General features: G+C 64.1%; 162 protein-coding genes, 2 pseudogenes and 1 other annotated feature (1 of these 165 only partly in view). Of the genes and pseudogenes, 95 read left to right on the forward strand and 69 right to left on the reverse strand.

Features of this window, described 5'->3' with window-relative positions:
• Both ASC48_RS02075 and ASC48_RS02080 read left to right on the forward strand, forming a co-directional pair.
• Positions 1 to 1,130, forward strand: the 3' portion of a protein-coding gene (locus ASC48_RS02075) for a 3-hydroxyacyl-CoA dehydrogenase NAD-binding domain-containing protein (protein WP_055454135.1). Its footprint begins 979 nt before the window's first position; 1,130 of the gene's 2,109 nt are visible here — the last part of the coding sequence; its start codon lies beyond the left edge, outside the window; the stop codon is at positions 1,128 to 1,130.
• A 786-nt stretch (positions 1,131 to 1,916) separates the two neighbouring features.
• Positions 1,917 to 3,128, forward strand: a complete 1,212-nt coding sequence (locus ASC48_RS02080; protein WP_055454136.1) for an alanine racemase — start codon at positions 1,917 to 1,919, stop codon at positions 3,126 to 3,128.
• A gap of 52 nt (positions 3,129 to 3,180) precedes the next feature.
• On the opposite strand, the gene ASC48_RS02085 is transcribed toward ASC48_RS02080, so the two are convergent.
• A complete protein-coding gene (locus ASC48_RS02085) occupies positions 3,181 to 3,678 on the reverse strand; it encodes a MarR family winged helix-turn-helix transcriptional regulator (RefSeq protein WP_244269979.1) in 498 nt (165 codons plus the stop codon).
• A 174-nt stretch (positions 3,679 to 3,852) separates the two neighbouring features.
• Between ASC48_RS02085 and ASC48_RS02090 the strand changes: the two genes are divergently transcribed.
• Positions 3,853 to 5,412, forward strand: coding sequence for an MDR family MFS transporter (locus tag ASC48_RS02090; RefSeq protein ID WP_208975494.1), 1,560 nt, complete (start codon positions 3,853 to 3,855; stop codon positions 5,410 to 5,412).
• 77 nt (positions 5,413 to 5,489) lie between these two features.
• Here ASC48_RS02090 and ASC48_RS02095 read toward each other — a convergent pair whose 3' ends face one another.
• From ASC48_RS02095 to ASC48_RS02115, 5 genes are all read right to left on the reverse strand, one after another.
• The gene (locus ASC48_RS02095) at positions 5,490 to 8,675 is read right to left on the reverse strand and encodes an efflux RND transporter permease subunit (RefSeq protein ID WP_055454321.1); all 3,186 of its coding nucleotides are present in this window, start codon (positions 8,673 to 8,675) and stop codon (positions 5,490 to 5,492) included.
• Between the two features lie 158 nt (positions 8,676 to 8,833).
• Positions 8,834 to 10,024 (reverse strand): efflux RND transporter periplasmic adaptor subunit, encoded by a 1,191-nt coding sequence (locus ASC48_RS02100; protein ID WP_055454138.1) that lies wholly within the window; start codon positions 10,022 to 10,024, stop codon positions 8,834 to 8,836.
• A gap of 270 nt (positions 10,025 to 10,294) precedes the next feature.
• The gene (locus tag ASC48_RS02105; RefSeq protein WP_055454139.1) at positions 10,295 to 11,488 is read right to left on the reverse strand and encodes an NAD(P)/FAD-dependent oxidoreductase; all 1,194 of its coding nucleotides are present in this window, start codon (positions 11,486 to 11,488) and stop codon (positions 10,295 to 10,297) included.
• 23 nt (positions 11,489 to 11,511) lie between these two features.
• Positions 11,512 to 11,835 carry a 2Fe-2S iron-sulfur cluster-binding protein gene (locus ASC48_RS02110; RefSeq protein ID WP_055454140.1) on the reverse strand — a complete coding sequence of 108 codons (324 nt, stop codon included), beginning with the start codon at positions 11,833 to 11,835 and terminating at the stop codon, positions 11,512 to 11,514.
• A 48-nt stretch (positions 11,836 to 11,883) separates the two neighbouring features.
• A complete protein-coding gene (locus ASC48_RS02115) occupies positions 11,884 to 13,059 on the reverse strand; it encodes a cytochrome P450 (RefSeq protein WP_055454141.1) in 1,176 nt (391 codons plus the stop codon).
• A 102-nt stretch (positions 13,060 to 13,161) separates the two neighbouring features.
• On the opposite strand from ASC48_RS02115, the gene ASC48_RS02120 reads away from it, so the two are divergent.
• Positions 13,162 to 14,151: a LysR family transcriptional regulator gene (locus ASC48_RS02120; RefSeq protein WP_082439944.1), complete on the forward strand. Its 990-nt coding sequence runs from the start codon at positions 13,162 to 13,164 to the stop codon at positions 14,149 to 14,151.
• Between the two features lie 3 nt (positions 14,152 to 14,154).
• Here the strand turns inward: ASC48_RS02120 and ASC48_RS02125 are convergent, their stop codons facing one another.
• Positions 14,155 to 16,269 carry a sensor histidine kinase gene (locus ASC48_RS02125; RefSeq protein WP_055454143.1) on the reverse strand — a complete coding sequence of 705 codons (2,115 nt, stop codon included), beginning with the start codon at positions 16,267 to 16,269 and terminating at the stop codon, positions 14,155 to 14,157.
• The gene (locus ASC48_RS02130) at positions 16,266 to 17,054 is read right to left on the reverse strand and encodes a response regulator (RefSeq protein WP_055454144.1); all 789 of its coding nucleotides are present in this window, start codon (positions 17,052 to 17,054) and stop codon (positions 16,266 to 16,268) included. Before ASC48_RS02130 ends, ASC48_RS02125 begins: the two co-directional genes overlap by 4 nt.
• 195 nt (positions 17,055 to 17,249) lie before the next feature.
• Between ASC48_RS02130 and ASC48_RS02135 the strand changes: the two genes are divergently transcribed.
• The 5 genes from ASC48_RS02135 to ASC48_RS02155 all read left to right on the forward strand — a co-directional run bounded on the left by ASC48_RS02135 (position 17,250) and on the right by ASC48_RS02155 (position 23,733).
• A complete protein-coding gene (locus tag ASC48_RS02135; protein WP_141658848.1) occupies positions 17,250 to 18,320 on the forward strand; it encodes an ABC transporter substrate-binding protein in 1,071 nt (356 codons plus the stop codon).
• A 163-nt stretch (positions 18,321 to 18,483) separates the two neighbouring features.
• Positions 18,484 to 19,515, forward strand: a complete 1,032-nt coding sequence (locus tag ASC48_RS02140; RefSeq protein WP_055454145.1) for an ABC transporter substrate-binding protein — start codon at positions 18,484 to 18,486, stop codon at positions 19,513 to 19,515.
• An 88-nt stretch (positions 19,516 to 19,603) separates the two neighbouring features.
• A complete protein-coding gene (locus ASC48_RS02145; protein ID WP_055454146.1) occupies positions 19,604 to 21,835 on the forward strand; it encodes an ABC transporter permease in 2,232 nt (743 codons plus the stop codon).
• A complete protein-coding gene (locus tag ASC48_RS02150; protein WP_055454147.1) occupies positions 21,832 to 22,899 on the forward strand; it encodes an ABC transporter ATP-binding protein in 1,068 nt (355 codons plus the stop codon). Before ASC48_RS02145 ends, ASC48_RS02150 begins: the two co-directional genes overlap by 4 nt.
• A gap of 30 nt (positions 22,900 to 22,929) precedes the next feature.
• Positions 22,930 to 23,733, forward strand: a complete 804-nt coding sequence (locus ASC48_RS02155; RefSeq protein WP_055454148.1) for an inositol monophosphatase family protein — start codon at positions 22,930 to 22,932, stop codon at positions 23,731 to 23,733.
• A 146-nt stretch (positions 23,734 to 23,879) separates the two neighbouring features.
• On the opposite strand, the gene uxuA is transcribed toward ASC48_RS02155, so the two are convergent.
• The 3 genes from uxuA to ASC48_RS02170 all read right to left on the reverse strand — a co-directional run bounded on the left by uxuA (position 23,880) and on the right by ASC48_RS02170 (position 27,111).
• A complete protein-coding gene (gene uxuA, locus ASC48_RS02160; protein ID WP_055454149.1) occupies positions 23,880 to 25,040 on the reverse strand; it encodes a mannonate dehydratase in 1,161 nt (386 codons plus the stop codon).
• 157 nt (positions 25,041 to 25,197) lie between these two features.
• The gene (locus ASC48_RS02165; protein ID WP_050474592.1) at positions 25,198 to 25,947 is read right to left on the reverse strand and encodes an FCD domain-containing protein; all 750 of its coding nucleotides are present in this window, start codon (positions 25,945 to 25,947) and stop codon (positions 25,198 to 25,200) included.
• 183 nt (positions 25,948 to 26,130) lie between these two features.
• On the reverse strand, positions 26,131 to 27,111 hold the full coding sequence (locus ASC48_RS02170; protein WP_055454150.1) for a TRAP transporter substrate-binding protein: 981 nt from the start codon (positions 27,109 to 27,111) through the stop codon (positions 26,131 to 26,133).
• Positions 27,112 to 27,579: 468 nt separating this feature from the next.
• On the opposite strand from ASC48_RS02170, the gene ASC48_RS02180 reads away from it, so the two are divergent.
• The 6 genes from ASC48_RS02180 (at position 27,580) to ASC48_RS02205 (ending at position 35,004) form a co-directional block, all read left to right on the forward strand.
• Positions 27,580 to 28,113, forward strand: a complete 534-nt coding sequence (locus ASC48_RS02180) for a TRAP transporter small permease (RefSeq protein ID WP_055454152.1) — start codon at positions 27,580 to 27,582, stop codon at positions 28,111 to 28,113.
• A gap of 6 nt (positions 28,114 to 28,119) precedes the next feature.
• On the forward strand, positions 28,120 to 29,433 hold the full coding sequence (locus tag ASC48_RS02185; protein WP_055454153.1) for a TRAP transporter large permease: 1,314 nt from the start codon (positions 28,120 to 28,122) through the stop codon (positions 29,431 to 29,433).
• A 15-nt stretch (positions 29,434 to 29,448) separates the two neighbouring features.
• Positions 29,449 to 31,857 (forward strand): glycoside hydrolase family 31 protein, encoded by a 2,409-nt coding sequence (locus tag ASC48_RS02190; RefSeq protein ID WP_055454154.1) that lies wholly within the window; start codon positions 29,449 to 29,451, stop codon positions 31,855 to 31,857.
• Positions 31,858 to 32,192: 335 nt separating this feature from the next.
• A complete protein-coding gene (locus ASC48_RS02195; RefSeq protein WP_055454155.1) occupies positions 32,193 to 33,209 on the forward strand; it encodes an ABC transporter substrate-binding protein in 1,017 nt (338 codons plus the stop codon).
• A gap of 29 nt (positions 33,210 to 33,238) precedes the next feature.
• Positions 33,239 to 34,246 carry a FecCD family ABC transporter permease gene (locus tag ASC48_RS02200; protein WP_244269980.1) on the forward strand — a complete coding sequence of 336 codons (1,008 nt, stop codon included), beginning with the start codon at positions 33,239 to 33,241 and terminating at the stop codon, positions 34,244 to 34,246.
• Positions 34,243 to 35,004: an ABC transporter ATP-binding protein gene (locus ASC48_RS02205; protein WP_055454157.1), complete on the forward strand. Its 762-nt coding sequence runs from the start codon at positions 34,243 to 34,245 to the stop codon at positions 35,002 to 35,004. The genes ASC48_RS02200 and ASC48_RS02205 overlap by 4 nt, the downstream gene beginning before the upstream one ends.
• A gap of 151 nt (positions 35,005 to 35,155) precedes the next feature.
• On the opposite strand, the gene ASC48_RS02210 is transcribed toward ASC48_RS02205, so the two are convergent.
• The 8 genes from ASC48_RS02210 to bglB all read right to left on the reverse strand — a co-directional run bounded on the left by ASC48_RS02210 (position 35,156) and on the right by bglB (position 44,145).
• Positions 35,156 to 36,223, reverse strand: coding sequence for a Gfo/Idh/MocA family protein (locus ASC48_RS02210; RefSeq protein ID WP_055454158.1), 1,068 nt, complete (start codon positions 36,221 to 36,223; stop codon positions 35,156 to 35,158).
• On the reverse strand, positions 36,220 to 37,254 hold the full coding sequence (locus ASC48_RS02215) for a Gfo/Idh/MocA family protein (protein WP_055454159.1): 1,035 nt from the start codon (positions 37,252 to 37,254) through the stop codon (positions 36,220 to 36,222). The genes ASC48_RS02210 and ASC48_RS02215 overlap by 4 nt, the downstream gene beginning before the upstream one ends.
• A gap of 27 nt (positions 37,255 to 37,281) precedes the next feature.
• On the reverse strand, positions 37,282 to 38,571 hold the full coding sequence (locus ASC48_RS02220) for a Gfo/Idh/MocA family protein (protein ID WP_055454160.1): 1,290 nt from the start codon (positions 38,569 to 38,571) through the stop codon (positions 37,282 to 37,284).
• Positions 38,572 to 38,671: 100 nt separating this feature from the next.
• On the reverse strand, positions 38,672 to 39,760 hold the full coding sequence (locus ASC48_RS02225; protein WP_055454161.1) for an ABC transporter ATP-binding protein: 1,089 nt from the start codon (positions 39,758 to 39,760) through the stop codon (positions 38,672 to 38,674).
• A 26-nt stretch (positions 39,761 to 39,786) separates the two neighbouring features.
• Positions 39,787 to 40,575, reverse strand: coding sequence for a carbohydrate ABC transporter permease (locus ASC48_RS02230; protein ID WP_244269987.1), 789 nt, complete (start codon positions 40,573 to 40,575; stop codon positions 39,787 to 39,789).
• Between the two features lie 109 nt (positions 40,576 to 40,684).
• A complete protein-coding gene (locus ASC48_RS02235) occupies positions 40,685 to 41,578 on the reverse strand; it encodes a carbohydrate ABC transporter permease (RefSeq protein WP_055454163.1) in 894 nt (297 codons plus the stop codon).
• Between the two features lie 73 nt (positions 41,579 to 41,651).
• Positions 41,652 to 42,932 carry an ABC transporter substrate-binding protein gene (locus tag ASC48_RS02240; protein WP_055454164.1) on the reverse strand — a complete coding sequence of 427 codons (1,281 nt, stop codon included), beginning with the start codon at positions 42,930 to 42,932 and terminating at the stop codon, positions 41,652 to 41,654.
• 94 nt (positions 42,933 to 43,026) lie between these two features.
• Entirely contained in the window at positions 43,027 to 44,145 is a 1,119-nt protein-coding gene (gene bglB, locus ASC48_RS02245) for a beta-galactosidase BglB (RefSeq protein WP_055454165.1), read from the reverse strand.
• Between the two features lie 217 nt (positions 44,146 to 44,362).
• Here bglB and kdgR point away from each other — a divergent pair, with 217 nt between their 5' ends.
• The gene (kdgR, locus tag ASC48_RS02250; RefSeq protein ID WP_055454166.1) at positions 44,363 to 45,184 is read left to right on the forward strand and encodes a DNA-binding transcriptional regulator KdgR; all 822 of its coding nucleotides are present in this window, start codon (positions 44,363 to 44,365) and stop codon (positions 45,182 to 45,184) included.
• A 7-nt stretch (positions 45,185 to 45,191) separates the two neighbouring features.
• Here the strand turns inward: kdgR and ASC48_RS02255 are convergent, their stop codons facing one another.
• From ASC48_RS02255 to ASC48_RS02285, 7 genes are all read right to left on the reverse strand, one after another.
• Positions 45,192 to 46,583, reverse strand: coding sequence for an FGGY-family carbohydrate kinase (locus tag ASC48_RS02255; RefSeq protein WP_055454167.1), 1,392 nt, complete (start codon positions 46,581 to 46,583; stop codon positions 45,192 to 45,194).
• Between the two features lie 6 nt (positions 46,584 to 46,589).
• Positions 46,590 to 46,904, reverse strand: coding sequence for an L-rhamnose mutarotase (rhaM, locus tag ASC48_RS02260; RefSeq protein WP_019965533.1), 315 nt, complete (start codon positions 46,902 to 46,904; stop codon positions 46,590 to 46,592).
• Position 46,905: 1 nt separating this feature from the next.
• Positions 46,906 to 47,952: an ABC transporter permease gene (locus tag ASC48_RS02265; protein ID WP_208975495.1), complete on the reverse strand. Its 1,047-nt coding sequence runs from the start codon at positions 47,950 to 47,952 to the stop codon at positions 46,906 to 46,908.
• Positions 47,949 to 48,932 (reverse strand): ABC transporter permease, encoded by a 984-nt coding sequence (locus ASC48_RS02270; protein WP_055454168.1) that lies wholly within the window; start codon positions 48,930 to 48,932, stop codon positions 47,949 to 47,951. The genes ASC48_RS02265 and ASC48_RS02270 overlap by 4 nt, the downstream gene beginning before the upstream one ends.
• Positions 48,929 to 50,512, reverse strand: a complete 1,584-nt coding sequence (locus ASC48_RS02275) for a sugar ABC transporter ATP-binding protein (protein ID WP_409841729.1) — start codon at positions 50,510 to 50,512, stop codon at positions 48,929 to 48,931. The genes ASC48_RS02270 and ASC48_RS02275 overlap by 4 nt, the downstream gene beginning before the upstream one ends.
• Before the next feature lie 112 nt (positions 50,513 to 50,624).
• A complete protein-coding gene (rhaS, locus tag ASC48_RS02280; RefSeq protein WP_055454169.1) occupies positions 50,625 to 51,617 on the reverse strand; it encodes a rhamnose ABC transporter substrate-binding protein in 993 nt (330 codons plus the stop codon).
• A gap of 60 nt (positions 51,618 to 51,677) precedes the next feature.
• The gene (locus ASC48_RS02285; protein ID WP_055454170.1) at positions 51,678 to 52,484 is read right to left on the reverse strand and encodes a DeoR/GlpR family DNA-binding transcription regulator; all 807 of its coding nucleotides are present in this window, start codon (positions 52,482 to 52,484) and stop codon (positions 51,678 to 51,680) included.
• Positions 52,485 to 52,672: 188 nt separating this feature from the next.
• On the opposite strand from ASC48_RS02285, the gene ASC48_RS02290 reads away from it, so the two are divergent.
• The 9 genes from ASC48_RS02290 to ASC48_RS02330 all read left to right on the forward strand — a co-directional run bounded on the left by ASC48_RS02290 (position 52,673) and on the right by ASC48_RS02330 (position 64,057).
• Positions 52,673 to 54,775 (forward strand): bifunctional rhamnulose-1-phosphate aldolase/short-chain dehydrogenase, encoded by a 2,103-nt coding sequence (locus ASC48_RS02290; protein ID WP_055454171.1) that lies wholly within the window; start codon positions 52,673 to 52,675, stop codon positions 54,773 to 54,775.
• Between the two features lie 12 nt (positions 54,776 to 54,787).
• Positions 54,788 to 56,077, forward strand: a complete 1,290-nt coding sequence (rhaI, locus tag ASC48_RS02295) for an L-rhamnose catabolism isomerase (RefSeq protein ID WP_055454172.1) — start codon at positions 54,788 to 54,790, stop codon at positions 56,075 to 56,077.
• A gap of 233 nt (positions 56,078 to 56,310) precedes the next feature.
• On the forward strand, positions 56,311 to 57,090 hold the full coding sequence (locus ASC48_RS02300) for an ABC transporter ATP-binding protein (protein WP_055454173.1): 780 nt from the start codon (positions 56,311 to 56,313) through the stop codon (positions 57,088 to 57,090).
• Positions 57,091 to 57,122: 32 nt separating this feature from the next.
• On the forward strand, positions 57,123 to 57,896 hold the full coding sequence (locus ASC48_RS02305; RefSeq protein WP_055454174.1) for a transporter substrate-binding domain-containing protein: 774 nt from the start codon (positions 57,123 to 57,125) through the stop codon (positions 57,894 to 57,896).
• 325 nt (positions 57,897 to 58,221) lie between these two features.
• Positions 58,222 to 58,947 (forward strand): ABC transporter permease, encoded by a 726-nt coding sequence (locus ASC48_RS02310; RefSeq protein ID WP_055454175.1) that lies wholly within the window; start codon positions 58,222 to 58,224, stop codon positions 58,945 to 58,947.
• 9 nt (positions 58,948 to 58,956) lie between these two features.
• Positions 58,957 to 59,646 carry an ABC transporter permease gene (locus ASC48_RS02315; RefSeq protein ID WP_055454176.1) on the forward strand — a complete coding sequence of 230 codons (690 nt, stop codon included), beginning with the start codon at positions 58,957 to 58,959 and terminating at the stop codon, positions 59,644 to 59,646.
• Positions 59,647 to 59,688: 42 nt separating this feature from the next.
• Complete coding sequence (locus ASC48_RS02320; RefSeq protein WP_055454177.1) at positions 59,689 to 60,609, forward strand: homocysteine S-methyltransferase family protein; 921 nt, start codon at positions 59,689 to 59,691, stop codon at positions 60,607 to 60,609.
• Positions 60,610 to 60,848: 239 nt separating this feature from the next.
• Positions 60,849 to 61,853 (forward strand): TAXI family TRAP transporter solute-binding subunit, encoded by a 1,005-nt coding sequence (locus ASC48_RS02325; protein ID WP_055454178.1) that lies wholly within the window; start codon positions 60,849 to 60,851, stop codon positions 61,851 to 61,853.
• A 167-nt stretch (positions 61,854 to 62,020) separates the two neighbouring features.
• Positions 62,021 to 64,057 carry a TRAP transporter permease gene (locus tag ASC48_RS02330; RefSeq protein WP_055454179.1) on the forward strand — a complete coding sequence of 679 codons (2,037 nt, stop codon included), beginning with the start codon at positions 62,021 to 62,023 and terminating at the stop codon, positions 64,055 to 64,057.
• Between the two features lie 67 nt (positions 64,058 to 64,124).
• Here ASC48_RS02330 and ASC48_RS02335 read toward each other — a convergent pair whose 3' ends face one another.
• On the reverse strand, positions 64,125 to 64,655 hold the full coding sequence (locus tag ASC48_RS02335; protein WP_055454180.1) for an invasion associated locus B family protein: 531 nt from the start codon (positions 64,653 to 64,655) through the stop codon (positions 64,125 to 64,127).
• Here ASC48_RS02335 and ASC48_RS19455 point away from each other — a divergent pair.
• Positions 64,654 to 65,010: a hypothetical protein gene (locus ASC48_RS19455; protein ID WP_055454181.1), complete on the forward strand. Its 357-nt coding sequence runs from the start codon at positions 64,654 to 64,656 to the stop codon at positions 65,008 to 65,010. The two genes, ASC48_RS02335 and ASC48_RS19455, sit on opposite strands and share 2 nt — an antisense overlap.
• 391 nt (positions 65,011 to 65,401) lie before the next feature.
• Here ASC48_RS19455 and ASC48_RS02345 read toward each other — a convergent pair whose 3' ends face one another.
• Positions 65,402 to 67,675, reverse strand: a complete 2,274-nt coding sequence (locus ASC48_RS02345) for a heavy metal translocating P-type ATPase (protein ID WP_141658849.1) — start codon at positions 67,673 to 67,675, stop codon at positions 65,402 to 65,404.
• Positions 67,676 to 67,956: 281 nt separating this feature from the next.
• Here ASC48_RS02345 and ASC48_RS02350 point away from each other — a divergent pair, with 281 nt between their 5' ends.
• From ASC48_RS02350 to ASC48_RS02370, 5 genes are read left to right on the forward strand one after another with little or no spacing between them, the layout of a single operon-like run.
• The gene (locus tag ASC48_RS02350; protein WP_055454182.1) at positions 67,957 to 68,976 is read left to right on the forward strand and encodes a BMP family protein; all 1,020 of its coding nucleotides are present in this window, start codon (positions 67,957 to 67,959) and stop codon (positions 68,974 to 68,976) included.
• The gene (locus ASC48_RS02355; protein WP_141658850.1) at positions 68,973 to 70,514 is read left to right on the forward strand and encodes an ABC transporter ATP-binding protein; all 1,542 of its coding nucleotides are present in this window, start codon (positions 68,973 to 68,975) and stop codon (positions 70,512 to 70,514) included. The genes ASC48_RS02350 and ASC48_RS02355 overlap by 4 nt, the downstream gene beginning before the upstream one ends.
• Positions 70,504 to 71,553 (forward strand): ABC transporter permease, encoded by a 1,050-nt coding sequence (locus ASC48_RS02360; protein ID WP_055454183.1) that lies wholly within the window; start codon positions 70,504 to 70,506, stop codon positions 71,551 to 71,553. The genes ASC48_RS02355 and ASC48_RS02360 overlap by 11 nt, the downstream gene beginning before the upstream one ends.
• Entirely contained in the window at positions 71,550 to 72,497 is a 948-nt protein-coding gene (locus ASC48_RS02365) for an ABC transporter permease (protein WP_055454184.1), read from the forward strand. Before ASC48_RS02360 ends, ASC48_RS02365 begins: the two co-directional genes overlap by 4 nt.
• Entirely contained in the window at positions 72,494 to 73,780 is a 1,287-nt protein-coding gene (locus tag ASC48_RS02370; protein WP_208975515.1) for an amidohydrolase family protein, read from the forward strand. Before ASC48_RS02365 ends, ASC48_RS02370 begins: the two co-directional genes overlap by 4 nt.
• 276 nt (positions 73,781 to 74,056) lie before the next feature.
• Here the strand turns inward: ASC48_RS02370 and ASC48_RS02375 are convergent, their stop codons facing one another.
• The 7 genes from ASC48_RS02375 to chvE form a co-directional block, all read right to left on the reverse strand.
• Positions 74,057 to 75,562 carry an aldehyde dehydrogenase (NADP(+)) gene (locus ASC48_RS02375; protein WP_055454186.1) on the reverse strand — a complete coding sequence of 502 codons (1,506 nt, stop codon included), beginning with the start codon at positions 75,560 to 75,562 and terminating at the stop codon, positions 74,057 to 74,059.
• A 16-nt stretch (positions 75,563 to 75,578) separates the two neighbouring features.
• Positions 75,579 to 76,496, reverse strand: coding sequence for a Gfo/Idh/MocA family protein (locus tag ASC48_RS02380; RefSeq protein ID WP_055454187.1), 918 nt, complete (start codon positions 76,494 to 76,496; stop codon positions 75,579 to 75,581).
• Positions 76,496 to 78,238, reverse strand: coding sequence for an L-arabinonate dehydratase (gene araD / locus ASC48_RS02385; RefSeq protein ID WP_055454188.1), 1,743 nt, complete (start codon positions 78,236 to 78,238; stop codon positions 76,496 to 76,498). Before araD ends, ASC48_RS02380 begins: the two co-directional genes overlap by 1 nt.
• A 7-nt stretch (positions 78,239 to 78,245) precedes the next feature.
• Positions 78,246 to 79,238, reverse strand: coding sequence for an AraD1 family protein (araD1, locus tag ASC48_RS02390; RefSeq protein WP_055454189.1), 993 nt, complete (start codon positions 79,236 to 79,238; stop codon positions 78,246 to 78,248).
• A gap of 7 nt (positions 79,239 to 79,245) precedes the next feature.
• A complete protein-coding gene (gene mmsB / locus ASC48_RS02395) occupies positions 79,246 to 80,442 on the reverse strand; it encodes a multiple monosaccharide ABC transporter permease (protein ID WP_055454190.1) in 1,197 nt (398 codons plus the stop codon).
• A complete protein-coding gene (gene mmsA, locus ASC48_RS02400) occupies positions 80,442 to 81,977 on the reverse strand; it encodes a multiple monosaccharide ABC transporter ATP-binding protein (RefSeq protein ID WP_055454191.1) in 1,536 nt (511 codons plus the stop codon). The genes mmsB and mmsA overlap by 1 nt, the downstream gene beginning before the upstream one ends.
• A gap of 95 nt (positions 81,978 to 82,072) precedes the next feature.
• Positions 82,073 to 83,158 carry a multiple monosaccharide ABC transporter substrate-binding protein gene (gene chvE, locus ASC48_RS02405; protein ID WP_055454192.1) on the reverse strand — a complete coding sequence of 362 codons (1,086 nt, stop codon included), beginning with the start codon at positions 83,156 to 83,158 and terminating at the stop codon, positions 82,073 to 82,075.
• Between the two features lie 157 nt (positions 83,159 to 83,315).
• On the opposite strand from chvE, the gene ASC48_RS02410 reads away from it, so the two are divergent.
• The 15 genes from ASC48_RS02410 to ASC48_RS02480 all read left to right on the forward strand — a co-directional run bounded on the left by ASC48_RS02410 (position 83,316) and on the right by ASC48_RS02480 (position 99,036).
• Entirely contained in the window at positions 83,316 to 84,266 is a 951-nt protein-coding gene (locus tag ASC48_RS02410; protein ID WP_055454193.1) for a LysR family transcriptional regulator, read from the forward strand.
• A 213-nt stretch (positions 84,267 to 84,479) separates the two neighbouring features.
• A complete protein-coding gene (locus ASC48_RS02415) occupies positions 84,480 to 85,334 on the forward strand; it encodes a GntR family transcriptional regulator (RefSeq protein WP_167345105.1) in 855 nt (284 codons plus the stop codon).
• A 59-nt stretch (positions 85,335 to 85,393) separates the two neighbouring features.
• Positions 85,394 to 86,629, forward strand: a complete 1,236-nt coding sequence (locus tag ASC48_RS02420; protein ID WP_055454327.1) for an ABC transporter substrate-binding protein — start codon at positions 85,394 to 85,396, stop codon at positions 86,627 to 86,629.
• A 74-nt stretch (positions 86,630 to 86,703) separates the two neighbouring features.
• Positions 86,704 to 87,576: a branched-chain amino acid ABC transporter permease gene (locus ASC48_RS02425; RefSeq protein ID WP_055454195.1), complete on the forward strand. Its 873-nt coding sequence runs from the start codon at positions 86,704 to 86,706 to the stop codon at positions 87,574 to 87,576.
• A 4-nt stretch (positions 87,577 to 87,580) separates the two neighbouring features.
• Positions 87,581 to 88,573, forward strand: coding sequence for a branched-chain amino acid ABC transporter permease (locus ASC48_RS02430; RefSeq protein WP_055454196.1), 993 nt, complete (start codon positions 87,581 to 87,583; stop codon positions 88,571 to 88,573).
• Positions 88,566 to 89,330 carry an ABC transporter ATP-binding protein gene (locus tag ASC48_RS02435; protein ID WP_055454197.1) on the forward strand — a complete coding sequence of 255 codons (765 nt, stop codon included), beginning with the start codon at positions 88,566 to 88,568 and terminating at the stop codon, positions 89,328 to 89,330. Before ASC48_RS02430 ends, ASC48_RS02435 begins: the two co-directional genes overlap by 8 nt.
• On the forward strand, positions 89,323 to 90,027 hold the full coding sequence (locus ASC48_RS02440; RefSeq protein WP_055454198.1) for an ABC transporter ATP-binding protein: 705 nt from the start codon (positions 89,323 to 89,325) through the stop codon (positions 90,025 to 90,027). The genes ASC48_RS02435 and ASC48_RS02440 overlap by 8 nt, the downstream gene beginning before the upstream one ends.
• The gene (locus ASC48_RS02445) at positions 90,027 to 91,316 is read left to right on the forward strand and encodes a 3-isopropylmalate dehydratase large subunit (protein WP_055454199.1); all 1,290 of its coding nucleotides are present in this window, start codon (positions 90,027 to 90,029) and stop codon (positions 91,314 to 91,316) included. The genes ASC48_RS02440 and ASC48_RS02445 overlap by 1 nt, the downstream gene beginning before the upstream one ends.
• A complete protein-coding gene (locus tag ASC48_RS02450; RefSeq protein ID WP_055454200.1) occupies positions 91,313 to 91,840 on the forward strand; it encodes a LeuD/DmdB family oxidoreductase small subunit in 528 nt (175 codons plus the stop codon). The genes ASC48_RS02445 and ASC48_RS02450 overlap by 4 nt, the downstream gene beginning before the upstream one ends.
• Positions 91,840 to 92,706, forward strand: coding sequence for an isocitrate lyase/PEP mutase family protein (locus ASC48_RS02455; protein WP_055454328.1), 867 nt, complete (start codon positions 91,840 to 91,842; stop codon positions 92,704 to 92,706). The genes ASC48_RS02450 and ASC48_RS02455 overlap by 1 nt, the downstream gene beginning before the upstream one ends.
• The gene (locus ASC48_RS02460) at positions 92,707 to 94,443 is read left to right on the forward strand and encodes a hydantoinase B/oxoprolinase family protein (protein ID WP_055454201.1); all 1,737 of its coding nucleotides are present in this window, start codon (positions 92,707 to 92,709) and stop codon (positions 94,441 to 94,443) included. It abuts the gene before it with no gap.
• Positions 94,440 to 96,491, forward strand: a complete 2,052-nt coding sequence (locus ASC48_RS02465) for a hydantoinase/oxoprolinase family protein (RefSeq protein ID WP_055454202.1) — start codon at positions 94,440 to 94,442, stop codon at positions 96,489 to 96,491. Before ASC48_RS02460 ends, ASC48_RS02465 begins: the two co-directional genes overlap by 4 nt.
• A 3-nt stretch (positions 96,492 to 96,494) precedes the next feature.
• Positions 96,495 to 97,109 (forward strand): cysteine hydrolase family protein, encoded by a 615-nt coding sequence (locus tag ASC48_RS02470; protein WP_055454203.1) that lies wholly within the window; start codon positions 96,495 to 96,497, stop codon positions 97,107 to 97,109.
• Between the two features lie 10 nt (positions 97,110 to 97,119).
• Positions 97,120 to 98,547, forward strand: coding sequence for an FAD-dependent oxidoreductase (locus ASC48_RS02475; protein WP_082439948.1), 1,428 nt, complete (start codon positions 97,120 to 97,122; stop codon positions 98,545 to 98,547).
• A 135-nt stretch (positions 98,548 to 98,682) separates the two neighbouring features.
• Positions 98,683 to 99,036 (forward strand): cupin domain-containing protein, encoded by a 354-nt coding sequence (locus tag ASC48_RS02480; RefSeq protein WP_055454204.1) that lies wholly within the window; start codon positions 98,683 to 98,685, stop codon positions 99,034 to 99,036.
• Between the two features lie 222 nt (positions 99,037 to 99,258).
• Here the strand turns inward: ASC48_RS02480 and argE are convergent, their stop codons facing one another.
• Positions 99,259 to 100,410: an acetylornithine deacetylase gene (argE, locus tag ASC48_RS02485; protein WP_055454205.1), complete on the reverse strand. Its 1,152-nt coding sequence runs from the start codon at positions 100,408 to 100,410 to the stop codon at positions 99,259 to 99,261.
• A gap of 268 nt (positions 100,411 to 100,678) precedes the next feature.
• On the opposite strand from argE, the pseudogene ASC48_RS19895 reads away from it, so the two are divergent.
• From ASC48_RS19895 to ASC48_RS02500, 3 genes and pseudogenes are all read left to right on the forward strand, one after another.
• Positions 100,679 to 100,924, forward strand: a pseudogene (locus tag ASC48_RS19895) (aldehyde dehydrogenase family protein); the annotation flags it as partial.
• Positions 100,925 to 100,930: 6 nt separating this feature from the next.
• Positions 100,931 to 101,965, forward strand: coding sequence for a tartrate dehydrogenase (locus tag ASC48_RS02495; protein ID WP_055454207.1), 1,035 nt, complete (start codon positions 100,931 to 100,933; stop codon positions 101,963 to 101,965).
• A 10-nt stretch (positions 101,966 to 101,975) separates the two neighbouring features.
• Positions 101,976 to 103,451 (forward strand): NAD-dependent succinate-semialdehyde dehydrogenase, encoded by a 1,476-nt coding sequence (locus ASC48_RS02500; RefSeq protein ID WP_055454208.1) that lies wholly within the window; start codon positions 101,976 to 101,978, stop codon positions 103,449 to 103,451.
• Between the two features lie 341 nt (positions 103,452 to 103,792).
• On the opposite strand, the gene ASC48_RS02505 is transcribed toward ASC48_RS02500, so the two are convergent.
• Together ASC48_RS02505 and ASC48_RS02510 are read right to left on the reverse strand one after the other, a co-directional pair.
• Positions 103,793 to 105,070 carry an NAD(P)/FAD-dependent oxidoreductase gene (locus ASC48_RS02505; RefSeq protein WP_055454209.1) on the reverse strand — a complete coding sequence of 426 codons (1,278 nt, stop codon included), beginning with the start codon at positions 105,068 to 105,070 and terminating at the stop codon, positions 103,793 to 103,795.
• Positions 105,071 to 105,109: 39 nt separating this feature from the next.
• A complete protein-coding gene (locus tag ASC48_RS02510) occupies positions 105,110 to 105,775 on the reverse strand; it encodes a haloacid dehalogenase type II (protein WP_055454330.1) in 666 nt (221 codons plus the stop codon).
• 338 nt (positions 105,776 to 106,113) lie between these two features.
• Between ASC48_RS02510 and ASC48_RS02515 the strand changes: the two genes are divergently transcribed.
• The 8 genes from ASC48_RS02515 (at position 106,114) to ASC48_RS02550 (ending at position 115,461) form a co-directional block, all read left to right on the forward strand.
• Positions 106,114 to 106,971 carry a GNAT family N-acetyltransferase gene (locus ASC48_RS02515; RefSeq protein ID WP_055454210.1) on the forward strand — a complete coding sequence of 286 codons (858 nt, stop codon included), beginning with the start codon at positions 106,114 to 106,116 and terminating at the stop codon, positions 106,969 to 106,971.
• A 48-nt stretch (positions 106,972 to 107,019) separates the two neighbouring features.
• Complete coding sequence (locus tag ASC48_RS02520; RefSeq protein ID WP_055454211.1) at positions 107,020 to 108,396, forward strand: aminotransferase class III-fold pyridoxal phosphate-dependent enzyme; 1,377 nt, start codon at positions 107,020 to 107,022, stop codon at positions 108,394 to 108,396.
• 4 nt (positions 108,397 to 108,400) lie between these two features.
• Complete coding sequence (locus ASC48_RS02525; protein ID WP_055454212.1) at positions 108,401 to 109,315, forward strand: 2-hydroxyacid dehydrogenase; 915 nt, start codon at positions 108,401 to 108,403, stop codon at positions 109,313 to 109,315.
• Positions 109,316 to 109,540: 225 nt separating this feature from the next.
• On the forward strand, positions 109,541 to 110,257 hold the full coding sequence (locus tag ASC48_RS02530; RefSeq protein WP_055454213.1) for an HAD-IA family hydrolase: 717 nt from the start codon (positions 109,541 to 109,543) through the stop codon (positions 110,255 to 110,257).
• Positions 110,258 to 110,325: 68 nt separating this feature from the next.
• Entirely contained in the window at positions 110,326 to 111,939 is a 1,614-nt protein-coding gene (locus ASC48_RS02535; RefSeq protein ID WP_055454214.1) for an ABC transporter substrate-binding protein, read from the forward strand.
• 74 nt (positions 111,940 to 112,013) lie between these two features.
• Positions 112,014 to 112,967: an ABC transporter permease gene (locus ASC48_RS02540; protein WP_055454215.1), complete on the forward strand. Its 954-nt coding sequence runs from the start codon at positions 112,014 to 112,016 to the stop codon at positions 112,965 to 112,967.
• Positions 112,964 to 113,803, forward strand: coding sequence for an ABC transporter permease (locus ASC48_RS02545; protein WP_055454216.1), 840 nt, complete (start codon positions 112,964 to 112,966; stop codon positions 113,801 to 113,803). Before ASC48_RS02540 ends, ASC48_RS02545 begins: the two co-directional genes overlap by 4 nt.
• Positions 113,803 to 115,461, forward strand: coding sequence for an ABC transporter ATP-binding protein (locus ASC48_RS02550; protein WP_055454217.1), 1,659 nt, complete (start codon positions 113,803 to 113,805; stop codon positions 115,459 to 115,461). Before ASC48_RS02545 ends, ASC48_RS02550 begins: the two co-directional genes overlap by 1 nt.
• Positions 115,462 to 115,692: 231 nt before the next feature.
• Here the strand turns inward: ASC48_RS02550 and ASC48_RS02555 are convergent, their stop codons facing one another.
• Complete coding sequence (locus tag ASC48_RS02555) at positions 115,693 to 116,169, reverse strand: Lrp/AsnC family transcriptional regulator (protein WP_055454218.1); 477 nt, start codon at positions 116,167 to 116,169, stop codon at positions 115,693 to 115,695.
• Positions 116,170 to 116,379: 210 nt separating this feature from the next.
• On the opposite strand from ASC48_RS02555, the gene ASC48_RS02560 reads away from it, so the two are divergent.
• Positions 116,380 to 117,696 carry an NAD(P)/FAD-dependent oxidoreductase gene (locus ASC48_RS02560; RefSeq protein ID WP_055454219.1) on the forward strand — a complete coding sequence of 439 codons (1,317 nt, stop codon included), beginning with the start codon at positions 116,380 to 116,382 and terminating at the stop codon, positions 117,694 to 117,696.
• A 31-nt stretch (positions 117,697 to 117,727) separates the two neighbouring features.
• Here the strand turns inward: ASC48_RS02560 and ASC48_RS02565 are convergent, their stop codons facing one another.
• Both ASC48_RS02565 and ASC48_RS02570 read right to left on the reverse strand, forming a co-directional pair.
• Complete coding sequence (locus tag ASC48_RS02565) at positions 117,728 to 118,591, reverse strand: GNAT family N-acetyltransferase (RefSeq protein WP_055454220.1); 864 nt, start codon at positions 118,589 to 118,591, stop codon at positions 117,728 to 117,730.
• Positions 118,592 to 118,664: 73 nt separating this feature from the next.
• A complete protein-coding gene (locus tag ASC48_RS02570; RefSeq protein ID WP_244269982.1) occupies positions 118,665 to 119,708 on the reverse strand; it encodes a LacI family DNA-binding transcriptional regulator in 1,044 nt (347 codons plus the stop codon).
• Positions 119,709 to 119,854: 146 nt separating this feature from the next.
• Between ASC48_RS02570 and ASC48_RS02575 the strand changes: the two genes are divergently transcribed.
• The 3 genes from ASC48_RS02575 to ASC48_RS02585 are packed head-to-tail and all read left to right on the forward strand — an operon-like array spanning position 119,855 to position 122,644.
• Entirely contained in the window at positions 119,855 to 120,346 is a 492-nt protein-coding gene (locus ASC48_RS02575; RefSeq protein WP_055454222.1) for a TRAP transporter small permease, read from the forward strand.
• A complete protein-coding gene (locus tag ASC48_RS02580; RefSeq protein WP_055454223.1) occupies positions 120,343 to 121,623 on the forward strand; it encodes a TRAP transporter large permease subunit in 1,281 nt (426 codons plus the stop codon). Before ASC48_RS02575 ends, ASC48_RS02580 begins: the two co-directional genes overlap by 4 nt.
• Positions 121,624 to 121,666: 43 nt before the next feature.
• Positions 121,667 to 122,644, forward strand: a complete 978-nt coding sequence (locus tag ASC48_RS02585) for a TRAP transporter substrate-binding protein (RefSeq protein WP_055454224.1) — start codon at positions 121,667 to 121,669, stop codon at positions 122,642 to 122,644.
• Positions 122,645 to 122,985: 341 nt separating this feature from the next.
• Here ASC48_RS02585 and ASC48_RS02590 read toward each other — a convergent pair whose 3' ends face one another.
• From ASC48_RS02590 to ASC48_RS02610, 5 genes are all read right to left on the reverse strand, one after another.
• Positions 122,986 to 124,002 (reverse strand): LacI family DNA-binding transcriptional regulator, encoded by a 1,017-nt coding sequence (locus tag ASC48_RS02590; protein WP_055454225.1) that lies wholly within the window; start codon positions 124,000 to 124,002, stop codon positions 122,986 to 122,988.
• A gap of 66 nt (positions 124,003 to 124,068) precedes the next feature.
• Positions 124,069 to 124,407 (reverse strand): hypothetical protein, encoded by a 339-nt coding sequence (locus ASC48_RS02595; protein ID WP_055454226.1) that lies wholly within the window; start codon positions 124,405 to 124,407, stop codon positions 124,069 to 124,071.
• Positions 124,404 to 125,291 carry an NAD(P)-dependent oxidoreductase gene (locus tag ASC48_RS02600; RefSeq protein ID WP_055454227.1) on the reverse strand — a complete coding sequence of 296 codons (888 nt, stop codon included), beginning with the start codon at positions 125,289 to 125,291 and terminating at the stop codon, positions 124,404 to 124,406. Before ASC48_RS02600 ends, ASC48_RS02595 begins: the two co-directional genes overlap by 4 nt.
• Positions 125,288 to 125,794 (reverse strand): gluconokinase, encoded by a 507-nt coding sequence (locus ASC48_RS02605; RefSeq protein WP_082439949.1) that lies wholly within the window; start codon positions 125,792 to 125,794, stop codon positions 125,288 to 125,290. Before ASC48_RS02605 ends, ASC48_RS02600 begins: the two co-directional genes overlap by 4 nt.
• Positions 125,794 to 126,549 carry an SDR family oxidoreductase gene (locus tag ASC48_RS02610; RefSeq protein WP_055454228.1) on the reverse strand — a complete coding sequence of 252 codons (756 nt, stop codon included), beginning with the start codon at positions 126,547 to 126,549 and terminating at the stop codon, positions 125,794 to 125,796. Before ASC48_RS02610 ends, ASC48_RS02605 begins: the two co-directional genes overlap by 1 nt.
• 100 nt (positions 126,550 to 126,649) lie before the next feature.
• On the opposite strand from ASC48_RS02610, the gene ASC48_RS02615 reads away from it, so the two are divergent.
• The 4 genes from ASC48_RS02615 (at position 126,650) to gndA (ending at position 131,115) form a co-directional block, all read left to right on the forward strand.
• The gene (locus tag ASC48_RS02615) at positions 126,650 to 127,597 is read left to right on the forward strand and encodes a 2-hydroxyacid dehydrogenase (RefSeq protein WP_055454229.1); all 948 of its coding nucleotides are present in this window, start codon (positions 126,650 to 126,652) and stop codon (positions 127,595 to 127,597) included.
• 11 nt (positions 127,598 to 127,608) lie between these two features.
• Complete coding sequence (locus ASC48_RS02620) at positions 127,609 to 128,640, forward strand: L-idonate 5-dehydrogenase (protein ID WP_055454230.1); 1,032 nt, start codon at positions 127,609 to 127,611, stop codon at positions 128,638 to 128,640.
• A 181-nt stretch (positions 128,641 to 128,821) separates the two neighbouring features.
• Positions 128,822 to 129,712, forward strand: coding sequence for an SMP-30/gluconolactonase/LRE family protein (locus ASC48_RS02625; protein WP_055454231.1), 891 nt, complete (start codon positions 128,822 to 128,824; stop codon positions 129,710 to 129,712).
• A complete protein-coding gene (gene gndA, locus ASC48_RS02630; RefSeq protein WP_055454332.1) occupies positions 129,709 to 131,115 on the forward strand; it encodes an NADP-dependent phosphogluconate dehydrogenase in 1,407 nt (468 codons plus the stop codon). The genes ASC48_RS02625 and gndA overlap by 4 nt, the downstream gene beginning before the upstream one ends.
• Before the next feature lie 336 nt (positions 131,116 to 131,451).
• On the opposite strand, the gene ASC48_RS02635 is transcribed toward gndA, so the two are convergent.
• On the reverse strand, positions 131,452 to 132,459 hold the full coding sequence (locus ASC48_RS02635; protein ID WP_055454333.1) for a LacI family DNA-binding transcriptional regulator: 1,008 nt from the start codon (positions 132,457 to 132,459) through the stop codon (positions 131,452 to 131,454).
• A 143-nt stretch (positions 132,460 to 132,602) separates the two neighbouring features.
• Here ASC48_RS02635 and ASC48_RS02640 point away from each other — a divergent pair, with 143 nt between their 5' ends.
• The 9 genes from ASC48_RS02640 to ASC48_RS02680 all read left to right on the forward strand — a co-directional run bounded on the left by ASC48_RS02640 (position 132,603) and on the right by ASC48_RS02680 (position 144,208).
• Positions 132,603 to 134,096 carry a sugar ABC transporter ATP-binding protein gene (locus tag ASC48_RS02640; protein ID WP_055454232.1) on the forward strand — a complete coding sequence of 498 codons (1,494 nt, stop codon included), beginning with the start codon at positions 132,603 to 132,605 and terminating at the stop codon, positions 134,094 to 134,096.
• A gap of 8 nt (positions 134,097 to 134,104) precedes the next feature.
• Positions 134,105 to 135,127: an ABC transporter permease gene (locus ASC48_RS02645; RefSeq protein ID WP_055454233.1), complete on the forward strand. Its 1,023-nt coding sequence runs from the start codon at positions 134,105 to 134,107 to the stop codon at positions 135,125 to 135,127.
• A 39-nt stretch (positions 135,128 to 135,166) separates the two neighbouring features.
• Positions 135,167 to 136,255: a substrate-binding domain-containing protein gene (locus ASC48_RS02650; RefSeq protein ID WP_409841974.1), complete on the forward strand. Its 1,089-nt coding sequence runs from the start codon at positions 135,167 to 135,169 to the stop codon at positions 136,253 to 136,255.
• 160 nt (positions 136,256 to 136,415) lie between these two features.
• Complete coding sequence (locus tag ASC48_RS02655) at positions 136,416 to 137,936, forward strand: ABC transporter substrate-binding protein (protein WP_055454234.1); 1,521 nt, start codon at positions 136,416 to 136,418, stop codon at positions 137,934 to 137,936.
• Entirely contained in the window at positions 137,936 to 138,904 is a 969-nt protein-coding gene (locus ASC48_RS02660) for an ABC transporter permease (protein WP_082439950.1), read from the forward strand. Before ASC48_RS02655 ends, ASC48_RS02660 begins: the two co-directional genes overlap by 1 nt.
• Positions 138,904 to 139,719, forward strand: a complete 816-nt coding sequence (locus tag ASC48_RS02665; protein ID WP_055454235.1) for an ABC transporter permease — start codon at positions 138,904 to 138,906, stop codon at positions 139,717 to 139,719. Before ASC48_RS02660 ends, ASC48_RS02665 begins: the two co-directional genes overlap by 1 nt.
• The gene (locus ASC48_RS02670; RefSeq protein WP_055454236.1) at positions 139,716 to 141,113 is read left to right on the forward strand and encodes an ABC transporter ATP-binding protein; all 1,398 of its coding nucleotides are present in this window, start codon (positions 139,716 to 139,718) and stop codon (positions 141,111 to 141,113) included. Before ASC48_RS02665 ends, ASC48_RS02670 begins: the two co-directional genes overlap by 4 nt.
• 219 nt (positions 141,114 to 141,332) lie before the next feature.
• The gene (locus ASC48_RS02675; RefSeq protein ID WP_055454237.1) at positions 141,333 to 142,763 is read left to right on the forward strand and encodes an alanine/glycine:cation symporter family protein; all 1,431 of its coding nucleotides are present in this window, start codon (positions 141,333 to 141,335) and stop codon (positions 142,761 to 142,763) included.
• A 71-nt stretch (positions 142,764 to 142,834) separates the two neighbouring features.
• Positions 142,835 to 144,208 carry an aspartate ammonia-lyase gene (locus ASC48_RS02680; protein WP_055454238.1) on the forward strand — a complete coding sequence of 458 codons (1,374 nt, stop codon included), beginning with the start codon at positions 142,835 to 142,837 and terminating at the stop codon, positions 144,206 to 144,208.
• Positions 144,209 to 144,329: 121 nt separating this feature from the next.
• On the opposite strand, the gene ASC48_RS02685 is transcribed toward ASC48_RS02680, so the two are convergent.
• Complete coding sequence (locus ASC48_RS02685; RefSeq protein ID WP_055454239.1) at positions 144,330 to 145,175, reverse strand: asparaginase domain-containing protein; 846 nt, start codon at positions 145,173 to 145,175, stop codon at positions 144,330 to 144,332.
• Complete coding sequence (locus tag ASC48_RS02690; protein ID WP_055454240.1) at positions 145,175 to 145,903, reverse strand: aspartate/glutamate racemase family protein; 729 nt, start codon at positions 145,901 to 145,903, stop codon at positions 145,175 to 145,177. The genes ASC48_RS02685 and ASC48_RS02690 overlap by 1 nt, the downstream gene beginning before the upstream one ends.
• A gap of 109 nt (positions 145,904 to 146,012) precedes the next feature.
• Between ASC48_RS02690 and ASC48_RS02695 the strand changes: the two genes are divergently transcribed.
• Positions 146,013 to 146,819: a helix-turn-helix domain-containing protein gene (locus tag ASC48_RS02695; protein ID WP_055454241.1), complete on the forward strand. Its 807-nt coding sequence runs from the start codon at positions 146,013 to 146,015 to the stop codon at positions 146,817 to 146,819.
• Positions 146,820 to 146,842: 23 nt separating this feature from the next.
• On the opposite strand, the gene ASC48_RS02700 is transcribed toward ASC48_RS02695, so the two are convergent.
• The 7 genes from ASC48_RS02700 to ASC48_RS02730 all read right to left on the reverse strand — a co-directional run bounded on the left by ASC48_RS02700 (position 146,843) and on the right by ASC48_RS02730 (position 153,274).
• Positions 146,843 to 147,607 (reverse strand): hydroxypyruvate isomerase family protein, encoded by a 765-nt coding sequence (locus ASC48_RS02700; RefSeq protein WP_055454242.1) that lies wholly within the window; start codon positions 147,605 to 147,607, stop codon positions 146,843 to 146,845.
• Positions 147,607 to 148,254: a 3-oxo-tetronate 4-phosphate decarboxylase gene (gene otnC, locus ASC48_RS02705; protein WP_055454243.1), complete on the reverse strand. Its 648-nt coding sequence runs from the start codon at positions 148,252 to 148,254 to the stop codon at positions 147,607 to 147,609. The genes ASC48_RS02700 and otnC overlap by 1 nt, the downstream gene beginning before the upstream one ends.
• Entirely contained in the window at positions 148,251 to 149,504 is a 1,254-nt protein-coding gene (otnK, locus tag ASC48_RS02710; RefSeq protein WP_055454336.1) for a 3-oxo-tetronate kinase, read from the reverse strand. Before otnK ends, otnC begins: the two co-directional genes overlap by 4 nt.
• Positions 149,504 to 150,400 carry an L-threonate dehydrogenase gene (gene ltnD, locus ASC48_RS02715; protein ID WP_055454244.1) on the reverse strand — a complete coding sequence of 299 codons (897 nt, stop codon included), beginning with the start codon at positions 150,398 to 150,400 and terminating at the stop codon, positions 149,504 to 149,506. The genes otnK and ltnD overlap by 1 nt, the downstream gene beginning before the upstream one ends.
• Before the next feature lie 2 nt (positions 150,401 to 150,402).
• The gene (locus ASC48_RS02720) at positions 150,403 to 151,683 is read right to left on the reverse strand and encodes a TRAP transporter large permease (RefSeq protein ID WP_055454245.1); all 1,281 of its coding nucleotides are present in this window, start codon (positions 151,681 to 151,683) and stop codon (positions 150,403 to 150,405) included.
• Complete coding sequence (locus tag ASC48_RS02725) at positions 151,680 to 152,189, reverse strand: TRAP transporter small permease (protein WP_055454246.1); 510 nt, start codon at positions 152,187 to 152,189, stop codon at positions 151,680 to 151,682. The genes ASC48_RS02720 and ASC48_RS02725 overlap by 4 nt, the downstream gene beginning before the upstream one ends.
• 110 nt (positions 152,190 to 152,299) lie before the next feature.
• On the reverse strand, positions 152,300 to 153,274 hold the full coding sequence (locus tag ASC48_RS02730; RefSeq protein ID WP_244269984.1) for a TRAP transporter substrate-binding protein: 975 nt from the start codon (positions 153,272 to 153,274) through the stop codon (positions 152,300 to 152,302).
• Positions 153,275 to 153,575: 301 nt separating this feature from the next.
• Here ASC48_RS02730 and ASC48_RS02735 point away from each other — a divergent pair, with 301 nt between their 5' ends.
• Positions 153,576 to 154,574 (forward strand): LacI family DNA-binding transcriptional regulator, encoded by a 999-nt coding sequence (locus ASC48_RS02735; protein ID WP_055454248.1) that lies wholly within the window; start codon positions 153,576 to 153,578, stop codon positions 154,572 to 154,574.
• A 295-nt stretch (positions 154,575 to 154,869) separates the two neighbouring features.
• On the opposite strand, the gene ASC48_RS02740 is transcribed toward ASC48_RS02735, so the two are convergent.
• The 4 genes from ASC48_RS02740 to ASC48_RS02750 form a co-directional block, all read right to left on the reverse strand.
• A complete protein-coding gene (locus ASC48_RS02740; RefSeq protein WP_055454249.1) occupies positions 154,870 to 156,303 on the reverse strand; it encodes an NAD(P)(+) transhydrogenase (Re/Si-specific) subunit beta in 1,434 nt (477 codons plus the stop codon).
• 18 nt (positions 156,304 to 156,321) lie between these two features.
• Positions 156,322 to 157,896, reverse strand: coding sequence for a Re/Si-specific NAD(P)(+) transhydrogenase subunit alpha (locus ASC48_RS02745; protein ID WP_055454250.1), 1,575 nt, complete (start codon positions 157,894 to 157,896; stop codon positions 156,322 to 156,324).
• Positions 157,865 to 158,086, reverse strand: a complete 222-nt coding sequence (locus ASC48_RS19460) for a hypothetical protein (protein WP_141658852.1) — start codon at positions 158,084 to 158,086, stop codon at positions 157,865 to 157,867. The genes ASC48_RS02745 and ASC48_RS19460 overlap by 32 nt, the downstream gene beginning before the upstream one ends.
• A 258-nt stretch (positions 158,087 to 158,344) precedes the next feature.
• Entirely contained in the window at positions 158,345 to 159,103 is a 759-nt protein-coding gene (locus ASC48_RS02750) for an IclR family transcriptional regulator domain-containing protein (protein ID WP_055454337.1), read from the reverse strand.
• A 112-nt stretch (positions 159,104 to 159,215) separates the two neighbouring features.
• Between ASC48_RS02750 and ASC48_RS02755 the strand changes: the two genes are divergently transcribed.
• The 7 genes from ASC48_RS02755 to ubiV all read left to right on the forward strand — a co-directional run bounded on the left by ASC48_RS02755 (position 159,216) and on the right by ubiV (position 165,288).
• Positions 159,216 to 159,938: a 3-oxoacid CoA-transferase subunit A gene (locus ASC48_RS02755; RefSeq protein ID WP_055454251.1), complete on the forward strand. Its 723-nt coding sequence runs from the start codon at positions 159,216 to 159,218 to the stop codon at positions 159,936 to 159,938.
• Complete coding sequence (locus ASC48_RS02760) at positions 159,935 to 160,606, forward strand: 3-oxoacid CoA-transferase subunit B (RefSeq protein WP_055454252.1); 672 nt, start codon at positions 159,935 to 159,937, stop codon at positions 160,604 to 160,606. The genes ASC48_RS02755 and ASC48_RS02760 overlap by 4 nt, the downstream gene beginning before the upstream one ends.
• Positions 160,607 to 160,608: 2 nt before the next feature.
• On the forward strand, positions 160,609 to 161,811 hold the full coding sequence (pcaF, locus tag ASC48_RS02765) for a 3-oxoadipyl-CoA thiolase (RefSeq protein ID WP_055454338.1): 1,203 nt from the start codon (positions 160,609 to 160,611) through the stop codon (positions 161,809 to 161,811).
• 214 nt (positions 161,812 to 162,025) lie between these two features.
• A complete protein-coding gene (locus ASC48_RS02770) occupies positions 162,026 to 162,676 on the forward strand; it encodes a LysE family translocator (RefSeq protein WP_055454253.1) in 651 nt (216 codons plus the stop codon).
• A 122-nt stretch (positions 162,677 to 162,798) separates the two neighbouring features.
• A complete protein-coding gene (gene ubiT / locus ASC48_RS02775; RefSeq protein ID WP_208975498.1) occupies positions 162,799 to 163,398 on the forward strand; it encodes a ubiquinone anaerobic biosynthesis accessory factor UbiT in 600 nt (199 codons plus the stop codon).
• Positions 163,398 to 164,375: a ubiquinone anaerobic biosynthesis protein UbiU gene (gene ubiU, locus ASC48_RS02780; protein ID WP_055454339.1), complete on the forward strand. Its 978-nt coding sequence runs from the start codon at positions 163,398 to 163,400 to the stop codon at positions 164,373 to 164,375. The genes ubiT and ubiU overlap by 1 nt, the downstream gene beginning before the upstream one ends.
• Before the next feature lie 4 nt (positions 164,376 to 164,379).
• Positions 164,380 to 165,288, forward strand: a complete 909-nt coding sequence (ubiV, locus tag ASC48_RS02785) for a ubiquinone anaerobic biosynthesis protein UbiV (protein WP_055454255.1) — start codon at positions 164,380 to 164,382, stop codon at positions 165,286 to 165,288.
• Here the strand turns inward: ubiV and cysG are convergent.
• The 9 genes from cysG to ASC48_RS02830 all read right to left on the reverse strand — a co-directional run bounded on the left by cysG (position 165,273) and on the right by ASC48_RS02830 (position 177,614).
• Entirely contained in the window at positions 165,273 to 166,787 is a 1,515-nt protein-coding gene (cysG, locus tag ASC48_RS02790) for a siroheme synthase CysG (protein ID WP_055454256.1), read from the reverse strand. The two genes, ubiV and cysG, sit on opposite strands and share 16 nt — an antisense overlap.
• A complete protein-coding gene (locus ASC48_RS02795; RefSeq protein ID WP_055454257.1) occupies positions 166,762 to 169,470 on the reverse strand; it encodes a nitrate reductase in 2,709 nt (902 codons plus the stop codon). The genes cysG and ASC48_RS02795 overlap by 26 nt, the downstream gene beginning before the upstream one ends.
• Entirely contained in the window at positions 169,463 to 169,825 is a 363-nt protein-coding gene (gene nirD, locus ASC48_RS02800; RefSeq protein WP_055454340.1) for a nitrite reductase small subunit NirD, read from the reverse strand. Before nirD ends, ASC48_RS02795 begins: the two co-directional genes overlap by 8 nt.
• 5 nt (positions 169,826 to 169,830) lie before the next feature.
• Entirely contained in the window at positions 169,831 to 172,296 is a 2,466-nt protein-coding gene (nirB, locus tag ASC48_RS02805; RefSeq protein WP_055454258.1) for a nitrite reductase large subunit NirB, read from the reverse strand.
• Positions 172,297 to 172,301: 5 nt separating this feature from the next.
• The gene (locus ASC48_RS02810; protein ID WP_055454259.1) at positions 172,302 to 173,102 is read right to left on the reverse strand and encodes an ABC transporter ATP-binding protein; all 801 of its coding nucleotides are present in this window, start codon (positions 173,100 to 173,102) and stop codon (positions 172,302 to 172,304) included.
• A gap of 14 nt (positions 173,103 to 173,116) precedes the next feature.
• Entirely contained in the window at positions 173,117 to 173,935 is an 819-nt protein-coding gene (ntrB, locus tag ASC48_RS02815) for a nitrate ABC transporter permease (RefSeq protein ID WP_425270000.1), read from the reverse strand.
• Positions 173,936 to 174,083: 148 nt separating this feature from the next.
• Entirely contained in the window at positions 174,084 to 175,373 is a 1,290-nt protein-coding gene (locus ASC48_RS02820) for a CmpA/NrtA family ABC transporter substrate-binding protein (protein ID WP_055454261.1), read from the reverse strand.
• Positions 175,374 to 175,723: 350 nt separating this feature from the next.
• Entirely contained in the window at positions 175,724 to 176,986 is a 1,263-nt protein-coding gene (locus tag ASC48_RS02825; RefSeq protein WP_055454262.1) for a CmpA/NrtA family ABC transporter substrate-binding protein, read from the reverse strand.
• A 43-nt stretch (positions 176,987 to 177,029) separates the two neighbouring features.
• Positions 177,030 to 177,614 (reverse strand): ANTAR domain-containing response regulator, encoded by a 585-nt coding sequence (locus ASC48_RS02830; RefSeq protein WP_050473100.1) that lies wholly within the window; start codon positions 177,612 to 177,614, stop codon positions 177,030 to 177,032.
• Between the two features lie 249 nt (positions 177,615 to 177,863).
• Between ASC48_RS02830 and mbhE the strand changes: the two genes are divergently transcribed.
• The 12 genes and pseudogenes from mbhE to ASC48_RS02890 all read left to right on the forward strand — a co-directional run bounded on the left by mbhE (position 177,864) and on the right by ASC48_RS02890 (position 191,686).
• Positions 177,864 to 180,227: a hydrogen gas-evolving membrane-bound hydrogenase subunit E gene (mbhE, locus tag ASC48_RS02835; protein WP_072242493.1), complete on the forward strand. Its 2,364-nt coding sequence runs from the start codon at positions 177,864 to 177,866 to the stop codon at positions 180,225 to 180,227.
• A gap of 5 nt (positions 180,228 to 180,232) precedes the next feature.
• On the forward strand, positions 180,233 to 180,637 hold the full coding sequence (locus ASC48_RS02840) for an MnhB domain-containing protein (RefSeq protein ID WP_055454263.1): 405 nt from the start codon (positions 180,233 to 180,235) through the stop codon (positions 180,635 to 180,637).
• Positions 180,634 to 181,020, forward strand: a complete 387-nt coding sequence (locus ASC48_RS02845) for an NADH-quinone oxidoreductase subunit K (protein ID WP_055454264.1) — start codon at positions 180,634 to 180,636, stop codon at positions 181,018 to 181,020. Before ASC48_RS02840 ends, ASC48_RS02845 begins: the two co-directional genes overlap by 4 nt.
• The gene (locus ASC48_RS02850) at positions 181,013 to 182,518 is read left to right on the forward strand and encodes a Na+/H+ antiporter subunit D (protein WP_055454265.1); all 1,506 of its coding nucleotides are present in this window, start codon (positions 181,013 to 181,015) and stop codon (positions 182,516 to 182,518) included. Before ASC48_RS02845 ends, ASC48_RS02850 begins: the two co-directional genes overlap by 8 nt.
• The gene (locus ASC48_RS02855) at positions 182,515 to 182,850 is read left to right on the forward strand and encodes a Na+/H+ antiporter subunit E (protein ID WP_055454266.1); all 336 of its coding nucleotides are present in this window, start codon (positions 182,515 to 182,517) and stop codon (positions 182,848 to 182,850) included. The genes ASC48_RS02850 and ASC48_RS02855 overlap by 4 nt, the downstream gene beginning before the upstream one ends.
• The gene (locus ASC48_RS02860; protein ID WP_050473094.1) at positions 182,847 to 183,137 is read left to right on the forward strand and encodes an MrpF/PhaF family protein; all 291 of its coding nucleotides are present in this window, start codon (positions 182,847 to 182,849) and stop codon (positions 183,135 to 183,137) included. The genes ASC48_RS02855 and ASC48_RS02860 overlap by 4 nt, the downstream gene beginning before the upstream one ends.
• Positions 183,137 to 184,411, forward strand: a complete 1,275-nt coding sequence (mnhG, locus tag ASC48_RS02865; protein WP_055454267.1) for a monovalent cation/H(+) antiporter subunit G — start codon at positions 183,137 to 183,139, stop codon at positions 184,409 to 184,411. The genes ASC48_RS02860 and mnhG overlap by 1 nt, the downstream gene beginning before the upstream one ends.
• A 43-nt stretch (positions 184,412 to 184,454) precedes the next feature.
• Positions 184,455 to 185,903, forward strand: a complete 1,449-nt coding sequence (locus ASC48_RS02870; protein ID WP_055454268.1) for a sensor histidine kinase — start codon at positions 184,455 to 184,457, stop codon at positions 185,901 to 185,903.
• Positions 185,900 to 187,255 carry a sigma-54-dependent transcriptional regulator gene (locus tag ASC48_RS02875; RefSeq protein ID WP_055454269.1) on the forward strand — a complete coding sequence of 452 codons (1,356 nt, stop codon included), beginning with the start codon at positions 185,900 to 185,902 and terminating at the stop codon, positions 187,253 to 187,255. The genes ASC48_RS02870 and ASC48_RS02875 overlap by 4 nt, the downstream gene beginning before the upstream one ends.
• An 88-nt stretch (positions 187,256 to 187,343) precedes the next feature.
• Positions 187,344 to 188,571 (forward strand): annotated as a pseudogene (locus ASC48_RS19240) (IS3 family transposase).
• Positions 187,623 to 187,740: a sequence feature (AL1L pseudoknot), on the forward strand. Its footprint overlaps the pseudogene before it by 118 nt.
• Before the next feature lie 407 nt (positions 188,572 to 188,978).
• Positions 188,979 to 189,395, forward strand: a complete 417-nt coding sequence (locus ASC48_RS19465) for a DUF2946 family protein (RefSeq protein WP_141658853.1) — start codon at positions 188,979 to 188,981, stop codon at positions 189,393 to 189,395.
• Positions 189,392 to 191,686, forward strand: coding sequence for a NosR/NirI family protein (locus ASC48_RS02890; protein ID WP_072242495.1), 2,295 nt, complete (start codon positions 189,392 to 189,394; stop codon positions 191,684 to 191,686). Before ASC48_RS19465 ends, ASC48_RS02890 begins: the two co-directional genes overlap by 4 nt.
• The last annotated feature ends 141 nt before the right edge of the window (positions 191,687 to 191,827 follow it).

The raw sequence follows: 191,827 nt of genomic DNA on the forward strand, positions 1-191,827 counted from the left end.
CCTTTGCCGAAAAGGCCCGCTCGACCATCGCCCGCAATCTCGAAGGCGCCGTCGCGCGCGGCAAGCTGAGCGCGGAACAGCACGATGAAATCCTGAACGGCAAGCTGACAACCTCCACCACCTACGAGGCGCTGGCGGAGGCCGACATCATCATCGAGGCGGTGTTTGAAAACCTTGAGGTGAAGACGGACGTGTTCCGCAAGCTGGACGCCATCGCCAAGCCGGGTGCAACGCTCGCCACCAACACCTCCTATCTGGATGTGAATGCGATTGCCGCCGTCACCTCACGCCCGGAAGACGTAATCGGCCTGCACTTCTTCTCCCCAGCCCATGTGATGCGGCTGCTGGAGATCGTGGTGGCGGAAAAGACGGCGCCCGCCCACGTGGCCCGCGCCTTCGATCTGGCGCGCAAGCTCGGCAAGATTGGCGTCTATTCCGGCATCTGCGACGGCTTCATTGGCAACCGGCTGATGATGCAGTACCGGCTTGCCTCCGACTACACGATGATGGACGGGGCCAGCCCCTACCAGATCGACGCTGCGCTGACAGACTTCGGCTTTGCCATGGGTCCGTTCCAGGTGTCGGATCTGGCGGGCATCGACATCGGCTATGCCTCCCGCCAGCGCCGCGCGCCCACCCGCCCGCCGGAAGAGCGGGTGGTGACCTTTGCCGACGGGCTCTATCACCGGGGCTGGCTCGGCCAGAAGACCGGGCGCGGCTTCTACATCTATGATGAGCAGAGCCCCAAGGGCCGCCCGGACCCGGAGATCCTCGCCCTGCTGGACGAGGCCCGCAAGGAGGCCGGCATCATCCCGCGCAGCTTCACGGCAGACGAGATCCAGCGGCGCTACATGGCCGCAATGATCAACGAGGCCGCCCGCGTGCTGGAAGAAGGCATCGCCCGCCGGGCATCGGACATCGACACGGTGCTGCTCACCGGCTACGGCTTCCCCCGCTGGCGCGGCGGGCCACTGCATTACGCCGATACGGTGGGCATCGCCTCGGTGCTGGAGGACATCAAGCGGCTGTCGGCAGACGACGCCTATTTCTGGCGCCCCGCCCCCCTGCTCGTCCGCCTTGCCGCCGAGGGCAAGACATTCGCCGATCTGGATGCCGGAGAGGCGGTATAGAGGCAAAGCGCTTCCATAGGACCGCAGCGCCCCTCTCCCCCCTTGAGGCCGCCAGATTCTCACATCGCGCAGGAAGACGCCACAGACGCAGCTTTGATGCCGGAAAAAGTAAGCAGCGTCAGAATTTTGGTTCTCTGGCTGAGGCCACTCATTTCCCCTCCCCCTGGTGGCTACTGCATGCACACAGCGTACAGAAGGATATTCAGGGATTTGGCACAAGGTGGCAGCCGTTGTTTATCCGGCACAGCCTGTCTGTTCCCTCCCCCTTGAGGGGAGGGGAAACGAGAGGCTCCAGCAAAAAAGGAAGGTTCTGAAACTGCTTATCTTTTCCAGCATCAAAGCAGCGCTTGCAGCCTCTTTTATACGATATGTGAATCCGGTAGCCCACGTGGGGAGGGGAACAGACAGGCCTTGCCATTAAAGCAACGGCAGCCACCTTGTGCCTGAGCCCTGAGACATCTTTCTGCAAGATGTGTGCATTCAGAAGCCCCGCCTCGAAGGAGAGGAATTGGCACCTGACTGCCCCCCCGGATCGGACCCCGCTCTTGCGGACGAAATGCTTCTGCAAATTCCCGTAAAAATGGCTGGCACCGGAAGGGCAAGGCGGTCTATCACAGGCTGAAACCAGCCGGTGGCCCCTCAAGCCCCTCCCCCGCGCCTGCAGCCCGTCAAGGCCCTCCGCCCTGCACAGGACCATGTGCAGAGCCGCCTTGCCAGCGGCAAAGGATGCGGAGCCAGCCAGAGGACCAGCCATAGGACGGCACGCAACCCCGAGGGGCCTCATCCATGTTTCTCCCTGCCCATGTCCGCCAGTCCATCGCAAAGCTTGGTGCGGACAAGTCCAATGGACGCAGTTTCTTCGTCTATGACCTTACGGTCATGAAGGCCAAGATTGCCGCCCTCAAGGCTGCACTGCCGCAGGAAGTCGGCATCTTCTATGCGATGAAGGCCAATCCGAATGCTTCCTTCCTCAAGGCGGCACTGGCGGCGGATGTTGCTGGTGTCGAAATCGCCAGCATCGGAGAGGGCCGCAAGGCTCTGGAAGCGGGCTTTGCGCCGAAGCAGATCGTCTTTACCGGCCCCGGCAAGTCGCCAGAAGAGCTGGAATGGGCAGTCTCAACCGGCATCAAGCTGGTGCATTTGGAATCGCTTACCGAGGCGCACCGGCTGGAACAGATCTGCGCCCGCCATGGCGTAACGCAGGAGATCCTTGTCCGCGTCAACCCTAACTTCCATGTGCATGATGCACAGGCCAGCTTCTCAGGTGACAGCTCCAAGTTTGGCATCGATCAGGAACTCTATTTCGGCCAGCTGCCGCAGATCGCCGCCCTGCCCCATCTCGCCTTCCGGGGCCTGCATGTCTATTCTGCCTCTGGCGTGCTGCAGCTTGATGATCTTCTGGAAAACTGCCGCCGCGTGTTCGAGCTGGCCAAGGAAACGGAAGCCCGCGTGCCCGGCCTCATGTGCAGCACCATCGACTTCGGCGGCGGCTTCGGCATCGATTATCTGGAGACAGGCCGCGGCTTCCGGCCGGAAGCCTACGCGGCGCGCCTGACGGCGCTGATCGCGGAGCATGGCTTTGCAGGCCGCCACTTCGTGCTGGAACTGGGCCGTTATCTCACCGCCGACAGCGGCTGGTACTGCACCGAAATCATCGACATCAAGACCAGCGTCGGCATGAAGCAGATCGTCTGCCAAGGCGGCTCACACCATTTCCGCCGCCCCATCGCGCTGAAGATCAATCATCCGGTGGACGTGGTACGCATGGATGCCCCCGCCATTTTCGATGGCCAGCAGTCGGTGCGCAATGAAACCGCCTTCATCGGCGGCGCCCTGTGCAATTCCGCCGACAAGCTGACGGCCACCCCCGTGCATCTGGAAGCGGCCGATATCGGCGATCTCTTCGTCGTCGGGCTCGCGGGCGCCTATGGCTATTCCATGAGCCATCTCGACTTCCTGTCTCACCCGCGTCCGCAGGAAATCGTCATCGCGGAATAACGCCTCCACACGGACCGCCCCCCCGGACTGGGGCCGGGGCCCGCAAGTCTGCTCAGCCGGCATCCCCCGGCAGGCGAGAGCGCTCTTCCAGTCCCGTGACGAAACGGTCGAGCAGAATAGCGAAGCGGTCGAGATCCTCTGCGCTCCAGTCTGCGGTGATATCGCGGATGAAGCCCTGCTTCACCCGGTCGGCAACGCGGAAATACTCGTGGGCGCGCTCCGTCAACTCCACGACGCTGCGGCGCGCATCCTCCTGCGACACAGTCCGGCGCAACAGTCCGCGCTGCACCAGATCCGCCACCAGCCGGCTGCTGCGGGAGGGGTCGACCCGGATGAATTCGGCAATCGCCCCGACAGTCACCTCCCCCTCGGGCGCGCGGCGGCGCACGGCGTCGATAACATCCAGATGGGTCAGCTCCAGCCCCGGCTCGGTCTGCTGCAGGGCGATGCGGCCAATGATGCGGCGGCCGATCATCATGCGCATGCGGCCGAGACTTGCGGAGATCAACGCGAAATCCTCTTCCTGCCGTCCGCGGTCCTGATCTGCCATCTGCTCCTTCATCCCCTGCCTGTATCGATCCCAGAAGCAGCATAATCCCGCCGCGTGCGCTTGTCACTTATTTGACATTGACACATATATGCGAAAAGCACATATTTTCACAATCATCCGCCGGATGGATTGCGGGGGTCCCGCAAGGGGGGAATTTCTGGACGCGCCATTGCCATGAACAAACATCTTACAGAGCCCGCAGAGCTTGAAGCCGGTGCGGCTGCATCCGCGGCTCTTCCCCACACCACCTCGCCTGAAAGACCACCCCACCCGCGCAGGATCATCATTTTCCTGTTCCTGCTGATGGGCGTCTTCATGGCGACGCTGGATAACCAGATCGTCGCCACGGCCCTGCCGACCATCGTCGGCGAATTTGGCCAGATCGAGCGCTTCGGCTGGGTGGCATCCGCCTATCTTCTCGCCTCCAGCGCCGTGATGCCGGTCTATGGCAAGCTGGGTGATCTGTTCGGGCGCAAATACGTGATGCTGGCCGCCATCGCCATCTTCACGATTGGCTCGCTCACCTGTGCCCTTGCCGTCTCCATGAACACGCTGATTGCAGCGCGCGTGCTGCAGGCCCTTGGCGGCGGCGGCATCATGGTGACGATCTTTTCGATCAACGCCGATCTCTTCGCCCCGCGCGAGCGGGCGCGCTACCAGAGCTATTCCAGCCTCGTGCTGATGCTGTCAGGCGCCATCGGCCCGGTGCTGGGCGGCACCATGAGCGAGCTGTTCGGCTGGCGCTCGATCTTCTTCATCAACCTGCCGGTCGGCATCATCGTCCTCACCGCCCTTGCGATCATGCTGCCCTACAAGCGGCCGGACCGGAAGCCGAAGATCGACTATCCGGGCGCCATCCTGGCCGCCATGGTGACGGGCAGCATCGTGTTGTGGGCCGATGGCTCGGAACTGTTCGGCGGGCTTCTGTCACCCACGGCCCTTGCCGTTCTCGGCACAGGCATGCTGGCCCTCCTTGCCCTCATCCTGGTGGAGAGGCGCGCGCCGGAACCGGTGCTGCCGCTCTCGCTCTTCCGCAACCGCCAGATCGGCCTGCTCCTGACCATCTCGGCGGCAAGCGGCGCCATCGGCATCGGCCTGGTCACTTATTATGCGCTCTACCTGCAGTCAGGCCTTGGCCTCAGCCCCTCGGCAGCCGGCGTGTTCTTCATTCCGCTGACCGCCGGCATCGCCATCGGGTCGCTTTCCGCCGGGAGGCTGATGTCGGCCTCGGGCAACTACAAGATCTTCTCCGTGCTCTCGACACTGACCGGGGTCATCATGCTTCTGGCCTACAGCTTCACCGGCAGCAACACCCCGGCCATCCTGTTTGGGTTCATCATGCTGGCGCAGGGCATCGGTGTCGGCATCGGCCAGCAGGTGCCCGTGCTGGGCGTGCAGAATGCGGCAGACAGGCGGGACGTGGGCGCGGCCACCGGCAGCGTCACCCTCACCCGCATCGGCGGTGCCTCCATCGGTATCTCAATCTATGGCGCAATCCTCTCCGCTGGCCTCGGCCGCCACATGGGCGAGGTGCCCGGTGTCGAGCATCTGGAAAAGCTGTCGCCTGCACAGACAGCGGCCCTGCCGGACACCGCAAGGCACCTGCTTGGAAGCATCTACCAGTCCGCCTTCCAGCCGCTGTTCCTGACAGCCGCCCTCATCGCCGCAGTTGGTCTCGTTGCCGCCCTCGCCTTACGCAACATCCGCCTGCCGGTGGGGGATGCCAAGGGCTGAACCAGTCCGAAGCACAGAAGCAAAAGCCCCCGCCAGAGGGTCACTGGCGGGGGCTTTTCTGTCTTTACGGAGTGATCTCACTCGCCCGGCGTCATCCGCGCGGTACCGTCACGCGCATCTCTCATTTCCCGCTCCAGACGGCTTTCCTGTTCTGCCTGCGGCTTGATGAAGCGGCCGAGCAGGAGATAGGCAACCGGGGTCAGATAGAGGGTGGAGAAGGTCGCAAGACCAAGGCCGCCGACGATGATCCATCCCAGGGCGATGCGGGCCTCAGCCCCGGCACCGGAGGCGAGAACCAGAGGAATACCACCGACGATAGTGCAGATCATCGTCATCATCACGGGCCGCAGGCGGATGTTGGCCGCATTCTCCACCGCCTCTCGCACCCCAAGGCCCTTGTCCCGCAGCTGGTTGGCAAATTCCACCACCAGAATGCCGTTCTTGGCCATGATACCCACAAGGAGCACAAGGCCGATCTGGCTGTAGACATTGAGCGATGTGCCGCTGAAGGCCATGGCATAGACGGCGCAGGCAAGGCCAAGGGGCACAGTGAACATGATGATCAGGGCGCTGACAAAGCTTTCGAACTGCGCTGCGAGCACCAGAAGGATGATCAGCAGAGCAAAGCCGAAGGTGCGGGCCATGCTGGCCGACTGCTCGCCCAGTGTTGCGGCTTCCGCCAGCGGCACGATGCGCCCGCCCGGCGGCAGCAGCGGCGCTGCAATCTCCTGTGCCACCTTGTAGGCATCACCCAGAGCAAAATCCGGGGCAAGGCTGGAAGTAATCGCCACAGCACGCAGCTGCTGCTCCCGGTCCAGTTGCGGCGGCACGGCCTTTTCGGTCAGCGTCGCAATGGTAGACACCGGCACGAAACGCCCGTCGCCGGTGCGCAGGAACACGTTCTCTAGATCCGTCGGGTCGTTGATCGGGTTGGTGGTGGAAACAAACTTCACATCGAAGCTGCGGTCTTCGATGAAGACCTGCCCGACGCGGCGCCCGTCCAGCATCGCCTGCATGGCATTGCCAAGGCCGTTGATGTCGATGCCGAGGTCAGACGCCCGCTCCCGGTCGATGGAGACGGAGAGCTGCGGCTGCGTTGCCTCGGTGGACAGGCGCGGCTGCGTGAAGCGCGGATCCTTTTCCAGCTCCGCGACGATCTTCGCGGCGCTCTCCCCAAGTGCCGCATAATTGCTGCCAGCCACTGCAAACTGAAGGCCTGAACCAGCCCCGCGAATGCCCAGGCTGTTGGGCTGGAACACAAAGGCCCGCACGCCCGGCACATCCCGCACCAGCCGCGACACATCCGCAACGATCTCCTGCTGCGAACGCGTGCGTGCCTCCCAGGGCGCAAGGCGCATCACCATGAAGCCGTTGTTGGACCGTCCGCCCTGCCCTGCGACAGAGAAGGTGCTGGTGATTTCACCACTGTCGCGCAACGGCTGGATCAGCTCTTCAATCCGCGTCATCTGTTCCGCAAGATAGTCAAGACTCACGCCCTGCGGGGCCGAAATCCGCATGAAAGCCATGGACCTGTCTTCGGAAGGCGTCAGCTCGGACTTGATGGAGCCAAACAACACCACCGCCGACAAGGCAAAAAGCAGCGACACGGCAAGCACCACCAGGGGCGCATTCAGACAGGCCATCAGCGTGCGCCGGTAGAGACCAGCCAGACCACCATTCGCCTGTTTTGCCGTAGCAGCCGTCTGCACGCTCCCGGCATCGTCCTGTGCCTCTGTTTCAAGCATGACGGTCTCGTCCGCCCCCATATTGGCGACCTTGCCTTTGAGCAGGCGGGACGCCAGCATCGGACAGAGCGACAGCGCCACCACAGACGACAGCAGCACTGCAATCGCCAGTACGAAGCCGAATTCCCGGAACAGGCCGCCGGTCTGTCCGGGCAGGAAGGACAGCGGCACGAAGACAGCCGCCAGCGTCGCCGTCGTCGCGATCACGGCAAAGAACACCTCGTCCGTGCCTAGAACTGCGGCCGCCCGTGGCCCCATGCCCTGGTTGCGGCGGCGCACGATGTTTTCCAGCACCACGATGGCGTCATCCACCACAAGGCCCGTCGCCAGAACCAGCGCCAGCAGGGTGAGGATGTTGATGGAGAAACCGGCCAGATAGATCGCCGCCAGCGTGCCGATCAAAGCCACCGGCATGGTTACGGCCGGAATAAGCGTTGCCCGCCAGTCCCGCAGAAAGAGGAAGATGATCAGCAGCACCACGCTGACGGAAATTATCAGCGCAATCTCCACCTCATGGATGGAGCCGGTGATGAAGGTTGCATCATCACTGGTGACTTCGATCTTCGTGCCTTCCGGCAAGGTCTGCTGGATTCGTGCGGCGGCAGCTGCAACCCCCTGCGAGATTTCCAGGGTATTGGACTGGGCCGCGCGGATGATGCCAAGGCCAATGCCTGATTTGCCATTGGCCCTGAGCTGCGACTGGCCGATATCCGGCCCCAGCGTAACCGTGGCGAAATCCCCCAGACGGGCCCGGCGGTTCAGGATGATACTCTCAAACGCTTCCGGCGTATCGATGGCCGCACTTGCCCGCACGATCAGATCCTGCGTCTGGCTGGTCAGCGAGCCGGCAGGCGTATCGAAGGCCATCGTGGACAGGGCCGACGCCACATCGCCAACCGTCAGGTTGAGACTGGCCATCTTTGCCTGATCGATATCGATGCGGAAGATCTTGTCCCGGTCGCCGGACAACTGCACATCGGCCACACCGGGCACGGCGGACAGAACGTCTGCGACCTCGTCTTCCACCAGTACCGTCAGATCCTCAACGGACATGCTGTCGGATGTCAGCGCCAGACGCACCACGGGCTGGGCGTTGGAGTCAGCCTTGATGATACGGGCAGCGTCGGCATCCTCGGGCAGGTTGTTGGTGATGCGGCCCAGAGCATCGCGCATGTCCGCCGCTGCCGCATCCAGATTGACGTTGTCATAGAACTCGACCGTCACACGGCTTTCACCGTAGGAGGACGAGGACGAGATCGACTTGACGCCGGAAACCCGCGACACCGCGCCCTCAATGACGCCAGTGACTTCCCGGTCGATGGTTTCGGCCGAGGCGGAGTTGTAGGTGGTGCGGATGGAGATGACCGGCTGATCCACATCCGGCAGTTCGCGCACTTCCACGCCGAAGAAGGCGGCAAGGCCCGCAACGACGATCAGCATGTTCATCACGAAGGCCAGCACGGGGCGGCGGACGAAGAGGGCTGTAAAGCTGCGGTCAGGCTTGTGGCTGGAGCTCATCTTGGCCTCGTTCCAATATCCCGGGCAGCCCGCCACATCAGGTGGTGCGGACTGTGGGCAGGTTTGTCCTCAAAGGCATGACCGCGGCGCAACACAATCGGCAGCTCCAGTGCGGTCATGCGCGGCAGCGGCAGGACGAAATCCAGCCGCCCGGGCTCTCAGGAGCCACTCGGCGCGGCGGCGGGCTTTGCGGCCGTATCACCTGACGGTTTCGGCGCCTGCCGTCCGGCGATGTTTAACGCCGCGCCTTCACGGGCCAGATGCAGCCCTTCCGTCACCACCTCGTCGCCGGGTTTCAGCTCAGCTTCCACAAGCACATTGCGGGTGTTGCGCTGGATGATGCGCACCGGCGTCCGCTTTGCCTTGCCGTCCTGCACCGCCCAGACAAAGGCGCCATCCGCGCCCCACTGAACAGCCAGAGGATCGACCGCGGTAAAAGTCTCGCCGGGGAACCGCATTTCCACCTGGAATGACATGCCTGGACGCAGCCGGTCACCATCGTTCCGGATAGTCGCCTGCACCTGCAGGGTCCGGCTTTCGGTTTCGACCCGGTTGTCCACGGCGCTCACTTCGCCGTTGTAATATTCACCAGGCCTGGCAACGGACACGGCCCTCAGCGGAGTGCCGACGGCAATTCCGGCAAAGCGTTCAGGAACCCAGAAATCCACCAGCAGCTCGGAACGGTCCTCGACGGTGGCAATCACCGAGGACGAGGTGACATAGTTGCCCTCCGTGATCGGCAGGATGCCGACGATGCCATCGATCGGGCTTTCGACCGAGCGGCGCGACAGGGCCAGCCGGGCATCGCGCAGGGCAAGCTTCGCATTCTGCGCAGCCAGCTCTGCATCCGTCACCTGCACCTCGCTGGCCGAATTGGACTGGCGCAGTTGCCGGGTGCGGCCCAGCCGCGCTTCGGCATCCTTGAGGGCGATCTCGGCGCGTTCGGCGGCAATTTCCTCAGCCTCGGAATCAAGCTTGGCAATCACATCGCCACGCTTCACGACGGCACCAGACCTCACAAGAATTTCCGTCATGCGGCCGGATTCGAACGGCCGGACCTCGACGGACCGGACAGCGCGGCCCGTGCCGATGGCGGAGAGGCGGTCGTTGATCGTCTGCTGCGTGACCGGCGCCACGTTGACGATCCCCTGCGGCCCGCGGCCACCCTGACCTCCCCCTTGGCCGCCACCCTGCCCGCCACCGGATGCCGGAGGCGTGGAGGCAGCTGCGAGCCAGCCAAGCCCTGCAGGTGCCAGAATTTCACCTGCACCGGGATAAAACCTGGCCCAAAGGCCAAGGCCAGCAACAATAATGACAAGGCTTAAAAGCGATTGTCTCCAGAGCGACACATGAAACTCCAGTTCAAATTTTCCGTTCGGCCGCCAAGCTCAAAACCGGTATCGCCCTTCTACCATCAGAATATGTAGCGTGAACGTTACACGAGGAAACATCAAAATTTTTTGACTCTGGCGCCAGCGGAAATTTGCGGCAAAGCTGGTCAATCTGGTGGCATTGGGCGAAAAGCCCCGGAAAATTTGTACCAGAATGTATCCGGCGGGCTCATGCCCGCGCGTACTGCCCCTCTTGATGCTGACTGCGTGGCAGACCCGGAAACGCGCTCACGCCGCCGCCCGCTCCTTGGCAAGCGCTGCCAGATCGAAGCCGCAGGCTTCCAGTTCTGCGCGGGAGGGCGGGTTGGGGCCACCAAGCAGCTTGCGGGCCTGCATGTGGGTCTTGGCGTCATTGACCGTCTCGACAGCCGAGAGAACACCATCGCGCAGGCGCAGCACGGCATCCGGCCCAAGGGCAAGGCTTTCATCTCCCGGCCCGGCGAGGCCTGCGATCTGCAGCTTCCAGTCGGTCTGATCCGACCAGAACCACGGCACGGCGGCATAGGGCGCGCCCGCCCCCTTCACGAGACGCCGGGCAATGTAGCGGGCGTGATCGGTGGCCGCCTGCACGCTTTCAAGGCGGATGCGCGCCCCAGTCACCGGATCAGGAAAGGACGCACAGTCCCCCAGCGCCGAGATGGACGGATCGGACGTCAGAAGCTGACCATCCACCGCAACGCCATTGGCAATCTCAAGCCCTGCCTCTACAGCAAGCTCAGTATTCGGCACGACACCTGCCGCCAGGATCACCAGATCCGCCGCGATGCCAGAGCCATCTGCAAGGATGATGCCCTCGTCTGTCACCGCACTCACCGGCCGGCCCAGCAGAACGCAGGTGCCCATGCCCTCGTGCAAGGACAGGAAGCGGGCGGAAAGCTCCGGCGACAGCACCCGAGCCATCAAGCGGGGCGCGGCCTCCGCCACCGTCACCTCGTGCCCGGCAGCACGGGCAACGGCGGCAAACTCCAGCCCGATGAAGCCGCCGCCGATGATGGCAATGCGCCGGGGCCGTTCCAACTCGCCGCGCAGCCTTGCCGCATCTTCCAGCGTGCGCAGATCCAGCGCCCGCTCCAGCCCGGGAATCGGCGGGCGCAGGTTGCGGGTGCCGGTGGCGAAGATCAGATGATCGTAGGAAAAGACCCTGCCGCCCGCATGCACCTCACGGCCTTCGCGGTCAATACGTTCCGCCCGGACGCCGGAAACGAGCGTAACCTCACTCTTTTCGAAGAATGCGGCCGGGCGCAGGTCCAGCCGCGAGCCGTCACCATCCTTCAGATAGGCCTTGGACAGCGGCGGGCGCTGATAGGGCAGGCCAGACTCGGCACCAATCAGCGTGATGGCGCCGGTAAAGCCTTCCTGCCTGAGGCTCATGGCCGCCTGCAGGCCGCCCTGCCCGGCCCCGATGATGACGATCCGCTGCATTCTTTTCTCCTGCCCTTAGAGGCTCACATCTGCTCTTCGGGCATATGCACGACGAGGCCATCCAGCGCCGGGCTGAGCCGGATCTGACAGGACAGGCGCGAGTTCGGCTTCACCTCGGCGGCACCGCAGTCCAGCATGTCTTCCTCGCCGTCGCGCCGCTCTCCGGCAGCGTCCAGCCATTCATCGTCCACATAGCAATGGCAGGTGGCACACATCATGGCCCCGCCGCATTCGCCGACGATGCCGTCCACATCATGAGCCACCGCCGTGTGCATCACGGTGTCGCCCTCCTTGCCGTCCACCTCGGTGCGCGTGCCGTCGTGGTGCACATAGGTCACCTTCACCATGTCTCTCCCTCCTCCATTCGAGACCTTGCGAAACTTGAAACTGCCAGCCTAATTCAGCTTCACCGGCAGATTGATGGGCCCGCGGAAGCCGAAGCCTTTCCACTTCACCGCAGACGGGTCCGGCAATTCCATGTCCGGGAACCGGTCAAACAGCAGCGGCAGCATGATCTGACCGACCGTGCGGCGGGCAATATGGGCACCGGCGCAATGGTGCGGGCCACTGCCAAAGGCCTGATGCGGGTTCTTGTCCCGGAAGACGAAGAACTCCTCGCCGTTCTCGTAAATCTCCTCATCCCGGTTGGCGGAGGCCTGAATGGTCATCACCGTGTCACCCTTGGGAATCTCGAAGCCACCGATCTCCGTGTCCTCAAGCACCCGGCGGGATGAGGCCTGGATCGGCGCCACCCAGCGCACGCCTTCCTCAAAGGCCTGCTCCCAGGCCTCCTGACGGCGCACCTCAGCCAGCTGATCCGGGTTGGTCAGCAGGCCATAGATGATTGTCGCCAGCGCATCACGCGGCTCGTTGATGCCTCCGCCAATGGCAATCTTGATGTTGGCATACATCTGGCCAACCGGAATCGGGTCCGGCGCATTCAGCATGACCGAGAAGGCCGATGCATTGGGCTCTGCCTTGTGGCGGGCCTGAAGCCTGTCGAACAGGGCATTCATCTCCGCATTCGCCTTGTCGCTGGCCTCGAAGGGCTCCGGCCGCCAGCCGAAATTGCCCGCGCCATCAATCAGGATCTGCGACCAGCGCTGCATCTCCTCGTCGGTCGCTTCCTCGACGCCAAGGATATGCGCCAGAATGCGCGCCGCCACCGGGCCGCAAAGATCCGTGAACAGATCCACCGTCTCCCCGCGCGGCAGGCGGGAGACATAGTCCTCGGCGATGGACTGATAAAGCTCCGCCCAGTTGCTGCGGATCACCTTCGGCGTAAAGGCCGGCTGCATGGCCATGCGCTCGCGCCGGTGCTCCTCGCCGTCCTTGCGCATCAGGGTATGGGCCTGAAAGGCCGGCTTCATCGGCGTGTTAGGATCATCGGAGCTGAACAGGGCCGGGTTGTCCTTCACCGCCTTGGTGTGGACCGCCTTGGTCAGGAACGTGCGCTTGACCGAAGCAACGCGGATGACAGGCGTTTCAGCCCGCATGCGGCGGTAGACCGGATAAGGGTCATCCGTCAGCTGTGCAATCGTGGTGGTCTCGTCGAGTGGCGCGAGCGGCATGTGCAGTCCTCCTCCCTTGATCTGCAATCCGTGCCCCCACGAAAGCGCATGCGCCTTGACGCGGCAATGCGGTTTCCCTGATACCTGAAATCGGAAAATTTGATGGAGCGATTGAGAGAGCGCGCCATGCAGGAGGAAAAGCCGGATACCAGACCGGGCACAGGCCGGGCGGGGCCGCTGGGGGTGGATTTTGCCGCGCTCAACACCCTGCATATTGTGCATGCACAAGGCTCCTTCAGCCGGGCCGCGGAGGTGCTGGGGCTGAACCAGTCGGCCGTCAGCTACACGATCGACAAGCTGCGCAAGGTCTTTGCCGATCCGCTGTTCCTGCGGGTCGAAGGCCAGCAGATGCCGACCGCGCGCTGCGAGCAGATCCTCGCCAGCACCCGCACCATGCTGGATGACTTTCTGCGCCTTGCCGAGCCGGACCCGCTGGATCTCGCCCGCATCGAAGGGCGTTATGTCATCGCCTGCAACTACTATGAGCGGATGATCATCATCCCCGAGATCGTGCGCGACCTGCGCCAGGCTGCGCCCGGCTTCAGCATCGAGATCATTCCCTCGGCCGATATCGGCCCGGACCAGCTGGTGCGCTCGCATGCGGACCTGCTGCTTGGCCCCTTCCGCCGCAACGATGCCGCCTTCTACAGCCGCAAGCTTCTGGACGAGCACTATGTCTGCGCCATGGACAAGGAGCATCCGCTGGCGGGCAAGGAGCATCCGCTGGCGGGCAAGGCGCTGACGCTGGAGGACTATCTGGCGCTGGATCATGTCGTTGCCACCTATGGCGGCTTATGGAAATCCGGCTATCTCAGGGAGTTGGAGGCCATGGGCCGCCGGCTGAAGGCCAGCCTTGAAGTGCCCAGCCCGGCCGGCCTGCCGCGCCTCATCCGCACCACCGGCTATGTGGCCACCATGCCGGGCCTGCTGGCGCAGTATTTCTCGGACGAGCTGCACATCACCCCCTGCCCGGTCCCCGCCCCCTTCGACGTGCTGATGGTCTGGACCGAAAGGGTGCACAAGTCCCCGCTTCACCGCCAGATCCGCGAAATCATCGCCCAGTCCGTCAGCCGCACGCTTGGACGCGGCTGAGCGTCAAGCCCCGGCGGGTGCCGGAAACACCAGCGTCACCACCGTGCCTTCACCGGGGGCGGAGAGGATGCGGGCGTCACCGCCGGACTGGCGCATGAAGCCATAGACCAGCGCAAGCCCCAGCCCCGCGCCGCCGCTGCCCGGGCGGGTGGTGAAATAGGGCTCGAAAGCCTTGTCGGCGACATCCGGCGTCATGCCCGTGCCGGTGTCCTTCACCTCCAGCACCAGCATGCCCGCCTCGGCCCGGCAGGCCAGAACGATGCTGCCGCCCTGCGGCATGGCAGCGGCTGCGTTGAGGCAGAGGTTGAGCACCGACTGCTCGAAGAGGGCCGCATCCGTCTCGATCCTCGGCAAGGGCTCCTCGCAGCGGATCTCCACCTTGCAGCTTTCGCCCACGGCAATTTCCAGCACATCAGCCATGCTGCGCAGCAGCGCGCCCACATCGACGCTGGCCGGGGTGATGGGCTGCTGGCTGCCAACGGACAGCATGCTGGAGGCAAGTGCCCGGCCCCGGTCTGCCGCCTTGCGGATGCGGGCGAGGTGGCGGCGCTGGCGCTCGTTGAAGCCGTCGTCCCGCTCCAGCAGGCCAAGGCTGCCGGTGATGATGCCGATCATGTTGCCCACCTCATGACTGACCTGATGGGTCATGCGCATGATGCCGTCGAGCCGCTGCGCCCGCGCCGCTTCCGCCTCCTGCCGGTCGGTCTGCGTCACATCCCGCGCCAGCAGCACGATGCCGCCGTCGGCCTGCCGCGAGAGGGAGATTTCCGTCACCCGGCCGGTGCTGTCCCGGTGGCGCAGGGAGACAGGCCCCGCCAGCAGTCCCGGCTCGCCATCGCCCGGCAGAAGGCGCGGATCAAGGCCAGCGACTGGCGCCACAAAACGCCGCGCCGGCAGCTTGCGGGCAGCGCCCTTGTGGCCCACCAGTTCGATGACCCGGCGGTTCATGGTGATGGGCTGCCCCTGCGGATCGAACAGAGCGATCCCTTCATTCATGCTGCGGAAGGTGGAGCGGATGGTGCGTGCAGCCGCTTCCGCCGTCTTGCGCAGGCGCGTCACCCGCTCCACGCTGTCGCGGAAGGCGCGGAAGGCATCGAGCAGCTGCAACAGCTCGCTCTCCCCGCCCGCATAGGACGGCGGACCCACATCCTTCTGGCCCTTGGCCAGCGCCTGCATGCCCTGCGACAGATCGACAATCCCGCGCGACACCCGCATGGCTGAGCGGATGGAGAGGATGGCAAGGCCCAGCACCAGGACAGCCGCAAGCGCCACTATGATGAGCAGCCGTGTCAGCGCCTCGGAAGCGGCCAGAATGTTCTCGTTGAGGCTGCGGGTCACCGCATCCGACTGGGTTTCGGAGGCCAGCGACAGTTCCCGCGCCACCGCATGCAGCCGGGAAACGGACGAGCGGATCGCATACATCTCAAGCAGATACCGGGTCTGCGCCTCGAACACCCGGTCATAGGGCGCCAGCAGCGCCGGTGAAACCGGCGGCGGACCGGGCACTTCGGCAGAGCCTGCCGTTTCCTGCACATAGCGCCGTTTCAGCTCGCCCAGCTGGAACAGGCTGTCAGACACCGCCGCCAGTTGCACAATCGCATTGAGGCGCCGCCGCACACCTGTATTGGCCACATCGCCCGCCACTGCGATCTCTCCCAGCGCGGCGGCGGCCCTTTCCTTGTGCTGTTGGGCAGCATCCGCATTGGCCGCCAAAACCCGCGTCTGCTCACGGATGGCCTGCAGCAAATCCAAGATCCGCTGCTCCTCCGGCCCAGTCACCGGACCTCCGGACGGCTGGCTGGCCATGGCAGCCAGCAATGTGTCCACCTGCTCCACCAGCGCCCGGCTCTTGCTGGAGACCCGGTAGGGTAAGGTCGCATTCATCAGCAGCGGTGCGCTGGAGACAAGATCCGATACCTGCCGCGACACCAGCGAGGCCTTAGCCAGGCTCGTATAGGCATCCAGCCTGTAGGCCGCCATTTCATCGCGCGCCCGCACCAGCCCGAAGATCGCCACACCGGACAGGCCGAAGACCAGCGCGCAGATGAAGATGATGGCAAAGGGCAGCCGGAAGGCGATGGAGGAGAGATATGGACGGCTCAGGACGCGGGTGATCACGTGTGCGGTCCGCCTGCACCCATATGCAGGATGTAGCCCTTGCCGCGCCGGGTCAGTACATGGCGCGGCAGGTCGGGATTGGGCTCGATCTTGCGCCGCAATCGCAGCACCAGCACATCCACATTCCGGTCGATATGCCTGTCTGTTTCAGCGCCCAGCCGGTCGAGGATCTGGGCGCGGCTGACAGGCATGTCCGGCGTTGCGGCGAGGATCTCCAAAAGCGCGAATTCCGCCGCCGTCAGCGTGCGGCCCGGATCGTGGCGGCAGACGGCACGGCGGTTCTGCAGGTCGATGGACCAGTCTCCCAGAACGAGGGCCGCCCCATCCATACCCTCCGTCATCGCCGCTGCCCTGCCCGTCTCTCTCGTGCTGCTGCCCGGCCGTTCGGTGGCATCTCCGCCGCGCAGCGAGGGGTTCATGCGCCGCAGCAGCGCCTTGATGCGAGCCGTTAGTTCAATGGGCTCGAAAGGCTTCACCACATAGTCGTCTGCCGCCGTTTCCAGTCCCAGCACCCGTTCGGCCGCACTTCCTGCCGCCGTCACCATGATGATGCCAATATCCATGCTGGCCCGCAGGCGCTGCGCAAAGGCGCGGCCCGAGGTGCCCGGCAGATTGTGATCGATCAACACCAGATGCAGCCGCTCGCGCCCCAGCACCTCCGCCGCCGCCTCGGCAGAAGCCGCATGCGCAGGCTCCCAGCCTTCCGCTTCGAGCAGATCGCAGATCAGCTCGGCCATGTCCGGATCGTCTTCGACGACCAGAATCCTCACTTTCTGTGCCAGCAATTTTCAGTCCTCCCAATCACACTATAGAAGCTGCCAGCCCCGTATTCAAAGCATCTGTTGAAGTGGCACGCTGTAATATTTGTAATATTTGCAACAACTGAAACAACTTTTCCGGAGCACTGAAACAACTGAAACCATTCTTTGATTGCACAGCCTCCGTTTCCTGCGCATGCTTCTCCTGTCCGGACATGGAGGATGTCTGGCGGGAGGAACAAGGTGAAGGCAGCAACCGTTCTGGCGGCTGCGCTCGGCTTCTGGCTGGGCGGCACCGCATTGGCAGAAGAAACCGGCCCTGCAGAAACCGGCCCTGCACCTGGCACACTCAACGTGCTTTGCGGTGTGGATGAGGACTGGTGCGCCACCATGAAAGCCGCGTTCGAGCGCCACTCCGGCCTTGAGATCACCATGACCCGGCTCAGCACGGGCGAAATCCTTGATGCCATCCGCAAGGACAGCGCAGCACCCACCGTCGACGTGTGGTGGGGCGGCACGGGCGACACCCATCTTCAGGCCGCCGCCGAAGGCCTGCTGGAGGCCTATACCTCTCCCCATGAAAAAGACCTGCTGCCCTGGGCGCAGAATTTTCATACCATGTCGGGCAGTCTCAGTTCGGGCGTATATGCGGGCGCCCTCGGCTTTGCCTATAACAGGGATCTTCTGGCACAGCGGCGCCTGCCTGCCCCTTCCTGCTGGAACGATCTGACCGATCCGGCCTACAGGGGTGAAATCCAGGCCGGAAATCCGGAAACCTCAGGCACTGCCTATACCGCGCTGGCCACACTGGTGCAGCTCTTCGGCGAAGACGAGGCCTTTGCCTATCTCGCAAGGCTTGGCACCAATGTCTCCAGCTACACGAAATCCGGCGCGGCACCCGTCAAGGCCGCCGCACGGGGGGATACGCTGATCGGCATTTCGTTCATCCACGATGCCGTCACTCAGAAGCTGGCGGGCTCCCCGCTGGTCATCGTCGCCCCCTGCGAGGGGACGGGCTACGAGATCGGCGCCGTCAGCCTCATCAAGGGATCCCGCAATCCGGAACTGGCCCGCGCCTTTGCCGATTTCACCCTCAGCCCCGAAGGGCAGGCGACCGGCGCACAGGCAGGCCAGAACCAGATCCCCGCAAACGCAAAGGCCGCTCTCCCGGCAGCCGCGCCGGATATCTCTCTCATGCGCATGGTCGATTACGACTTTGCCACCTTCGGTTCACCGGCAGAGCGAAGCCGCCTGCTCAAACGTTTCGCGCGGGAAGTGCCGCCAACACAATAGGCCTTCCTCGCACAAAACCGGTCCCGCACCGGCCAGTCTCAAGGATCTGACAACTGACTGGCGGGCCGCCAACAGGCGGGCCGCACGGGATAGCCATGTCCTGCGCCGCCCGCACTATCAAAACCGCCGCACCAAGGCGGATCATATCGGAGGAGAACCACCCATGAAGACTGCATCCGCATTCACGCTTCTTGCCCTTGCTGCCGGCACCGCCCTTTGCACTGGCACTGCGCAGGCCGCTGGAGACCTCAACCTCATCTGTTCTGCTGATGTGGTGATCTGCGAGCAGATGAAGGGCGATTTCGAGAAGGACCACGACATCAAGGTCAACATGGTGCGTCTCTCGTCGGGCGAGACCTATGCCAAGATCCGCGCCGAAGCCCGCAATCCGAAGACGGACATCTGGTGGGCCGGCACGGGCGATCCGCATCTTCAGGCCGCCTCTGACGGTCTGACGGAAGAATACAAGTCGCCAATGCTGGACCAGCTGCACACCTGGGCACAGAGCCAGGCGGAAAGCTCCGGTTACCGCACGGTCGGCATTTATGCCGGTGCACTTGGCTGGGGCTACAACACGGAAATCTTCGCCAAGAAGGGCCTTGCCGAACCCACCTGCTGGTCATCGCTGCTTGCCCCGGAACTGAAGGGCGAAATCCAGATGGCCAACCCGAACTCCTCCGGCACCGCCTACACCGCGCTGGCAACGCTGGTGCAGATCATGGGCGAGGACCGTGCCTTCGATTACCTCAAGAGCCTCAACGCCAATGTCTCCCAGTACACCAAATCCGGCTCGGCCCCGGTGAAGGCCGCCGCGCGCGGCGAGACCGGCCTTGGCATCGTCTTCATGCATGATGCCGTGTCAATGGTGTCCGAAGGCTTCCCCGTCAAGGTTGTCGCCCCCTGCGAAGGCACGGGTTACGAGATCGGCTCCATGTCCATCATCAAGGGCGCGAAGAACATGGAAAACGCCAAGATCTGGTACGACTGGGCCCTGAAGCCGGAAGTCCAGTCGCGCATGAAGGACGCCAAGTCCTTCCAGCTGCCGTCTAACAAGAGTGCCGAGATCCCCGAGGAAGCTCCCCGCTTCGAGCAGATCAAGCTGATCAACTACGACTTCGGCAAGTTCGGCAGCGCCGAAACCCGCAAGGCACTGCTGGAGCGCTGGGACCGGGAAATCGGCGCCATCGCGCAGTGACATCCGGCCTTTGAGCCTGCAGCACCCGGGTTTACCGCCCGGGTGCTGCATCCGGCATTCCTTCCCGCTTAAACGACAGGCAGTTTCCATGCAGACGAGCAACCGGCGACTGGACTTGCTTCTGGCCCTCGGCGCAGCCGCCCTCATTCTTTTGCCGTGGTACAGGGTCGAAGGCGGCTTCTTCGGCCTGGGCTGGATATCCAGCTTTCTCTCCACCCCTGATCTGGAACCAGGCCTGCTGCAGGCAGCCGCCAACGGCCGCCCGTGGGTTTTCGTGGCCATCGCGCTGTTTGCAGCAGGCGGCGCATCGCGCCTGATGAGCGCCCAGCCCGCCCGTGGCCGCCTTCTGGCGGTGGCAGGAGCCGCCGGGGTGCTTTTCATGAGCCTGCAAGGGCTTGCCATCGGTTTCACGGGCTGGAACTGGACCATCAGCGAAACCCTCTTCGGTGCGCTCTCCAACGGCCAGCCCGCCATGGGCGCAGGGGCAATCACGCTGACCACCGTCTTCGTGCTGATGGTCGCCTTCGGCTGCGCGGAACTGGGCGCCATGAAAGGCGATGCCTTCATCGCCGGGGCCATTTCGCTGCTGGTGTTTCTTGTCGCGGTCTTCGTCTTCTATCCCATCGGCAGCATGTTTGCCGGATCGGTGCAGGACTTCGACGGCTCGTTCAAGCCGGACGGCTTCCTGCGCAACGTGGTGGACCCCAGCATCTGGAGCCTTTCCTGCCTGACCGGAGACGGCCGCTGCGGCGTTGCCTGGCGCACCTTCTGGCTGGCCATCATGACGGGCCTTGGCTCCACGCTGCTCGGCCTTGCCTTTGCGCTGGCCGCCACCCGCACGCGCTTCCCGCTGAAGAAGGGGCTGCGCCTTATCACGGTGCTGCCGATCATCACGCCGCCCTTCGTCATCGGCCTTGCGCTGGTGCTGCTGTTCGGCCGCTCCGGAATTGTCACACAAGGCCTGTCGGATCTCTTCGGCATCGAGCCGGGCCGCTGGCTCTATGGCCTCACCGGCATCTGGATCGCGCAGGTGCTCTCCTTCACGCCCATCGCCTTCCTCGTGCTCATCGGCGTGGTGGAAGGAGTCAGCCCCTCGCTGGAAGAAGCCTCGCAAACCCTCAAGGCCGGCCGCTGGCGCACCTTCTGGCATGTGTCCCTGCCCCTGATGAAGCCGGGCCTCGCCAACGCCTTCCTCATCGGCTTCATCGAAAGCATGGCCGATTTCGGCAACCCGCTCGTGCTCGGCGGCAGCCATGGCGTGCTCTCGACCGAAATCTTCTTCGCCGTCGTCGGCTCGCAGAATGATCCCTCACGCGCTGCCGTGCTGGCGATGATCCTGCTTGGCTTCACCTTGACGGCCTTCCTTGCCCAGCGGTTCTGGCTGAAGGGCAAGAACTTCGCCACCGTCACCGGCAAGGGCGACAGCGGTTCGCACATTCCCCTGCCGAAGAGCGTTTCGCGCGTGGTCTATGCCATCGTGCTGCCGTGGATGGCCTTCACCCTGGTCATTTACGGCATGATCGTCTTCGGCGGCTTCGTGAAGACCTGGGGCCTCGACCACACGCTGACCCTTGCCCACTATGCCAAGGCCTTCTCTGTCAGCTTCGATGGCGGCAGCCTTGCCTGGACCGGCGTTGCGTGGAATTCCTTCTGGACGACCATCAAAATCGCCCTGCTGGCGGCTCCCCTGACGGCGGCTGTCGGCCTGCTGACGGCCTATATCATCGTCCGGCAGAAATTCGCAGGCCAGAACGCCTTCGAGTTTGCCCTGATGATGAGCTTTGCCATCCCCGGCACGGTGATCGGCATCAGCTACATCATGGCCTTCAACCTGCCGCCGCTGGAAATGACCGGGTCGGCACTGATCCTCATCGCCTGCTTCGTCTTCCGCAACATGCCTGTGGGCGTGCGCGGCGGCATTGCGGCCATGAGCCAGCTGGACAAGAGCCTTGACGAGGCCTCCCTGACGTTGCGGGCCACCAGCGCCCGGACCCTGCGCAAGGTGATCCTGCCGCTGCTGCGCCCGGCCATCACCGCTGCGCTGGTCTATTCCTTCGTGCGGGCCATCACCTCCATCAGCGCGGTGATCTTCCTCGTCAGCGCGGAATACAACATGGCCACGTCCTACATCGTCGGCCTCGTCGAAAACGGCGAGTACGGCGTCGCCATCGCCTATTCCTCGATGCTCATCGCCGTGATGATCACGGTCATTGCCGGGTTCCAGTTCCTCGTTGGCGAACGGCGCCTGCGCCGCGAGAACCGGGTTTCCGGCCTTGCAGCATCTTCCGAACTCAAGTCCGCTCAGGAGAAAACCGCATGACATCCCACAAGCCCGGCTCCGTGGTCTTCGAGCATGTGCGCAAGGACTTCGGCACTTTCACCGCCGTTCCCGATCTGTCACTGACGATCGAACCGGGAACCCTCGTCACCCTGCTCGGCCCTTCCGGCTGCGGCAAGACCACCACCTTGCGCATGCTGGCGGGGCTGGAGCACCCGACCGGGGGCAAGATCTTCATCGGCGGCAAGGACGTGACCATGCTGCCCGCCCATGCCCGTGACGTGTCGATGGTGTTCCAGTCCTATGCCTTGTTCCCGCACATGAGCGCCCTGGAGAACGTGGCCTATGGCCTTGAATCCTCCGGCATCAAGGGCAGGCAGGCCCGCGAGCGCGCCGAAGAGGGGCTGAAGCAGGTCGGCCTTGCCGGCATGGGCCACCGGCTGCCGGCGGAACTCTCCGGTGGCCAGCAGCAGCGTGTTGCCGTGGCCCGTGCGCTGGTGCTGGAGCCGCAGGTCCTGCTTCTCGACGAGCCCCTGTCCAACCTCGACGCCCGCCTGCGCCGCCGGGTGCGCACCGAGATCCGCGAATTGCAGCAGCGCCTCGGCTTCACCGCCGTCTATGTGACGCATGACCAGGACGAGGCGCTGGCCGTGTCGGACACGATCATCGTCATGAAGGATGGCCGCATCGCCCAGTCCGGCGCCCCGCGCGAGCTTTACGAGGCGCCCGCCTCCAGCTTCATCGCCGACTTCATGGGCGAGGCCAACGTGCTGCCCTGCGAGGTGATCGAGACCGATGGCACCAGCGCCCGCGTCCGCCTTGGCCCGCTGGAGCATCAGCTTTCCGCCACTGGGGCCAGAACCGGCAGCGTCCAGCTCGCCATCCGCCCCGGCGCCGTAAGCCTCGCTGCCGGAGAAGCCGCGCCGGGCAGCCTCCCCGGGCGCATTCTCACCTCGGCCTATCTCGGCGACCATGCCGAATATGAGGTGGAAACCGTTGCCGGGACGCTGTTTGTGGTAGACCATGAAACCCCATCCCCCCTGCCCGCCCGCACGGACGTGACCATCCGCCTGCGCCAGCGCGGCATTGCCCTCATCGCAGCCTGATCCTGCCAGTTAAAGGACACAGTCCCCGAAATGACCGCAGACCTGCATTCCGCCGCCATCGCCGACCGCTTCGATCTGGCCAGATCCATCGCAACCGAAGCCGCCGCCCTTGCGCTCGACTATTTCAACCGGCGCGAAACACTGGTGATCGAGACCAAGGCGAACCTTCAGGACGTTGTCTCCATCGCCGACCGCAATGTCGAAAAGCTCATCCGCGAAAGGGTTGCTGCCGCCTTCCCCGATGACGGTTTCCTCGGCGAGGAATACGGCCAGACGGGCGGCACTTCGCCCTACACATGGGTGGTGGACCCGATCGACGGCACGGCCCCCTTCGTCAACGGCCTGCCCACCTGGTGCGTTTCGATTGCCGTTGCCCGGGAGAGTGATCCGGTCATCGGCGTCATTCTCGCCCCCGTGCTGCAGGAGACTTTTGCCGCCGCCGAAGGCCATGGCGCCACACTCAACGGCAAGCCGCTGAAGCTCGACCCGTCCCGCACCATGCAGAACGGCCTCACCGGCATCAGCAGCAACAGCCATGTGACGCCCGAGCGCACCGGTGCAATCGTCACGGCGCTGACGGCTAGGGGCGGCAACATGATCCGCAACGGCTCGGGCGCGCTGATGCTGGCCTATGTTTCGGCCGGCCGGCTCGTCGGCTTCTACGAGCCTTACATGCACGCCTGGGACTGCATGGCCGGCTTCTGCCTTGTCAAGGAGGCTGGCGGCTTCCACGAACCCTTCCCCGCCACCGCCTTCGGCCTCGGCAAGGGCGCCCCTGTCATCGCAGCAGGACCGGGGGCAAAGGACGACATCTGGGCGCTGGCGCAGGTGTGACATAAACTTTCGTAAAACTTCCGCATCATCCGTCATGCCATGATCAAGTCATGGCATGACGAAGTACTAAATACCTACATCAACCTCCAAACACAAAGGCCGGGCATCGCTGCCCGGCCTTTGACGTTCATGATCTGACGCAGCGGTCAGATGAAGGCGCGGATGGCGCGTTCGACCCCGCGCAACTCGGCAAGGCCGCGCAGGCGGCCGATGGCCGGATAGCCGGGGTTGGAGGTCTTGCGCAGGTCATCCAGCAGCTGGTGCCCATGGTCGGGACGCATCGGCAGTTCGATGCCACGGCGGCGCTCGGCCAGAAGCACGGCCTTGATCACCGCAACCATGTCCACGTCGCCATCAAGGTGAGCGGCTTCATGGAAGCTGCGCGGATCGGCTTCGCGCTTGGTGGCACGCAGATGCAGGAAATGCACCCGGTCCGCATGGGCTTCGAACATCTCGACCAGATTGTTGTCCGGCCGCACGCCATAGGAGCCGGTGCAGAAGGTGAAGCCGTTGGCGGGGCTGTCCACCATCGCTGCAATCGCCTTCATGTCAGCGGCGGTGGAGACCACGCGCGGCAGGCCGAACAGCGGGCGCGGCGGATCATCGGGATGGATGGCGAGCACGACGCCCTCCTTCTCGGCCACGGGAATCACGATCTTCAGGAAGGCGGCAAGGTTGGCGCGCAGGCGCTCCGCATCGACTTCGGCATAGGTGGCAAGGCGGGCGCGGAAGCTGTCGAGCGAATAGCTCTCCTCGGCGCCGGGCAGGCCGGCGATGATGTTGGCCATCAGCTTGGCCACGTCAGCTTCGCTCATGGCCGCATGGGCGGCGCGGGCCTGGTCGATCTCCTGCGCGCTGTACTCAGCCTCGGCGCCTTCACGCTTCAGGATGAACAGGTCAAAGGCGGCGAAGGCATCGGCATCAAAGCGCAGGCAGCGGGCGCCGTCCGGCAGCTCATAGGCCAGATCCGTGCGGGTCCAGTCGATCACCGGCATGAAGTTGTAGCAGATCGTCCGGATGCCGCAGCGGGCGAGGTTCACCATGCTCTCCACCCAGGCTTCGGCGTAACGCTCCCAGCCCGGCGCGGCGGTCTTGATGTCCTCATGAACCGGAATGCTCTCGACCACGGACCAGGTGAGGCCAGCCGCCTCGATCACCGCCTTGCGCTCGAGAATGCGCTCCACCGGCCAGACCGTGCCATTGGGCTGGTCATGCAGGGCGGAAACGATGCCGGTGGCACCGGCCTGACGGATATCGGCGAGCGAGACGGGATCGGCCGGGCCGAACCAGCGCCATGTCTGTTCCATGGATGAGGTTCCTCAATTGGAGGCGGTTGGGGTCTTGGGAGGAAAGGCTGGAATGGCCTGCCTTGCGCCGCCGCAAGCAGGCCATTCCAGCAGAAACTCGGTTTACCGGGCCAATGCCCTTTGTCGGTGCGTCACTCCTTCCCCGTCCATGGCGCCATCAGGAAACAGCGGCTGCTGCGGGGCGGCTGTCGAAGAGATAGCCATCAAACTGCGGGTCATCCACGTCGGACAGTTCCATCAGGGTCTGGCGCACGTTTTCAAGGTGCTGCCACATCGCCTGCCTGGCTGCGCGCGGGTCACGGCACTGCAGGGCGGTAAGGATCGCCTGATGATCCTCCAGCCAGCGGTGCCGGTAGGTCCGGTCGAAGATGCGCGCATGCAGGCGGGCCCACATGGGGCTTTGTTCGCGCTTGCGCCACAGCTCGTCGATCATGTCGACCAGCACGCTGTTCTGGGTGGCTTCGGCAATGAGATGGTGGAACAGCTCGTCGCCTGAATAGTCACCCGTGTCCTCTGCGATGGCCCGGCGCTCCATCTCCATCGCCTCGCGCAGGCGCAGGATGTCGGCCTTGGTCACCGTGGTGGCTGCAAAGGCGGCGATGGAGCTTTCCAGCACCTGCCGCGCCTGCAGCAATTCGAAAGGGCCGATGTCTCCGCGCGTGCCGGTGTCGTCACCGGCGGGCACCTTCACCACATAGGTACCGGAGCCCTTGCGCACATCGACAAGGCCTTCGATTTCGAGCCTCAGGATCGCCTCGCGCACGATGGAGCGCGAAACACCCAGCTCGTCAGAAATCTGCCGCTCGGGCTTCATGCGGTCGCCGGGCTGATAGGTTCCCCCGGCCAGCTCCCGCCGCAGGGCCTCCGCCACCTCCTCGTAGCGCCGCCTGCCGGATGCCTCGATCATCTTCGTCCTCCATCCGGCGTCAGGCCCCGTTCATGTGGCCCTCTCCTCCTGCCGGTCTGCCTCTTCCCTCAAGTGTCCGGCAGACCGCCACCTTGCGTCAATTACACGATGCAGCGTATCTGCCCACCTTCCCCCTGAAACATAAGACGAATCCGGGTGCAGAACACCCGGATTCCAGTTGTCTTACTCGCCAGCGGCCTGAATGCGCTTGATGAGGTCGGCAACGCGCGGAGACTTGGCGGCAGCTTCCTCGATCATCGGCTTCACGGCTTCAGCGAACGGAGCCTTGTCGACGGCCACGAACTTCACGCCCATTTCCTTCTCCGCCTGCACCTTTCCGGCGGCAACCTGCTCGTTCCAGCTGGCGCGGTGCAGGTCCATGGACTCATGGGCAGCCTGCTTCAGGGCAGCCTTTTCCTCGTCGGACAGGGTATCCCAGGTCTGGGTGGAGACCAGCACCACGGACGGAACCATGGTGTGCTCGTCCTCGGAGAAGATCTTTGCGACTTCACCATGGCGGGCGGTGGTCAGAGCCAGCGGGTTGTTCTCGGCCCCGTCAACCACTCCCTGCTGCAGGGCGCTGTACAGCTCGCCATAGGCAATCGGGGTCGGGCTTGCGCCCATCAGCTCGACCATGCGGATAGCGGTCGGGCTCGGCTGCACGCGGATCTTCATGCCCTTCAGGTCGGCCGGGGACTTGATTTCCTTGTTGGCATAGAAGGAGCGCGCGCCTTCCACGTAGTAGGCGATGCCGATGAAGCCCTTGTCCTTGGAAGCTTCGAGAATGTCGGTGCCGATCTCGCCGGAGAACACCTTGTAGGCGTGCTCTTCGTCCTTGAACAGGAACGGCAGGTTCAGCGGCGTGTAGGATTCTTCGAAGGCTTCCAGCTCGCTGGCGTTGGAGCGGGCCATGTCGAGCGAACCGTTCTGCAGCATTTCCATGGATTCGCGCTGGTTGCCCAGCTGCGCATTCGCATAGATGCGGATCTTCAGGCTGCCGCTGGTCAGTTCATCGACGCGCTTGGCCATGAATTCCATCGACTTGTGCAGCGGATGGTCTTCCGGGTTGTTGTGGTTGAGCTTCAGGGTGCGGGCGTCGGCAGTTGCGGAAAAAGCCAGCAGGGCTGCACCAGCCAGAGCGCCGAGACGATAGGTCATACGCATGTCAAATTACCTCCCGATGATACTTCAGGATGCGCGCGGCGAGGAACCTCCCCCTGCCGGCCACATCGGAAACCGGCGGCACCCTCCGACCAGATTGGTTGATCAAAAAGGCCCGGCGCGCGACCAGAAATTTCGTCAAAGCACCGTCTTTGTCAACCTGTTTTGGAAATTGGTTGACCAATTCCCGGAAATAGGTTTTCTCTGACCAGCCGGTTATGGAGGCAATCCGCCTCATTTTCCGGCATTGTCTGGGGGCTTCAACACCGGGACAGTTGTCAGCAGCGGCGGCCCAACCGCCATACCGAACCGCAGCATGCTCCTGCCCAACGAGGCACCGGCTGCTGCCAGGACATGCGGACAACCGGTGCAGCAGACCGGCAGACCAAGATTGAAAGGCAGGCCGGGACATAAAAGGTCCCGGGAGGAAACCGGGGCAGGCTGCCTGCCCCACTTGGAGGACATGCAGCCATGCATGCACTGAAAGCCCACGTTGACCGCGTGCTGGGCCTGTTCATCGCCGCGATGTTTGCCGTCATGACGGTTTGCGTCGTCTGGCAGGTGCTTTCCCGATACGTATTGCCGACCCCAAGCGTCATCATGGAAAGCATCGCACGCGTTCTGTTCATCTGGGTCGGCCTGATCGGTGCGGCCTATACTCTGGGCCAGCGCAAGCATCTGGCGATCGACTTCCTGATCCAGATGTCATCCCGGAAAGCCGCCCGCAACCTTGCGCTGCTGGTCACGGCCCTGATCGCGGCCTTTGCCGCCATCGTGATGGTCAAGGGCGGCATGGCGCTTGTGCAGCGGACGCTGTCTTCCGGCCAGATCGTTCCTGTCCTCAACATTCTGATGGGCTACGTCTACGCAGCCGTCCCCATTTCCGGCGGCCTGATGCTCTACTACTGCGCCGATTTCGCCGCAGGGCTCCTCACAGGCCGTTACGCCCCCGTTGAAGATCTCGACGCCGATGCCTCATCCGGCGCAGAACCGGGCAAAGGATAAGCGACGATGGAAACCGAATTGATGAGCGCCATCACCCTGTTTGGCGCATTCTTCCTGCTCATGTTCATCGGCGTTCCGATTGCCTTTGCAATCGGCATCTCGACGGTCCTGACCTTCACCCTGTTCCTGACCTACGACCAGTCGATCAACAACACGGCGCAGCAGCTGGCCTCGGGCCTCGATACATTCACGCTCCTGGCCGTGCCCTTCTTCATTCTGGCGGGCAACATCATGAACCGGGGCGGCATCGCCTTGCGTCTCATCGAGCTCGCCAAGGTTCTTGGCGGCCGCCTGCCGGGCTCGCTGGCCCACTGCAACGTGCTGGCCAACATGATGTTCGGCTCGATCTCCGGCTCGGCCGTGGCCGCAGCGGCAGCCGTTGGCGGCGTCATGGCACCACTGCAGAAGAAGGAAGGCTATGACCCGGCGTTTTCCGCTGCCGTCAACATTGCCTCCTGCCCGACCGGCCTGCTGATTCCGCCCTCCACCACCTTCATCGTCTTCTCGCTGATTTCCGGCGGCACCTCGATTGCAGCGCTGTTTGTCGCAGGTTACGTGCCGGGCATCCTCATGGGGCTCGGCATCATGCTCGTCGCCGGTATCGTGGCGAAGAAGCGCGGCTATCCGGTCGCTCCGCGCCCAAGCTGGAGGGAAGTGATCCGGAAGACCGGCGATGCACTGCTTCCGCTTGGGCTGATCATTGTCATCATGGGCGGCATCATCAGGGGCATCTTCACGCCCACCGAGGCGTCGGCCGTCGCTGTGGTCTATACGCTGCTGCTGGCTCTCGTCTGGTACCGGGAAATCAGCATCCGCGACCTGCCGGGGATCATGATCGAGTCCGCCGTCACCACATCCATCGTGCTGCTGATGGTCGGCTGCTCCATCGCCATGTCCCGCGTCATGGCCTTTGCCGACATTCCCTACACCATCTCCGACCTGCTGCTGTCGCTGTCCGAGAACCCGCTGGTGCTGCTGCTGATCATCAACATCGCCCTGCTGGTCGTCGGCATGTTCATGGACATGACGCCCGCACTGCTGATCTTCACCCCCATCTTCCTGCCGGTGGTGAAGGATCTGGGCATGGACCCGGTCCACTTCGGCGTGATGATGACCTTCAACCTCTGCCTTGGCATCTGCACCCCGCCCGTCGGCTCTGCATTGTTCGTCGGCTGCTCCGTGGCCAAGGTCTCGATCGCCCGCGTCCTGCGCCCGCTGCTGCCGATGATGGCCATGCAGTTCGCCGTGCTGCTGCTGATCACCTATGTTCCGGACCTGAGCCTGGCGCTGCCGCGCCTGCTGCTGGGTTATGGCGGCTGACGCTGGAGACAAGTCATGAAAACGCTTGAGACATTCACCCTCACCCGTTCCATCGAGGCCGGCATCGAGCTGGCCGTCGAAGGCCGCCACGTGATGACCGTGGAAGTGCTGGAAGACGCCCTGTTCCGCGTGCAGCTGCGTAAGAACGGAGACTTCCGCCTCGGCCGCAGCTGGACCGTAGCGCCCAAGCCCGAAGGCACGGCCACCCCTTGCGAAACCCCGTGGGAAGGCCGCTCGCGGCGTGACCTTTCGGGTTTCTCCTGCCCGGCCTTCAAGCTGACCGACAATGGCGAGGCCGGCATCGTCATCACCACGGACAAGCTCCGCCTCACCATCACGAAGCCGCTCACTTTCGTCTGGGAAGCGAAGCAGGCCGATGGCAGCTTCCTCGTCTTTGCCGAAGACCGCCCCACCGGCGCCTATCTGCTGGACGTGAAGTCTCACGCCCATGCCCATTTCCTGCTGCGCAAGACCGGCGAGCGGGTCTACGGCCTTGGCGAAAAGGCAGGCGACGTGGAGCGCTCCGGCCGCCGCTTCGAGATGCGCAACCTCGATGCCATGGGCTATGACGCCCGCTCGACGGACCCGCTCTACAAGCACTGGCCCTTCAGCATCACCCGCACGGCCTCGGCCGGTGCCTTCGGCATCTTCTACGATAACCTTGCAGGCAGCTGGTTCGATCTCGGCAACGAGCTGGACAACTACCACAAGCCCTACCGCGCCTACCGTGCCGAAGACGGCGACCTCGACTATTACATGAGCTGGGGTGCCTCGATTCTGGATGTGGTCAAGGCCAATGTCCGCCTCACTGGCGGCACCGCCTTCCCGCCGCTGTGGACCATCGGCTACTCCGGCTCGACGATGCATTACACAGATGCAGAGAACGCGCAGGAGCAGCTGGAAGGCTTCGTCCGGCTGGTGGAAGAACACGACATCCCCTGCGACAGCTTCCAGCTGTCCTCGGGCTACACCTCCATCGGCCTGAAGCGCTACGTCTTCAACTGGAACACGGCCAAGGTGCCGGACCCGGCGGGCATGTCGGCGAAATTCGCCTCCGCCGGTCTGCATCTGGCGGCCAACATCAAGCCCTGCCTGCTGCAGGACCACCCGATGTTCGCCGATGTGGCGGCGAAGAAACTCTTCGTTCTCGACAGCGAGAGCGACACGCCCGCCCGCTCCGTGTTCTGGGATGACGAAGGCGCACACCTTGACTTCACCAACCCGGAAACCATCGCCTGGTGGCAGCAGAACGTGACCGAAAAGCTGCTTGGTTACGGCATCAACTCCACCTGGAACGACAACAACGAATACGAGATCTGGGACAGCCACGCCCGCTGCAACGGCTTCGGCGAGACCATCGACATCGGTCTCATCCGCCCGCTGATGCCAGTGCTGATGACCCGCGCCAGCTACGAGGCACAGGTGCGCCACCAGCCGGATGTGCGCCCCTATCTCATCTCCCGTTCCGGCGCACCGGGGCTGCAGCGCTACGCCCAGACATGGTCCGGTGATAACCGCACCGCCTGGGAAACCGTGCGCTACAACACCCGCATGGGCCTCGGCATGTCGCTGTCCGGCCTCTACAACATCGGCCATGACGTGGGCGGCTTTGCCGGTCCGCGTCCCGAGCCGGAGCTGTTTGTCCGCTGGGTGCAGAACGGCATCTTCCATCCGCGCTTCACCATCCATTCCTGGAACGACGACCGCACGGTCAACGAGCCCTGGATGTTCCCGGAAGTGACGGACCACATCCGCGACGCGATCAAGTTCCGCTACCGCCTGCTGCCGTACCTTTATACGGTGCTGCATGCGGCGGTGACGGCCGACGAGCCGATGCTGCGCCCGACCTTCCTCGACCACGAAAGCGACGCACGCACCTTCGCCGAGAGCGACGAGTTCCTGATCGGCCGTGACCTGCTGGTGGCAAGCGTCATGGACAAGGGTGCCACGTCCCGCAGGCTATATCTGCCGGAGAACGGCACAGGCTGGTGGAACTTCTGGACCGGCGAGTGGTATGCAGGCGGTCAGGAACTCACCCTGCCCGTCACGCTCGGCTCCATGCCGCTGTTCGTGCGTGCAGGCAGCGTGCTGCCGCTGGCCGAAGGCCTGACCCGCGCCGACAGCCGCAAGGACACGGCCCGCACCTTCGCCATCTTCCCGGCACAAGGAGCAGCTTCCAGCGTCAGTCATGAATATGCGGACGACGGCTTTGCCGCCAACGCGCTGGACGGTAACCATGCCCTGATCCGCATGGAACTGACCAGCGATGCAGACAGCATCAGCCTCACCCTCTCCCGCACGGGCGCCTACTCCCCGGCATGGACAGAGGCGAAGGTGATCCTGCCGGCAGGTGAAACGCGCAAGCTGAGCGTCAATGGCGTCGCGGCAGCAAACGGCGCCACCGTCACCGTTCCGGCTGCCTGACGTCAAAGGCGGGCGGAAGCGTCCGCCGCAAGAACCCCGGCGGTCCGAGGACCGCCACAACAAGAAGAGCACGGGCACCGGCCCTGCCGGCAAACCCGGGCCTTTTTTCAAGGTCCTCCCAAGACGCACCTTGGCGCGGATGACCCCGGTCATCCGCGCTTTCTTTTTGTCCCGGGGGACAAGGCTGGCAGGGCAGAAAACCGTGAACGAACGCCCCGCATAGGCTGCGGCTCAAAAAACTCACAGGCCCACAAAATATGAGTTTTAGAGTCTTGTTTGCTTCAGCGCGTGCAGTTACAAGGCGCCAGCTTCAACAGCTTGGCCGGAACACCCCCATGAAATCTCTTCTGATCGCCTCGAGCGTCGCCGCTTGCCTTGCCGCCACGGCAACGGCAGCCTCCGCTGCACAGACCCGGTATCCGCTGACCATCGAGAATTGCGGCGTGCCGGTCACCTTCACCAAGGCACCGGATCGGGCCATCGGCCTTGGCCAGAACAGCGCGGAAATCCTGCTGCTGCTCGGCCTTGAGGACAAGATGGCCGGCACCGCTTTCTGGCCCAGCAAGGTGATGCCGCAGCTGGCTGACGCCAATGCCAAGGTGAAGCTGCTGACGGTTGAGTTCCCCACCTTCGAATCCATCCTCGCCGAAAACCCGGATTTTGTCGCAGCCGCCCTGCCCAGCCTGCTTGGCCCGGACAGCAAGGTTGCCAAGCGCGAAGATTTCGAAAAGGTTGGCGTTCCCGCCTATCTGTCGCCCGGCACGTGCCTGAAGACTGCAGGCGGCAAGGACGTTTACGGCAGCCGTGACAAGCTGTGGAACATGGATGTCCTGTTCCAGGAAATTGACGAGCTGTCGCAGATCTTCGACGTGGCAGACCGTGGCCAGGCGCTGATCGCCGACCTGAAGTCCCGTGAGGCAGCCCTGCGCTCCTCCGTCAGCACCAGCGGCGAAAAGCTGTCCTATGTCTTCTGGTTCTCCAGCCAGTCCCCCACGGCAGATGCCTATGTCGGCGGCAAGTACAGCGCTTCGGGCTATATCGCCGATGTGCTGGGCGGCGTGAACGCGATCACGGCGGAAGCCGAATGGCCGACCATCGGCTGGGAAGGCATCATTGCTGCCAATCCCTCAGTCATCGTCGTGTCGCGTCTTGACCGGAACCGCTGGGAACTCGACAAGGCTGATGCCAAGATCAAGTTCCTGACCACAGACCCGGCCACCAGCCAGATGCCGGCGGTAAAGAACAACGCCATCGTCGTCATGGACGGCCAGGCTATGAATCCGACCGTCCGCACCATTTATGGTGCCGAAGAGGTTGCCCAGCAGCTGAAAGAGCGCGGTCTGCTGAAGTGACATCGTCATCGCAGGCATTGCGTCAGGGCGTGACGGTTACCGCGGCAGTCTTCCTGTCGCTTCTGGTGGTGCTGTTCGCGGTAGCGGTCAGCGTCGGGATCGGTGATCTGCCGATCCCCGTGTCCACTACGTTCCTGGCGATCACCAACAAGCTCGGCTGGACGACAGCCGGGCTTAACCGCATTCATGAGACGGTGATCTGGGATTACCGGCTCAGCCGTGCGCTGGTTGCCGCCTTCTGCGGCGCAGGCCTTGCCCTGTCCGGCGCAATCATGCAGTCGCTGCTGCGCAATCCTCTGGCCGAACCCTATGTGCTGGGCATTTCGGCGGGCGCCTCCACCGGTGCCGTGGGTGTGGTCATTCTCGGGCTCGGGTCGGGAGCCGTCTCGCTCTCCGCTGGCGCTTTTGCCGGTGCCTTTGCCGCCTTTCTCTTCGTCGCACTGCTGTCCAACGGCACCAGAGGCGGTGCTGACCGCACCATCCTGGCCGGCGTTGCCGCTTCCCAGCTTTTCAATGCGGCAACATCCTATGTCGTGACAACCTCGGGCAATGCCCAGCAGGCGCGCGACATCATGTTCTGGCTGCTGGGGAGCTTCGGTGGCGTGCGCTGGCCGGAATTTGCGCTGGTGTCCGCCGTCGTCGGCATTGGCCTCATCGCCTGCCTCGCCTATTCGCGGATCCTGGATGCCTTTGCCTTTGGTGATGAATCGGCCGCAGCGCTCGGCGTCAACGTCAGCCGCGCCCGCCTCAGCCTGTTCTGCCTGACCGCGCTTCTCACCGCCACCATCGTCAGCATGGTGGGCTCCATCGGCTTCGTCGGGCTGGTCATTCCCCATGCAGCACGCTTCCTTGTGGGGCCGCTGCACATCCGGCTGCTGCCGGCCTGCGCCATTGGCGGGGCCATCTTCATGGTGCTGGCGGACATTGCCTCGCGCCTGCTCATCCCGCAGCAGGTTCTGCCGATCGGCGTCGTGACGGCCCTTGTCGGCGTGCCGGTCTTCTCCATCATCCTCTACCGTTTCCAGCGTGCATCATGAGCATCAGGTCTGAAAACATTGCCTGGAAGATTGGCGCCAAAACCGTTTTGGAGGACATATCCTTCGAGGCAAGGCCCGGCGAAATGCTGGGGCTGCTGGGGCCGAACGGCTCAGGCAAGACCTCGCTGCTGCGCCTGCTGGCGGGGCTCAAGCAGCCCCATTCCGGCCGCGTGCTGCTGGAAGACCGGGACATTCAAAAGATCTCCCGCAAGACGGTGGCCCAGCGTGTGGCTTTCGTCGAACAGCACGCCACCACCAACGCCAATCTCAAGGTTGAGGACGTGGTCAAGCTCGGCCGCTTCCCGCACCGCTCCATGTTCTCCGGCTGGACAAAGGCCGATGAACACGCGGTGGAAGAGGCGCTGGAGCGCTCCGGCATGGCCGCCAAGCGGCACGAGCGCTGGCAGCATCTCTCGGGCGGCGAAAAGCAGCGCGCCCACATCGCCCGCGCCCTGGCCCAGAGCCCGCGCGAACTGATCCTTGATGAGCCGACCAACCATCTGGACATCCAGCACCAGATCAGCCTGCTGAAGCTCATTGCAGGCCTGCCCGTCACCAGCATCATCGCGCTGCATGACCTCAACCACGCCGCGATGTTCTGCGACCGCATCATCGTGCTGGAACAGGGCCGCATCGTCGCCAATGGCACGCCCGCAGAGATCCTGACCGAAGACCTGCTTCGCTGCGTCTTCTGCGTCAGAGCCCACGTCAGCCCCTCCGACCACCATAAAGGCCCGCATATCCAGTTTCTGAAGTAGCAGAGGAGCCCCCTCTGGCAATCGCTCATACCAAGGCTATGAACACTGACGCGTAACGCCTTGCAATTGCTCAGGCCGTATGGGCTTGACCAGCTCTTGACGGGTCAAGCTCATTGAAAGTTGGTAGCTTGGTAGCACCGGCACAGCCCGGTCAGGGCTGCCAGCCGCCGTAGAGCGGATGGTCTGCGGAGAGCGGCAATCTGACGAGGCCTTCGCCGCGCGCAGAAGCATAAAGCGCCGTCATCAGTTCCACCGAATGGCGCGCCTCGGCCAGGCTGGGCAGGTAGAGATCCGGCTGGCCGCTGAGCCTTGCGTGAATGTCGGCAAGCTGGCCGGCATAGCGCAGCGGCGGTTCGGCTGCGGCAGCCACGACGGCATCGATTTCCGCCTGACGGGCCGGATCCGTGGCCTCGAACGTCCAGGGACCGGCCCCGATCTGATAGGGATGCGTGCCGGATGTCGCGGTCACATGCTCGAAACAGGCACGGAAGCGGGACGAATTTCCTGCCGCCCCCACCGTCACCGAGGATGTGGCCAGCGCACCACTTTCAAGCCGCAGGATGATGGCGGCGCAGTCTTCCGTCTCGATCGGGTTCACCCGCGTCTCAAGGAAGGCCGCCACCTCCTGCACGTCACCCATGAGGAAGGTGGCAAGGTTGTGGGCATGGCAGGCATGGCTGACGATGACGCCGCCCATCTCGCCCGCCCAGGTGCCGCGCCAGGCCGGCGCGTAATAGGCTGCCCCGCGCTGCCAGTGGGTCTCGATGGACAGCGTATAGGCCTTGCCCAGCAGGCCGGCCTGCTTCAGCGCATGGACGCCCCGGTAGCCGGCGCCGTAGCGGTACTGGAACACCGGAAACACATGGCGGCCTGCCTGTTCTGCCGCCGCGATGATCTCGTCCACCTCGCGCAGGGAACCGGCCAGCGGCTTTTCGCAGATGGCATGTTTGCCCGCGGCCAGCACCTTGAGCGTCACCGCATGATGCAGGCGCGGCGGCAGGCAGATAGCGGCAATCTCCACCTCAGGATCCGCCAGCACTTCGGCCATGTCCGTCACTGCCTTGCAACCCGGCGCGGCGCTGGCAGCCTCTTCCGCCCGCGCCCTGTCCAGATCGCAGACGTAAAGCAGGCGGTAGTGATCCGGCAGACCGGCGATGGCCAGCGCATGCGCCTTGCCGATGCCGGCCCCCAGAACGGCAATACCTATGGGACGGCTCATTCTGCAGTCTCCCCCTGTCCTGCCGCTTCCGCCATCTGCTGTGCTGTCAGGGCCAGTTCCGTTGCCAGAAAGGCGTGCGCCTGCGGCATCGCGCTTTCGCCCCGCGCCAGGATGTCCGCGCAAAGCGCCGCGAAATAGGGCTTCCCGGCCCCTTCGGCGTTGAGATATTGCGTTCCGCTGCGGTCTGACAGGAACACGTGATCCTTGCCGGGGCGGCCCGCGATATCGATGTATTTGCGCAGCTCGATGAAGCCTTCAGTGCCCAGAATGGTCATGCGTCCATCACCCCAGACCGGCAGGCCATCCGGCGTCAGCCAGTCCACCCGGGCATATCCGCGCCCGCCGCTCCCCTCCAGCAGCACTTCGCCGAAGTCCTGAAAACCGGGCCGCTCCGCATTGGCCACATTGCCCGCGTGGGCGCTGACCACCCTTGCGGCGGTGGAGCCGGTGAAGAACAGGAACTGGTCAAATTGATGCGCGCAGATATCCGTAAGAATGCCGCCGGAGCGCTCGCGGGACCAGAACCAGTCCGGGCGTGTTGGCGCATTCAGCCGGTGGGGCCCAAGACCAACGGTCTGCACCACCTTGCCGATCCGCCCTTCGGCGATCAATTGCCCGGCCAGCGTTGCGCTTTCCACCTGCAGGCGCTCGGAGAAGCAGACGGACCAGATCCGCCCGGTTTCCGCCTGCGCCTGCCGGATCTGTGCCAGCTGCTCCAGCGAGGTGCAGCCCGGCTTGTCCACCATCACGTCCTTGCCGTGGCGCATGGCGGCAATGGCGATCCGCGCCCTGTCGGCATTCACCGCCGCGCTCAGGATGATATCAAGGCTGCCATCCTCCAGAACGGCGGCCTCCTCGCGCTGCGGCACGTCAGGAAACAGGCTGCGGAAGGCGGCGCGCTCTGCGTCACCCGTGTCTACGCCCGTGCTCCAGGCAACGATCTGCGCACCTGCCGCGCGCATGGATGCGGCCATGCCGAGAATATGGCCATGGTCAACGCCGATGACGCCAACCCGGATCGCCCGTTCCATGACGGCCTCCCTGTTTCTCTTCAGGACTTAAAGCTTGATGCCGCGGGCCCGCAGCATGGTGGGAATGTTCACGGCGGAGCCGGTCTCGATGGACATGTTTGCGGCAATGCCGGTCAGGATCGACCAGCCGCCCGCCACATGGTCCGAAGCACGGCCAAAGCGGTCGGGCTCCATGCCGTCGGGATCGAAAATGTAGCCCAGCATCACCGGATCAGCACCGCCATGGTGGCCTTCGCCATGCGGTACGTCGAGCATGCGCGGGTGCTCGCCAGCCAGATGCAGCTCGGTCGTCACCGCATCCCCGCCCGCATGGGCACGCTCGCCGCCAAACACGCCATGCACTTCCACGTGCCGGTGGGTGATGTCCCCCTTCGTGCCCTGGAACTTGATCTCCAGCCCCTCCCATGGGGAATAGGCGGTCAGGGTATAGTTGGCCGTCACACCGGAAGCATAGCGGATGTGGGCCTGCATCGTGTCCTCGATGCCGATATCCGCATCAAAGACGCAGCGGTCGCGGAAGTAGCCATCCTCGTCCTCCGCCTCACGGTAGAGGCTGCGCAGGTTTTCGTCCCCGTCCATGTCCAGCTCGAATTCGCAGGACGAGGCAACCGCGCAGTCCGCACAGCGGGCGCCGCGTCCGCCCAGGCCCAGCTCCTGCGCCATTTCCGGCCGGTAGAAAGCCCGGCGGCCGGAGGCGAACACATCCACCGGAACGGAGCCAAGCCACCAATTCAGCAGGTCGAAATGATGGGTGGACTTGTGCACCAGCAGCCCGCCTGAGTTTTCCTTCTGCCGGTGCCAGCGGCGGAAATAGTCAGCCCCGTGCACCCGGTCGAGATGCCAGCGGAAATCGACCGCCGTCACTGTGCCGATGGCACCCGACATGATCAGCTCCTTGATCTGCGTGCGGGCCGGTGAATAGCGGTAGTTGAAGGTGACCATCACCTTGCGGCCTGTGCGGGCCTGCGCGTCGAGGATCATCTTCAGCCGTGTCAGATCAATGGTCAGCGGCTTTTCGCAGATCACATCGCAGCCCGCCTCGAAGGCGCGGATGATGTAGTCGCTGTGCAGGAAATCCGGCGTTGCCACCACCACCGTGTCGGGCTTCTGCTCGGCGATCAGCCGGTCAAAGTCGCCCGCCAGATAGGTCGCAACCCCGTTGGTGCCGGGCTGCGAGGCGGCTTCCGCCGCCAGCCGCAGCCGGTGGCCGTTGCTGTCGCACAGGGCGACGATCTCATGCTTGTCCGAGTAATCCTCGACAACGGAATCGCGGAACATCTTGTGCCGCGATCCGCATCCAACGATAGCTATCTTCACTGGTCTGGCTCTCGTTATACCAAGTCTTCCGATGCTGACGCATCATGCCTTGAAATTGCTCATGCCCGCACGGGCTTGACCGGCACTCAATGAGACAAGCTCATTGAATGCCGGCATTGGCAGCCCCGGTGCGCTCGCCCGAGGCATCGAAGTAATGAAGGTCTGACGGATCGAAGCCGACCGGCACCATGTCTCCGGCGCGGAAGGCGCGGCGGCTGGAATCGCTGACCAGCAGCACCTGGCCATTCGCCAGCGCCACATGCAGCAACGTCTCGCTGCCGAGATACTCGACCAGCCGGAGGCTGCCCTGCCCCTGCACCTCACCTTCGCCGATGCGCATGGACTCAGGGCGCATGCCGATCGTCAGTTTCGCATCACGTGTGGCCAGCTGCGGAATGGTGAAGCGGCCAAAGCCCTCCACATCCGCCGTAGACGCACCATCCGCGGCAGAATGGCTGGCCGTCATCAGGTTGATCTTGGGCGAACCGATGAAGCCGGCGACGAAGAGGTTGCGGGGCTTTGTGTAAAGCTCCTGCGGCGTGCCCACCTGCTCGATCTTGCCGCCGCGCAGCACAACGATGCGGCTCGCCATGGTCATGGCTTCCACCTGATCATGGGTCACGTAGATCATCGTGGTGCCGAGGCGGTTGTAGAGCGCGGCAAGCTCGGCGCGCATCTGCACGCGCAGTTCGGCATCAAGGTTCGAAAGCGGTTCGTCGAAGAGGAAGAGCTTCGGCTCGCGCACGATGGCCCGGCCAATGGCCACACGCTGCTTCTGCCCGCCGGACAGCTGGCGCGGCTTGCGCTCCATCAGCGCCTCGATCTGCAGGATTCGCGCCGCCTCCGCCACGCGCCGGGCCACCTCCGCTTTCGGCACCTTGAAATTCTGCAGACCGAAAGCGAGGTTCTTGGCGACGGTCATATGCGGATAGAGAGCGTAGCTCTGGAACACCATCGACAGCTCGCGCTTGGAGGCAGGCAGATCGTTGACGATGGTGCTGCCGATGGAAATCGTGCCCTCGGAGATATCCTCAAGCCCGGCAATCATGCGCAGCAGGGTGGACTTGCCGCAACCCGAAGGGCCGACGAGCACAAGAAATTCCCCGTCCACCACGTCGAGATCAAGCCCCTTGATGATGCTGAGCTTGCCGTAGCTCTTGCCGACGTTGCGAAGTGTCAATCCAGCCATAGTTATGTTCCCTTGGAGCCCTGCTCTCACTTCATTCCGGAGGTCGCGATGCCGCGCACGATCAGCTTCTGGAAGGCCACGAAGAAGATCAGCACCGGCACGAGCGAGAGCACCGACATGGCAAACATCTGTCCGTAGAGGGACTGGCCCTCCTGATCGAGGAACAGGCGAAGCGCCAGCGGCACGGTGTAGCTCTTGATGTCATTGAGGTAGATGAGCGGGGCGAGGAAATCCTCCCACACCCAGATCAGCGAGAAGATCGCCGCCGTTGCCATGGCCGGAAGCGACAGAGGCACGATGATGGCCCAGTAGATCTTGAAAGGCGAACAACCGTCGATCATCGCCGCCTCGTCCAGCTCCCGCGGCAGCTGGCGGAAGAACTGCACCATCAGGAAGATGAAGAAACCATCTGCCGCCAGGAAGCGCGGCACCACCAGCGGCAGGTAGGTGTCCACCCAGCCAAGATTGAGGAACATCACATACTGCGGGATCAGCACCACGTGATAGGGGATCATCAGCGTCATCATCATCAGCGCGAAGAAGAAGCTGCGCCCCGTGAACTGCAGCCGCGCAAAGGCATAGGCCGCAAAGGAGCAGGAGATCAGGTTGCCGATGACCGACAGCACCGTAACGATGGTGGAGTTGACGTAGAAGGTGGTGAAAGGCACCGGCAGGGCAAACCAGCCCTTGGTGTAATTGTCGAACTGGAAGCTCGACGGCCACAGCGACAGGCTGCCGAAAATCTCGTTTTCCGGCTTCAGCGAGGAGGCCGTCAGCCAGAACAGCGGATAGAGCATCACCACCGAAAACAGCATCAGGAACAGATGCTTCAGGTAACGGCCGTTGCGCTCGCGCCGGTCGCGCTTGAGGCGCAGCTCATGGGCGATGCGTGCGGCTTCATCGGCCTCGATGGCCCGGTCAAGGTCAGTCGCGGTCGTTGTCATAGTGCACCCAGTATTTCGAGGTGAAGAAGGCAAGCGCCGTGAAGGCCGCAATGATCAGCAGCAGCACCCAGGCCAGTGCCGAGGCATAGCCCATGCGGAAGAATTTGAAGGCCTCGTTGAACAGATAGACCGTGAAGAACAGCAGGCTGTCCGCCGGCGCCCCGACACCGTTCGAAATGATGAAGGCGCTGGAGAAGGTCTTGAAGGCATCGATTGTCTGCAGCACCAGATTGAAGAAGATGACCGGCGCCAGCAGCGGCAGGGTGATGCGGGTGAACTGGCGCCATTTCGGCGTGCCGTCAATTTCCGCCGCCTCATAGAGATCCCTTGGAATGCCGCGCAAGCCAGCCAGGAAGATCAGCATCGGCGAACCGAACTGCCAGACAGCCAGCGCCACCAGCGTGTAGAGCGAGGTCTTCGGATTGGTGATCCAGTCCGTGCCGGCAATGCCGAAGAAGCCCAGCACCTCGTTGACGACGCCAGAGGCCGCAAACAGCTCCCGCCAGAGAATGGCAATGGCCACGGAAGCCCCCAGCAGGGAGGGCAGATAGAAGATCGCACGGTAGAGCCCGATGGTCCGCAGTCCCTTGTCCAGCAGCATCGCCACCGCCAGTGCAAAGGCCAGACGGGCCGGAACGGCCAGAACCACGTAGGTGAAGGTCACCTCCAGTGCCTTCCAGAACCGGCGGTCGCGGCTGAACATGTATTCATAATTGCCAAGACCAACCCAGCGCGGATCACTCACCATGTCGTATCTGGTGAAGGACAGGTAGAGCGAGACGAGGATCGGCCCGAGGGCCAGAAGGAAGAAGCCGAGCAGCCACGGAGACAGGAACAGATATCCGGGCGCGTTGCGGGCGAGGAACCGTTTCATGAAAGGCAGGCCTTGTCTTGCAGGCATCCGCCCCGCCGGAGGGTGGGGCGGATGGTTCCAGGCGATGCGCGTATCAGCGCGCGCGCTCGATGATCGACTGAGCGTCGTCGATGAATTCCGCACCGGCATCGGCGGGTGTCTGCGTGCCGAGGATCACATTCGAAGCTGTGCGCATGAAGGCATCCCGCACCTCGCCCGCGCCCTTGGGCTGCGGCATCGGCAGCGGGCCGACCTTGTCCTGAATGGCTGTGAAGTAATCGACCGTGCGCTTCTCGATGGAGCTGAAGGACGGCGCCAGCGCTTCGCGCACCTTCGGCGAGCAGGGAATGCCGCGCTCAAGGCCGAGAATTGCGGTGATCTCCGGATCATTCACCCAGTCGTTCATATAGGCCATGGCCGCATCCACGTCCTTGGCATCGCGAGACAGGGACAGGAACATGGATGGCTTGATGAACTGGCCCGGCTGACCGCCGGCCAGATGCGGCAGCATGGCGGGGCCTGCCTCGTCCTGCATCAGATCCTGTACACCCACGATCTGGTTCGACCAGATCAGCGACATGGCCGTATCGCCCTTGACAACACCGCGATCGGCCAGCGCCGGATCCAGCATCAGCGCCCGGTCCCTGGGGGCCACGGCATCGGCCTTGCGCAGATCATCCCAGTACTGGAAGAAGGACGCGGCGTCTTCGGCCGTCGCCGCCACGTTGCCATCGTTGTCGTAGAATTCGTGGCCGCGCTGGCGCACCCAGGCTTCCAGATATTCGATATAGGTGGAGAAATCGTCCGTGCCCTTCACCCGGCCGCCGGACGCCTTGGTGATCTCAGCCGCAATCCGGGCGAAATCCTCATGCGTCCAGCTGTAGGGATCGAACTCGACGCGGGCGTCCTTGAAGACGCGGGCATTGAAGACGACCATCTGCGAATTGGAGCCGATATTCAGCGCATAAAGCTTGCCGTCCACCTTGCCACCATCCAGCGGGCCCTGGTCGAAACCGTCGAGCATCAGCGTCTTGCCGATGTGGTCATCCAGCGGCTGCAGCGCACCGCGGCCCACATATTCAAACAGGAAGCGGTGATCCATCTGCACCAGATCGGCCATGTTGCGGCCGGCCGTCTGGGTGGCCATCTTGGTCCAGTAGTCGCCCCAGCCGATGGTCTCGCCCGAAACGGTGATGCCCGGATGCTTCCTCTGGAAGGCCTCGATCACGGCAAAGGTGCGCTTGTCACGCTCCGGATTGCCCCACCAGTAGTGGCGGATCGTGCGGTTCTGGGCGAGTGCCGCGCCGCCCGGCATGGCAGCGGCCAGTGCAGCCAGACCCATTCCCCCCAGGACGGTTCTGCGTGTGACAGTCATTCTGGTCTCCTCCCTGTTTGGCCCGGAACCTCCATTCCGCGGCCTTTGTGCTCCGGCAGGGCTCCTCTCCCCGCCGCATTCTCCCGCAGCCCTGTCAGATGTAGCTGCGCAAAAGCTCCGTCAGGCACAGCATGGCCATCGCCTGCCCGTAAGGCATCGAGGTCAGCTTGATCTCCCGGTAGAAATCGAGGTCATGGCCCATGGCGGTGCCAAAGGACACCTGCTGCAGCTCGCCATCCTCGCTGATGTTGGCAACGACACCGCGCATGGCGCGCTCGGCCACCTCAAGATAGCCACCCGGCAGGTAGCGCTTGCGCACGCCCTTCATCAGGCCATAGGCAAAGCCCGCCGTGGCCGAGGCTTCCACATAGCTTGAAGGATCATCCAGCAGCGTGTGCCACAGGCCGCTTTCGTGCTGGTACTGCTTGAGCGCGGCGGCCTGACGGCCCAGCACCGACAGCAGATGGCGGCGCAACGCGTCGCCCTCCTTCAGGTCCAGCATCTCGATAAACTCAGGGATCGCAATGGTGATCCAGCTGTTGCCGCGCGCCCAGAGGGCACGGGCGAAGTTGTGGTTGCCATCAAAGCTCCAGCCGTGGAACCAGAGGCCGCTTTGCGTGTCCATCAGATACTGGATATGCAGCAGAAACTGGTACTTTGCCTCTTCCACATACTCCGGGCGCCCCAGCACAAGCCCGATCTTGGCCAGCGGCAGCACGCTCATCATCAGCGTGTCATCCCACATCTGCTGGTCATTGACGCTGTTGTAGACGATGTGCTGCAATCCGCCCTCGCGGGTGCGCGGCATCTCATGCATCACCCATTCGGCCCAAGTTTCCAGATAGGGCACCCACTGCGGATTGGGCGCAAGCTCATGCAACCAGGCGAGGGTGAGGAACGGGGCAACCGTGTTGATGTTCTTCGTCGGCGTGCCTTCCGCCAGCCGCGCCGAAAACCAGTCGCGGATGATGCGCATGGCCTCCGCATTGCCGGTCAGCTGCCAGTAGCGGAACAGGCCATAGAGCCCGATTCCATGGGTCCATTCCCAGCCGGCCCAACCCTTGGTATCAATGACGCGGCCATCCTCGAGGCGGAGCAGGAATTCCCCCGTCTTGTCCTCGATGCTGACGAGGTTCCCGGTCAGCCGGTCGATGAGGCTGCAGACCTCGTCCCGGGTGACAAACCTCTCCTTCTGCCGCAACAGCGGATGCATGCGCGATCTCCTCCCAGATACCGCTTGAAATTTTTTCGGAACGCAATTCCGTTATTATCAGGCAACCACAATCCTCAAGCCTTGGCAATCAATTAAACCGATTGAATCGTTATTTTTACACGCCTGCATAATCTTTGTTCATGCCCTGCGAGCAGCAGCTTGACAGATGGGAATTCAAATTTCAGAATGATATTTCAAAAAATAATGAACGAGAAAAATGCCCGATAGCAAGTTCAAGGCTTCTTCCAGAACCGAATCCAAAACCGAAAATGCCGCTGCGGTCCTCAAGGTTTTCGCCGTGCTGGAGGCATTGGTTGACGAGCGGCAGGCAAGCCTTGCCGTCATCGCCCAGCGGGCCATGACGTCAAAGACCACGGCCCACCGTCTGCTGCAGACCATGGTGGACCTCGGTTATGCCGAACAGGACGGGGACACGGAGAAATACCGCCTCACCCTCAAGCTCTTCAGCCTTGGCGCCCGCTCTCTCAACGAGGAATCGGATCTGATCCGCATCGCCGACAAGGTGATGGGACGCCTGTCCAGGGCGACGGGCGAATGCATCAATCTCGGTGTCATGGACGACCGGGAGCAGCGCGTCGCCTACATCCACAAATATGATTCCTTCTACAACCTCTCTACCCAGTCCACCCTCGGCCGCCGCAATCCTCTGCACAGCACCTCGCTGGGCAAGGCCCTGCTCGCCTGGCGCAGCGACGAAGAGATCGGCGAGCGCCTCTCCCGCATGGAGTTGCCGAAGCTGGCCCCGCGCACCATCACCGACACGGACGCCCTTTTCGCCGCCATTCTTCAGGTCCGCGCGCAGGGCTTTGCCGAAGAGATCGAGGAAAGCGAGGCCGGTGTGCGCTGCATGGCCATTCCGGTTCTGGACCACCTGGGCCGCTCCATCGCCGCCATCAGCATTTCCTTCCCGCTGTTCCGCTTCGATGAAACCCGCAAGGCCGAATACGCAGGGCTGCTGAAATCCGCCTCCCGCGAGGCCTCCACCGCGCTGGGCTGCCCGCCGGACAAGCTGGTGTGAGGGGAGTTCACCCCTCAGCCACCGCCCGCCGCCACGCTGCGGCATAGGCAGCAAGACCGTCTTCCGGTCTGACAGCCGCCGCCTCATCCTGCGCCGCGCCCTCCCCGGCCTGCCCTTCATCACCCGCCAGCAGCAACGCCGCGCCGGTGCTGGTACCGGTAACCGACCCGTCACCAACCTGCACCTTGCGGGCCGTGGCGGCTTCCAGCATGGCGAGGTAAAGCCGGTTGGCGGCAAACGGTCCTTCCACAATCACCGGCCCTTCACCTCCGGTCATGGCAAGGCATTCCGCCGTTACAAGCGCCAGATAGAAGGACACCGCCACGTAGCGCTGGCCATCAGACAGACTGGCCTCGTCCACGCTCCAGCGCTGCACCCGGCCCTGAAACGGACCGGAGCGCGGCTCGACGGCGGGCAGAAGCAGGATGGACCGGTCCAGAACCTGCTGCACGTCAGCAGCCGTGCTGGCTCTGTCATGCCCCTCCATCATCAGATCAAACTCGCGCCCGCCCATGAAGCGGGCAGACGGCACCGCGCCACCCAGTGCATTGACATTGACCAGCGTGTCGCGGGCCGGATCGAGCGTTACGTGCCCCCCCCCAACGCTGAGCGAAATCACCCAGGTGCCAGTGGAGACGACGGAGAAAGCCCCCTGCCGGACCAGAAGATGCGGATAGAGCGAAGCGTTGCTGTCATGGATGCCACAGGCAACGGGGAGGCCTTCCGGCAGCCCGGCCCGTTCCGCCACATCCGGCAGCAGCGGCCCCAGCACGTCACCAGCCTTGCGCACCGGCGCCATGCAGCCCTCGAGGCCGAGCCGTGACACCAGCGGCGAAAACACGCCCTCGAACGGGTTCCACAGATCCGTATGGCAGCCCAGTGACGTCACCTCGCAGGCAGCAACGCCAGTCAGGCGATAGGTCCAGTATTGCGGATAGGTGAGAACCTGCGCCGTGCTCTCCCGCAGGCCCTCTTGCGTTTCCAGCAGCCAGTGAAGCTGCGCCCCAAGATTAAGCCCCATGGGCAGGCGCGGCGAGCCCGTCTGCGCAAAATCGGGCCGCAGGGCATCGTATTGGCCGGCAAGGTCATCCGGGCCAGTGAATTCATAGTCGAGCACAGGTGTGGCCAGCTTGCCGGAGGCATCCAGCAGCACGGCGGAGGCGCCATGGGTGGTGACGCTGAGGCCGCCGATCCGGTGCTCTGCCGCCAGTTCCTTCAGGCTTTCCAGAAAGAAGCTCCAGAGCCCTTCCACATCGAAATGCGGATAGGGCCCATCCCTCAGCACAAGGTTCGGCCGCCGCCGCACGCCCAGTTCCTGCCGGCGCGCGATGTCCACCACCGCCACCTTGGCGTTGGTCTTGCCGATGTCGATCACCGCGATGTTGCGCAAGCTGGTCATGCCGGGTCAGTCCATGTGGAAGACGGTTTCAAGCGCAATCGCCACCGGCTCGTTGTCCGGCTTCGTCTCCATGATATCGGCCATATGCGCCCACCAGCGCTGCATCACCGGAGATGCCGGAAGGCTTGCCACCTTTTCCGCGCTCTCGCGCCACATCACGGCGAAGAGGATATTCGTCTCCCGGTCGAGATGGATGGAATAGTCGCGGATGCCGGCCTCCTTCAGCAGGGCGGACAGCTCCGGCCAGATCTCGTCATGGCGGCGGCGGTATTCGGCCTCCATGCCGGGATTGAGTTTCATCTTGAAGGCATATTTCTCCATCTCACGCTTCCTTGCGGCGCTGCAGGATCTGGCGGGCAAGGCGCGGCAGGGCGATGACGCCGATCAGCAGCAGGCCGGTGAAGATCGACATGACGATGCCCGGCACGTTGAGAAGACCAAAACCAAAGGTGACGAGCCCCATCACCAGCGCCGCGATGACGACCCCGGCGATGCTGCCCGCTCCGCCCAGAATGCTGACCCCGCCCAGCACCACCATGGTCACCACCTCCAGTTCCATACCCGAGGCGATGGACGGGCGCGTGGCGCCGAGCCGGGAGGTGAGGCATACGGCGGCAACGCCGGACATGAGGCCGGTGAGCAGGAACAGGGCAAACTTCACCCGCGCCACCCGGATGCCGGAAAAGAGCGCCGCCACCGGATTGTTGCCGATGGCATAGACCGCCCGGCCGAAGGTGGTGGCATGCAGCAGCAGGCCGAACAGCACGGCTAGCACGGCAAAGAGCACCAGCTCGAAGGAGATCACCCACCAGACATAGCCCTGCCCGAACCAGGCGAAGGACGCCGGATAGCCGGTAAAGGCCTTGTCGCCGAGCACGATGTAGGAGATGCCGCGGAAGAGGCTCATGGTGCCGATGGTGACGACAATCGACGGCAGGCCCAGACCTGTAACGAGTGCGCCATTCACCACCCCGCACAGCAGCCCGGCACCGAGGCCGATGGCCACCAGCGTGGGCGTGCCGGCCCCCATCTGCACCGCATAGCCCATGGCGGTTGAGGCGAGTGCGATGATGGCGGCGACCGACAGGTCAATCTCGCCGGAGATGATCAGCAGCGCCATGGCAAAGGCGATCATCGCCTTTTCGGTGAAGTTGAACGTGGCATCCGACAGGTTCCACGGATCGAGAAAATAGGGCGAAGCCAGCGCATTCAGGATGAAAATCGCCACGGCGACGCCAAAGAGCATCAGTTCCCAGCTTGAAGTGATCCGCTGCAGCGGGCTGCGCAGCCGGTCGGGGATCTGCCGCCCGCCGCTGGGCGCCCCAGAGCTGGAGCCGGAGCCGGGGGTGGGAAGGGAAACGGATGTCATGCCGTATGCTCCGCCGCTTTCAGGATGACCCGGCCCTTCGGCCGGTTCTGGGTAACATTCACCGCCACCGCAATCAGGATGGCCGAACCGGAGATGGCGAGCTGCCAGAAGGGCGAAACATTGACCACCGGCAGCGCGTTCTTGATGATGCCGAGGAACAGCGCCCCCAGCACCGCACCCGCCACGCTGCCCGCACCGCCAGCGATGGAAATGCCGCCGATGACGCAGGCCGCCACAACGTCCAGCTCAAAGCCAGCGGCAATATCCACATAAGCAACCGCATAGCGCGCCACCCAGAGATAGCCGGTGAGCCCAGCGAGCGCGCCGGACAGCACGAAGGCGGCGCATTGGGTGCGGCCCGTGTCGATGCCTGCATATTGCGCCGCATGCGGATTGCCGCCCACCGCATGGAAAGCGCGGCCCAGCGCGGTGCGGGTGACCAGAATGGCAAAGCCGGTGACAACCGCAATTGCGATCCAGGACAGCACCGGCAGGCCCAGAACCACCGTGCGCGGAAAGGCCTTGAAGGCATCGCTCATCTGATGCGCGTTGATCCAGCGCCCTTCGGAAATCAGGAAGATGATGCCCCGGAAGATGGTCATCGTGCCCAGCGTTACCACAATCGGCGGGATCGACAGGCGCCAGACCAGCAGGCCGTTGATCAGCCCGAGTCCCGCACCCAGAGTGATGGACAGGAGAATGATCAGCGGCACCGGCAGATCCGGCATCATGGTGTTGACCAGCGCCGCCACCATGCCCGTGAGCGCCAGATTGGCTGCCACTGACAGGTCGATGCAACGGGTCAGGATCACCGCCATCTGCCCCAGCGCCAGAATGATCAGCGGTGCCGTATCATTGAACACGCTGGCAAGATTGCCGGGCGCTACAAAACCGGGAAAACGCGAGGCGATCAGCCCCGTCAGCGCCACCATTGCGCCTGCCAGCACCAGCTCGCGGCCATGGGGAAGGCGGATGTTCATGCGTGGCCCTCCTCGATCCCGGCAGCGGCCCGCACCAGATTTTCCGGCGTCATCGCCTCTCCCTCGAATTCGGCGGCAATCCGCCCTTCGCGCATCACGATCACGCGGTCGGACATGCCCAGTACCTCCGGAATCTCGGACGAGACGAGAATGACCGCGAGCCCTTCGGCCGCCAGTTCTGCCATGAACTCATGCACCGCCGCCTTGGAGCCGATGTCGATGCCCTTGGTCGGCTCGTCCAGAATGATGACGCGGGGCCGGGTCGCCAGCCATTTGGCGATAATCACCTTCTGCTGGTTGCCGCCCGAGAGGAGGCCGATATCCTGATCGAGCGCAGCCGCCCGCAGGTCCAGCCGGCGGGTGTAGTCCCGTGCCAGCGCAAACTCTTCCGTCATCTTCAGAAAGCCCTTGCGGGAGACTGCCTGCAGCGACGGCAGGGTGACATTCTGAAAGATCGGCAGGCCCTTCACGGCCCCCTGCTTGCCCCGGTCCTCCGGCACATAGACGATGCCCTGCCGGATGGCCGCATTGGGGGAGCGGATCACCGCCACCTCCCCGTCAATGCGGATCGCACCCTTGGAAGGTTTCGTGATGCCGAACAGCGCCTGCATGAACTCGCTGCGCCCGGCACCGACAAGGCCATAGAAGCCAAGGATTTCACCGGCGCGCAGGGTGAAGTTGATGTCCTCGAACTCGGTCGGGTGGGAGTAGCCCACCACCTTCAGCAGCTCTCCGCCCAGCTTCGGGATGCGCTTGGGGAACACCTGATCCACCGGGCGGCCCACCATCATGCGCACAAGGTCGCCCTCGCGCACATCGCGGATATGCCCTGCGCCCACCAGTTCCCCGTCGCGGAAGACTGTGTAACGGTCAGCCACGCGGAAGATTTCATCGAACTTGTGACTGATGAAGAGGATGGCCTTTCCTTCGGCCTTCAGCCGGTCCACCAGCTCATAGGTTTCCTCGATTTCCTTGTGCGACAGTGCCGCCGTCGGCTCGTCCATGATGACGGCGCGGGCGTCAATTGACAGTGCCCGGGCAATGGCCACCAGATGGCGGCTGGCGATGCCGAGGTCCTTCAGTTGCACATCCGGGTCAATCTGTGCGCCGATCCGCTCCAGCAGGCGCCGCGCCTGTGTCCGCATCTTGCGCCAGTCGATGAGGCCGAAGCGGCCGCGCGGGGCATGGCCGATGAAGATGTTCTCTGCGACCGTCAGCTCGTCAAAGAGCACGGTTTCCTGATGGATTGCCGTCACCCCGGCCTTTGCGGCCGCTTCCGCTGCGGGAAAGGTCACCAACTGGCCGTCAATGCGGATCTCGCCTGCATCTGGCTGGTAGATGCCGGTCAGAACCTTGACGATGGTGGACTTGCCCGCGCCATTCTCTCCGATCAGCGCCGTCACCTGCCCCGGATAGAGATCCAGCGACACGCCCGACAGCGCCTTGACGCCCGGAAAGGACTTGGAAATGCCGGTCAGCGAAAGAACCGGATGGTCCTTCGCACTGGCTGGATACAAGGCGGCGCCCGGCTGATCCGGGAAGTTGGCAAGCATGGCAATGCCCCGGTTATGCCGGGGCATGGAACCCCGGCGTCATGTGTGATGTTTCATCGGGATCGCGGACGGTGCCCGGCCAGTGACGGCATCAGTGACGGCATGTCACGGCCGGGCACTTCTTGAGGCCTGGGAGGTCTCAGAAAATGTCCTTGAAGGCGTCGATGTTGGAGCTGTCATAGACAAACGGGTCAGCCATCGCGCCCGTGTTGGTGCCATCCAGCGTCAAGGTGCCCATGCGGCCCATCGGAATTTGCGCGCCGGGCTTGGCTTCGGCCTTGCCGGTGGCAAGGTTGTAGGACAGCATCGTAGCGGCATAGCCGAGGTCGATCGGGTTCCAGATGGCGAAGGACTTGGACGCACCCGACTTGATGTGACCGGCCATCTCTGACGGCAGGCCAAGGCCCGTCACATTGACCTTGCCAACCTTGCCCGCATCGGTGACAGCCTGCGCCGCCGCGACGATGCCGACGGAGGTCGGAGCAATGATCGCCTTCAGATCCGGATAGGTCTGCATCAGGCCCTGGGCTTCACGGTAGGACTTGTCGGCAAGGTCATCGCCATAGACGGTGGCGACCACATTGATGCCCTTGTAGCTGTCCTTGACCTTGTTCATCTCCTCGATCCAGATGTTCTGGTTCGTCGCCGTGGCAGAGGCCGACAGAACGGCCACATCACCGCCCTCCGGCAGGTGATCTGCCGCCAGCTTGATGATCATGTTGCCGATCAGCGGGTTGGACGAGGGATTGAGATGCAGCTGGCGGCCTTCCGGTGCCACGCCCGAGTCCCACGAAATGACGGTGATGCCGCGGTCCATTGCCTTCTTCAGAGCCGGAACCAGCGCGTCCTGATCATTGGCCGAGATTGCAATCGCATCCACCTTCTGGGCGATCAGCGCATTGATCACCTCGATCTGGCCTTCAGCCGTGGTGCCGGTCGGGCCGGTGTAGATGATCTCCACATCGCCCAGTTCCCTGGCAGCCTCCTGCGCGCCCTTGTTGGCGGCTTCAAAGAAGCCGATGCCCAGCGCCTTCACCACCAGCGCAATGCGCTTGGTCTCGGCATGAGCGGGTGCGGAGAATGCGAGCGCGGCAACAGCTGTCGCCGCCAGAAGCGTCTTCATGAATGTCATTGTCTTCCTCCCAGTCATTCCACCGGCTGTTCCTCCCGCCGGTCAGAAATCGTTGTTCCGTCAGCCCCCGCCGGCGGCACTCGCCTGAGCGGCCTCGACGGGCGCTGCGATCACCTGCACCCCGGCCTGCTCCAGCATTTGCACAGCGCTGTCCGGAATACCCTCGTCAGTGATCACCGTGGTGATGCGGTCAAGCGGGCAAAGGATCAGGCTGGAGCGGCTGCGGAATTTGGATGAGTCCGCCAGCACCACCAGTTCATCCGCCTGTCCGATCAGCTTCTGCTCCGCCTGAATGAGAAGCGGATCCGCCTCCATCAGCCCCAGAGGGCCCAGACCTTGCGCCCCCATGAACATGCGCCGTGCATAGAAATTGCGCGTCACGTCATTGTCGAAGGGGCTCAGGATGATGTTCTGCTCCCGGTAGATCACCCCGCCGGAGAGGATGATCGTGTTCTTCGAATGCTTGAGCAGGTGCTCGGCAATCGGGAACGAGTTGGTGAAGATCTGCATGCGCTTGCTGGCCAGCGGATGCACCATCTGGAAGGTGGTTGTGCCGCCATTGATGATGATCGCATCGCCGTCGGCGCAAAGCTCCACCGCTGCCCGGGCAATCGCCCGCTTCTGCTGCGCGTTGATCGCCTCGTTGACGCTGAAGGGACGGCCTGCCAGCCCGACGAACTGCGGCGGCGTGATCGATTCCGCCCCGCCGCGCACCCGGCGCAGCTTCTTCTGCACATGCAGCGCCGCGATATCCCGGCGGATGGTCGCTTCCGAGGAATCGGTCAGCGCCACCAGTTCCGCAACAGTCACGACCGGACGGTCCTGAACGGCGGACAAGATGATCCTGTGGCGCTCTTTCTCGTGCATGCATTCCTCCCGAAGTCCCGCTCAGACTTCCATCAAATTCGCGCAGTGTCAATCACGATTCGTCATATTGATGCAATGCAGCGTCATTTTTGATCGATAGTGATCGAAACTGATTGACAAAGAGACGCATCACGGCAAGTCTCCGGTCAAAAGCTGGCATCGGTCCAGCTTGTCCTTGGGAGGAAGACATGACTGATTCCGCCGCCGGTTCCCGGCTCGCAAACCTGTGGGATGAGGCCAAGGCCTCTGCCATGACCGAATCCGGCCGCCTGCTCTACCGCTCGAACCTGCTCGGGTCCGACAAGCGCATCACCAACTACGGCGGCGGCAACACCTCTGCCAAGGTGATGGAAAAGGATCCGCTGACCGGTGGAATGGTGGAAGTGCTCTGGGTCAAGGGCTCCGGCGGTGACGTGGGCACCATCAAGCTCGACGGGTTTGCCACGCTCTACATGGACAAGCTGCGGGCGCTGAAGGGCATTTACCGGGGCGCCGCCTTCGAGGACGAGATGGTGGGACTGCTGCCCCACTGCACCTTCAATCTCAACCCGCGTGCCGCCTCCATCGACACGCCGCTGCATGCCTATGTGCCGAAAAAGCACGTGGACCACATGCACCCGGACGCGATCATAGCCATTGCCGCCTCAAAGGACAGCAAAGCGCTGACGGAAGAGATCTTCGGCAAGGACATCGGCTGGCTGCCGTGGAAGCGCCCCGGCTATGAACTGGGCCTGTGGCTGGAAAAATTCTGCCTTGAAAACCCGGAAGCACGCGGCGTCGTGCTGGAAAGCCATGGCCTGTTCACCTGGGCCGATGATGCGCGCACCTGCTACGAAACGACCATCGAAATCATCAACAAGGCGATGGCCTGGTTCGAGGGCAAGCTGGCCGGCAAGGCCGCTTTCGGCGGCCAGAAGCACCCCATCCTGCCGCGTGATCAGCGCCGCGCCATTGCCGCCCGCCTGATGCCCGCAATACGCGGCATGGTCAGCGGCCAGCAGCACATGGCCGGCCACTTTGACGACAGCGGTGCCGTGCTGGAATTCGTCTGCGCGAAGGACATGGAGGCCCTCGCGGCCCTTGGCACCAGCTGCCCGGACCATTTCCTGCGCACCAAGATCCGCCCGCTGGTGGTAAACCTTGATCCGGCAAACCCGGATGTGGACGCGGTGCTCAAGGGTCTGCCCGATGCCGTTGCCGCCTACCGGCAGGACTACACGGCCTATTACGAGCGCTGCAAGCATGCGGACAGCCCGGCCCTGCGTGATCCCAATGCCGTTGTCTATCTGGTGCCCGGCGTCGGCATGATCACCTTCGCCAAGGACAAGGCCACGGCCCGCATCTCGGGCGAGTTCTACGTCAACGCCATCAACGTGATGCGCGGCGCTTCAGGCGTTTCCACCTATTGCGGCCTGCCGGAGCAGGAAGCCTTCGACATCGAGTACTGGCTGCTTGAGGAAGCCAAGCTCCAGCGCATGCCCAAACCCAAGAGCCTTGCCGGCCGTGTCGCCTTTGTCACCGGCGGAGCTGGCGGTATCGGCTCGGCAACGGCGGAGCGGCTGATGAGCGAAGGCGCCTGCGTGGTGCTGGCTGATATCGACGCCAACTCCCTCGCCCAGACGGCAGAGCGCCTGGCCGCCCGCCATTCCGGCGACGTGGTGCGCACCGTGGTCATGGATGTGACCAGCGAGGACGCCGTTGAGCGGGCCTATGCGGAAGCCTGCACGGAATTCGGCGGCATCGACATTCTGGTGTCGAACGCCGGTATCGCTTCCTCGGCGCCCATCGAGGAAACCAGCCTTGAGCTGTGGAACAGGAACATGTCGATCCTTTCGACCGGCTATTTCCTTGTTTCCCGCAGCGCCTTCAAGGTGATGAAGGCGCAAGGGATTGGCGGCTCGATCATCTTCATCGCCTCCAAGAACGGCCTTGCCGCCTCCCCCGGCGCCAGCGCCTATTGCACGGCCAAGGCCTCGGAAATCCACCTTGCGCGCTGCCTTGCGCTGGAAGGGGCGCCGGATGGCATCCGCGTCAACGTGGTCAACCCGGATGCGGTGCTGCGCGGCTCCAAGATCTGGTCGGGCGACTGGCTGAAGGAACGGGCACAGGCCTATGGCAAGGACACGGCGGATCTGGAAGAGCATTACCGTCAGCGCTCGCTGCTGAAGCGCTCCGTGCTGCCGGAAGACATTGCAGAGGCCACCTATTTCTTCGCCAGCGAGGCCTCCGCTAAGTCCACCGGCAACATCATCAACGTGGACGCAGGCAACGTCCAGTCCTTCACCCGCTGACGGAGGCCATTCATGCCCCAGATGATCGGTTCTGATGTCCTTGAGAAGGACAATGCCGCCCGCAAAGCGGACCTCTTGCGCGACTATGACAGCCTTGGCGAGCGGCTCGCCCGCCGGGGCATCGATATCAACGCGGTGAAGGCGAAGGTTGCCGCCTATGGCGTCGCCGTGCCCTCCTGGGGCGTTGGCACCGGAGGCACCCGCTTTGCCCGGTTCCCCGGCGCAGGCGAGCCGCGCCACATCTTCGACAAGCTGGAAGATTGCGGCGTCATCCAGCAGCTGACCCGGGCAACGCCCTCCGTCTCCCTGCATATTCCCTGGGACAAGGCCGATCCGGCAGACCTGAAGGCCAAGGCGGACAGCCTCGGCCTCGGCTTTGACGCCATGAACTCCAACACCTTCCAGGATCAGGCCGGACAGGCCCATTCCTACAAGTTCGGCTCCCTCTCCCACACGGATGCTGCCACCCGTGCGCAAGCGGTGGAACACAACATCGAATGTATCGAGCTTGGCCGCGCCATTGGCTCGAAGGCGCTGACCGTGTGGATCGGCGACGGCTCCAATTTCCCCGGACAGGCGCATTTCACCCGCCAGTTCGAGCGCTATCTGGAGGCTGCCCGCCAGATCTACGCCGCCCTGCCGGAGGACTGGCGGCTCTTCACCGAGCACAAGATGTATGAGCCCGCCTTCTATTCCACCGTGGTGCAGGACTGGGGCACAAACTATCTCATCGCGCGGGAACTGGGGCCCAAGGCCTTCTGCCTCGTTGATCTGGGCCACCACGCGCCCAACGTGAACATCGAAATGATCGTCGCCCGCCTCATCCAGTTCGGCAAGCTGGGCGGCTTCCATTTCAACGACAGCAAATACGGCGATGACGATCTCGACACCGGCTCGGTCGATCCCTACCGGCTGTTCCTCGTCTTCAACGAGCTGGTGGACGCGGAAACCCGCAAGGCGCCGGGCTTTGCTCCTTCCCACATGCTGGACCAGTCGCACAATGTCACCGACCCGATCGAAAGCCTGATGGTCAGCGCCATGGAGGTGCAGCGCGCCTATGCTCAGGCCCTGCTGGTGGACCGCAAGGCGCTCGACGGCTTCCAGGACAGCAATGATGCGCTGATGGCCACCACCACGCTGAAGACCGCCTTCCGCACCGATGTGGAGCCCATCCTCGCCATGGCCCGTCTGGAATCGGGCGGCGCCATCGATCCCGTCTCCACCTACCGCGCCTCCGGTTACCGCGCCCGCGCCGCAGAAGTCCGCCCGGCGGTGTCCGGCGCTGGCGGGGGGATTGTGTAGAAGCGGGCAACGGACTGACCTGAAACCTCTCCATCACCCCGGACATGCTTGCGTGATCCGGGGTGAACTGTTTTTGACGTTGGGAGCCTCTCCCTCTTGGCAAGGCCCCAACAAAACAGCAGCTCTGCCTGCCGCCTTCCAAAGGAAATATCTTTCCCAAACGTCCGCATGCCAATTGGCAAGCTGGCAAAACCGGGCTAACAGGCGGTTGAAACAACGCGGAACGGCTGCCCATGACGCATGAGCCCGCCTTTGCCCTTGAGGTGGAGGACGTCCATAAAAGCTACGGCCCCAACGAAGTGCTGAAAGGCATTTCGATGACCGCCCGCAAGGGCGATGTGATCTCCCTCATCGGCTCATCGGGAGCTGGCAAGAGCACCTTCCTGCGCTGCCTCAATTTTCTGGAACAGCCCGACCGGGGCCGCTTCGTCGTCAATGGCGAGGAAGTGGCGCTGAAGCCGGACCGGCATGGCCGCCTGCACCCGGCCAACTGGCGCCAGATCGAGCGCCTGCGCACCGGGCTGTCCATGGTGTTCCAGAACTTCAATCTGTGGGCGCACATGACCGTACTGGAAAATGTCATCGAAGCCCCTGTCCATGTGCTGGGCCAGAACCGGCGCGAGGCCGTGGAGCGGGCCGAGGCGCTGCTGGCCAAGGTCGGCCTTCATGACAAGCGCGATGCCTATCCGGCCTTTCTGTCGGGCGGCCAGCAGCAGCGCGCCGCCATCGCCCGCGCCCTGTGCATGGAGCCTTCGGTGATGCTCTTCGACGAGCCCACCTCCGCGCTTGATCCAGAACTTGTCGGCGAGGTGCTGAAAGTCATCCGCGATCTGGCCGCCGAAGGGCGCACCATGGTGCTCGTCACCCACGAGATGAGTTTTGCGCGCGATGTCTCCAGCCACGTCATGTTCCTGCATCAGGGCCGCGTGGAAGAGGAAGGCACGCCGGAGAAGGTGTTCGGTGCACCGGAAAGCGCCCGCTGCCGCGAATTCACCGCCTCTTTGAGACACTGAGACCCAATCACCAGCATAAACGGGGAAACACCGTGAAAAAGCTTCTGTCCATTCTCCTCACCAGCGCCGCGCTTGCGGCAAGCTCCGTCTCCGCCTCCGCCGAACTGCGCTTCGGCGTGATGAACGAGCCCTATCCGCCCTTCTTCACCAAGGATGCCTCCGGCAAGTGGGTGGGCTGGGAAATCGACCTGATGAATGCCGTCTGCGAGGAAATGAAGGAGCAGTGCTCGATCGTCGACATCGCCTGGGACGGGCTGATCCCCGGCCTGCAGGCAAAGAAGATCGACGTGATCTGGTCCTCCATGTCCATCACCGAAGAGCGCAAGAAGACCATTGCCTTCACGGACAAGTACTACAACACGCCCAGCAAGCTGATCGGCGCCAAGGACGGCATCATGGGTGCAGGCCCCAATGACGTCGCCGGCAAGATCATCGGCATTCAGGTCTCGACCATCCAGTCCGACTATTATGCCAAGTACTTCAAGGACAAGGCAGAAGAAAAAACCTATGCCACCCTGGATGAGGCCTTCCAGGACCTCGCCGCCGGGCGCATCGACTATGTGTTCGGCGATGCCATGCCGCTGGAAGAGTTCCTGAAGTCCAGCTACGGCGAAAGCTGCTGCGAGGACAAGGGCAACGTGGCCGACGACCCGGCCGTGCTGGGCTCCGGCATCGGCGGCGGCCTGCGTCAGGACGACACGGAACTTCAGGCCAAGCTGAACGCGGCCATCGCCGCCGTCCGCGCCAGCGGCAAGTACAAGGAAATCTCGGACAAGTACTTCACGTTCGATCCTTACGGCGAGTGATCTGAGGGAACAACGAGGCAGGGGGAGGCGTCAGCGCCTCTTCCGGCCTCTTCTGAGAGGCTGAGCGTGCAAACAGGCCGCAGCGCCCTCCACCCTTGAGGGGGAGATGTCTGCGCCAGCAGACAAAGGGGGGTAGCAGCGCTTCATCACAGCATCACCTCTCATGAGCGGATAGTCCGTTACCCCCTCTACCCCCTGCCGGGGGCATCTCCCCCTCAAGGGAGGGGAGAGGAGTTGGAGCCTGGCTGACGGTCCGAATTCAACACCCCTCATTGGGGGCAAAGGCCGCAGGCCAAAGACTTTATTGGATTGTCCCAGAGGCAGCATGGCGAACCTGACCTATCTTGAGCTTCTGGCACCCTCGCCTCCCGGCTGGGGCGGTGTGCTGCTGGCCGGGGCTGCGTCGACGATCGCCATTTCGCTCGGCGCTTACCTCACCGGCATGGTGCTGGGCCTCTTGGGGGCCTGGGGCAAGCTCAAGGGCGGGCGCGTGACCTCTGCCCTGCTCGATGGCTACACCACCGCCATCCGCGCCATTCCCGAACTCATCCTGATCATCGGCCTCTATTATGCCGGCACCGACGGCCTGAACCGGCTGCTCACTGCCATCGGACTGCCCACCATCGAGGTGAACGGCTTCGTGGCCGCCGTCGCCGTGCTCGGCATCGTCCAGGGCGCCTATATGACGGAAGTGTTCCGCGGTGCCATTGTTGCCGTGCCCATCGGCCAGATCGAGGCGGCGGCCGCTTTCGGCATGCGGCCTTCCTTGCGATTCCGCCGCATCATCCTGCCGGCGATGATCCCCAATGCCATGCCGGGCCTTGCCAATCTGTGGATGTCCGTCACCAAGGACAGTGCCCTCATTGCCGTTGTCGGCTATCAGGAGCTGGCACTGGCGACGCGGATCGCGGCGGGTAACACCAAGCAGTATTTCCTGTTCTTCGCGGCGGCGGCGGTGCTCTATCTGATCATCAGCCTTGTCTCCACCCGTGTGTTCAACCTGCTGGAGCGGCGCACGCGCCGCGGCCAGCCGGCCCACAGCCGGGCATAGGAGGAGCGGATGGATTTCTCCTGGCTTGGCAAATACACCCCGCTGCTTCTGTCCGGCGCCTGGCAGACGGTTGCCCTTCTCGGCATTTCCGTCAGCATCGGCTTCGTCCTCGCCATCGGCCTGGCGCTGGCGCAGGTATCCGGGCCGCGCTGGCTGAAGCTGCTGGCGCGCGGCTATTGCGGCTTCTTCCGGGGCACACCTCTGCTGATCCAGCTCTGGCTGCTTTATTATGGCGTCGGCTCGCTGCTGCCGATGGTGCCAGGCCTGCGCGGCAGCTTCCTCTGGCCCATCCTGCGCGAGGGCTTCTTCTTCGCCGCCGTCAGCTTCACGCTCAACCACGCCGCCTATCAGGCCGAAATCCTGCGCGGCGCACTGCTGAGCGTGCCCAAGGGCGAGCTGGAAGCCGGGCGCGCCTTCGGCATGACGCCCTTCCTGCTGCTGCGGCGCATCTGGCTGCCACGCGCCATCCGCACGGCGCTGCCCAGCATCACCGGCGAAATCGTGCTGCAGCTCAAGGCCACCCCGCTCGCCTTCACCGTCACGGTGATGGATCTCTACGCGGTTGCCTACAAGGTGCGGCAGGATACGCTGCTCGTCTATGAACCGCTGATCGTGGTCACGCTCTTCTATGTGGGCCTGACCATCATCCTCACCCGCATTTTCAAGCATGTGGAGGCGCAGGTGCCCGTGCGCCGCTGACGGCGCAACCCTGCAGCCCCCGAACCCGCGAAGGAGCATCCCATGGCCAGCAACATCCGTATCCTCGACGGCGGCATGAGCCGCGAACTGGTGCGGCTCGGCGCCGAGCTGAAGCAGCCGGAATGGTCGGCCCTTGCCCTCATAGACACGCCCAACATCGTGCGGCAGGTGCATGAGGAATTCATCGCTGCGGGCGCCGATGTCATCACCACCAACAGCTACGCGCTGGTGCCCTACCACATCGGCGAAGAGCGTTTTGCCAAGGAAGGCCGCGCCCTGATCGCCCTTTCCGGCCGCCTTGCCCGGGAAGCCGCAGACGCGGAAACCTCCCGCAAGGTGCTGGTCGCGGGCGGCCTGCCCCCCATCTTCGGCTCCTACGAGCCGCAGAATTTCGATCCCGCCCGCGTGCAGGACTATCTCTCCGTCCTGGTTGAAGAACTAAGCCCCTATGCGGACGTCTGGCTGGGAGAGACGCTGAGCCTCATTGCCGAAGGCGAAGCCGTGCGCATCGCCACCGGGGGCACCAACCGCCCCTTCTGGGTGTCCTTCACGCTGGAAGATGCAGACACGGAAGCGGCCATCGCCAAACCGAAGCTGCGCGGTGGGGAAACAGTGACAGAGGCTGCCGAATGGGCCGCAGGCTCGGGCGCGGCGGCACTCCTGTTCAACTGCGCCAAGCCGGAAATCATGGCCAGCGCCATCAAGGCCGCCTCAGCCGTCTTCGCCGCAAAAGGCGTGAAGCTGGACCTCGGCGTCTATGCCAATGCCTTTGAAAGCAACACCGATGACGGCGCGGCCAATGAAACCCTGCACAGCACCCGCGCCGACCTGACCGGCGACCGCTACACCGGCTTTGCCTGCGACTGGGTGGATGCTGGCGCCACCCTCGTCGGCGGCTGCTGCGGCATCGGCGCCAGCCACATTCACAGCCTTGCCAACAGGCTTAAGGACCATGCGGCCTGAAGAAACCCTCAGTTCCCAGATAAACTGAGAAAATATCATGGCGCACCGGCAATTTTGCCGGTGCAGTTCTGTTCAAACCTGATAGAGTTTTTTTCATGATGCGATTCCGGGCAGATGTCCGGGTCATCCGTGTCAGCCCTTCACCTCGCCCTTTTCTCAATAGCGGAGGCTTGCCTTTGCGTAGCAGGAACAGGGACCGGGAAAAACAAGCTGAAAACAGCAGAGAGGAACGGGACTACATGTTTTTCTTTTTCAAAAGCGCCCTTACCGCAGCAGCCCTGACGGCCAGCCTCATGGCGCCTGCTGCTGCGCAGGATATCAAGTTCTTCACCATCGGTACGGGCGGCACGGCTGCCACCTACTATCCGGTGGGCGGCGTCATCGCCAATGCCATCTCCAATCCTCCCGGCTCGCGCCCCTGCGAGGAAGGCGGAAGCTGCGGCGTTCCGGGCCTGATTGCCTCGGCCGTGTCCTCGCGCGGTTCGGTTGACAACCTGAACGCCATTTCTTCGGGCTTGCGCAATTCGGGCTTTGCCCAGTCGGACGTTGCCTACTGGGCCTATACCGGCACAGGCACCATGCAGGGCCAGCCCCCGGCGGAAAAGCTGCGCGCCATCGCCGCCCTCTTCCCCGAGCATATCCATCTGGTGGCCCTGGCTGACAGCGGCATCAACTCGGTTGCCGATCTGAAGGGTAAGCGCGTTTCCCTCGATGAGCCGGGCTCCGGCACCTATGTCGATGCCAACCTGATCCTCGAAGCCGCCGGTCTTGGCGTTGCGGACGTTACCGCCGAAGCCCTGAAGCCGGATGCTGCCAGCGACGCGCTGCGCAACGGCCAGATCGACGCCTTCTTCTTCGTCGGCGGCTACCCGACCGGCGCCATCGTGGAACTGGCTTCCGCCGCCAAGATCAAGCTTGTGCCAATCGACGGTGAAACAGCTGCAAGCCTGACCAGCAAGCATGCCTTCTTCGCCAGCTCCGACGTGCCGGAAGGCGTCTATGAAGGCGTTCCGGCCACAACGACGGTGGCCGTTGGCGCCCAGTGGATCACCAGCTCGGACGAAAGCGAAGACCTCGTCTACGAGATCACCAAAGCGCTGTGGAACGACAATACCCGCAAGCTGCTGGACACCGGCCACGCCAAGGGCAAGTCGATCACCAAGGAATCCGCTCTCGACGGCATCGGCATCCCGCTGCATCCGGGCGCCGAGAAGTTCTACCGCGAAGCCGGCCTCCTGAAGTAAGCCTGACCCGGCACAGCACGGCCCGGAACACCCGTTTCCGGGCCGATTGCTATTGTCGCGGGGATTCAGCCCTTACCACGTCACCTTGATATTCTTCATTTGCCGCAAGGGCTTGGGCAGATCGGAACGTGTCACGCCCATTGCGCGCTGGTGTTACAGGACACACGATGACCACGTCCCCGGCTCCCGCGCTGACGGCCGAACAACTGGCCGAGATCGAGCGCAAATACGATCCCGAGACGGCCTTCCGCCCGACCGGGCCACGCATCGGCCATCTGATCACCGCCATCCTCGTGGCCATGTCGGTGTATCATTTCTATGCTGCCGGCTTTGCCCTCATCCCGGAACTGATGCACCGGGCCATCCATCTCTCTTTCGTCCTGTCGCTCGTCTTCCTGATGTTCGCCTGGCGGCGCAGCATGAATGACCAGTTGCCGCCAAAGGCCTGGTACCGGATCGAGGGCGTGGCAATCCTCGATATCGTTCTGGCGGTCCTGGGCGTGGCCGCCGCAATGTATCTGCCGCTGCAATCGGCCCAGACGCTGGCCATGCGCGTCGGCAATCCATCACCACAGGACATCTTCTTCGGCTCGGCACTTTTGCTGCTGACGCTGGAGGCGACACGCCGCTCTGTCGGCCCGACGCTGCCCATCATCGCGCTGCTGTTCATGGGCTTTGCCCTGTTCGGCCCCTGGATGCCCGGCGCGCTGAAACATGGCGGCACCTCCTGGCTGGGCCTCATCAACCACCTCTACATGACCAATCAGGGCATTTACGGCATCGCCATCGGCGTGATGGCAAAATACGTGTTCCTGTTCATCGTCTTCGGCGTGCTGGCCACCCGCATCGGCCTGGGGCAGCTCTTCATCGACGTGGCCATGGTGCTGGCCGGGCGCTATTCTGGCGGCCCGGCAAAAGTCGCCATCTTCTCCTCCGCCTTCATGGGCACGATCTCGGGCTCGTCCATCGCCAACACGGTGACCACCGGCGCCCTGACGATCCCCGCCATGAAACGTGTCGGCTATCCGGCCCGTTTCGCCGCCGCCGTGGAAGCCACCGCCTCCACCGGCGGGCAGATCACCCCGCCCATTCTGGGCGCTGCCGCCTTCATCATGGTGGAATATCTGCAGATCCCCCTGCGTGATGTGCTGGCCGCAGCCCTGTTCCCAGCATTGCTGCATTATTTCGGCATTCTCATCATGGTGCATCTGGAAGCCAAGCGCCTCGGCCTGCGCGGCCTCACCAGGGACGAACTGCCGAAGCTGGGCATCGTGCTGAAGCAGCACTGGCTGTCGGTCATCCCGCTGGTCATTCTGGTCTATCTGATCCTCTCCGGCCGCACGCCCGATTATGCCGCCGTCTATGGCATCATCGCCTGTGTCGTCGTCGGCGTGCTGAACCCCACCGACCGGCTGAACCTGAAGGATCTCTATAATGCGCTGGCGGCCGGTGCCCGCAACACACTCGCGGTGGGCGCAGCGGCAGCCACTGTCGGCATCGTCGTGGGTGTGGTGACGCTGACCGGCGTCGGTTTCCGCATCGGCTATGTCATCGTCCAGACCGCTGGAGATATCGGGTCAACCCTGGGCTCCCTGTGGCCGCTGTCGCTGTTCACCGCAGGCCAGTGGACCCTGTTTGTCTCGCTGATCCTGATCGCCATCGCCTGCATCATCATGGGCGCCGGCATCCCGACCACCGCCACCTACATCATTCTGGTCGCTGTGGCCGCCCCTGCCCTTGCCGTGCAGCAGGTGGAACCGCTGGTCGCCCATTTCTTCGTGTTCTACTACGGGGTTCTGGCCGACATCACGCCACCTGTAGCCCTTGCGGCCTATGCGGCGGCGGGCATCGCCGGGTCCAACCCGTTCCAGACGGGCAACACCGCCTTCCGCCTCGGCATCGCCAAGGCGCTGGTGCCGTTTGTCTTCGTCTATTCGCCGTCGCTGCTGCTGGTGAATGCGGACTTCACCTGGTCCGCCTTTGCCATCACGCTCACGGGCGCCGCCTTCGGCATCGCCTGCCTCGGCGTGGCCTTCTCCGGCTATTTCATCGCCCCGATGCGCAAGCTGGAGCGCTGGTGGACGGGTATCGTGTCGCTGCTGTTCATCTCGCCGGGCCTTGAGACGATGGCGGCGGGCATTGTCCTGCTGCTGCCGGTGGCGTTCCTGCAGATCAAGGCACGGCAGAAACTGGCCGCATCCTGATACCAATAAACAAGACGAAAAGCCGGACTCCGGAGCACCGCAGCCCGGCTTTTCCTTGAAGAAAACCTCATTTCAACAGCGCGGCCGAACGGTCCAGCGCGGCGGAGAAGCCCTTCAGCGAGACCTGCAGGTGCAGCGGATTGCCGGCAACCGCCTGAACGCCCAGCTTCAGGATGTTGCCCTTGCGGATGGCGGCAACCGTATCCTTGTTGAGGGTCAGCGGCACCACGCAGCCGACCGGCATGCAGGTCTGGAAACGGGCGCCGGTGACCTTTTCCTGATCATCGACGGTCAGCTTGACGCCGCCATCAAGGTTGAGGCCGAAAGGCAGAACCAGCGTGCCGTTCACGGTGCCATCAGCGGCCGGAGCGAACTCGGCCAGCAGCACCATCTGGCGGGTCTGCTGATCCTGCTGCTGCTGCGAGATGGCGCAGCGCTTGCCGCCTTCACCTGACAGGCAGGTCACAGTCCAGTCGTCGAAGGTCTCCTTGACGGAGGAAGCACCCGATGGCAGGCCGCCTGGTGTCTGGGCGGTGGCCAGACCGGCGGAAAAAATCATTGCAGCACCAGCGAGGGAGGATGCCAGCTTTAAATTCATGAATCTCATCCCGATGACCGGAAAGCAGCGCAGCCGCCACCTTCACACAACACCCGCCTACCTAACCGGGCTTGCCCCTGCCTTGCAAGCAATGCCTGCAGCTGCTGGCGGGCAGCATTATCCCTTGCTGCAGTGTCCTGAAGGCCAGAATTTACAGACCGGCGGCACCCGGACTTACAATACCAAGTCTTGCGAAGCTGACGCATCACGCCTTGAGAAAGCTCAAATGCCGGACGGGCTCGACCAGATCCGGGCGCGTCAAGCTCATCAGGATTTGGCACAAGCCATCCCTAAGATCATTTCTCTGACGAGAAATCTTATCCATGCGCCTGAAGAATCAGGCGCAGAGATTTAGGATTCACCACCCATCAATATAAATTTTTATGAAATAAATTCGTGAAACTTGTCAAGTTTTTATCACTATAACCATTGGGCTTGCCGTCATCGGCGGATACTTTTGCTTCCGTTGACATCAGTATGACACCAATACGCCCCCTATGACGAAATCGGAATAACGCTGAACAGCTACATGCCTGCTCCCCTCAGCCAATGGGGCTGCAAGCAGCTGAAAGTGAATTTCGGCAACCAGCTGCCGCCTTAAGGTTGCAAGGCAGCGACCGTCCAGCAGTGGAAGTGATGCCAGCTGCAAGGCATGTTTACCCGGAAGGGCGCCTTGCATGATGACTGGATTTTCCGTCCTACGGCCGGCAGGCACAGGCCTGCCGGTTGTGCTTCAGCAGCCTTGATCAAACCTCCTTCGCCGGATCATAGGCCAGCAGCCTCAGCGCATTGAGCGTCACCAGCACGGTTGCTCCCGTATCCGCCATGATCGCCAGCCACAGGCCGGTTACGCCGAGAATGCTGGTGACGAGAAACACCGCCTTCAGACCCAGCGCGATGGTGATGTTCTGGTGAATGTTGCCCATCGCCTTGCGGGCAAGGCGGATAAGGGCGGGTATATCGGCCACCCTGTCGCGCAGGACTGCAGCATGGGCCGTTTCCAGCGCCACATCCGTGCCCGAGCCCATGGCGACACCCACCGAAGCCTGCGCAAGGGCGGGCGCATCATTGATGCCGTCGCCCACCATCATCACCCCGCCGGAGGCCGCCAGCGCACGCACTTCACGCACCTTGTCCTCCGGCATCAGCTCCGCGCGCTGCGTGAGGCCGAGACCGGAGGCAATCGCGGCCGCCGTGCGGGCATTGTCACCCGTCAGCATGATCGCACGAACCCCCAGCCGTTCCAGCTGACCGACCGCCTCGCGGGCGTCATCCCGCGGTTCATCGCGCAGGGCCACAAGTCCGGCAAGGTGTCCGGCCCGGATGACGCAGACCACAGTCTTGCCTTCGCATTCCAGATGTTCCGCCTGCGCCGCAGCACTTTCCGGCAGCAGGCCGGTTTCGCTGGCATGGCGCGGAGAGATCACCTGCAGTAACTCTCCGGCGGCCAGTGCCTCGACACCGCGCCCGGCCATGGCCCGCGCCCCGGATGAAGGAAGAACGCTCGCCCCGGTCTCTTGCGCACGGGTGAGGATGGCTTTCGCCAGCGGATGCGACGACCCCACTTCGACGGAGGCTGCGGCAGAGATCACCTCCAGCACGTCAAACCCGCCAAAAGGAACCACGTCCACCACCTGCGGGCGGCCAGCCGTCAGCGTGCCGGTCTTGTCGAAGGTGACCGTCTTCACCTGCGCGATGGCTTCGATCACGGCACCACCTTTCATGAGGAGGCCACGGCGTGCGCCCGCGGACAGGGACGAGGCAATGGAGGCCGGCACCGAAATGACCAGCGCACAGGGGCAGCCGATCAGGAGCAGCGACAGGGCACGGTAGATCCAGGTGTTCCACTCCCCGCCAAACCCGAGCGGGGGCACAACGGCGACTGTGGCGGCCAGCAGCACGATGAAAGGCATGTAGTAGCGGCTGAACCGGTCGATGAAACGCTCGGTCGGGGCGCGGGCGTTTTCCGCCTCTTCCACCAGCTTGATGATGCGGGCAATGGTGTTGTCCGCCGCAGCCCGGGTCACTTCAATGCTGAGGGCGGCTTCGGTGTTGATGGAACCGGCAAAGACCTCCGCCCCCTCGCCCTTGGTCACCGGCACGCTTTCCCCCGTGACCGGGCTTTCATCAATGCCGGAAATGCCGGAGCGGATGACGCCATCGGCGGGAATGCGATCTCCCGGCCGCACCAGCACCATCTGCCCCGGCGCAAGGCTTTCCGCCGCCACCTGCCGCGTTCCGCTGTCCGTTTCCAGCAGCGCAGTTTCCGGCACCAGCCGCGCCAGAGCCCGGATGCCATCGCGTGCGCGGTTGGCGGCAACGCCCTCCAGCACCTCGCCCACGGCAAAGAGAAACACCACCAGCGCCGCCTCTTCCGCCGCCCCGATCGCCAGCGCACCGGCGGCGGCAATGGTCATCAGCATCTCGATGGTGAAGGGCATGCCGGCCGCCAGCGCGGCAAAGGCACGCCGTGCAACAGGCGCAACGCCGATGACGCAGGCCACGGTGAAGACCCAGGCCCCAACCTGCGGCGGCAACACGAAATGCGCGGCCCAGGCCAGAGCCAGCAGCGCGCCGGTCAGGATGACCAGCCGCCCCTTGCCCGTCTGATACCATGCCCGGCGGGCGCCATCGGCCTGCGGCTTGTCGTCTTCGTGACCGTGACTGTGGCTGTGAACGCCCCCATGGGCATGATCGTGGTGATGCTCATGCTCATAATCATGGCTGTGATGCTCATGCCCGCAGCAGCCAGCGGCCTTGCCGGATTGGCCTTGCTCCTGTCCGGCGCGGGGGCTGATGCCGAACCCCAGAGCACTGACGGCCTTTTCCACCACCTGCCGCCCGGTCTGGCTTTCGTCCAGCCTCAACCGCAGGCGTTCACTCATCAGCGCCACCTCGACGGCACTCACCCCCGGCAGGCGCTCCACCGCACCCTTGATCTTGCCCGCGCAGCACCCGCAGTCCATGCCCGTCACGGTCCACTCAAGAACTGGCGCCGCATCATGCTTGCTCATGGTCATCTCCTTGCCCAACGAACGGTCATTTCAGGTCATGACCCATGGGCTAGCACCTCTAGCGGCTAGAGGTTCAAGCGTTTTTTTTGACGCATAGCAACGCCCGTTTTCAGGACGGAAAAGGCTCTGCCGATGATGGACTCATGGGCCGACTCGTGAAACATGACAGGAGCAAGACGGCAAAGTGACGCGCAGAATGGCATGCCTCGATATTCATCTTGCAGGCGCAGTTTTGATCGCCTTACCATCCGGTCAAAAAGCAGGGATAACGACAGAAGGAACTCCAGATGAAGAGCAGATCCAGTTTTGACGTCAGCCGCCGCGGCCTTCTTCTTGGCGCAGGCGCAGCCTTTGCAGGCAGCGCATTGCTGCCCCGGATTGCATTTGCGCAAACACCTCTCAAGGTTGCCGGAATCTACACGGTTCCCGTCGAGCAGCAGTGGGTGAGCCGCATTCATATTGCAGCGGAAGCAGCGAAGAAGGCAGGGCTCATCGAGTACACATTCTCGGAGAACACCAGCAACACCGACTATCCGCGCGTCATGCGCGAATATGCCGAAGGCGGCGCGCAGCTGATCGTCGGCGAGATCTTCGGCGTGGAGCAGGAAGCCCGTGAAGTGGCCGCCGACTATCCGGAAACCGCCTTCCTGATGGGCTCGTCCTTCAAGCCGGAAGAGAGCCTTGCCAACCTTTCCGTCTTCGACAACTACATCCAGGATGCGTCCTATCTTTCCGGCATCATCGCCGGTGCCATGACCAAGTCCGGCAAGATCGGCATGGTCGGCGGCTTCCCCATTCCGGAAGTGAACCGGCTGATGAATGCCTTCATGGCCGGCGTCAAGGAAACCCGTCCGGATGCCACCTTCCAGGTCAGCTTCATCGGCTCCTGGTTTGATCCTCCGAAGGCCAAGGAAACCGCCTTCGCCATGATCGACGGCGGCGCCGACCTTCTCTATGCGGAGCGTTTCGGCGTGTCGGACGCAGCCAAGGAGCGCGGTGTGCTGGCCATCGGCAACGTGATCGACACCCAGTCCGACTATCCGGAAACCGTGGTGGCCTCGGCCCTGTGGCACTTCGAGCCGACGCTGAACAAGGCCATCGAGGCCGTTGCCGCAGGCAGCTTCAAGGCGGAGGACTACGGCGTCTATTCCTTCATGAAGGAAGGCGGCTGCTCGCTTGCCCCGCTCGGCACCTTCGAGGGCAAGGTTCCTGCCGCAGCGATGGATCTGGTCACGGCCCGCGAGGCCGCGATCAAGGATGGCAGTTTCACCGTCACCATCAATGACGACGAGCCCAAGTCCTCGTGAGTATCTTTGACAAGGAGGCGCAGGAGACCGTCCTGCGCCTCGACGGCATCACCAAGCGCTTTGGGGCCCTCACCGCCAATGACAGCATCAGTCTGACCCTGAACCGGGGCGAGATTGTCGCCTTGCTCGGGGAAAACGGTGCTGGCAAGACCACGCTGATGAACATCCTCTTCGGCCATTACACCGCCGATGAGGGCACGGTCGAGGTCTTCGGCAGGGAACTGCCACCGGGCCGCCCGCGTGCTGCGCTTGCGGCAGGCGTCGGCATGGTGCATCAGCATTTCACGCTGGCCGAACACCTGAGCGTGGCGGAAAACATCGTGTTGGGCACGGCGCCTTTGTTCCGCCTGTCGCTCGGCCTTGGTGCCGCCCGCCAGCGCATCCGCGTCCTTTCCGGGGACTTCGGCCTCAAGGTCGATCCCGATGCCCGCGTCTCAAGCCTGTCGGTGGGTGAAAAGCAGCGGGTCGAGATCCTCAAGGCGCTCTACCGCAATGCCCGCATTCTCATTCTCGATGAGCCCACGGCCGTCCTGACGCCGCAGGAAACCGATGCCCTGTTTGCGACGCTGAAGCGCGCCGTGGCAATCGGCCTGTCCGTCGTCTTCATCAGCCACAAGCTGCATGAGGTGATGGCCGTGGCAGACCGCTGCGTGGTGCTGCGCCACGGCAAGGTGGTGGCCGAACGCGGCACCTCCGCAACCTCCGCCCGCGAACTCGCAGCGCTGATGGTCGGCGGCGACGTGCCGGAACTGGCGCCGTCCACCGCCAAGCCGGGCCGCACCATCTTTGCCCTGCGCAATGTATCAACGCCGGACCGGGAAGGCGCGCCAGGCCTCAAGCGGGTGACGCTGGAGCTGAAGGCAGGCCAGATCACCGGGCTGGCCGGGGTTTCCGGCAATGGCCAGGCAACGCTCTCTGATCTCGTCGCCGGGCTCGCCAGCCCGGATCAGGGCCATATTCACGTGGAAGGCACCGTGCCTCTGCGCTGGACACCGGAAGCGGCCGTGCGCGCCGGCATCGCCCGCATTCCGGAAGACCGGCACAAGACCGGCACCATCGCCGACTTCAGCCTGACCGAGAACGCCATTCTGGAAACCTACCACCAGCGCCCCTTCTCCCGCGCCGGATGGATGAACCGGGCGGCCGCCGAATATTTCACGCAGCACATCATCGACACCTATGACATCCGCTGCCCGGGGCCGGACACCCGCATCCGCCTGCTGTCCGGCGGCAACATGCAGAAGCTGATCCTCGGCCGCGTGCTGGAGCCGGGCCCGCATGTGATCCTCGCCAACCAGCCGGTGCGCGGGCTCGACATCGGCGCCATCACCTTCGTGCATTCGCGCCTGATCGCAGCCCGCGATGCAGGGGCAGCGGTGCTGCTGATCTCCGAGGATCTGGACGAGGTGCAGCGGCTGTCAGATGTCATTCACGTGATCTACGAAGGCCGCATTTCTCCCGGCTTTGCCCGCGGCAGTCTCACCACGGAACAGCTTGGTCTCTGGATGACCGGACAAGGATTTGATCATGCGGCTTGAGCCGGTCGCCAACCCCAGCCTCCTGCGCCGTGCGGGCCTTCCGGCCCTGGCGCTGGCGCTCACTGTCGTTGCGGGCTCGCTGCTCGCGCTCATTGCCGGGGCTGCCCCCTTCCAGACGCTAGGGCTCATCGTCAAGGGCGCTGCGGGCAGCAAGTTTGCCCTGCTTGAAACCCTCAACCGGGCAACCCCGCTCATCTTCACTGGCCTTGCCGTTGCCGTCGCCTTCCGGGCGCGGCTATGGAACATCGGCGCAGAGGCCCAGCTTTATGCCGGGGCCATCGTCGCGGCGCTGATCGGTGCCCATGTCACCGGCCTGCCGCAACTGCCGCTGCTGGCACTTATGGCCTTTGCCGCCATGCTGGCGGGCGCTGCCATGCTGCTGCCGCCGGTTCTGCTGAAAACCCGCTTCGGCGTCGATGAAGTGGTGACGACCCTGCTCGTCAACTTCATCATGCTGCTCTTCGTCTCCTACCTGCTGGAAGGCCCGATGAAGGATCCGGCGGGCATGGGCTGGCCGAAGTCTGCGGCGCTGGCCAGGGAGGCCCGCCTGCCGCGCATCATGGAGGGCCTGCGCCTGCACTGGGGCTTTGCGCTGGCGCTGATGTCCGCCGTTGCCGTCTGGATCATCCAGACCCGCACCACCCTTGGCTACGAGATCCGCGCCACCGGCCTCAACCAGAAGGCCGCACGCTTTGCCGGTATTCCGGTCAACATGGTGCTGGTGAAAACCGCACTGCTCTCCGGCGGCCTTGCCGCCATGGCCGGCTTCAGCGAGGTCTCCGGCCTCAAGGGCCACCTCAGCCTCGATCTGTCGGCCAACTTCGGCTACACGGGCATCGTCGTTGCCATGCTCGCCCTGCTGCACCCGCTTGCCGTCGTGCCTTCCGCCATCTTCGTGGCCGGCATCTTCGTCGGCGCCAACAGCATGAGCCGAGCCGCAGCCGTGCCGTCCTACATTGCCGACATGCTGCTGGCCATCGCGCTGCTCTTCATGGTGCTGGCCATTCTTCTGACACGCTACCGGGTGAGGCGCGGATGAACGAGCTTCTGGACATCCTGCTCTCCGCCAGCCTCTGGGCTGCGGCCATCCGCATCGCCTCGCCCCTGATCTTCGCCACTATGGGCGAACTCATCTGCGAGCGGGCGGGCGTCCTCAACCTCGGAATCGAGGGCATCATGGTCATCGGCGCCTTCACCGGCTGGGTGGCCGTCTATATGGGCGCGCCGTTATGGTGGGGCGTCGCCGCAGCGCTGCTGGCCGGCATGGCCTTCGGCCTCATCCATGCGGTGCTGACCGTGCCCTTCGGCCTGTCACAGCATGTGGTGGGCCTTGGCGTCACCATGCTGGCCACCTCCTCCAGCTATTTCGCCTACCGCCTGCTGTTGCCGGAGGTGACAAGCCCGCCAAAGATTACCCCCTTCCAGCCGCTGCCCATTCCGGGCCTCTCCAGCCTGCCGCTGGTGGGCGAGGCGCTGTTCACCCAGACCGCCCTCACCTATGCCGCCTTCCTGACGGCGCTGATCATCGCACTCGTGCTCTACCGCACGCCGCTCGGCCTTGCGGTGCGTGCTGCGGGCGAGAACCCGGCAGCGGTGGAGGCTCAGGGGCTTTCGGTCACGGCCCTGCGCATGGGCGCGGTCGTCTTCGGCTCGGGCCTGATTGCGGTCGGCGGCTCGTTCCTGACGCTCTCGGCCTTCTCGTCCTTCTTCTTCGAAATGATCAATGGGCGCGGCTGGATCTGCATCGCCCTCGTCGTTTTCGGCGCCTGGAAGCCGGGCAAGGCGGTGCTGGGCGCCATCCTCTTTGCCGCCTTCGATGCACTGCAGGTGCGCCTGCAACAAACGGGCTTTGGCGCCATCGTGCCCTATCAGGTGTTCCTGATGCTGCCCTTCATCCTGTCCATTCTGGCGCTCATCCTCATGTCACGGCGGGCCGAAGTGCCTGCTGCGCTGATGCAGCCCTTCAACAAGGGGGAACGCTGATGTTCGACCTCATCATCAAGGGCGGCACCCTGCCCGATGGCACCGCCGCCGACATCGCCATCAAAGGCGAGCGCATCGCCGAGGTGGGCCGTCTCGATGAAGCCGCCTTTGCCAATGCAACCCGCGTGATCGACGCCACGGGCGATCTTGTCTCCCCGCCCTTCGTTGATCCGCATTTCCACATGGATGCAACGCTGTCCTACGGCCTGCCCCGGGTGAATGCCTCCGGCACGCTGCTGGAAGGCATCTCGCTATGGGGCGAACTGCGCGAGATCGCCAGCGTCGAGGACATGATCTCCCGCGCCCTCACCTATTGCGACTGGGCCGTTTCCATGGGCCTTCTCGCCATCCGCACCCATGTGGACACGACGCCGGACCACCTGCGCGGCGTGGAAGCGATGCTGGAGGTCAAGCGCAAGGTCGCGCCTTATCTCGACCTGCAGCTCGTTGCCTTCCCGCAGGACGGGCTCTACCGCACGAAGACGGGCCGCGAGAATTTGCTGCGCGCGCTGGACATGGGAGTCGATGTGGTCGGCGGTATCCCGCATTTCGAGCGCACCATGGAAGACGGGATGGAGTCGGTAAAGGATCTCGCCCGCATCGCTGCGGAACGCGGGCTGATGCTGGACCTGCACTGTGACGAAACCGACGATCCGATGAGCCGCCACGTGGAAACGCTGGCCGCCGAAGTAACGCGCCATGGCCTTGGCGGACGGGCGGCCGGAAGCCACCTCACCTCCATGCATTCCATGGATAATTATTATGTCTCCAAGCTGCTGCCGCTGATCGCGGAAAGCGGCATGGCGGCCATTCCCAACCCGCTGATCAACATCACCCTGCAGGGCCGCCATGACACCTACCCCAAGCGGCGCGGCCTGACGCGGGTGAAGGAGATGCAGGCCCACGGCATCACCGTGGGCTGGGGTCAGGATTGCGTGCTCGATCCGTGGTATTCACTCGGCACCGCCGACATGCTGGACGTGGCCTTCATGGGCCTGCATGTGGCGCAGATGACCCACCCGGCGGAAATGGCCCGCTGCTTCCGCATGGTGACGGAAGACAACGCAAAGATCCTCAATCTGGAAGGCTATGGCCTTGCGCCCGGCTGCAAGGCCTCGCTGGTGGTGCTGGATGCAGGCAACCCGGTGGAAGCCCTGCGCCTGCGGCCTGACCGGCTGGCGGTTGTCTCCAAAGGCAAGGTCGTGGCCGAGCGCCCCCGTAACAACGCCCGTCTCACCCTCCCCGGCCGCCCGGCCACCATCCGCCGCCGGCATGAGGGGTGATGAGCCAAGCCTGAGAAAAGCACACCAGTCCCACCATCTTCGTCATGCCATGACTTGATCATGGTATCCACGCCGCACCCTCTCCAAACGGCATGGCGTAGCCTTAACTCATTGTATTCATATACACTTCCTCAGAACCGGCAAGTCAGGGGATGGATGCCACGGTCAAGCCGTGGCATGACGGAAATCGAAAGGCTGCAGGAAGAAGCCGCACAAACAGAAGCCCCCGGCAATCGCTTGCCGAGGGCCTGGTGATTCAGGGAAGCTCTTGCCGGATCAGCGCAGGTCTGCGGGCAGCAGGGCTTCGGGGAGGTTCTGGTAGCTGACGGGGCGGAGCCAGCGGCGGATGGCCATGGTACCGACCGAAGTGGCGCCGAAGTTGGTCGAGGCCGGATAAGGGCCGCCATGAACCATGGCATCGCAGACTTCCACGCCGGTCGGGAAGCCGTTGGCCAGAATGCGGCCAGCCTTGCGCTCCAGAACCGGCATCAGGCTGGCTGCGAGTTCCACGTCGCCTTCATCCATCTGCAGGGTCACGGTCAGCTGGCCCTCGAAGCTTTCGGCAATGCGGGCGAGTTCTTCCTTGTCCTTGACGCGCACGACGATGCCAAGCGGGCCGAAGACTTCATGCGTCAGCGCCGGAGTGGCGAGAAGCTGCGCGCCGGTCGTCTCGAACAGGTGCGGTGCAGCCTGACGGGCCGGGCAGGTGCCGGTGAGGCGAGCCTTGGCAGCGCCCGTGGCGGCGATCTTTTCAGCGCCCTTTGCAAAGGCCGATGCGATGCCGTCCGTCAGCATGGTCTGCGGCGCGACGTCCTTCAGGGCTGCTTCCGCCGTGGCGATGAAGGCATCTGCCCCTGCCCCGTCCATGACCAGCACGAGACCGGGGTTGGTGCAGAACTGGCCGACGCCCATGGTCAGGCTTCCGGCCCAACCCTTGGCAATCGCCTCGCCGCGTGCCGCATGGGCTGCGGGCAGAACGAAGACCGGGTTGACGCTGCCCAGCTCGCCGAAGAAGGGGATCGGCTCGGGGCGCGAGGCGCACAGGTCGAACAGCGCACGCCCGCCGCCCAGCGAACCGGTGAAGCCGACAGCCTTGATCAGCGGATGGCGCACCAGCGCCTCGCCCAGCTCCCGCGAGGGGCCCTGGATCAGCGAGAACACGCCTGCCGGCATGCCGCAAGCCTTGATGGCCGCATCGATGGCCTGCGCCACCAGCTCCCCCGTGCCGGGATGGGCCGGATGACCCTTGACCACCACCGGGCAACCAGCGGCCAGCGCACTGGCGGTGTCACCACCGGCCGTGGAGAAGGCCAGCGGGAAGTTGGAAGCGCCGAACACGGCCACCGGGCCGATGGGGCGCTGGATCAGGCGGATTTCCGGGCGCGGCAGCGGTGCGCGGTCCGGCAGGGCCACGTCCTTGCGCACATCCAGATATTCGCCCTTGCGGATATGGGCAGCAAACAGCCGCAGCTGGCCGGTGGTGCGGCCGCGCTCGCCTTCAAGACGGGCGGCGGGCAGCGCGGTTTCGGCGGTCGCAACTTCGGTGATCTCCGCGCCGCGTGCCTCGATTTCCGCGGCGATGCGCTCCAGGAAGACGGCGCGCTCCTCACGCGAGGTTGCGGCATAGGCGGCAAAAGCTGCTTCGGCGGCCTTCACCGCCGCATCCACCTCCGCCGGGCCGCCAGCGGCGAACTGGCGGGGCTCGCCCGTGACGGGCGAGGAGGAAAAGACTTCAGAACCTGCAACCCAGGCTCCGGCGATCAGGTGCTTTCCGGTCAGCATGATCTCTCTCTTTGCTTCAGAAGTGGAACGGCCCGGTCACAAGCCGCCGTCCAAGGGTCATGGCATCGGACACATGGACCATGGGCGTCAAGTCCACATCGCTTTTTCCGGCACGGACAAGCTCTGCCATGCGGGCATAAAGACGCGGATACTCACGGTCGGGACCTTCAATCCGTTCCCCGTCCGAGGTTTCCATCTCCGCCCCGCCCTTGCGCAGCACCAGCGATCCGGCGTCCGTCTCGACCTCGATATCCCAGGTCTGCGGGCCTTCCTGCCGCCAGTCGAAGTCCGCCGAGACATTGCCGGAGAACGTCAGACCCGCCGCAATCGGCGTCTGGCGGTTTTCCGGGAAGGTGAGTTCGGCACTGACGAGATGCACCGGCATGGGCAGGATGGCGGTCAGGATCGACAGGGCATTGATGCCCGGATCGAACACACCCATGCCACCCGGCTCGAACACCCAGTCCTGACCGGGATGCCACTTGCGCACATCCTCGCGCCAGGTGATGTGGGCGCGAGTAACCTTGCGGGTGGAGAGCCACTGGCGCGCCGGCTCCACCGCATTGGCCATGCGGCTGTGCCAGGTGGCGAACAGCGTCAGTCCCCGTTCAGCCGCCAGCGCTTCCAGCGCATGCACTTCGGCAAGCGTGGCTCCCGGCGGCTTTTCCAGCATCACGTGACGGCCGGCCTTCAGCGCCGCTTGCGCATAGGTGAAGCGCGGCACCGGCGGCAGGCACAGGGAAATCACGGAAATGTCCGGCCGCTCCGCCAGCATCTGCGCAAAATCGCGGTAGGACGGCACTCCCTCCACCTGCCCCTGACGGGAAACGGTTGCCTCAAGCCGCCAGTCGGAACTGGCGGCCAGAGCGGGCACATGCTGGTCAACGGCGATCTTGCCGATGCCCACCAGTGCAACGGGAAGGCTTGCAGACATCAGTGCGAGTCCCTGCCCACCGGGGCGCCACGGCAGCCCTTGAGGAAGTCAAGATCAGCCCCGGTGTCAGCGCCCGTCACATGCTTGTGGTGCAGCATGGCATAGCCGCTGTCCGGCGGGGTGATGCGTGGCGTCCAGGCGGCGAGCCGGCGGTCCAGCTCTTCCTGCGGAATGTCGAGATGAATGCGGCGTGCTTCCACATCCAGCTCGATGTAGTCGCCATTCTGCACCACGGCCAGAGGGCCGCCAACGGCAGCTTCCGGAGAGGTGTGCAGCAGCACGGTGCCGAAGGCGGTGCCGGACATGCGGGCGTCGGAAATGCGCACCATGTCGGTGATGCCCTTGCGCAGCACCTTCGGCGGCAGGCCCATGTTGCCCACCTCGGCCATGCCGGGATAGCCGCGCGGGCCGCAGTTCTTCAGCACCATGACGCAGGTCTCGTCAATGTCGAGGGCCTCGTCGTTGATCTTGGCCTTGTAGTCGTCGATGTCCTCGAAGACCACGGCCCGGCCACGGTGCTTCATCAGCGACGGCGTGGCGGCGGATGGCTTCAGCACCGCGCCCTTCGGCGCCAGATTGCCGCGCAGGACGACGATTCCGCCCGACTGGGTCAGTGCCTTCTCTGCGGGCAGGATCACGTCCTCGTTGTGGTTCACAACGTCCTTGACCTGATCCCACATGCTTTCGCCCGACACGGTCAGCGCATCCTTGTGCAGCAGCCCCGCCTCGCCAAGCCGCTTGATCACCACCGGCAGGCCGCCTGCGTAGAAGAACTCTTCCATCAGGTACTTGCCGGAAGGCATCAGGTTGACGATCGTCGGCACGTCGCGGCCGCAGCGGTCCCAATCGTCCAGCGACAGGTCGATGCCAACGCGGCCGGCAATCGCCAGCAAGTGGATCACCGCATTGGTCGAGCCGCCGATGGCCGCATTGGTGCGGATGGCATTTTCGAAGGCCTGCTTGGTCATTACGTCGGAGGGCTTCAGGTCGTCCTTCACCATCTGCACGATGCGGCGGCCGGTCATCTGCGCCATCACGCGGCGGCGGCTGTCCACCGCCGGAATGGCGGCATTGCCGGACAGGGCCATGCCGAGCGCTTCGGCCATGCTGGCCATGGTGGAAGCCGTGCCCATGGTGTTGCACGAGCCGGGGCTGCGCGACATGGAGGCTTCGGCCTCGGCGAATTCGGCAGCGGTCATCTCGCCCGCCTTCACCGCTTCGGAGAACTTCCAAAGATGCGTGCCGGAGCCGACGCGCTCATTGCGGTAATAGCCGTTGAGCATCGGCCCGCCGGTGACGACGATCGACGGCAGGTTTGTCGAAGCAGCGGCCATCAGCAGGCTGGGCGTGGTCTTGTCGCAGCCCACCATCAGCACGCAGCCATCCATCGGCTGGCCGCGCATCGCCTCTTCCACCGCCATGGCCGCAAGGTTGCGGAACATCATCGCGGTCGGGCGGAAGGCGCTCTCGCTGGCGGAAAACACCGGCACTTCCACCGGGAAGCCGCCTGCCTCATAGATGCCGTTCTTCACCCGCTGCGCCAGATCATTGAGATGGGCGTTGCACGGGGTCAGTTCGGACCAGGTGTTGAGGATGCCGATGACCGGGCGGCCATCGAACAGGTCATGCGGGAAGCCCTGGTTCTTCATCCAGCCGCGATGATAGATCGCATCGCGCGACGTGCCGCCGAACCATTCCTGCGAACGGAGCTTGCGGGGCCAGGGAGCGGGTTTGAAGGTCATCTCGGTCTCACAGTGCTTTGACGGTCAGGGCGCCGGTCTCTTTGGGCGCGAAGACCAGGGGATTGACGAGCGGAAGACCGAAGCCTTCTGCCTCGATCTCGAAAACATCACCTGCCTGCGTGCGCACACCATCGGCGAAGGACAGGGTCGCCGTGCCGAACATGTGCACATGCACATCGCCCGGCTGGCGGAACAGGCTATATTTGAAGTGGTGGTGCTCCAGATTGGCGAGCGTATGGGACATGTTGGCTTCGCCCGACAGGAACGGCTTTTCCCACAGCACCTTGCCATCACGGCGGATGCGGGACGTGCCGCGCACATCGGCGGGCATGTCACCCACCAGGATTTCCGGGCCGAAGGAGGCATGGCGCAGCTTGGAATGGGCAAGCCACAGATAGTTCACCCGCTCGGTCACATGGTCGGAGAATTCGTTGGCCACCGCCCAGCCAACGCGGCAGGGCGTACCATCGGGGGCGATCACATAGATGCCGGCAAGCTCCGGCTCCTCGCCGCCGTCCTCGGCAAAGCCGGGCGCTTCCAGCGGCTCACCGCTGGCAACGGCGGCAAAGCCGTTGCCCTTGTAGAACCACTCCGGCTGCGCGCCCACAGCGCCTCTTTCCGGGCGGCCGCCTTCAAGGCCCATGCGGAACATCTTCATGGAATCGGTCAGCGTCTCGGCGCCTTCGAGCTTCGCATGCATGGCATCGCGGGCCGAAGCCGAACCCAGATGGGTGAGGCCCGTGCCGGTCAGGTGCAGATGCGCCGGATCCGGATGGGTGACCGGCAGCATCAGGCGGCCTTCTACGGCGGCCTGCGCCAGATCGACGGCCTCGCCAAGGCCGCGCTCTTCGATGACTGCCTTGAGGCCGCGTCCGCTGGAAGCCGCCGCCATGGCCAGTTCATAGGTGCTGGCCGTGCCGCGCAGGATTGCGGCCTTGTCTCCATCACGAACCACGACGGAGATGGAGCCATCCGGATTGCGGAGCTGGGAAATCAGCATGAAAGCCTCACTTGTTCTTGCTGTAGACGTCGAAGATGACGGCGGCGAGGAGGACGAGGCCGATAATCATCTGCTGATAGTCGATGCCGATGCTCATGATCGACATGCCCATGTTCATCACGCCCATGAAGAGCGCGCCAATAACCACGCCCATGATCTTGCCGGAGCCGCCCGTCATGGAGGCGCCGCCGATGAAGACCGAGGCGATCGCCACCAGCTCGAAGCCCGTGCCGGCCTTCGGCGTTGCCGAGTTGAGGCGGGCCGTCACCATCATGCCGGCGAGCGCGGCCAGAACGCCCATGTTGACGAAGCAGAAGAACACCAGCCGGTCGGTCTTGATGCCGGAAAGCTTGGCAGCCTTCTCGTTGCCGCCCACCGCATAGATGCGGCGGCCAACCGAAGTGTTTTCAGTCAGGAAGGCATAGAGCACGGTGAGCAGCGTCACCACCACCAGCACGTTCGGCAGCCCCCGGAACGAGGCCAGCTGATAGCCGACGAAAGCCAGAGCCAGCGCGATCAGGACATTACGGCCCACAAAGAAGGCCATCGGTTCCTGCACCACGTTGAACTGCTGTTCACGCGCCCGCCCCCGCAGGCCGAAGAAGAACACGGCAATGATGGCAACGGCGATGACCAGCAGCGTCAGCCCGTGCGGGCGGCCGATGCCCAGCAGATCCGGGATGAAGCCATTGGACATGGCCTGGAATTCCCTCGGGAAGGGGCCGATGTTCTGCCCGCCGAGCATCCACATGGTGGCACCGCGGAACACCATCATGCCGGCCAGCGTCACGATGAAGGAGGGAATGCGCCAGAAGGCGATCCAGTAGCCCTGCATGGCGCCGATGATGCCGCCGACGATCAGCGTCAGCGGAATGACCACGTAATAGGGCTGCCCCTGCTGCACAGTCAGCCAGGCCGCGATGGCGCCGGTGAAAGCTGCGACCGAACCGACCGACAGGTCGATGTGTCCGGCAACGATGACCAGCAGCATTCCCAGCGCCAGAACGATGATATGCCCGTTCTGCAGGAACACGTTGGTGATGATCTGCGGCTGCAGGAAGTTGACCGGCTGATCCCGGAGCTGCAGCACGATGGTGAAGAAGGCAACGATGGCAACCAGCGCCATCAGCATGCCGTTTTCCCTGAGATGTCCGCCCAGAAGCGTGCTCAGATCCTTGCGTTCAGATGCCGTTTGCCCCGCCATCACGCCACCTTTTCCTTGTTCGCTGTCTTGAGGATCATGGCCATGATCCGCTCCTGGCTGGCTTCCGCCTTGCCGAGCTCGCCAACGATCCGTCCCTCGTTCATCACATAAATGCGGTCGCACATGCCCAGAAGTTCCGGCATCTCCGACGAGATCATGACGACGCCGCGTCCTTGCGCGACCAGCTCGTTCATGATCGTGTAGATTTCGAACTTGGCGCCCACGTCGATGCCGCGCGTCGGCTCATCCAGGATGAGCACCTGCGGATCGGTGAAGAGCCACTTCGACAGCACCACCTTCTGCTGGTTTCCGCCCGAAAGATTCACCGCCTTCTGGTGGACGCCCGGGGTGCGGATGGACATGGCGCGGCGGTATTCTTCCGCGACCTTCTTCTCCCGGTGCTTGTCCAGAATGCCCTTGGTGGCAATGCCTGCCAGATTGGCGAGGCTGATGTTGCGAACGATCGGCTCGTCCAGGATCAGCCCAAGTTCCTTGCGGTCTTCCGTCACATAGGCGAGCCCCGCGTCCACGGCCTTCGACACGGTTGAGGTATCGACCTCCTTGCCGCGCATGCGGACAGAGCCGGAGATGTTGCGGCCATAGGCCTTGCCGAAGATGCTCATCGCCAGTTCGGTGCGGCCGGAGCCCATCAGACCGGCAATGCCGACGATCTCGCCCTGACGGACGGTGAAGGCCGCATCCGAAATGACCTGGCGCTCGCGCACTTCCGGATGCCAGACGTTCCAGCCCGACACTTCCATCAGTATCTCGCCGGGCTTGTGCTCCCGGTCCGGATAGCGGTGCGCCATGTCGCGGCCCACCATGTCACGGATGATCCGCTCTTCCGAGATATCCGCCCGGTCGATCGTGGACACGGTCGTGCCGTCGCGCAGGATGGTGATGCGGTCGGCAACGCGGGAAATCTCGTTGAGCTTGTGCGAGATCAGGATGGAGGTCACCCCTTGCGCCTTCAGCTCCAGCATCAGATCGAGCAGCTTCTGGCTGTCGTTCTCCTGCAATGCCGCCGTCGGCTCATCCAGGATGAGCAGCCGCACGTCCTTGGCCAGTGCCTTGGCTATTTCGACAAGCTGCTGCTTGCCGACACCCAGCTTCTCCACCTTGGTGGCCGGAGATTCGCTGAGGCCCACCTTCTTCAGATATTCAGCCGTGCGCGAGAAGGTCTGCGGCCAGTTGATCACGCCATTGGTGGCCACCTCGTTGCCGAGAAACAGGTTCTCGGCGATGGACAGGAGCGGCACCAGCGCCAGTTCCTGGTGAATGATAATGATGCCCTTGGCTTCGCTGTCCTTGATGGAGCGCATCTGCAGCGTCTCGCCGGCATAGATGATATCGCCCTCATAGGAGCCGTAGCCATAAACGCCGGACAGCACCTTCATCAAAGTGCTCTTGCCCGCGCCGTTTTCGCCGCATATGGCGTGAATTTCGCCCTCTTCCACGGTCAGATTCACCCGGTCAAGCGCCTTGACGCCGGGGAAGACCTTGGAGATGCCGCGCATTTCCAGAAGGGTTGCCATCGAACCTCTCAGAGGAGCCTTGCAGGGGGAACCTTGCAGGATGCAGGAAGCCCGCCCCGGTCTCAGCGGAGCGGGCCCTGCATGCGGATGTCATATCATTTCAGCTGATCGGCGGTGTAGTAGCCGGAGCCGACAAGGACCTCTTCATAGTTGCTGGCATCAACCGAAACCGGCTCGAGCAGGTAGGACGGCACCACCTTGACGCCATTGTCATAGGTCGTGGTGTCGTTGATTTCCGGCTCGGAACCGCCCAGCAGGGCTTCGGCCATGCCAACGGTGACACGGGCCAGCTCGCGGGTGTCCTTGAACACCGTGGAATACTGCTCACCGGCAATCATCGACTTCACTGAGGGAATCTCAGCGTCCTGACCGGTAACGATCGGCATCTTCAGGTCGCCGGAACCGTATCCCACGCCCTTGAGCGAGGACAGTATGCCGATGGACAGGCCGTCATAGGGAGACAGCACGCCGTTCACCTGGCGGCTGCCATAGTTGGCGGAGAGCAGGTTATCCATGCGGGCCTGAGCCACGGCACCGTCCCAGCGCAGGGTGCCGACAACATCCATGCCCATCTGGCCGGACGGGATGGCAACCTGACCGGAATCGATCAGCGGCTGCAGAACGGACATGGCGCCGTTGTAGAAGAAGTAGGCGTTGTTATCGTCAGGCGAGCCGCCGAACAGCTCCACGTTCCACGGCTTGGTATCCGGGAACCGCTCCTTCAGGCCCTTCACCAGGCTTTCGGCCTGCTGCACGCCGACCTTGAAATTGTCGAAGGTGGCGTAATAGTCGACGTTACCGCTGTCGCGGATCAGGCGGTCATAGGCGATCACCTTGATGCCGGCCGCATTGGCGTTCTCCAGCGCGTTCGACAGGGTGGTGCCATCGATGGCGGCAATCACGAGCACATCCACCCCTTTGGTGATCATGTTTTCGATCTGCGCCAGCTGGTTCGGGATGTCATCTTCTGCGTACTGAAGATCGGTCTGGAAACCGGCCTTCTGGAACTGCTCAACCATCGAGTTGCCGTCGGAAATCCAGCGGGCGGACGACTTGGTCGGCATCGAAATACCAATGGACCCCTTGTCCTGTGCGAGGACGCTGGACGTCATCATGGCCGGAGCAGAAAGCAGGGTGCCAGCAAGGGTCAGTGCCATGAAGGCGCGTTTCGTCAGTTTCATATCAGTTTCCTCCCCCGCCCTAAGCGCATAGGGCGTCAAATGGTCTTTGGCCCCGCCGCTTCTCCGCAGCTTGGGGTCCATTCACCGCGGGAAGGCTTGCACCGGCCAAACATAACTGTCAAATTCGATTATATCGATCAAATATAGCAAATCAGATATGAATAACTCCTTCCGCACCAGCAGCCTGCACCAGCGCGGCCTGAAACTGTCACATCTTCGGCTGATGGCCACTTTGGGCGAGCGGCCGCAGGTCAGCGTCGCCGCAACACTTCTGGGGATGACGCAGCCTGCCGCCTCCCGCCTGCTTGCGGACGTGGAGCGCATCATCGGCCAGCCAGTGCACCAGCGCGAGGGGCGCGGCCTCTCGCTGACCAGCAGCGGACAGGCGCTGGCCCGCCGTGCCGCCCGCATCCTGCAGGAGCTGGATGACGCGGGCCGGGAAATCGAGGAACTGGCGGAAGGCAGCAAGGGCGAGGTGCGCATCGGCTCGGTGACGGCTCCGTCCATCGAGCACGTGCTGCCGGCCGTCCAGAGGGCGCGCGAGCTCAATCCAGGCCTGCTGATCGAAGTGATCGTCGATACGTCCGACAATCTGTGCAAGGCGCTGATGGCGGGCCGGATCGACTTTGCCGTGGGGCGCCTCGTCGGCATCAGCGATCCCACGCTGGTGGAGATGGAGGTGATGGAGCCAGAGCCTGTCAGCCTGATGGTCCGGCTTGACCATCCACTTCTGCGGTCGGGCAATGCGGCCCTCGAAGACATTATCCGGCACGACTGGGTGATGCCAAGCCCCGACAGCGTGCTGGGCCGCGCCGTCATCCGCCGTCTGAGCAGCCTTGGGCTCCCCCCGCCGCGCCAGCAGCTCTCCACCGCATCCTTCCTGCTGACGCTCGCCATCATCCGCGGCAGCGATTCCATCGCACCTGTCGCCAAAGCCGTCGCCGACGCCTTTGCCCAGGACGAAGGCACCGTTTACGGCGTGCTGCCCGTGGAACTGGGCATCGAGGTGGAACCCTACGGCCTCATCCGCCGCAGCGGCAGCACGCTGACGCCCGCCGCCAGCAAGATCGCCGGTCTCATCCTCGAAGGCAGCCGGGCCAAGCGCTAGACGCTCAAATTGCAGGCATCCCAGATGCCTGCCGCACCCACTGATTCCCATGCAATAGTCGCGTCCATCCAGGCGGTTTCCGGTCCCCGCCGGAGGTTTTGCCCCGCTGCGGGACGAGCGGATATCAGCCATGGCAAAATATGTGCAACAGCCTCAGTTGACATAATGGTATATTTTCATATCAACTTGAGACGTTCGGGAGAGGACAGCCTGATGCAAGACGCAACAAACACGCCAGATACCGGAGCTGAAACCGGAGAGCCCAGGGCAACGGCCCGGCTCAACATGGCTGGCCGCGTCCCGCTCTATCACCAGATCTTCATGATCCTGCGGAACCGGATCTACACAGGCGAGCTGGCCGAAGGGCAGCTTGTGCCTTCCGAGCAGGATCTCACCAACGAGTTCGGCGTCTCCCGCATCACCGCCAAGCGTGCCCTGAACGAGCTGGCGGATGCCGGGCTGGTGGTGCGCGAACGCGGACGCGGCACCCGTGTTTTGCAGCGCCCGCCCTCACCGGCTGTCACCTCGTCCATTGAAGGCTGGCTTGAGAACATCTCCCTCATGGGCCTTTCCACCGAGGCAACCGTGCTGGAGTTCAGCTATCTGCCCGCCAGTGAGGACATTGCCCATGCTCTGGAAATGGAGCCGGGCGGCGAGGTGCAGCGCGCCGTGCGTGTACGCCGCCTCAATGGCGAGCCCATGTCCTATCTCGTCACCTATGTGCCCGGCGATATCGGGCGCAATTACGAGCATGAAGAGCTGAACCGCATTCCGCTGCTGCATCTTCTGGAGCGCGCGGGCGTGGCAGTGGCTTCTGCCCGCCAGACCATTTCCGCAACGCTGGCTGAGGCCGATGTGGCCGGTGCGCTCGATATCCACGCCGGCGCCCCGCTGATCGAGGTGCGCCGCGTGGTGCGCGACAGCACCGAGCGGCCTGTTGAGTACATCCGGGTTCTCTACAGGCCCGATCTCTACCGTTTCGAAATGTCCATGCGGCGGGTCACCGGTGACGGCAGCCCGCGGTGGACCACAACAAGCTCCGCGCCGGTCCCGGCCGGCGGGGGATAAAAGCTAGGGGATTCCGGGGATCTGACAGCTGCGGGATGCAGCGTGTCCGGGAGACAGACATGACTGAGAAGGTTGGAACTGGTGAACTGAGACGGCGTGATTTTCTGGCAGCAACCGGCGCAGCGGCCCTTGCCGCGGGCGTCAGCGGCTTTCCTGCCGTGCTGCGGGCCCAGCCCGCATCCGTAAAGATCGGCCTCATTCATCCCGTATCGGGATTTGTTGCCTTCTCCGGCACCCAGTGCCGCGAGGGCGCGATGATGGCGATTGAGGACATCAACGCGGCAGGCGGCATCAAGTCACTGGGCGGCGCCAAGCTGGAAGCTCTGCTGTCGGACAGCCAGGGCAAGCCGGAGATCGGCGCGGCAGAGGTGACCAAGCTGGCAGAAGCTGGCGTTGACGGCATCGTTGCGGGCTACTCTTCCGCCATCTCGCTGGCGACCTCGCAGGAAGCAGCCAAGACCAACATTCCCCACGTGGTGGACGTTGGCGTTGCCGACAACATCATGTCCCGTGGCCTGACCAACACGTTCCGGTTCAGCCCCGGCTACGGCGCCTGCGCGGACTTCGCGATCAGCAACCTGGCCGCCCTCAACAGCCTGACCTCTTCCCCGTCCAAGACGGCGATGATCATCCACGAGGAATCCCTCTTCGGCACCGGCACGGCGGAACTGCTGTCCAAGCGCCTGCCGGAAATCGGCATCGAGGTGATCGAGGTCATCAAGCATGCCAACCCGACCCGCGACTTCACCAACATCGTGCTGCAGCTGAAGTCGAAGAAGCCGGACCTGATCATTCCGGCGAACTACTACAACGAATATGTCCTTCTGGCCCGCTCCATGCGCCAGCAGAAGGTCGAGGCCAAGGGCATCTATTCGGTGCTCGGCGGCGCTGCCTCAAACTACAAGTTCGTCAAGGAATTCCCGGAAGCGGCTGACCTGATCATGGATTGCAACCATTGGTTCAATCCGAGGTCCGAAGTGGCCCTGAAGCGCAAGGCCGCAGCCGAAGCAAAGGGGCTCATCTACACCTACGAGGTGTTCCTGACCTACAACGCGGTGCTCGCCCTGGCCGATGCCTATGAGCGCGCCGGCACGACGGACAAAGCTGCCGTCAATGCGGCCCTCGCCGCCTCCACTCTGGACATGTCCTTCATGCCCTACAAGGAGACGCAGATGATCAACGGCCAGAACGTTGGTGCCCTGCCGGTGAACACGCAGATCCAGAAGGGTGAGATCGAGGTGATATTCCCGCAGAACTTCGCCTCCGCCATGCCCGTCTATCCGATGAACGGATAAGCAAGGCGCCCCTGCATCTGGCTGCCGGGCAGTTTGACTGCCCGGCGCCCTCATCATCAGCAGAGCGGTTCGTCATGCCAGATCTTGCGATCATCATCCCGTCCGTCTTGAACGGGCTCACGACAGGTGCGCTTTACGCCCTTGTCGCCCTCGGGCTTACGCTCATTTACGGCGTCCTGCACATCATCAATTTCGCCCATGGTGCGCTGCTGATGCTGGCGCTCTATGGCGTCTTCTACCTGAACGCCAGTCTGGGCGTTGATCCTTACGTTGCGCTGGTCATCGTGCCGCCGGTCATGTTCGCGCTCGGCTATGGCCTGCAGCGCTGTGTCATCACCCGCGCCAGCCACGGAAGGGACGAGAACATCCTGCTCGTCACCCTGGGACTTTCGATCGTGATCGAGAACCTTGCGCTGACGCTGTTCAAGTCCGACACGCGCATCATAGACACGCCTTACAGTTTCGAGGTCTTCGAGATCTTCGGCGCCTTCATCCCCCAGCCGAAGGTCTATGCCCTCATCGGCGCGCTGGTCACGGCCGCGCTCCTGTGGGTGATGATGGCCCGCACCGATCTTGGCCGCGCCATACGGGCGCTTGCCAAAGAGCCAAAGGGCGCGAGGCTGGTGGGCATCAACACGGGCCATGTCTTCGCCATGAGCTTCGGCATCGGCGTTGCCTGCCTGGGCGCCGCGGCCTGCCTGCTGCTGCCGAGCTACTACGTCAGCCCCACCGTGGGTCAGGGCTTCGTGCTGATTGCCTTCACCATCGTGGTGCTGGGCGGCATGGGCTCCTTCGCCGGGGCGCTGATCGGCGGCCTCATCATCGGCGTCGTCGAAGCACTGGGCGGCCTGTTCCTCGGCGAAAGCCTCGGCCAGCTCGGCATCTTCGTGATCTTCATCCTGGTTCTGGTCTTCCGCCCGGCCGGCCTGCTCGGACACAAGGTGTAGGACCATGCGCAACCTCGTCATTCTCCTCGTGCTGTTCGGGCTCCTGTCGCTGGCCCCTCTGGTTATCGCGTCCGATTTCTGGCTGAACCTGATCATCATGACGCTCTATGCCTCCCTGCTGGGGCAGGCCTGGAACATTCTCGGCGGCTATGGCGGCCAGTTTTCCTTCGGCCATGCCGCCTTCTTCGGCTCGGGGGCCTATACGGTCGCGGTGCTGCAGGTCAGCGCCGGCCTTAGCCCCTGGGCGGGTCTTGTGGCAGGTGCGGTGCTGGCGATGGCCGTTGCTGCCTTCATCGGTTTCACCACCTTCCGCTATGGGCTGCGCGGCTCCTATTTTGCGCTCGTCACCCTCGCCTTTGCCGAGGTGCTGCGCATTCTCGCCAATTCCGTGCCCTTCACCGGGGCTGGCGTCGGCATCCTCATTCCGCTTCAGCCGGGCGCGGCCAACCTGCAGTTTGCCAGCAAGGACGGCTTCTTCTGGCTGCTGCTCGCCATCACCTTCTCGGCTTTCCTCACCGTCTGGTGGATCGGCAATTCCCGCTTTGGTGCAAGGCTGATGGCCGTGCGTGACAACGAGGATGCAGCGCGGGCACTTGGTGTGGACCCGTTCCGTATCAAGATGAGCGCCATCATCCTGTCCGGGCTTTTCTCCGGTCTCGCAGGGGTCTTCTACGCCCAGTATTTCCTCTATCTCGATCCATCCATCGCCTATGGCCCGGCCGTATCCGTGGAAAGCCTGCTGGTGCCGATCATCGGCGGCATGGGCACGCTCTTCGGCCCGCTGGCGGGCGCTGCCGCCCTGCATGGCCTGTCAGAAATCACCCGCGAGCTGACCGGCGGACTGCCGGGGGCGAGCCTCGTGCTCTATGGCGTGCTGCTGGTCATCGTCGTCCTGTTCGCCCCGCGCGGACTGGCCGGACTGCTGAACGGCAAGACCCGCAAGTCTGCCAGGCCGTCCGCCAATACCGCAGTCAACGGAGGGCAGAGCCATGACTGACACCACGCTGCTTGAAGTCCACGGCGTCACCAAGCGCTTTGGCGGGCTGGTTGCCTCCAGCAACATCTCCATGAAGGTGCCGGAAGGCCGCATCACCTCGCTGATCGGACCGAATGGCGCAGGCAAGACAACGCTCTTTGCGGTCATCACCGGCTTCTATCAGCCGGATGCCGGCCGGGTGTCCTTCGACGGTCAGGTCATCACCGGCCGCCAGCCGCAGGATATCGCTGCCATGGGCATGATCCGCACCTTCCAGATCGTGCAGCCTTTCCGGGGTCAGACGGTGCGGGAAAACATCGCCGTTGGCGCGCATCTGAAGATCCGCTCCCGCCGCGAGGCGCTGGCCCATGCAGAGGCCGTCGCCCGCAAGGTGGGGCTGGGAGACAGGCTGGATCAGGATGCCGCAAGCCTCACCGTCGCAGGCCGCAAGCGGCTGGAAGTGGCCCGCGCCCTTGCCACGAACCCGCGCATGATCCTGTTTGATGAGGTTCTGGCCGGTCTCAATCCGTCCGAAATCCGCGACATCATCCCCGTCATCCGCTCTCTCAAGGACGAGGGCATCACCATCCTGCTGATCGAGCATGTGATGCAGGCGGTGATGAGCCTTTCGGAGCACACCTGGGTGCTGAACCAGGGCACGCTGATCGCCGAAGGAGCGCCGAAGGATGTGGTCGCCGACCCGGTGGTGATCGAGGCCTATCTCGGCAAGGGCATGGCCGCCCGGATGAATGCAAAGGCGGAGGCAAGCCATGCTTGAGGTGAAGAACCTGCGCGGCGGCTATGGCCCGGTGGAAGTGCTGCGCGGCGTCAGTTTCGACATCCGCCCCGGCGAGATCGCCGCGCTTCTGGGCTCCAACGGTGCTGGCAAGACAACGGCAAGCGCCCTGCTCTCCGGCCTCATCAGGCCATGGGGCGGCGAGATCCTGTTCAAGGGCGAGAAACTTGCTGGCCTGCCTTCCGAAAAGATCGTGGAACGCGGCCTGATCCATGTGCCTGAAGGGCGCCACATCTTCCCTAACCTTTCCGTGCGGGAGAATCTGGAGCTGGGAGCCTACCGGCGCGGCAAGGCAAACAGGGCGCGCAACGTGGAGAAGGTCACTGGCATCTTTCCGCGCCTGAAGGAGCGCTTCGCCCAGAAGGCGGGCACCCTTTCCGGCGGCGAGCAGCAGATGCTGGCCATTGGCCGGGGCATGATGGCCGAGCCGGAACTGCTGATCCTCGATGAGCCTTCCATCGGCCTGTCGCCGCTGCTGGTGGAGGAAATGTTCACCCTCATCAGCCGCCTCAATGCCGATGGACTGCCGATCCTGCTGGTGGAGCAGAACGTGCTGCAATCCATGGAAATCGCCGGGCGCGCCTTCGTCATGGAGAACGGGGAGATCACCCTCTCCGGCCCGGCATCCGAACTCATGGACAATCCGGAGCTGAAGCGCTCCTACCTGGGGCTTTCGTGATGCGGACCACGCTGGCACAGAAGATCATCGCCCGCGCCTGCGGACAGGAGACGGTGGAGCCGGGCAGCATCGTCACCGCGAAGGTGGATCTCGCCATGATCCACGACAGCGGCGGCCCGCGCCGGGTGGCGCCGCTCCTGAAAGAGCTGGGCACCGGCCTGTTCGATCCCTCCCGCGTGGTGCTGATCTCGGACCATTTCGTCCCCGGCGACACGGAGGAAGGGGCAAAGATCCTCGAACTCACCCGCGCCTTTGCACGGGAAACCGGCGTTGCCTTCCATGACGGGGAAGGCATCTGCCACGTCATCCTGCCCGAACGCGGGCACCTGAAGCCGGGCATGCTGGCCGTGGGCGGAGACAGCCACTCCCCCACGGGCGGCGCCTTCGGGGCCTACATGTTCGGCGTTGGCGCCACGGAAATGGCCGGAGTGCTGGCCACGGGCGAAATCTGGCTGCAGGTGCCGCAGACCATTCTCATCGAATGGCAGGGCCGCCTTGGTGACGGGGTAACGGCCAAAGACATCATGCTCGCCCTTTGCGGCCGCCTCGGCATGGATGGCGGCAAGTATCAGGCGGTGGAATACACCGGAGAGGCCATCCGCGCTCTGTCCATGCAGGAGCGGATGACCCTCTCCAACATGGCAGCGGAACTGGGCGGCCAGACCGGCCTTATCGCCCCGGACGAGACAACCGCGGCCTATCTGGCCGCAGGCGGCGCAGACCTCACGGCAACGGACTGGCAGCGCCTGCGCACCGATGAAGGCGCGCCATTGCTTGAGCATCACATCTTCGATGCCGCCGCTCTCGCGCCACAGGTGGCCGCCCCGCATTCGCCCGCGAATTCCGGGCCGGTGGGCGACGCCGCCGGAACGGCGGTGCAGGTGGCCTATCTCGGGGCCTGCACCGGAGCCAAATATGAGGACATGAAGAACGCCGCCCGCGTCCTGAAGGGCCGCAAGGTGGCCTCCGGCGTCGAGCTGCTGCTTGCCCCCTCCTCCCGCCGCGATCAGGAACGGGCAGCCCGTGAGGGCATTCTTGGCGCGCTGGAGGAAGCAGGCGCCAAGCTGCTGCCCAACGCCTGCGGCATCTGCGCGGGCTATGGCACCCACCGGCTGGGCGGGGACGTGACCTGCATCTCCTCCACGGCGCGCAACTTCAAGGGCCGCATGGGCGCGGCCAGTTCCAAGGTCTGGCTCGGCTCGCCCTTCACGGTCGCCGCGGCTGCCATCACCGGGCACATCACCGACCCGCGCGAGTTTCTGACCGCCAATGGGGAGGCCTGCGCATGAGCACGCCAGACAGGAACGCCACTGCGGCAGCGCGTATCTTCCTCGCCGGGGATGATATCGACACCGACCAGCTCGCTCCCGGCCAGTACATGAAAGGCGGCATCGGCGAACTGGCAGCCCATTGCCTTGAAGGCGTTCTACCCGGCTTTGCTGCCAGCGTGCGCCCCGGCGACATTCTGGTGGCGGGCAAGAACTTCGGCATGGGCTCTTCCCGCGAACAGGCGGCTGAGGCGCTGAAGCATCTGGGCCTTGCTGCCGTCATAGCCCGGTCCTTTGCCGGGATCTTCTACCGCAACGCCATCAACCTCGGCCTTCCGGTGCTGACCGCCAGTGACCTTGGCCCGGTGACGGACGGCGCAAGGGCAGTACTCGACATGGAAGCGGATGCACTGCGGCTCGAAAACGGGCCGGTGGTGCAGCTCAACCCGCTTCCGGAAAACCTCAAGGCCCTGCTCGCCGATGGCGGGCTGGTGCCTCACCTCAAGAAAAGATTCGCGAACCAGCGCGGCAAGGAGCAGGTATGATGCACCTGAAGCAAAGACTGGGGCAGAAGCAGATCCTGCTCGCCCCCGGCATCTACGATCCGCTCACGGGGCTTATGGCCGAACAGGCCGGGGCGGAGGCCGTCTATCTCTCAGGCGCTTCGATTGCCTACACCCGCCTTGGGCGGCCGGATATCGGGCTCGTCTCCATGACGGAGGTGGCTGAAACCATCGCCGCTGTGCGTGACCGCATCACCCTGCCGATCATTGTGGATGCGGACAACGGCTTCGGGAATGCGCTGAACGTGCAGCGCACGGTGCGCTGTTTCGAGCGCATGGGCGCCAACGGGCTTCAGCTTGAAGACCAGACCATGCCCAAACGCTGCGGCCATCTGGATGGCAAGATGCTGATTTCCACCCGCGAGATGGCGGGCAAGATCCGCGCCGCCTGCGATGCCCGCGCCAGCAGTGAAACTCTCATCATTGGCCGCACCGATGCCATCGCCGTGGAGGGCTTCGATGCCGCCATGGACCGGGCCGAGGCATATGTGGATGCAGGAGCGGACATGCTGTTCATCGAGGCGCCGCAGTCGCTTGCCCAGATGCAGGAGATCGTCCGCCGCTTTGCCGGGCGCGTGCCGCTGATGGCCAACATGGTGGAAGGCGGCAAGACGCCCATCGTCGATGCCGCCGGTCTGGGGGAGCTGGGCTTCAGCTTCGTCATTTTCCCGGGCGGCATTGTCCGCGCCATCGCGGCCACCGCCCGCGACTATTACGCCAATCTCATCGCCAATGGCTCCAATGAAGCCTTCCGCAACCGCATGCTCGATCTTGCCGGGATCAACGGCGTGATCGGGACACCGCAGATGCTGGCCGCCGGCAGCCGTTATGACGAAGGAAGTGCCTGAATGAGTATCGATGCCGTCACGCTGGCCATCCTCAAGGGCCGGCTGGAACAGATCGCCGACGAAATGGACGCGACCCTGTTCCGCTCCGCCTTCAACCCGATCATCGCCGAAGCACATGATGCCTCGCACGGCATCTATGATGCGGTAACCGGCGAAACCCTTGTGCAGGGCAAGTCGGGCCTGCCGATTTTCGTCGGCGTCATGGCCTTTGCGGTCAAGGCCGTCATCGACAAGGCCGCCGCACAGGGCGGGCACCATGAGGGCGATGTGTGGATCTTCAACGATCCTTACGCTGGTGGCACCCATCTGTCCGACTTCCGGCTCGTCACGCCGGTGTTCCGGGATGGCAAGGTGTTCTGTTTCCTCGCCTCTGTCGGCCACTGGCATGATGTGGGCGGCAATGTTCCGGGCAACTACAACCCGGCAGCCACCGAGTGCTTCCAGGAAGGCATGCTGATCCCGCCGGTGAAGCTGTTCGACAAGGGTGAGTTCCGGCAGGACGTAGTGGACATTCTCTCCGCCAATTCCCGTTTGCCCCTGTCGCTTTACGGCGACCTCAACGGCCAAATCAATGCGCTGGACCTTGGCCGCAAGCGCGTTGCCAGCCTGCTGGACGAATATGGCTCCAGCGCCGTTGCCCAGTGCCTGGGCGAGCTGAAGGCGCGCGCCGCAGAGATGATGCGGGCGCAGATCCGCGAGCTGCCAGAGGGCACCGTTTCGGCGGAGGACTTCCTCGACAATGACGGCATCCGCGACGAGCCGCTGAAGATCGCTCTGGATCTGACGATCCGCGAGGGGCGGATGGTCATGGATTTCTCCCGCTCCTCCCCCGCCTGCCTCGGCCCGGTCAACATCTCCCGCGCAACGGCGATTGCAGCCTGCTATGTAGCGCTGAAGCACATCTTCGGCGATGTGCCGGCCAATGCGGGCGTACTGGAGCCGGTGGATTTCATCATCCCCGAAGACAGCCTTCTGTCTGTCAAGGCGCCCAAGCCGGTCGGCGGCTACACCGAAACGATCCTGCGTCTCATCGACGTGGTGTTCCAGGCCGTGGCGAAGATTGCGCCGGAGCCGGCGATGGCCTGCGCCTATGGCACCATCAACGCGCTGTCGCTGGCCGGACACCGGCAGGATGGCAAGCGCTGGGTCATGTTCTCCTTCTTCGGCGGCGGCCACGGCGCCCATGCTGGCGGCGATGGCCTCAACCACGGCAACGCCCCGATTTCGACGGCGACCATTCCGCCGCTGGAAATTCTGGAAAGCGCCTACCCCGTCCGCTTCACCCGGTGGAGCCTCCGGCAGGACAGCGGCGGCCCCGGCCAGACTCGCGGCGGCCTTGGCGCTGTTTACGAGATTGAGCTGCTGGAACAGCAGGCAGATGTGTTCCTCTTCGGCGAGCGCGGCAAATATGCCCCTCCCGGCGTTGCTGGCGGCGGATCTGCCCTGACAAACCGTTTCACCTACGAGCAGGCCGATGGCGATCACAGCCCGCCGATGGTCTCCAAGATGCTCGGTATCCACATCGAGCGCGGCCAGAAGCTGCGGCTGGAGACACCCGGCGGCGGCGGCTATGGCGACCCGCGCCTGCGTGATCCGCAGGCCGTCGCCCGTGACGTGCGCCTTGGCTATGTCACACCGGAAGCTGCCGAAGCAGCCTATGGCGTCAGGCTCAACGCCGATGGCTCCGTCGACATGACCCGCACCAATGACTTGCGCCGTCAGGAGGCTGCAGAATGAACAAACCGGCTTATGTGATCGGCGTCGATGTTGGCGGCACCTTCACCGATGTTTTCGTGCTCGATGAGGCCAATGGCACCATCGTCACCGCAAAGGTGCCCTCCACCCGGGGCGATCAGTCAAAGGGCTTCATTGAGGGCATCGCCTCCCGCGTGGCCGATTTCGGAGACATCAGCACAGTGGTGCACGGCACTACGGTGGGCACCAACGCCCTGCTGGAGCGCAAGGGCGCCCGCACCGGCATCATCACCACGGAAGGCTTCCGCGACGTGCTGGAAATGCGCCGCCGCGACCGGCCCACGACGTGGGGCCTGAAGGGCGCTTTTACCCCCGTGGTGGAGCGCCCGGACCGGGTGGAGGTGCAGGAGCGCGTGCTCGCCGATGGTTCGGTGCTGCAGGTGGTGGATGAGGACGAAGTCCGTGCCCAGGCGAAAGCCCTCGCCGAAAGCGGTTGCGATGCGGTCTGCGTCTTCTTCATCAACGGATACGCCAACAATGACAACGAGCGCCGCGCCGTCGAGGCCGTGCGTTCCGTCTGGCCGAATTCCTACGTCACCGCGGCAACGGAGATCCTGCCCGAGATCCGCGAGTTCGAGCGCCTGTCCACGGCAACGCTCAACGCCTATCTCCAGCCCGCCGTCGCCTCCTATCTTGACCGTCTGGAAACGGGCCTGAAGGCGCAGGGCTTCACCGGCGACATTCTCATCGTCCAGTCGAATGGCGGCGTCATGTCCATCGGCACGGCGAAGAAGTACCCGGTGCGCACCGCCCTCTCCGGCCCCGCAGCCGGAGTGATCGCGGCAACAGCCATCGCGGAAGCAGCGGGCTTCCCCAACATCATCACCTGCGACATGGGCGGCACCTCCTTTGACGTGTCCCTCGTCGCAGACGGCAAGGCAGCGCTGGCTGCACAGACGGCCATCGACTTCGGCATGGTCGTGCGCACGCCGATGATCGAGATCACCACCATCGGCGCAGGCGGCGGCTCCATTGCTTGCGTGGACAAGAGCGGCCTGCTTCAGGTCGGCCCGGAATCGGCTGGTTCCGACCCCGGCCCGGTGTGCTACGGCCTCGGCAACACCCGCCCGACCGTGACCGACGCCAACCTCGTGCTGGGCCGCATCAATCCGGACCGGCCCATCGGCGGCAAGCTGTCAAAGCTCGACATCAACGCCTCCCGCGAGGCAATCCGCAGCCATATCGCTGAACCGCTTGGCCTCTCCATCGAGGATGCAGCCGAAGCAATCCTGCGGCTTGCCAATGCCAAGATGGCCGGCGCCATCCGCCTCGTCTCCATCGAGAAAGGGCACGATCCGGCCCAGTTCGCCGCCATGCCATTCGGCGGCGGCGGCTCGCTGCACACAGGCGCGCTGATCAAGGAAGTAGGCCTCGGCTCCGCCCTCGTCCCGCGCTTTCCCGGCGTCACCTCGGCGCTTGGCTGCGTCGTCGCCGACATGCGGCATGACCGGGTGCAGACCGTCAACCGGGTGCTGGACACGATCGACGCAGGTCAGCTTGGCGCCGGCATGCTGGCCGCTGCGGCAGAAACGGAAGATCTGCTGGCCACTGCCGGTGTCGCCTTTGCCGCCGTTGACCGGGTGTTCGAGCTGGACATGCTCTATCTCGGCCAGACCCACACGGTGAATGTGCCGCTGACCATTCCGGCAGACGGCCTGACGCGCGAGGCCATCCGCGACGCATTCGAGGCCGCCTACAAGGCCCAGTTCGGCCGTCTGCTCGATGGCATCCCCATGCGCGTGATGAACTATCGCATCGCCGTCATCGGCCGCCGTCCGGGGCTGGACATGCGCCTCTTCGCCCCCGTGGATGGAAAGTCCGCTGCCGAATGCAGAACCGGCACCCGCCGCGTCTACGCGGGCGGCAGCTGGCATGAGACAGGCATCTATGAGCGCCTGCAGCTGATGACCGGCGCCCGCATCGAAGGTCCTGCCATTCTGGAACAGCCGGACACGACGATCTTCGTGGACCCTGGCCTTGCCGGAACCGTCGATGCCTTCGGCAACCTGATCATCCGTCCGGAGGCATGAGCGATGGAGCTGGACACCCTCGACCCCGCCCGCACCGGCCTGCTGATCGTCGATCTGCAGAACGACTTCCTTGACCCGAAGGGCGCCTATGGCCGTGCCGGGCAGACCAGCCCGGACATCACCGCCCTGCCGCAGCGCATTCTGCCTCTGGCAGAGGCACTGCGGAAGAAGGGCGGCTGGATCATCTCCACCCAGTTCACGCTGGTGCCCGGCAAGGGCGGTGAGCCTTTCATCTCGCCGCATCTGAAGTCGCTGCGGCCCTTCCTTGCCAAGGGTGACTTCTGCCCCGGCGCATGGGGCCACCAGCTTGTGGACCTGCTGCAGCCTGCGGATCTGACGGTGGAGAAGATCGCCTATTCGGCCTTCTACATGACGCGCCTTGAATGGGTGCTGAAGAAGGCGGGCATCGACACGCTGATGGTCTGCGGGATCGTCACCAATGGCGGCGTCGCCTCCACCTTGCGGGACGCGCATGTGCGGGATTTCCGCACCATTGCCCTGTCCGACGGCTGCGCCGCCTTCTCCCCGGCCACCCACGCACAGGCGATGGGCGACATCTCAACTATCTCGAAAGTGATGACCACCGCCGAGGCCACCGCCCTCGTCAACACCCTGTGAGAGCAAGGCCATGAAAAACGCAGGCAACCCGAAGACCGTCTTTGGAGAACCGCCCCGGATCGACATCGAAACCGGCGTGCTGATCATTGGCGCGGGTGCCTGCGGCCTCACCGCTGCGCTTCATGCCGCCGGTACGGGGGCCGAGGTGATCGTGGTGGAGCGCGATGCCTCACCCTCCGGCTCCACGTCCATGTCCTCCGGCTTCGTCCCCGCGCCCGCCACCCGCTACCAGCAGGCCATCGGCGTCAGCGATGACACGCCGGAACGGTTCGAGGCCGATATTCAGGCCAAGACGAAGCACCGCGCCCTGCCTCATCTGGCAAGCCTTGCCAGCCGCAACATTGGCCCTGCGGTGGAGTGGCTGGGCAAGCATGCGGGCATCGAGTGGATCGTGCTGGAGGGCTTCCTTTATCCCGGCCACAGCCGCCACCGGATGCATGCGGTGAAGGAAAAGACGGGCGCCGCCCTCATCGCCGGGCTCCTGTCTGCCACGCAAGCGCGGGACATTCCGCTTGTCACGGACGCGTGGTGCAGCACGCTTTATGCCGGAACGGACGGCCGCATCCTCGCCGCTGCCATCCAGCGCCCGGACGGCGCAGAAGAGATCATCGCCGCAAAGTCCATCGTGCTGGCCTGCAACGGCTATGGCGGCAGCCGCGAGGCCATCGCCCGGCACATTCCGGAGATGGCGGGCGGGCTTTACTATGGACACGAGGGCAACACGGGTGATGCCATCGCCTGGGGTGAGCAGCTCGGCGCGCAGCTTGCCCATCTTGGCGCCTATCAGGGCCACGGCTCCCTCGCCCATCCGCACGGCATCCTGATTTCCTGGGCGCTGATGATGGAAGGCGGGCTGCAGGTGAACCTGGAGGGACGCCGTTTCTCCAACGAGAACGAGGGCTATTCCGAACAGGCGGTGCATGTTCTGGCCCAGCCGCAGGGCGTTGCCTGGAACATCTACGACGAGCGTATCCACCAGTTCGCCCTTGGCTTTCCCGACTACTGCGAGGCCGTGGCCGCGAAGGCCATCCACTCTGCCCCCGATGCCGCCAGCCTTGCCGCAGCCACCGGCCTGCCGGAAACGCAGCTGGTGGAAACATTGGCGCAAGCCGCCCGTCTGGCGGCAGGCGGGGCGGGCATAACCGATGAATTTGGCCGCGATTTCACCGTCAAGCCTGCCCTCACGCCGCCCTATCATGCAGTAAAAGTGACCGGCGCCCTGTTCCACACCCAGGGCGGCCTCGTCATCGGCGGGGACGCCCGCGTGCTGCGCGCCGATGGCACAGCGCTGCCGAACCTCTTTGCCGGCGGCGGCGCAGCCTGCGGCGTTTCCGGGCCTGACGTTTCGGGCTATCTGTCCGGTAACGGCCTTCTCACGGCCATCGCCTTCGGCTGGATCGCCGGGCGCGAAGCGGCGCGGCAGGCCCTGCAAGGCTGAGCCCCGCCGCCGCAGGATCTTGGGCGTAGAGGGGGCAATACGGCAGAATTTCCCTGCCGTGCGGCAGCGGACGGCAGATCCCGCGTGCGGCGGGCGGGTCTAATGGCAGCGATCCTTCCCCCTCAGGAGCCTGTCATGAGCCTCATCAAGACCATCGACCACACCCCCACCTTCGAGCCCACCCACGCCCTGCCCGCCCCCGAGCGGCTGATTTCCGGCAATCCGGAATTCTCCACCTGGGCCATGGACGAATCGCGCGATGGCAAGATCAAGTCCGGCATCTGGCAGGCCACTCCCGGCCTCACCCATTCGATCAAGGGCGAGACCTTCGAATTCTGCCATATCCTGGAAGGCGTCGTCGAAATCACCGAGAACGGCAAGGAGCCCATCACCTACCGTGCCGGTGACAGCTTCGTCATGAAGCCCGGCTTCGCCGGCACCTGGCGCACCATCGAAACCGTGCGCAAGATCTACGTGGTTTGCTACTGAGCCGTTCTATACACGCAAACACCAGCCACCACGCAGTCCCGGCCTTGTGCCGGGACCTGTCAGGCGAGCAACGCTAATCTAAGCTTTTAAATCAATATCCTAACCAACCCATCATAACAGCCGCCGTACCCATATCACGGGTCCCGGCACAAGGCCGGGACGGCGCGAGTGGGGGGTGCTGCGCCTTCAAACTTGCGCCCTGAGGCAGGGCTTCCAGTGCCCCTACCCCGCCAGTTCCCCCGCCAGCCGTGCCAGCATCGCCATGCAGGCGGCGAGTTCTGCGCGCAGGATATATTCATCGGGCCGGTGGGCGCGGGTGATGGATCCGGGGCCGCAGATGATGGAGGGCACGCCTGCGGCCTGAAACAGCCCCGCTTCCGTGCCATAACTGACCGACTGGATCGCTGCGCCGCCCGACAGCCGCTCGATCAGCGTGATGAAGCCTGCATCCGGCGCCGGGGCCAGCGCGGGGTAACTCGCCAGTTCCTGCCAGCTCGCCGACAGCGCCCGCCCTTCCGCCTGTGCCTGCGCCATCAGCGCATCAAGCTTGGCCAGCACCTTTGCACTCACGTCCTGCGGCGCGGCACCGGGCACGCAACGCACCTCGAAAGCCAAACGGCACAGATCGGGAATGATGTTGACGGCGCTGCCGCCCGACACGATCCCTGCCACCACCGTTGAGGAGGGCGGCGAGAAGCGCGCATCAAACGGGCCTTCCACTTCCATCTTCGCCGAGAGATCGCGGATGAACAGCAGCAGTTCCGCCGCCGGATAAAGCGCATTCTCGCCGAGCGCGGGCTGGGAGCTGTGCGCAGCCCTGCCGGTGAAGGTGATTTCCACCGCCTGCTTGCCCTTGTGCGAGAGGACGGGGCGCATATCCGAGGGCTCGCCGACGATGCAGCCCGCCGGCAGGGCGCACAGCTCCGGCAGTTCCGCAATCATGTGCGGCGCGCCCCGGCAGCCAATTTCCTCGTCATAGGAAAAGGCGATATGCACCGGACGCTTCAGGCTTGCCGCCTTGAACAGGGGCACCGCCGCCAGCACGCAGGCGAGAAAGCCTTTCATGTCGGTCGCCCCGCGCCCCGTCAGGCGCCCGCCAAGGTCCGTCAGGCGGAAGGGATCGGAGGTCCAGACCTGCCCCTCCACCGGCACCACATCCATGTGGCCGGAGAGCACATAGCCCGGCACATCCTTCGGCCCGATGGTGGCAAAGAGGTTCACCCGGTCGCCCTCCGGCCCCGGCAGCACGGCACAGTCCACACCATAGCCCGCCAGATAGTTACGCACATAATCCGCAATCGTGCCATTGGCCGCTCCGGGCAGCACGTTGAGGCCAACCAGATCCGCCAGCAGTGCCTCAGCCGAATGCGCCATTCCCATTTCTCCAGTCAGTCCACAAAGTCTCTGCCTGCCATCATCCGCGCTTTGCCGCGCAGTTCCTGCCGAAGACACGCCGCCCCGCAGGATATCCTGCGGCAGGCTGGCCTCCTGCTTGCGGATGGACTTTACCAGCCCCAAGCCCCCGCCGCACAGAATTGCGCCGAAGGGCTCCCGAACAGCGCAATCGGCCGCGCGCTGCAAACATATGGCGCATGGTTGTGCCGGCTGCGGCCTAGGATCTCTGCAGATTTACCGGAGCCCTGCAGTGTCCCTGTCCTTTCACCCCACCTATGGCCTTGCAGCCGGGGTCTATACCCGCGATGTTTCGCGGGCGCTGAAAAGCCTCAGGCACATCGAGGCCAGCGCCACCCGCATCAACCGCAACGGCCGGTCACGCATTCACATCCAGCCAGTGGGAGGCTGCAAATCCTCCGGCATCGGCAAGGATCCGGGCCGCGACGCCTGCAACGCCAACCGCCGCTCCAAGAGCGTGCTCATCGACCTGTGAGGGAACATGGCCCCCTATCGTATTGCAGTCATCCCCGGCGACGGCATCGGCATTCCGGTCACGGAAGCAGCACTCGCCGTGGCAGCCAAGGCCCTGCCCGGCAAGCTGGAAACCGTCACCTTCCCCTGGTCCTGCGACTATTATCTGCAGACGGGCCGGATGATGCCGGAAGAGGGCATCGAGACCCTGCGCGGCTTTGACGCCATCTACCTTGGTGCCGTCGGCTGGCCGCAGAAGGTGCCGGATTCGGTATCTCTGCATGGCCTGCTGCTGCCGATCCGCAAGGCCTTCGTGCAATATGCAAACATCCGCCCGCACCGCCTGCTGGCAGGCGTCGAAGGCCCGCTGCGCAAGGGCGGCTTCGACATCCTGTGCATCCGCGAGAACACAGAGGGCGAATACTCGGGCGCTGGCGGGCGCGTGCATCAGGGCACGTCCGATGAAGTGGCCATTGAAACCGCCATCTTCACCCGTACGGGCGTCGAGCGCATCCTGCGCTTCGGCTTCGAGCAGGCCCGCAAGCGCAGCAAGCGCCTTGCCTCGGTTACCAAGTCCAACGCGCAGAAACACACGATGGTGTTCTGGGACGAGGTGACGAAGGAACTGGCCGCCGAGTACCCGGATGTTGCCGTCAGCCACTACCATATCGATGCCATCGCGGCCCGCATGGTGATGGCACCGGAAAGCCTCGACGTGGTGGTCGCCTCCAACCTCTTCGGCGACATCCTCACCGATCTGGGCGCGGCCATCCAGGGCGGCCTCGGCTTTGCCGCCTCCGCCAATATCAACCCGGACCGTTCCGCCCCGTCCATGTTCGAGCCGGTGCATGGCTCTGCGCCCGATATCGCGCATCTGGGCATCGCCAACCCGCTGGCCGCCATCTGGTCCGCCGCCATGATGCTGGAGCATCTGGGCGAGGCAGAAGCCGCCAGCCGCATCATGACCGCCATGGAACAGGCCACCGCACGCGGCATCGGCACCGTGCCAGGGCAGAACAAGACCGATGAAATCACCCGTGCCGTGATGGCAGCGCTGGATTGAGGATGAAGCCATGACGATTGTAATCTCTGACCTTCTGCCCGGTCTCAAGGATTCAGACCTGTTCCGCCAGCAGAGCGTGATCGGCGGAGTCTGGTGTGATGCCTCGACGGGCAAGACCATCGAGGTCACCAACCCGGCCACGGGCAAGGCCATCGGCACCGTGCCGGACATGTCCGCCGAAGACACCCGCCGCGCCATCGAGGCCGCAGACACCGCCTTCCGCGCCTGGCGCAAGGTGCCCAATGGCGAGCGCGCCGCAATGCTGGAGCGCTGGTTCACCCTGATGGAGGAGCATGCGGACGACCTCGCGCTCATCCTGACGCTGGAACAGGGCAAGCCGCTCAGCGAGGCCAAGGGCGAAATCACCTATGGCGCCTCCTTCGTGAAGTGGTTTGCCGAGGAAGCGCGGCGCATCGAGGGCGGCATCATCCCGGCCCCCACCAATGACCGCAAGATCCTGGCGCTGAAGGAGCCGGTGGGCGTTTCGGCCATCATCACCCCGTGGAACTTCCCCAACGCGATGATCACCCGCAAGGTCGGCCCGGCGCTGGCCGCTGGCTGCACCGTGGTGATCAAGCCGTCCGACTTCACCCCCTATTCGGCGCTGGCGCTGGCCGTTCTTGCCGAGCGGGCCGGCATTCCGGCGGGTGTCATCAACATCCTCACCGGTCTGCCAACAGAAATCGGCGCGGAGCTGACCTCCAGTCCGGTGGTGCGCAAGCTGTCCTTCACCGGCTCCACCCGCGTTGGCTCCCTGCTGATGGCCCAGTGCGCCCCGACGGTGAAGCGGCTCAGCCTTGAGCTGGGCGGCAATGCCCCCTTCCTCGTCTTTGACGATGCGGATGTGGATGCAGCCGTGGAAGGCGCCATCGCCTCCAAGTTCCGCAACGGCGGCCAGACCTGCGTCTGCTCCAACCGCATCCTCGTCCAGTCCGGCATCTACGATACCTTTGCCGCAAAGCTTGCCGAACGGGTGGCTGCGATGAAGGTCGGCGAGGGCCTTGAAGCGGGTGTTGCCATCGGCCCGATGATCAACCGCGCCGCCGTGGAAAAGATCGAGCGCCACGTGGCCGACGCCCTTGCCAAGGGCGCAAAGGTCGCCGCCAGGGCTGCAACACCGGAAGGCAGCCAGTTTGCCGCCCCCGTGGTGCTGACCGGCTGCACCACGGACATGCAGCTCGCCAGCGAGGAAACCTTCGGCCCCGTCGCCCCGCTTTTCCGCTTCGAGACGGAAGAAGAGGCGGTTCGGATCGCCAACGGCACCCCCTTCGGCCTGGCCGCCTATTTCTACACCCGCGACATGGCCCGCGCCTGGCGGGTGGGCGAAGCACTGGAATCGGGCATGGTCGGCCTCAACACCGGCGCCATCTCCATGGCCGTCTCCCCTTTCGGCGGCGTCAAGCAATCCGGCCTCGGCCGCGAAGGCGCCCGCGAGGGCATCGAGGAATACCTCGAAACCAAATCCTTCCACATTTGCGGGCTTTGACAAGACCGGAGCGGGCCAAACGGCCCGCTCCTTTGGTTTTCAGGGTGAAAAAGCTGCAAACTCTCTCCGCCTTCGTGCCGTACCCACGCCCCCTCCTTGTTCGTCCTGCCATGACTTGACCATGGCATCCATTCCCTGACCTCGCAAACAGGGACAAACAAAAGAAAATACAGATGGTTACGGGTCATCCACGCAGCCATGACAGGCAACGGCGTGGATGCCATGGTCAAGCCATGGCAGGACGGAGAGAGATGGAGAGCCGCAAGCGTGAAGGCCGCTCACAACAAAAAAGGCAGGCCGGGCGCCTGCCCTTTTCAACTTGAGGACACAGAATCTGGCCCTCACCCGATCCTGTCCTTGAACTTGTAGTAAGCCCCGACGAGCGGCAGGAACCAGGGCTGGCCGAGATGGCCGGGGATGGCGGGCCAGGGGAGGCTGGCCCAGGGGTTGGTGCGGGCGCGGCCGAGGATCTGGTCCGCGATGATCTCGCCCATGTGGGTGGCGATCTGCGCGCCGTGGCCGGAATAGCCCATGGAGAAATATACGCCATCCGCCTCGCCGGCGCGGGGGAAGCGGTCCTTGGTCATGTCGACGAGGCCGCCCCAGCAGTAGTCCACCTCGACATCCCCCAGCTGCGGGAAGATGCTCTTGAGCGCGTCCTTGAGGATGCGGCCGCTCTTTTCGTCCGAGGTCTGGTTGGAGGTAGCGGAAAAGCGGGCCCGGCCGCCGAAGATCAGGCGGTTGTCGGGTGCCAGGCGGAAGTAGTTGCCCACATTCAGCGAGGTGACGCAGGTGCGGTTGCCCGGCATCACCGACAGCACTTCCGTGTCCGTCAGCGGGCGGGTGGCCAGCAGGAAACTGCCGACGGGCACGATACGGCGGCGGAAGAAGCCGAAGGTCTTGGGCGTATAGGCACCGGTCGCCAGCACCACCTTGGCGGCCCGCACAATGCCTTTCGGCGTTTCCAGCTCGTGGCCGGCAGCCGTCTGGCGGCGGCCGGTGACAGGCGTGTTCTCGTGTATTTCCGCCCCATGCCGGGCGGCCGCTTCCGCAAGGCCCACGACAAAGCGGCCCATGTGCATCATGGCGCTCTTCTTCTGCAGCATGGCGCCATGGAAGATGTCCGAGCCGATCTCTCCGGCGAGTTCTGCCTTGGTAAGCATTGCCGTATCGGGGTCAACCGTGCGGTTGATGGCTTCGAGGTTACGGGCCAGCCCCTCGTAATGCTGCGGCTTGGAGGCAAGTTTCAGCTTGCCTGCGCGGCGGAAATTGCAGTTGATGCCCTCTTCCGCAATGATGCGCTCGATGGTTTCGATGCCATCGTCAAAGGCCTTGTACATGGCCTTGGCGGTTTCCACGCCATAGGTGGAAATCGCGCCGGTGAAACTGTGGGCCACCCCGTTGTTGAGGTGGCCGCCATTGCGGCCCGAAGCTCCGAAGCCCACCGTTGCCGCCTCCAGCACGATGACCCGGCGGCCCTCCATGGCCAGACGGCGTGCCGCGCCGAGGCCGGTAAACCCGGCCCCGATCACCGCAACATCATAGAGGCCCGAAGGGGCGGCCGTGGCGCCGCCGGTGAAGGCGGGCGCCGTATCCTGCCAGTAGGATGCAAATTTCATGGGTCAGCTCCCGGAGCTTGCGCGGATCACAGCCGGATTTCAGATGCCGAACACGCCCGGCAGGCCGGAAATGTCCTTGATCTCGGTGTATTCGTAGAAGGGGTTGGCCGGCTCGTGCTGGCGGTTGACCCAGACCTTGGACTTGATGCCCAGATCATAGGCGGTCATCAGGTCATAGCGGAAGGAGGACGACACATGGGTGATGTCCTCAGGGCCGCAGCCCAGCACATCGAACATATACTCAAAGCCGTTCATCTGCGGCTTGTAGCTGCCAGCATCTTCTGCCGTGATCACCTTGTGGAAGGGCGCGCCAAGCTTCTCCACGTTGGACATGATCTGACTGTTCATGGCGTTGGAGAGGATGACCAGCGGAATTTCCCTGGCCACCTTTGCAAGGCCCTCCGGCACATCCGGATGCGGGCCCCAGGTCGGCACTTCATTATAGATGCGCAAGGCATCTTCCTCACGGAAGATCACGCCATTGCGCTTGCAGGTGCGTTTGAGGGAGTTGTGCACCACATCCGCATAGGGCTTCCAGGCGCCCAGCACCTCATCCAGCCGGTAGGCCGAGAAGTCACGGATGAATACGTTCATCTTCGCTTCGTCGAGCATTTCGCCATAGATACGGCGCGCCGCACCGGCCATGTCGAAGTTGATCAGCGTGCCGTAGCAGTCGAAGGTCACGAATTTCGGGCGGAAGGTCATTTGGGTCCCCGTGCTGAAAGTGCCGGAAGGAAGAAGGCCGAGGCAGGTCATTGCTTGCCTGCGGACCTATCCTAGACAGCCGGCAAAAAAGCCCCCGCCGCTTTCGCGCCGTCCCAAAGCACATTCCGCCGTATCACATGGGCTCCACGGCACCTTATTGCGCAATGGCCTCCAGCCTCCCCTGTCAGCCTCCCTCACGCCCGGCCTCCGTGGCAGATCATGCTTAGAACGCCCCGGCGAACAGCGGAAGATACCGCCAGCACGGAGCCCAAGGGCCGTAAGTTTGCCCGGGCGGGGCATAGGCTGAGAACATCACCAGTCTTCCAGCGCAGGTTCACATGCTGACCGATGACACACTGACCATCCGGCCGATGGAACCGGAACACCTTGCCGGGGCGCTACGCCTGTCGCAGGCCGAAAAGTGGCCACACCGGGCGGAGGACTGGAGCCTCTTCCACAGCCTGTCAAAAGGCACCGTGGCCATTGAAAATGGCGAGGTCACCGCCACCGCGCTGACGACCCCCTTCGGTGACGTGGCGACCATCAACATGATCATCGTTGACGGGCGCATGCGCGGTCGCGGCCTTGGCCGCAAGATGATGACCAGCGTCATGAGCCTGATCCAGCCGAAGCAATGGCGGCTGGTGGCAACGAAGGACGGCTTGCCGCTTTATGAAAAGCTGGGCTTTCGTGCGGTGGGCGAAATCTTCCAGCATCAGGGCATCGCCCAGGCACCGGAACAGGTACCAGCCCTTGCCGCAGAAGACGCTGACGGGCTGCATCTGGCAGGCCCTGAGGATGCACCCGTTCTGGCGCAGCTCGACAAGGCCGCCACTGGAATGGACCGGGCAGCGCTGATCGGCGCGCTGTTCCGGCTCGGCGAGATCCTCACCATCCGCGAGAACGGACAGATCACCGCCTATGCCGCCCTGCGCCCCTTCGGGCGCGGCGAGGTGGCAGGCCCCGTCATCGCGCGCGATGCGGATCAGGCGCGGCTGCTGTTGTCCCATATCCTGAAGGAATGCAAAGGCCGCTTCCTGCGGGTGGATACGGGCACCGAGACCGGCCTTGCCCCCTGGCTGGCAAAGCATGGCCTGGCCCATGCGGGCGGCGGCATCCCCATGCGCCTTGGCGCCACCAGCGAAGCTGCCGGCCCGGTTCAAACCTTTGCCCTCGCCGCACAGGCGCTCGGCTGAACGAATGATCCGGCGGCCGCAGAGCCCGCCGGAAAGAAAGGACGTCCCATGCTTGCCAACTCGCTGGTCGAACTCGACCGTGCCCATCTCATCCATCCGGTTGCCAGCTGGCGCGGCCACGAGGCCGCCGGTGTCCGCGTGCTGAAATCAGCCAAGGGCGCCACGGTGACCGACGCCAGCGGCCGCACCCTGCTGGATGGCTTTGCCGGCCTGTGGTGCGTCAATGCCGGTTACGGGCATGAAAGCATCATCGAGGCCGCCACGAAGCAGCTGCGCGAGCTGCCCTATGCCACCGGCTATTTCGGCCTCGGCTCGGAACCGGCAATCCGCCTTGCCTCCCGCCTTGCCGAACATGCGCCGGGCGATCTCAGCCACGTCTACTTCACGCTCGGCGGTTCGGATGCGGTGGACACAACGGTGCGCTTCGTGCGCTATTACTGGCAGGCCAAGGGCCAGCCGCAGAAAGAGCATTTCATCTCCGTCGAGCAGGGCTACCACGGCTCCACCACCGTTGGCTCCGGCCTCACCGCCCTGCCCGCCTTCCACGCCGGTTTCGGCGTGCCCTACACCTGGCAGCACAAGATTCCCTCGCACTACAGCTACCGCAACCCGGTAGGTGACGGCGCAGAGGCGATCATTGCTGCCTCTCTGGCAGCCCTGAAGGCCAAGGTCGCGGAACTGGGCGGCGCAGAGAAGGTTGCGGCCTTCTATCTGGAGCCGATTCAGGGCTCTGGCGGCGTCATCGTGCCGCCGAAGGGCTGGGTCAAGGCCATGCGCGACACCTGCAAGGACATGGGCATTCTGTTCATCGCCGACGAGGTGATCACCGGTTTCGGCCGCACCGGCCCGATTTTCGCCTGCCTTGAGGAAGGCATAGTGCCGGACATGATGACCACCGCCAAGGGCCTCACCTCTGGCTATGTGCCGATGGGGGCGGTGTTCCTGTCGGACCACATGTATCAGGTGATGGCGGATGCCGCAGGCGCTGCCGCCATCGGCCACGGCTTCACCTATTCCGCCCATCCGGTCAGCGCGGCTGTCGGCCTTGCGGTGCTGGATCTTTACGAAAACGGCCTGTTCGACAACGGCGTAAAGATGGGCCATCTGCTGCAGCAGGGCCTTGCCTCTCTCGCAGACCACCCGCTGGTGGGTGAGGTGCGCGGGCGCGGCATGCTGGCGGCGGTGGAACTCGTCACCGACAAGGCGAAGAAGGCGCCGCTCCCCGCTGCCGCCAAGCCCGCCACCCGCATCTTTGACCGGGCCTGGGAAAACGGTCTCGTCATCCGCGCCTTTGCGCAAGGCGTGCTTGGCTATGCCCCGCCGCTGTGCTGCACGGAAGACGAGATTGCCCAGATCGTCGAGCGTACCAGGCTCACGCTGGACCAGACACTGTCGGACCCGGACGTCCGCGCGGCGATGGCCTGACCCGGTGGCGGTCCTCTACACCTCAGAGGCAAGGCGCGGCGAGATATTCGCCGCGCATTTTGCCGCCGAATTGCCCGCCCTGCCCTTCCACCGCGACAAAGCCCCCGATCCGGCGGCGGTGGAATATCTCGTAGCCTGGACGGTACCGCAGGATGTTGGCACCCTTTACCCCAATCTCAAGCTGCTGTTTTCGGTAGGCGCTGGCGTCGACCAGCTGAACCTTGCCGGCCTGCCGCCGCAGGTGGGCGTGGTGCGCATGCTGGAGCCCGGCCTTGCCGAGCAGATGAAGGAATATGTGACGCTCGCCGTCCTTGGCCTGCACCGGGACCTGCCGCGCTACATCAGCCAGAAATCCGCCGGCCTCTGGCAAGCGGGACGCAACGTCCCGGCACGAGAGCGGCGGTTGGGCGTCATGGGCCTTGGCCAGCTGGGCAAGGCAGTGCTGGAAGCCCTTGCCCCTTTCGGCTTTCCGCTGGCCGGGTGGAGCCGCAGTCCGCAGGATATTCCGGGCGTCGAGACCTTTACGGATCTCCCTGCCTTTCTCGCCCGCACGGATATTCTCATCTGCCTGCTGCCGCTGACGGCGGAGACAACGGGCCTGCTGAATGCGGAGCTTTTCGCCCAGCTGCCGCATGGTGCGGCGCTGGTTCATGCCGGGCGCGGGCGCCAACTGGATCACGATGCCCTGCTGCGGGCCCTTGAGAATGGCCAGCTCTCCAGCGCCTGGCTGGACGTAACAGACCCCGAGCCGCTGCCACCGGATCATCCCTTCTGGCAGCATCAGCAGATTGTGCTGACACCGCATGTGGCCTGCCAGACGCGGGCGGATGATGGTGCAAGGCACGTCATTGCCGGAATACGTGCGCATCAGGCGGGATTACCGGTGCCGGGACTGATCGACCGCGCCAGAGGTTACTGAAGCTCCATGCGCGGCAAATGCCATAAAACAGCAGATTGTGCCGAAGCGCGATTGGATTCGGAGCATATGCCGCGCAAAAGACCCGCAAACTGATCTGCAGAAATCAAGGCAAAGCATACAAAATGCGAGCCAAGCCTGCAAAACAGACCGGGCCAAAAAACTGGCAGAAAATGCCGGAAACCAACCAGAGGACGCCGCAGCTTCTGCGGCAACACAGGACTCAGAATGACGGCACAGCCTCTCGCTTCGTTCCGCTATATGACATTTGATGTCGTCGGGACGCTCATCGACTTTGAAGGCGGCTTAATCTCCGCCCTGTCGCAGATTGCGGCAGATCAGGGTGTCAGCCTCGACGGAGAGGAGGCTCTCACCCACTACCGCGCTGCCCGCTACATGCCGGAAGCGCTGCGCTTTCCCGATGATCTCGCCCGTGTCTACACGGTCATCGCACCCAAGCTCGGACTGGACCCGGATCCGGCACACGGCGAAAAGCTGAGGGCGGCCGTTGCAGACTGGCAGCCCTTTGCCGACAGCGTCGCGGCGCTTGCGGAACTCAAGAAGAAGTACCGCCTGATCGCCATGACCAATGCGCAGCGGTGGGCCTTCGAGCATTTCAACGAAAAGCTCGGCTATCCCTTCCATGCGGCTTTCACCACCGATGACACGGGAACGGAGAAGCCGGATCCGGCCTTCTTCGAGCAGGTCTTCCGCTTTGTGGAGCAGGAAGGCGCGGACAAGAACGCGATCCTGCACGTGGCCCAGAGCCAGTATCACGATATCGGCGTCTCCCGCAGCCTTGGCATGACCAACTGCTGGATCGAGCGCAGGCACGCCCAGCCGGGATACGGCGGCACCATCGAGCCCGCGCAGTTCACGAAGCCCGATTACCACTTCACCTCCATGGCCGGGCTCGCCGCAGCCGTGGAGGCCGGACCCTCCTGACAGCCGGCAGGCAGGTTCGCGGCAATAAAAACAACAAGCCGGGCATATCTACGACAAGGGGAACACTGATGAGCAAATTCGAAATCAACAACTGGACCCGCAACGACGATGCGATGGTCGAGGACGCAATCCGCCGTGGCGCCAGCCGCCGCGACATCATGCGCATGTTCCTTGCCGGCGGCATCGGCCTTGCGGCCGGCGGCTCCATCTTTGCCCGCGCCACCTCGGCGCTCGCTGCAACCCCGGTCAAGGGCGGCCACTTCAAGGCTGCTGGCTGGTCCTCGTCCACCTCGGACACGCTGGACCCGGCCAAGGCCTCGCTCTCGACCGACTATGTGCGCTGCTGCTCGCTCTACAACCGCCTCACCTTCCTCAACGATGGCGGCGCGCTGAGCATGGAACTGGCCGACAGCATCGAAAGCTCGGATGCCAAGGTCTGGATCGTCAAGCTGAAGTCCGGCGTCACCTTCCATGACGGCAAATCCCTCACCTCGGCCGACGTGGTGTTCTCGCTGATGCGCCACCTCGACAAGGAAACCGGCTCCAAGGTCAATGCCATCGCCAAGCAGATGCAGGAGATCAAGGCCGTTGATCCGCTGACCGTGGAAATCACGCTGGAAGCCCCCAACGCCGACCTTCCGACCATCCTGGCCATGCACCACTTCATGATCGTGCAGGACGGCACCACCGACTTCAGCAAGGGCATCGGCACCGGCGCCTTCAAACTGGAAAGCTTCGAACCGGGCGTGCGCTCGCTGATGAGCCGCAACGAAAACTACTTCAAGCCGGGCGGCCCCCATGTCGAGAGCTTCGAGTATTTCGCCATCCCAGACGAAATGGCTCGCGTCAGCGCCGTCATCTCCGGCGACATTCACCTCGGCGCTTCCATCAAACCGCAGTCCATGCGCCTCCTCGAAAGCGCCAGCGGCGTTGATCTGGTGAAGTCCACCGCCGGTAACTACACCAACCTGAACTTCCGCATGGACATGGAACCGGGCAGCAAGTTCGACCTGATTGAGGGCGTGAAGTACCTGTTCGACCGCGAACTGATCCAGATGGCCGTGATGCGCGGCCTCGCCGAAGTCGCCAACGACCAGCCAATTTCGCCGATGAACGCTTATCACAACGCCGACCTGAAGCCACGTGCCTTCGACCCGGAAAAGGCCAAGCATCACTTCGAGAAGGCAGGCCTTCTGGGCCAGACGATCCCGGTCGTTGCCTCCGATGCCGCAACCGCCTCCGTCGAAATGGCCACGGTGCTGCAGCAGGCTGGCAGCAAGATCGGCATGAACTTCGACATCCAGCGCGTGCCCTCCGATGGCTACTGGTCCAACTACTGGCTCAAGGCCCCGGTCCACTTCGGCAACATCAACCCGCGCCCGACGCCGGACATCCTGTTCTCGCTGCTCTATGCTTCCAACGCTCCCTGGAACGAGAGCCAGTACAAGTCGGAGAAGTTCGACAGCATGCTGGCCGAAGCCCGCGGCGAACTGAACGACGAGAAGCGCAAGACGATCTACGGCGAAATGCAGGTGATGGTGGCCAACGAAGCAGGCACGGTCATCCCGGCTTACCTCTCCAACGTGGATGCCAAGCAGACCAAGCTGAAGGGCCTGGAGCCGAACCCGCTGGGCGGTCAGATGGGCTATGCCATGGCCGAATACGTCTGGCTCGAAGCCTGACAGTCTGCCAGCATCGAACCGGAGGCGCTTGCCGCCTCCGGTCTCATCTTTCCCTATCTGCGGAGGCTGCCTGAATGTCGGGGCAAATCGCTTTCCTGGTGCTTGGACGGCTCGGCGTGACTATGCTCACGCTGCTGATCGTGTCCTTCGTGGTCTTCGGCGCAACCCTCTTGCTGCCGGGCGATGTGGCGGAGATCCTGCTGGGTCAGGCCGCCACGCCCGAAGCCGTTGCCGGGCTGCGCGAGGCCATGCATCTCGATTCTCCGGCGCTCATCCGCTACGGCCAGTGGCTTCTGGGTATGGTTCAGGGCGATTTTGGCATTTCCTATGCCAACAATATGCCGATTGCGGACATGATCGGCACCCGCCTTGCCAACACCCTGCGCCTGGCTGCCGTCACCACCACAATCTCTGTGCCGCTGGCCCTGTTCCTCGGCATCACCATGGCCGTCTACAAGGGCTCGCTCTATGACCGGGCCGTCACGACCACGGTGGTTTCCGTCATCTCCGTTCCCGAATTCATGATCGCCACCTTCGCCGTACTGGTCTTTGCTGTCTGGCTGCGCTGGCTGCCCGCCCTGTCGCTGGCCAATGACGTAAGCAGCTTCAGCCAGCTCCTGAAGGTCTTTGCCATGCCGGTGATCACGCTGACCTGTGTCATCTCGGCCCAGATGATCCGCATGACCCGCGCCGCCGTGATCGACGCGCTGAAGATGCCCTATGTGGAGATGGCGCTTCTCAAGGGAGCCTCGCGCAGCCGCATGGTAATGCGCCACGCCCTGCCCAATGCCATCGGCCCGATCGCCAATGCGGTCGCCCTGTCCCTGTCCTACCTGCTGGGCGGCGTGATCATTGTCGAGACGATCTTCAACTATCCGGGCATTGCCAAGCTGATGGTGGATGCGGTTTCCACCCGTGACCTGCCGCTTATCCAGAGCTGCGCGATGATCTTCTGCTTCGGCTTCCTGCTGCTGATCACCATCGCCGACATCATCGCCATTCTTTCCAACCCGAGGCTGCGCACATGAGCCAGACGCCCGTTTTCCCGGCCCGCTTCGGGTTCCGGATGAACACCACCGGCATCGTGGCCGGGCTGATCATCCTGTTCTGGGCGCTGGTCGCCATCGCCGGACCTTCGGTTGCCCCCTATGCGCCCGGCGATATCGTCGATTTCGATTTCTACGGCCCCATCTCGGAAAAGCTGTGGCTGGGCTCGGACTATCTTGGCCGGGACATCTTCTCCCGCATCCTGCTGGGCACGCGCTACACCGTCGGCATTTCCTTTGCGTCTGTGTGCATTGCCTGTTTCTCCGGTGTGGTTCTGGGCATGACGGCGGCCGTCACCGGCGGCTGGTTCGACACGGTGCTGAGCCGCGTGCTGGATGCACTCAACTCGATCCCGTCCAAGCTCTTCGGCCTCGTCATGGTCGCGGCCATCGGCTCGTCCATTCCGGTGCTCATCATCCTGCTGGCCGTCATCTATACCCCTGGCTCCTACCGCTTTGCCCGGGCACTGGCGGTCAATTGCAACACGATGGATTACGTCACTGTGGCACGGGCGCGCGGCGAGCGGACGCTGTATCTCATTTTCCAGGAAATCCTGCCCAACATCACCGGCCCGGTGCTGGCTGACCTTGGCCTGCGCTTTGTCTTCATCGTGCTGCTGCTGTCCGGCCTCTCGTTCCTGGGCCTTGGCGTGCAGCCGCCCAATGCGGACTGGGGCTCCCTCGTGAAGGAAAACATCGGCGGCCTGCCCTTTGGCGCCCCGGCGGTAATTGCACCATGCCTCGCCATCGCCAGCCTGACGATCAGCGTCAACCTTCTGATCGACAACCTGCCAGTCAAGATCCGGGACCGCGCCTGATGACCAAACCTCTTGCCGAAATCCAGGATCTGCACGTCGAAGCCCGCACGGACTCTGGCCGCCGGGTGGAGATCATCAAGGGCGTCAGCCTGACCATCAACCCGGGTGAGATCGTTGCGCTCATCGGCGAAAGCGGATCGGGCAAGACCACGATTGCCCTCACCCTGATGGGTTACACCCGCGCTGGCTGCAAGATCAGCGGTGGCAAGGTTCTGCTTGGCGGGCAGGATCTGGTGACCATGAGCGAGGCGTCGCGCCAGAAGCTGCGCGGCACGGATGTGGCCTATGTGCCGCAGAGTGCGGCTGCCGCCTTCAACCCCTCGCACCGGCTCATCGATCAGGTGGTCGAAGTTGCCAGCATCCACAAGCTGATGAGCCGGACAGAAGCCCGTGCCAAGGCTGTGGACCTGTTCTGCGCCCTCGCCCTGCCCGATCCGGAAACCATTGGCGAGCGCTATCCGCATCAGGTCTCCGGCGGCCAGTTGCAGCGCCTTGCCGCCGCCATGGCCCTCATTGGCGGCCCGCAGCTCGTCATCTTCGATGAGCCCACCACCGCGCTGGACGTGACCACCCAGATCGAAGTGCTGCGCGCCTTCAAGTCCGTCATGCGCAAGGGCGGCATGGCCGGGGTCTATGTCTCCCACGACCTTGCCGTCGTCGCGCAGATTGCCGACCGGATCATTGTGCTCAAGGGCGGCGAGATCCAGGAGGAAGGCTCGACACAGCAGATCCTGCATGCGGCCACCCACCCTTATACGAAAGAGCTTCTGGCCGCCTTCCAGCCGGTGCCCTTCACAGCGCCGGCAGATGCTGCGGTGGACATGCCTGTCAAGCGGCCGATCCTCGAAGTCAGCGGCGTTTACGCAGGCTATGGCCCGATCGAACCAACCGGCCTGCCCTTCAAGACCGTGCTGAAGAACGTCAGCTGCAAGCTGGAGCGCGGGCATAATCTCGGCGTCATCGGCGAAAGCGGCTCGGGCAAATCCACCCTCGCCCGCGTCATCGCCGGCCTGCTGCCGCCGGTGCGCGGCCATGTGCAGCTGGATGGCAAGGAGCTTGATCCGAAAGCCAGATTGCGCAGCAAGGAAGAGCTGCGGCGCATGCAGATCGTCTTCCAGCTAGCTGATACGGCACTCAATCCCTCCCGGTCCGTTGCAGATATTCTTGGCCGTCCGCTTGCGTTTTACCATGGCCAGAAAGGCGCTGAGCAGGAGGCCCGCGTCAACGAACTGCTGGACATGGTGCAACTGCCCCGCGCCCTGCGCCACCGCATGCCGGGTGAACTCTCCGGCGGGCAGAAGCAGCGCGTCAACTTCGCCAGAGCCCTTGCCGCCAAACCGGACATCATCCTGTGCGACGAAATCACCTCCGCCCTCGACACGGTCGTCGCGGCAGCCGTGATCGAACTGCTGAAGGAATTGCAGCGGGAGCTGGGCCTCTCCTACGTCTTCATCAGCCACGACCTCTCCACCGTCCAGTCGATCTGCGATCAGGTAATGGTGATGCAGCATGGCGAGATGGTGGAGCTTCTGGCCAATAACCAGCTGCCGGGCGGCGCCACCCACCCCTATTCCAAGCTGCTCTTCTCCTCCGTGCCGAAACTCGACACCGGCTGGCTCGACAGCCTGCCCGAGAATTTCGCCAGCACGGGGGCGTGAGAGGCTTGGTTTTGGGGGCGCAAGTTCTCGCCGGAACGGCTCCGGCGGAAGGATTCACGCGCCCTTTCAATCTTCACCCCGGACGCAGCGAAGCGGAGATCCGGAGCCGGTGAGCCAAAGAGTCTCGACTTTAACCTATTGAATCAACAGATACCTCGGTTCACCGGCTCCATCTCGCGCAAGGCACGTCAGGCGGACGGCGGAGGAACAGGACCACCTGTCGCCGCCCCCTCACATCGGGAAAATCGTCTTCAGCGGCAGGTGGGATTTCACGAAAGGCGACTTAATCACCACGAAGCTGAAGTACTTGTCGATGCCGACATCCATGTCGATCATCCGCTCCATGATCGCCTGATAATCGCCGATGCTGCCGGTGACGAATTTCAGCAGGTAGTCATAGCCGCCGGAGATCAGGTGGCATTCGATGATCTCCTCCACCTTTTCCGCCGCCTGCTGGAAGCGGTCGAAGTCCATCTTGCGGTGGTTCTTCAAGGTGATTTCGGTGAAAACCGTCAGCGTCGGGCCGAGTTTGGCAAGATCGATCTGCGCCGCATAGCCGGTGATATAGCCCGCCTGTTGCAGTTTTTTCACCCGCATCAGACAGGGGCTGGGCGACAGGTGCACAAGCTCGGCCAGCTCCACATTGGTGATGCGGCCATTTTTCTGCAGCTCGTGCAGAATGCGGATGTCGATCCGGTCCAGCTTCATGATGCCCTCTCGCAATTTGCCGAGAGTAAGCAGAAAATGCCGGACAGGCAATCAGTCAAATCTCCCTCAATACAAAAAGATTTCTCCACGGAACGAACACCACCCCGCCGCCCACGCATCCAGTTTCAGCAGAAAATGCCGCATCATGGCATCACTGCAGTAGCCATGCCTGACAGGCCGCCGCTAGGGTGCAAGTCAAAGGAGCTTTCCATGCGCGCACCCCTGCTGACAATCGAAACCGCCGATGACCTGCCAGCCAAGGCCGATGTTGTGATCATCGGTGCCGGCATCGTGGGCACCTGCGCAGCCTATTACCTAGCAAAGCGCGGGGTGAAGGTGGTGCTGGCGGAAAAGGGCCGCCCCGGTGCCGAGCAGTCCAGCCGCAACTGGGGCTGGTGCCGCCAGCAGAACCGCGATGAACGCGAACTCCCGATGGCGACCCGCAGCCTCGCACTGTGGGATGAGCTTGCCGCCGAGATCGGCCCTGGCCTTGGCTTCCGCCGCTCCGGCCTGTTGTATCTGTCCAACAACGAGGCCGAGATCGAGGGCTGGGCGCGCTGGCGCGATTTCGCCCGTACGCAGAATGTCATCACCCACATGCTCACCGCCGAAGAGGCCGCCGAGCGCGGGCGGGCAACGGGCAAGAGCTGGAAGGGCGGCGTCTTCTCCCCGACCGATGGCATTGCCGATCCGGCCAGCGCCGTGCCGCTGATTGCGAAGGCCGCCGAGACCCATGGCGGCCGCGTACTGCAGAACTGCGCCGTGCGCGGGCTGGAACTCTCCGGCGGCCGTGTCAGCGGCGTCGTGACCGAGCGCGGCACCATCCGCACAAAGACTGCCGTCATGGCGGGCGGTGCCTGGGCCTCCAGCTTCTGCCGCCAGCTCGGCATCCGTTTTCCGCAGGCCTCCGTCCGCGCCTCGATCCTCGCCGTCAGCGAGGCAGCAGGCATTCCGGATGCACTGCACACGGCACGCGTGTCTCTGACCGCACGCAAGGGCGGGCACACGCTCGCCATTTCCGGCCGCGCCCGTGTTGACCCGACCGCGCAGATGCTGCGCTTCGGCACCACCTTCGTTCCGATGTTCCTGAAGCGGCACAAGTCCCTCGCCATCGGCGGACTTGAGGGCCTGCGCAGCGGTCATGAGGGCCTGTCGCGCTGGCGGCTCGACCGGGAAACGCCAATGGAGCGCATGCGCATCCTGGACCCGGCGCCTGATCCGTCTCAGATCCGCGACACGCTGGCCCGCGCCCGTGAACTGATCCCGGCGCTCAATCAGAGTGAGGTTACCGCAGCCTGGGCGGGCTATATCGACAGCACGCCGGATGGCGTGCCGGCCATTGGTGAAACGCAGATCCCCGGCTTCGTGCTTGCCGCCGGCTTCAGCGGCCATGGCTTCGGCATCGGCCCCGGCGCGGGCGACATGATCGCCGATATCGTCATGGGGCGGGAGCCGGCGCTAGACGCCAAGCCCTATCATCCCTCCCGCTTCAGCGAGAGTTCCTGGGGCAAGGTTGCCGATTTCTAAGACAGGGCCAGTCCGCATCTCTCTGTCTGCATCATCCCAAGGCGTGATTGACAAGGCCGAATGTGGTGACCGGACCGCATTCTGGCACGTTGCCCAGGGTCATGGTCGTCACCGTGTCGTAAAGGCCAAGCCCGGCCTCCTGCAGGAAACGGCGCAGCGGACCGTCTTCAGCCCGCGTGTCCATGCGCAGGAACACACCCTGATGGGCTGCCACATGCGGACGGATGAGGGCAATCGCATCCTCTTCCGTTTCTGCGGCAACGGGCCCGATCACACGCCCGCGGCCAAACTCCCGGCTCAACGCAAAACCGGCCACTTTGCCTTCACGCAGGATCACCGTGCCCTCGGAAAGCCCGAAGAGCCGCTCAAACACCTGACTGCGGTCTGCGCCATAGGCACTGGCATCAAGAGCAACGATCTGCGAAGCATGGACCGGGAGCATCGGCACCGCGGTTTCAGGCCCATCCGGCAGTTTTACCGCCATGCCCTGATGCTGATAGACGGCCGCCCGTGGAATGAAGCCCAGCGACAGATAGAGCCGGTAGGCTGCCTTGGTGGCATTGAGCACCTTGCCCCGGTCCGCCGTATCCGCCAGCACGTGCTGCATCAGCCAGGCCCCCGCCCCATGCTCCTGCAGGCGCGGCGATGTGATGACCATGCCGATGGTTGCAAGCTCAGGACCAATGGGAAACCACATGGCAGAGCCCAGCACACGGCCGATCTCGTCGCGGGCGACATAGCCATGGCCGAGGCCGATGGCGAGTTCCCAGTCCTTGGGACGGTGCGGCCAGTTGACGCCAATCGACAGCTCATGCAAGCGGGGAATGTCATCCGGCAGCATGTCCGTGAGGGTCACCTCGTAGGTGTCGAGCGTCTTGGTCAGACCGGCCTGCACGCGCTTGCTCCCTCAAGTTGCGGTCAGGACGAGTCTAACAGCTGACCGCGGAATTTCGTGCTATTTCCGGGCGTTAGGAAGCAGATTCTGCCACAGCCCGTTCCCTGCCCCAGTCCGGCAACAGCGGACGCGTGGTGTTGCCCTCGATAATACGCAATCCGATTTCCTGACCGGGCACGGGAGAATTCTTGCGGCAAAGCTGGAGGAGGCAGCAGGCCGCCTGGCGCCCAAGCTGCAGGCGCGGCAGGTCCAGCGTGGTCAGCCGCGTGCGGATGGAAAAGGCATGCGCGGTGCCGTTGAAGCCGATGACCGAGACCTGCCCCGGCACATCGATCCCCGTCTCAAACAGATAGCGCAGGCCGCCTGCCGCCATCGCATCATTGAGGAAGTGGATCCCCTCCACATCCGGCACGCTTCCCAGCAGCTGCTGGACCAGCAGGGTGCCGCTTTCCACCTGCCGCGGCAAAGTGCCGCCATCCAGAACGGTCAGGCGTGCACCGGCGGCCGACACCTCCGCCGCAAATCCCTTGAAGCGCTCACGGGCGCATAGATCGGCCTCCAGCTGCGAGCCGACATAGGCCAGGCGCCGGAGGCCCGCATCCAGCAGCCGCCGTGCCGCCATGCGCCCAGCCCCGGCGTGATCAACCCCCACCGCCGCATCAAGACCGGCATTGCGCTGATCCCACATCTGCACCGCCGGCACCTGCCGCCGCTCCAGCAGCGCCTGCGCCTTTTCCGTGCGCAGGATCCCGCCCGACACCAGCAATCCTGCGGGCTTCAGCGACAGCATGGTCCGCAGCAGACTCTCTTCCAGCCCGGGATCGAAGAAGGTCTCGCCAATGAAGGTCTGCAGCCCCTCCGGCCGCAGCACCCCGTGAATGCCGCCCAGAACCTCCGCATAGACATGATCGCTGATCGAGGGGATGAGAACCGCCACAAGCTTGCTGGTGCGTGAGCTGAGCGCACCAGCAAGCGAGTTGGGCACATAGCCCAGTTCGTCGGCCAGCTGCTTGATTCGCGCCCGTGTCCCGGCACTCAGCCGCCCGGTATCCCTGAGCGCCTTCGACACGGTCATCGGGCTGACCCCTGCCCGCACCGCCAGATCGGCGATGGTCACGGGACGCTCTTCCGGAAGAGCTTGACGCTCAAATTTGTTATCGATATCATCCAATTTGTTATCGATATCATCCATGGTGGGTTAACGATAACTCAAACGCACATCCCGTGCAATTTGAAGCATTCCAACTTCTGGGAGGAGGACGGATGCACAGCATAATCCGCCTCATATGGCGCTCGATCGATCTCATCATGGCGGCGCTTCTGACCGCGATGATTGCCATCGTTTTTGCCAATGTCGTCCTGCGCTATGGTTTCTCCTCCGGCATCCGCGTTTCGGTGGAACTCTCGCGCCTGTGGTTTGTCTGGGTGGTCATGCTGGGTGCTGCCGTCACCCTGCGCCGGGGCGAGCATCTGGCTCTGGCTGAATTCGCCGAGGCTGCCTTCCCGAAATACATCGGCCTCCTGCGCCGCGCCTGCTGGCTGGTGATCCTCGTCACCGTGCTGATGCTGTTCTGGGGCTGCATGAAGCAGGCCATGATGAACATGTCCAACATCTCGCCACTGACAGGCCTGCCCTCAGGCCTCTTCTATCTGGCGGGCGTCGTGTCCTCGGTGCTCATGACGGCCATTGCGGTGGTCCGCATCATCAATCCTGACAGCGTGAAGCAAGTCCTTGCAGAGGATGGCGCGGAATGACCCTCATTCTCTTTCTGACCGTTCTGATCGGCGCAATCCTGCTGGGCCTGCCGGTTGCCTTCGCCCTGCTGCTCGCCTCCATGGCCTTGATGCTGCAGATGGATATGCTCAGCACCGGCATTCTGGCGCAGAACCTCATCAACGGCGTCGACAACTTCCCGCTGCTGGCCATCCCCTTCTTCCTGGTTGCCGGTGAAGTCATGTCGCGCGGCGGATTGTCCACGCGCATCGTGCGTCTCGCCTCCTCGCTCGTCGGCCACCGCAAGGGCGGGCTTGGCTATGTGGCGATCATGACGTCCATCGTGCTCGCGGGCCTGTCCGGCTCGGCCGTGGCCGATGCGGCCGCGCTCGTCTCGATCCTTTATCCGATGATGCGCGACGGCAATTATCCCGAAGGGCGCAGCCTTGGCCTGCTGGCCGCCGGCGGCATCATCGCGCCGATCATCCCCCCGTCGCTGCCGCTGATCCTGCTGGGCGTTGCGGGCAACATCTCCATTGCCAAGCTGTTCCTCGCCGGTATCGCACCCGGTCTGATGATGGGCCTGACGCTGGTGCTGGTCTGGAGCTTCATGATCCGCAAGGAAAACCTGGAAGTCCTGCCCAAGGCCTCGGGAGCGGAGCGCTGGATGGCCCTGAAGCAAGGTATCTGGGCGCTGCTTTTGCCTATCATCATCATCGGCGGCATCCGCACCGGCGCCTTCACAGCGACGGAAGCGGCGGTGGTGGCGGCGGTCTATGCGATCCTCGTCTCCACGCTTGTCTACCGCGAGCTGACATTCCGGGACTTCCTGCAGGTTCTGATCAGCGCGGGCCGCTCCACGGCGATGGTCATGTTCCTTGTTGGCGCTGCAATGGTCGCCGCCTGGCTCATTACGGTTGCCCAGCTGCCGCAGCAGCTCGCAGCCCTGCTGCAGCCGCTGATCAACAGCCCGCGCCTCCTGATGCTGGTCATCATGCTGATCGTGCTGGCAGTAGGCATGATCATGGATCTTTCACCAACAGTTCTGATTCTCGTGCCGCTGTTCATGCCGGTTATAAAAATGGCGGGGATCGATCCCGTGTACTTCGGGCTCATGTTCATCATGAACTGCTCCATCGGCCTCATCACCCCGCCGGTCGGAACTGTTCTGAACGTCATCTGCGGCGTGGGCCGCGTCCCGATGAGCCGCGCCGTCAAGGGCGTCTGGCCTTTTGTGATCGCCTACGCCCTTCTGCTCGGCTTGTTCATCCTGGTGCCCGAGCTGATCACCGTTCCGGCCCGTTTCATGGGCGGATAACCGTTACCCTGGCTCAATGCCATCATTCTGGGAGGAGTACAGCATGAAGAAAATCCTGAAAGCCCTTGGCCTTGCCACGGCCCTCACCCTTGCCGCTGTCTGCGCACAGGCGCAGACCACATTGAAGTTCGCACATGCCGCGCCGGAAACGGATCTGCAGCAGAACCTTGCCGTGTTCTTCAAGGAGCAGGTCGAGGCGCGCACCAACGGTTCCGTCACGGTCAACATTTTCCCGCAGGGCCAGCTGGGCAATGATGCGGCAATGATCGACGGCACCCGTTCGGGCATCATCGACATCGCCATGTCGGGCCTCAACAACTTCACCGGCCTCGTCAAGGATGCCGGCGTGGTCGAGCTGCCGTTCATGTTCCCGAACCGCGAAATTGCCTACAAGGTTCTGGACGGCGAAATCGGCCAGGGCATTGCCGCCAAGTTCGAGCCGCTGGGCATGAAGGTTCTGGGCTTCCCGGAGAACGGGTACCGCAACATGACCAACAACCGCGGCCCGATCAAGACCCCGGCTGACCTTGCGGGCCTGCGCATGCGCGTCAACAACTCCAAGGCTCTGAACGACATGTTCACCCTGCTGAGCGCAAACCCGCAGCAGCTGCCGGTCGCTGAGCTCTACACCGCCCTGGAAACCGGCGTTGTGGACGCGCAGGACCATCCGATCGGCATCGTTCTGTCCTTCAAGTTCTACGAAGTGCAGAAGTACCTCTCGCTCACCCAGCACGCCTACTCCAACCTGGCCCTCGTCATGAACAATGACAAGTTCAACAGCCTCACCGCCGACGAGCAAAAGGTCATCACCGAAGTGGCTGCCGAAGCCGTCGCCATGCAGCGCAAGCTGGCCCAGGAAAAGGAAGCGGCCATGATCGCCGAACTGACCTCTGCCGGCATGACCGTCAACAGCGACGTCGACGCCGCCGCCTTCCAGGAAGTCGTCCGCCCGGTGTGGGACAACTTCATTGCCGAGAACGGCGACACCCTCGTCAACGCCATCGTCGCCCTGCAGAAGTAATCTGCAGCGCATGAGTATTCAGAATGGCGGTCCGGCAACGGGCCGCCCTTTTGTATTCGGTGGGGGCCCTGCACTCATCTGTTTTCGTCCTGCCATGGCTCGACCATGGCATCCATGCCGCTCCCCATCCGCACGGCACAGCCTCGAAACCCCGCACCGTCACCAAGACCCAATCACACGCCTACACCGCTGAGACGAAAGGGGATGGATGCCATGATCAAGTCATGGCAGGACGGAGCGTGGGGTGGGCGCGAGGGCACAAAAGAAGAAAACCCCTTAAAATCAGAAACATCACTATACCATCATCACCCCATGACGGCGCGTGGGATCACCCCAATGCCTTAAACGCTGCTGCCGCGGATCTGCAGGACGGGGGCGATGGCGATGGTCTGGCGGGAGAGCGGCTTGCTGCCGAGGGCCTCGATGATAATACCTGCCGCCTGCTCGCCGATCTGGCGCGGATGCGGGTTGATCGTGGTCAGCGAGGGCACGGAAATGCCGGCAATCTCGTAGTCACCGAAGCCTGCAATGGAAATGCGCTCCGGCACCGGCACACCCCGGCGCTGGCATTCGGTAAGAGCACCGAAGGCCGACAGGTCCGACACGCAGATGACGGCCTCCGTATCGGGCATATCTTCCAGCAGGCGGCCCATGGCATTGGCCCCTTCCCGCATGGAAATGGGCGGCACCCCGGCGGCTATCAGACGCCCCGTGTCCAGTCCGTAAGCCTTCATGGCCGAGATGAACCCGTTGCGGCGGTCGGTGCCGCGTGTGTCGCGGTCAGCATCCCCGCCGATGAAGGCGATCTTGCGCAGGCCACGTGCCACGAAATGGTCCACCATCGCCTGCACGGCAGCCGCGTTGGAAAAGCCCACGACATGGCCGATGGGCGCGCTCGGCAGATCCCAGGTTTCGACAACCGGGATCGCGGCGTTTTCCAGCAGCTTGCGGGCACGCGGCGTGTGCCTGCCGCCGGTGACGACGATTGCCTCGGGGCGCCGCTGCAGCAGCTGCTCGATCAGTTGCTCTTCGGCGTGAATGTCATAATTAGTGTAGCCCAAAAGGATCTGGAGGCCATGTTGCTTCAGCGTGTCGGAGAGGCCCCCGACCGTTTCGGCAAAGTTGGCGTTGTTCAGCGAGGGAATGCTGACGGCGACGAAGCCGGTGCGCTGCGAGCGCAGGTTGGAGGCCGTGCTGTCGAACACATACCCCAGCTCCTCGGCCGCCTGATGGATCGCCGTGCGCGTTGCCTCGGAGACCGAACTGCCGTCCTTGAAGGCCCGGCTGACGGTCATGGGTGAGACGCCTGCGGCGCGGGCGACATCAGCCATGGTGGGCGGTTTGCGGGTCTGGCGCATCTGGGGCCGTGGAGCTGGGGTTACAGTTACCTTCCGGAGTATCCGAAGGGCTGTCCAGCTGGCAAGTCAGCCAGCCAGAACGTGGTCATGTGCCGTGGTGATGTGGTGATGGATGCGGCCCGTGAAGAAGCGCTCCAGCACCGACTCGGTCGCAGCACGCGCCTCGGCCCGGATCGGGCTGGCAAGAGCGGCATCAACCGTGGCAAGGTCCGGATAGCTGATGGCGAGGATCATCGGATATTCCGGGGCGCCCTCGTCGCGGCTTTCCGCGAAGGTGACACGCACGGCCAGCGCGCCGGGGAAACCCTTCCACTTCGGCAGGATTTCCGACAGCACGGCCTCACGGAAAGCTGCGTCCTGGCCTTCATGAACCTTGCCCTCGAACAGGGCATAACGGGTGATCATTCGAAGTTCTCCTGGTTGGGCCCCTTGAAAAACTCCATCAAGGCGGCCTGATCTTCGCCGCCAAGGCCCGCTGCGGTCAGCATGCGGTGCACTTCGGCGCAGATGGCAGTCAGCGGCATGGCGGTGTGGGTCTGGCGGGCGAGATCCTGCGCGCCGTTGAGATCCTTCACCATGTTGTCGATGCGCCCCGTGCGGCGGTAGTCGCGCGCGGCAAAGCGGGGCATGTATTCCTGCAGAATGGCGCTGTCGGCGCGCCCGCCCTTGAGCGCCTGCGGAATGCGGGTCACCTCCACACCGGCAGCTTCCGCCAGCGCGGTGGCTTCGGCGACGGCCAGGAAGCCAAGGCCGCAGAGCACCTGATTGATCAGCTTGGTGGTCTGGCCTGCGCCCGCCGGGCCCATGTGGGTCTGATTGCTGGCAACGCCGGAAAGCACCTGCTGGGCTTCCTTGACGTCGGCCTCCGCTCCGCCCTGCATCAGGGTAAGCTGGCCGATGGCCGCCTTCGGAATGCCGCCGGACAGCGGGCTGTCCACCCAGCGCAGACCCTTTCCGGCTGCGTCTGCCGCAAGCTGGCGCGTGGCTTCTGGATCGATCGACGACATGTCGATGATCAGCGTGCCCGATGCCGCCCCTTCCGACACGCCGCCAGCACCGAATACGGCGGCACGGACGATGCGCGGGGCATTGAGGCTGAGGATCACAGCCTTTGCGCCCGATGCGGCCTCGGCAGCGCTGGCCGCAGCCACTGCACCCTTGGCCACGAGACCATCCACCTTGGCGGTGTCCAGATCGAACACCTTCAGCAGCGTGCCAGTTTCAACGAGGCGGGCGCCGATGGCACCGCCCATGGCGCCTGCGCCAATCAGCGCAACATGTCCAGTCATGCCTTGATCTCCTCCAGATTCAGCCCCTTGACGATGCCATCCACAAGCGCATCAAGCGGCTGGCAAATGTCGGCAGTGAGCGCGCCCTCGTCCGGCTGCGGCAGTTCCAGCGCCGCAAACTGGCTGTCGAGCAGCGACAGAGGCATGTAGTGCCCCGTGCGCTGCGCCATGCGCCCGGCGATGAGATCGCGCGAGCCGGCCAGATGCACGAAGGTCACCGGCCCGCCAGCCAGCGCACGGATGCGGTCTCGGTAGATCCGCTTCAGCGCCGAGCAGCCGATGATGATCGGTGCCTTGTCCGCAAGCTCCCGGCCCACCTGATCGAGCCAGGGCCAGCGGTCCTCGTCGGTCAGGGGAATGCCGGAGCGCATCTTCTCGACATTGGCAGCCGGATGCAGGTCGTCACCGTCCCGGTAGGCAATACCGGTGCGGGCGCTGATGGCTTCACCCACGCTCGACTTGCCGCACCCGGCAACGCCCATCAGAATGATGCGGGTGCTCATCACAGCGAGGCCGTGATGCCGCCGTCAACGAACAGCACGTGGCCGTTGACGAAGGAGGCCGCTTCCGAGGACAGGAACACGCAGGCGCCAACCAGTTCCTCCACCTTGCCCCAGCGGCCTGCGGGCGTGCGCTTTTCCAGCCATGCGGAGAAGGCCGGATCGGCCACGAGCGCGGCGTTGAGCGGCGTGTCGAAGTAGCCCGGCGCGATGGCGTTGCAGTTGATGCCATACTTGGCCCAGTCGGTGGCCATGCCCTTGGTCAGGTTGCCGACAGCGCCCTTGGTGGCGGTGTAGGGGGCTATGGACGGGCGGGCGAGCGCGGTCTGCACGCTGGCGATGTTGATGATCTTGCCCTTGCCGCGCTTGATCATGTGGCGGGCAACGGCCTGACCGACATGGAAGATGCTGGCAACGTTGGTCTGCAGCAGGCGCTCGAAGGCATCTGCGGGGAAGTCTTCCAGCGGGGCGCGGTGCTGCATGCCGGCGTTGTTCACAAGAATGTCGATGGCGCCATTCTCCGCCTCGAAAGCATCGACGGCGGCGCGGACACCTTCGTGATCCGTCACGTCAAAGGCGAGGGTTTCGGCACCCGGAACCTGGGCTGCAGCTTCGGCCAGACGCGCCGCATTCCGGCCATTCAGGACCACCTGCGCACCGGCCGCCGCAAGCCCCTTGGCAAGCGCAAGACCGATACCCTGCGAGGAACCGGTTACCAATGCACGGCGTCCGGTCAGGTCAAATAGCTGAAGGCTCACTCTCTTCCCCTTTATCAGAAAACCACTCGACAAGTTCGTCTGACCCTGTTTATGTTATCGATAACATTTGATGTCAAGCCCGAAGCTTACGGAGACAAGAATGAGCAAGCCCCACCTCCTCCAGGTTGGACCCTACCCGGAGTGGGACCAGATCCCCCTTGAAGAAGCCTTCACCGTGCACCGCTATTTCGAGGCGGCGGACAAGGCGGCTTTCCTTGCTAAGGTGGGCCCGCAAATCCGCGGCATCGCCACGCGCGGCGAGCTGGGTGCGAATGCTGACATGATCGCAGCCTGCCCGAATCTCGAAGTCATCAGCGTCTATGGCGTCGGCTATGATGCGGTGGATCTGAACGCTGCCAAGGCTCGCGGCATCCGCGTCACCAACACGCCGGATGTGCTGACCAATGACGTGGCCGACCTTGGCGTTGCCATGATGCTGGTGCAGTCGCGCGGCATGATCGGCGCGGAAACCTGGGTCAAGGACGGCTCCTGGGCTGCCAAGGGGCTTTATCCGCTGAAGCGCCGCGTCTGGGGCCGCAAGGCCGGCGTTCTGGGCCTTGGCCGCATCGGCTACGAGGTGGCCAAGCGCCTCGCCGGTTTCGACATGGAGATCGCCTATTCGGACGTGTCCGCCAAGGACTACGCCTCGCAGTGGGAGTTCATTCAGGACCCTGTTGCACTGGCTGCCCGTTCCGACTTCCTGTTCGTCACCCTCGCCGCATCGGCTGCCACGCGGCACATCGTCGGCCCGAAGGTGATCGAGGCTCTGGGGCCGGAAGGCATGCTGATCAACATCAGCCGCGCCTCCAACATTGACGAAGAGGCGCTTCTCGACGCACTGGAGAGCGGCAAGCTCGGTTCGGCCGCGCTTGACGTGTTCGAAGGCGAGCCGAAGCTCAACCCGCGCTTCCTCAAGCTCGACAACGTGCTGCTGCAGCCGCACCATGCCTCGGGCACCATCGAAACCCGCAAGGCCATGGGCCAGCTGCTGCGCGACAACCTGACCGCCCATTTTGCCGGCAAGCCCCTGCCGGCACCGGTTCTGTAAGGATCACACCCATGCGTGCCATCGTCATTCACGCCGCCAAGGATCTTCGCGTCGAAGAGCGCCCGGAGGAAACCCCGGGCGAAGGCCAGCTGCGCCTGCGCCTTGCCACCGGCGGCGTCTGCGGCTCGGACCTGCACTACTACAACCACGGCGGCTTCGGCACCGTGCGCCTGCGCGAGCCGATGATTCTCGGTCACGAAGTCTCCGCCTATGTGGAAAGCGTCGGCCCCGGCGTCACCGGCTACACCGAAGGCCAGCTTGTGGCCGTGTCCCCGTCCCGCCCCTGCCGCGCTTGCAAGTACTGCCTGGAAGGCCTGCCGAACCAGTGCCTCAACATGCGCTTCTACGGCTCGGCCATGCCCTTCCCGCATATTCAGGGCGCCTTCCGCGAAGTGCTGGTGGCTGACCAGTTCCAGTGCGTCGATGCAACCGGCCTGACGCCGGGCGAAGCTGCCATGGCTGAGCCGCTGGCCGTTACGCTGCACGCCACCCGCCGCGCGGGCGACATGCTGGGCAAGCGCGTGCTGGTGACCGGCTGCGGCCCCATCGGCATCCTGTCGATTCTTGCCGCCCGCCGCTCGGGCGCGCAGGAAATCGTGGCGACCGACCTCTCCGATTTTACGCTGGCGCTGGCCCGCAAGGTGGGCGCAGACCGCACCATCAACATGGCGAACGAACCGGATGCGCTGGCCGCCTATAACGCTGACAAGGGCTATTTCGACGTGCTCTACGAGTGCTCGGGCGCTGCCCCTGCACTGGCTGGCGGCATCGCGGCCCTGCGCCCGCGCGGCATCATTCTGCAGCTTGGCCTTGGCGGTGACATGAGCGTGCCGATGATGGCCATCACGGCAAAGGAACTGGATCTGCGCGGCTCGTTCCGCTTCCATCCGGAATTCGCCGTGGGCGTCAGCCTGATGCAGAAGGGTCTCATCGACGTGAAGCCGCTGATTACCCACACGGTTGGCCTCGACAAGGCAGAGGAAGCCTTCCTGCTGGCATCCGACCGCAGCCAGGCCATGAAGGCCCAGATCGCCTTTTCCTGACGGGTTCTCCATCCAGCTGCCGCGCCCGGCACCCCACTGGCCCGCAAGGACCACAGCCGGGCGCGGCCTCTCTCAAACTCAGACCGCCTCGTCGCGTAAACGCCTTTCTTGCCCACGCCTCAGGTGGTAACGCTACCTGCAATCAGGCCGGACCAACGGCCCGCAGGGACAGGGAGGTCTCATGCCGTTTTTCGAGGTCATTGACCCGGTTTTCCAGACCTACGTCCTCGGCAATGCGCCGGTGAAGCGGATCGCCACCGGCTTTGACTGGGTGGAAGGCCCGGTCTGGTTCGGCGATGCGGGGCACCTGCTGTTCTCCGACATCCCCAACAACCGCATCATGCGCTGGACGCCGGATGGGGTGACCACCTACCGCGCGCCTTCCAACTATGCCAATGGCCACACCCGCGACAGGCAGGGCCGGCTGATCTCCTGCGAACATGGCACGCGCCGCGTCACCCGCACCGAATGGGACGGCTCGATCACCGTGATCGCCGACAGGTTCGAGGGCAAGCGCCTGAATTCGCCCAATGATGTCATCGTCTCGCGCGATGGCGCCATCTGGTTCTCCGATCCCCATTACGGGATCATGACCGATTACGAGGGCTTCAAGTCCGAACAGGAACTGCCCTGCGCGGTCTACCGGGTTGATCCCGACGGCACCATTGACAAAGTGATCGATGATATGGCCTGTCCCAACGGACTGGCATTCAGCCCGGATGAAAGCCTGCTCTATGTTGCCGATACCGGCCGCATGTTCGGCAGCGATCCCCAGCACATCCGGGCCTATGTCATGAAAAACGGCAGACCCAGCGAGGGGCGTGTGTTCCACACGATCCAGCCAGGCTGTGCCGATGGATTCCGGGTGGACGGGGACGGCAATCTGTGGTCCTCGGCTGCTGACGGCGTCCACTGCATCGCCCCGGAGGGCCACCTCATGGGCAAGATCCTTGTGCCGGAACTGGTGTCCAACCTCTGTTTCGGCGGCAGGGCGAAACATCAGCTCTTCATCACGGCGACGACCAGCGTCTACTCCGTGATCCTGAACCGGAAAGGACTACAATGGCCATGACTTCGGCAGAGATCGGGCTCATCGGACTTGGCACGATGGGTGCCGCACTGGCGCTGAATATCGCCGAAAAAGGCTTTCGCATTGCCGTGTGGAACCGCACCACGGACGTAACCCGCCGCTTCCATGCAGAAGCCGGTGATCTGGCCGCGAACGTGGTTCCCACCGAAAGCCTGAAGGAGCTGGTGGCGGCCATCAAGCCGCCGCGCGCCATCATCCTCATGGTCCCGGCCGGCAAGGCCGTGGATGACCAGATCGAGGCTCTGGCTCCGCTGCTCGGCAAGGATGACCTGATCATCGACGCGGGCAACGCCAACTTCCACGACACCAACCGCCGCGCCGCCGCAGACCTTGGAGTCCGCTTCATGGGCATCGGCGTGTCCGGCGGCGAGGAAGGGGCGCGTCACGGCCCCTCGATCATGGCTGGCGGCAACCCGGCCGATTTCGAGCGGGTGAAGCCGGTTCTCACTGCCATTGCCGCCCGCTACGGTGACACGCCTTGCGCCACCTGGATGGGCGAGGCAGGTGCCGGCCACTTCGTCAAGGCCGTGCACAACGGCATCGAATATGCCGACATGCAGATGATCGCCGAAGTCTACGGCATCATGCGCGACGGGATGGGCCTTGGCGCCGCCGATGCAGCCGCCATCTTCCAGAAGTGGAACGAAGGCACACTGCGCTCCTATCTGGTGGAAATCTCTGGCGCCGTCGCCGCCGCCACCGATCCGCTGACCGGCCAGCCGATGCTCGACGTCATTCTGGATGCTGCCGGGCAGAAGGGCACGGGCCGCTGGACCGTCATCGAAGCCCAGCATCTGGGCGCTCCAGTGCCGGTGATCGAGGCCGCCGTGATGGCGCGCAACGTCTCGTCCCGCGTGGACGAGCGCAAGGCCGGTGAAGCGCTCTATGGCGCGGCCCCGCAGAAGCTGACGGATGCACCGTCCGCTGACGAGCTGGAGCAGGCGCTGATCGCAGGCAAGATCCTGTGCTATGCGCAGGGCTTCACCATGATGACCGCAGCCTCGGCCACCTTCGGCTGGAATCTGCCGCTGCCGGACATCGCCCGCGTGTGGCGTGCCGGCTGCATCATCCGCTCGGACATGCTGAACGACATGGCCAGTGCCCTTACGGAAGATGCCACGCGCAACCTGATCATGGCGCCGGACTTTGCCCGCCGCATCGAGGCAGCGCTTCCGGCCCTGCGCAAGATCGTCGCCCTCGGCGCGCTCAACGGCCTGCCGGTTCCGGCTCTGGCCTCGGGCCTTGCCTGGTTCGACCTGATGCGCACGGCACGCGGCACCGCCAACATGATCCAGGCCCAGCGCGACTTCTTCGGCGCCCACGGTTTCGACCGCCTCGACGGCAAGGACGCCCACCATGGCCCCTGGGGCCTCTCGGCATCCTGACGGCAAAACTGAACACTGCCCCTCCTTCAGGGGATGGGGCAGCGTTTGACTGTGACTCCAGAAAGGGGCAGAGCGCAGTTCCCCACCACACATTCCGCATCGTCCCGGACGTAGCGCAGCGGAGATCCGGGAACCACTCGCTTCCAGAGCGGCAAGACTGGAACGCGGCAAAGAGGCGTGCGCAGGGCCGGTGATTGCCGCCCCGAGTGAGACAACAGCACCTCTCTGCAAACGAGTAGCCCCCGGCTCGCGCTGCGCTTGGCCGGGGTAACTCAGTGCCTGTTCGCAACGCAGTGCCCAGCGGCTGAGGCACTCACAAAGCTGAAGCAGAAGCCCCTACGCCGTCTCCCCCGGAACCAGCCGCGTCGGGACAACGGTGATGTCCTGCCCCGGTTCGCCGCGCAGGCGGGCGACGAGGGCTTCGGCGGCGGATTTGCCGATGGCCGTGGCAGGAACAACCGTGGTCGTCAGGCGGCGCGGCAGGACGGAGGCTGCTTCCATGCCGCCCCAGCCGGCGATGCCCAGATCTTCCGGCACACGGATGCCCCGCGCCTCGCAATAGGCAAGGCCGCCGATGGCCATTTCGTCATTGTGGAAATAGACCGCATCAAGGTCCGGCTCACGCGCAAGCAGGGTTTCGAGCCCGTAGAAGCCCCGGTAAAAGCCGGGGTTGTCGATGAGGACTTCCTTCGCCGCCAGAGGATGGCCTCCCGCCGACAGTGCCGCCTCGAAGCCATCGAGCCGGGCCGAGCTGATCACATCCGACAGACCCAAGGCCCCGACATAGCCAACCTTGCGCCGCCCGCGCCGCAGCAGAAACTGGCCCATTTCCATGCCGCAATCGAAGTGGGAAAAGCCGACCGCCATGTCGACGGGGCTTGTCGTCAGCTCCCACACCTCCACCACCGGCATGGCCGACTGGCGCAGCATCTCGACTGTGCCAGGCGTGTGCAGACTGCCGGAGAGGATGACGCCGGCCGGGCGCCAGCTCACTACCTGCCGCACCCAGTCCTCTTCCTGCTCCACCGCGTGATTGCTGGCCCCGATCATCAGTTGATAGCCGAGCCGCGACAGGGCGCGGTCCACCCCGTCGAGCACCTGACCGAAGAGGCTGGAACTCAGACGTGGCACGCACATGCCGACCAGTGTCGAGGCCTGCTCTGAGCCGAAGGCCGCCGCCAGACGGTTGGGCACATAGCCAAGCGTCTCCGCCGCTGCGAGAACCTTCCCGCGCGTTTCCTCAGAAAATCCGCTGCCACCGCGCAGGACACGGCTCACCGTCATCTTCGACACCCCCGCCACGCGGGCGATGTCATCCATATTGGCCTTGTTCCGCCGGTCCATCATGCTTCCAGACTGCCGCATATGCAGATTATGTTATCGATAACTTTACGCTTGACAACCCATCTGGGCCGATACACGCTCCATAACGTTACCGGTAACTCAGCCGCAAGAGCCGAGACGGAGACATGGGAGGAGACACCGGTATGCAACCGGCACATGATGGTCTGTTTTTTGACCGTATCGTCAAGTCATTTGGCGGCACGCAGGCCCTGCGCGGGGTTTCGCTGAAGGTCGAGCGGGGAGAAATCCTTGCGCTTCTGGGCGAGAACGGCGCGGGCAAATCAACCCTGATCAAGGTTCTGTCCGGCACCTACCAGGCCGATAGCGGAACGGTGTCGATCGATGGCGCGCCCTATCACCACGAAGCGGGCAAGGGCGGCCATCAGAAGGTCGCCTTCATCCACCAGGATCTCGGCCTCATCGAATGGATGAGCGTGGCCGAAAACATCGCCCTGGCGCTTGGCTATGTGCGCAAGCGCGGCCGGATCGACTGGAGCGCCACGGAGGCCATGGCCACTGAAGCGCTGAAGCTGGTGGATGCGGATTTCCCCGCTACCGCCCGCGTTGCCAATCTGACGCGCACGCAGAAATCCCTCGTCGCCATCGCCCGCGCGCTGGCTGCCGATTGCGACTTTCTGGTTCTCGACGAGCCCACCGCCAGCCTTCCCGCCGACGAGGTGGAGCGCCTGTTCAACGCGCTGCGCCCGCTGAAATCCCGCGGCGTCGGCATGATCTATGTCAGCCACCGGCTGGACGAGATCTTCCGCATTGCCGACCGGGTCGCCGTGCTGCGCGACGGACAGATGGCGGGCTTGCGCGCCATCGGCCACACCACGCCGGAGGAGCTGGTGAGCCTGATCGTTGGCCGCAAGACCCGCGAGATCAGCCGTCCGGACGTGCAGAAAGGCCCGGCCATTCTCTCTGTCCGCTCCCTGCTCACCCGGCAGGTGGGGCCTGTCGATTTTGAACTGCGGCGCGGAGAGCTGCTGGGCCTTGCGGGGCTGCGCGGTGCGGGCCATGAGGATATCGGCCGTGCGCTCTTCGGAGTCATGCCGCATTCCGGCACCGTGGTTCTGGATGGGCGCACGCCGGATCTGACGTCGCCGATCAGCGCCATGGCTTCGGGCATCGGCCTTGTCGCCCGCGACCGTGTGGCAGAAAGCGTCGCCACGGGCCTGACCATCCGCGAGAACGCCTATGTCAATCCGGCGGCGACCGGACGGGCCATGCTGTCGCTGATGAGCCCGCGCAAGGAAGAGGACATGGCGGCGGAAATCGGCCGCCGGGTCGGTCTTTCGCCCAATGACCCGGCGCTGCCCATTGAGGCGCTGTCTGGCGGCAACCAGCAAAAGGTCATCGTTGGCCGGTGGCTGGACAGCGGCCGGCGGCTGCTGATCACCGAAGATCCGACCGCCGGTGTCGATGTCGGCGCCAAGGCGGAGATCTATCATCTGCTTTACGAAGCTCTCGCCAGCGGCATGGGCGTGCTCGTGGTCTCCACCGACTTCGAGGAAATCGCCAACATCTGCCACCGCGCCATCGTCTTCTCCCGCGGCCAGGCGGTCGCGGAGCTGAGCGGCGTCGAACTGTCCACTGAATCCCTCATCCAGGCCGCATCGGCCGGTGAAGCTGCCTGAGGCCCCTCATGCCCTCCATCGAATCCAACGCCATCGAACCGACCAAGGATGAACTGCAGGGCCTGTCCCTGATGGGCCGGGCCCTGCGTCTTGCGCCCACCTATGGCCTCGTCATCCTCATGTTCGGCCTCATCATCCTGTTCTCGATCCTCTTGCCGAACACTTTCCCGACCATGCTGAACCTGCGGGCAATCCTGTCGGACAAGGCGATTATCGCGCTCCTGTCTCTTGCGGCCATGATCCCCATGGTGGCCGGGCGCATCGACCTCACGGTCGGCTACGGCATCGTGCTGTGGCACATCCTCGCCATCTCGCTGCAGACGGTCTACGGCCTGCCCTGGCCGGTGGCCATCGGCCTCGTGCTGATGCTGGGCATTGTCACGGGCATTCTCAACGGTATCCTCGTCGAGGTCGCCCGCATCGACAGCTTCATCGCCACCCTCGGCACCGGCACCATCCTCTATGCTCTCGCCCTGTGGCACACGGGCGGGCGGCAGATGGTGGGTCAGTTGCCGGATGCCTTCTATGCCATCAACGGCACCTTCATCTTCGGCCTGCCCATCACCGCCTTCTATGTGCTGGCCATCACGCTGGTGATGTGGGTGGTGCTCGAATACACGCCCGTCGGCCGCTACCTCTATGCCATCGGCGCCAACCAGCGCTCGGCCGAACTCAACGGCATTCCGACGCGCAAGTTCGTGATCGGCGCCTTCCTCACCTCCGGCCTGATGACGGCTCTGGCGGGCATCCTGCTCGCCTCCAAGCTGCGCATCGGCCAGGCCTCGGTGGGTCTTGAATTCCTGCTGCCCGCCCTCGTCGGCGCCTTCCTGGGCTCCACGACGATCAAGCCGGGCCGCGTCAATGTCTGGGGCACCATTGCCGGCGTGATGATCCTCGCTGCAGGCATCTCCGGCATCCAGCAGTTTGGCGGAAGCTTCTGGGTCGAGCCGCTGTTCAACGGCACCACCCTGCTCATCGCCATTGGCATTGCGGGCTATGCCCAGCGCAAGAAAGGCGCAAAGCCCCGCTGACCCTTGATGACACTCAGCAACCGGGAGGAAAACGACATGCTGAAACGTCTCGTGACTGCAACCATACTGCTGGCCGGCACCACGCTGGCAGCCCATGCCGACGCCGTATCCGACGCGATGGCGGACGTGCAGAAATACGCTGGCCAGAAGACCACATGGGACGGCCCCACGTCCGGCCCGGCTGGCGCTGAAGGCAAGAACATCGTGGTTCTGGCCGCAGACATGAAGAACGGCGGCGTCCTTGGCGTCACCAACGGCATCCAGGAAGCGGCCTTCATGATCGGCTGGAACGTCAACGTTCTGGACGGTGCCGGATCCATCCAGAGCCGCGCCGCAGCCTTCGGCCAGGCCCTCGCCCTCAAGCCGGATGGCATCATCATCAACGGCTTTGATGCGGTGGAGCAGAAGGCAGCTCTTGATCAGGCCAAGGCTGCAGGCATTCCGATGGTCAGCTGGCACGCCAGCCCGGTCATCGGCCCGGATCCGGAAAACGGCATCTTCGCCAATGTCTCCACCGACGCCATGGAAGTGTCGGCGGCTGCGGCCAAGTGGGCCTATGCAGATGCCGGCGGCAAGCCAGGTGTGGTGATCTTCACCGACTCCACCTATGCCATCGCCATCGCCAAGGCCGACAAGATCAAGGAAACGATCGAAGAGCTCGGCGGCACCGTGCTGGAATATGTCGACACGCCGATTGCCGACACCTCCAGCCGCATGCCGACGCTGACCACCGCCCTGCTGCAGAAATACGGTGCAAGCTGGACCCACGCACTGGCGATCAATGACATCTACTTCGACTTCATGGGCCCGAGCCTTGCCGCAGCCGGCATCCCCGGCGACGGCGCCCCGAAGGCCGTTGCAGCCGGTGACGGTTCGGAAAGCGCCTACCAGCGCATCCGTTCCAGCCAGTATCAGGCTGTCACGGTTGCAGAGCCTCTGAATTTGCAAGGCTGGCAGCTGGTGGACGAGCTGAACCGCGCCATCAACGGCGCTCCGTGGTCTGGCTACACCTCGCCGCTGCATGTGGTGACGAAGGACAACATCTCCTTCGACGGCGGCGACCGGAACATCTTTGATCCGGGCAACGGCTACCGCGAGGAATACGGCAAGATCTGGGGCAAGAAGTAAGCCTCGGGAGGCCTTTAGCTTCCGGCGCGAAAGGCGCCGGTGGGGTCCGCTTCACCGGCGCCGTTGTTTTTGCTGCGCACAAATTTTCAGGGCTGACGCCTTGCGCCTCAAGATCGTTATGTTATGTCGTAACGCATTTCAAACCCAAGTGAGGTCTGCGATGCGTTACCGTTCCAACCTGAAAACCTTCGCGCTGGCGATGGCTCTTTCCAGCACCCTGCTTTCAGGCACCGCCTTTGCCGCCGATGACAGCATCGACGTGGCAGGCCCCTTCGAGATCAAGGGTGCAGACCCCTCACTTTCCGGCAATATCTTCCTGGCCATGGACGTGGCCGAAACCCTGGTGAACACGGATCAGGACGGGCACCTGACACCGGGCCTCGCAGAGAGCTGGGCCGTGGAAAGCGATGGCCTCATCTGGCGTTTCAAGATGCAGGACGGCGCAATATTCCATGACGGCACCCCAGCGGATGCGGCAGCGGCGGCCAATGCCCTCAACATCGCCCGCGCCAAGCCGGGCCTCTTGCAGCGTGCACCGATTGAAGCCATCGAAGCGGACGGCGAAGACCTTGTGGTGAAGCTGAAGGAGCCCTTCGCCGCCCTGCCCGCGTTCCTCGCCGAATACCGCTCGCAGGTCCTTGCTCCGGCCTCCTATGGCGCCGATGGCATGGCAACCTCGGTCATTGGCTCGGGCGCCTACAAGATCACCCTCCTGCAGGCGCCGGGCAAGATGGAAGCGGACCGCTTCGACCAGTACTGGGGCGGCCGGGCCAGGATCGGCAAGGCCACCTATAACTCCGTCAGCCGCGCCGAAACCCGCGCACTGATGGCCGAAAGCGGCGATGCCGACTATGTGCTGAACCTTGACCCGGCTTCTGTTGCACGGCTGAAGGACAAGGACGGACTGGACGTACGCTCCGTGCCGATCCCGCGCTCGCTGCTGGTCAAGGTCAACGCGGCCAACCCGAAGCTCAACACCGTGGAAGCCCGCAAGGCGCTGAGCCTTGCCATCGACCGGGAAGGCCTCGCCATCGCCGTGCTGCGCTATCAGGCCGGCGCCACTCAGCTGTTCCCGCCGTCCGTGGGCGACTGGCACAATGCGGCCCTTGCCCCGCTCGCCTATGACCCGGAGGCAGCTGCCGCACTGCTGGCAGAGCTGGGCTGGAAGGCCGGTTCCGATGGTATTCTCGAAAGGGACGGTGAGCGCTTCACACTGGAACTGCTGACCTATCCGGACCGGCCGGAGCTGCCGCTGGTGGCTGCCGTGCTGCAGCAGCAGTTACAGGAAGTGGGCATCGAACTGACCATCAACTCCACCAACTCCTCGGAAATCCCGGCCCGTCACAATGACGGCTCGCTGGAGCTGGCGCTGCTGGCCCGTAACTTCGCCCTCGTGCCGAACCCGATCGGCACCCTGTTGCAGGATTATGCCCCCAATGGCGACTGGGGCGCGATGAACTGGCAGAACGCCGGAATCGCGGACCTGCTGAAATCCATCGGCCGCAACGGCGGCAGCGCAGAGCAGTTCGCCACCGCAACCACCATCCTGCAGGAAGAGCTGCCGGTGCTGCCCATCGCCTGGTACCAGCAGAATGCCGCCATCTCCGGCAAGCTGCAGGGCGTGATGCTTGATCCCTACGAGCGCAAGCTCGGCCTGAAGGATGCGAGCTGGAAGAACTGATGTCCTCTCCTTCCCTTGCAACGCGTGCGGGCCGCTTTTCCGGCGGCCTTGCCATGCGGGCTGCACAGGCGGTGCTGGTGGCGCTGCTTGTCGGCATTCTCACCTTCCTGATGATGCAGAGCCTTCCTGGCGACATGGCCTACCGGATCGCCGCCGGACGCTATGGCTATGACATGGTGAGCGCCGCCGCCGCCGGTGCCGTGCGCCAGGAATTGGGGCTGAATCGTGGCCCCGTCACCGCCTTCTTCATCTGGATGCGGGATCTGGCCACCTTCGACCTCGGCAAGTCGCTGATTTCCGGCGAACCGGTGTGGCACGAAATCCGCCACCAGCTGGGTGCAAGCGTGCAGCTGGCCGGTGCGGCCATTCTGCTGTCCCTGTTCATGGGCCCGCCGCTTGGCATTCTCGCCGGGCTGAAGCCGGGCGGGATGCTGGACCGGGTGCTGCTGACGGTTTCGGCCGGCATCCGTGCGCTGCCGCAGTTCCTGCTGGCGCTGGTCTTGATCCTGCTCTTTGCCGTGCAGCTCGGCTGGCTGCCCGCCGCAGGGCACGGCAAGCCGGTGCATTTCGTGCTGCCCGCGGTCACCCTCGCCCTCGGCCTTGCCGCCTTTTCCGCCCGTGTCACGCGGGACGTGATGGCAGGCGTTGCCAAGGCCCCCTTTTACCAGTTCGCCAGAACCAAGGGCCTGAGCGAAACTCAGGTGCTGCTGCGCCACGGCTTGCGCAACATCGGCGCACCGGTCATCGCCTTCCTCGGCATGCAGTTCGTGACGCTGGTGGAAGGCGTCGTCATCGTGGAAAGCATCTTCGGCTGGCCCGGCATCGGCCATGCGCTGGTTCATGCCATCTTCGGCCGTGACATCCCGATGGTGCAGGGCACCGCGCTGGTGCTGGGCCTCGGCTTCGTGCTGCTCAACACGCTTCTGGATCTCGTCATCCAGCGGATTGATCCCCGGAGGGCTGCCTGATGGATATCTCCGCAGTGCCGCTGCAGAGGCGCGGTTTCCGCCCCCTGCCCTTCTGGGCCGGGATCGTGCTCGTGGGCCTGCCTGTGCTTCTGGCCATCATCGCGCCGATGATCTCGCCGCTGAGCCCGGTGCGCCAGAGCCTGAGGCTGGCGCTTGCCGCCCCCGACCTTGCCGCCCCCTTCGGCTATGATCATCTGGGCCGCTCGCTGATGGCCCGCCTTGGCGAAGCCCTGCGCCTGTCGCTGACGGTGGCAGCGCTCAGCGCACTCAGCGCGGCAGCCATCGGCCTTGCCCTTGGCGTCACCGCCAGCCGCAAGGGCGGCATGACCGACCGGCTGCTGACGCTGCTGGCCGATTCCGTCATGGCCATTCCCGGCCTGCTGATCGTGCTGATGGTGGGCGTCATCGTGCCGTGGAAACCGCTCGCTTTCTGGCTCGGCCTGACGCTGGTTCTGTGGGTCGAGTTCTTCCGCCTCGCCCGCGCCGCCTCACGGCCCATCTTTGCCTCTCCGGCGGTTCAGGCGTCTGGCCTCCTCGGTTTCGGCAAGGCCTACATATTCCGCCGTCATGTCTGGCCGGAACTGGCACCTGTCATGCTGACCTCCACCGCCTTCGGCATGGCCACCTGCATCATGACCATTGCCGCACTCGGCTTTGTCAGCGCCGGCGTGCGCCCGCCCACCCCGGAACTCGGCCAGATGATGGTGGAGCTGATGCCCTATTGGCACGAAGCGCCCTGGGCGCTGCTGCAGCCGGTCGCCGCCATCTTCAGCCTCATCCTTGGCCTCAACCTGATCGCAGGCTCGCGCGCATGACACATTCCGTTTCCATCCGAAATCTGAGTGTCCTGGCGGGCAAGGACGTGCTCGTGCAGCCCGTGTCGCTGGAGCTGCAACCCGGACGGCCGCTGACAATCCTTGGTGAAACCGGCTCGGGCAAGAGCCTGCTGCTGCAGGCCGTGCTCGGCACCCTGCCGGAGGGCCTCACCGCCACGGGCGAAGTCCTGTTCGAGGGCCAGCGCTTTGCCGCAGGCGATGCGGATGCCATCCGCCCCCTGTGGGGCCGTCTTCTCGCCATCCTGCCGCAGGAACCCTGGCTTGCGCTCGACCCGCTGATGCGCGGAGCGGAGCAGATCCGCGAGACCCATGCCCTGGTCGGTGGCGCCGCCGATGCGCGCGCCATGACGGCAGAAGACCTTTCAAGCCTCGGCCTCGCCGGGTCCGGTGCCAAGCGGCCCCATGAGCTGTCCGGCGGCATGGCACAGCGGCTGGCCTTTGCCGTGGCACGGGCTGGCGGCGGACGGCTGATCTTTGCCGACGAGCCAACCAAGGGGCTGGATGCTGCCCGGCGCGATGACGTCGCCCGCATGCTGCTGCAAGGCCTTGGCACGGATGGCGCGCTGCTGACCATCACCCATGATCTGGAGCTTGCCCGCCAGCTGGGCGGGGACTTCATGATCATGAAGGAGGGGCAGATCACCGATCAGGGCAGGACGGAAGACCTGCTCTCGTCCGAACGGCCGGCCTATACGCGGAAACTGGCGCAGAGCGACCCGCTGCACTGGCCAAAGCGCGCCTCTACCCGCAAGGACGGCACACCTGTCCTGACCGCAGAAGGCGTGGCCGCCTCGCGCGGCGGGCGGCGGCTGTTCTCAGGCGTCAGCCTCACTGTTCAGCCCGGTGGGATCACCGGTATCACCGGCCCCTCCGGCTGCGGCAAGTCCACGCTGGGGGATATTCTCATCGGCCTGATGAAGCCGGACGAAGGCCGGATCGAGCGCAAGACAGCATCAGGACGTCCGCTGTTCCAGAAGCTCTATCAGGACCCGCCCGCCAGCTTCCCGCGCCATTCCACCATGCAACAGCTCGTCACGGACCTCATCCGCCTGCACAAGCTGGACCGCGGCCGCGTTGCCCCCCTCATGAAACAGCTGGGCCTCGCAAACCGTTTGCTGACCCGGCGTGCAGACGAGATTTCCGGCGGAGAATTGCAGCGCTTTTCCATGCTGCGGGCGCTGTTGCTGGACCCTGTCCTGCTCTTTGCCGACGAGCCCACGTCCCGCCTCGACCCTATCACCCAGAAGGACACCATCACCCTGCTGACGGACATCGTGGCCGGACAGGGCCTGGCGCTGATCCTCGTCAGCCATGACGCAAATCTGGTGGGAGCCATCGCGGACAACACACTACGGCTGGCGGCAGCCGAGTAAAGGCAGGCCCTGCGAAGAAACGAGAGGGACGCTCATCCGGACGTCCCTTTTTTACTGTAAGAACTACGGAAGATAGAGGTGTTTGCTCCGCTTTGCGCGCAAATAGCGCAAAATAGCGCCACTCCGCAGCGAAGTGCGGAATCCTTAAGTAGCAATACTCACTTTAAAACAGTGGGGATGAATAGCGGCCAATTCAAGGCCGGTGGTCAGGAGGAAACCATGGAGTACATTCAGTCGTTCTTCGGCTTGATTGACAATTTGACGTGGGGATGGGCGCTCATTCCGATCCTCGTCGTGTTCGGTGTGTTCATCACCATCATGTCGGGCTTCGTGCAGTTCGAGTTTTTCGGGCGCATGTTCCGTGTGCTCGGTTCCAATGCCAACAACTCCGATCCCAACACCATCTCCGCACGTGAGGCCCTGCTTGTCTCCGTCGGCGGACGCGTGGGCGGCGGCAACATTGCCGGCGTGGCCGTGGCCATTACCCTCGGTGGGCCGGGCGCCGTGTTCTGGATGTGGGCGATTGCCCTTTGCGGCATGGCAACCAGCCTGATCGAGTGCACCCTTGCCCAGCTCTACAAGAACAAGGAACCCGGCGGCAGCTTCCGCGGTGGCCCGGCCGACTACATCCGCCGCGGTCTTGGCCAGCGCTACAACTGGCTCGCCATCGTCTATGGCATCTGCCTGCTGGCCTCCTTCGGTTTCGGCTTCAACGCCTTCCAGGGCAACACCATGGCCGGCGCCGTGCAGGATTCCCTCGGCATCGAGCGCATGTATTCCGCCTTTGCCATCACAGCCCTGACCGGCCTCGTGATCTTCGGCGGTATCAAGCGCATTGCCAAGGCGGCCGATGTTGTCGTGCCGGTCATGGCAGTCGGCTACATCACACTGGCTCTGGTCATCATCCTGCTGAACATCACCGAAGTGCCCTCGATGCTGCTGCACATCGTCCGCTCCGCCTTCGGCTTTGAAGAAGCGGTGGCTGGCGGTATGGGTGCGGCCATTGCCCAGGGCCTGCGCCGCGGCCTGTTCTCAAACGAAGCCGGCCTCGGCTCGGCTCCCAACGTTGCAGCAACCGCGCTCGTCCGCCACCCGGTCAGCCAGGGCATTACCCAGTCGCTGTCGGTGTTCATCGACACCATCCTGATCTGCACCTGCACGGCGCTGATCATCCTGCTGGGCGATGTCTACGTGCCGGGCGCGCAGGGCATCGACGGCGTGGTTCTGACGCAGCAGTCGCTGGTCAGCCATGTGGGGGAATGGTCCAAGTATGCCCTCACTGCAGCCATCCTGCTCTTTGCCTTCTCGTCGATCATCTACAACTACTACCTCGGTGAGAACGCATTGGCCGTCGTCACCCGCTCCAAGCCGGCCATCTTCGTCCTGCGCCTGCTGATCCTCGGCGTGGTGTTCCTCGGCGCCGTCGCTCCGCAGGCCACCTCGGTGTTCTTCTTCTCCGATCCGATGATGGGCCTGCTGGCGCTGGTCAACCTGATCGCCATCATCATGCTGTTCCCGATTGCAATGCGGGTTATCGATGACTACCGGGCACAACTGAAGGCAGGCGTTGCCCGCCCGGTCCTCGATCCGGCCAAGTTCAACGACCTCGACCTTGACCGCAAGGCCTGGGACCCGAGCATCTGGAAGTAATCCGGACAGAAATCTCATGGGCCGCCAACTGGCGGCCCATTTCACATTCCCGATATTGTTGTGATAGAGCGATGCAACAGCAGATGCGTATCGAAGAAGACAGTCTTGGCCGCATGTCCCTGCCGGCAGACTGTGTGTGGGGCATTCATACCGCCCGCGCCATCGAGAACTTCCCGATTTCCGGCATTCCGCTCAGCGCCTTTCCGGAATTCGTCCGGGCGCTGGCTTGGGTGAAGAAGGCCGCCGCTGCCGCCAACCTTGCCCTCGGCGTGCTGCCGCAGGCAAAGCATGACGTGATTGCCTCAGTCTGCGACGAGATCATCGCAGGCCACCATCACGAGCATTTCCGGGTGGACATGATCCAGGGCGGGGCCGGCACCTCGACCAACATGAACACCAACGAGGTGATCGCCAACCTTGGCCTCATCCGCATGGGCTACCGGCCGGGCGACTATGCCCAGCTGCACCCCAATGACGATGTGAACAGGTCGCAGTCCACCAACGACGTCTACCCGACGGCCCTGCGCCTTGCCATCGTCAGCCAGTGCGAGGACTTCCGTCAGGCACAGACCCGGCTTGCAGGCGCCTTTGCAGAGCGCGCCGAAGCCTTTGCCAATGTGCGCAAGATCGGCCGCACCCAGCTGCAGGATGCGGTGCCGATGACCCTCGGCATGGAGTTCGCCGGCTTTGCCGCGACCATCCGCGAGGACATCGACATCATCGGCCGCCTGTCGGAACTGCTGCTGGAGGTGAACCTTGGCGGCACGGCCATCGGCACCCGCGTCAACACACCGGACGGCTATGCCGAACGGGCGGTGGAGGAACTGTCGGCCGTCTGCGGCATGAAGGTGAAGCTTGCAACCGACCTTGTGGAAGCCTCATCCGATGCCGGTGCCTATGTCACTTTCTCCGGCGTACTGAAGCGCATTGCGGTGAAGCTGTCGAAGATCTGCAACGACCTGCGGCTTCTGTCCTCCGGTCCGCGCTCGGGCTTCAACGAGATCCGCCTGCCGCCGATGCAGGCCGGCAGCTCGATCATGCCGGGCAAGATCAACCCGGTGATCCCGGAAGTGGTCAATCAGGTGGCCTTCCAGGTGATCGGCAACGACCTGACCGTCACCATGGCCGCCGAGGCCGGGCAGCTGCAGCTCAATGCCTTCGAACCGGTGATCATCCTCAACGTGCTCCAGTCCATGCGCATCCTTATGCGCGCCATGGACACGCTGAACGAGCGCTGCGTCAGCGGCATCGAGGCCAATGTAGCCCAGTGCGAAGGCACGCTGGAAAACTCGCTGGTGCTGGCCACCATGCTGGTGCCGCACATTGGCTACGCCAAGGCCGCCAAGGTGGCCAAGACCGCGCTCTCCGAAAACGCCAGCGTCACCGAAACCGCCGTCAAGCTTGGCTTTGGCACGGCGGAGGAAATCACTGCCATGCTGCAGTGATACGGCAAGGGGCGGTCCAAGCCCACCCAGCGCCGCCCCTTGCCACCTTCGGGAAACACACAAAACCCGCCGCCCCCTATGGAGCGGCGGTGTTTCGTGTTTCAGGCGGTACTTCCGCTGCTCAATTCAGCCACAGCCGCACCAGCGCGGCTTCCGGCGTTTCGAGGCCGCCGTTTTCGACGCCGCAGGACCACAGGCCGGCTCCCGCGGCATAGCCGCCGGGGATAAGGCCACCCTGCTCGCACTGGCTGACGGCGCGGATGCGCTTGCCGGAGGCCACGGCATCGCGCAAGGCGCCAAGAACGTCCTCGCAGGACATGGCCGTACCCGAGCCGAAGACGCGCAGCACCGCCCCGTCCAGTTCGGCAAGCGCCGCCCGCAGCATCGCGGCGGGCAGGCCCGGTGACAAGGAGAGGACAGCGATGCGCCGGTCCTCGAAGCGGCGGCGGGCGGGCAGGCCCGGCTTCAGCTGCGGCGTGGCGCGGAAGGCATCGGCATCCTGGCTATCGTGTTTCACCAGCCCTTCGGCGGGCATCAGCTTGCCGTTGAAAGCCAGCCACACGCCTTCACCCGGCTGAAAGGCCGCGCCGATGGCAAGATCGAGATTGCCTTCCGCGTCACCGCCGTGATGCAGCGGCACCATGGAGCCGCACAGCACCACATGCCGGCCAAGACCCGCCAGCGCCTGCGACAGGGCCGCACCCGTAAAGGCCATGGTATCGGTGCCATGGGTGATGATCACCGGCGCACCGGGATGGGCCTCTATGGCATCCAGCATTTCGTTCCAGTGAGACGGCCCGACATTTGAACTGTCCAGCAGCGGGGTAAAGACGTGGGTGGCCAGCACCGCGCTTTCCGGCAGGCGGGCTTTCAGCGCCTCTTCCACGATCCCTGCCACGGGCGCAAGACCGTGATCGGTGTCACCCATGCCGATGGTGCCACCCGTATGTATCAGCAGAAGTTCCATCACGCTGCTGCCCGGTGATGCTCAAGCGCAAGGCCGGCCAGCGCGGCAGCCACTGCATCCGTTACGTCGATCAGCGTCTTGCCCTGAACGGGACGGGCGATCAGCGGCAGTTCGGTGCAAGCCAGCAGCACCGTCTGCGCCTCCATGGAAAGAACGATTTCCTCCAGCCGGGGGGCAAGCGAGGCATCCGTGCTGCCAAGGCGCTTCACGTCGTGAATGAGGCTCTGGAGTGCCTGCGGCTCCGCCGGGGTTTCCAGATCAAAGACCGGCGTCAGCGTCGCATAGGCGGAATATTCGTCCAGTGCGACAACCGGCGCTGCACCCAGCAGGCCAACCCGGCCGGAGCCGGAACGGCGGATTTCGGAAGCCACCACGGACTGGAACGACACCAGCCGCGCACTTACGCCCATCTTGGCCAGCAGCACCTCGATCTTCGGCGCAAACCAGTTCAGCGTGTTGCAGGCAATGGCGAAGGCATCGACCTGCGGCGCGATTTGGCACACGGCGCGCTCCATCGCGGCCCAGACGGCATCCTCGTTTTCGCGCAGGTCCATCGACAGGCCGAGTTCCGGCTCGGACACGGCGACAAGACGCGGCGCATCAAGATCGCCTCGGAAACTGCAGCCCATCATGTCCTGGGTGTGGCGCAGGATCTTGGCCCACAGGTCCAGACCCGCCTCAGGGCCTGATCCGGTGATGATGCCAAGCGTGTAAGCTCTCTGGTTCATGGAGTTCCCCCTTTTTGCCGGATGGTGCAACTCCGCTGCTTTCTTGACAATTCGGCAGATGCCCACTAAGCGACGCACTCTTGTGCATTTATGGCATCAAAGAGCGCAAATGGACGAAATCGCCGGGAACCTTCGCCTGCTCTGCTCGTACCGCCCCTCGATCTCGCACGTTGGGCGCGATCTCGGCATCAACCGCAGCCAGCTGAACCGCTATCTGGCGGGCACGTCGACGCCGCGCACGGCCTTGATGCGCAAGATCTGCGATTACTTCGGCGTCGAACCCTACGAGATGATGCTGCCGCACAAGGAATTTGCGGAGATCGTCCGCATTCGCGGCCTCGGCAATGACACGGTGACGCGGCGCCTGCGCCAGCATTTCGACCAGGTGATGACGCTGAGCGATGCCCGCGTACAGAACCTGACCGGCATGTTCTATGAATATTACTACTCCATGTCGCAGAAGGGCAAGATCATCCGGGGGCTCATCGTTTTCACGATGGAAGACGGGCACATGTTCTACCGGCGGCTGGAGCGCATGGGCCAGCATGACCGCCCCTGCCTGCGCCACTACCGCTATCAGGGCGCTGCGCTCCTCACCGGCGACCGGGTGTTCATGTCCGATTATGAATACAGCGCCGGCATCGAACTGACCCAGACCATCCTCTATCCGGATTACTCCCTGCGCTGGACGCGCCTGCACGGGGTGAAGCTCGGCGTCTCCGCCGACCAGATCCACATGCCCTGCTGCGTCCGCGTTTATCTGGAGCGCACGCCCGCACGGCTCAATGTCACCGGCGCCCTGCGCAACTGCGGCCTGTTCCAGCCCGAAGACCCTGAGATCCCCCGCCACGTGCTGGAAATGGTCGACAACACCCAGTCCGGCCCCTTCACCTTCGACGCCTACAGCAGGCGGTGAGCCTTACCAGACCTCGGTTTGCTTCACAGTTCCCGCCAGCCAAGCCCCTCTTCCACGGAACCACCGCGCGGGCGGTATTCGGCGCCGATGGGGGTGGACCAGCCGAGGGCGTCGATGCGCGGGAGGAGCCAGCGGTAGTCCAGTTCACCCCGGTCAGGCTCGCCCCGGTCGGGCACGGCGGCAATCTGGATATGGCCGACATGGGGGAGCGCTGCCTCAAGCCGGCGCAGCACATCGCCCTGCTGAATCTGGATGTGGTAGCAGTCGAACATCAGCTTGAGGTTCGGCGCGCCCACGGCGGCGATGATGGACAGTGCCTGACCGGCATTGCTGAGAAAGTATCCCGGCGCATCGTAGCGGTTCAGCGGCTCGATCAGGATGGTGATACCATGCGGCGCGGCCAGTTCCGCGGCATAGGCGAGATTGGCGCGGAAGGTGGCTTCGGAAGCATCCGTCACCGGGGCCTTGCCCGCCATCACATGCACGGCGCCGCAACCGATGGCGGCGGCATAGGTGATGGCCTCGCTGATGGCGGCGCGGGCCTCCGCCTCACTGCCCGGAAGGGCAGCGAGACCGTTGTCACCGGCGGCCACGTCCCCCCGGCGGGTGTTGAGGCCCAGCATTTTCAGGCCGGTCTCGTGAAGCGCAGCCTTCACATCGTCAGCGGGCGTATCATAGGGCCAGTGGCATTCCACCGCATCAAAACCGGCGGCCTTTGCGGCGCGGATCGCCTGCGGCAGCGGCAGGGCGGACCACAGAAAGCCGAGATTGGCGGAATAACGCGGCATCAGTCCCACTCCACATTGAACTTCGTCACCAGACCGCGGATCTGCGCGTCCGTGAGCAGCTTCGGATTGAGCCCGCGCGTCAGCAGCGCAAGCTTTGCCGTCTCTTCCAGCTCCTCGATGGCATAGACGGCGGATTCCAGATCCTTGCCCGCCACGACGGGGCCATGATGGGCCAGCATGACGGCGGATCGCTTACCCGCAAGGCCACGGATGGCATCGCCCATGGCCGGATCGCCGGGCATGAAATACGGCAGCATCACCACCTTGCCCAGCTTCATCACGCCATAGGCCGTCAGCGGCGGCAGCATGTTGTCCGGGTCCGTGTCCGGCAGCAGCGACAGGGCCACCGAATGGCAGGAATGGAGATGCACCACCGCCCCAGCCGTGCTGCGGGTTTCATAAAAGGCGGCATGCAACGGCATTTCCTTGGTGGGCTCGTCCCCGCCAATGAGGCGCCCGGTTGCGTCAAACCGGCTGAGGCGGGCGGGGTCAAGACTGCCCATGGAGCTGCCAGTAGGTGTAACCAGCAAGCCGCCATCTTCCGTGCGCACCGATATGTTGCCCGAAGAACCGCCGGTGAGGCCGCGCTCGAAAATGGAGCGGGCCATCGCGCAGACCTGTTCCCTCAGGCGCGCCTCGCTGCTCATGCCTGCCCCTCCAGCCGCCTTGCGGCCTTGGCGAAAAAGTCTTCCGCACCGAAGTTGCCGGATTTGAGCGCAATGACAAGCCCCGGGCCCGCCCGCATGGCCGGAACACCCGGATCAATCTCCGGCCCGATTTCCAGCGTGCCAAGCTTCAGCCCCTCCACCACGGCGCCGGAGGTTTCCCCGCCTGCGCTGATCAGCCGGGTAACGCCGCCCGCCACGAGGCTGCGCGCCAGTTCCGCGAAGAAGCCTTCCAGCGCGGCGGCGGCCTTTTCCTTGCCGTGCCGCTCCTGCACGGCGCGCACACGGGCGGGATCTGCGGAGGAATAGGCGAGCGGCAGCCCCTGCTGCGCAAGGCACCAGTCCGCCACCGCCTGCGCGGTCAGTTCCCCGGCGATCACCTTGTCCGCATCAATCTCGAAGGCCGGGCTCGTCTGCCTGTGGGCAGCAACCTGTTGCTGCGTCATCACCGAGCAGGAACCGCAGACGGCTGCCGCCCTGCCTTGGACCTGCCCCTGCCAGCCGGAAGAAGCCCCGCTGATAAGGCCCGCCTTGCGGAAGTTGGCCGGAAGACCCATGGCAATGCCGGAGCCGCCGGTCACCAGCTTGCGGCTGGCTGCGGCCTCGCCGATGGTCATCAGATCCTCATCCGACAGCGCATCCACCACGATCAGCCCCCGCCCTGCCCCGCTCTCGCGCTTAAGCGCTGCCTCGACGGCCGCCGCACCTTTGGCCACCTCCGCGTAGGACACGTGACCGACGCCGCCCTTCACCTGACGGGCGAGCACGCGGCGGATGTCCGGATCGGTCATGGGGGTCAGCGGATGGTGCTGCATGCCGCTTTCGCTGAGCAGGCGGCCGCCGACGAAGAGATGCCCATGCACCAGCGTGCGGCCTGTGGCCGGAAACACCGGGCAGAAGATCACCGCCTCTTCCTCCAGCGCAGCCGCCAGCGCCTCGGCCACCGGACCGATGTTGCCCTCATCCGTGCTGTCGAAGGTGGAGCAATATTTGAACAGGAACTGGCGGCAGCCCTGCGCCTTCAGCCAGTCCAGCGCCTTCAGCGACAGGGCCACAGCCTCGGCGGCAGGGATGGAGCGGGACTTGAGTGCCACAACACCGGCTTCCACATCCGGCGCGGCGGGGGCATCCGGCACGCCGGTATATTGCACCGTGCGCATGCCTTGCTTCGCCAGCGTGTTGGCCAGATCGCTGGAGCCGGTGAAATCGTCGCCAATACAGCCCAGCAGCATCATGCGCCTCCCGGCAGGGTGAGCCCGGCGTTGCGGGCATAGACCTTGGCCACCGCGGCATCATCCTCGCCGCCAAGACCGGAGCCTGCGGCGGCCATGAACTGTTGCAGGGCGGCGGCCGTCAGCGGCGCGCCAAACCGCGCTTCCGCGGCAATGCCCAGCACGATACCGAGATCCTTCGGCCAGATATTGATGGCTGAGCGGGGCGTATAGTCACCATCAACCACATGCGGCGCGCGGTTTTCAAACATCCAGGACGTGCCGGCGCATCTGGAGATGACTTCGACAATGCGGCCCGGCTCCAGCCCCTGCGTCATGCCGAAAGTCAGCGCCTCGCCCATGGCGGCGATATGCACCCCGGCGAGAAGCTGGTTCACGGCCTTCATGGCCGAGCCTGCCCCCGGCTCACTGCCGAGGTCAAAGACGGTTTCGGCCATGGCATCAAGCGCAGGCCTTGCACCGTTGAAAGCTTCCTGCGAGCCCGAGGCCATGATCGACAGTTTGCCCGCCGCCGCCTTGGCCGCACCGCCGGAAATCGGCGCATCAAGATAATGCAGCCCGAGGCCCGCACAGCGCGCTGCCATATCCTTGGCAAAGGACGGGGCCACGGTGGCGCAAGAGATGATGGTGGTACCCTTGCGCATGCGGTCCGCCCAGCCCTCGGCGCCGAAGAGCACCGTTTCCGTCTGCGCCGCATTCAGCACCACGACGACCAGCACATCGGTCAGCGGAGCCGTGCCGGCGGCGCTCGCCGCCTGCCCGCCTTCCGCCATCAAACGGGAGACGGCGGCGGCATTCACATCCGTCCCATGCACCCTGTGACCGGCCCGCAGCAGCGACTGCGCCATGCCGTAGCCCATCGAGCCAAGCCCCACGACCGCAACATTCAGAACCATGATCAGGACCCCATGAAGATTTCGACCGGCCACAGCGTGATCGCCGGGATGTAGGTGATCAGCATCAGGCAGCAGAACACCACCAGCACGAACCAGATGAGCTGCGGAATGATCTTTTCCAGCGGGATCTTCGCCACGGCACAGGCCGCGAAGAGATTGACCCCGAGCGGCGGCGTGATCATGCCGAGCGCCAGATTGACGACGACCACCAGGCCGAAATGCACCGGATTGATGCCGAAGCTGACCGCCACCGGCGTCAGGATCGGCGCCAGCACCAGAATGGCGGCAGAGGTCTCGATGAACATGCCGACAATCAGCAGCAGCACGTTGACCGCCAGCAGGAAGGACCAGGGCTCGGAGAAGACGGTCTTGATCCAGTTCGCCACCTCGCCCGGCAGGCCGGAGCGGGCGATGAGGAAGGAGAACAGCGCCGCCGCGGAGATGATGAGCATGATTGTGGTGGTGGAGATCACCGTCTGGCGCAGGATGCCCGGCAGCGCCTTCAGCGGCAGTTCCCGGTAACAGATCATGCCAACAACAACAGCACAGGCCACGGCGGCAACAGAGGCTTCCGTCGGCGTGAACACGCCCGCATAGATACCGCCGATGATGACGAAGGGCACCAGCAGCGCCGGCACCGCATTGACAAAGGCGGGCCACAGCACCTGCCGGTCATCGCCATCATGGGTGCCGATGCCGCGCAGGCGGCAGATGACCAGCACCGTCAGCATCAGCGCGCTGGCCACCAGCAGGCCGGGGCCGAAACCGGCGATGAAGAGCTGGCCCACCGAGGTTTCCGTGGACACGCCATAGAGGATGAGCGGAATGGACGGCGGGATCAGAACGCCGAGTTCGGCCGAGCTGGCCTGAATGGAGGCGGCCAGCGGCTTGCCATAGCCATGCTTCACCATCGCCGGGATGAGGATGGAGCCGATGGCAAAGGTGGTGGCGACGGAAGAGCCGGAGACGGAGGCAAACATCATGCAGGTGAGCACGCAGGAGCAGGCCAGCCCGCCCTGGATGCCGCCGACCAGCGCCTTGGCCAGTTCCACCAGCCGCCGCGAAATGCCGCCTGCGGACATGAGATTGCCCGCGAGGATGAAGAGCGGGATGGCCATCAGCGGAAAACTGTCCAGCCCGACAAACATGCGCTGCGCCACCAGCAGCAGCGGCAGATTGCTGCCAAACTGGATGCCGGCGATGGAGGCAAGGCCGATGGCAATGGCAATCGGCACGCCCATGAAAAAGAAGATCAGCAGCGAGACGGCAATGACGGCATTCATCCCTGCGCTCCTTCCACAGGCGCTTCACCCGGCAGGCCATCGCGTGCGGCGCGCAGCATGGCGCCGAGGATGGCAATGCAGGCAAACACCGCCCCGACCGGCAGCGCCGCATAGACCCAGGCGATGGAAATCTCGAGGGCCGCGAGCGTCTGGCGCATCACGCGCCCGGTCATATTCCAGCCCTGCCAGAACAGGATGACGAAGAAGACGAAGGAGAGCAGCATCGCCAGCTGATAGAGCGCAAGGCCAAGGCGGCGCGGCAGCGACCGCTGGACGATTTCCATCGAGATCATCGAGCCGCTGCGGATGGCCCCGGCCGCACCCAGGAAGACGCACCAGATGATCGCGGAACGGGCGGCAACTTCCGACCAGGTGGAGGGCGTGCCGAAGACGAAGCGGGTCGTCACCTGATACAGCGCCATGACCGTGGCGATGACCAGAAACACCATCGCCAGCCGCAAGGCCGTTTCCGACAGGATTTCATCGATTTTGAGGAAGAAGGACATGATGACGCCTCACCCGACAGGAAGGGAACGGGCTGCCGGCGCATAACGGCCGGCAGCCCGCCGGGGTGTCTTGAGAGCGGCCCGGGCACATCTGGACCGCTGGAAAAGCCTTACTGCACGGCGCGGATGCGCTCGATCATCTCCGGGCCGTACTGGCTGGTGTAGATCTCGTAGGAGGGTTCGGCGATCTTGGCGAAGGCTTCCTTGTCAACAGTCATGGTCACTTCCATGCCGTTGTCCTTCATCAGCTGCACGCCCTCGGCCTCCTGCTTGTCCACTTCGGCGCGGGTGGCCGCGACAGAGGCCTTGGCCGCTTCCATGAACCAGCCGCGTTCTTCCTCGCTCAGGCCATCCATGCGGATGGGCGAAGCCAGCACGATGGCCGGGGAATAGACGTGGCCGGTGAGCGAGATGTGCTTCTGCACTTCCCAGAACTTGGAGGCGGTGATCACCGGGATCGGGTTTTCCTGCCCGTCCACCACGCCCTGCTGCAGCGCGGCGAAGACTTCCGGGAAGGCCATCGGCGTCGGCGCGGCCCCCATGTCGGTGAAGGCCTTCATGTGCACCTTGTTTTCCATGGTGCGCACCTTCAGACCCTTCAGGTCATCCGGCCCGGAGATTGCAGTCTTGGAATTGGTGATGTGGCGGAAGCCGTTTTCCGACCAGGCGAGGCCAACAAGATTGTTCTCGCCGATCTTGGCCAGCAGTTCCTGCCCGACTTCACCGTCCAGCGTCTTGCGGGCATGCTCATAGTCGCGGAAGAGGAACGGCAGGTCGAGGGCATAGACTTCCGGCACGAAGTTGCCGAGCGGGCCGCTGGACGTGATCACCACGTCGATGGAGCCGATCTGCAGGCCCTCGATCATGTCACGCTCGCCGCCGAGCGTGCCGGCCGGCGCTTCCTTGCCGGTGTATTTGCCGCCGGACAGTTCTTCCAGCTTGGCGATGAAGGCGCGCGCGCCAGCGCCATAATGCGACTGGGCGGAAATGGCATGGGCGACGGTGATGACTTCCTGCGCCTGGGCAGCACCTGCGGTGAGCGCCAGTGCGCTGGCAGCGATCATCAGATTCCTGAAATGAAACACGGCGGTTTTCCTCCCTGACTGCCTGCCCGGACCACCGGACAGACGCGCCCCGCCTTTCCGGCCGGGCAGACCTGAGCTGGCAAGCCCGGATGACATCACGGGCCTGCGCGCCGGACCTCCCAGACCGGCATGGATGAAACGGTAGTTCAGGAATGACAGCGCTGTCAATCCATCAAAGCCGATCAAATGCACACCACGATTTCAGCGGATAACCGCAAGTTTCCGTAAATTCTGCAAATGACAGCGCTGATCATTTCTGTCACTCTCCGTTCACTGGCCAATCCAGCGCGGATGATGCAGCATGAAGCGTGTGAAGCTCAGTCAGGTGGCCGAACTGGCCGGTGTCAGTGAAATCACCGCCTCGCGGGCGCTGCGCAATGGCGCCAATGTGGCCCCGCAGACACAGAAGAAGGTGGCGGAAGCGGCCCAGCAGCTCGGCTATCTGCCCAACAGGATCGCCGGATCGCTGGCGGGAGCTGCCTCCAACCAGATCGGCGTCATCGTCCCCTCCCTCACCAACAACGTGTTTCCGCAGGTTCTGCAAGGCCTCGAAAGCCGCCTGACCGCTGCCGGATACCATACTATTCTCGGCGTCTCCGACTATCTGCCGGAGCGCGAGGAGGTGATGATCCGCACCATCCTAGCCTGGCGCCCGGCCGCGCTCGTCATCGGCACGGCGAGCCTGACGGACATCAGCCGCAAGATGCTGGAGCAGGCGGATGTGCCCATTGTCGAGATCATGGATTGCGACATCGAGCCCATCGACATGGCCGCCGGAATCTCACAGGTTCAGGCTGGCAAGGCGCTCGGCTATTATCTGACGGGCCGGGGCTATGAGCGTCTCGCTTATATCGGCCACGACCTTGAGGCCGACCGGCGCGCCGGCAAACGGCGCGAGGGTTTCCTTGCCGCCGCAAGAGAGACGGGTGCCACCATCACCGCGGAACTCACCGCCCCCGCCCCCTCCTCCGTGGCGCTTGGCCGGGACCTGACCGCCCGGCTGCTGGCTGAGGCTCCGCAACGGCCGCAAGCCATATGCTATTCCAACGACGACATGGCCGTCGGCGGCATCTTCCACTGCATGGCGGCAGGCCTTGATGTGCCCGGCGACCTTGCCATCTGCGGCTTCAACGGCCTCGACATCGGCCAGCAGCTGCCCTGCCCGCTCACCACCATCGAATCCGGCCGCACCGGCATCGGCGAGCAGGCCGCCGCCATGATCCTCTCCCGCTTCCAAGGCACCCCCACCCCCACCCGCCTCGACACAGGCTTCCGGTTGCTGCGGGGGGCTTCGGCGTGAGGGGGATGGGAACTCCCCGATAGTCCCTCTCCGCGCCGCCCCGGCCTTGCGCCGGGGCCTGTAGGGCGGGCAGGGTCTGTCCAAAACGGATGCTCTGCGTCCGAAGGAAAGATCAACCGCATTGCGTCCCTGACAGGTCCCGGCACGGAGGCCGGGACGGCGCGGTGGGTGGGGCAGGCATCGCGGATGCGGCCAGCGCGGCGCTCAGTGGCACCCGCCGTTTACCACCTTCCCCCCAACAAAACAAAGGGCGGAGAGGTTGCCCGCTCCGCCCTGATGATCCGGTTGAAGGATCTTACTTGATCATCGGCAGCAGTTCGCTTACGGACTTCTTGGCGTCGCCGTAGAACATGCGCGTGTTCTCCTTGTAGAACAGCGGGTTCTCGATGCCGGAGTAGCCCGTGCCCTGGCCGCGCTTGGAGACGAAGACCTGCTTGGCCTTCCACACTTCCAGAACAGGCATGCCGGCGATTGGCGAGTTCGGGTCTTCCTGGGCCGCCGGATTGACGATGTCATTGGAGCCAATGACAATCACCACGTCGGTGTTCGGGAAATCCTCGTTGATCTCGTCCATTTCCAGCACGATGTCGTAGGGCACCTTGGCCTCGGCGAGGAGCACGTTCATGTGGCCCGGCAGACGGCCTGCCACCGGATGGATGGCGAAGCGCACTTCCTTGCCGGCGGCCCGCAGCTTGCGGGTCAGTTCCGACACGGCCTGCTGGGCCTGCGCCACGGCCATGCCGTAGCCCGGGACGATGATGACGCTGTCCGCATCGTTGAGGGCCGAGGCCACGCCTTCCGCATCGATGGCGATCTGCTCGCCCGCGATTTCCATGGCCGGCCCCGTGGTGCCGCCGAAGCCGCCCAGGATGACCGACACGAAGGAGCGGTTCATCGCCTTGCACATGATGTAGGACAGGATCGCGCCCGAGGAGCCGACCAGCGCGCCGACGACGATCAGCAGATCGTTCGACAGCGAAAAGCCGATGGCAGCAGCCGCCCAGCCCGAGTAGCTGTTCAGCATGGACACGACCACCGGCATGTCAGCGCCGCCGATGCCCATGATCAGGTGGTAGCCGATGAAGAAGGCCAGCAGCGTCATCAGGATCAGCGTCCAGATGCCCGCGCCGTTCACATACATGAACAGCAGGATCAGCGATAGGGCCGCAGCGCTGGCATTCAGCGCATGGCCGCCCGGCAGCTTCGTGGCCTTGCTGTCCACCTTGCCCGCCAGCTTGCCGAAGGCAATGACGGAACCGGTGAAGGTGACCGCACCGATGAAGACGCCGAGGAACACCTCGACCTTGAGAATGATCTGCTCGACACCGTTCTTGTGGGCCAGCACGGCGGCAAAGCCCTCAAGCGAGGCGCGGGTGGCCTCGTCCATCGCCAGCACGCGCACCAGTTCGATGTGGGCGTTGTAGCCGATGAAGACCGCCGCAAGGCCGACCAGCGAGTGCATGGCGGCCACGAGCTGCGGCATTTCGGTCATCTGGACGCGCTGCGCGACCACCCAGCCGATGGCACCGCCTGCCGCGATCAGCAGCACGGAGAGGAGCCACAGGCCCGAGCCCGGCCCGATGAGCGTTGCGGCAACCGCAAGGCCCATGCCGGCGATGCCGTACCAGACGGCGCGCTTGGCGCTTTCCTGCCCCGAGAGGCCGCCGAGCGAGAGAATGAAAAGTACTGCCGCAACAACGTAAGCGGCTGTGGTGAAACCATATTCCATCGTGTCTCTCCCGCCCTCTTACGACTTCTGGAACATGGCAAGCATGCGCCGGGTCACCAGGAACCCGCCGAAGATGTTGATACCGGCCATGAACACCGACAGCGCACCCAGCAGGATCACGAGGAAGCTGCCGGAGCCAACCTGCATCAGGGCGCCCAGAATGATGATAGAGGAGATGGCATTGGTGATGGCCATCAGCGGTGTGTGCAGCGAGTGCGAGACATTCCAGATGACCTGGAAGCCGACGAAACAGGCCAGCACGAAGACGATGAAGTGGCTCATGAAGCTCGCCGGAGCGAAGAGACCGGCCAGCAGGATGAGCGCACCGCTGCCAGCCAGAAGCGCCACCTGATTGCGCGTCTGCGCCTTGAAGGCGGCCGCTTCCTGTGCCCGCCTTTCTTCCGGCGTCAGTTCCTTCGGCTTCTCCTTCGGTTTCTGTGCGGCGATGGCCTGCACTTTCGGCGGCGGAGGCGGGAATGTGATGTCGCCCTTGAAGGTGACGGTCGCACCGCGGATCACGTCATCTTCCATGTTGTGCACAAGCTGCCCGTCCTTGGCGGGGGTCAGGTCGGTCATCATGTGACGGATGTTGGTGGCATAAAGCGTCGAAGACTGGGCGGCCATGCGGCTCGGGAAGTCCGTGTAGCCAATGACGATGACGCCATTGTCAGAGACGACGCGCTGGTCGGCGACGGTCAGTTCGCAGTTGCCGCCGCGCTCGGCAGCAAGGTCAACGATGACCGAACCCGGCTTCATGGCCGCAACCATGTCGGCCAGCCACAGCTTGGGCGCATCGCGGCCCGGGATGAGCGCCGTCGTGATGACGATGTCCATGTCCGGCGCCAGCTCGCGGAACTTCTCCAGCTGCTTCTCGCGGAACTCTGGCGATGAGGGAGCCGCATAGCCACCGGTGGCCGCGCCGTCCTGCACCTGGTCGTCGAAGTCCAGATAGACGAACTCGGCGCCCATGGATTCGATCTGCTCGGCCACTTCAGGGCGAACGTCGAAGGCATAGGTGACCGCACCCAGCGAAGTGGCGGTGCCGATGGCGGCAAGGCCGGCGACACCTGCACCGATGATCAGAACCTTGGCGGGCGGGATCTTGCCTGCCGCCGTCACCTGTCCGGTGAAGAAGCGGCCGAAGTTGTTTCCGGCCTCGATCACGGCGCGGTAACCGGCGATGTTGGCCATGGAGGACAGGGCGTCCATCTTCTGGGCGCGCGAGATGCGCGGCACCATGTCCATGGCGATCACATTGGCGCCGGTGGCCTTCGCCTTTTCCAGCAGGTCCTTGTTCTGCGCCGGATAGAAAAAGGAAATCAGCGTCTTGCCTTCGCCGAGCAGCGCCACTTCGCTTTCCAGCGGCGGGCGCACCTTGGCGATGATGTCCGCAGCGGCGAAAAGGTCGGCAGCCGAAGCTGCAACTTCCACACCGGCCTTGCGGTAGGCTTCGTCAGAAAAACCGGCGGCTTTGCCCGCGCCGCTTTCGATGACACAGCTGTAGCCGAGCTTCTGCAGGTGCGCGGCACTGTCCGGGGTCATCGCGACGCGCGCTTCCCCGTCAATGACCTCGCGCGGTGATCCAATCTTCATCCCGTACCTCGATATAGAAAATGGCTTTTCCGTCCCCCAGCCCCGAGGCTTCATCACCCTTCCGCTGAGGACGGATTCCATGAACCACGGGAGCTTGATGAAACACACTAGCGCACTGCGCAAGAAAATACGCGCCCTGTTTATCAAGATTTTTTCTCAACAATCGCATCGGCGCAACAATCTTGCGCATTCCCATCCAAAAGGGCGGAGGCTTCTGGAAAATTTCGAGAATTGGCGGGCACCTGACGTGCGCGCTGGAACGAAGTCAGACCAATCCAAGCAATAAAATTACTTCGCTGCCCGAATTAAATTGCAGGAAACTCAACAATAGACCTGGGCAGGCCAGACGCGGCGCATCATCGAACGGCCCAAAGGGCGAATCTCATATGCTAGTATGCCGGCAATCTCTGGCGGCACAGCGCTGCGGGCAAGATTGCTGGACCGGACTTTAGCGAATAACCCGGCGCAGCCCCTCCTGAACCTTCAGCAGGGGCTGCAGATAAAGGCCTGGAAGTTCCTCCGCGCTGGCCTGCACGGCTGCAAGCCCCACGTTGAGCGCCGCCACCACCAGCCCGCGTGAGGAATAGACCGGCACGGCGATGGAGCGCAGACCCAGTTCCACCTCCTGATCGATGATGGCATAGCCCAGCCGCCGCGCCTCGGCGACACGGACCATGATCTCCTGCGGTGCCGTCAGGCTGCGCGGGGTGCGCGGGGTCAGATCACAGCGCTCGATCAGGGCAGCGGCCTCCGCTTCCGGCATCGCCGCCAGCAGCACGCGGCCCATGGAGGTGCAATGCACCGGCAGGCGGGAGCCCGGCATCAGGCCGATGGACATCACCCGGCGCTGCGCGGCCCGGGCGAGATAGACGATTTCCAATTCATCCCGGATGGCGACGGAGGCAGACTGGCCGATCTGCTCGGAAAGCTGATCCAGCCAGGGCTGCACGACCTGCGCCAGAGGCAGGGCGGCCAGCGCCCCCATGCCAAGGCGCAGCACCTTGGGCGTCAGGGTGAAGAACTTGCCGTCATAATCGGCATAGCCTGTCTCGTGCAGGGTGAGCAGGCAGCGGCGGGCGGTGGCCCGGTCCAGCCCCGTGGCTTCTGCCACATCGGAGATGGACAGGCGCGAGCGGTCGGCCCGGAAGGCTTCCAGTACGCAGAGCCCCTTGGCGAGCGACGCTATGAAATCGGTCTTGTTCAACATACGCACAAAAAATTACAGGAATTGAACAAAAGTCAACATCCGCACAAATCCGTTTTCTGCCGCCTCAAGGCAGCGTAGCTTCCTGGCCGGAAGTCTCCCTGGGAGGAAATTCATGGACAAGAGAATTGCCACGCTTGCGGAAGCTGTCGCCGGCATTCCGGACGGCGCCTCGGTGATGATCGGCGGTTTCGGCGGCTCCGGTGCGCCGATCGAGCTCATTCACGCCCTCATCGACCGCTATCTCGCAACCGGCAGCCCCAAGAACCTGACGGTCATCAACAACAACGCCGGAAACGGCCATGTGGGCATTGCCGCGCTCATCGAGCAGGGCATGGTCGCCAAGATGGTCTGCTCCTTCCCCCGCTCTGCCGATCCGCGCGTTTTTACCGAGCTGTATCTGTCCGGCAAGATCGAGCTGGAACTGGTGCCGCAAGGCACGCTGGCCGAGCGCATCCGCGCCGGTGGCGCAGGCATTCCCGCCTTCTACACCCCCACTGCCTATGGCACGGATCTGGCCAAGGGCAAGCCGGTGGCCGAATTCGATGGCCGCCACTATGTGCAGGAGCGCTGGCTGAAGGCTGACTTCGCGCTGATCAAGGCAGAAACAGGCGATACTCACGGCAACCTGACCTACCGGATGGCCGCACGCAACTTCGGTCCGGTCATGGCCATGGCCGCTGCCTGCACCATCGTGCAGGTGAGCCGCGCCGTCGAGGCAGGCAGCATTGATCCGGAGACGGTCATCACCCCCGGCATTTTCGTCGACATGATCGTGGAGGTGCCCTCCCCTCAGCAGGAGGAAGCCCTCAACCGCGCAGGAGCCCATCACCCATGACCAGCAAGCTCTCCAACGCCCAGATTGCCTGGCGCGCCGCGCAGGACATCACCGATGGTGCTTATGTGAACCTCGGAATCGGTTTCCCCGAAATGGTGGCCAAGTTCCAGCCACCGGGCCGCGAAGCCATCTTCCACACCGAAAACGGTATCCTTGGCTTCGGCGAGGCTCCGGCGGAAGGCGAAGAGGACTGGGACCTGATCAACGCGGGCAAGAAGGCGGTGACGCTGAAGCCCGGCGCAGCCTTCTTCCACCACGCCGACAGCTTCGCCATGGTGCGCGGCGGCCATCTGGACGTGGCCATCCTCGGCGCCTATGAAGTGGCGGAAAACGGCGACCTTGCCAACTGGTCCACGGGCCCGAAGGGCGTGCCGGCCGTTGGCGGGGCGATGGATCTGGTGCATGGCGCCAAGCGCGTTGCCGTCATCACTGATCACGTCACCAAGGACGGCAAGCCGAAGCTGGTGGAGCGCTGCTCACTGCCGCTCACCGGCGTTGGCTGCGTCACCCGTGTCTATACTTCGCTCGCTGTCATAGATATCGAAAAGGGGCATTTCGTCCTGCGCGAAAAACTGCCAGCCTTGACACTCGAAGCGCTGCAGGCCCAGACCGGTGCAAAGCTGCATCTGGACGGCCCCGTGGCAGACCTGACCGTTCCGGAGCTTTGATGATGACCGACGCATATATCTGTGACTACATCCGCACGCCCATCGGCCGTTATGCCGGTGCTCTGGCAAGCGTCCGGGCCGACGATCTGGGGGCCATTCCGCTGAAGGCGCTGATGGACCGCAACCGCAGCGTCGACTGGGGTGCGGTGGACGAGGTGATCTACGGCTGCGCCAACCAGGCGGGCGAGGACAACCGCAACGTCGCGCGCATGAGCCTGCTGCTGGCGGGTCTGCCGGTCGAAGTGCCGGGCACCACCATGAACCGGCTCTGCGGCTCGGGCATGGATGCGGTGATCGCCGCCGCCCGCGCCATCAAGGCCGGAGAAGCGGAGCTGATCATCGCAGGCGGCGTGGAAAGCATGTCGCGCGCGCCCTTTGTCATGCCCAAGGCCGACGCCGCCTTCGCCCGTGAGAATGCCGTCTATGACACCACCATCGGCTGGCGCTTCGTCAACCCTCTGATGAAGGCGCAATATGGCATCGATTCCATGCCGGAAACGGCGGAGAACGTCGCCGAAGACTACAACATCTCCCGTGCCGATCAGGATGCCTTCGCCCTGCGCAGCCAGCAGAAGGCCGCCGCCGCGCAGGCCAATGGCCGCCTTGCAGAGGAAATCACGCCCGTCATGATCCCGCAGCGCAAGGGCGAGCCGAAAGTGGTGGACAAGGACGAGCATCCGCGCGAGACGACGATCGAGGCGCTGTCCGCCCTCAAGGCGCCGTTCCGCGCCGGTGGTTCGGTAACGGCGGGCAATGCCTCGGGCGTGAATGATGGTGCCGCCGCACTCATCATCGCCTCGGCGGAAGCGGCCAAGCGCTACGGCCTGACCCCTATTGCCCGGATTCTGGGCGGTGCCACTGCCGGCGTGCCGCCGCGCATCATGGGCATCGGACCGGCCCCGGCTTCCAAGAAGCTGCTGGCCCGCCTCGGCCTCACCCAGGACAAGCTGTCGGTGATCGAACTGAACGAGGCCTTCGCCTCGCAGGGCCTTGCCACGCTGCGCGACCTCGGCATTGCCGATGATGATGCCCGCGTCAACCCGAACGGCGGCGCCATCGCCCTCGGCCACCCGCTCGGCATGTCCGGCGCCCGGATCACCGGCACCGCCGCCCTGCAGCTGGCCAAAACCGGCGGTTCGCTGGCACTGGCCACCATGTGCATCGGCGTCGGCCAGGGCATCGCCGTGGCCATCGAACGCGTCTGATCTGATAACACCGGCCGCAGGCAGATTTGCCCTGCGGCCGGTTTTTTAGGTTGCTTGTAGCGCATCAAGCGCCCGCCAACGCGCCGGGGCACTTCTGGCAGAACCCGCAACGCTGACGTGAACCTGTCCGAGCTTTGGTGAAACTTTTCTCACTTGGCCTGCCCTGCCAAAGCTGCAATATGACGGCTTGCCCTTCTGTCATGCGGAGACAGCCATGGACCCGGTATCGGCCATCATCGCCTTTTCGATTGCAGCTGCACTGATGACGCTAACGCCGGGGCTGGATACGGCGCTGGTGCTGCGCACGGCCACGGTGGAGGGCCCGAAACAGGCCTTTGCCGCCGGGCTTGGCATCTCCGGCGGTGTCGTGACCTGGGGCTTTGCCGCCTCCGTGGGGCTGGGCGCGCTGCTGGCTGTCTCTGAAGCGGCTTACCGGGTGATGCAGTATGCCGGTGCAGCCTATCTCATTTGGCTGGGCTTCAAGATGCTCCGCGCCGCCCTGCGCCCTGCCGATCCGGCGCAGCTGGAAAAGGCCGCCGCTGAAGTTGCCGCAGGCCAGAGCGTCAGCCGGGGCTGGTTTTGGCGCGGGCTGATGACCAATCTGCTCAATCCCAAGGTCGGCGTCTTCTATGTCAGCTTCCTGCCGCAGTTCATTCCGGCAGATGTGCCCGTCACGGCCTTCAGCACCGGACTTGCGGCCATCCATGGGCTGATGGGCGTGCTCTGGTTTGCCGTCATCATTCTGGCCACCCGGCCCATTACCGGACTGCTGCGCCGCCCGTCCTTCACCCGCGGCATCGACGGGCTTACTGGCTCCGTCCTGATCGCCTTCGGCCTCAGGCTGGCTCTGGAACGGCGCAGTTGAACGCCAACGGCGAGAAAAAGGATCAGCAACAGGCGGGATAGGCCGCTGGAGTTGATGCGCATCAACTACAGCGCCGGTTGCGCTGCCTATGGTGCCGGGCAACGCGACAGACGGAGCCCCGCATGATCCCTTCCGGCCCCAATAGCAGCCCCACTATCAGCCCAGACAGCCCCTCTGGCGCTGGCCAGCCCCCGTCCATTCCCGGAATGCCGCCGTTTCTGGCCCTCGGCCTGCGCCTTGCCCCCGCTGCACCTGCGGCTTTCGTGCTGACGGGCGCCGCACGGCAGATCGTGGCGCGCCATCCCGGCCTGATGAGCCGGCTCGGCGCCTACCGCCACAGCCGCTTTGCGCTGACGGCCAGCGACGTGCCGCTGACCTTCCTGATGGACCTGTCGCAGGAGCCGCTGACCATCACCCTGCATGCCGTTCCGCCCGCCGCCGATGCGCGCATCACCGGAAAGCTGTCGGCGCTTGTCGGACTGGTGCATGGGGTCTGGGACGGAGATGCGCTGTTCTTCTCCCGCGATCTCACCATTGAGGGCGACACTTCGGCGGCCCTGGCCCTGCGCAATGCCATTGACGATGCGGAGCTGGATCTGGGCGCGGAAATCGCCCGTCTTACCGGCCCGCTCGCCGGTGCTGCCAAGCGGGTGATTGCCCTGCTGCAGTCCATGACCGGCGTGCCGCTGAGCCGTCCGGCCCCCATGGAGGCTTTCCGATGATGGAGCTCGTCTGTCCCGCCGGAACGCCTGCGGCGCTCCGGGCTGCCACTGATGCCGGAGCCCATGCCATCTATTGCGGCTTTGCCGATGACACCAACGCCCGCAACTTCCCCGGCCTCAATTTCTCCCGCGAGGAGCTGGCGGCGGGCGTCACATATGCCCATGCACGCGGGGCAAAGGTGCTTGTCGCGATCAACACCTTCCCCCGCGCCGGAAACGAGGACCTGTGGCACCGCGCCGTCGCCGATGCGGAACAGGCAGGTGCCGATGCGGTGATCCTGGCCGATCTCGGCCTAATCGCCTATGCGGCGGAGCGGCATCCGGGCCTGCGGCGGCATCTGTCGGTGCAGGCGGCTGCGGCAAACCCCGATGTCATCAACTTCTATGCAGAGACCTTCGATGTGAAGCGGGTGGTGCTGCCGCGCGTGCTGAGCGTGGAAGAAATCGCCGCGATCAACCGGGAGATCAGCATCGAGACGGAGGTGTTCATCTTCGGCGGGCTCTGCGTCATGGCGGAGGGGCGCTGCTCCCTGTCGTCCTATATCACCAGCCGCTCGCCCAACATGAACGGCGTGTGCTCGCCCGCAAGCCATGTGGACTATGCCGAAGAGGGCCAGTATCTGGCAGCACGGCTGGGCGGCTACACCATCCACCGCTCGGCCAAGGGGGAAGCTGCCCCCTACCCCACCCTGTGCAAGGGCTGTTTCAAGGTGGGCAAACGCACGGGTTACGTCTTCGAAGACCCGGCAAGCCTTGATGCGTCCGAACTGCTGCCCGCGCTGGCGCGGGCCGGGGTTTCGGCGCTGAAGATCGAGGGCCGCCAGCGGTCGCGGGCCTATGTGTCGCAGGTGGTGCGCAACTTCCGCGCCGCCATCGAGGCGCTGGAAGCAGGCCGCCCGGTGCCGGCCGGCATGCTGGCGCAGCTGACCGAGGGCCAAAGCTCCACCGCCGGGGCCTATAACAAGATCTGGAGATGACAGGATGGAGCTGACGGTTGGCCCGGTGATGGGCTTCTGGGACGCTGCGGCGTGGAGCGATTTCTATGCAAGACTGGCCGAAACACCGGGCGTGAAGCGCGCCGTCATCGGCGAGCTGGTCTGTTCCAAGCGCCTGCCCTTCTATCAGACGCGCCTGCCGGAAGCCATCGAGCGGCTGGAGGAGGGCGGCAAGGAGGTGGCAGTGACAAGCCTTGCGCTGGTCACCCTGAAGCGCGAGCGCAAGCAGACCGCCGAACTGGCGGACATGGGCCTTGTGCTGGAGGTGAATGATATCACCGCCCTCGCGCATCTGCCGAAAGGCGCCGCCTTTTCGGCGGGTCCCCTGATCAACGTCTACAACGAGGGAACCGTGTCCTTCCTGAAGGCACGCGGTGCCGTACGTTTCTGCCTGCCGCCGGAACTGCCGATGGCGTCGGTGGAGCGGCTGGCTGCGGCCGCAGACCCCGTGCCGGTGGAGGTCTGGGGCTGGGGCCGCCTGCCGCTGGCCATTTCCGGCCGCTGCTATCACGCCCGCTACCACGACCGGGCCAAGGATCAGTGCCAGTTCGTCTGCGCCGAAGATCCGGACGGGCTGGCGGTGGATACGCTGGACGGGCAGGAGTTTCTGGCCATCAACGGCGTGCAGACGCTCTCGGCCCAATGCGCCAACATGGCCCACACGCTGCCGCGCCTGAAGAGCGCCGGCGTCAGCGGCCTCAGGCTCTCGCCGCAGACGCAAGGCTTCTTCGAGGTGATCAGCCTGTTCGATGATCTGGTGCAAGGCCGCATCGGCGCGGAGGAGATGAGCGCCAAAGCCCTCCCCCATGCGCCGGGCGGCGCTTTTTGCGACGGCTTTCTGGAAGGGGCCGCCGGTGTTTCATGGTCCGGCAATCCCCTTCAGGCACGGGATTGACGGGAAAGCGGAAGCATCAGCTCCGTTTCAGATGATGCCGCCTCTTCTTCAGCCTTCGCCGCAAAAACTTGCCCTATGCCGATCAGCACCGGAGCGTCCCCGAAGGCGGCCATGGCGGTGCTGGAAAGGTCTGCAAGACGGCCGGTCCAGATTTTCTCATCCGGGCGGCTGACGGAGCCGTGGGCCACAACGGGCAAGTCAGGGGAGACGCCTTCCGACAGGAGCCGCTGGCGCAAGCCGTCTGCCATGCGGCGGCCCATGTAGAACACCGTGGTGGCGGCAGAGGTGGCGCGCTCTGTCAGGTCCAGCGTGTCCGGCAGGCCGCCGTGGCGGGAGTGGGCTGTCATCAGGCGCAGGCTCTGGGCATGATCGCGGTGGGTGAGCGACACCTTCAGCCGCGCCGCCATGGCCGAGGCCGCCGTGATGCCCGGCACCACGGAAACGGGGATGCCTTCGGCTTCCAGACGCGCAATTTCCTCCCCTGCCCGGCCAAACACCATCGGATCGCCAGACTTCAGCCGCACCACCTTGCGTCCCTGCCGGGCGAGCGAAACCATCATGTCATTGATGTCTTCCTGCGCGCAGCTTTCCCGCCCGCCGCGCTTGCCGACGAGCATGCGTTTCGCCTCCCGGCGGGCCAGCTCCAGCACTTCGGCGCTGACGAGATCGTCAAACAGGATCACATCCGCCGACTGCAGCGCCCGCATCGCGCCAAGCGTCAGATGGGCAGCATCGCCTGGCCCTGCACCCACCAGAACCACCTCACCGGTGGCAGGGGCTTCCTCAGCCAGATGATCGATAAGGGCGCCGAAATCCTCCTCAAGTTCCGGCGCTCCACGCGCAAAGGCGGCTTCGCTGAACTGCCGCCAGAAGCGCCGCCTGAGGGCCACGCTTTCCAGCCGTTCACTCACCACTGCGCGAATGCGGGCTGCAAGCTGCGCCCAGCGCGAGAGACCGGGCGGCAGCAGGGTTTCGATTTTCTGACGCACCGTCTGGCCCAGCACAGGTGCCGCGCCATCGGTGGAGATGCCGACGACCAGCGGCGAACGGTTGACAATGCCGCCGAACTGGAACTGACAGAAGGCTGGCCGGTCGATGACATTCACCGGCACACCCGCCGCACGGGCCGCTGCGAAGAAGGCTGCGGCCTCTTCGTCATCTTCCGCATCAGCAATGGCGAGGGCCGCACCGGTCAGATCTTCCGGCTGCCAGCGCCGGGAGGCGTGATGGATGCGCGGGCTCAGCGCCGGATCCGCCAGCAGCGCCGCCAGATCCTCGCAAGGGCTATCGGTGAAGAGATGCAATTCCACCCCTGCGGCCAGCAGCAGCTCGGCTTTCCAGGCGGCAGGCTCCCCGCCCCCGGCCAGCACCGCCTTGCGGCCCGTGAGCGGCAGGAACACCGGCAGCACGGCCAGAGGCTCCATCCGGGCAGGACGCTGCGGGCGGGCGGAACGAGGCGAAAGGCCAGAGGTCTCAGGCTGAACGTGCGGCATGGTCATGCGCCTCCTCATGGGGTTTGCACTCCGCCAGCAGGCGGGCGATTTCCGGGCGGCAGGAGCCGCAGTTGCTGCCAGCGCCCAGGCAGGCGCCGATCGCAGCCACCGTGTCAGAGCCCTCAGCCGCAGCGCGGCGGATCTCATTGGCCCCAATCTGGAAGCAGGTGCAGACCACCGGCCCCTTTTCCGGCACATCCGCCGCCGGGCGCCCTGCGAGCAGCCTCCAGCGGGTGGTGGGGCCATCGTCCCGCGTGCCGGGCAGGCTGCTGGCCCAGCTGCGGGAAACGGCAACCGGCGTGCGGGCAAGGAACACGGCCCCGGCCAGCACCCCGTCCTGCCAGACCATGCAACGGTAAAGCCCGTCAGAGGCTGCATGGAAGGACGTCTGCTCCGGCTTGCCAGCCCCACCCAGGGCGCAGCGGCGCAAAAGGCTTGCCGCGATCTCTTCCGGTGTGTCCTCGTCCAGCGTAGCAAACTCGATCTTCACCGCCTCGCTCGTTCCCACATCAGTCAGCGGCGCAAGCGCCCAATAGGCAAAGGGCAGATGCTCCGGCGCGCGGGAGAGCACGGCGAAGCCGTGCCAGCGGGCAGCAACCGGAGCAAGACGCACCGCATTGCGCTTCAATCCCGGCTGGCCGGAGAACGGGTCGCGCTGGCGCCCGGCCAGAACGTCGATGCGGGCGCGGGCGGAAAATTGCCCGGTCCAGTGGATCGGCACGAAAACCTCGCCCCGGCGCACCCGGTCCGTCACCACGGCCCGCACGAGAACGCTGCCCCGCGCGTTGGAAATCTCCACCAGATCCGCCGCTGCGATGCCCTGCGCTGCGGCGTCTTCGGGGTGAATTTCGGCGAAGGGCTCGGCGATATGGGTCAGCAGCCGCGCTGCCCGGCCGGTGCGCGTCATGGTGTGCCATTGATCGCGGATACGGCCGGTGTTGAGCGTCAGCAGGCCCTCCTCTTCCGGTCCGGTTGCGGCGGGCGCCACCGGCACCATCCGCGCCTTGCGGTCGGGCGTGAAGAAGCCGCCCTGCGCAAAGAAGCGGCCATTTTCCGGGCCATTTCCTTCTGCGGGCGCGGGCCAGAGGAAGGGCTGCAGCGCGTCATAGTCCGGCTTGCTGATACCGGCATGGGTGCTGATATCGAAATCCCGGCTGCCGTTATTGCCAGCCCCGGAAAGGGCGGCATGTTCGGCAAAAATATCTGCCGCACTCGTATAGGCAAAGGCCTCACCATGCCCCATGCGCCGCGCCACGGCGGAGATAATGGCCCAGTCGGGCAGAACTTCACCCGGCAGCGGCAGGAAGGCGCGCTGGCGGGAGATGCGCCGCTCGGAATTGGTCACCGTACCGTCCTTCTCGCCCCAGGCAGCGGCAGGCAGCAGCACATGGGCGTGGCGGGTGGTGTCCGTGTCGCGCAGCACATCAGATACCACGACGAAGGGGCAGCGTCCCAAGGCTTCGCGCACCCGGTCCGCATCCGGCAGGCTGTCCACCGGGTTGGTGGCCATGATCCAGACCGCCTTGATGCGGCCCTCATGCATGGCGTCGAACAGTTCCACCGCCTTCAGGCCGGGCCTCGCCGCCAGCTTTGGTGCGTTCCAGAAGCCCTGCACGATGTCCCGGTGCGCCGGATTGTCGAGGTCCATATGGGCGGCGAGCATGTTGGCAAGGCCGCCCACCTCGCGCCCGCCCATGGCATTGGGCTGGCCGGTGACGGAAAACGGCCCCATGCCGGGCTTGCCAATGCGGCCCGTGGCAAGATGCACATTGACGATGGCATTGACCTTGTCCGTGCCGGAGACGGACTGGTTGACGCCCTGGCTATAGACCGTCACCACTTTCGGCGTGCGGGCGAAAAGCTCGAAGAAGGCGCCGGTTTCGGCCGGAGAAAGCCCCGTTGCCGCAGCCACGGCGCTCACCGGCCACTGGCGGGCGATGGCTAGCGCCTCATCCAGTCCATTCACATGCTGGCGCACATAAGCCCGGTCGATGCGCCCGCCTTCGTCGAGATAGGCGAGCAGCCCGGCAAACAGCGCCGTGTCGCCATCCGGGCGGATGGAGAGATGCAGGTCCGCCAGTTCGCTGGTGGCGGTGCGGCGCGGGTCGATGGTGACGACCCGCATGGAAGGCCGCGCCGCCTTGGCTGCCTCCAGCCGCTGGAACAGCACCGGATGGCACCAGGCGAGATTGGAGCCCACCAGCACCACAAGGTCTGCCTCTTCCAGATCCTCATAGCTGCCCGGCACCGTATCAGACCCGAAGGCCCGCCGGTGGCCAGCCACGGAAGAGGCCATGCACAGGCGCGAGTTGGTGTCGATATTGGCCGAACCGATGAAACCCTTCATCAGCTTGTTGGCGGCGTAATAATCTTCCGTCAACAACTGGCCGGAGCCGTAGATGGCAACACTCTCCGGCCCATGCTCGCGGATGGCTTCGCTGAACCGGCGGGCGACGAGATCCAGCGCCATATCCCAGGAGGCCCGGCGCCCGCCGATTTCAGGATGCAGCAGCCGGCCCTCCAGCGCCAGCGTGTCCGCCAGCGCCGAACCCTTGGAGCAGAGCCGCCCGAAGTTGGAAGGGTGCTCCGGATCGCCCTTCACGGTGACGGAGCCATCGTCATGCCGGATGGCCAGCACGCCGCAGCCGACACCGCAATAGGGGCAGGCGGTGCGGGTGGTTTCAGCCATCCAGCTTCTCCCCTTGCGCGGTCCGGCCATGCAAGGTCAGCGCGGCGCGGGTGAGGAACACCCGCCCGCCCTCGATACGGGCAGGCGTGGTGGCTACAGCCCCCTCATCCGCCCCTTGAGCCAGACCCGTTGCAAGGTCAAACACCCAGTTGTGCAGCGGGCAGGTGACATGCCGGCCATGCACGATGCCCTCGCTCAACGGGCCGCCCTTGTGAGGGCAGCGGTCGTCCAGCGCATAGACCTCGTCCGCCTCGGTGCGGAACAGGGCGATACAGCCGGCCGGTGTCTTGACGACACGGGCGCCCGAGCGGGGAATGTCGGACAGGCTGCCGATCTCGATCCAGTCTGGTGTCATCGCGTTCATTCCGCCGCCTCCAGTCCCAGCACGGCCATGGGCCGGAATTCATGCTTGTCCTTGCCCGAGACACGCTCGGACCAGGGGTCAGTCTGCGCGAATTTCTGCGAATAGACGAAGCGCTCGAAATAGGCGCGGCGGCGCTCGCCATCTTCCATGATCTGGCGGCGCACCTCGTCGTGGCCGATGCGCTTGGCCCACTTGTAGATACGCTCCAGATAATGGCCCTGCTCGCGGTACATCTGGATCAAGGCCGTGATGTGCTCCAGCGCCTCATCCTCGGTATGGACAAGGCCCAGAACATCCGTGCCCTTGATGTCGAGCCCGGCTGCGCCCGCGAAATGGATTTCGTAGCCGCTGTCCACACAGATGACGCCCACGTCCTTGCAGGTGGCCTCGGCGCAGTTGCGCGGGCAGCCGGAGACGGCCAGCTTTACCTTGGCCGGCGTCCAGGAGCCCCAGAGGAACTTTTCCAGCCGCACACCCAGACCGGTGGAATCCTGCGTGCCGAAGCGGCACCAGTCCGAGCCGACACAGGTCTTCACCGTGCGCAGGCCCTTGGCATAGGCGTGGCCGGAGACGAAGCCGGCCTTGCCGAGATCCTCCCAGACAGCCGGAAGGTCTTCCTTCTTCACCCCCAGCATGTCGATGCGCTGGCCGCCGGTGACCTTGACGGCGGGAATGGCGAACTTGTCCACCACATCGGCGATGGCCCTCAGTTCTGCCGCCGAGGTCATGCCGCCCCACATGCGCGGCACGACGGAATAGGTGCCGTCCTTCTGGATGTTGGCGTGGACGCGCTCGTTGATGAAACGCGACTGGCTGTCATCCTCATATTCGCCCGGCCAGTCGGCCATCAGATAGTAGTTAAGCGCAGGCCGGCACTTGGCGCAGCCGCCGGAGGTGGACCAGTTCAGCTCCTGCATCACCGCCGGAATGGACTTCAGCTTCTTCGCCTTGATCAGGCGGCGCACCTCGTCGTGGCTGTGAGTGGTGCAGCCGCACATGGGCTTCACCGCCTGCACCTGGAACTTGTCGCCCAGCGTCAGCTGCATCACCTTTTCCACCAGTCCCGTGCAATTGCCGCAGGAGGCGGAGGCCTTGGTGTGGGCGCGGACCTCCTCTAGGCTGGTCAGGCCTTTGGCCGTGATGGCCGAGACGATGGTTCCCTTGCACACGCCGTTGCAGCCGCAGATTTCCGCATCATCCGCCAACGCCGCAACGGCCGCCGTAGGGTCCAGTGCGCCCCCTCCCTGGAAGGCCTGCCCGAAGATCAGCGTCTCGCGCAGATCCGAGATATCCGTGCCCTTCTTCTTCAGATCAGCAAACCATGCGGCATCGCCGGTCTCGCCGAAGAGGACCGAACCGATGATGCGGTTGTCCTTGAGGATCAACCGCTTGTAGATGCCCGCGCTGGCATCGCGCAGGACGATTTCCTCCCGGTCCTCGCTTTCGGCAAAATCGCCCAGCGAGAACAGGTCAATGCCGGTCACCTTCAGCTTGGTGGGCGTGTCCTGGTGGACGAAGCCCTTCACGTCTGCGCCCGTCACCGGCTTTGCCAGCTCGCCCGCCAGCACCCGTGCCATCTCGTAGAGCGGCGCGACAAGGCCATAGACCTGCCCGCCTACTTCCGCGCATTCGCCGAGGGAGAAGATGTCCGGATCGCTGGTGCGCATGTGGTCATCCACAAGGATGCCCCGGTTCACCTCAAGGCCTGCCTCGCGTGCAAGGCCTGCGTTGGGGCGGATGCCCGCCGCCATGACGACGAGCGTGGCGGGAACCTCCGTGCCATCCTGAAGCGCCACTGCGCGGACCTTGCCGGTGTCATCGCCCAGCAGCGCCTGCGTGTTGGCGCGGGTCATCACCTTGATGCCGCGCTCTTCCAGCGAGCGCTGCAGCAGATAGCCTGCCGCCGGATCGAGCTGGCGCTCCATCAGCGTCGGCATCACATGCAGCACGGTCACATCCATGCCGCGCGCCTTCAGCCCGGCAGCCGCTTCCAGCCCCAGCAGACCACCGCCGATGACCACTGCCGTCTCGCGGGCCTGCGCGGCCAGCAGCATGGCATCCACGTCATCCAGATCGCGGTAGGTGATGACGCCTCTCAGGTCCTTGCCCGGCACAGGCAAAATGAAGGGCACCGAGCCGGTGGCGATCACCAGCTTGTCGTAGGCTGCCGTCTCGCCCTGATCGGAGGTAACGGTCTTCGCCTCACGGTCGATGGCGGTGATGCGGTGCCCCTTGTAGAGGGTGATACCATGACGGATGTACCAGCCATCGCCGTGGATGATGATGTCCTCAAAGGCCTTTTCACCCGAGAGAACCGGTGACAGCATGATGCGGTCGTAGTTCACACGTGGTTCGGCGTTGAAAATGGTGATGTCGTAGAGATCCGGCGCCTGCTCCAGCAGATGCTCCAGCATCCGCCCCGGAGCCATACCATTGCCGACGATAACGAGTTTCTGGCGCATGGGTGTCACTCCGCCGCTTCCACGAAGCGGTGACGCTCGTAGAGGAATTTCAGGACAGCCTCGCGGCACTTCAGATAGGTGCGGTCTGAGGCCAGCTCGATGCGGTTGCGCGGACGTGCGATTGGCACCTCCAGCACCTCCCCGATGCAGGCGGCCGGGCCGTTGGTCATCATCACGATGCGGTCCGACAGGAGCACGGCCTCGTCCACGTCATGGGTGATCATGATCATGGTGTTGCCGAGCCTTGCGTGGATTTCCATCACCGCATCCTGCAGATGGGCGCGGGTCAGCGCGTCCAGCGCGCCGAAGGGTTCGTCCAGCAGCAGCACCTTGGGTTCCATTGACAGCGCCCGGGCGATGCCGACGCGCTGCTTCATGCCACCGGAAATTTCCGCCGGGCGCTTGCTGCCGGCATGGGCCATCTGCACCAGATCGAGATTGTGCATCACCCAGTCGTGCCGCTCGGCCTTGCTCTTGCGGCCGCGGAACACCTTGGAGACGGCGAGATCGACATTCTCGTAGACGGTCAGCCAGGGCAGCAGGCTGTGGTTCTGGAAGACGACCGCCCGCTCCGGGCCGGGGGCATCCACCACCTGCCCTTCCAGAAACACGACACCCGTCGTCGCCGGGGTCAGCCCGGCGATGATGTTGAGCACCGTGGACTTGCCGCAGCCGGAGTGGCCGATGATGGAGATGAACTCGCCCTTGTCCGCATTGAGGGAAACCTCACGCAGCACCTCGGACTTGAGGCCCGCACGCTCGTAGGTCTTGGAGACGAGCTGCAGGGAAAGATAGGACTGTGCCATGCCGGTTCTCCTGTTCAGGCGTTCGCGGTGCCGCGGGTGACAAGGCGGCCTGCAAAGGCGATGAGACGGTCAAGGAAGCATCCGACGACCCCGACATAGACGAGGGCGACGATGATGTCGCTGATCAGCGACGAGTTCCATGCGTCCCAGATGAAGAAGCCGATGCCAACGCCGCCGATGAGCATTTCCGCCGCCACGATGGCGAGCCAGGACAGGCCGATGCCGATGCGCAGGCCCGTGAAGATGTAGGGCGCGGCAGCCGGCAGCATGATCTTGGCGAAATACTCGAAGCCGTTCAGCCGCAGCACCCTGGCAACATTCTGATAGTCCTGCGGAATGTTGCGGATGCCGACCGCCGTGTTGATGATGACCGGCCAGACGGCGGTGATGAAGATGACGAATATGGCTGACGGGTTGCCATCCTGAAAGGCAGCCAGCGACAGGGGCAGCCAGGCCAGCGGCGGCACGGTGCGCAGCACCTGGAAGATCGGATCAAGCCCGCGCATGGCCCACTGGCTGGAGCCGACGAGCACGCCAAGGCCGATACCCACCACCACGGAGAAGGCATAACCGACAGCCACGCGCTGCAGGCTGGCAAGGATCTGCCAGAACATGCCCTGATCAATGCCCTGCCCTTCATAGAACGGATGGACGATGATCTCCCAGCTCTCAGACAGCACCTTCGAAGGTGACGGCAGGCTGGCGGTGGTTGAGGAGCACAGCACCTCCCACACGACGAGCAGAACGGCAAGAGTGAGAACAGGCGGCAACAGAGTCTGGCCTGCGCTGCGGGCCAGCGTGAGCGCGCGATTGAATTGGCTGCTTGTCTTCATGGGGCGGGTAAAGGCGATGACGCTGGCCGTTGCCTTGCGTATCGCGGCGTCCTTCATCTTCAGCTGGGTCTGGGGCATCAGGTTCTCCCTCGGGTCTTCATCTGTTCCGGAGCGGTGCGTCCCCGCTCCGGAACATCTCATGCTGCCTTCAGGCGATCCGCGTAATCGCAAGGCTCTTCAGGTAGGCTTCGGGGTTCTCCGGGTCGAAGACCTTGCCGTCGAAGAAGGTTTCCAACCCGCGCGAAGTGGAGGCCGGGATATCGGTGACGCCCAGCGTCTTGGCCGCCTCGCGCCACAGGTCCTCGCGGTTCACCTGCGCAATCAGCGCCTTGATGTCCGTCTCTGGCTCGAACTTGCCCCAGCGGATGTCTTCGGTGAGGAACCAGGCATCGTGGCTCTGGAACGGATAGGAGGCATGGTCCCGCCAGAACTTCATGAAATGCGGGCTGTTTTCGACCAGCTTGCCGTTGCCGTAGTCAAACTCGCCTTTCAGCCGGTCAACGATGTCCTTTGCCGGAACATTGAACCAGGAGCGCTTGCCGACGATTTCGGCCAGCTCTTCCTTGTTGGCCATGTCATCGCACCACTGGGCCGCTTCCATGACAGCCATCAGCAACGCCTGAGCCGCGCGCGGGTTCTTCTCCACCCAGTCGGCGCGCATGCCCAGGGACTTCTCGGGGTGATTGTTCCAGATCTCTCCTGTGGTCAGGGCCGAGTAGCCGATGCCCTGATTGACCAGCTGCTCGTTCCAGGGCTCGCCCACGCAGAAGCAATCCATGGTGCCAACCTTCATGTTGGCCACCATCTGCGGGGGCGGCACGACAATGGTTTCAACGTCCTTGTCCGGATCGATGCCGCCGGCAGCCAGCCAATAACGCAGCCAGAGGTCATGGGTGCCACCGGGGAAGGTCATGGCAGCCTTTGCCGGGTTGCCTTTGGCCTTGCGGGCGGCGAAGCTATCGCGGAGCACGCTGGAATCGAGCCCGACCTTCAGATCCGCATAGGCAGAGCCAACCGAAATGCCCTGAGAATCCAGGTTAAGACGGGCGAGGATGACCATCGGCAGCGGAACGTTGTTCTGCGTCACCTTGCCCGCGGAGATGAGATAAGGCATCGGTGTCAGGATATGCGCGCCATCAATGCCGTTGCCTTGCGAGCCCAGCACCAGATTATCGCGCGTGGTGCCCCAGGAGGCCTGCTTCACCACTTCCACATCCGGCATGCCGTATTTGGCGAAGAGCCCCTTCTCCTTGGCCACGATCAGCGGCGCGGAATCGGTGAGCGCGATGAAGCCGAGAACGGCGCGGGTTGTCTCTGGCCCTGCCCCTTGTGCAAAGGCGCCGGAGGGAAAGGCCGACTTCACAGCCCCGGCAAGGGCGGCGGCGGCGCTGGACTTCAACAAGGTGCGGCGGCTGAGGCCGGCTGTGGTGATGCTCATCGTGTCTGTCCCCTTCTTTGCCCGGGCCCTTCTGTTTTTCCTGGAGCCCAAAACAAAAAACGCCGCCCGGTGACTGCGCGCGGGAAGGGAGGCTCCCGGCAGCAAACCAAGCGACGTCGATGTCTCTCGTGAACGCTGATATGTGCGTTCGATGGTTCCGGTCGCCGTTGACCGGAGCGAGTTATTAAATGCAAGCGCCGTGCCAGATGCTGGCCTCTGCGATAAAATATTGATTTACAAGGATTTTTGGAGAAGCCGGATTTTGAACCTCCGGCAGGCGCTTATCAGAACCCCGCCTTTTTATGCACCATCATGCAGTGCAGCAACTTATCTGCACAAATTGAATCCACTCACACTTCAGACAGCGGCACCGGCTCACCGGGTCTGCGGCGCACCGGGAAGCCCTCCACATGGGCCATGATGTCCTGAGGATCGAAGCGTGCGCCATCCATGAAGGCGGCTGCGGCCAGAGCGGCATCCTCCAGATCCGCATCCGCCTCTGCTCCAAGGGCCATGCGGTAGAGATCCGGGCGGCAGGAGCCTGCGGCCTTCTCCGCCAGCGCCTGTGAAAACCCGGCCTGCCCCCAGCGGATCATCTGGCTGTAGATCCACAGGGCCAGCGTGCGGCTCGGCACATTCGAGCTCTGCCCGTGAAAGCGGAAATAGCTGTCGATCCGGCGGGTGCGGCCATGGGCATCGAGGCTGAATTCGCCCGCCAGAACGCGGCGCAGAATGTCCTTCGGTGCACCCAGATAGCGCGGATCGGCCAGGATCGCGGCCAGATCATCGTGGTTTTCCGGAGCCTCGCAACAGCGCGCCGCCCGGTCGAGCGCCACGATCAGCCGCATCACCGTGTCCTGATTGGCATCGGCCCATTCCGGGCGCATGGCCAGCACCTTTTCCGGCGCCAGCGGCCAGATGTCCTGCTTGACCGCAACGATGCGCCCGACACCGCGTTCGCAGGCAATCATGTTCCACGGCGCACCGACACAGAAACCGTCAATGGCCCCCGCTTCCAGCGCATCGGAGGTCATGGGCGGCGGCACGACCACCAGCCGCACATCCGCATCCGGATCAATGCCGCCTGCCGCCAGCCAGTAGCGGAACTCATAGTTATGCGAGGAAAACGGATAGGTGACGCCCAGCGTCAGCGGCGCCATGCCGCCTTCCCGCCGCGCCTGCACCACCAGCGCCAAAGCCCGGGCGCAGCCCAGCGCATCAGCCCGTTCCACCCCTTCGGCAAGTTCTGCCATTTCCTCGAACAGCCGAAGCGCCAGCGTGATGGCATTGCCGCCCTGCCCCAGAAAGAAGGGCGTGACCGCAGGCGACGGATTGGAGCCAAGCCCGAGCTGCGCCGCCACCGGCATGGGCGAGAGCATGTGGGCGATATCGAACTGACGGAAGGCAAGCCGGTCGCGCACATTGGCCCAGGACACATCGCGCACCAGTTCCAGCCGCAGGCCCTCGCGTTCGGCAAAGCCCGCCTCGGCGGCGGCCAGCAGGATCGAGGCATCAACGAGCGGAATGAAGCCGGCCCTGAGCACGCGCGGCTCCCGGCCCGGCGCCTTGCCGGGCAGGGGAAGATCGGGGGCATGTGCCGGGTGTGCGTTCATCCTGTCCTGCTCCTTCTGCGCGTCCCCCGCGCGGGCCTGCCGTTCACAGCAGCAGCCCGGCTGCGGTCACCACGCTCTGGGCGATGTCCGCAATCTTCTTCTTCTCGTTCATCGCCGTCTGCCGCAGCAGCGTGAAGGCTTCTTCCTCGCTGAGCCCGCGGGATTTCATCAAAATGCCCTTGGCCCGCTCCACCACCTTGCGCTCTTCCAGCGCGTTGCGTGCCTCGGCCAGTTCCTGCTGCAGCCGGGTGAAGGCATTGAACCGGGCAATGGCCATGTCGAGGATCGGCTTCACCCGCTCCTGCCTGAGCCCGTCGACCACATAGGCGGACACGCCAGCCTCCACCGCCGCCGCGACCATGCCGCTTTCCGAGCGGTCCACGAACATGGCAATCGGCCGCTGGGCCGCGCGCGACACTTGAAACAGATGCTCCAGCTGGTCACGGTTGGGGTTTTCCAGGTCGATGACGATCACATCCGGGTCGATCTCGACGATGCGGCGCACCAGCCCGTCCATGCTGGACAGAAGGATCACCCGCTCATGCCCGGCCTCCCGCAATCCGCGCTCGATGATCGAGGCGCGAATGTCGTTCTCATCGATCACGAGTACGGTCAGGGCTGCGTCCATGGCGCGATTATGCCGGGGCTTTTCCGCAGCGCAATATCACCCCCTGCCCGTTTTATAGGCATGCCGTACAAGAGGACCCGAAAGGCCCTTTGCCCCACCCTCCCCCCTGTCCGGATTTCCGGACGGGGGCATCGGAACCTCGTCCGGAAATCCGGACAAGAGGGCTGCACTGAGCATTATACCCACTGAAAATAAAGAGAAAAATTGGCTGGCACACCTCTTGCCAATACAGGGCAAACAGCAAAAGGGATGCAAGCCGTGAGCTTTGAATGGAGCATAGTTGCCGCACTGGCGGGCGCAGTGATTGCGCGGCCAGCTGCATCATTTCTGGGGCGCAATACCGGTTGGGTGATGTGCCTCATCCCCCTGGCCATCTTTGCCTCACTGCTGATGCAGGCCGGACAGGTCGCATCCGGCGGGGCGCTGACCGCGCAACTGGCCTGGGTGCCCTCACTGGGCGTCGAGCTGTCGTTCCGCCTGGACGGCTTCTCGCTGCTCTTTGGCCTGCTGATCAGCGGCATCGGCACGCTGGTGGTGATCTATGCCGGCGCCTATTTCGCCGAAAAGCCCAGTTCCGAGATTGGCCGCTTCCTCGGCCTCATCCTGCTGTTCATGACCGCGATGCTCGGCACGGTGCTCTCCGACAACCTGATCGTCATGTTCGTCTTCTGGGAACTGACGAGCCTTGCCTCCTTCCTGCTCATCGGCTTTGACGGCCACAAGGAAGCGGCGCGCAAGTCTGCCCTGCAGTCGCTGGTCGTCACCGGTGGCGGCGGCCTGGTGCTGTTTGCGGGCATTCTCGTCATCGGCATGACGATGGGCACCTTCTCGTTCACCGAGGTTCTGGCCCGCTCCGGCGAACTCGTTGCCAGCCCCTGGGCCGGAACGATCGCAGTGCTGATCATGATCGGCGCCTTCACCAAGAGCGCGCAGTTCCCGTTCCACTTCTGGCTGCCGAATGCCATGGCCGCACCGACGCCGGCCTCCGCCTATCTGCATTCGGCCACCATGGTGAAGCTGGGCGTGTTCCTGCTGGCGCGGTTTGACGGCGTCTTTGCCGGGATGCCCGCCTTCGGCCACACGCTCGTCATCGTCGGCTCGCTGACCATGATCGTCGCCGCCCTGCAGGCCCTGCGCGCCGAAGGTTTCAAGGCCGTGCTGGCCCAGTCCACCGTTGCCTCGCTCGGCATTCTGGTGATGCTGATCGGCCTCACCGGGGAAGTGGCAGCCGTGGCCACGGCCGGGTTCATCCTCGCCCATGCGCTGTACAAGGCGGCGCTGTTCTTCTGTGCAGGCACCGCCATCCATGCCACGGGCGAAGCGAACCTGAACAGGCTCGGCGGCCTTGCCCGCTTCCTGCCGGTCACTGCGGTTGCAGCCGTGCTGGCCAGCCTGTCGATGGCCGGCCTGCCGCCCTTCGTCGGCTTCATCTCCAAGGAGTACCTGTTCGAGGCACAGCTTGCCAGCGACTGGAACTTCCTGCCCGTCGCCGCCGCCGTTCTCGTCAACGCGGTCATGGTGGGCGTGGCCGGTGTCGTGTCGGTCCGCCCGTTCTACTTCAAGGCAGAGCGTGTCAGTGAAGTGCACCATGGCGAAACACCGGGCCTGCTCGTGGGACCGCTGCTGCTTGCCGCCGGCGGCATCCTGATCGGCCTCGTGCCGGGCCCGGTGGCCCAGTGGCTCATCGCCCCTGCTGCTTCGGCCCTCTACGGCCAGCCGGTGGATGTGTCCTTCAAGCTCTGGCACGGCCTGACGCCGATGCTGATGCTGTCGGCTCTCGTCATCACCATCGGTGCCGTGATCGTGCTGCAGTGGACCCGCATTCACAACACGCTACGCCACTATGACCGGTTCTATGCCTGGCTGGGTGACCGCTTCTATCACAAGGCGCTCAACGGCCTTCTGGGCACGGCGCGCCTGTCGACCCGCGTGCTGCAGAATGGCGACCAGCACCGTTACACCACCATCGTGCTGCTGACGGTGATTGCAGGCCTTGCCTTCGCCTTCTTCGCCGCGCCGTCCTGGGACTTCCTGGCTGGTGAAGGCCGCATCCGCATCTCCGTGGTGCTGGTGCTGCTGCTCACGGCTGCAGGTGCCATTGCAACGGTCTTCGTGCGCTCGCTGATCGCCGGGCTCGTGGCAGCGGGCGTCACCGGCTTCGGCTCTGCCGTGGTGTTCATGCTCAACGGCGCCCCGGACCTGGCCCTGACGCAGACGGCTGTTGAAACGCTGATCGTCATCCTGATGACGGCGGTGCTGCTGCGCCTGCCCTCGCGGCGCCGTCATTCGCGCAGCGTCACCGAGCGCCGCCGCGACGGCCTGATCGCCACCGGCTTTGCCGTGATCATGTTCGTCGCGCTTGCCTCCATCGGCGTCACTCCGGTTGATCTGCGCCTGTCCGAATATTTCGGCGAGACCAGCTACCTGGAGGCCTATGGCCGCAACGTCGTCAACGTGATCCTCGTGGATTACCGCGCCATCGACACGCTGGGTGAGATCGCCGTCGTCGCCCTCGCAACCATCGCCGCCTGGGGCCTGCTGCGCGGTGCCCGCAAACCTGCAGTCAAGCCCGCAAGCACGCCCATAAGCGCACCAGCCACCACGAAGGAGTGACAGTCATGTCCATCATCTTCTCAACCATGTCCCGCCTCGTCTTCGTGCTGCTGCTCGTGGTGTCCGTTTACATGCTGTTCCGCGGCCACAACGAACCGGGCGGCGGCTTCATCGGCGGACTGTTCGCAGCCCTCGGCTTCGCGCTGCTGGCGCTGGCCGCAAACGTGGAGACGGCCCGCCGCGCTCTGATGGTTCACCCCGTCGTTCTGATGGGCTGCGGGTTGTTCCTGTCCTTCGTCAGCGGGCTGCCGGGGCTGTTCTCGGATGGCTCGTTCCTGACCCATTGGTGGGCGGAACTCGGCTCTGCCCATGTGGGCACCGCCACGATCTTCGACATCGGCGTCTTCATGGTCGTCATTGGCGGCGTGCTGTCGCTGGTCTTCCGGTTCTATGAGGGAGTGGAACAGTGAGCCTCATCTACGCTTTCGCCATTTCGGCCCAGATGGGCGCAGGCATCTATCTGCTGCTGTCGCGGCACGTAATGCGCATTCTCTTCGGCGTTGTGCTGCTGTCGGCAGCTGTGAACCTCCTGATCTTCGTTGCAGGCGGTCTGCAGTTCACCGCCCCGCCGATCATCGAAAAGGGCGCGCAGGTGCTCGGCGCAGAAGCAGCCAACCCCCTGCCGCAGGCGCTGATCCTGACCGCCATCGTCATCGGCTTTGCGCTGGTGGCCTTTGCCGCCGCCCTCGTGCTCAAGGCCTACTCGGCCCTCGGCTCCGTCTTCACCGACGAGCAGAACGCCGCCGAAGAACTCGGCTCGCCATTTGACAAGGAGGCCACCCGCAATGGCTGACACGCTTCTCCTCTGGCCCGTCATCCTGCCGCTGGCCGCCGCCGCGCTGGCCGCCGCCTTCCATGTCTGGCCGGCCGTGCAGCGCGCCGTGGCCCTCACCGGCATCACCCTCACGCTGGCCGCCTCCGTGCTGGTGCTGCGCGAGACCATGACCGGCACGATCCTGACCAAGGCCTTCGGAGGCTGGGCGCCGCCCTTCGGCATTGTCTTTGCCGCGGACCGCTTCAGCGCGGCCATGGTTGTGATTTCCAGCCTGCTGGCCCTGTGTGCGCTGGTCTTTGCCCTCGCCGACCTGCGCCAGCGCCAGATCCGTTCGGGCTTCTACCCGCTGTTCCTCGGCCTGATGACCGGCGTCAACGGCGCCTTCCTGACCGGCGACATCTTCAACCTCTATGTCTGGTTTGAAGTGATGCTGATCGCCACGCTCGGCCTCATCACGCTGGACCGCACCCGTGCGCAGATCGACGGGGCGATCAAATATGCGGTGCTGAACCTGTTCTCGACCATCCTGTTCCTGATGGCGATCGGGCTGCTCTATGGCGCCACCGGCACGCTGAACATGGCGGATCTCGCCACCGTTCTGCCGCGCACGGAGTCATCGGCAGCACTCAGCCTGGCGGCGATGATGTTCCTGCTGGCCTTCGGCATCAAGGCAGGCTTCTTCCCGATGTTCTTCTGGCTGCCGGCCTCCTATCACACGGCTTCGATCATCGTTTCGGCGGTGTTTGCGGGCCTTTTGACGAAGGTGGGCGTCTATGCGCTGTTCCGCGTCTTCACACTGCTCTTCGAGGTGGACAACGGCGGGCTGAAGCCGCTGATGGCCCTGTTCGCGGCCGGAACCATGCTATTCGGCGTCTTTGGCGCGGCGGTGCAGTGGGACGTGCGGCGCATCCTGTCGTTCCACATCATCAGCCAGATCGGCTACATCATGCTGGGCCTTGCCATCGCAACGCCGCTGGCTCTGGCAGGCGCGGTCTTCTACATAATCCACCACATCGTGGTGAAGGCAAACCTGTTCTTCATCGCAGGCGCCATCCACCGTGCGGCCGGGTCCTTCGACCTGCGCAAGTCCGGCGGGCTGATGAAGTCCTCGCCTCTGCTGGCGGTGCTTTTCGCGATTCCCGCCCTGTCTCTGGCCGGTATCCCGCCGATGTCGGGCTTCTGGGCCAAATTCATGGTGGTGGATGCCTCCTTCCAGAATGATGCCGCCTGGCTTGCAGCCGTCGCGCTCTTTGTCGGCCTCCTGACGATCTTCTCCATGAGCAAGATCTGGATCGAGGCCTTCTGGAAGGAGCCGGTCCGCAAGCTCAAGGCCCGCCCGGTGCCGCTGGCCATGGTGGCCCCCATCGCGGTGCTGGGCGTCATCACCCTCGCCATCGGTTTCAATCCGGAGCCGCTGATCGCCTTCTCCAACCTCGCCGGCGAGAGCCTCGGCAATCCGTCGGAGTTCATCAGCGCCTTCGATACCGGCCTCAAGACCGCAGGAGTGACGCAATGACTCTCGCCATTCGCATCGGCCAGTCTGCAATTCTCGGGCTCGTGTTCCTGAGAGAACTGGTGGCCTCGTCCATCACGGTGGCCCGGCAGGTTCTGGGCAACCGCACGGCACTGCGCCCGGCCATCGTGGCGGTGCCGGTCAACCTGCGCAGCCGCGCCGGGGTAACCACCCTGGCCAACTGCGTCAGCCTGACACCGGGCACCACCTCGCTGCATGTCAGCGAGGACCTCAGCACCCTCTATGTGCATGTTCTCAATGCCCCGGACCCGGATGTGGTGGCAGCCAACATCAAGGGCACGTTCGAAAAGCGCATCAAGGAGATTGAAGGATGATCGAGTTTCTGGACAGCTACCTGACCCTCTTCGCCGCCATCCTGATCGCGATCCTGATGGTGCCCCTGACGCTTGCCGCCATTCGCATGGTCACCGGCCCCGGCTATGCCGACCGTTTCGTCGCGCTGGACATGCTGACCGGCATCGCCGTTGCCATTGCGGCCCTGACCATGATCGGCACCGGGCGCCGCGAGTTTCTGGATATCGCCTTCGGCATCGCGCTGATCGGCTTCCTGGCCACCTGCTCGCTGTCGGCGCTGCTTGAGAAGAAGAAGGAGGACAAGTGATGCTTCTGCTGCTTTCCGTCCTGTTGAAGCTGGCCGGTACCGGCTTCCTGTGCATCGCGGCCCTCGGGGTCATGAAGCTGCCCGACCCGTTCCAGCGCATGCATGCCGCCACCAAGGCGGGTACCCTTGGCGCAGGCCTCGTGCTCCTCGGCAGCATCATCGCCCATGGTGAAATGGACGCCGTGGTGCTGGGCCTGTTCACCCTGCTGTTTCTGCTGCTGACCGTGCCGGTTGCCGGCCATCTTCTGGGCCGGGCCGCCTATGTTTCCGGCGCCCGTCTGGCGCTCGCCGGAGGGGATGCGCTGGATGGCGTGCTGCACCGGGCACCCCAGCCGCTGGACGAGCGCACCAAATGGCCGGCCGGCTGGCCCGCCGGGAACGCCGTGCTTGAGGCGGATGAGCGCCAGTCAAAGGCCCCGTTCCGCCATCTCGTGGAGCCGCGCGGAGCCCTGAAGCCGCTTGCGGCGCTGGAAGCTGTCCGCTTTGCGGTGATCGACGGTGAAGTGCAGCCGCCGGCCGACCGGGCCTGCGCCATCGCCAAAGGCAATGGTGCCAGTCTGACGGCCTATGTGCTGATCGACACCCACGCCATTGCCGCGTCCAGTGATCACGCACAGATGCGCCGGCGGATACGCGACAAGGCCAGCGCAGCGCTGCGGGCCCTGAAGGCCTGCACGTCCCGGGCCTCGTCAGAGCCGGTCCTCGTCTATGACGAGGGGGATCCAGAGCAGCTTCTCCTATGTGCGGACGAGCCGGGCCGGACCCTGCTGGTGCTACCGTGCAAAGGCTGGTTCCACCATCAGGCCGAAGGCCGGCGGGACCTGACCACCTGGGATCCGGACGGGCTGCTGCGGCTGCCGTCGAGCCATCGCGGCCCGGTCCTGTTCACCTCCGGCAAGACACTGCCGGAAAGCGCCCGCACGCTCGTGGTGCGCGATTGCGGCGAAGACCACCTGCCCGCCCTGACCGAATGGGCACTGCTCAGCGGCCTTTGGGACGTGACGCTGCTTGTCCATGTCACCAGCCGGCCCGACAACCCCTCACATCTTGCAGGCGTTGCCCGCCGCTTTGGCTGTGACTATGTGCAGCTGGCCGCAGAAGGTGACGACAGTTCCATCCCGGCAGGGGCGGAAGGCGTGCGCGCCGTCATACTCGGCCACACACCCCGGCCGCTGCGCACGAGCTGGTACGGCACGCCCTGGCGGGAGCGCATCGCACCGGGACTGGAAAGCGACGTGCTGATCATGGAGCCGCAGACCGGCAATCCGGCATAAAGCTCTGGCACGCCGGCTTTTGGTTGGGCTATTGCAATTGGACATGACGACACCTTTGCGATCAAAGCTGCCTCTGTCCGTAACCCTGCCCCTGTTTGTGGCCATCGCCATGTTCGTCGTGGCGGTGGGCACGACCCAGATTGGCGTCATGGTGCTGCGCTCCAGCAATGAAACCGGCCTCAGGGATCAGGCCCTGGTGTTTCTGGATGCTGTGGCAGGCCATATTGCCGCTGAAATCAAGGAAAAGGATGCGGAGGATACCGTCGGCGCCCAGCTGGCAGCTTCCCTCACCTTCCGGACGGCATTGCTTGAACAAGGCATGGCAGCCCGGTGGACCGGCAGGACCGGCATCGTCCGCACGGCGGTGCTGACAGAAACAGACGAAGACCTCCTGAAGCAGGCGCTCGGCGAAGCGCAAACGCTCGGGCCGGAAGGTGTCAGCCTCACCAGCGTGCCGGACCGGCAGGTGCTGCTGATTGCCCGAAGCTATCCTCTCGAGGACCGGCGCCTTTATCTTGCCGCCACCTTTGACACCACGCCCCTCGAAGACGCAGCCAGCATGGCAACAAGCGTGGCGCTGGGGATCGACATTCTTGTCGCCATCATCGCTGCGCTTGCCACCTATGCGGTGACGCACCGGGCCCTCATGCCGCTCGACCGGTTCATCGAACGCCTTGCCGATCAGGAAACCGGGGCTGCCGGGGCTGCCAGATGGCGGCGCGGCGACGAGCTGCGGCAGCTGGAAGCAGCCCTGGCCCTGCGGGAACAATCCGAGGCCCAGCGGGTGAGCATGCTGGAGCAGATGGCCCAGCAGGAGCGGGACGGACTGCTGGCGCGCATGGCCGCCAGCATCGCCCATGAGGTGCGCAATCCCCTCGCCGGGCTGAAGAACGGCATTTCCACCCTGCGCCGGTTCGGCGAACGGGAGGAGGTGCGCAAGGAGACCCTTGACTTTCTGGAGAACGGGCTCGACAGCATCGGCCGCGTCGTCGATGTCACCCTGTCCACTTACCGGCGGCGTTCAGGCGCCAAGCTCCTCAGTGCCCGGGACATTCAGGATCTTGAACTGCTGATTGCACCGGAGGCCCGGCGCGCTGGCGTCATCCTCGCGTGGGAGCTGGATGAGACGGCTGAGGTGATGACCGATGCGGACGCCCTGCGCCAGATCCTCATCAATCTGATGCTCAACGCGGTGCGCGCCTCCCCGCCCGGCGGCACCATTACCGTGGGCCTGTCGCAGGATGAAGCCGCGCATACGGTTGTGCTGAGGGTCAGCGACGAAGGCCCCGGCATGCCGCCGGAACTGGTGGCAGCCATCATCTCCGGCCAGGTCGATGATGTGCCGGTGGAACGCAGCATCGGCATCTGGGTGGTATCCAATCTGGTGGCGCGGATCGGCGCGGACCTGTCGATCCGCAGCAAGGAGGGTGCAGGCACCACGGTGCAGCTGACCCTTACAAGTGAACCTGAAAACGGGAGCGCCGCCAAATGACGGCAAGCCGTATCCTCGTGGTCGAGGACGACGCCACCCTCGGCGCCTCCCTGCGCCAGCGGCTGGAGCTGGAAGGCTTCAAGGTCCGCTGGGCCCGCTCGGCCAGCGAGGCCCGCGCCGCGCTGGACGGGGATGCGCCGGACATCATCCTCTCCGACATCCGCCTGCCCGACGGGGATGGCGAAAGCCTCATGCGGCAGCATTTCGCGCGGTCCGGCATGGTGCCCGTGATCTTCATGACCGCCTATGGCGACATCGACCAGGCGGTGCGGCTGGTGCGCGACGGGGCGCTTGACTACGTCAGCAAGCCCTTCGATCTCGATGCCCTTGTCGATACGCTGCAGGTGATCGCCAGCCGCCGCAGCAGTCCGGCAGGCAGCACCGCAGATCCCTTCTCAGACAGCCCTGCCATGGAAAAGACCGGCAGCACCTTGCGCCGTGCGGCGGCCGTCGATCTGCCAGTCCTGCTGCTTGGAGAAACGGGCACAGGCAAGGAAGTTGCCGCCCGTTATGTGCATGAGGCAGGACCACGCAAGGGCAAACCCTTCGTGCCGGTCAACTGCGGCGCACTGCCGGCGGACCTCGCTGATTCCCTGCTCTTCGGCCACGAGCGCGGGGCTTTCACCGGCGCAGGCGCCGCCCATCGCGGCTTCTTCGAGGAAGCAGAAGACGGCACGCTGTTTCTCGACGAAATTGGCGATCTGCCCCCTGCCTTGCAGGTGAAGCTGCTGCGCGTGCTGGAAACGCGGGAATTCCGGCGCCTCGGCGCCAGCCAGACCCGGCGTTTCGAAGCACGGATCGTCTGCGCCACCAACAAGGATCTGGAAGCGATGGCTACGAGCGGCGCCTTCCGCGAAGACCTGTGGTTCCGCATCAATGTCATCACCTGCAAGCTGCCGCCCCTGCGCGAGCGGCAGGAGGAAATACCTGCACTGCTGCAACGCCTTGCCACAGAAGCCGCCGCCCGTATGGGCCTTGGCGCGCCGCCGCTGAGCGAAGCTGCAAAAGAGGCGGCACGGCTGCATCCATGGCCGGGCAACTTCCGTGAACTGATCAACCGCGTGGAGCGGGCCGTCGCGCTTGGCAGCGGCAGCGCATTGACGGAGGCCGATCTCTTTCCCGAAGGCGTCAGCAGGGAGCAAGATGCGGCTGCGCCTCAAGCCTCTGCAGCCGCGCCGGAGACACCCCTTGCCGATGTGCGTGATGCCGCAGAAAAGGCGCATATCACGGCCGCGCTCGCCCGGTTTCAGGGCTCCACCACCGCCGCCGCCGCCAGCCTCGGCATTTCCCGCAGCACCTTGTGGGAAAAAATGCGCCGCCTCGGCATCAGCCGGGATGAAGAGGGCGGGTGAGCCTTTCCTCTCTGAAAACACGTGCCCCCACGGACTGAACCGCGCCAGGTTTGCCGGAGGCTCCAACTCCTGAGTAGGCTGGAGCATCATGAGCAAGACCACGAACAAGTTGTCTCCTGAGGTGCGCGAACGCGCAGTGCGGTTGGTGTTGGACACCGAAGGCCAGCAAGGGTCGCGCTGGCAGGCCATCGTGTCGATCGCCGCAAAGATCGGCTGCTCGGCGCATGCGCTGAATGACTGGGTCAAGAAGGCCGAGATCGACAGTGGCCGGTGCGCCGGCATTCCGGCTGAGCTGGCCGAGAAGATGAAGGCGCTGGAGAGAGAACCGCGAGTTGCGCCAGGCGAACGAGATCCTGCGCAAGGCCAGCGCGTATTTTGTTATGGCGGAGCTCGACCACCGGTCGAAGTGATGGTGGATTTCATTGACGCGCATCGGGATGCGCACGGGGGTCCAGCCGGTTTGCAGTGCGCTGCCGATCGCCCCGTCCACCTATTATGAACATCTGGCCAAACGGGCCGATCCGGCGCGGCTGTCGGACCGTGTGCGCCGGGATGAGGCTCTGCGCCCCGAGGTCCTTCGGGTCTTCGAAGAGAACTGGCGGGTTTACGGTGTCCGGAAGATCTGGCGGCCGCTTGGCCGCGAGGGTTTCGATGTCGCGCGCTGCACCGCCGCGAGATTGATGAAGGACATGGGTATTCAGGGCATTATCCGGGGCAAGCCGCATCGCACGACGGTCCCGGACAAGAAGGCGCCGTGTCCGCTGGACAAGGTGAAACGGCAGTTCCAGGTTCCAGCGCCCAACATGTCATGGGTGTCAGATTTCACCTATGTCACGACCTGGAAGGGGTTCGTCTATGTCGCTTTCGCCATCGATGCCTATGCCCGCAAGATCGCCGGGTGGCGGGTCAGCTCCGCAGCCCATGCCGGGTTCGTTCTCGATGCCCTCGAACAGGCGGTCCATGAACGGCGCCCGGCCAAGGGCACGGGGCTCGTCCATCATTCGGAACGCGGATCGCAATACCTGTCCATCAAATACACCGAGCGACTGGCCGAAGCGGGCATCTAACCCTCTGTCGGGAGCGTCGGCGACAGCTACGACAACGCATTGGCTGAGACGATCAACGGTCTTTTCAAAGCCGAGGTCATCCACCGCCCTGGTCCGTGGCGCAGCTTCGAGGCCGTAGAATACGCAAGCCTCGAATGGGTCGACTGGTTCAACAACCGCCGTCTCCTCAAGCCCATCGGGAACATCCCGCCAGCAGAAGCCGAGGCCAACTTCTACGCAGCTCTGGAAACTGAACCCATGGTAGCGTAACTGAAGACAATCAGCCTCCGGCAAATCCGGGGCGGTTCAGCTTGACGGCGCGCGGCGGCAGGCAGCTTGCGGCCGATGATGTGGTCTGGGCCACCTCCAGCGGAGCACCTGGCTGGCTGCAGCGCAGCGGGCTTGCACTCATCTCCCTGCCGGGCGGGCGATCGCTGACAAATGGGGCCTTGCCGTATCTGGCAGCTGGGTGCGGCTCTGGAAGCACCACACCGACACGCGCTTCCTCCGGCGCTATCAAACGCCCGGACTGAATAGACGCTTGCAAGCCAGCGGACCGGCGCAAGCGTCAGAAACACGAACTTTCAGAAACATGAAAGAATCAACTCGATTGATTTTTTCAAATTTGATTGACGAGCATCAAAGAACTCCCGGGCCCGGTTGACCTAACTCGGGCTATGAACACCCGTGTCCCCCGGCCCGTCATTTCCGTCCTGCTCGCCTGCCTGCTGGTGGCCGTGGCAGTGCTGACGGGCTTTGGCATGGGGGCAAAGGCGGGGGTGCCCCATAGGGGCCAAAGCGCCAAGGTCATCGAATTCGTCATCTGCACTGACGATGGCATGCGCATCGTCAGGATGGATGAGCACGGGCAGGTGCTGGACGAAGACGCGAGAACCAGCCACCCGGCGCCCTGCTGCGACGGCCAATGCCTGGGCTGCACCCTGTGTTCTTCTTCGGCAGGAAACCTGCCTGCGGTCTTTTCCCTTCCCGCCCCCGCCTCCAGCCAGCCCGCGCCCGCATGGGCCGCCGCGTTTGCACCCGGTCGGGTGCTGACGCGCGCCTCCCAGCGCGCACCGCCAAGGACAGGCCGATGACAGACTTGCGCTTCCGCACCTCCCCTGCGGCCCCTCCCTCATTCGTCCGCACTCTGCTCGCCGGACTGCTGGCCGCCTTCCTGCTCCTGATCACACCGGCCGGGCCGGTGATGGCTCAACAGATCAAGGACAGCTCACAGCTTTCCCATTTCCTGCCGCAGGTCACCCCGGCCTCGCTGGTGGAAGGGGCAGATGCCTTTGGCCCTGTCCGGCCGGATCTTGCCGCCGCGCCCGTTCTGCGCGGGGGACAAACGATTGCCTATGCTTTCGTCACCTCCGACTTTGCAGACACCACAGGCTATTCCGGCAAGCCCATCCACGTGATGGTGGCCATCGGCACCGACGGGCTGCTGAAGGGCGTGAAGCTTCTCAAGCATTCCGAGCCCATCGTCCTGGTCGGCATTCCCGAAGCGCGGATGGTGGAGCTAATCGAGGGCTACAAGGGCCTCGACATCGCAAAGGAAGCCGCATCCGGCGGCTCCAGCCACGACCTCAAGATCATTTCCGGCGCCACGGTCACGGTGATGGTGATCGACGATTCCGTCGTGCGCGCCAGCATCAAGGTGGCCCGCAGCCTCGGCCTCGGCGGGCTTTCCACCGAAGCCCCCGCCGCAGGCCCGCTGCGTGTCATCGATCCGGAAGTGAAAGCGGCTGACGACTGGCTGACGCAAACAGGAGACGGCACCCTCCGCCGCCTGTCGCTGGACGTGGGACAGGTCAATGCCGCCTTTGCCGCCCTGCCCGACCAGCGCGCTGCTGAGCGCCCGGAGGAAGGTCCCGCAGATGCCACCTTCATCGACCTCTATGCCACGCTCGTCAGCATTCCCGGCATTGGCGAAAGCCTGCTGGAGCCGGGCGAAAAGGCCGCCATCGATGCCTGGCTGAAGCCGGGGGACAGCGCGCTGCTGCTGGCCGCCAGAGGCCGCTATTCCTTCAAGGGCTCTGGCTATGTGCGCGGCGGCATCTTCGACCGGGTGCATCTGATCCAGGGAGACATCTCCGTCCGCTTCCGCGACAGGGACCACAAGCGTGCAGGCCCGCTGGCTCTTGCCGGGGCACCGGAGCTGAGCGAGCGCGACATCTTCCGCATTCCGGCAGACTCCGGCTTCAACCCGGCAGAGCCCTTCCGCATCCAGCTTCTGGTCCAGCGCAACGTGGGCCCGATCGAGAAGCTGTTCACCACCTTTGACCTCGGCTGGCAGCCCCCGGCGGCCTTCATCAAGACGTTGAGCCCTGCCCCGTCCGAAAGCCCGGCCGCATCCACGCCCGTGGCCTCTGATACCCCTCAGGCAGGCCTTGATGACGAAGCCAGCGCCAAGGCGCAGCTGTGGCAGCGCATCTGGCGCAGCAAGACGCTGGAAATCGCCGGTGTCACCATCATGCTGGCGGTGCTGACCTTTGCCTTCTTCTTCCAGACCTTCCTCACCCGCTCGGCGCGGGTGACCCACTGGTTCCGGATGAGCTTCCTCGCCGTGACGCTCGTGTTTCTCGGCTGGTACGCCAATGCGCAACTGTCGGTGGTCAACATCTTCGCGCTGGCCGCTTCGGTGAAGTCCGGTTTCACCTGGGAAGCGTTCCTGCTCGATCCGCTGACCTTCATCCTGTGGTTCTCGGTGGCCGCCGCGCTGATCTTCTGGGGCCGGGGCGCCTATTGCGGCTGGCTGTGCCCCTTCGGCGCGCTGCAGGAGCTGACCAACCGCATCGCCCGTGCCTTCCGCGTGCCGCAGATCACCCTGCCCTGGGGCCTGCACGAGCGGCTGTGGGCGGTGAAATATATCATCTTCCTCGGCCTTTTCGGCGTCTCGCTCGCCTCACTGGAACAGGCCGAGCATCTGGCGGAAGTCGAGCCCTTCAAGACCGCCATCGTGCTGAAGTTCGCGCGCGGCTGGCCCTTCGTCCTCTATGCCGGCACGCTGCTGGTGGCCGGGCTGTTCGTCGAGCGCTTCTATTGCCGCTACCTGTGCCCGCTGGGCGCCGCCCTCGCCATTCCGGCCCGTGTCCGGATGTTCGACTGGCTGAAGCGCTACCACGAGTGCGGCAACCCCTGCCAGACCTGCGCCAACACCTGCCCGGTGCAGGCCATTCACCCGACCGGTGAGATCAACCCCAATGAATGCGTCAACTGCATGAATTGCCAGGTGCTCTACCAGTCCGAAACGAGATGCCCCGTCGTCATGCGCAAGCTGAAACGGCGGGCAGCGGCCGGCACGGGCGAACGCCCCGCCCCGTCCGAGGGCCACAAGCCCGTGATCAACACGCCAAGCCAGCAAAAAGGACAAGCACATGTCTGATACGAATGAAACCGGCGGCCTCACGCGCCGCCAGCTGATGGGCGCCACTGATCGGCCCCCACGGACGGGTCCAATTTGATTGTTAGTGCAATGATGGTCGTGGCGCCAGCGCGGGCGGCATTGCTGGTTGGGGTTGCAGGG

Source organism: Pannonibacter indicus (assembly GCF_001418225.1).
Classification (GTDB): domain Bacteria; phylum Pseudomonadota; class Alphaproteobacteria; order Rhizobiales; family Stappiaceae; genus Pannonibacter; species Pannonibacter indicus.

Coding starts and splice junctions, on each gene's coding strand:
- araD1 (WP_055454189.1), bottom strand. CDS start 79,238: ATGCTGATTTCCCAGCTCCGCAATCCGGATGGCTCCATCTCCGTCGTG.
- ASC48_RS02360 (WP_055454183.1), top strand. CDS start 70,504: ATGCGGCTTGAGCCGGTCGCCAACCCCAGCCTCCTGCGCCGTGCGGGC.
- ASC48_RS02545 (WP_055454216.1), top strand. CDS start 112,964: ATGAGCCAGACGCCCGTTTTCCCGGCCCGCTTCGGGTTCCGGATGAAC.
- mmsA (WP_055454191.1), bottom strand. CDS start 81,977: ATGGCAACCCTTCTGGAAATGCGCGGCATCTCCAAGGTCTTCCCCGGC.
- ASC48_RS02325 (WP_055454178.1), top strand. CDS start 60,849: ATGTTTTTCTTTTTCAAAAGCGCCCTTACCGCAGCAGCCCTGACGGCC.
- ASC48_RS02590 (WP_055454225.1), bottom strand. CDS start 124,002: ATGCGCCAGACCCGCAAACCGCCCACCATGGCTGATGTCGCCCGCGCC.
- ASC48_RS02150 (WP_055454147.1), top strand. CDS start 21,832: ATGACATCCCACAAGCCCGGCTCCGTGGTCTTCGAGCATGTGCGCAAG.
- ASC48_RS02700 (WP_055454242.1), bottom strand. CDS start 147,607: ATGCCGCGTTATTCCGCCAATCTCGGCTTTCTGTGGTCCGCCCTGCCG.
- ASC48_RS02475 (WP_082439948.1), top strand. CDS start 97,120: ATGAAAAACGCAGGCAACCCGAAGACCGTCTTTGGAGAACCGCCCCGG.
- ASC48_RS02365 (WP_055454184.1), top strand. CDS start 71,550: ATGAACGAGCTTCTGGACATCCTGCTCTCCGCCAGCCTCTGGGCTGCG.
- ASC48_RS02115 (WP_055454141.1), bottom strand. CDS start 13,059: ATGCCGCTCGCGCCACTCGACGAGACCACCACGATTGCACAGCTGACG.
- ASC48_RS02285 (WP_055454170.1), bottom strand. CDS start 52,484: ATGCACGAGAAAGAGCGCCACAGGATCATCTTGTCCGCCGTTCAGGAC.
- ntrB (WP_425270000.1), bottom strand. CDS start 173,935: ATGAAGACAAGCAGCCAATTCAATCGCGCGCTCACGCTGGCCCGCAGC.
- ASC48_RS02855 (WP_055454266.1), top strand. CDS start 182,515: ATGACTCTCGCCATTCGCATCGGCCAGTCTGCAATTCTCGGGCTCGTG.
- ASC48_RS02140 (WP_055454145.1), top strand. CDS start 18,484: ATGAAGACTGCATCCGCATTCACGCTTCTTGCCCTTGCTGCCGGCACC.
- ASC48_RS02275 (WP_409841729.1), bottom strand. CDS start 50,512: ATGCCCCGGCATAACCGGGGCATTGCCATGCTTGCCAACTTCCCGGAT.
- ASC48_RS02725 (WP_055454246.1), bottom strand. CDS start 152,189: ATGTCCTTCTTCCTCAAAATCGATGAAATCCTGTCGGAAACGGCCTTG.
- ASC48_RS02665 (WP_055454235.1), top strand. CDS start 138,904: ATGGATATCTCCGCAGTGCCGCTGCAGAGGCGCGGTTTCCGCCCCCTG.
- ASC48_RS02410 (WP_055454193.1), top strand. CDS start 83,316: ATGAATAACTCCTTCCGCACCAGCAGCCTGCACCAGCGCGGCCTGAAA.
- ASC48_RS02695 (WP_055454241.1), top strand. CDS start 146,013: ATGGACGAAATCGCCGGGAACCTTCGCCTGCTCTGCTCGTACCGCCCC.
- ASC48_RS02495 (WP_055454207.1), top strand. CDS start 100,931: ATGGCCCCCTATCGTATTGCAGTCATCCCCGGCGACGGCATCGGCATT.
- nirB (WP_055454258.1), bottom strand. CDS start 172,296: ATGCGCCAGAAACTCGTTATCGTCGGCAATGGTATGGCTCCGGGGCGG.
- ASC48_RS02745 (WP_055454250.1), bottom strand. CDS start 157,896: ATGAAGATTGGATCACCGCGCGAGGTCATTGACGGGGAAGCGCGCGTC.
- ASC48_RS02860 (WP_050473094.1), top strand. CDS start 182,847: ATGATCGAGTTTCTGGACAGCTACCTGACCCTCTTCGCCGCCATCCTG.
- ASC48_RS02505 (WP_055454209.1), bottom strand. CDS start 105,070: ATGAAATTTGCATCCTACTGGCAGGATACGGCGCCCGCCTTCACCGGC.
- ASC48_RS02620 (WP_055454230.1), top strand. CDS start 127,609: ATGCGTGCCATCGTCATTCACGCCGCCAAGGATCTTCGCGTCGAAGAG.
- ASC48_RS02735 (WP_055454248.1), top strand. CDS start 153,576: ATGAAGCGTGTGAAGCTCAGTCAGGTGGCCGAACTGGCCGGTGTCAGT.
- nirD (WP_055454340.1), bottom strand. CDS start 169,825: ATGACACCAGACTGGATCGAGATCGGCAGCCTGTCCGACATTCCCCGC.
- ASC48_RS02605 (WP_082439949.1), bottom strand. CDS start 125,794: ATGAGCACCCGCATCATTCTGATGGGCGTTGCCGGGTGCGGCAAGTCG.
- ASC48_RS02310 (WP_055454175.1), top strand. CDS start 58,222: ATGGCGAACCTGACCTATCTTGAGCTTCTGGCACCCTCGCCTCCCGGC.
- ASC48_RS02300 (WP_055454173.1), top strand. CDS start 56,311: ATGACGCATGAGCCCGCCTTTGCCCTTGAGGTGGAGGACGTCCATAAA.
- ASC48_RS02750 (WP_055454337.1), bottom strand. CDS start 159,103: ATGTTGAACAAGACCGATTTCATAGCGTCGCTCGCCAAGGGGCTCTGC.
- ASC48_RS02675 (WP_055454237.1), top strand. CDS start 141,333: ATGGAGTACATTCAGTCGTTCTTCGGCTTGATTGACAATTTGACGTGG.
- ASC48_RS02515 (WP_055454210.1), top strand. CDS start 106,114: ATGCTGACCGATGACACACTGACCATCCGGCCGATGGAACCGGAACAC.
- rhaI (WP_055454172.1), top strand. CDS start 54,788: ATGCCCCAGATGATCGGTTCTGATGTCCTTGAGAAGGACAATGCCGCC.
- ASC48_RS02135 (WP_141658848.1), top strand. CDS start 17,250: ATGTCTGGCGGGAGGAACAAGGTGAAGGCAGCAACCGTTCTGGCGGCT.
- mnhG (WP_055454267.1), top strand. CDS start 183,137: ATGCTTCTGCTGCTTTCCGTCCTGTTGAAGCTGGCCGGTACCGGCTTC.
- ASC48_RS02840 (WP_055454263.1), top strand. CDS start 180,233: ATGTCCATCATCTTCTCAACCATGTCCCGCCTCGTCTTCGTGCTGCTG.
- ASC48_RS02680 (WP_055454238.1), top strand. CDS start 142,835: ATGCAACAGCAGATGCGTATCGAAGAAGACAGTCTTGGCCGCATGTCC.
- ASC48_RS02850 (WP_055454265.1), top strand. CDS start 181,013: ATGGCTGACACGCTTCTCCTCTGGCCCGTCATCCTGCCGCTGGCCGCC.
- ASC48_RS02520 (WP_055454211.1), top strand. CDS start 107,020: ATGCTTGCCAACTCGCTGGTCGAACTCGACCGTGCCCATCTCATCCAT.
- ASC48_RS02755 (WP_055454251.1), top strand. CDS start 159,216: ATGGACAAGAGAATTGCCACGCTTGCGGAAGCTGTCGCCGGCATTCCG.
- ASC48_RS02095 (WP_055454321.1), bottom strand. CDS start 8,675: ATGAGCTCCAGCCACAAGCCTGACCGCAGCTTTACAGCCCTCTTCGTC.
- ASC48_RS02530 (WP_055454213.1), top strand. CDS start 109,541: ATGACGGCACAGCCTCTCGCTTCGTTCCGCTATATGACATTTGATGTC.
- ASC48_RS02455 (WP_055454328.1), top strand. CDS start 91,840: ATGCACCTGAAGCAAAGACTGGGGCAGAAGCAGATCCTGCTCGCCCCC.
- ASC48_RS02190 (WP_055454154.1), top strand. CDS start 29,449: ATGAAAACGCTTGAGACATTCACCCTCACCCGTTCCATCGAGGCCGGC.
- ASC48_RS02685 (WP_055454239.1), bottom strand. CDS start 145,175: ATGGAACTTCTGCTGATACATACGGGTGGCACCATCGGCATGGGTGAC.
- ASC48_RS02640 (WP_055454232.1), top strand. CDS start 132,603: ATGCAACCGGCACATGATGGTCTGTTTTTTGACCGTATCGTCAAGTCA.
- ASC48_RS02290 (WP_055454171.1), top strand. CDS start 52,673: ATGACTGATTCCGCCGCCGGTTCCCGGCTCGCAAACCTGTGGGATGAG.
- mbhE (WP_072242493.1), top strand. CDS start 177,864: ATGCAAGCCGTGAGCTTTGAATGGAGCATAGTTGCCGCACTGGCGGGC.
- ASC48_RS02540 (WP_055454215.1), top strand. CDS start 112,014: ATGTCGGGGCAAATCGCTTTCCTGGTGCTTGGACGGCTCGGCGTGACT.
- ASC48_RS02760 (WP_055454252.1), top strand. CDS start 159,935: ATGACCAGCAAGCTCTCCAACGCCCAGATTGCCTGGCGCGCCGCGCAG.
- ubiT (WP_208975498.1), top strand. CDS start 162,799: ATGATCCCTTCCGGCCCCAATAGCAGCCCCACTATCAGCCCAGACAGC.
- ASC48_RS02870 (WP_055454268.1), top strand. CDS start 184,455: ATGACGACACCTTTGCGATCAAAGCTGCCTCTGTCCGTAACCCTGCCC.
- ASC48_RS02145 (WP_055454146.1), top strand. CDS start 19,604: ATGCAGACGAGCAACCGGCGACTGGACTTGCTTCTGGCCCTCGGCGCA.
- ASC48_RS02645 (WP_055454233.1), top strand. CDS start 134,105: ATGCCCTCCATCGAATCCAACGCCATCGAACCGACCAAGGATGAACTG.
- ASC48_RS02510 (WP_055454330.1), bottom strand. CDS start 105,775: ATGACCTTCCGCCCGAAATTCGTGACCTTCGACTGCTACGGCACGCTG.
- ASC48_RS02330 (WP_055454179.1), top strand. CDS start 62,021: ATGACCACGTCCCCGGCTCCCGCGCTGACGGCCGAACAACTGGCCGAG.
- ASC48_RS02085 (WP_244269979.1), bottom strand. CDS start 3,678: ATGGCAGATCAGGACCGCGGACGGCAGGAAGAGGATTTCGCGTTGATC.
- ASC48_RS02110 (WP_055454140.1), bottom strand. CDS start 11,835: ATGGTGAAGGTGACCTATGTGCACCACGACGGCACGCGCACCGAGGTG.
- ASC48_RS02655 (WP_055454234.1), top strand. CDS start 136,416: ATGCGTTACCGTTCCAACCTGAAAACCTTCGCGCTGGCGATGGCTCTT.
- otnC (WP_055454243.1), bottom strand. CDS start 148,254: ATGAGCAGCGAGGCGCGCCTGAGGGAACAGGTCTGCGCGATGGCCCGC.
- ASC48_RS02120 (WP_082439944.1), top strand. CDS start 13,162: ATGGAGCGATTGAGAGAGCGCGCCATGCAGGAGGAAAAGCCGGATACC.
- cysG (WP_055454256.1), bottom strand. CDS start 166,787: ATGACCATGCCGCACGTTCAGCCTGAGACCTCTGGCCTTTCGCCTCGT.
- ASC48_RS02625 (WP_055454231.1), top strand. CDS start 128,822: ATGCCGTTTTTCGAGGTCATTGACCCGGTTTTCCAGACCTACGTCCTC.
- mmsB (WP_055454190.1), bottom strand. CDS start 80,442: ATGGCGGGGCAAACGGCATCTGAACGCAAGGATCTGAGCACGCTTCTG.
- ASC48_RS02830 (WP_050473100.1), bottom strand. CDS start 177,614: ATGGACGCAGCCCTGACCGTACTCGTGATCGATGAGAACGACATTCGC.
- ASC48_RS02600 (WP_055454227.1), bottom strand. CDS start 125,291: ATGACTGGACATGTTGCGCTGATTGGCGCAGGCGCCATGGGCGGTGCC.
- ASC48_RS02240 (WP_055454164.1), bottom strand. CDS start 42,932: ATGACTGTCACACGCAGAACCGTCCTGGGGGGAATGGGTCTGGCTGCA.
- ASC48_RS02825 (WP_055454262.1), bottom strand. CDS start 176,986: ATGAACGCACACCCGGCACATGCCCCCGATCTTCCCCTGCCCGGCAAG.
- ASC48_RS02795 (WP_055454257.1), bottom strand. CDS start 169,470: ATGGCTGAAACCACCCGCACCGCCTGCCCCTATTGCGGTGTCGGCTGC.
- ASC48_RS02740 (WP_055454249.1), bottom strand. CDS start 156,303: ATGGAATATGGTTTCACCACAGCCGCTTACGTTGTTGCGGCAGTACTT.
- ASC48_RS02560 (WP_055454219.1), top strand. CDS start 116,380: ATGCGCGCACCCCTGCTGACAATCGAAACCGCCGATGACCTGCCAGCC.
- rhaS (WP_055454169.1), bottom strand. CDS start 51,617: ATGACATTCATGAAGACGCTTCTGGCGGCGACAGCTGTTGCCGCGCTC.
- ASC48_RS02215 (WP_055454159.1), bottom strand. CDS start 37,254: ATGGAACGGGCGATCCGGGTTGGCGTCATCGGCGTTGACCATGGCCAT.
- ASC48_RS02585 (WP_055454224.1), top strand. CDS start 121,667: ATGAAGAAAATCCTGAAAGCCCTTGGCCTTGCCACGGCCCTCACCCTT.
- ASC48_RS02450 (WP_055454200.1), top strand. CDS start 91,313: ATGAGCACGCCAGACAGGAACGCCACTGCGGCAGCGCGTATCTTCCTC.
- ASC48_RS02380 (WP_055454187.1), bottom strand. CDS start 76,496: ATGTCTGCAAGCCTTCCCGTTGCACTGGTGGGCATCGGCAAGATCGCC.
- kdgR (WP_055454166.1), top strand. CDS start 44,363: ATGCCCGATAGCAAGTTCAAGGCTTCTTCCAGAACCGAATCCAAAACC.
- ASC48_RS02635 (WP_055454333.1), bottom strand. CDS start 132,459: ATGGACCGGCGGAACAAGGCCAATATGGATGACATCGCCCGCGTGGCG.
- ASC48_RS02265 (WP_208975495.1), bottom strand. CDS start 47,952: ATGACATCCGTTTCCCTTCCCACCCCCGGCTCCGGCTCCAGCTCTGGG.
- ltnD (WP_055454244.1), bottom strand. CDS start 150,400: ATGGTTCTGAATGTTGCGGTCGTGGGGCTTGGCTCGATGGGCTACGGC.
- ASC48_RS02270 (WP_055454168.1), bottom strand. CDS start 48,932: ATGAACATCCGCCTTCCCCATGGCCGCGAGCTGGTGCTGGCAGGCGCA.
- ASC48_RS02210 (WP_055454158.1), bottom strand. CDS start 36,223: ATGAGCCGTCCCATAGGTATTGCCGTTCTGGGGGCCGGCATCGGCAAG.
- pcaF (WP_055454338.1), top strand. CDS start 160,609: ATGACCGACGCATATATCTGTGACTACATCCGCACGCCCATCGGCCGT.
- ASC48_RS02255 (WP_055454167.1), bottom strand. CDS start 46,583: ATGACCAGCTTGCGCAACATCGCGGTGATCGACATCGGCAAGACCAAC.
- uxuA (WP_055454149.1), bottom strand. CDS start 25,040: ATGGAACAGACATGGCGCTGGTTCGGCCCGGCCGATCCCGTCTCGCTC.
- ASC48_RS02080 (WP_055454136.1), top strand. CDS start 1,917: ATGTTTCTCCCTGCCCATGTCCGCCAGTCCATCGCAAAGCTTGGTGCG.
- ASC48_RS02460 (WP_055454201.1), top strand. CDS start 92,707: ATGAGTATCGATGCCGTCACGCTGGCCATCCTCAAGGGCCGGCTGGAA.
- ASC48_RS19460 (WP_141658852.1), bottom strand. CDS start 158,086: ATGCGCAAGATTGTTGCGCCGATGCGATTGTTGAGAAAAAATCTTGAT.
- ASC48_RS02575 (WP_055454222.1), top strand. CDS start 119,855: ATGCACAGCATAATCCGCCTCATATGGCGCTCGATCGATCTCATCATG.
- rhaM (WP_019965533.1), bottom strand. CDS start 46,904: ATGGAGAAATATGCCTTCAAGATGAAACTCAATCCCGGCATGGAGGCC.
- araD (WP_055454188.1), bottom strand. CDS start 78,238: ATGACCTTCAAACCCGCTCCCTGGCCCCGCAAGCTCCGTTCGCAGGAA.
- ASC48_RS19455 (WP_055454181.1), top strand. CDS start 64,654: ATGAATCTCATCCCGATGACCGGAAAGCAGCGCAGCCGCCACCTTCAC.
- ASC48_RS02810 (WP_055454259.1), bottom strand. CDS start 173,102: ATGGCACAGTCCTATCTTTCCCTGCAGCTCGTCTCCAAGACCTACGAG.
- ASC48_RS02500 (WP_055454208.1), top strand. CDS start 101,976: ATGACGATTGTAATCTCTGACCTTCTGCCCGGTCTCAAGGATTCAGAC.
- ASC48_RS02820 (WP_055454261.1), bottom strand. CDS start 175,373: ATGAGCATCACCACAGCCGGCCTCAGCCGCCGCACCTTGTTGAAGTCC.
- ASC48_RS02225 (WP_055454161.1), bottom strand. CDS start 39,760: ATGGCTGGATTGACACTTCGCAACGTCGGCAAGAGCTACGGCAAGCTC.
- ASC48_RS02720 (WP_055454245.1), bottom strand. CDS start 151,683: ATGAATGCCGTCATTGCCGTCTCGCTGCTGATCTTCTTTTTCATGGGC.
- ASC48_RS02550 (WP_055454217.1), top strand. CDS start 113,803: ATGACCAAACCTCTTGCCGAAATCCAGGATCTGCACGTCGAAGCCCGC.
- ASC48_RS02350 (WP_055454182.1), top strand. CDS start 67,957: ATGAAGAGCAGATCCAGTTTTGACGTCAGCCGCCGCGGCCTTCTTCTT.
- ASC48_RS02445 (WP_055454199.1), top strand. CDS start 90,027: ATGCGGACCACGCTGGCACAGAAGATCATCGCCCGCGCCTGCGGACAG.
- ASC48_RS02770 (WP_055454253.1), top strand. CDS start 162,026: ATGGACCCGGTATCGGCCATCATCGCCTTTTCGATTGCAGCTGCACTG.
- ASC48_RS02315 (WP_055454176.1), top strand. CDS start 58,957: ATGGATTTCTCCTGGCTTGGCAAATACACCCCGCTGCTTCTGTCCGGC.
- ASC48_RS02875 (WP_055454269.1), top strand. CDS start 185,900: ATGACGGCAAGCCGTATCCTCGTGGTCGAGGACGACGCCACCCTCGGC.
- ASC48_RS02375 (WP_055454186.1), bottom strand. CDS start 75,562: ATGCTGACCGGAAAGCACCTGATCGCCGGAGCCTGGGTTGCAGGTTCT.
- ASC48_RS02170 (WP_055454150.1), bottom strand. CDS start 27,111: ATGCGTATGACCTATCGTCTCGGCGCTCTGGCTGGTGCAGCCCTGCTG.
- ASC48_RS02615 (WP_055454229.1), top strand. CDS start 126,650: ATGAGCAAGCCCCACCTCCTCCAGGTTGGACCCTACCCGGAGTGGGAC.
- ASC48_RS02180 (WP_055454152.1), top strand. CDS start 27,580: ATGCATGCACTGAAAGCCCACGTTGACCGCGTGCTGGGCCTGTTCATC.
- ASC48_RS02465 (WP_055454202.1), top strand. CDS start 94,440: ATGAACAAACCGGCTTATGTGATCGGCGTCGATGTTGGCGGCACCTTC.
- ASC48_RS02480 (WP_055454204.1), top strand. CDS start 98,683: ATGAGCCTCATCAAGACCATCGACCACACCCCCACCTTCGAGCCCACC.
- ASC48_RS02670 (WP_055454236.1), top strand. CDS start 139,716: ATGACACATTCCGTTTCCATCCGAAATCTGAGTGTCCTGGCGGGCAAG.
- ASC48_RS19465 (WP_141658853.1), top strand. CDS start 188,979: ATGAACACCCGTGTCCCCCGGCCCGTCATTTCCGTCCTGCTCGCCTGC.
- bglB (WP_055454165.1), bottom strand. CDS start 44,145: ATGCATCCGCTGTTGCGGCAGAAGGAGAGGTTTGTCACCCGGGACGAG.
- ASC48_RS02205 (WP_055454157.1), top strand. CDS start 34,243: ATGAGCATCAGGTCTGAAAACATTGCCTGGAAGATTGGCGCCAAAACC.
- ASC48_RS02470 (WP_055454203.1), top strand. CDS start 96,495: ATGGAGCTGGACACCCTCGACCCCGCCCGCACCGGCCTGCTGATCGTC.
- ASC48_RS02335 (WP_055454180.1), bottom strand. CDS start 64,655: ATGAATTTAAAGCTGGCATCCTCCCTCGCTGGTGCTGCAATGATTTTT.
- ASC48_RS02230 (WP_244269987.1), bottom strand. CDS start 40,575: ATGCTGTTTTCGGTGGTGATGCTCTATCCGCTGTTCTGGCTGACGGCC.
- ASC48_RS02660 (WP_082439950.1), top strand. CDS start 137,936: ATGTCCTCTCCTTCCCTTGCAACGCGTGCGGGCCGCTTTTCCGGCGGC.
- ASC48_RS02430 (WP_055454196.1), top strand. CDS start 87,581: ATGCGCAACCTCGTCATTCTCCTCGTGCTGTTCGGGCTCCTGTCGCTG.
- ASC48_RS02580 (WP_055454223.1), top strand. CDS start 120,343: ATGACCCTCATTCTCTTTCTGACCGTTCTGATCGGCGCAATCCTGCTG.
- ASC48_RS02690 (WP_055454240.1), bottom strand. CDS start 145,903: ATGAACCAGAGAGCTTACACGCTTGGCATCATCACCGGATCAGGCCCT.
- ASC48_RS02165 (WP_050474592.1), bottom strand. CDS start 25,947: ATGATCGAGGCATCCGGCAGGCGGCGCTACGAGGAGGTGGCGGAGGCC.
- ASC48_RS02235 (WP_055454163.1), bottom strand. CDS start 41,578: ATGAAACGGTTCCTCGCCCGCAACGCGCCCGGATATCTGTTCCTGTCT.
- gndA (WP_055454332.1), top strand. CDS start 129,709: ATGACTTCGGCAGAGATCGGGCTCATCGGACTTGGCACGATGGGTGCC.
- ubiU (WP_055454339.1), top strand. CDS start 163,398: ATGGAGCTCGTCTGTCCCGCCGGAACGCCTGCGGCGCTCCGGGCTGCC.
- ASC48_RS02535 (WP_055454214.1), top strand. CDS start 110,326: ATGAGCAAATTCGAAATCAACAACTGGACCCGCAACGACGATGCGATG.
- ASC48_RS02425 (WP_055454195.1), top strand. CDS start 86,704: ATGCCAGATCTTGCGATCATCATCCCGTCCGTCTTGAACGGGCTCACG.
- ASC48_RS02195 (WP_055454155.1), top strand. CDS start 32,193: ATGAAATCTCTTCTGATCGCCTCGAGCGTCGCCGCTTGCCTTGCCGCC.
- chvE (WP_055454192.1), bottom strand. CDS start 83,158: ATGAAACTGACGAAACGCGCCTTCATGGCACTGACCCTTGCTGGCACC.
- ASC48_RS02595 (WP_055454226.1), bottom strand. CDS start 124,407: ATGATCACCCGTTATGCCCTGTTCGAGGGCAAGGTTCATGAAGGCCAG.
- ASC48_RS02155 (WP_055454148.1), top strand. CDS start 22,930: ATGACCGCAGACCTGCATTCCGCCGCCATCGCCGACCGCTTCGATCTG.
- ASC48_RS02320 (WP_055454177.1), top strand. CDS start 59,689: ATGGCCAGCAACATCCGTATCCTCGACGGCGGCATGAGCCGCGAACTG.
- ASC48_RS02435 (WP_055454197.1), top strand. CDS start 88,566: ATGACTGACACCACGCTGCTTGAAGTCCACGGCGTCACCAAGCGCTTT.
- ASC48_RS02555 (WP_055454218.1), bottom strand. CDS start 116,169: ATGAAGCTGGACCGGATCGACATCCGCATTCTGCACGAGCTGCAGAAA.
- ASC48_RS02420 (WP_055454327.1), top strand. CDS start 85,394: ATGACTGAGAAGGTTGGAACTGGTGAACTGAGACGGCGTGATTTTCTG.
- ASC48_RS02185 (WP_055454153.1), top strand. CDS start 28,120: ATGGAAACCGAATTGATGAGCGCCATCACCCTGTTTGGCGCATTCTTC.
- ASC48_RS02345 (WP_141658849.1), bottom strand. CDS start 67,675: ATGACCATGAGCAAGCATGATGCGGCGCCAGTTCTTGAGTGGACCGTG.
- otnK (WP_055454336.1), bottom strand. CDS start 149,504: ATGCTGCTGGGCTGTATTGGCGACGATTTCACCGGCTCCAGCGATCTG.
- ubiV (WP_055454255.1), top strand. CDS start 164,380: ATGGAGCTGACGGTTGGCCCGGTGATGGGCTTCTGGGACGCTGCGGCG.
- ASC48_RS02105 (WP_055454139.1), bottom strand. CDS start 11,488: ATGCAGCGGATCGTCATCATCGGGGCCGGGCAGGGCGGCCTGCAGGCG.
- argE (WP_055454205.1), bottom strand. CDS start 100,410: ATGGCGCATTCGGCTGAGGCACTGCTGGCGGATCTGGTTGGCCTCAAC.
- ASC48_RS02890 (WP_072242495.1), top strand. CDS start 189,392: ATGACAGACTTGCGCTTCCGCACCTCCCCTGCGGCCCCTCCCTCATTC.
- ASC48_RS02415 (WP_167345105.1), top strand. CDS start 84,480: ATGCAAGACGCAACAAACACGCCAGATACCGGAGCTGAAACCGGAGAG.
- ASC48_RS02090 (WP_208975494.1), top strand. CDS start 3,853: ATGAACAAACATCTTACAGAGCCCGCAGAGCTTGAAGCCGGTGCGGCT.
- ASC48_RS02440 (WP_055454198.1), top strand. CDS start 89,323: ATGCTTGAGGTGAAGAACCTGCGCGGCGGCTATGGCCCGGTGGAAGTG.